General features: G+C 48.4%; 217 protein-coding genes, 6 pseudogenes and 1 riboswitch (2 of these 224 cut by a window edge). Of the genes and pseudogenes, 34 read left to right on the forward strand and 189 right to left on the reverse strand.

The window, feature by feature from the left end; genetic code table 11:
* Together hrcA and addA are read right to left on the reverse strand one after the other, a co-directional pair.
* A protein-coding gene (hrcA, locus tag ACQY69_RS03665; RefSeq protein WP_428258704.1) for a heat-inducible transcriptional repressor HrcA crosses the window boundary here: on the reverse strand, positions 1 to 199 show its start. 851 nt of this gene lie to the left of the window's left edge; 199 of the gene's 1,050 nt are visible here — the first part of the coding sequence; its start codon is at positions 197 to 199; its stop codon lies off the left edge, out of view.
* Positions 200 to 284: 85 nt separating this feature from the next.
* Positions 285 to 3,770 (reverse strand): helicase-exonuclease AddAB subunit AddA, encoded by a 3,486-nt coding sequence (gene addA, locus ACQY69_RS03670; protein ID WP_428258705.1) that lies wholly within the window; start codon positions 3,768 to 3,770, stop codon positions 285 to 287.
* Positions 3,771 to 4,283: 513 nt separating this feature from the next.
* On the opposite strand from addA, the gene gpmI reads away from it, so the two are divergent.
* A complete protein-coding gene (gpmI, locus tag ACQY69_RS03675) occupies positions 4,284 to 5,807 on the forward strand; it encodes a 2,3-bisphosphoglycerate-independent phosphoglycerate mutase (RefSeq protein WP_428258706.1) in 1,524 nt (507 codons plus the stop codon).
* Positions 5,808 to 6,101: 294 nt separating this feature from the next.
* Here the strand turns inward: gpmI and ACQY69_RS03680 are convergent, their stop codons facing one another.
* The 4 genes from ACQY69_RS03680 to ACQY69_RS03695 all read right to left on the reverse strand — a co-directional run bounded on the left by ACQY69_RS03680 (position 6,102) and on the right by ACQY69_RS03695 (position 10,025).
* Entirely contained in the window at positions 6,102 to 6,419 is a 318-nt protein-coding gene (locus tag ACQY69_RS03680; protein ID WP_428258708.1) for a hypothetical protein, read from the reverse strand.
* A gap of 183 nt (positions 6,420 to 6,602) precedes the next feature.
* Positions 6,603 to 7,022: a PPC domain-containing DNA-binding protein gene (locus ACQY69_RS03685; protein ID WP_428258709.1), complete on the reverse strand. Its 420-nt coding sequence runs from the start codon at positions 7,020 to 7,022 to the stop codon at positions 6,603 to 6,605.
* A 78-nt stretch (positions 7,023 to 7,100) separates the two neighbouring features.
* Positions 7,101 to 8,552, reverse strand: coding sequence for a UDP-N-acetylmuramoyl-L-alanyl-D-glutamate--2,6-diaminopimelate ligase (locus ACQY69_RS03690; RefSeq protein WP_428258711.1), 1,452 nt, complete (start codon positions 8,550 to 8,552; stop codon positions 7,101 to 7,103).
* 183 nt (positions 8,553 to 8,735) lie between these two features.
* A complete protein-coding gene (locus ACQY69_RS03695) occupies positions 8,736 to 10,025 on the reverse strand; it encodes an MFS transporter (protein ID WP_428258713.1) in 1,290 nt (429 codons plus the stop codon).
* A 126-nt stretch (positions 10,026 to 10,151) separates the two neighbouring features.
* On the opposite strand from ACQY69_RS03695, the gene ACQY69_RS03700 reads away from it, so the two are divergent.
* Positions 10,152 to 11,570, forward strand: a complete 1,419-nt coding sequence (locus ACQY69_RS03700; protein WP_428258714.1) for an alanine/glycine:cation symporter family protein — start codon at positions 10,152 to 10,154, stop codon at positions 11,568 to 11,570.
* 83 nt (positions 11,571 to 11,653) lie between these two features.
* Here the strand turns inward: ACQY69_RS03700 and ACQY69_RS03705 are convergent, their stop codons facing one another.
* The 12 genes from ACQY69_RS03705 to ruvC form a co-directional block, all read right to left on the reverse strand.
* On the reverse strand, positions 11,654 to 12,145 hold the full coding sequence (locus tag ACQY69_RS03705; protein ID WP_428258715.1) for an N-acetyltransferase family protein: 492 nt from the start codon (positions 12,143 to 12,145) through the stop codon (positions 11,654 to 11,656).
* A 178-nt stretch (positions 12,146 to 12,323) separates the two neighbouring features.
* Entirely contained in the window at positions 12,324 to 12,872 is a 549-nt protein-coding gene (locus ACQY69_RS03710; RefSeq protein WP_428258717.1) for a flavodoxin family protein, read from the reverse strand.
* 4 nt (positions 12,873 to 12,876) lie between these two features.
* Positions 12,877 to 13,521, reverse strand: coding sequence for a flavodoxin (locus tag ACQY69_RS03715; protein WP_428258718.1), 645 nt, complete (start codon positions 13,519 to 13,521; stop codon positions 12,877 to 12,879).
* A 13-nt stretch (positions 13,522 to 13,534) separates the two neighbouring features.
* Positions 13,535 to 14,158: a TetR/AcrR family transcriptional regulator gene (locus ACQY69_RS03720; RefSeq protein ID WP_428258719.1), complete on the reverse strand. Its 624-nt coding sequence runs from the start codon at positions 14,156 to 14,158 to the stop codon at positions 13,535 to 13,537.
* A 12-nt stretch (positions 14,159 to 14,170) separates the two neighbouring features.
* A complete protein-coding gene (locus ACQY69_RS03725; RefSeq protein WP_428258721.1) occupies positions 14,171 to 14,392 on the reverse strand; it encodes a hypothetical protein in 222 nt (73 codons plus the stop codon).
* Positions 14,393 to 14,744: 352 nt separating this feature from the next.
* Entirely contained in the window at positions 14,745 to 15,908 is a 1,164-nt protein-coding gene (gene rlmD, locus ACQY69_RS03730; RefSeq protein WP_428258723.1) for a 23S rRNA (uracil(1939)-C(5))-methyltransferase RlmD, read from the reverse strand.
* A 37-nt stretch (positions 15,909 to 15,945) separates the two neighbouring features.
* Positions 15,946 to 17,064, reverse strand: coding sequence for a tRNA guanosine(34) transglycosylase Tgt (gene tgt / locus ACQY69_RS03735; protein ID WP_428258724.1), 1,119 nt, complete (start codon positions 17,062 to 17,064; stop codon positions 15,946 to 15,948).
* 132 nt (positions 17,065 to 17,196) lie between these two features.
* Complete coding sequence (locus ACQY69_RS03740; RefSeq protein WP_428258725.1) at positions 17,197 to 17,694, reverse strand: DNA-deoxyinosine glycosylase; 498 nt, start codon at positions 17,692 to 17,694, stop codon at positions 17,197 to 17,199.
* A 55-nt stretch (positions 17,695 to 17,749) separates the two neighbouring features.
* Complete coding sequence (gene queA / locus ACQY69_RS03745; RefSeq protein WP_428258727.1) at positions 17,750 to 18,859, reverse strand: tRNA preQ1(34) S-adenosylmethionine ribosyltransferase-isomerase QueA; 1,110 nt, start codon at positions 18,857 to 18,859, stop codon at positions 17,750 to 17,752.
* 32 nt (positions 18,860 to 18,891) lie between these two features.
* On the reverse strand, positions 18,892 to 19,941 hold the full coding sequence (gene ruvB / locus ACQY69_RS03750; protein ID WP_428258729.1) for a Holliday junction branch migration DNA helicase RuvB: 1,050 nt from the start codon (positions 19,939 to 19,941) through the stop codon (positions 18,892 to 18,894).
* A gap of 12 nt (positions 19,942 to 19,953) precedes the next feature.
* Positions 19,954 to 20,559, reverse strand: coding sequence for a Holliday junction branch migration protein RuvA (gene ruvA / locus ACQY69_RS03755; RefSeq protein ID WP_428258731.1), 606 nt, complete (start codon positions 20,557 to 20,559; stop codon positions 19,954 to 19,956).
* Positions 20,556 to 21,059 carry a crossover junction endodeoxyribonuclease RuvC gene (gene ruvC, locus ACQY69_RS03760; RefSeq protein WP_428258732.1) on the reverse strand — a complete coding sequence of 168 codons (504 nt, stop codon included), beginning with the start codon at positions 21,057 to 21,059 and terminating at the stop codon, positions 20,556 to 20,558. Before ruvC ends, ruvA begins: the two co-directional genes overlap by 4 nt.
* Positions 21,060 to 21,246: 187 nt before the next feature.
* Between ruvC and ACQY69_RS03765 the strand changes: the two genes are divergently transcribed.
* Both ACQY69_RS03765 and recN read left to right on the forward strand, forming a co-directional pair.
* A complete protein-coding gene (locus ACQY69_RS03765; protein ID WP_428258734.1) occupies positions 21,247 to 21,699 on the forward strand; it encodes an arginine repressor in 453 nt (150 codons plus the stop codon).
* Positions 21,700 to 21,715: 16 nt separating this feature from the next.
* Positions 21,716 to 23,335, forward strand: coding sequence for a DNA repair protein RecN (gene recN, locus ACQY69_RS03770; protein ID WP_428258736.1), 1,620 nt, complete (start codon positions 21,716 to 21,718; stop codon positions 23,333 to 23,335).
* A 78-nt stretch (positions 23,336 to 23,413) separates the two neighbouring features.
* On the opposite strand, the gene ACQY69_RS03775 is transcribed toward recN, so the two are convergent.
* The 17 genes from ACQY69_RS03775 to ACQY69_RS03855 all read right to left on the reverse strand — a co-directional run bounded on the left by ACQY69_RS03775 (position 23,414) and on the right by ACQY69_RS03855 (position 39,719).
* A complete protein-coding gene (locus tag ACQY69_RS03775; protein WP_428258738.1) occupies positions 23,414 to 23,956 on the reverse strand; it encodes a shikimate kinase in 543 nt (180 codons plus the stop codon).
* Positions 23,953 to 24,432 (reverse strand): DUF523 domain-containing protein, encoded by a 480-nt coding sequence (locus tag ACQY69_RS03780; protein WP_428258740.1) that lies wholly within the window; start codon positions 24,430 to 24,432, stop codon positions 23,953 to 23,955. Before ACQY69_RS03780 ends, ACQY69_RS03775 begins: the two co-directional genes overlap by 4 nt.
* 147 nt (positions 24,433 to 24,579) lie before the next feature.
* Positions 24,580 to 26,616: a bifunctional 4-hydroxy-3-methylbut-2-enyl diphosphate reductase/30S ribosomal protein S1 gene (locus ACQY69_RS03785; RefSeq protein WP_428258742.1), complete on the reverse strand. Its 2,037-nt coding sequence runs from the start codon at positions 26,614 to 26,616 to the stop codon at positions 24,580 to 24,582.
* Positions 26,594 to 27,886 carry a replication-associated recombination protein A gene (locus tag ACQY69_RS03790; RefSeq protein WP_428258743.1) on the reverse strand — a complete coding sequence of 431 codons (1,293 nt, stop codon included), beginning with the start codon at positions 27,884 to 27,886 and terminating at the stop codon, positions 26,594 to 26,596. Before ACQY69_RS03790 ends, ACQY69_RS03785 begins: the two co-directional genes overlap by 23 nt.
* Positions 27,887 to 27,899: 13 nt before the next feature.
* Complete coding sequence (locus ACQY69_RS03795; RefSeq protein ID WP_428258745.1) at positions 27,900 to 28,391, reverse strand: hypothetical protein; 492 nt, start codon at positions 28,389 to 28,391, stop codon at positions 27,900 to 27,902.
* Positions 28,392 to 28,633: 242 nt separating this feature from the next.
* A complete protein-coding gene (locus ACQY69_RS03800; RefSeq protein WP_428258747.1) occupies positions 28,634 to 29,134 on the reverse strand; it encodes a hypothetical protein in 501 nt (166 codons plus the stop codon).
* Between the two features lie 97 nt (positions 29,135 to 29,231).
* The gene (locus ACQY69_RS03805) at positions 29,232 to 29,777 is read right to left on the reverse strand and encodes a DUF6382 domain-containing protein (RefSeq protein WP_428258749.1); all 546 of its coding nucleotides are present in this window, start codon (positions 29,775 to 29,777) and stop codon (positions 29,232 to 29,234) included.
* 40 nt (positions 29,778 to 29,817) lie between these two features.
* Positions 29,818 to 30,573 (reverse strand): hypothetical protein, encoded by a 756-nt coding sequence (locus tag ACQY69_RS03810; protein ID WP_428258751.1) that lies wholly within the window; start codon positions 30,571 to 30,573, stop codon positions 29,818 to 29,820.
* A complete protein-coding gene (locus tag ACQY69_RS03815; RefSeq protein ID WP_428258753.1) occupies positions 30,557 to 31,768 on the reverse strand; it encodes a DUF5702 domain-containing protein in 1,212 nt (403 codons plus the stop codon). The genes ACQY69_RS03810 and ACQY69_RS03815 overlap by 17 nt, the downstream gene beginning before the upstream one ends.
* A complete protein-coding gene (locus ACQY69_RS03820; protein ID WP_428258755.1) occupies positions 31,758 to 32,174 on the reverse strand; it encodes a hypothetical protein in 417 nt (138 codons plus the stop codon). Before ACQY69_RS03820 ends, ACQY69_RS03815 begins: the two co-directional genes overlap by 11 nt.
* A gap of 13 nt (positions 32,175 to 32,187) precedes the next feature.
* Positions 32,188 to 32,343, reverse strand: coding sequence for a hypothetical protein (locus ACQY69_RS03825; RefSeq protein WP_428258757.1), 156 nt, complete (start codon positions 32,341 to 32,343; stop codon positions 32,188 to 32,190).
* 35 nt (positions 32,344 to 32,378) lie between these two features.
* On the reverse strand, positions 32,379 to 33,410 hold the full coding sequence (locus ACQY69_RS03830; RefSeq protein ID WP_428258759.1) for a hypothetical protein: 1,032 nt from the start codon (positions 33,408 to 33,410) through the stop codon (positions 32,379 to 32,381).
* Positions 33,411 to 33,420: 10 nt separating this feature from the next.
* On the reverse strand, positions 33,421 to 34,167 hold the full coding sequence (locus ACQY69_RS03835; protein ID WP_428258761.1) for a type II secretion system F family protein: 747 nt from the start codon (positions 34,165 to 34,167) through the stop codon (positions 33,421 to 33,423).
* Between the two features lie 17 nt (positions 34,168 to 34,184).
* Positions 34,185 to 35,438, reverse strand: coding sequence for a CpaF family protein (locus ACQY69_RS03840; protein ID WP_428258763.1), 1,254 nt, complete (start codon positions 35,436 to 35,438; stop codon positions 34,185 to 34,187).
* Positions 35,439 to 36,009: 571 nt separating this feature from the next.
* Complete coding sequence (locus ACQY69_RS03845; RefSeq protein ID WP_428258765.1) at positions 36,010 to 36,708, reverse strand: DNA alkylation repair protein; 699 nt, start codon at positions 36,706 to 36,708, stop codon at positions 36,010 to 36,012.
* Positions 36,709 to 36,727: 19 nt separating this feature from the next.
* Positions 36,728 to 36,940: a hypothetical protein gene (locus tag ACQY69_RS03850; protein ID WP_428258767.1), complete on the reverse strand. Its 213-nt coding sequence runs from the start codon at positions 36,938 to 36,940 to the stop codon at positions 36,728 to 36,730.
* A gap of 43 nt (positions 36,941 to 36,983) precedes the next feature.
* The gene (locus ACQY69_RS03855) at positions 36,984 to 39,719 is read right to left on the reverse strand and encodes an NYN domain-containing protein (protein WP_428258769.1); all 2,736 of its coding nucleotides are present in this window, start codon (positions 39,717 to 39,719) and stop codon (positions 36,984 to 36,986) included.
* A gap of 388 nt (positions 39,720 to 40,107) precedes the next feature.
* Here ACQY69_RS03855 and ACQY69_RS03860 point away from each other — a divergent pair, with 388 nt between their 5' ends.
* Positions 40,108 to 40,794, forward strand: coding sequence for a YczE/YyaS/YitT family protein (locus ACQY69_RS03860; RefSeq protein ID WP_428258771.1), 687 nt, complete (start codon positions 40,108 to 40,110; stop codon positions 40,792 to 40,794).
* A 57-nt stretch (positions 40,795 to 40,851) separates the two neighbouring features.
* Here ACQY69_RS03860 and ACQY69_RS03865 read toward each other — a convergent pair whose 3' ends face one another.
* Both ACQY69_RS03865 and ACQY69_RS03870 read right to left on the reverse strand, forming a co-directional pair.
* Positions 40,852 to 42,639 carry a B12-binding domain-containing radical SAM protein gene (locus ACQY69_RS03865; RefSeq protein WP_428258773.1) on the reverse strand — a complete coding sequence of 596 codons (1,788 nt, stop codon included), beginning with the start codon at positions 42,637 to 42,639 and terminating at the stop codon, positions 40,852 to 40,854.
* Between the two features lie 9 nt (positions 42,640 to 42,648).
* Positions 42,649 to 43,380 carry an alpha/beta hydrolase gene (locus ACQY69_RS03870; RefSeq protein ID WP_428258775.1) on the reverse strand — a complete coding sequence of 244 codons (732 nt, stop codon included), beginning with the start codon at positions 43,378 to 43,380 and terminating at the stop codon, positions 42,649 to 42,651.
* Positions 43,381 to 43,581: 201 nt separating this feature from the next.
* On the opposite strand from ACQY69_RS03870, the gene ACQY69_RS03875 reads away from it, so the two are divergent.
* Positions 43,582 to 44,346, forward strand: coding sequence for an RNA-binding protein (locus ACQY69_RS03875; protein WP_428258777.1), 765 nt, complete (start codon positions 43,582 to 43,584; stop codon positions 44,344 to 44,346).
* Positions 44,347 to 44,358: 12 nt separating this feature from the next.
* On the opposite strand, the gene eutH is transcribed toward ACQY69_RS03875, so the two are convergent.
* The 4 genes from eutH to ACQY69_RS03895 form a co-directional block, all read right to left on the reverse strand.
* On the reverse strand, positions 44,359 to 45,462 hold the full coding sequence (eutH, locus tag ACQY69_RS03880; RefSeq protein ID WP_428258779.1) for an ethanolamine utilization protein EutH: 1,104 nt from the start codon (positions 45,460 to 45,462) through the stop codon (positions 44,359 to 44,361).
* Complete coding sequence (locus ACQY69_RS03885) at positions 45,462 to 46,112, reverse strand: hypothetical protein (RefSeq protein ID WP_428258781.1); 651 nt, start codon at positions 46,110 to 46,112, stop codon at positions 45,462 to 45,464. Before ACQY69_RS03885 ends, eutH begins: the two co-directional genes overlap by 1 nt.
* Complete coding sequence (locus tag ACQY69_RS03890; RefSeq protein ID WP_428258783.1) at positions 46,109 to 47,332, reverse strand: MFS transporter; 1,224 nt, start codon at positions 47,330 to 47,332, stop codon at positions 46,109 to 46,111. The genes ACQY69_RS03885 and ACQY69_RS03890 overlap by 4 nt, the downstream gene beginning before the upstream one ends.
* 662 nt (positions 47,333 to 47,994) lie before the next feature.
* Entirely contained in the window at positions 47,995 to 49,218 is a 1,224-nt protein-coding gene (locus ACQY69_RS03895) for a saccharopine dehydrogenase family protein (protein ID WP_428258785.1), read from the reverse strand.
* Between the two features lie 229 nt (positions 49,219 to 49,447).
* Between ACQY69_RS03895 and ACQY69_RS03900 the strand changes: the two genes are divergently transcribed.
* Positions 49,448 to 50,434 carry a cation transporter gene (locus tag ACQY69_RS03900; RefSeq protein ID WP_428258787.1) on the forward strand — a complete coding sequence of 329 codons (987 nt, stop codon included), beginning with the start codon at positions 49,448 to 49,450 and terminating at the stop codon, positions 50,432 to 50,434.
* 60 nt (positions 50,435 to 50,494) lie between these two features.
* On the opposite strand, the gene ACQY69_RS03905 is transcribed toward ACQY69_RS03900, so the two are convergent.
* The 4 genes from ACQY69_RS03905 to ACQY69_RS03920 all read right to left on the reverse strand — a co-directional run bounded on the left by ACQY69_RS03905 (position 50,495) and on the right by ACQY69_RS03920 (position 56,206).
* Complete coding sequence (locus ACQY69_RS03905) at positions 50,495 to 52,801, reverse strand: cation:proton antiporter (RefSeq protein ID WP_428258789.1); 2,307 nt, start codon at positions 52,799 to 52,801, stop codon at positions 50,495 to 50,497.
* Positions 52,802 to 52,822: 21 nt separating this feature from the next.
* Entirely contained in the window at positions 52,823 to 53,788 is a 966-nt protein-coding gene (locus ACQY69_RS03910; RefSeq protein WP_428258791.1) for a sensor histidine kinase, read from the reverse strand.
* The gene (locus ACQY69_RS03915) at positions 53,785 to 54,468 is read right to left on the reverse strand and encodes a response regulator transcription factor (protein ID WP_428258793.1); all 684 of its coding nucleotides are present in this window, start codon (positions 54,466 to 54,468) and stop codon (positions 53,785 to 53,787) included. Before ACQY69_RS03915 ends, ACQY69_RS03910 begins: the two co-directional genes overlap by 4 nt.
* A gap of 67 nt (positions 54,469 to 54,535) precedes the next feature.
* Positions 54,536 to 56,206 carry a Na/Pi cotransporter family protein gene (locus ACQY69_RS03920; protein WP_428258795.1) on the reverse strand — a complete coding sequence of 557 codons (1,671 nt, stop codon included), beginning with the start codon at positions 56,204 to 56,206 and terminating at the stop codon, positions 54,536 to 54,538.
* 409 nt (positions 56,207 to 56,615) lie between these two features.
* Between ACQY69_RS03920 and ACQY69_RS03925 the strand changes: the two genes are divergently transcribed.
* Entirely contained in the window at positions 56,616 to 57,539 is a 924-nt protein-coding gene (locus ACQY69_RS03925) for an AEC family transporter (protein ID WP_428258797.1), read from the forward strand.
* 128 nt (positions 57,540 to 57,667) lie between these two features.
* Here ACQY69_RS03925 and ACQY69_RS03930 read toward each other — a convergent pair whose 3' ends face one another.
* From ACQY69_RS03930 to ACQY69_RS03960, 7 genes are all read right to left on the reverse strand, one after another.
* On the reverse strand, positions 57,668 to 58,165 hold the full coding sequence (locus ACQY69_RS03930) for a hypothetical protein (protein ID WP_428258799.1): 498 nt from the start codon (positions 58,163 to 58,165) through the stop codon (positions 57,668 to 57,670).
* 706 nt (positions 58,166 to 58,871) lie between these two features.
* Positions 58,872 to 59,336 carry a 6,7-dimethyl-8-ribityllumazine synthase gene (gene ribH / locus ACQY69_RS03935; RefSeq protein WP_428258801.1) on the reverse strand — a complete coding sequence of 155 codons (465 nt, stop codon included), beginning with the start codon at positions 59,334 to 59,336 and terminating at the stop codon, positions 58,872 to 58,874.
* A gap of 89 nt (positions 59,337 to 59,425) precedes the next feature.
* On the reverse strand, positions 59,426 to 60,625 hold the full coding sequence (locus ACQY69_RS03940; RefSeq protein WP_428258803.1) for a bifunctional 3,4-dihydroxy-2-butanone-4-phosphate synthase/GTP cyclohydrolase II: 1,200 nt from the start codon (positions 60,623 to 60,625) through the stop codon (positions 59,426 to 59,428).
* Positions 60,626 to 60,672: 47 nt separating this feature from the next.
* On the reverse strand, positions 60,673 to 61,341 hold the full coding sequence (gene ribE / locus ACQY69_RS03945) for a riboflavin synthase (RefSeq protein ID WP_428258805.1): 669 nt from the start codon (positions 61,339 to 61,341) through the stop codon (positions 60,673 to 60,675).
* Positions 61,326 to 62,471 (reverse strand): bifunctional diaminohydroxyphosphoribosylaminopyrimidine deaminase/5-amino-6-(5-phosphoribosylamino)uracil reductase RibD, encoded by a 1,146-nt coding sequence (gene ribD / locus ACQY69_RS03950; protein WP_428258807.1) that lies wholly within the window; start codon positions 62,469 to 62,471, stop codon positions 61,326 to 61,328. The genes ribE and ribD overlap by 16 nt, the downstream gene beginning before the upstream one ends.
* Before the next feature lie 188 nt (positions 62,472 to 62,659).
* A riboswitch (FMN riboswitch) is annotated at positions 62,660 to 62,799 on the reverse strand.
* Between the two features lie 20 nt (positions 62,800 to 62,819).
* Positions 62,820 to 63,995, reverse strand: a complete 1,176-nt coding sequence (locus tag ACQY69_RS03955) for a hypothetical protein (protein ID WP_428258808.1) — start codon at positions 63,993 to 63,995, stop codon at positions 62,820 to 62,822.
* 93 nt (positions 63,996 to 64,088) lie between these two features.
* A complete protein-coding gene (locus ACQY69_RS03960) occupies positions 64,089 to 64,802 on the reverse strand; it encodes a ClpP family protease (RefSeq protein ID WP_428258810.1) in 714 nt (237 codons plus the stop codon).
* A 54-nt stretch (positions 64,803 to 64,856) separates the two neighbouring features.
* Here ACQY69_RS03960 and ACQY69_RS03965 point away from each other — a divergent pair, with 54 nt between their 5' ends.
* Positions 64,857 to 65,105 (forward strand): YlmC/YmxH family sporulation protein, encoded by a 249-nt coding sequence (locus ACQY69_RS03965; RefSeq protein ID WP_428258812.1) that lies wholly within the window; start codon positions 64,857 to 64,859, stop codon positions 65,103 to 65,105.
* A 55-nt stretch (positions 65,106 to 65,160) separates the two neighbouring features.
* On the opposite strand, the gene ACQY69_RS03970 is transcribed toward ACQY69_RS03965, so the two are convergent.
* From ACQY69_RS03970 to ACQY69_RS04000, 7 genes are all read right to left on the reverse strand, one after another.
* Positions 65,161 to 66,360 (reverse strand): metallophosphoesterase, encoded by a 1,200-nt coding sequence (locus tag ACQY69_RS03970; RefSeq protein WP_428258814.1) that lies wholly within the window; start codon positions 66,358 to 66,360, stop codon positions 65,161 to 65,163.
* A 47-nt stretch (positions 66,361 to 66,407) separates the two neighbouring features.
* Complete coding sequence (gene mtnA, locus ACQY69_RS03975; RefSeq protein ID WP_428258816.1) at positions 66,408 to 67,514, reverse strand: S-methyl-5-thioribose-1-phosphate isomerase; 1,107 nt, start codon at positions 67,512 to 67,514, stop codon at positions 66,408 to 66,410.
* A gap of 48 nt (positions 67,515 to 67,562) precedes the next feature.
* Positions 67,563 to 68,414, reverse strand: a complete 852-nt coding sequence (gene nudC / locus ACQY69_RS03980) for an NAD(+) diphosphatase (RefSeq protein WP_428258818.1) — start codon at positions 68,412 to 68,414, stop codon at positions 67,563 to 67,565.
* Complete coding sequence (locus tag ACQY69_RS03985; RefSeq protein WP_428258820.1) at positions 68,411 to 68,725, reverse strand: hypothetical protein; 315 nt, start codon at positions 68,723 to 68,725, stop codon at positions 68,411 to 68,413. Before ACQY69_RS03985 ends, nudC begins: the two co-directional genes overlap by 4 nt.
* 131 nt (positions 68,726 to 68,856) lie before the next feature.
* Complete coding sequence (locus ACQY69_RS03990) at positions 68,857 to 69,930, reverse strand: electron transfer flavoprotein subunit alpha/FixB family protein (protein WP_428258821.1); 1,074 nt, start codon at positions 69,928 to 69,930, stop codon at positions 68,857 to 68,859.
* Positions 69,931 to 69,948: 18 nt separating this feature from the next.
* Complete coding sequence (locus ACQY69_RS03995; protein WP_428258823.1) at positions 69,949 to 70,740, reverse strand: electron transfer flavoprotein subunit beta/FixA family protein; 792 nt, start codon at positions 70,738 to 70,740, stop codon at positions 69,949 to 69,951.
* A 21-nt stretch (positions 70,741 to 70,761) separates the two neighbouring features.
* On the reverse strand, positions 70,762 to 71,931 hold the full coding sequence (locus tag ACQY69_RS04000) for an acyl-CoA dehydrogenase family protein (RefSeq protein ID WP_428258825.1): 1,170 nt from the start codon (positions 71,929 to 71,931) through the stop codon (positions 70,762 to 70,764).
* A 273-nt stretch (positions 71,932 to 72,204) separates the two neighbouring features.
* On the opposite strand from ACQY69_RS04000, the gene ACQY69_RS04005 reads away from it, so the two are divergent.
* A complete protein-coding gene (locus tag ACQY69_RS04005; protein ID WP_428261011.1) occupies positions 72,205 to 72,984 on the forward strand; it encodes an enoyl-CoA hydratase-related protein in 780 nt (259 codons plus the stop codon).
* 67 nt (positions 72,985 to 73,051) lie between these two features.
* On the opposite strand, the gene ACQY69_RS04010 is transcribed toward ACQY69_RS04005, so the two are convergent.
* A complete protein-coding gene (locus ACQY69_RS04010; protein ID WP_428258827.1) occupies positions 73,052 to 73,348 on the reverse strand; it encodes a putative quinol monooxygenase in 297 nt (98 codons plus the stop codon).
* A gap of 307 nt (positions 73,349 to 73,655) precedes the next feature.
* On the opposite strand from ACQY69_RS04010, the gene ACQY69_RS04015 reads away from it, so the two are divergent.
* The 3 genes from ACQY69_RS04015 (at position 73,656) to ACQY69_RS04025 (ending at position 76,631) form a co-directional block, all read left to right on the forward strand.
* Positions 73,656 to 74,450, forward strand: coding sequence for a TetR/AcrR family transcriptional regulator (locus ACQY69_RS04015; protein WP_428258829.1), 795 nt, complete (start codon positions 73,656 to 73,658; stop codon positions 74,448 to 74,450).
* On the forward strand, positions 74,447 to 75,871 hold the full coding sequence (locus ACQY69_RS04020; protein ID WP_428258830.1) for an MDR family MFS transporter: 1,425 nt from the start codon (positions 74,447 to 74,449) through the stop codon (positions 75,869 to 75,871). The genes ACQY69_RS04015 and ACQY69_RS04020 overlap by 4 nt, the downstream gene beginning before the upstream one ends.
* Before the next feature lie 121 nt (positions 75,872 to 75,992).
* Positions 75,993 to 76,631 carry an AAA family ATPase gene (locus ACQY69_RS04025; protein ID WP_428258832.1) on the forward strand — a complete coding sequence of 213 codons (639 nt, stop codon included), beginning with the start codon at positions 75,993 to 75,995 and terminating at the stop codon, positions 76,629 to 76,631.
* Positions 76,632 to 76,750: 119 nt separating this feature from the next.
* On the opposite strand, the gene ltrA is transcribed toward ACQY69_RS04025, so the two are convergent.
* From ltrA to ACQY69_RS04060, 7 genes are all read right to left on the reverse strand, one after another.
* A complete protein-coding gene (gene ltrA, locus ACQY69_RS04030; RefSeq protein WP_428257586.1) occupies positions 76,751 to 78,145 on the reverse strand; it encodes a group II intron reverse transcriptase/maturase in 1,395 nt (464 codons plus the stop codon).
* Between the two features lie 549 nt (positions 78,146 to 78,694).
* Positions 78,695 to 79,945 (reverse strand): pyridoxal phosphate-dependent aminotransferase, encoded by a 1,251-nt coding sequence (locus tag ACQY69_RS04035; RefSeq protein WP_428258834.1) that lies wholly within the window; start codon positions 79,943 to 79,945, stop codon positions 78,695 to 78,697.
* 25 nt (positions 79,946 to 79,970) lie between these two features.
* On the reverse strand, positions 79,971 to 81,314 hold the full coding sequence (locus ACQY69_RS04040) for an acetyl-CoA hydrolase/transferase family protein (RefSeq protein ID WP_428258835.1): 1,344 nt from the start codon (positions 81,312 to 81,314) through the stop codon (positions 79,971 to 79,973).
* A gap of 38 nt (positions 81,315 to 81,352) precedes the next feature.
* Complete coding sequence (locus ACQY69_RS04045) at positions 81,353 to 81,928, reverse strand: indolepyruvate oxidoreductase subunit beta (RefSeq protein ID WP_428258837.1); 576 nt, start codon at positions 81,926 to 81,928, stop codon at positions 81,353 to 81,355.
* Entirely contained in the window at positions 81,925 to 83,715 is a 1,791-nt protein-coding gene (gene iorA / locus ACQY69_RS04050) for an indolepyruvate ferredoxin oxidoreductase subunit alpha (RefSeq protein WP_428258838.1), read from the reverse strand. The genes ACQY69_RS04045 and iorA overlap by 4 nt, the downstream gene beginning before the upstream one ends.
* Positions 83,716 to 83,810: 95 nt before the next feature.
* The gene (locus ACQY69_RS04055; protein ID WP_428258840.1) at positions 83,811 to 85,277 is read right to left on the reverse strand and encodes a sodium/proline symporter; all 1,467 of its coding nucleotides are present in this window, start codon (positions 85,275 to 85,277) and stop codon (positions 83,811 to 83,813) included.
* Between the two features lie 140 nt (positions 85,278 to 85,417).
* Positions 85,418 to 86,407: a succinylglutamate desuccinylase/aspartoacylase family protein gene (locus ACQY69_RS04060; protein ID WP_428258842.1), complete on the reverse strand. Its 990-nt coding sequence runs from the start codon at positions 86,405 to 86,407 to the stop codon at positions 85,418 to 85,420.
* A 172-nt stretch (positions 86,408 to 86,579) separates the two neighbouring features.
* On the opposite strand from ACQY69_RS04060, the gene ACQY69_RS04065 reads away from it, so the two are divergent.
* Positions 86,580 to 87,536 (forward strand): LysR family transcriptional regulator, encoded by a 957-nt coding sequence (locus tag ACQY69_RS04065; protein ID WP_428258844.1) that lies wholly within the window; start codon positions 86,580 to 86,582, stop codon positions 87,534 to 87,536.
* Here ACQY69_RS04065 and pfkA read toward each other — a convergent pair.
* Both pfkA and ACQY69_RS04075 read right to left on the reverse strand, forming a co-directional pair.
* The gene (pfkA, locus tag ACQY69_RS04070) at positions 87,528 to 88,487 is read right to left on the reverse strand and encodes a 6-phosphofructokinase (RefSeq protein ID WP_428258846.1); all 960 of its coding nucleotides are present in this window, start codon (positions 88,485 to 88,487) and stop codon (positions 87,528 to 87,530) included. The two genes, ACQY69_RS04065 and pfkA, sit on opposite strands and share 9 nt — an antisense overlap.
* Before the next feature lie 43 nt (positions 88,488 to 88,530).
* A complete protein-coding gene (locus ACQY69_RS04075; protein WP_428258848.1) occupies positions 88,531 to 92,142 on the reverse strand; it encodes a DNA polymerase III subunit alpha in 3,612 nt (1,203 codons plus the stop codon).
* Positions 92,143 to 92,570: 428 nt separating this feature from the next.
* Here ACQY69_RS04075 and ACQY69_RS04080 point away from each other — a divergent pair, with 428 nt between their 5' ends.
* Positions 92,571 to 93,968 carry a L,D-transpeptidase family protein gene (locus ACQY69_RS04080; protein WP_428258850.1) on the forward strand — a complete coding sequence of 466 codons (1,398 nt, stop codon included), beginning with the start codon at positions 92,571 to 92,573 and terminating at the stop codon, positions 93,966 to 93,968.
* 580 nt (positions 93,969 to 94,548) lie between these two features.
* Here the strand turns inward: ACQY69_RS04080 and ACQY69_RS04085 are convergent.
* The 3 genes from ACQY69_RS04085 to ACQY69_RS04095 form a co-directional block, all read right to left on the reverse strand.
* Complete coding sequence (locus tag ACQY69_RS04085; RefSeq protein WP_428258852.1) at positions 94,549 to 96,240, reverse strand: APC family permease; 1,692 nt, start codon at positions 96,238 to 96,240, stop codon at positions 94,549 to 94,551.
* Between the two features lie 149 nt (positions 96,241 to 96,389).
* Positions 96,390 to 97,700 carry a sensor histidine kinase gene (locus ACQY69_RS04090; RefSeq protein WP_428258854.1) on the reverse strand — a complete coding sequence of 437 codons (1,311 nt, stop codon included), beginning with the start codon at positions 97,698 to 97,700 and terminating at the stop codon, positions 96,390 to 96,392.
* Entirely contained in the window at positions 97,687 to 98,433 is a 747-nt protein-coding gene (locus ACQY69_RS04095) for a response regulator transcription factor (protein WP_428258856.1), read from the reverse strand. The genes ACQY69_RS04090 and ACQY69_RS04095 overlap by 14 nt, the downstream gene beginning before the upstream one ends.
* Positions 98,434 to 98,691: 258 nt before the next feature.
* Here ACQY69_RS04095 and ACQY69_RS04100 point away from each other — a divergent pair, with 258 nt between their 5' ends.
* The gene (locus ACQY69_RS04100) at positions 98,692 to 99,870 is read left to right on the forward strand and encodes an IS110 family transposase (protein WP_428258858.1); all 1,179 of its coding nucleotides are present in this window, start codon (positions 98,692 to 98,694) and stop codon (positions 99,868 to 99,870) included.
* A gap of 298 nt (positions 99,871 to 100,168) precedes the next feature.
* Complete coding sequence (locus ACQY69_RS04105) at positions 100,169 to 100,789, forward strand: TetR/AcrR family transcriptional regulator (RefSeq protein WP_428258860.1); 621 nt, start codon at positions 100,169 to 100,171, stop codon at positions 100,787 to 100,789.
* Between the two features lie 329 nt (positions 100,790 to 101,118).
* Here ACQY69_RS04105 and uraA read toward each other — a convergent pair whose 3' ends face one another.
* From uraA to ACQY69_RS04165, 12 genes are all read right to left on the reverse strand, one after another.
* The gene (uraA, locus tag ACQY69_RS04110; RefSeq protein ID WP_428258862.1) at positions 101,119 to 102,399 is read right to left on the reverse strand and encodes a uracil permease; all 1,281 of its coding nucleotides are present in this window, start codon (positions 102,397 to 102,399) and stop codon (positions 101,119 to 101,121) included.
* 80 nt (positions 102,400 to 102,479) lie between these two features.
* A complete protein-coding gene (locus tag ACQY69_RS04115) occupies positions 102,480 to 104,183 on the reverse strand; it encodes an FAD-dependent oxidoreductase (protein WP_428258864.1) in 1,704 nt (567 codons plus the stop codon).
* Positions 104,184 to 104,222: 39 nt separating this feature from the next.
* On the reverse strand, positions 104,223 to 104,939 hold the full coding sequence (locus ACQY69_RS04120; protein ID WP_428258866.1) for a metallophosphoesterase: 717 nt from the start codon (positions 104,937 to 104,939) through the stop codon (positions 104,223 to 104,225).
* Positions 104,940 to 104,974: 35 nt separating this feature from the next.
* The gene (locus tag ACQY69_RS04125; RefSeq protein ID WP_428258868.1) at positions 104,975 to 105,952 is read right to left on the reverse strand and encodes an MBL fold metallo-hydrolase; all 978 of its coding nucleotides are present in this window, start codon (positions 105,950 to 105,952) and stop codon (positions 104,975 to 104,977) included.
* 704 nt (positions 105,953 to 106,656) lie between these two features.
* Positions 106,657 to 106,866, reverse strand: coding sequence for a TOBE domain-containing protein (locus tag ACQY69_RS04130; RefSeq protein ID WP_428258870.1), 210 nt, complete (start codon positions 106,864 to 106,866; stop codon positions 106,657 to 106,659).
* Positions 106,867 to 107,050: 184 nt separating this feature from the next.
* Positions 107,051 to 108,076, reverse strand: coding sequence for a PfkB family carbohydrate kinase (locus ACQY69_RS04135; RefSeq protein WP_428258872.1), 1,026 nt, complete (start codon positions 108,074 to 108,076; stop codon positions 107,051 to 107,053).
* A complete protein-coding gene (eda, locus tag ACQY69_RS04140; protein WP_428258874.1) occupies positions 108,077 to 108,727 on the reverse strand; it encodes a bifunctional 4-hydroxy-2-oxoglutarate aldolase/2-dehydro-3-deoxy-phosphogluconate aldolase in 651 nt (216 codons plus the stop codon).
* Positions 108,724 to 110,181, reverse strand: coding sequence for a UxaA family hydrolase (locus tag ACQY69_RS04145; protein ID WP_428258875.1), 1,458 nt, complete (start codon positions 110,179 to 110,181; stop codon positions 108,724 to 108,726). The genes eda and ACQY69_RS04145 overlap by 4 nt, the downstream gene beginning before the upstream one ends.
* Positions 110,168 to 111,625, reverse strand: a complete 1,458-nt coding sequence (locus ACQY69_RS04150) for a tagaturonate reductase (RefSeq protein WP_428258877.1) — start codon at positions 111,623 to 111,625, stop codon at positions 110,168 to 110,170. The genes ACQY69_RS04145 and ACQY69_RS04150 overlap by 14 nt, the downstream gene beginning before the upstream one ends.
* An 8-nt stretch (positions 111,626 to 111,633) precedes the next feature.
* Positions 111,634 to 112,644 (reverse strand): zinc-binding alcohol dehydrogenase family protein, encoded by a 1,011-nt coding sequence (locus tag ACQY69_RS04155; RefSeq protein WP_428258879.1) that lies wholly within the window; start codon positions 112,642 to 112,644, stop codon positions 111,634 to 111,636.
* A gap of 4 nt (positions 112,645 to 112,648) precedes the next feature.
* Positions 112,649 to 114,622 carry a M28 family peptidase gene (locus ACQY69_RS04160; protein ID WP_428258881.1) on the reverse strand — a complete coding sequence of 658 codons (1,974 nt, stop codon included), beginning with the start codon at positions 114,620 to 114,622 and terminating at the stop codon, positions 112,649 to 112,651.
* A gap of 97 nt (positions 114,623 to 114,719) precedes the next feature.
* Positions 114,720 to 116,330: an APC family permease gene (locus ACQY69_RS04165; protein WP_428258883.1), complete on the reverse strand. Its 1,611-nt coding sequence runs from the start codon at positions 116,328 to 116,330 to the stop codon at positions 114,720 to 114,722.
* A gap of 222 nt (positions 116,331 to 116,552) precedes the next feature.
* Between ACQY69_RS04165 and ACQY69_RS04170 the strand changes: the two genes are divergently transcribed.
* Entirely contained in the window at positions 116,553 to 117,197 is a 645-nt protein-coding gene (locus tag ACQY69_RS04170) for a GntR family transcriptional regulator (protein ID WP_428258885.1), read from the forward strand.
* A gap of 39 nt (positions 117,198 to 117,236) precedes the next feature.
* Here ACQY69_RS04170 and ACQY69_RS04175 read toward each other — a convergent pair whose 3' ends face one another.
* The 14 genes from ACQY69_RS04175 to ACQY69_RS04240 form a co-directional block, all read right to left on the reverse strand.
* Complete coding sequence (locus ACQY69_RS04175; protein ID WP_428258887.1) at positions 117,237 to 118,568, reverse strand: hemolysin family protein; 1,332 nt, start codon at positions 118,566 to 118,568, stop codon at positions 117,237 to 117,239.
* Between the two features lie 210 nt (positions 118,569 to 118,778).
* Positions 118,779 to 119,468, reverse strand: a complete 690-nt coding sequence (locus ACQY69_RS04180) for an HAD family hydrolase (RefSeq protein ID WP_428258889.1) — start codon at positions 119,466 to 119,468, stop codon at positions 118,779 to 118,781.
* A 250-nt stretch (positions 119,469 to 119,718) separates the two neighbouring features.
* Entirely contained in the window at positions 119,719 to 120,066 is a 348-nt protein-coding gene (locus ACQY69_RS04185; protein ID WP_428258891.1) for a hypothetical protein, read from the reverse strand.
* A 16-nt stretch (positions 120,067 to 120,082) separates the two neighbouring features.
* Positions 120,083 to 121,162 (reverse strand): KamA family radical SAM protein, encoded by a 1,080-nt coding sequence (locus ACQY69_RS04190; protein ID WP_428258893.1) that lies wholly within the window; start codon positions 121,160 to 121,162, stop codon positions 120,083 to 120,085.
* A 403-nt stretch (positions 121,163 to 121,565) separates the two neighbouring features.
* Positions 121,566 to 122,732, reverse strand: coding sequence for an iron-containing alcohol dehydrogenase (locus ACQY69_RS04195; RefSeq protein WP_428258895.1), 1,167 nt, complete (start codon positions 122,730 to 122,732; stop codon positions 121,566 to 121,568).
* A gap of 295 nt (positions 122,733 to 123,027) precedes the next feature.
* The gene (locus ACQY69_RS04200; RefSeq protein WP_428258896.1) at positions 123,028 to 123,765 is read right to left on the reverse strand and encodes an ATP-binding protein; all 738 of its coding nucleotides are present in this window, start codon (positions 123,763 to 123,765) and stop codon (positions 123,028 to 123,030) included.
* Positions 123,766 to 124,059: 294 nt separating this feature from the next.
* Complete coding sequence (locus ACQY69_RS04205; protein WP_428258898.1) at positions 124,060 to 125,403, reverse strand: RNA-binding domain-containing protein; 1,344 nt, start codon at positions 125,401 to 125,403, stop codon at positions 124,060 to 124,062.
* 229 nt (positions 125,404 to 125,632) lie between these two features.
* Positions 125,633 to 126,439, reverse strand: coding sequence for an SIR2 family NAD-dependent protein deacylase (locus ACQY69_RS04210; protein ID WP_428258900.1), 807 nt, complete (start codon positions 126,437 to 126,439; stop codon positions 125,633 to 125,635).
* Positions 126,440 to 126,509: 70 nt separating this feature from the next.
* Positions 126,510 to 127,286, reverse strand: a complete 777-nt coding sequence (locus ACQY69_RS04215; protein WP_428258902.1) for a protein-ADP-ribose hydrolase — start codon at positions 127,284 to 127,286, stop codon at positions 126,510 to 126,512.
* Between the two features lie 318 nt (positions 127,287 to 127,604).
* A complete protein-coding gene (locus tag ACQY69_RS04220; protein WP_428258904.1) occupies positions 127,605 to 128,120 on the reverse strand; it encodes an Rrf2 family transcriptional regulator in 516 nt (171 codons plus the stop codon).
* Between the two features lie 18 nt (positions 128,121 to 128,138).
* Entirely contained in the window at positions 128,139 to 128,699 is a 561-nt protein-coding gene (locus ACQY69_RS04225) for a zinc dependent phospholipase C family protein (RefSeq protein WP_428258906.1), read from the reverse strand.
* 33 nt (positions 128,700 to 128,732) lie between these two features.
* A complete protein-coding gene (locus tag ACQY69_RS04230) occupies positions 128,733 to 129,542 on the reverse strand; it encodes a GtrA family protein (RefSeq protein WP_428258908.1) in 810 nt (269 codons plus the stop codon).
* 17 nt (positions 129,543 to 129,559) lie between these two features.
* Entirely contained in the window at positions 129,560 to 129,721 is a 162-nt protein-coding gene (locus tag ACQY69_RS04235; protein ID WP_428258909.1) for a hypothetical protein, read from the reverse strand.
* 20 nt (positions 129,722 to 129,741) lie between these two features.
* Positions 129,742 to 130,368: a flavodoxin gene (locus ACQY69_RS04240; RefSeq protein WP_428258910.1), complete on the reverse strand. Its 627-nt coding sequence runs from the start codon at positions 130,366 to 130,368 to the stop codon at positions 129,742 to 129,744.
* Positions 130,369 to 130,548: 180 nt separating this feature from the next.
* Here ACQY69_RS04240 and ACQY69_RS04245 point away from each other — a divergent pair, with 180 nt between their 5' ends.
* Positions 130,549 to 131,118 (forward strand): TetR/AcrR family transcriptional regulator, encoded by a 570-nt coding sequence (locus ACQY69_RS04245; protein WP_428258912.1) that lies wholly within the window; start codon positions 130,549 to 130,551, stop codon positions 131,116 to 131,118.
* 34 nt (positions 131,119 to 131,152) lie between these two features.
* On the opposite strand, the gene ACQY69_RS04250 is transcribed toward ACQY69_RS04245, so the two are convergent.
* The 14 genes and pseudogenes from ACQY69_RS04250 to ACQY69_RS04315 all read right to left on the reverse strand — a co-directional run bounded on the left by ACQY69_RS04250 (position 131,153) and on the right by ACQY69_RS04315 (position 140,898).
* Positions 131,153 to 131,821: a DUF4405 domain-containing protein gene (locus ACQY69_RS04250; protein WP_428258914.1), complete on the reverse strand. Its 669-nt coding sequence runs from the start codon at positions 131,819 to 131,821 to the stop codon at positions 131,153 to 131,155.
* Positions 131,822 to 131,836: 15 nt separating this feature from the next.
* Positions 131,837 to 132,514 carry a flavodoxin gene (locus tag ACQY69_RS04255; protein WP_428258915.1) on the reverse strand — a complete coding sequence of 226 codons (678 nt, stop codon included), beginning with the start codon at positions 132,512 to 132,514 and terminating at the stop codon, positions 131,837 to 131,839.
* 248 nt (positions 132,515 to 132,762) lie between these two features.
* Positions 132,763 to 133,662 carry a LysR family transcriptional regulator gene (locus ACQY69_RS04260; protein WP_428258916.1) on the reverse strand — a complete coding sequence of 300 codons (900 nt, stop codon included), beginning with the start codon at positions 133,660 to 133,662 and terminating at the stop codon, positions 132,763 to 132,765.
* Between the two features lie 12 nt (positions 133,663 to 133,674).
* Complete coding sequence (locus ACQY69_RS04265) at positions 133,675 to 134,214, reverse strand: methylated-DNA--[protein]-cysteine S-methyltransferase (RefSeq protein ID WP_428258917.1); 540 nt, start codon at positions 134,212 to 134,214, stop codon at positions 133,675 to 133,677.
* 45 nt (positions 134,215 to 134,259) lie between these two features.
* The gene (locus tag ACQY69_RS04270; RefSeq protein WP_428258919.1) at positions 134,260 to 135,726 is read right to left on the reverse strand and encodes a DNA-3-methyladenine glycosylase 2 family protein; all 1,467 of its coding nucleotides are present in this window, start codon (positions 135,724 to 135,726) and stop codon (positions 134,260 to 134,262) included.
* 148 nt (positions 135,727 to 135,874) lie between these two features.
* Positions 135,875 to 136,498, reverse strand: coding sequence for a class I SAM-dependent methyltransferase (locus ACQY69_RS04275; RefSeq protein ID WP_428258921.1), 624 nt, complete (start codon positions 136,496 to 136,498; stop codon positions 135,875 to 135,877).
* Positions 136,495 to 137,145 (reverse strand): Vat family streptogramin A O-acetyltransferase, encoded by a 651-nt coding sequence (locus ACQY69_RS04280; protein ID WP_428258923.1) that lies wholly within the window; start codon positions 137,143 to 137,145, stop codon positions 136,495 to 136,497. Before ACQY69_RS04280 ends, ACQY69_RS04275 begins: the two co-directional genes overlap by 4 nt.
* Positions 137,146 to 137,172: 27 nt before the next feature.
* The gene (locus tag ACQY69_RS04285; RefSeq protein WP_428261012.1) at positions 137,173 to 137,658 is read right to left on the reverse strand and encodes an N-acetyltransferase family protein; all 486 of its coding nucleotides are present in this window, start codon (positions 137,656 to 137,658) and stop codon (positions 137,173 to 137,175) included.
* A pseudogene (locus ACQY69_RS04290) lies at positions 137,641 to 138,090 on the reverse strand (GNAT family N-acetyltransferase); the annotation flags it as partial. The gene ACQY69_RS04285 and the pseudogene ACQY69_RS04290, both read right to left, overlap by 18 nt.
* Entirely contained in the window at positions 138,087 to 138,548 is a 462-nt protein-coding gene (locus ACQY69_RS04295) for a hypothetical protein (protein WP_428258925.1), read from the reverse strand. The gene ACQY69_RS04295 and the pseudogene ACQY69_RS04290, both read right to left, overlap by 4 nt.
* A gap of 87 nt (positions 138,549 to 138,635) precedes the next feature.
* Positions 138,636 to 139,001, reverse strand: a complete 366-nt coding sequence (locus tag ACQY69_RS04300) for a VOC family protein (protein WP_428258927.1) — start codon at positions 138,999 to 139,001, stop codon at positions 138,636 to 138,638.
* Between the two features lie 337 nt (positions 139,002 to 139,338).
* A complete protein-coding gene (locus ACQY69_RS04305; protein ID WP_428258929.1) occupies positions 139,339 to 139,785 on the reverse strand; it encodes a GNAT family N-acetyltransferase in 447 nt (148 codons plus the stop codon).
* Complete coding sequence (locus ACQY69_RS04310) at positions 139,782 to 140,240, reverse strand: GNAT family N-acetyltransferase (RefSeq protein WP_428258931.1); 459 nt, start codon at positions 140,238 to 140,240, stop codon at positions 139,782 to 139,784. The genes ACQY69_RS04305 and ACQY69_RS04310 overlap by 4 nt, the downstream gene beginning before the upstream one ends.
* 28 nt (positions 140,241 to 140,268) lie before the next feature.
* A complete protein-coding gene (locus ACQY69_RS04315) occupies positions 140,269 to 140,898 on the reverse strand; it encodes a GNAT family N-acetyltransferase (protein WP_428258933.1) in 630 nt (209 codons plus the stop codon).
* A 147-nt stretch (positions 140,899 to 141,045) separates the two neighbouring features.
* Here ACQY69_RS04315 and ACQY69_RS04320 point away from each other — a divergent pair, with 147 nt between their 5' ends.
* Positions 141,046 to 142,458 carry a vWA domain-containing protein gene (locus ACQY69_RS04320; RefSeq protein ID WP_428258935.1) on the forward strand — a complete coding sequence of 471 codons (1,413 nt, stop codon included), beginning with the start codon at positions 141,046 to 141,048 and terminating at the stop codon, positions 142,456 to 142,458.
* A gap of 115 nt (positions 142,459 to 142,573) precedes the next feature.
* On the opposite strand, the gene ACQY69_RS04325 is transcribed toward ACQY69_RS04320, so the two are convergent.
* From ACQY69_RS04325 to ACQY69_RS04350, 6 genes and pseudogenes are all read right to left on the reverse strand, one after another.
* A complete protein-coding gene (locus ACQY69_RS04325; protein ID WP_428258937.1) occupies positions 142,574 to 144,199 on the reverse strand; it encodes an amidohydrolase in 1,626 nt (541 codons plus the stop codon).
* Between the two features lie 102 nt (positions 144,200 to 144,301).
* A complete protein-coding gene (locus ACQY69_RS04330; protein ID WP_428258939.1) occupies positions 144,302 to 145,387 on the reverse strand; it encodes a helix-turn-helix domain-containing protein in 1,086 nt (361 codons plus the stop codon).
* Between the two features lie 43 nt (positions 145,388 to 145,430).
* Positions 145,431 to 146,057: a CatA-like O-acetyltransferase gene (locus ACQY69_RS04335; RefSeq protein WP_428261013.1), complete on the reverse strand. Its 627-nt coding sequence runs from the start codon at positions 146,055 to 146,057 to the stop codon at positions 145,431 to 145,433.
* A 102-nt stretch (positions 146,058 to 146,159) separates the two neighbouring features.
* Positions 146,160 to 146,210 (reverse strand): annotated as a pseudogene (locus ACQY69_RS04340) (hypothetical protein); the annotation flags it as partial.
* Between the two features lie 94 nt (positions 146,211 to 146,304).
* Positions 146,305 to 146,931, reverse strand: a complete 627-nt coding sequence (locus tag ACQY69_RS04345) for a CatA-like O-acetyltransferase, family 2 (RefSeq protein ID WP_428258940.1) — start codon at positions 146,929 to 146,931, stop codon at positions 146,305 to 146,307.
* A 40-nt stretch (positions 146,932 to 146,971) separates the two neighbouring features.
* A complete protein-coding gene (locus ACQY69_RS04350) occupies positions 146,972 to 147,274 on the reverse strand; it encodes a hypothetical protein (RefSeq protein ID WP_428258942.1) in 303 nt (100 codons plus the stop codon).
* A 579-nt stretch (positions 147,275 to 147,853) separates the two neighbouring features.
* Here ACQY69_RS04350 and ACQY69_RS04355 point away from each other — a divergent pair.
* Positions 147,854 to 148,543, forward strand: coding sequence for a hypothetical protein (locus tag ACQY69_RS04355; protein ID WP_428258944.1), 690 nt, complete (start codon positions 147,854 to 147,856; stop codon positions 148,541 to 148,543).
* Between the two features lie 15 nt (positions 148,544 to 148,558).
* Positions 148,559 to 149,209 carry a class IV adenylate cyclase gene (gene cyaB / locus ACQY69_RS04360; RefSeq protein WP_428258946.1) on the forward strand — a complete coding sequence of 217 codons (651 nt, stop codon included), beginning with the start codon at positions 148,559 to 148,561 and terminating at the stop codon, positions 149,207 to 149,209.
* A gap of 110 nt (positions 149,210 to 149,319) precedes the next feature.
* On the opposite strand, the gene ACQY69_RS04365 is transcribed toward cyaB, so the two are convergent.
* From ACQY69_RS04365 to ACQY69_RS04390, 6 genes are all read right to left on the reverse strand, one after another.
* Entirely contained in the window at positions 149,320 to 149,964 is a 645-nt protein-coding gene (locus ACQY69_RS04365) for an HAD-IB family phosphatase (protein WP_428258948.1), read from the reverse strand.
* Between the two features lie 32 nt (positions 149,965 to 149,996).
* Positions 149,997 to 151,319 carry a RuBisCO large subunit C-terminal-like domain-containing protein gene (locus ACQY69_RS04370; protein WP_428258950.1) on the reverse strand — a complete coding sequence of 441 codons (1,323 nt, stop codon included), beginning with the start codon at positions 151,317 to 151,319 and terminating at the stop codon, positions 149,997 to 149,999.
* Positions 151,320 to 151,326: 7 nt separating this feature from the next.
* Positions 151,327 to 152,415: an aminotransferase class III-fold pyridoxal phosphate-dependent enzyme gene (locus ACQY69_RS04375; protein ID WP_428258952.1), complete on the reverse strand. Its 1,089-nt coding sequence runs from the start codon at positions 152,413 to 152,415 to the stop codon at positions 151,327 to 151,329.
* Between the two features lie 184 nt (positions 152,416 to 152,599).
* Positions 152,600 to 154,120, reverse strand: coding sequence for a M81 family metallopeptidase (locus ACQY69_RS04380; protein ID WP_428258954.1), 1,521 nt, complete (start codon positions 154,118 to 154,120; stop codon positions 152,600 to 152,602).
* Positions 154,121 to 154,211: 91 nt separating this feature from the next.
* The gene (locus ACQY69_RS04385; protein WP_428258956.1) at positions 154,212 to 155,705 is read right to left on the reverse strand and encodes a xylulokinase; all 1,494 of its coding nucleotides are present in this window, start codon (positions 155,703 to 155,705) and stop codon (positions 154,212 to 154,214) included.
* Positions 155,706 to 155,747: 42 nt separating this feature from the next.
* Positions 155,748 to 156,968: an MFS transporter gene (locus ACQY69_RS04390; RefSeq protein ID WP_428258958.1), complete on the reverse strand. Its 1,221-nt coding sequence runs from the start codon at positions 156,966 to 156,968 to the stop codon at positions 155,748 to 155,750.
* A gap of 314 nt (positions 156,969 to 157,282) precedes the next feature.
* Between ACQY69_RS04390 and ACQY69_RS04395 the strand changes: the two genes are divergently transcribed.
* Positions 157,283 to 158,149: a DeoR/GlpR family DNA-binding transcription regulator gene (locus tag ACQY69_RS04395; protein WP_428258960.1), complete on the forward strand. Its 867-nt coding sequence runs from the start codon at positions 157,283 to 157,285 to the stop codon at positions 158,147 to 158,149.
* 169 nt (positions 158,150 to 158,318) lie between these two features.
* Here ACQY69_RS04395 and ACQY69_RS04400 read toward each other — a convergent pair whose 3' ends face one another.
* The 13 genes and pseudogenes from ACQY69_RS04400 to ACQY69_RS04460 form a co-directional block, all read right to left on the reverse strand.
* A complete protein-coding gene (locus tag ACQY69_RS04400; RefSeq protein WP_428258961.1) occupies positions 158,319 to 159,527 on the reverse strand; it encodes a hypothetical protein in 1,209 nt (402 codons plus the stop codon).
* Positions 159,528 to 159,766: 239 nt separating this feature from the next.
* A pseudogene (locus ACQY69_RS04405) lies at positions 159,767 to 159,940 on the reverse strand (transposase); the annotation flags it as partial.
* Between the two features lie 26 nt (positions 159,941 to 159,966).
* On the reverse strand, positions 159,967 to 160,173 hold the full coding sequence (locus tag ACQY69_RS04410; RefSeq protein WP_428258963.1) for a hypothetical protein: 207 nt from the start codon (positions 160,171 to 160,173) through the stop codon (positions 159,967 to 159,969).
* Complete coding sequence (locus tag ACQY69_RS04415; RefSeq protein ID WP_428258964.1) at positions 160,170 to 161,138, reverse strand: phosphodiester glycosidase family protein; 969 nt, start codon at positions 161,136 to 161,138, stop codon at positions 160,170 to 160,172. The genes ACQY69_RS04410 and ACQY69_RS04415 overlap by 4 nt, the downstream gene beginning before the upstream one ends.
* A 15-nt stretch (positions 161,139 to 161,153) precedes the next feature.
* On the reverse strand, positions 161,154 to 161,669 hold the full coding sequence (locus ACQY69_RS04420) for a hypothetical protein (RefSeq protein ID WP_428258966.1): 516 nt from the start codon (positions 161,667 to 161,669) through the stop codon (positions 161,154 to 161,156).
* The gene (locus tag ACQY69_RS04425) at positions 161,600 to 163,156 is read right to left on the reverse strand and encodes a YfhO family protein (RefSeq protein ID WP_428258968.1); all 1,557 of its coding nucleotides are present in this window, start codon (positions 163,154 to 163,156) and stop codon (positions 161,600 to 161,602) included. The genes ACQY69_RS04420 and ACQY69_RS04425 overlap by 70 nt, the downstream gene beginning before the upstream one ends.
* Positions 163,157 to 163,879: 723 nt before the next feature.
* On the reverse strand, positions 163,880 to 165,088 hold the full coding sequence (locus ACQY69_RS04430; protein WP_428258970.1) for an IS110 family transposase: 1,209 nt from the start codon (positions 165,086 to 165,088) through the stop codon (positions 163,880 to 163,882).
* Positions 165,089 to 165,460: 372 nt separating this feature from the next.
* Entirely contained in the window at positions 165,461 to 166,063 is a 603-nt protein-coding gene (locus ACQY69_RS04435) for an N-acetyltransferase family protein (protein ID WP_428258972.1), read from the reverse strand.
* A gap of 9 nt (positions 166,064 to 166,072) precedes the next feature.
* Positions 166,073 to 166,363, reverse strand: a pseudogene (locus ACQY69_RS04440) (GyrI-like domain-containing protein); the annotation flags it as partial.
* Between the two features lie 85 nt (positions 166,364 to 166,448).
* Complete coding sequence (locus ACQY69_RS04445; RefSeq protein WP_428258974.1) at positions 166,449 to 167,492, reverse strand: aldo/keto reductase; 1,044 nt, start codon at positions 167,490 to 167,492, stop codon at positions 166,449 to 166,451.
* Entirely contained in the window at positions 167,470 to 168,021 is a 552-nt protein-coding gene (locus ACQY69_RS04450; protein WP_428258975.1) for an aldo/keto reductase, read from the reverse strand. The genes ACQY69_RS04445 and ACQY69_RS04450 overlap by 23 nt, the downstream gene beginning before the upstream one ends.
* Entirely contained in the window at positions 168,011 to 168,370 is a 360-nt protein-coding gene (locus tag ACQY69_RS04455) for a cyclophilin-like fold protein (RefSeq protein ID WP_428258976.1), read from the reverse strand. The genes ACQY69_RS04450 and ACQY69_RS04455 overlap by 11 nt, the downstream gene beginning before the upstream one ends.
* Positions 168,371 to 168,406: 36 nt before the next feature.
* Positions 168,407 to 169,273: an aldo/keto reductase gene (locus tag ACQY69_RS04460; protein ID WP_428258978.1), complete on the reverse strand. Its 867-nt coding sequence runs from the start codon at positions 169,271 to 169,273 to the stop codon at positions 168,407 to 168,409.
* A 159-nt stretch (positions 169,274 to 169,432) separates the two neighbouring features.
* Between ACQY69_RS04460 and ACQY69_RS04465 the strand changes: the two genes are divergently transcribed.
* The 3 genes from ACQY69_RS04465 (at position 169,433) to ACQY69_RS04475 (ending at position 174,233) form a co-directional block, all read left to right on the forward strand.
* Complete coding sequence (locus ACQY69_RS04465) at positions 169,433 to 170,305, forward strand: LysR family transcriptional regulator (RefSeq protein WP_428258980.1); 873 nt, start codon at positions 169,433 to 169,435, stop codon at positions 170,303 to 170,305.
* A gap of 356 nt (positions 170,306 to 170,661) precedes the next feature.
* Positions 170,662 to 172,515, forward strand: a complete 1,854-nt coding sequence (locus ACQY69_RS04470; RefSeq protein WP_428258982.1) for an NAD(P)-binding protein — start codon at positions 170,662 to 170,664, stop codon at positions 172,513 to 172,515.
* Positions 172,509 to 174,233, forward strand: coding sequence for a [FeFe] hydrogenase, group A (locus ACQY69_RS04475; protein ID WP_428258984.1), 1,725 nt, complete (start codon positions 172,509 to 172,511; stop codon positions 174,231 to 174,233). The genes ACQY69_RS04470 and ACQY69_RS04475 overlap by 7 nt, the downstream gene beginning before the upstream one ends.
* A 168-nt stretch (positions 174,234 to 174,401) precedes the next feature.
* Here ACQY69_RS04475 and ACQY69_RS04480 read toward each other — a convergent pair whose 3' ends face one another.
* Complete coding sequence (locus tag ACQY69_RS04480) at positions 174,402 to 176,048, reverse strand: right-handed parallel beta-helix repeat-containing protein (RefSeq protein ID WP_428258986.1); 1,647 nt, start codon at positions 176,046 to 176,048, stop codon at positions 174,402 to 174,404.
* A 315-nt stretch (positions 176,049 to 176,363) separates the two neighbouring features.
* Here ACQY69_RS04480 and ACQY69_RS04485 point away from each other — a divergent pair, with 315 nt between their 5' ends.
* The 3 genes and pseudogenes from ACQY69_RS04485 to ACQY69_RS04495 form a co-directional block, all read left to right on the forward strand.
* Positions 176,364 to 176,621, forward strand: a complete 258-nt coding sequence (locus ACQY69_RS04485; RefSeq protein WP_428258987.1) for an AbrB/MazE/SpoVT family DNA-binding domain-containing protein — start codon at positions 176,364 to 176,366, stop codon at positions 176,619 to 176,621.
* Between the two features lies 1 nt (position 176,622).
* The gene (locus ACQY69_RS04490) at positions 176,623 to 177,021 is read left to right on the forward strand and encodes a putative toxin-antitoxin system toxin component, PIN family (protein ID WP_428258989.1); all 399 of its coding nucleotides are present in this window, start codon (positions 176,623 to 176,625) and stop codon (positions 177,019 to 177,021) included.
* Positions 177,022 to 177,207: 186 nt separating this feature from the next.
* A pseudogene (locus ACQY69_RS04495) lies at positions 177,208 to 177,318 on the forward strand (helix-turn-helix domain-containing protein); the annotation flags it as partial.
* A 280-nt stretch (positions 177,319 to 177,598) separates the two neighbouring features.
* Here ACQY69_RS04495 and ACQY69_RS04500 read toward each other — a convergent pair.
* Genes ACQY69_RS04500 through ACQY69_RS04510 form a run of 3 tightly spaced genes read right to left on the reverse strand, consistent with a single transcriptional unit; the run spans position 177,599 to position 178,836 of the window.
* A complete protein-coding gene (locus tag ACQY69_RS04500) occupies positions 177,599 to 177,784 on the reverse strand; it encodes a hypothetical protein (protein WP_428258991.1) in 186 nt (61 codons plus the stop codon).
* Positions 177,785 to 177,790: 6 nt separating this feature from the next.
* The gene (locus ACQY69_RS04505; protein WP_428258992.1) at positions 177,791 to 178,507 is read right to left on the reverse strand and encodes an IS3 family transposase; all 717 of its coding nucleotides are present in this window, start codon (positions 178,505 to 178,507) and stop codon (positions 177,791 to 177,793) included.
* On the reverse strand, positions 178,504 to 178,836 hold the full coding sequence (locus ACQY69_RS04510; protein ID WP_072524275.1) for a transposase: 333 nt from the start codon (positions 178,834 to 178,836) through the stop codon (positions 178,504 to 178,506). The genes ACQY69_RS04505 and ACQY69_RS04510 overlap by 4 nt, the downstream gene beginning before the upstream one ends.
* A 519-nt stretch (positions 178,837 to 179,355) precedes the next feature.
* Between ACQY69_RS04510 and ACQY69_RS04515 the strand changes: the two genes are divergently transcribed.
* Positions 179,356 to 179,574, forward strand: coding sequence for a hypothetical protein (locus tag ACQY69_RS04515; protein ID WP_147593393.1), 219 nt, complete (start codon positions 179,356 to 179,358; stop codon positions 179,572 to 179,574).
* A gap of 151 nt (positions 179,575 to 179,725) precedes the next feature.
* Here ACQY69_RS04515 and ACQY69_RS04520 read toward each other — a convergent pair whose 3' ends face one another.
* The 26 genes and pseudogenes from ACQY69_RS04520 to ACQY69_RS04645 all read right to left on the reverse strand — a co-directional run bounded on the left by ACQY69_RS04520 (position 179,726) and on the right by ACQY69_RS04645 (position 210,402).
* The gene (locus ACQY69_RS04520) at positions 179,726 to 181,108 is read right to left on the reverse strand and encodes an IS3 family transposase (RefSeq protein ID WP_428258994.1); all 1,383 of its coding nucleotides are present in this window, start codon (positions 181,106 to 181,108) and stop codon (positions 179,726 to 179,728) included.
* Positions 181,109 to 181,309: 201 nt separating this feature from the next.
* Positions 181,310 to 182,251 carry a DDE-type integrase/transposase/recombinase gene (locus ACQY69_RS04525; protein WP_428258995.1) on the reverse strand — a complete coding sequence of 314 codons (942 nt, stop codon included), beginning with the start codon at positions 182,249 to 182,251 and terminating at the stop codon, positions 181,310 to 181,312.
* Between the two features lie 188 nt (positions 182,252 to 182,439).
* The gene (locus tag ACQY69_RS04530) at positions 182,440 to 183,684 is read right to left on the reverse strand and encodes an IS256 family transposase (RefSeq protein WP_428258997.1); all 1,245 of its coding nucleotides are present in this window, start codon (positions 183,682 to 183,684) and stop codon (positions 182,440 to 182,442) included.
* A 146-nt stretch (positions 183,685 to 183,830) separates the two neighbouring features.
* Complete coding sequence (gene tnpA / locus ACQY69_RS04535; RefSeq protein WP_428261014.1) at positions 183,831 to 184,268, reverse strand: IS200/IS605 family transposase; 438 nt, start codon at positions 184,266 to 184,268, stop codon at positions 183,831 to 183,833.
* Positions 184,269 to 184,346: 78 nt separating this feature from the next.
* The gene (locus tag ACQY69_RS04540; RefSeq protein ID WP_428258999.1) at positions 184,347 to 185,660 is read right to left on the reverse strand and encodes a saccharopine dehydrogenase family protein; all 1,314 of its coding nucleotides are present in this window, start codon (positions 185,658 to 185,660) and stop codon (positions 184,347 to 184,349) included.
* Between the two features lie 3 nt (positions 185,661 to 185,663).
* Positions 185,664 to 187,727, reverse strand: coding sequence for a M28 family peptidase (locus tag ACQY69_RS04545; RefSeq protein ID WP_428259000.1), 2,064 nt, complete (start codon positions 187,725 to 187,727; stop codon positions 185,664 to 185,666).
* Between the two features lie 27 nt (positions 187,728 to 187,754).
* Positions 187,755 to 189,374, reverse strand: a complete 1,620-nt coding sequence (locus tag ACQY69_RS04550) for a C45 family autoproteolytic acyltransferase/hydolase (RefSeq protein ID WP_428259002.1) — start codon at positions 189,372 to 189,374, stop codon at positions 187,755 to 187,757.
* Between the two features lie 27 nt (positions 189,375 to 189,401).
* Entirely contained in the window at positions 189,402 to 190,907 is a 1,506-nt protein-coding gene (locus ACQY69_RS04555) for an FAD-dependent oxidoreductase (RefSeq protein ID WP_428259004.1), read from the reverse strand.
* Between the two features lie 41 nt (positions 190,908 to 190,948).
* Complete coding sequence (locus ACQY69_RS04560) at positions 190,949 to 192,175, reverse strand: MFS transporter (RefSeq protein WP_147594603.1); 1,227 nt, start codon at positions 192,173 to 192,175, stop codon at positions 190,949 to 190,951.
* A 4-nt stretch (positions 192,176 to 192,179) separates the two neighbouring features.
* A complete protein-coding gene (locus ACQY69_RS04565; protein WP_428259007.1) occupies positions 192,180 to 193,613 on the reverse strand; it encodes a M28 family peptidase in 1,434 nt (477 codons plus the stop codon).
* A gap of 240 nt (positions 193,614 to 193,853) precedes the next feature.
* Complete coding sequence (locus tag ACQY69_RS04570; protein WP_428259009.1) at positions 193,854 to 195,491, reverse strand: helix-turn-helix transcriptional regulator; 1,638 nt, start codon at positions 195,489 to 195,491, stop codon at positions 193,854 to 193,856.
* A 207-nt stretch (positions 195,492 to 195,698) separates the two neighbouring features.
* Positions 195,699 to 196,694, reverse strand: coding sequence for a uroporphyrinogen decarboxylase family protein (locus ACQY69_RS04575; protein WP_428259011.1), 996 nt, complete (start codon positions 196,692 to 196,694; stop codon positions 195,699 to 195,701).
* An 88-nt stretch (positions 196,695 to 196,782) separates the two neighbouring features.
* The gene (locus tag ACQY69_RS04580) at positions 196,783 to 197,958 is read right to left on the reverse strand and encodes a cobalamin-dependent protein (protein ID WP_428259013.1); all 1,176 of its coding nucleotides are present in this window, start codon (positions 197,956 to 197,958) and stop codon (positions 196,783 to 196,785) included.
* A 166-nt stretch (positions 197,959 to 198,124) separates the two neighbouring features.
* The gene (locus ACQY69_RS04585) at positions 198,125 to 198,466 is read right to left on the reverse strand and encodes a hypothetical protein (protein ID WP_428259015.1); all 342 of its coding nucleotides are present in this window, start codon (positions 198,464 to 198,466) and stop codon (positions 198,125 to 198,127) included.
* The gene (locus ACQY69_RS04590; protein WP_428259017.1) at positions 198,435 to 198,620 is read right to left on the reverse strand and encodes a hypothetical protein; all 186 of its coding nucleotides are present in this window, start codon (positions 198,618 to 198,620) and stop codon (positions 198,435 to 198,437) included. Before ACQY69_RS04590 ends, ACQY69_RS04585 begins: the two co-directional genes overlap by 32 nt.
* 97 nt (positions 198,621 to 198,717) lie before the next feature.
* The gene (locus ACQY69_RS04595; protein ID WP_428259019.1) at positions 198,718 to 199,962 is read right to left on the reverse strand and encodes an MFS transporter; all 1,245 of its coding nucleotides are present in this window, start codon (positions 199,960 to 199,962) and stop codon (positions 198,718 to 198,720) included.
* Positions 199,963 to 200,315: 353 nt separating this feature from the next.
* Positions 200,316 to 202,319: an FAD-dependent oxidoreductase gene (locus ACQY69_RS04600; protein ID WP_428259021.1), complete on the reverse strand. Its 2,004-nt coding sequence runs from the start codon at positions 202,317 to 202,319 to the stop codon at positions 200,316 to 200,318.
* Positions 202,320 to 202,772: 453 nt separating this feature from the next.
* Positions 202,773 to 202,871, reverse strand: a pseudogene (locus ACQY69_RS04605) (hypothetical protein); the annotation flags it as partial.
* Positions 202,872 to 203,061: 190 nt separating this feature from the next.
* Positions 203,062 to 204,165, reverse strand: a complete 1,104-nt coding sequence (tsf, locus tag ACQY69_RS04610; RefSeq protein WP_428259023.1) for a translation elongation factor Ts — start codon at positions 204,163 to 204,165, stop codon at positions 203,062 to 203,064.
* Positions 204,166 to 204,209: 44 nt separating this feature from the next.
* Positions 204,210 to 205,007, reverse strand: a complete 798-nt coding sequence (gene rpsB, locus ACQY69_RS04615) for a 30S ribosomal protein S2 (RefSeq protein WP_428259025.1) — start codon at positions 205,005 to 205,007, stop codon at positions 204,210 to 204,212.
* A gap of 159 nt (positions 205,008 to 205,166) precedes the next feature.
* Positions 205,167 to 205,571, reverse strand: a complete 405-nt coding sequence (locus ACQY69_RS04620) for a LytTR family transcriptional regulator DNA-binding domain-containing protein (protein WP_428259026.1) — start codon at positions 205,569 to 205,571, stop codon at positions 205,167 to 205,169.
* Between the two features lie 109 nt (positions 205,572 to 205,680).
* Positions 205,681 to 205,878, reverse strand: coding sequence for a DNA-directed RNA polymerase subunit omega (rpoZ, locus tag ACQY69_RS04625; RefSeq protein WP_428259028.1), 198 nt, complete (start codon positions 205,876 to 205,878; stop codon positions 205,681 to 205,683).
* Positions 205,878 to 206,492 carry a guanylate kinase gene (gene gmk, locus ACQY69_RS04630; protein ID WP_428259030.1) on the reverse strand — a complete coding sequence of 205 codons (615 nt, stop codon included), beginning with the start codon at positions 206,490 to 206,492 and terminating at the stop codon, positions 205,878 to 205,880. The genes rpoZ and gmk overlap by 1 nt, the downstream gene beginning before the upstream one ends.
* A 218-nt stretch (positions 206,493 to 206,710) precedes the next feature.
* Positions 206,711 to 208,354 carry an APC family permease gene (locus ACQY69_RS04635; RefSeq protein ID WP_428259032.1) on the reverse strand — a complete coding sequence of 548 codons (1,644 nt, stop codon included), beginning with the start codon at positions 208,352 to 208,354 and terminating at the stop codon, positions 206,711 to 206,713.
* 40 nt (positions 208,355 to 208,394) lie between these two features.
* The gene (gene aguB / locus ACQY69_RS04640) at positions 208,395 to 209,288 is read right to left on the reverse strand and encodes an N-carbamoylputrescine amidase (protein ID WP_428259034.1); all 894 of its coding nucleotides are present in this window, start codon (positions 209,286 to 209,288) and stop codon (positions 208,395 to 208,397) included.
* 229 nt (positions 209,289 to 209,517) lie between these two features.
* Positions 209,518 to 210,402 (reverse strand): YicC/YloC family endoribonuclease, encoded by an 885-nt coding sequence (locus ACQY69_RS04645; protein WP_428259035.1) that lies wholly within the window; start codon positions 210,400 to 210,402, stop codon positions 209,518 to 209,520.
* A gap of 89 nt (positions 210,403 to 210,491) precedes the next feature.
* Between ACQY69_RS04645 and ACQY69_RS04650 the strand changes: the two genes are divergently transcribed.
* On the forward strand, positions 210,492 to 212,198 hold the full coding sequence (locus ACQY69_RS04650; protein WP_428259037.1) for an Rqc2 family fibronectin-binding protein: 1,707 nt from the start codon (positions 210,492 to 210,494) through the stop codon (positions 212,196 to 212,198).
* A gap of 39 nt (positions 212,199 to 212,237) precedes the next feature.
* Here ACQY69_RS04650 and ACQY69_RS04655 read toward each other — a convergent pair whose 3' ends face one another.
* Both ACQY69_RS04655 and ACQY69_RS04660 read right to left on the reverse strand, forming a co-directional pair.
* A complete protein-coding gene (locus ACQY69_RS04655) occupies positions 212,238 to 212,471 on the reverse strand; it encodes a hypothetical protein (protein WP_428259038.1) in 234 nt (77 codons plus the stop codon).
* A 49-nt stretch (positions 212,472 to 212,520) separates the two neighbouring features.
* The gene (locus tag ACQY69_RS04660) at positions 212,521 to 213,378 is read right to left on the reverse strand and encodes an alpha/beta hydrolase (protein WP_428259040.1); all 858 of its coding nucleotides are present in this window, start codon (positions 213,376 to 213,378) and stop codon (positions 212,521 to 212,523) included.
* A gap of 201 nt (positions 213,379 to 213,579) precedes the next feature.
* On the opposite strand from ACQY69_RS04660, the gene ACQY69_RS04665 reads away from it, so the two are divergent.
* Entirely contained in the window at positions 213,580 to 213,717 is a 138-nt protein-coding gene (locus ACQY69_RS04665; protein ID WP_428259042.1) for a hypothetical protein, read from the forward strand.
* A gap of 13 nt (positions 213,718 to 213,730) precedes the next feature.
* Here the strand turns inward: ACQY69_RS04665 and ACQY69_RS04670 are convergent, their stop codons facing one another.
* From ACQY69_RS04670 to ACQY69_RS04735, 14 genes are all read right to left on the reverse strand, one after another.
* On the reverse strand, positions 213,731 to 214,375 hold the full coding sequence (locus ACQY69_RS04670; protein WP_428259044.1) for a flavin reductase family protein: 645 nt from the start codon (positions 214,373 to 214,375) through the stop codon (positions 213,731 to 213,733).
* A gap of 27 nt (positions 214,376 to 214,402) precedes the next feature.
* Positions 214,403 to 215,356, reverse strand: a complete 954-nt coding sequence (locus tag ACQY69_RS04675; RefSeq protein WP_428259046.1) for an RluA family pseudouridine synthase — start codon at positions 215,354 to 215,356, stop codon at positions 214,403 to 214,405.
* Positions 215,356 to 215,808, reverse strand: coding sequence for a signal peptidase II (gene lspA / locus ACQY69_RS04680; protein ID WP_428259048.1), 453 nt, complete (start codon positions 215,806 to 215,808; stop codon positions 215,356 to 215,358). Before lspA ends, ACQY69_RS04675 begins: the two co-directional genes overlap by 1 nt.
* Positions 215,809 to 215,870: 62 nt before the next feature.
* Positions 215,871 to 216,485 carry a DivIVA domain-containing protein gene (locus ACQY69_RS04685; protein WP_428259050.1) on the reverse strand — a complete coding sequence of 205 codons (615 nt, stop codon included), beginning with the start codon at positions 216,483 to 216,485 and terminating at the stop codon, positions 215,871 to 215,873.
* A gap of 11 nt (positions 216,486 to 216,496) precedes the next feature.
* Complete coding sequence (locus ACQY69_RS04690; RefSeq protein ID WP_428259052.1) at positions 216,497 to 216,988, reverse strand: cell division protein SepF; 492 nt, start codon at positions 216,986 to 216,988, stop codon at positions 216,497 to 216,499.
* A 9-nt stretch (positions 216,989 to 216,997) separates the two neighbouring features.
* Positions 216,998 to 217,699 (reverse strand): YggS family pyridoxal phosphate-dependent enzyme, encoded by a 702-nt coding sequence (locus tag ACQY69_RS04695; RefSeq protein ID WP_428259053.1) that lies wholly within the window; start codon positions 217,697 to 217,699, stop codon positions 216,998 to 217,000.
* 2 nt (positions 217,700 to 217,701) lie between these two features.
* Positions 217,702 to 218,751, reverse strand: coding sequence for an HlyD family efflux transporter periplasmic adaptor subunit (locus ACQY69_RS04700; RefSeq protein ID WP_428259055.1), 1,050 nt, complete (start codon positions 218,749 to 218,751; stop codon positions 217,702 to 217,704).
* 39 nt (positions 218,752 to 218,790) lie between these two features.
* Positions 218,791 to 219,534, reverse strand: a complete 744-nt coding sequence (gene trmD, locus ACQY69_RS04705) for a tRNA (guanosine(37)-N1)-methyltransferase TrmD (RefSeq protein WP_428259056.1) — start codon at positions 219,532 to 219,534, stop codon at positions 218,791 to 218,793.
* A 29-nt stretch (positions 219,535 to 219,563) separates the two neighbouring features.
* The gene (gene rimM, locus ACQY69_RS04710) at positions 219,564 to 220,061 is read right to left on the reverse strand and encodes a ribosome maturation factor RimM (RefSeq protein WP_428259058.1); all 498 of its coding nucleotides are present in this window, start codon (positions 220,059 to 220,061) and stop codon (positions 219,564 to 219,566) included.
* A 126-nt stretch (positions 220,062 to 220,187) separates the two neighbouring features.
* Entirely contained in the window at positions 220,188 to 220,418 is a 231-nt protein-coding gene (locus tag ACQY69_RS04715; protein WP_428259060.1) for a KH domain-containing protein, read from the reverse strand.
* Between the two features lie 15 nt (positions 220,419 to 220,433).
* A complete protein-coding gene (rpsP, locus tag ACQY69_RS04720) occupies positions 220,434 to 220,673 on the reverse strand; it encodes a 30S ribosomal protein S16 (protein WP_428259062.1) in 240 nt (79 codons plus the stop codon).
* A gap of 54 nt (positions 220,674 to 220,727) precedes the next feature.
* Positions 220,728 to 222,068: a signal recognition particle protein gene (gene ffh, locus ACQY69_RS04725; protein ID WP_428259063.1), complete on the reverse strand. Its 1,341-nt coding sequence runs from the start codon at positions 222,066 to 222,068 to the stop codon at positions 220,728 to 220,730.
* A gap of 3 nt (positions 222,069 to 222,071) precedes the next feature.
* Positions 222,072 to 222,446: a YlxM family DNA-binding protein gene (ylxM, locus tag ACQY69_RS04730; RefSeq protein ID WP_428259064.1), complete on the reverse strand. Its 375-nt coding sequence runs from the start codon at positions 222,444 to 222,446 to the stop codon at positions 222,072 to 222,074.
* A 381-nt stretch (positions 222,447 to 222,827) separates the two neighbouring features.
* The gene (locus tag ACQY69_RS04735; protein ID WP_428259065.1) at positions 222,828 to 223,622 is read right to left on the reverse strand and encodes a putative ABC transporter permease; all 795 of its coding nucleotides are present in this window, start codon (positions 223,620 to 223,622) and stop codon (positions 222,828 to 222,830) included.
* A gap of 152 nt (positions 223,623 to 223,774) precedes the next feature.
* On the opposite strand from ACQY69_RS04735, the gene ACQY69_RS04740 reads away from it, so the two are divergent.
* Entirely contained in the window at positions 223,775 to 224,470 is a 696-nt protein-coding gene (locus ACQY69_RS04740; RefSeq protein WP_428259067.1) for an ATP-binding protein, read from the forward strand.
* 97 nt (positions 224,471 to 224,567) lie between these two features.
* Positions 224,568 to 224,729 (forward strand): hypothetical protein, encoded by a 162-nt coding sequence (locus ACQY69_RS04745; RefSeq protein WP_428259068.1) that lies wholly within the window; start codon positions 224,568 to 224,570, stop codon positions 224,727 to 224,729.
* 9 nt (positions 224,730 to 224,738) lie between these two features.
* Here the strand turns inward: ACQY69_RS04745 and ACQY69_RS04750 are convergent, their stop codons facing one another.
* The 6 genes from ACQY69_RS04750 to ACQY69_RS04775 form a co-directional block, all read right to left on the reverse strand.
* Positions 224,739 to 226,649, reverse strand: a complete 1,911-nt coding sequence (locus tag ACQY69_RS04750) for a molybdopterin biosynthesis protein (protein ID WP_428259069.1) — start codon at positions 226,647 to 226,649, stop codon at positions 224,739 to 224,741.
* 34 nt (positions 226,650 to 226,683) lie between these two features.
* A complete protein-coding gene (locus ACQY69_RS04755) occupies positions 226,684 to 227,916 on the reverse strand; it encodes a molybdopterin molybdotransferase MoeA (RefSeq protein ID WP_428259071.1) in 1,233 nt (410 codons plus the stop codon).
* A 27-nt stretch (positions 227,917 to 227,943) separates the two neighbouring features.
* Positions 227,944 to 228,588 (reverse strand): molybdopterin-guanine dinucleotide biosynthesis protein MobB, encoded by a 645-nt coding sequence (locus ACQY69_RS04760; RefSeq protein WP_428259073.1) that lies wholly within the window; start codon positions 228,586 to 228,588, stop codon positions 227,944 to 227,946.
* A 2-nt stretch (positions 228,589 to 228,590) separates the two neighbouring features.
* A complete protein-coding gene (locus ACQY69_RS04765; protein WP_428261015.1) occupies positions 228,591 to 229,277 on the reverse strand; it encodes a HesA/MoeB/ThiF family protein in 687 nt (228 codons plus the stop codon).
* Positions 229,278 to 229,287: 10 nt separating this feature from the next.
* Positions 229,288 to 229,527: a MoaD/ThiS family protein gene (locus ACQY69_RS04770; protein ID WP_428259075.1), complete on the reverse strand. Its 240-nt coding sequence runs from the start codon at positions 229,525 to 229,527 to the stop codon at positions 229,288 to 229,290.
* Positions 229,528 to 229,703: 176 nt separating this feature from the next.
* Positions 229,704 to 230,686 carry the 3' portion of an aldehyde ferredoxin oxidoreductase family protein gene (locus ACQY69_RS04775; RefSeq protein WP_428259077.1) on the reverse strand. Its footprint extends 796 nt past the window's final position, so only the last 983 of its 1,779 coding nucleotides appear in the window; its start codon lies off the right edge, out of view — the gene reads right to left on this strand; the stop codon is at positions 229,704 to 229,706.

The following is a 230,686-nucleotide window of genomic DNA, read 5'->3' on the forward strand; positions in this document are numbered from 1 at the left end:
GCACCCTGCCCGATGACGTATGAGGATGGGTCAGATAACCCATCTCCTCCAGATCCGACATTTCGTTTCTTATGGTCGCGGGACTGACACCCAATTCATAATTCTTGGATATAGTCCTGGACCCTACCGGTTCGGCAGTCCTGATGAAGTCAGCTATGATAGCCTGTAATATCTTCAGTTTTCTCTCGCTTAAATTCATCTTCGACCTCCCGTTGTTAGCACTCTTTATCTCCGAGTGCTAACTACAGTTTAAATTTACCACTGCATGTCATCAATGTCAACACTTATTTGAAAAAAATTTTTGTTTGCTCCGCGATTTTTACAGGAATGAATTTTTTCAGACCGAAAAGATACAGATAAGCTTCCTTCACAGCTTTGCCGCCGGCCTCCTCAAGAGCTTCCGCGTATATCCTCATCTGGCCTTCGTACCGTCTGACTGTCTCCTCTTCATCCGCTTCGCCGTCCGCATGAGTGTTCTTGTAGTCGATGAGGACCAGCCCGTCATCCTCCTGGAAATAGCAGTCTATCATACCCTGGACTATGACTTCCGCTCCCTTTATCCTTCGGCTGGATATGAATTCCCGTTCCTTGTACATGACTTCCGCCGTCGCGGCCCGCCTTCCCACGTCCTGACGGAAAAAGGCGTCGATGTTATCTATATCCACGGCTTCCATCTCCTCGTCAGACAGCCGCTGATCCCTGTGAAGCTCTTCGGCCACCTGGCGGATGTATCCCTTTCCCAGGGACAGCGCCTGTCTGAAATCCAGCTTTTCCATCACCAGATGCATTGCCGTCCCTGCCTGGGCTGCCGTCAGCTGCTTCTTTTCCACGGAAAAATCAGGCCGCATGAAGTCAGCCGCCGTTATCCTCCTGTCTCTCTCCGAAAGTCCTGCTCTGCTCATCTCAGTAGCGGAATATTTTGACTTAACGCCAGCAGCATCCTCATACGGATATATAAATGAAAGCCTTTCATCTATCAGCTGGATCGCTTCCTCGTTCCGCTCCTTCCGGCTCCTGTCGAATATATCTGCCATATGGATATCCGATACCGCCTGTCTCGCCTGAAGAACAGCGCCTGCTCCACCTCTGTGTATTTCTATCGTCTCTCCTGCCTCTTTCATCGGCGCATAGATCATCTCCAGGAAAGATCCGGCCTTTCCTCCGCTCTCTTCCAGTTTCTCCGGATCCTTCACCGTTCCTGTCAGCAATAACTGATCCATGGCTCTCGTCATGGCCACGTAAAGTATCCTTATTTCTTCCTCCAGCTCCTCCTCTGCTTTCTTCGCCTCTATGACACGCTGCAGCAAAGTTTTCCTGTGCCATTTGCCTTCCAGATCCACATGGGGCATCCCGAGAGCCAGATCCTTGTGCATGACCGTGGATGTCCCTGCCCCTCGGTATCTTATCATGCGGCCCATCCCGGTCAGGATGACGATGGGGAATTCCAGACCCTTGCTCTTGTGGACTGTCATGACTCTCACGACATTCTCTCCCTCTCCCAGTACCTTGGCCTCCCCTATGGATATGTTGTTCTTTTTCATTGCTTCGATATATGATATGAAGCCATATAGGCCACTGTGGCTGTTCTGCTCGAACTGCCCCGCCTTTTCCACCAGGAGCCTCAGGTTAGATATCCTCCTTTTACCGGCCGGAAGACCGCTGCAGTAGTCGAAATATCCTGTATCGTAAAGCAGTATCCTGGTCAGCTCCTCCAGCGTCACGGTGTTCTTCAGCTCCTTCCAGCAGGCTATCTGGCGAAACATCTCCTCTATCTTCGCCGCCAGCGCAGCTGCATCTTCGTCGCCGCCATGATCTGCCTCCGCAAACGCCCTGACCGCGTCGTAAAAGCTGCCGTCCCGCTTCTCTATCCTCACCGCCGCCAGCTCCCTGACATGAAAATCGAATACCGGAGAGCGCATCACCGATATCAGCGGGATGTCCTGACGGGTGTTATCGATTATCCTCAGCAGATTGACGAACACCTGAACTTCCACTGTCTCGAAATACCCACCCGTATTCTCTCCGTAGGCCGGGATCCCTTCGTTGTTCAGAAACCGCTCCATCCTTCCGATGGCTGACCTGCTTCTGGAAAGGACGACGATGTCTCTGTATTCCACCTTTCTGGCGACGCCCTTCTTTACATCATATATCTCATTTCCCAGGCTTTCCCTTATCAACTCCGCCACCAGCTGCGCCTCAGGATCGAGGTCTCCGCGGATGTCCTCAGCCTCACTGCCGTCCACTATATGGCATTGAGTCGCCATGCCGGGATGGACCTCGTCCACCGTGCATTTCAGCCGTGCATTCTCATCATACCCCTCCATAGCTGACGAGAAGACTCTGTTGACAGTCTCCGTGACAAGCAGCTTGCTCCTGAAATTGCTGTTGAGGTCTATCTTCACACTGTTTTCCTCTGACTGCCGTGCGTACAGCTGATATTTCCTCCTGAATATTTCCGGCTCCGCCAGCCTGAACTTGTATATGCTCTGCTTCACATCGCCTACCATGAACAGGTTTCTCCCGTCGGTTATCCTTCCGACGATGGCCTCCTGGAGCAAATTGCTGTCCTGAAACTCGTCTATGAATATATATCTGAATCTCTTCCTGTATTCGTCCGCCGCCATATCGTCCCGGAGTATGAGGATGGCGTAGTGCATCACATCGTCAAAGTCCACCATGTTCCTGTCGGCCTTCATTTCCCTGAAGATCTCTTCAAACTCCTTCAGCAGCCCCGTCAGATACATGGTGTCCTCGTATCCGGCTCGCAGCTCCTCGTCGTAATCCTCCATGGTCCTGGCGAAATACTTCTTCTTCAAGTCATCCAGCGCTTTCTTACCGCCCTTTCTCAGCCTGGACACCTGTTCCTTTACCTGGTCATAATCCTCCTGCTGGCTCTTGGCCGCCCGCATCTGATTGAACTTCACTGTCGATATGAAATCGTTGAAAAGCTCCAGCTTTTCAGCCGCCGCGTCTTTTTGCCCGAGCCTTTCCGCCATATCTGTCAGCTTCTCCACATCCTGAGCCGCCTTCTCGCTGAGACTGTCTATGCCGGCCTCTTCCAGCGTCTGCACCGCTCTTTCGTAGAGCCTGCAAGCCTCTGCCACACCTTTTTCCACTTCGTCCGCTATAAAACCTGTAAGCCCCAGCGCTTCCGACGGTGACTTGGCATCCAAGAGCCGCGACGTCCTCTCCGCCCAATCCATATACTGAGGAATGCTGCGCATCTCATCATACAGCGATATGATGTTCTTCTTTATCCGCTCTTCGCTCCTGTCGCTGCTGTATTTCCTCAGGAAAAGTGAGAAGGCATCATAATCCTCCTCGAACCTGTCCTCAAAAAGCCGGGCCGCTGCGTCGTTTTTCATGATTGATACCTCTACATCATCTCCAATGGAAAACCCCGGCTCCAGATCCGTAAGGTAAAAGTATCGCCTCATCACTTCCAGGGCGAAGGTATGGAAAGTGCTGATGTTAGCTCTCGGCATCATGGAAAGCTGCCGCCTCAGGAAGCTCCTGTCGGCTCCCGGCTCATCCATCTGCTTCGATATGGCCTTTTCCAGGCGGCTCTTCATCTCCGCCGCCGCCGCATTGGTGAAAGTTGTTATGAGGAACCTGTCTATATCCGTCTTCTCATCTATCACCAGCCTCGTTATCCGCTCTATCAGCACAGCAGTCTTTCCCGATCCTGCCGCCGCTGACACCAGGATATTTTTCCCTCTGGTCTCTATCGTCTCTTTCTGTGGTTTCGTCCACTCCATAAGCGCTTCCATCCTTTTCTCTTTTTCCGCCCTTTTCTCCCGGCTTCCGTGCGATATCCCAATTATATCAGACTCGCCCCCGGCTGAAAAGGCTCTCCCGGCAGGCATATCTGTCCCGATTCTGCCACCGGTACTTCGCAAAATATGCCAACACCCTGAAATTTTCATGACTTTTAGGCATAAATAGCGCTTTTGATACGGCTTCGGCAATATCCAAATGCCTATAACTCGTTTTCAAATCAGTCCTTTTAGCATATTTCGAAAGCCAACACACAAATTTTATGCCAAAACAAACTGATTTATCGCAGTCTTTAGCATTTTGCCCTCGGCAAGAACTCCTCAAAACTGTCATTTATGCTAAAAACCATCTGTAGCAATACTGTTTTAGGCATAAAGCCTGCACACACTTCATCACAGACAAAGACCGGTGTGAAGTCCGGCAGACGTCCAAATCACGATTTTTCCGACAAACTGCCTCCGTTTGGTGTATAATATAAATCATCATAATAATGCGAGGTGAAGAACATGAAGAATTTCAACCGTCCGACCATGCTGATGATATTAGATGGGTACGGTCTCAATAAAGAATCTTACGGCAACGCCATAGCGGCTGCCAGAAAGCCCAATCTCGACAGGATATTCTCACAATACCCGTCCACGTCGCTCAAGGCCTGCGGTCTGGCTGTCGGCCTTCCCGAAGGGCAGATGGGGAATTCCGAGGTAGGACATCTCAACATAGGCGCCGGAAGGGTCGTCTACCAGGATCTCACCATGATAACGAAGGCCATCGAAGACGGCTCCTTTTTCAAAAATCCGGCCTTCCTCAAGGCCGTGGACCACGTGAAGAAAAACGACTCGACGCTCCACCTGCTGGGACTTCTCTCCGACGGGGGCGTCCACAGCCATATCGACCATCTGCTGGCCCTCACCGATCTGGCCAGGCAGAACGGCATAGAAAAGCTTCAGATCCACTGCTTCCTGGATGGAAGGGACGTTCCGCCCAGATGTGCCGGGAAATATATAGATATGCTGGCAGACCATCTTAAAGAGCTGGGGATCGGCTCCATCGCCACCGTATCCGGCAGATACTACGCCATGGACAGGGACAAGCGCTGGGACAGGGTGGAAAAGGCATACGACGCCATGACGTCCGGGGAAGGCATACACGTCCCGACAGCTGCAGAAGCGGTGACTGCTGCCTACGAACGTGATGAAAACGATGAATTCGTTCAGCCTACAGTGATCGACGGAGCTGTTCCCGTATCCGACGGCGACGCCATGATCATGTTCAATTTCAGGCCTGACAGAGCCCGCGAAATAACCAGAGCTTTCGTGGACAGCGGCTTCGACGGGTTCCAGCGCAAAAAGATCATTTCGGACCTGTGCTACATCTGCATGACCCAATACGACGCGGAAATGCCAAACGTTTCTCTGGCCTTCCCTCCTGAGACGATGCACAATACTCTAGGAGAATACATCGCAGACCTGGGTCTCCATCAGCTCAGGATAGCCGAGACGGAAAAATACGCCCATGTGACCTTCTTCTTCAACGGAGGTGTGGAAGCTCCCAACAGGAATGAGGATCGCATCCTGGTGCCGTCGCCTAAGGTGGCCACCTATGACCTGCAGCCTGAAATGAGCGCCTTCCAGGTCACCGACAAGGTTCTGGAAGCCATAGCCACCGACAAATACGACGTGATAATCCTTAACTTCGCCAATGCCGATATGGTAGGCCACACAGGGGTGATGGATGCTGCCGTGAAGGCCATCGAAGCTCTGGACAAATGTGTGCCAGAGATAGTGGACGCTATACTGGAAAAAGACGGCCAGATATTGCTGACAGCGGACCACGGCAATGCAGACGTGATGCTGGATGAAGACGGCAATGTGGTGACGGCTCACTCCCTCAACGATGTTCCACTGGTCCACATCGCCAACGAACCTGTGACGCTGAAGGACGGCGGCAGGCTGTGCGATATCGCGCCTACCCTGCTGAAGCTGATGAACCTTGACATACCTGAGGAAATGACAGGTGAATCGCTGGCCTGATCTGCCGCAGGTGATGCTCATTCCGCCGCCTAACGCGGCGATCTTATAAAAAATACAGACATTTTGCCGTTTTGCAAAAATGTCTGTATTTTTTTCAACGTTTGCAGGCCCTCATCCTTCCGGCGAGTCCATAAAAGCTCGAAAAAACATCCCCCAGCCCTTTACAAAAAAAGTCCACATCCCTCAAGCCCATTAAATTTTACAGACATTTTCCCCGAAAACTAAAATGTCTGCAAAGGCCCGCTTTTTCTGTACATAAAAACCCCGGAACACGTCCGGGGTCTCATCCGAATATTACGCGAACAGTATCTCCTTATGCTCCAGTATGTATTTTACCATGGTATCGCTCTTGGAGATATCATTGACATCAGCTACCTCGGACTCTACCTTGAGGGAATCTTCCAGAGCTTCTATCAGCGTCTTGGTATCTGCCTCGCTTGGCTGGCCTTTTTCTTCTATCTCGATATACTTCTCACAGGCTTTCTGCAGTACCTGATTAGGAGCGCCTGTAGGGAATCCGCAGAGGAAAAAACCGTCTAATCTGAACTTTTCATTTTCGATGATATCTTTTATCTTACCTATGATCTCTTCTCTGGTCACTTTCGTGCTCATAAAAACCTCCGAATTTATGTAAAACTTATTTATCCACCATTAAAAATGGTATCATTTGAAGTTGACGGTGTCAAGCCGAAAATCCGGAAACGGCGACAATGCAGTGGGGATGTCGGCGCCGGGCGCAAATTCCGGGTTCCGGGTGTCGGCTGGAGCCTCCGGCGCTGTCTTCCCATCAGCGCCTCAAAATTTCAGCAGATTCAGACCTATCTCGTCGCTGAATTTCCTGTCTACGCTGCCGTCTATGACGTTGATCACCATCTCGCATGTAGCGCTCACCACTGCCCTGTTGAGATGGCCTCCGAAAACATGGCCTTTCTCATCTCCCGCGCTCATGTGCAGGTGGGCGTAGAATTCGCCGTCCATAGTGTTTATGGTCCCAGCCAGGGAGACGATCTCGAAATTCCCTTTAAAATCGTTGCTGTGATACTTCTTTTCGTCTACGTCGAAGACACCTGCCGTAAAGTCGCCTACGGCGCCAAGAGCGCTGACCTCGGCCAGTTTTATATCTTCGGCTTTCGCCAGCTTTTCCACCTGCTGCAGTATCTCCTCGCCTTTGTCGAGCCTGCATATTATGCTGTCGCCAAACCTTCTGTATTCCATAAAGTCCACCTTTCCCGTTTGCCGTTTACTATAAGTTTCCGCATGCTCCTGTAAATATATCTTCCAACGTCATTTCTGTCAAGCTCTGCCTCTCCTCATCCGTTCCTCTATGGCTGCCTGGGCTGCTTCATCATCTCCCATCCAGGGCTGGCGACCATCCTCGCGGTCCATATATATCTCCCTGCCTTTCCCCAGGATGAGCACACAGTCCCCTCTCCCGGCGGTGTTGATGGCTTCTTCGATGGCTTTCCGGCGATCGGCTATGAAAATCGACTGCTCCCAGCCGGCTCCCTCCATTATAGCCTCTGCGATATCTTCAACTTTCTCATCACGCGGATCCTCTTCTGTGACGAAAACCTTCCGACAATATTTCCCGGCTATCCGGCCCAGCATTTCGCGTTTGTTTTTATCGCGTTTCCCCGCGCATCCGAAAACGCAGTACAGATCTCCCGCGGTAACACTCTGGGCATACCGCATGACTTGCTCGAATCCATCAGGTGTGTGGGCGTAATCGACGATGATATGGAAATCCTGTCCATACTCCATATGTTCCAGCCTTCCGTCTATTCGAGGCAAATCGCTCAGCAGCGGCAGCATCTCTTCTATCTCCATCCCCGCCACATTCATGGCGGCTACAGCCCCCAGAAGATTGTAAACATTATACAAGGCCGACAGGTTCGTCTTCACCTCATATCGCTTTTCTCCGCAAACCAGTGTGAAACTGCTGCCTTCGGCCCCGGATCTGATGTTTTCGGCTCTGTAATCAGCCGCGGCATCTATACCATATGTACGTATATCGCACCTGCAGCAATCCCTCAATTCCCGGAACCTGACATCATCCACATTGAGCACAGCCGTACCCTCCGGCTTCATATCCATGAAAAGGCGCTTTTTCGCTTCAAAATAATTTTCCATTGTCCCGTGAAAATCCAGATGGTCGTATGTAAGGTTGGTGAATACGGCCACGTCGAAATCTACCGAATCTGTCCTCCTCATGGCCAATCCGTGAGAACTCACCTCCATCGCCACAGCTTGGACACCATGATCCCTCATTTCCCGCAGCGTGCTGTGGAGCTCCACAGCGTCCGGTGTCGTCAGACTGGACTCCTTGCTGATGCCACCGTAACGGACGGCGACAGTCCCCATATACCCGCAGGACACTTTTTTACCGTATACCGCTTCTATGATACTGGCGACAGTAGTTTTGCCATTGGTTCCGGTCACACCGAAGACTGTCATTTCCCTGCCTGGTCTTCCGCAGAACAGATCGCATATTCTGTTGAGCTGACCTGTCACATCCTCTGTCTTTATATAAACCGTGTTTTCGACCTTCTCCACCTCATCGGAACAAACGACGGCGCAAGCGCCGGCACGGCACGCTTTTCCGGCAAACCTGTGCCCGTCGCTCTCCGTTCCTTTAAGGCAAAAGAACAGGTCTCCCGGTTCCGCCTTTCTCGAATCTATACAAATTCCTTCGATCTCCCTATCATCTGATGCTGGCAGAGCTGGAAACATCTCCAATAACCGCATGATCATCTTCCTTTCTGCGAATACCGCTGTCAACATTAGCTTCAAGATATGACAGGAAGGATGTCATTTCACCGACTTCTCCCTCTCGCCATACATTTCACCTATGATAATACATACGATGTCCGCCGTCTTCAACCCCCGGGAGAGAAAGTTAAATAAAGGTTAAATAAATTTAATGAGGCTTTAAAAGTTCTTCGGCTCCAGGCCCTTTCTCGAGAAAATATACACGATGATTATCAGTGGTACCGTTACCGCCAGCATCGGGTAAAACATGGAAATATCAAGATGTCCGTACAGGAATCCTCCTATGACAGGGCCGAGAGTCATCCCCAGATCCAATCCGATGTAATACGTGCTGTTGGCCAGCCCACGCTTTCCTCTCCGCGCCAGCAAAATAGCTGTGGACTGACACACGGAACACATGATGCCATATCCTCCGGCCATGAAAGTCGCTGCCAGGAACATCAGCACATTGTTCTCCATGACAGCAAGCAGGCCTATCCCGCAGAAAGCACACACAGAACTGCCAATCAGAAAGACCTTGAACGGCAGACGGTCAAAGGATCCTTTCATCACCATCCTGAGCACCAGCAGGATGATGGCGTATATAGGGAAAAAGAGTCCTACCGACACGGCTATATCTCTCGTCTCTGTGTAGCTTACGATGAAAGACTGAGTCGCGCAGTAAGGTATGGCGAAAAGCATGATGATAGCCGTGATAGGAAGCACACGCCTGTCGACGAGTTCCAGCTTCTTTCTGCCGACAGGCTCCAGGACCTCCGCCCGACTGGCCTCCGGCTGAACAGACGTCATCGGTTCGCCCTTATCGGATATGAATTGTATCGTCAGGCCTGTCGCGATGGCAAAAGCCAGGGCTACACAGAATGCCGCGTGATATCCGAAAGCCTGATAGACCCATACACCTATGGCGGGAGCCACCGCCATGGCCAACGCGTTCATCATCCCGTAGAGACCCATTCCCGAACCTATCTTGTTTCTTGGCAGCATATTGGAAAGCCATGTGGACATACACACAGAGCAGCAGGAAAAGCCCACTCCGTTGACGATCCTGGATATCACTATGAGAACAGGATCCTCCGCCACGATATACCCGATACAGGCCACAGTCGTCAATATAGCCCCTATAAGAGCTATCCTGTACTTCGAAAATCTGTCCGTCAGGTTTCCTACCACCGGACGGCACACTATCGAACACATATTCATCAGTCCGCCGATGATCCCGGTAAGGACTGCGGCAGCGCCTACGCTCTCTGAAAATCCGACTATCAGTGGTGTTATCAGCATAGGACATGCCATATAACAAAAGCTTGCCGCTAATATCAATACTATATTTCTGTTGTACATCTTCTCCGTCATAAACTCCCCGTTCTTTCCGGCATGTTCCCACGCGTTATTGCGCGGCTTTCTCCCGCATCTCAGTGAGATATCAAAGCCCTTCTTTGATCCTGCCACATTTAAATTATATGCCCGGCATTTCTCATTGTCAAAGACGCCGGCCTGAAAATCTCCTTGCTTTTAATACTATTTCCGTATAAAATTATGAGCGGAATCAATCAAAACAAGGAGAGGTGTATATTTATGGATTTTATCGCCGGTATAATAAGCAGCATAAGCGGATATATGTACAGCTATATCCTCATCATACTGCTGATCGCAGCTGGTATCTATTTTTCATTCAGAACAAAATTCGTACAGATAAGATTGTTGAGAGAATCGATAAGGGTCATCGCTGAGCCGAAGAAGGACAAGGACTCCATTTCCTCCTTCCAGGCTCTCATGGTGTCTACAGCGTCCAGAGTAGGGACCGGAAACATCGTAGGTGTCACCGGAGCCATAATCCTGGGAGGCCCGGGCGCCGTGTTCTGGATGTGGCTGATCGCCGTACTGGGCGGAGCGTCAGCTTTCGTGGAATCAACGCTGGCCCAGATATACAAGAAAAGAGGTTCAGACGGTTCTTACGGTGGTCCCGCCTACTATATAAAACAGGCGCTCAAGGCTCCTGCTCTGGGAGGTGTTTTCGCCGTATTCCTTATCCTGACGTATATGGGCGGCTTCAACGCACTGGCATCTTTCAATCTGACTGACTTCGTCAAAGCTTACGTGCCATCGGACAACGCGACCCTTTACATAGGCATCGTAGTAGCTCTGCTTTCAGCTATAGTCATCTTCGGTGGCGGGAAACGTATATCCAAAGCTACTCAGGTCATCGTTCCCATCATGGCCATCGCCTACATCGGCGTAGCTCTGCTGATGATATTCCTCAATATCGAAAGGTTCCCGTCGGTCATCGCCGGCATCTTCACAGGAGCCTTCAACTTTTCTTCGGTAGCAGGAGGCCTGTTCGGAGCAGCTGTCATGAACGGCATCAAGCGCGGACTTTACTCCAATGAGGCCGGTATCGGTTCAGCTCCTAACGCCGCCGCTTCCGCCGACGTCTCCCACCCGGTCAAGCAGGGACTGGTCCAGATGCTTTCCGTGTTTATCGACACGCTGCTCATCTGCTCGTCGACAGCATTCATGGTGCTGTGTGCAGGTCTGGATCCTGCGAAGTACACCGACGCTGCGGGAAACGCCATGAGCGGTCTCTACATCCAGGACTCCCTGGGCGTCAATTTCGGCGCTTTCGGAGGTGTCTTCATCACCGCGGCCCTGGCGCTGTTCGCCTATACCACCGTGGTAGGCAACTACTTCTATGCGGAGATGAACATAAGCTATATCTACAAGAACGCCCTCAACAACAAGCCCTTCATGTTCTGCTACAGACTTCTCGCCGTTATCATCGTCTTCATCGGCGCCCAGTTCAGCGCCGGACTGGCCTGGGACACGGCAGACGTGCTGATGGGCTGCATGGCTCTCATCAACGTGCCTGTCTGCATCATTCTCGGCAACACGGCATTCAGAGCCCTCAAGGACTACACAAGCAAGAAAAAAGCCGGCCAGCCTCTGGATTTCAAGGCAGCCGACATCGGCGTCAACGGAACGGATTATTGGAAATAAAACAGATCAGCTAAAGCATTATCATCGAAACAGGGCCGCGCATTTTTGATGCGCGGCCCTGTTCTTTCACAGATCACTGTCCGTCACAGGCTGTGATAATAAAGCACTATATCCTCATAATGTCCATCCTTCATCAGGAAGCCTCCCGGTATCCTTCCCAGCGGGACGAATCCCAGGCTCTCGTACAGCTTCCTGGCTCCCGCGTTAGTGGATACGACGGCGTTGAACTGCATTATCCTGAAACCGTGGGCCTTCGCCTGCTCCAGGCTGTCCTCTACCAGCAGCCGTCCGATACCTTTGCCCCGCAGTTCCGAGGAAACCGCGTAGCTGGTATTGCATATGTGACCGCACCTTCCTACATTGTTGGGATGGAGTATATACAGCCCGGCGATCTTCCCTGTTTCTTCATCCCTGGCGACGCCGCACCAGGTCTGTACGCCAAAAAAGTCCGCTGCCGTTTCCGGCGTCAACAGCTCCATCTGCGGAAAAGCTATCCCTTCTTCGACCACCTGGTTCCATATCTCCACCATTCCGGCAATGTCGCTTTTCTCAAACCCGCTGACTTCTGTCTTCATCTTACCGCTCTCCTTCCGGCTTCGTGTGCATGCTTTAATATTTTACTCCATTATGCACCGTATATCAACAGATCCACCACCGTTCCCGTCACAAAGGCGAAGACTGTCACGAAGGCTGTTGCGCTCCCTCGGACGCCTGTAGTCTCGTCTGAAAGAGAAGCCTTGTCCGCAGGTCCTGCTAAAGGGAACGCCCCAGCTCATACGCTTTCTGCGGAAAATCCGTACGGCTGGTCATCGGCACGGTGCCGCATCCCGTCGCCAATATCTTTCCCTGATCCCTGAAATTCATATAACGGCAAAGCGTGTCGTAATACGACTCCACCTCTGTCATCGTCCATTCGTTGCTGTCCCACGCCGCAACTATCAGCGCCGTCTTCATCCTCCTGGAGTCCAGCTTTACGGTAAAGCTGTAAAACCTGTCTATGACTGTTTTCAGCTGAGCGGAGACGCCGAAATAGTAGAGAGGCGTTACCAGTACCATCATATCGGCGCGCAGTATCTCATCCCTGAGCCTCCCTCCGTCATCCTTCTGACTGCACGGCCCGTTCATCCCACAGAAATCGCACCCCAGGCACGGGTGGAGATCTGCTCTGGCAACGTCGAACACCGTCACCTGATGGCCTTTCTCCTCCGCTCCCCTTATGAAATTGTCCGCCAGAAGATTAGACGAACCGTTTTTATGTGGACTGCTTTCGATAACTAAAATATTCATACTTTCATCATTCATACCTTCATCCCTCCTGCTGTACCAGACCAATGCTCTCCAGCCATTCTGCTATATCACCTTCCGCGTCGGACGGATTTGTCCGAAGTCCCTCCGTTACTGTCGCCGACGGCTCCAGTTCCTCGATATTGCTCACCGCTCCGGATATACCGCTGCCCCCGCTGGTGCAGAAAGGCGCTATGGTCTTTCCCGAAAAGTCATACGTGTCGAAAAAAGTATACATTATCCTCGGCATATCGTTCCACCAGATGGGAAACCCCACGTATATAACATCGTAATCATCTATGTTTTCTATTTCCCCCGAGATGGTCGGCCTGGCGTTTTCATCGTTCTGTTCTGCAGTCGTTCTGCTGGAACTGTTGTTGTAATCCAGGTCTTCATCCGTATACGGATCCTCCGGCACTATCTCATACAACTCCGCCCCCTGCGTTTCAGCAATAGCCTCGGCTACAGATTCCGTATTGCCGGTGGCGGAGAAATATACCACCAGAGCATCCTCTGCGACAGCGCTGCCAGTTCCGTCCTGAGAATTCTCCTGCTGCGTACTGCCTTCCTCCGAAGAGCTGCCTCCTCCGCATGCAGCCAACGTAAACATCATTATACATGCTATGAAAATATACAATACCCTTCTCATCTTCGGCAATCCTTTCATTTCCATACCTCCTTTAAATATTCAACAGCTTCCTTATTTCCGCAAACGTTATCTCAAAAATGGTCATATACACATAATCGACTTCCGCTAGTTCCATCGCCGTCCGCTGTTTATCAGACACGATCGTATACGGATATATCCCGTACATGAAGGGAAAAAATGAAAAGAGGAACTCCTTCCTGGCCTCCTTTGTCATCTCCGGAACATACTGTTTCAGACACAGTTCCACCTCGTCCAGCGACCTGCCATATGCCCTTTTGAATTCCGTCAGCCTTTCGATGCGGCTGTTTTCTTCCATATCGTAGTGATTCATTGACATCAGCTTCAACAACGTCTTCCTGCTTTCGAGCGAATGAGCCAGCGCTTCTGCAAATTCCAGCGGCTCCATGGTCTTTCGATCCCTGCGCAGCCTTTGCAGCTGTTCTATCCACAGCTCATATTCCCTCTGGAGCAGCGCCAGGAAGATCTCCTCCTTCGTACTGAAATAGTTGTAGATGGATGTTCTCGTGAAGGACGTGATGCTGCCGATCTCCTTGATGGTGATGTCCTTGAAATTCATCGTCTCATAGAGCTTCTCGCAGGCGGAAATTATCTCTTCCCTCCTTGCCTTCGTCAGTTTTTCCGAACCCTTTGGCATGAAAGCACCTCCTTATCTGCTCTTAAATGACAGGCACTTGCCCGACAACTTCCCATTCTCATTGATAAACCCATTGATGAAATGGGAAGAAGCGAGGCTCACCAGTATGCGATCGTGACCGATGATGCCGACATGAGCCACCAGCGTCCAGGTCGGCCTGTCTTCCTTCATCGCCCCTATTACCGTGACAGGAGTAGGGTACAGCGCCAATTTTGCTCCTATATTCCTTTTCATAATTAAATACCTCTTTTCTGTTTTGACACCGTGTCATTTTCTGATGGCGCAATTATATTCCTGTTTTGACATCATGTCAACATATCCTTCCATACTTGTTTTCTATCGGGATCCATAACCGGAATACATGGCAGCAAAGGCTATACAAGCAGGACTTCGAAGCGACTGCAAACAGACGGCTGCAGTCGTTCTGTACTTCATCAGACGATAAATCAGACAAAAAAAGAGCTGCCATAATGGCAGCAAAACACATTTTGACAGATAGGTCCACATGCAGGAAAACATACGACGGGAGAGATACTGTGGAAATGCGGCAAGGCTGCGTGTCAAGCGCGCCGGATAATGAACCGGATCAAAAAATCCGGTTCCGCGAAAGCAGACTGACCGCCTCACAATGCTTCGTGCCCGGGAAATTATCAAAAGGCTTTACCGACTCCACCCTGTATCCATAATGCTGCATATAATACAGATTGTTGACCAAGGACTTTGGATTGCATGAAATGTAAACGATCTGATCCACCCCGTAGCTTATGATCTTATCCAGCGCTTCAGGAGACATCCCGACCCTGGGCGGATCAACGACTATGACGTCAGGCTTCTCTCCGACAGTTTTCAAGGCCTGAAAAACATCTCCCGCTATGAATCGACAATTGTCAAGCCCATTGAGAGCGGCGTTGGCTCTGGCAGCTTCCACTGCTTCCTCCACCAGTTCTATACCCACTGCCTTTTTCGCCTTTCTGGCCAGCGTCTGAGTGATCGTCCCCGTACCGCAGTAGAGATCGAAGACCGTCTTGTCAGCGAAATCATCCAACAAGCTCAATCCATAGGAATACAGTTTTTCCACGGCTTCCACGTTAGTCTGGAAGAAGGAAAAAGCACTGACCTTGAACTTGAGCCCTAAAATCTCTTCCATGTAATAGTCTCTGCCGTAGAGTATCCTCAATTCATCACAATAAACCGCGTCCGCCAGTCTGTCATTGATGGTACGCAGCACACCCACCACGCGGTTTTCCAGCGGAAGCCCCAGTACCATGCTGACAAAAGCATCCTGATCGAAGCCTTCCTCCGAGCTGGTCACCACATTGACCAGAAGTTCTCCTGTCCTTACGCCCCGCCTGATTATCAAATGCCGCATGAGTCCCTTATGGGTCCTCTTATGATAGTGAGAATAACCGCGTTCTGTGGCAAAATCCAGCACGGCCCGCAGGATAACGTTGAAGTCTTCGTGGACCAGCTGACACTGGTCTACCGTAACGATAGACATGAAATGCTTTTTCCTGTGCATCCCCAGCGTCATTGGGCCGTCCTTCTCCATATCGCCAAAGGTGTATTCCATCTTGTTTCTGTATCTGTATCTGTCAGGAGCCGGCTCGATATCCAGAAGCGCGCCGCAGTCGATATCCTTTCTTTCCAGCAGCCCCCTTACCTCGCCGGCTTTGTTGGCAAGCTGTTCTTCATATGGCACGCCCTGATAAGCGCATCCGCCGCACAGGCCGCTGTCTCTGCAAATTTCCATATCGCGAATCTCCACATTCATAATTTACCTGATTTACCTAAAATCTTCCATAGTTATCATAAAACTCTTTTTTATACTCCAAAAATCTGTCTTCTTCGATAGCCTGTCTGATGTGCTTCATCGTATCGATGAGAAAATGAAGGTTATGGTTAGTCATCAGCATGGAGGATAATATCTCGTCGGCCTTGAAAAGGTGTCTCAGATATGCTCTGGAGTAGTTTCTGCAGGTATAACAGTCACAATTGGGATCCAGCGGTGTAAAATCCTTCTCGTACCTGGCGTTCTTGATATTGATCCGTCCCTGTGAAGTCATTGCCATGCCGTGGCGCGCTATCCTCGTAGGCAGCACGCAATCGAACATATCTATACCTCTCTCTACCCCTTCAAAGAGGCAGTCGGGGCTCCCTACTCCCATCAGGTATCGTGGCTTGTCAGCAGGCAAAAGCTCCACGCAGTCATCCATTATCTCATACATCAGTTCCTTAGGCTCCCCTACGCTGAGTCCGCCGATGGCATATCCCGGAAGATCCATCTCCACGATCTGCTGAGCGCTTTCCTTCCGCAAGTCCTTATACATGCCTCCCTGCATGATCCCAAAAAGAGATTGGCGCTCCGTATCCTTGTGGTACTCCTTGCAGCGCCTTAGCCATCTTGTGGTCCGTTCCAGCGAATCCTTCACATAGGATCTGTCGGCAGGGTACGGCGTGCATTCATCGAAAGCCATGATGATATCCGCTCCCAGAGCATTCTGTATCTCAATGGATCTTTCCGGCGAAAGCATATGCTTTGACCCGTCGATATGTGATCGGAATTCCACGCCCTCTTCTCTTATCTTTCTCATGGCTCCGAGGCTGAACACCTGGAAGCCTCCGCTGTCGGTGAGGATAGGCCTGTCCCAGTTCATGAATCTATGCAGCCCTCCTGCGGCCTTCACCACCTCGTGGCCCGGCCTCAGGTACAAATGATAGGTATTGGAAAGGATTATCTCCGCACCCATTTCCCGCACTTCTTCCGGCCGCATAGCCTTTACTGTCGCTGCCGTTCCCACCGGCATGAAAACAGGCGTCTCTATGGCCCCGTGAGGTGTGATGACTCTTCCCCGCCTGGCTCTGGTCCTGCTGTCCGTCTTCATCAATTGGTATGTAACTGCTGTCATAAGTTCTCCTTAATCATCTGTCGCGACACCGGGCGTCCCGGTCCGTCCGCCGCTGTAAACCGCCCGGACTTTCTGTTCTCTTGTCGCTTCGCGACTGCCATATCGTCAAACTATATCATGATACCATAAAGACTACAAATACTTCAAGATTTTCCCGTACTCTTTCACCAGCCTGTCCATGGAGCAGGCGCAATTAGCCGGACTTGTAGACGGCAGACCGATGGCGGGAACACCACAGAGAGGCAGACACAGCTTTTCATACAGTTTTGTCGCCTTGCCTCCGGTGGTGAATACGGCAGCTATATCGGCCGCCTCCAGTATCACCGACATGTCGTTAGGCTCCGGTTCCCTGATACTGCCGTCATCGGCTCCGACGATCTCACAGCTGGCCAGCACATCCCACAGAGCTATCCTGTGACGGATCAGGAACGATCTTCGCTCGTCCACCGTTTCCGGTGCCTCCTCCCCGAACAGAGCCGCCAGCACCGGCCAGAATCTGTTTCTGGGGTGCCCGTAATAGAATCCCTGCTCCCTGGATTTAGGCGAGGGGATGCTGCCCAGTATCAACACCTTTGAATCGCTATCATAAAATGGCCCGAATTCATGGGTCACCTTGGTACTTTCTCTCACGTCCTTCTCCTTCGTTCCTCGCAGTCACAGCCTGCATACGGCATCCCGCGCAACGCTATAATATCAGCATGGCGTCGCCATAACTGAAAAACCTGTATCGTTCTCGCACCGCTTCTTCATATATCTCCAATATCTTCTCCCGATCGTAGAGAGCTGATATGAGCATCAGCAGTGTCGACTTAGGCAAGTGGAAATTGGTTATCAGACTGTCTACTATTTTGAATTCATAGCCGGGATAGATGAATATTCCCGTACTTCCCTCGCCGCTCCTCACCTGCCAGCAACCGTCTCCAGCCACGGCGCCATCCGGCATTTGACCATTCACCGCGTCCACACTTCCCGCCTGTACGCCCTCAGCAAAGTACGCGGCACTCTCTACAGTCCTGGTAGATGTGGTCCCCACGGAAATGATTCTCCGGCCTTCTCTCTTGGCCTTGTTGATATCTCTTGCGCTTTCATCGCTTATGGAGTATTCCTCGAAATGCATGGTGTGCTCCTCCACGTTCTCGCACTTCACCGGTCTGAACGTTCCTATGCCCACATGCAATGTCACATATATCAATTCTACGCCTTTTTTCTCAGCCTCTTCCAATAATTCCTCAGTAAAATGGAGTCCCGCCGTCGGAGCCGCCACAGAGCCTTCGTCTTTACAGTACACCGTCTGATATCGCTCTTTGTCATCGATATCGCTGGCCCGCTCTATGTACGGCGGCAACGGCATACTTCCCAGCTCTTCCAGCCTTTCCATGAACACTCCGTCATATTGGAATTCTGCCAGCCTGGTCCCTCCGGGGCCAAAATCCTTTATCTCCGCCCTCAGCAGCGGCGACCGGCTGAACATGACACTGTCACCTGGCTTCAGCCGTTTTCCCGGCTTTACCATGGTCTCCCAGATATCTCCATTGACGCGCCTGGTCAGCAGGAATTCTACCTTGGCTCCCGTTTTTTCCTTCTCACCGTAGAGCCTGGCCGGAAGCACCTTGGAATCATTGAGCACCAGACAGTCTCCTTCTTTGAGGTAATCCAGTATATCGAAAAAATGGCGATGCTCCACTGCCCCCGTGTCCCTGTGGACCACCAGAAGCCTGGAGCAGTCTCGTTTGTCCGCCGGTTTCTGAGCTATCAGCTCTTCCGGAAGGTGATAATCGAAATCACTTATCTTCATATCGCTTTATATCCTCTCTGAATCCTGTTGTCTCACTGGCTTATGGTGACCGTCAGCTGTTCTCCGCCGTCATCATCCGGTACTTCCCGCTCTATGCCCAGATGTCTGTACGCCGCTTCCGATACCATCCTGCCCTTTTGCGTCCTGTAAAGAAAGCCTGTCTGTATCAGATACGGCTCATACACATCCTCTATGGTGACACGCTCTTCTCCAATGGAAGCCGCTATAGTATCGATTCCTACAGGTCCGCCATTGAATCGTTCTATTATGGTCTTCAGGATCTCCCGATCCAGCCCCTCCAGTCCCATCTCATCCACTCCCAGGGCTTCCAGCGCTCTCCTGGTTATCTCCATATCGATGGTACCGCTCCCTTTGACCTGTGAAAAATCCCGCACTCTCTTGAGCATCCTGTTCGCTACTCGCGGCGTCCCTCTGGACCTCTTGGCCATCTCATCCAGAGACGCCTCATCCGCCGTTACTCCAAGTATTTCCGCCGATCTTCTGATTATCTGCTTCAGCTCGTCCGGCTGATATATCTCGAATTTACAGCTGACGCCAAACCTGTCACGCAGCGGCGCGGACAGACTTCCCGCCCTGGTGGTGGCGCCTATCAGCGTGAATCTGGCTATATCCAGTCTTATGGATCTCGCCGACGGGCCCTTACCTATGATTATGTCCAGTGCGAAATCCTCCATAGCCGAGTAGAGTACCTCCTCCACCGATCGGTTGAGCCTGTGTATCTCATCGATGAACAACACATCGTTTTCATTGAGATTGGTCAGTATGGCCGCCAGGTCTCCCGCTCTCTCTATGGCGGGGCCTGACGTTATCCTTATGTCTACTTCCATCTCGTTGGCGATTATCCCGGCCAGAGTAGTCTTTCCCAGCCCCGGAGGACCGTAGAACAACACGTGATCCAGCGGCTCCTTCCTCAGCTTGGCCGCCTCGATAAATATCTTCAGGTTGTCTGTCACCTTCTTCTGCCCTATGTAATCATCCAGCGTCTGAGGCCGCAAGGTCAGCTCCGTCCCGCCTTCTCCTTCTCCCAGTTCCGCAGCCGTTATCCTCTCTTCGTAGTCCATTTCCTTCATCTCCTAAAACAAATTCCTGAGGGCCCGCTTTATATATTCCTCAGCCGTCAGATCGCTGTCCTCCACAGAAGACAACGCCGACATGGCCTCGCCTCTCGTATATCCCAGCGCCATAAGAGCGCTGACCGCTTCGCTCCTTCCATCGGAAACAACGTCGGCACCGACATCGCTGCCGGTTGCCTCCTGAAAGGCCTCCTGCGCCGCTGCCGCGCCGAATTTATCCTTCAGCTCCAGCACTATCCTCTCCGCCGTTTTCTTTCCTATGCCGTTAGCCTTGGTGATAGTCTTCACATCTTCAAAAGCGATAGCCTGCTGTATCTGCTCCAGGGTAAAAGACGACAGTATGGAAATGGCAGCCTTCGCTCCCACTCCGTTTACCGTTATCAATTTTCTGAAAGCATCCAGCTCTCCCTTTCTCATGAACCCGTACAGGCTCACATCATCCTCCTTGACCATCATGGCAGTGTAGACCATCACTTCCCGCCCTTCTTCGCTGAGATATGCCCGCGAATTGGCCGGGACAAAGATCTCATAGCCTACTCCGTTGACATCTACTATTATGTATCCGTCGCCCTTCTCGGCCAGCTCGCCCCGTATAAATCCTATCATCGTATCTTCAACTCCTTGAATCTCTTCCTAGTATCGGCCGAATGACCATGGCATATAGCCGCCGCCAGCGCGTCCGCCGTATCGTCCGGCTTCGGTATTTCCTTCAGGTTCAGTATAGTCTTCACCATTATCTGGACCTGCTTTTTATCAGCCCTGCCGTAACCGACAAGCGCCTGCTTTATCTGCAAAGGCGTATATTCCTCCACATCTATGCCGCCTTTGACGCATGCCAGCACAGCCACGCCTCTTGCCTGTCCCACCATGATGGCAGTCTTGGCGTTGTTATTGAAAAACAGCTGCTCTATGGACGCTACATCAGGTCTTTCCTCGTCTATTATCTCCCTCAGAGAGTCGTAGAGGTGCGCCAGCCTGTCAGTCATTTTCATAGAAGCATCCGTTGTCACCGCTCCATATCTGCACGGCTTGAATTTGTTGCCTGTTTTCTCTATGACACCGTATCCCAGTATAGCATAGCCGGGATCTATTCCCAAAATCTTCATATCTTCCTGGACCTGCCCCTGCTCATTTTAATCAAGTATATCATACAAACGTATGTTTGTCTATTGAAAAACTTTTCACGTCTATGGTATAATTATAAGCAATATTAAATAATCATTTCCTCTGCCGCGGCAGCTTCCCCAAAAGGAGTGGCCACCGCTCGGCAGAGATATTCGGAGAGGAAAAGACATGCGTATCTCAAGACAGAACAAAATACTCGAACTCATTGAAAAATACGAGATCGAGACACAGGATAAACTGGTATCGATGCTGAGGGATTTCGGCTACGAAGTCACCCAGGCCACCATTTCCAGAGACATAAAAGAGCTTCAGCTGGTGAAGATCTTATCATCTACCGGAAAGTATAAATATGCACAGCCCTCACACGACGAAGGGCCACTGTCAGACAGATTTTCCAACATTTTCAAGGAAACTGTGAAATCCACAGCCCATTCAGGGAACATCGTCCTCCTCAAGACCCTTTCCGGCTGCGCCAGTGCCGCGGCGGAAGCCCTGGATTCCATCGGCCTTCCCCATGTCATAGGTTCCGTAGCGGGAGACAATACCATAATGTTCGTGGTGGACGACCCGGAAAACTCCCCTGCAGTCGTCGAGATCCTGGAAAACATGCTCAAGAGATAACAGAGGTATAAGACAAATGATCAGACATCTCAGTATAAGGGATTTTGCCATCATAGAAAACGCCGAAATAGATTTTCAGGATGGTCTCAATATAATAACCGGCGAAACGGGCGCCGGTAAATCCATAGTCATAGAAGCGGTCAGCCTGGCCCTGGGAAGCCGGGCAGATACCGCTTTTGTCCGTTCAGGGAAGAAAAAAGCTCTGATACAGATGATCGCTGACCATGACGGCGAAGAATACATAATAACCAGAGAGATTTCCGCCTCAGGCAAAAATATCTGCAGGATAAACGACGAGATCGTGACCCTGACCCATCTGAACGCCCTGTGCAGGAAGCTGGCCGATATCCACGGCCAGTATGACCATCAATCCCTGCTCAATCCCGACAATCACATAAAGCTGGTGGATCTCTACCGCAAAGATCTGATATCTCCCGCAAAAGACAAAGTATCCGCAGCATATGACGAGTATTCCGCTCTTCGATCCCGCCTGAAGGCTCTGCTGGCCGATGCCGCAAGAGACAGACGGGAGCGGGATTTCATGCAGTTCGAATTCGACGAGCTGAACGCGGCAGCTCTGAAACCGGGCGAGGACACCGAACTGGAGGAGAGAGCCGCCATGCTCCAGAACAGCGAAAGGATATACGAAAATCTGGCGGGAGCATACTATGCCGCTTCCGAGGATGAAAGCTCTCTGCTCTCCGGCCTCAGACACATCACAGATCTGGTATCCGAGACTTCCGCTTTTTCCACGGAACTCGAGGCTCTTGGGAACCGTTTGAACGAGATATACTACGAATTCGAAGATATCGCCTCTTCCATAAGAGACTGCCGCGACGGTGCCATGTTCTCTCCTGAGGAACTGGATCTGGTCATCGGCAGACTGGAAACCATCAACAAATTGAAGGCCAAACACGGAAAATCCCTGGAACAGCTGATAGAATACAGGAATGAGCTTGACGACAAACTGTCCGCCATGGAAGATGTCGACAGCACCAGGGAAGAAATGGAAAAGGAGCTGGCCGTGCTCCGCGGACATCTCATCGCCGCCTGCAACGAGCTTTCGGCGATCAGAAAGGAAGCCGCGTCCCGGCTGGAGGAAAAAATAACGGCAGAGCTGAAGGAGCTGAACTTCAACGACGCGATCTTTTCCATATCCTTCAGGAAGGCCGATGCCTTCACCGCAGAGGGCTCTGACATCGTCGAATTCCTCATCAGCACCAACAAGGGCGAGCCGCAGAAACCCCTCAGCAGGATCGCCTCCGGCGGCGAAATGTCCAGGATAATGCTGGCCTTCAAGAAAATCACCGGGGACTATGACGAGATCCCTACTATGATATTCGACGAGATCGACAGCGGTATCAGCGGTATAACCGCCAGTATAGTGGGACACAAACTGGTAGAGATAGCCCGCACCCATCAGATCATCTGTATCACCCACCTGCCGCAGATCGCGGCCTGTGGCGCCCACAACTACAGGATATCCAAGGTCTCCGACGATAAGATGACCTACACGACGGTACTTCCACTCTCCCACGAGGAAAAGGTGGAGGAGATAGCCAGACTCCTGGGCGGATCCAACATTACGGAGACGACACTCAAGTCGGCGGAAGAGCTGATAAACGCCTCTAACTGACAGGCAGCGTCTCCAGCGGCCTGCTGCCCTTCCGGCTTTTCTATGCCGGTTAAAAAATTCCGGTTAAGTGTCAGACCGTCATACTCCCGTATCCTGCAATGCCCTCATCATATCTTCCACCGTATTCTCCACATGTCTGCCGGAACGCACTGTCAGATCGGCATATTTCCTGTACAGAGGTACCCTCGCCCTGTACAGGCTGTCTATGGTCTGCCCCTTCTCCATGGCCACTCCTCTTGTCTTTATATTACGGAGCCTCTTCTTGATGACCGGCAGCGATACCTCTATGTAGACCACGATACCGCTTTGCTTCAGATGCTCCATGGCCGCGTCATAGTATACAGCGCTTCCTCCTGTCGCTATCACAGTGTTTTCCACATCAACGGAGGTCAGGACACTCTCTTCCAGCTCTTTGAAAATGCATATCCCTTCCTGGTTTATTATATCCTGAAGTCCTTTTCCCGCCTTTTCCTGTATCAGCAGATCGGTATCCAGAAAATTCATCTTCAGAGACTTGGCCAGTATCACGCCCGTAACACTTTTACCGCAAGCCGGCATCCCTATGAGGATTATATTATCTCTCCCCCTTTTTCTTTCACCGCGGTCACTTTTTCCTCTCATTCCGATCCCCCTTCATCGCCATGTCTTTCCAACAAATCTTTCACTTCGTCCAGCTGTTCCTCCGAAAAGACCTTGAATCCGGCCTTCCGTAACAGCTCTGCCGTCAACCCCTGTCCTTCCGTCAGCTTTCCCGAAAAGCTACCGTCATATATCCTGCTGCTGCCGCAGGATGGGCTCTTCTCCTTCAGGAGGGCGCACACCACCTGATTTTCCTCAGCCAGCCTCACGGCTTCCCTTGCTCCCTTCATATACTCTTCCGTGACATCCTTTCCGTCCCGCGTTACCACCTGGTCTTCCCTTCGCTGGGCATCGACTCTGGGAACAGGAAGCCCTCCCCATACTTCCGGACACACAGGGATCAGTCGTCCCTCCTCCTTCCACTTTAAAAACATGGGATCAGTCTCCTCCTTGGACTTCCCGTCATACCTTACGGGAACACCTCCATACAGACATTGACTGACAAGTATCCTTTTCATAAACTTCTTCCTTTCGATGGTTATAACATGCCCGCACCGGATGCAGAGACGCAAAATCAAAAATTTACCCTGAAGGGCACAGGTTGGCAGCTCATAAAAAAGAGATGGCGCAAGCCATCTCTTGATTTCATTATGGATTTGAAGGGCTTATGCTTCCTCCGTCTCCGCAACAGCTTCTTCAGACGTCTCCTCCGCAGGTGCAGCTTCAACGGCCGGTTCATCAGCAGTATCGGCTTCCTCTGCCTCTTCCGCCTTGGCAGCCGCCTCTTCTCCAGGTACCGGAGGATCTATAGTCTCTCTGATGCTGAGGCTGATACGCTTTCTGTCCTTATCGATCTCCAGGATCTTGGCCTTTACGATCTGACCTACTTCCAGCTCGTCGTTTATGTTGCCGACCCTCTTATGAGCGACTTCTGAAATATGTACCAGACCGTCGAGTCCAGGTTCCAACTCTACGAAAGCACCGTACTCCTTGATCTGTACGACTTTACCTTCGATAACCTGTCCAACCTGATAGTTCTCATCGATCACACTCCAAGGCTCAGGCTGATTCTGCTTGAGACCGAGGGAAATCTTGCCTTTTTCCGCGTTCATGGAAAGAACCTTCACGTTGATCTTCTGCCCTATGCTGAGAACCTCCTGTGGATGCTTGAGTCTTCCCCAGGATATTTCCGAAATATGGAGCAGTCCGTCGATACCGCCGATATCTACAAATGCGCCGTAATCGGTGAATCTCATTACCGTACCCTCTACTACATCGCCGACATTGAGGTTTTCCCAAATCTCTGCGACCAGCTTCTCCTTCTCCTCGTTGAGGAAAAGCTTATGAGAGAATACCGCTCTGTTTCTTCTCTGATCCACTCTCGAAACCCTTACTTCCATCGTCTGGCCGACAAACTCGTCAGCGTTCTCAACGTAGTGATCCGAAAGCTGAGAAAGAGGAATGAATCCCGATACTTCCTTGTATTCGGCTATGACTCCTCCGTTTACTGTTCTAGTTACCTTAACTTCGAGTACTGTTTTATCTTCAAGTGCCTTGACGATTTCGTCCCAGTTAGCACTGATTTCCAACTTTTTCTTTGAAAGCAAGATGCCGCCGTCTCCGTCGTCTGTTTTAATGACCTTGGTCTGGATCTCGTCATCCACTTTAAAAACATCCGATAAAGTCTGTCCTTCTTCGAGACTCACCTCTGAAGCAGGAAGGATTCCATCTTTTTTGCATCCCAGATTTACAATAACTTCTTTGTCAGTAACTTGGTGAACTTTCCCCGTAACAATTTCTCCGCCTCTAGGTAATCTGAGAGACTTTTCGATTTCGTCCATAAGATCGTTCATGTTCAATTCGTTGTTTTCAAGTGTAACATCACTCATTCTGGCAATAACCTCCTTAATAGTGCATTCGGGTGTCGAAGCACCCGCCGCTATTCCTATTCTATTACATTTTCGAAGTTGTTTCAACGGTAAATCTTCAATATTTTCAACAAAATAGGTGTTTTTGCAGAATTTTTTGGAAATTTCGCACAGTTTCTTCGTATTGGAACTTTTTCGCCCACCTATCACTATCATCAGATCCGATTCCTTAGCCAGTTTCTCACACGATTCCTGCCTCTTGGTAGTGGCGCTGCATATGGTGTTATTTACATAAAATGTCTTACCACTGTCGGTCAGCGCCTTCACCACTTCCTGCAAGACTTCCTCCCTTATAGTGGTCTGAGTGACTATGAAAAGATCATCGCTCTCAATGGCCGCGGCTTCATCATACCTGCTGACCACGATGGCCGGCTTCCTGCACCATCCGAATATGCCGATGACTTCAGGATGATCTTTGTCTCCGACTATGACCACCTGTTTATCCGTGTCATGGACCAGCTTATGTATCTTGGCCACGAATGGACAGGTCGCGTCGATGAGACTGATACCTCTTTCTCCCGCTTCATCGTAAAAGCTTTTCCCTTCGCCATGGGATCTGATGATGACCACATCGCCGTGGCTTACTTCATCGAGAGAGCTTATTATCTTCACGCCCTCTCTTTCCAGATCGCCGGTCACCCTCTCATTATGTATCAGCGGCCCCATGGAATAAATATTTTCATCGCTTTTTTTCGCCGCTTCTTCCGCTTTCTCTATGGCTTGTCTCACGCCGAAACAAAACCCTGCGTTTTCAGCCCTTACTATTTTTTTCATCTATCTGCTCCAATGCTTCCAGGTATTTCTTGAATGCTCCTTCGCTGCCGTTTTGCGTCGGCTCATAATATCTGACCTTCTCCCTGTAAAGATCGTCGGGTAAGTACTGCTGAGTCACATAGCCCCCATAGGCGTGAGGATACTTGTAATCCAGTCCCCTCCCCAGTTTTTCCGCGCCGCTGTAGTGAGCGTCTTTAAGGTGGTCAGGCACGTCATCTATCTTCCTGCTCCTGATATCGGCCGCAGCTTTTTCCAGAGCTTCGCATGACGCGTTGGACTTAGGGCATGAGGCCAGCATCACCACCGCCTGAGCCAGATTTATCCTGGCCTCCGGCAGACCCACCATCTGAGCCGCCTGGACGCAGGACGTCACTACAGTTATGGCGCTGGGGTAGGCCATGCCTATATCTTCGCTGGCCATCACCATAAGGCGCCTTCCTATCGTTATAATGTCAGCGCCTCCTTCCAGCAACCTGGCCAGATAATGGACGGCAGCGTGAGGATCGCTTCCCCGCACAGATTTTTGGAGAGCTGACAACAGGTTGTACTTGTCCTCTTCTTTATCATAAAACGTCGTCTGTCGCTGCATCGCCTCCCCGACGATCTCCTTGTCCAGAGTCCTTCCCTCTCCCAGATTATCGACGATGAACCCAAGTGTATCCAGCGCCACACGACAATCGCCATTGCTCATTTCCGATAATATCCTCAGAGCCTCTTCGTCATACTTGATGTCCAGCCCTCCGAAGCCCTTTTCATCGTCCGTAAGCGTGCGTTTTAAAATGACAAGTATTTCATCGGCTTTGAGGCGTTTGAACTCATATATGTTCCGCACCCTGCTTATTATGGCGTTATTCACGGAAAAATACGGATTTTCCGTAGTACTGCCTATGAACTTCACGACTCCCTCCTCGATGGCTTTGAGAAGCGAATCCTGCTGCAGCTTGTTCCATCTGTGTATTTCATCTACATACAGACATGTAGTCTCCTGCTGCAGCCCGTAAAACCTCGTGGCCGCATTTTCCAAAATAACTTTAAGCTCCTTCGTACCGGTGGTGGACGCATTTATTTCCACGAAGCTGCTGTCCAGCTCTCCGGCGATTATCCTGGCCAAAGTCGTCTTGCCCGTGCCTGACGGCCCGAAGAATATCGCAGAGTCAAAGGTCCTGTTTTTTATGGAATTGTAAAAGAGTGAACCTTCGAACATGAAATGGGTTTGTCCCACAAAATCCTGAAGCTTTGAAGGTCTCATCCTCGTAGCCAATGGTATCATTCGTATTTCCTCATCATTCGTATACAGTAGTGACGAAAGCCCCCTCAGCCCCTGCCGATTTGAGAGCTTCTCTGGCCTCGTCCTTCGTCTCAAACACCTTCCCTGTTATCTTATACATATTATTCTGCTCCATGACCTGCAGCCCCGAAATCCCCAGCGACGACATGGCGCTCTCCGCTGCGGCCTGACTGGAATAGCACCCATACTGCACCGCGTATCCCCTGACCTTTTCCTCCTGGACATCGGCCTCGCCTTCCACGACCTCAGCAGTTTCCTCACTGCTCGCTTCCGTCTTCAGACTTCCACTGTTTTCGGTTTCAGCCTCCTGACTTTTCTCATTCGTCAGCTGCGGCACATAATTTACCACCGGATCAACTACATACTTCGCTGTCGCGTATCCGCAGCCTACAGCGAGGCAAAGGATCACTATCACCGGTGCGAAATTCGGCTTCACGCCCTTCCTTCGCGGATTCCCATAGCCCCTGGGGCGCCTTCTTTTCTGCATTTCCCTTTTCCTCTCTTCCTTTAGTATATTTAATACTATTAGAAGACAGTCAGCTTTATGCATGTAATAAGACAAGATGTTGACGCGATATGTTCATTATACTACAAGTTCTTTTAAATGCAAAAAATCCGTGGACCGGGGGCGGTGCCAAGTTGTTGCTGTTCTTCCATATTTCCCCGCCGCAAAGCATACTTCCATCCGCCACATCAAAAATCCCGCCTTGCGGCGGGCTGCGTTTTCAGCTATAGCGCTTTCAGCTTTGTCTGATGTTCCTGCAACAGCTTTTTCATTATCTCGGCATCGACTTTCATGGCTTCCATTTCCTCTGCTCCGACAGCATATCTTTCATATGTATCCATATAGCACGACTCGATATTCTTTAATCTTGGCATAGCGTCGTTTTCCAACAGCATTCTTATGTCATGCGTCTCGTTCTCCAGGTTTCCGAGTGTATGCTCGATAGGTTTGATCCTCTTATCGACCAGCTCCGACATGGTCAGCGAAATATCATGTGTCTCGTTTTTCAAATGGTCAAGTTCATATTTGATCGGCCTGAGCTTTTTGTCGAGCATATCCGACATGGTCAGCAGGATATCATGCTTCTCGTTTTTCAAGCTGCTGAGCTCATGTTGGATCGGCTTGATTTTCTCATCGAATTTTTCGTCGAATTTCTTATCGAATTTCTCGTCGAATTTCTTGTCAAACAGATCCGATATGGCCTGCAGATCTTCATTCGTCAACATTTATCTTTCCCCCTTGACCGCAAATATCCTCTTTTGAAATCAATTATATCACACCTGCCGCAGGGGTAAAAGCCTGTGATATCAAAATGTGATATCCTCAGCCGCCGACTTTTCTCTTTTCCTCTTCCAACTGCCTCTTCAACAGCCCCACCTTATTTATCATCTCCCGCAAATAGTAATTATGATAATATATGTATTTAGCGGCTTCCGCAAGATAACGACCGCTGCCGTCCCTCAGGCACTGCTTGAGCTGACCGATGAACTCCACCAGGCTCTTTCGCATGTTGGCTTCCTCTCCCGGAAGCGGGATATATGCTATCTTTATCTGTCCCGTGTCTTTGTTGTAAAATACCGTCTCCTCCGTCACCTTCACCTTCGACGGATCTATAAAATACTCCACTGCCTTGCTGAGTATCAGCAGCACGTTTTCCAATATGTAGAGAGCGTCCTCCGTCCTCTCCACGCGATAACCGGAGAGTGGCGCGAAACCACTGCAGTTGTATCGGCCGTATTCGCATCCGTTTTCGCTGATGAATCCCATCGGCATGAAAATACTGCATTCGCCGGATGTCAGCATTATCTTCTCGAAATCACGTATAGCGTTTTCCTCCAGCTTTACCTTGAATTCCTTGTTTTCCCACATTTTTTTCTCCTTTTCTCCGTCATGACTCTTCACCCATCTGTCACGACCCTCCGCATTTGCTACAGGGTCTGTAGCCTCGCTCCGCAGCTTCGCTTCTATCTATTGTCACGCTTCTCCTTTCTATGGTTCGGCATGTGCCTATGTGATAAGCCGTACCATCGCTGCCAAAGCAAAAGACCAGACTGCCCGACGCGGCTTTACCAGACCTGCATATACCGCAGGCGTCATATCGCCTCCTGACGCTGTCCGACAGTATCACAGGATGGACGGTCGCCTTTACATACGTACAGTTTTCACCGTGATACTTCTCTCCCGACTGAGGGAATATCCATACAGTCTGCTTCGCCCGGGATGTCTCCAACTCTGAAGCGCCCATAGGTTCTCCCCGCGTCTTCTTCCCGACAAAACCTCTGAACTTGACGCTGAACAGCAAACGGAACTCCCTGTCGAAGGACAGCGGCAGCTCCAGCCGCTCCGTCGCTTCCAGCCGGTATGATACCAGCTTATCGGCTGCAGTATCCGAATATCCGATTCTCACGTTTTTCATCTCCAACCGGTCCAGTCCCGGATTGTCTTCGTAGATCCGCGCTTTGACTCTTTCCGCCGTCATAGTCGTTTCCACCCCGTTGGATGCTTTCATGGCCGTCCTGGCACTTTCATCCAGCGCTCCGTGTATGCAGTTTTCCCACAGACCTTCTATCTTTATGAAATATCCCAGCGATAAAATAGCCAATATGAGAAACGGCATCAGGATGGCCGCCTCCAGCGTATAAAATCCTTTAATACCTTTTTTCATATCCGTAATCCGCACCGTTGACTCTGACCTGCACAGCAACACCCACCCAATGCTCGTTCATCAGGAAATCACCGTCCTGCGACATCCTAGCGTTTATCTGTATCAGATCCAGTATCCGGCTTATCTTCATATTCTCATCTTTGAAAAACAGCAGCAACTGCAGATATTGTCCGTAATCGTAACCTTTCTCCTCGGCCGGTATCGCAGTCCCGCCCATGATTCCTTCCACAGCGCTGTCCAGATCCATAGCCCAGGTCGAGCGGTCCTTGGTCAGCGGGACCTTATGCCCCTGCCAAAGCAACTCCACATCATTGTCAGCTTCCGCATAGGCCCAGGTAGATGCCAGCACTGCCTGTGTAGCCGGTGCCGCAGCCCCCGGAGTCAGCAGCTCTGCCATAGCCAGAGTCTGAGCCCGTTTCTCTGCATCGCTGTATATATGAGCCAGATTCAGCGGGAAGCGCATAGCTTTCAGTGCCATTTCCACCCGTTTTTCGTTTTTTCTGTCGGAAAGCTCTCCTCCCAGGATATATTCCACCTCGTTGCGAAAAAAATGCTCCTTGCTTACAGCCCTGGTCCTGCTATTGAACGTATCCGTTATATACCGGTTTATCATATACCTCTCTGTTCCCTCCACAAAAGCCTTGTCTGCTTCTTTTATGTTGTCGGCGATGGATCTGGCTACAGCCGTAAGACTTTCGTCCGGCACAGATGAAGATGGAAGTGACGCAGCGGTAGGGCCATGTCTCAACGTCCTGTTTTCCATCGCGTTTTCCGCACTCCCTTCCGCCGCATCTTCCGTCAACGTATCGAGCCTGTCTTCAGCATAAGCCAGTTTCATGTATTCCAGGATCTGATCTCTGATCAGATCTACGTTGACTGTAGAAAATCTGCTTCCGGACACCTTTACGGACTCAAGCTCCACATCCCCCATATCTTTTGTCGAATATTCTATATACCTGCGAAGCTTCTTTCCCAGTTCCCGGTCGCTGCCTTTCAAAAGGAAAATACCATATTCCTTCTGTATATCGATGTCGAATTCCGACATAAGTGAATCTCCTGCAAGGCTGATGATGCCATCCATCCTGCTTCTCAGAGCCTCCGCTCTCACTCCGTATATCAGCGCCAGTGTTATGGACACCAATGCGGCCAGGATCACCATGATGAATACAGCGCTGCTCCCTCTCTTACTTTTCATTACCGCGTTCCTTTACAAACTCCATATACCTCACATATCCCGGACCGTCAATTGCTGTCCAGCTCCCTTCGACAATGAATGCCTTCTTCTCGCTCAGCAGCCCTCTTTCTTCCATCATCAGATACTTTTTCCCATATGCACGGCATTCCACCAGTCCTTCGTCTACATATATTTCTCCGTCGAAGTCCCCCTTCGTCGGGCCTCCCTCCGTATAAGAAGTCCTGCCTGTGGCGGCTCCTGCTTCACCTCTCAGCGTTATGTGCATCCTGCTCTGTTCCGTCACCTGGCTGTAGAAAAACATCACTATCAATACAACTGTTATGACCGACAGGATCACCATGGGAAGCACGATAGCCGCCTCTACTATGTAACTACCCCTTTTATTGTTACTGATTTTTACGCGCATCGTTTTTCTCACATCAGTTGAAGTCGCTCAGGCCTTCAAAGGTCTTGTTGACAAAATCAGTGATCTCTGTCTTAAATATGAGTCCCAGCGCTACTGCCAGAGCGACGAGTATTGCCACCTGCACCAATTCCATTCCCTTCTTGCTCCTGAATCTCACTCTCTTGAACATATCTTTCACCTTCCTTTCGCACTTTCTTCCTTTCTTCAAAGCTCCAGCAGCGCCGGAGCTACCGTTATTATCATCAACACCATGAGGAATATCATAAGAGGCAGCGTCAGCTTCGTCTCAGCCAGCCTTCCCCGTTCCTCACAGCTCTTCTTCCTCTCCAGCCACAGCATCTCGCTTTCCGCCTGGAGTTTTCCCGTCAGCTCCACTCCTTTTTTGATATTATCACTGATTATATTGGAAACTCTCATCAGCTCCCTTATCCCGCTCTCCTTTGCCATCCGCCTGAACTCCAGGTGCATGGAGCCATTGGCATTTTTACATGTAATGTATATCTCCCGCAATTTTCCGTAAAAATAATCTTCATCCCGGTCTGCAAAGGACTCCTCCACTGAACGTTCAAAAGCATTGCTCAACACCAGCCCCGCGTTCAGCAGCAGAACCAGTCTGTTGACGAATTCAGGCAATTGTCTCATCACCGACTGACGATTTTCCTTCCGCTGCCGTTCCAGTACAGCAAACCTGTTCTTATATATAATGAAGATGATGACCCCCGTAAGAGCAAGTGTGGACCAAATATCAGAGTTCCTTTCCTTCCCGGCTTCCCAGACTATTCTTTCCCCTGTCTCCAAAGATCCCGGCAACTTCACCTTCATCTTTTCCGTATCATTGTTCAGCCCGGACACCGTGTCCCTCAATGACTGCCTGATTTCCTCTTCACGCTCTTCCTCAGTCAGTGCTTTTTCTTCGCCCGGATTCTCTGCAAGCTCCCTTTGGCTTTCATTGCTGTAAGGCTCCACAGTAACATCCATCTTTTCTTCAACTGCCCCATTGCTTCCAGATACCCGAGCCTTCAGTGACAGATGCCCGGCTTCCTCCCCGGCTGAAGGCCGTGTTATATAAAGATCGTGGCCAGCTTTTTCCACCGATATTCCCGGCGCCGAAAATGTCATCGCCAGATCCACTATAACCAGCACCAATCCTGCTGCCAGCACCAGCTTCATCTTCTTTCTCGCGTTCCTGTCAGCCGACTCCTTCGTTGCGATCTTTTTCTCTCCTTTTATTTTCATGGCTGTTCTTTCAGATTTGTACGTCAGATATCTTTTCCATCAGATATATGCCCCAGACTGTGGCCGCCAATGCCGCCGTCATAAGTATCCTCCCTGCCGCTGTGGTATATAGCGGCTCCACATATGAATATGAAAACAGATTCATCATCAGGAGCATCAGGAACGGCATCAGCGATATTATCCTTCCCTCGACCTTCTTCTGAGCAGTCAAGGCCCTGATCTCCCTATCTATGGCCATCTTATCGGTCAGTATTTCCGTGGTATGGGTAATTATCCTTTCCAGATCGCCACCCATACTACGGCATATGACATACACATTGACAAAATCATTTATGTCTTCACTTTTGCTCCTGGCCGCGAAATCCTTCAACAACGTTTTATCGCTCTCCTTGTTCTGTATCATACTTATCCTCATATGTCTCAATTCCTTCATTATCAGTTCATCTTTGCCATACATGGCCGATAATTCTTCCTCCGCCTCTATCAGCGCCTCTCCCATCTGTCTTCCCGACGCGACGGAAGAAGATAACGCGTACAGCATATCCTTGAATTGACCGTTCAGCACATTCATCCTCCTGTCCGCCAGCTTCTTCTCTCCATACGGCACCAGTTTGACTACCGATAGACCTGACAGGAGAGAAAGGAATATGCTGTTGTAAAACAGATGAACGGCTGCCGCAATAGCCACATATCCGAAAAAACAGAATATGGCCTTTTCTCTCACTGACATCTCATATACCGAATAATCCTTTATCACATTTCATACCTCCCGATTCACGCGAAATATTCGTCTCCATATCCCGCCAGGGTCATCTTCTCCCGATGGATGAGTCTGCTGCCTTCGACACGAGAGCCCTGCCTGAACAGAGGATTCATCGTGATATTTCCACCTTCCATGCCGGCGATTTCCGCGATTTCAGTCACCTTCCTGCTTCCATCGCGCATCCTGCACATGTGGACCATAATATCTATGCCTTCAGTTATCTGGTTCCTTATGGCTTCCACCGGGAAATCCGCTGCCTGCATGAACATGGCCTCGAGCCGTTTCAGCATGCCTTCTATACTGTTGGCGTGCCCCGTACTCATGCTTCCGTCATGACCCGTATTCATAGCCTGTATCATATCCATCACTTCCCTTCCTCTCACCTCTCCTACGACGATCCTGTCCGGCCTCAGTCTCAGGCTTGCCTTCACCAACTGTGCCATGTCCACTCCGCCCTTTCCCTGAACATTGGCGCTGCGGCATTCCAGCCGCACTATATTTTCCACCTGTTCTATCTGCAGTTCCGCCGAATCCTCTATGACCACTACCCTCTCATGCTCCGGGATAAATCCGGAAAGCACATTGAGCATCGTAGTCTTACCTGACGATGTCCCACCGCAGATAAAACAATTGTATCCTGATGCTACCATTATCTTCATGAAATCAGCTTCTTCTCCGGTAATGGATCCTGCTTTCAGCAGATCCTCCATCTCCATCACTTTTTCGGGGAATTTCCTTATAGTCAATATAGGCCCATTGAGAGCAATGTTCCTATATATGGCGTTGACCCTGGAACCATCTGAAAGCCTGGCATCCACGATAGGGTTAAGCTCATTTATTTCCCGGTGTACTCTGGCGGCCACACGCCTTATCAGTTCCTCCAGATCCTCAATACTGTCGAACGAAAGCGGTACCCTTTCCGGAATACCATTTCTCTCGATAAAAATGTGATCTTTTCCATTCACCATGATTTCTGAAATAGATCTGTCCTCGACATAGGGTTGCAGTATATCCATCTCCCGCCGCAAAGAAAGGAAAAGCCGTTCTATCAACCTCATATTTTCCCGATAGCTGCAGCTTCCTGACTTTTCTATGGAAAACACGAATTTTTCTATAGCTTCCAACGCTTTCTCATCACCCATGGTTCCTTCCGAATCAGTTATTATCAGCCTGACTTCTGACAGATATTCTTTTATCTCTTCCGGCGAATATCGATTTTCCTTCAGCTTCTGTCCATCCCCTGGTTTTGTATTATATTTTTCCATATTTACTATATTTTTCCTTTCAATCGTATGATATCACGGATGTAATTTTTTTACAACTGCTTTTATTCGACAAATTTCGACAAAGCCCTCAAATCGCTGCTCAAAGGGCATTCCCTGCCTCCGGGCATGCAGATGTCATCGAAGCGCTGGGACTGGAGCAGCAAGCGCCCGTTCTCTCAATCAGCTTAAAATACGACAAAAAATACGACTGCGCGCCGGCAGACTTCTTTCTGCCGACGCGCAGCTCTCATTATTGATATGATCACCGGCCTTCTCCATTCCAACGCTAGTGCCAAATGCCAAAAGAACCTGTCACAGGCCGGTATTTAGTATAAATCGCCATTCAGCAACCACGATCACGAAGGGGAAATGCCAAAAGCACAGAAAACCAACGATATTTTTGGCATAGAATCGATGATAATTCAACGAAAAAATGCCAATAACATCGACAAAATCTTGCGTTTTAGCATATCGCTGTAGTGACAGCTCATGAAATGGCGTGATTTATGCCTAAAACCCGTTATTATCATCGTCTATTGGCAAATGCACGGTGCTTCACATCGAAAATCTCTTAAACGTATTTCCCCGCTTCCCGTACGCTCAGCTTGCTCATCTGCGGCCCATACTTTTCCAGGAAAGCCCTCACCCAGTCCGGGTCTGTCTTGGAGTACTCCCGGAGGCTCCAGCCGATAGCCTTGTTTATGAAGAACTCGTCGCTGCCTAAATTGTTGACGATTATTGCTTCCAGCAACTGCCTGTCCGTCCTTTCCTTTCTTCCCAATTGGTGATCTATGGCTATCCGCCTGACCCAGAAGTTCCCATCTTTTGACCATTCCAGCATCAGATCCCTTACCCGGTCGTCCTTCAGTCCTATGTCGCCTACCACTTTGTCGAGAAAATCTATGGTATCCCACCACGGTCTGGTTTCGATATACTTCCGCACAGCCGGGATATCCTCATATGTCAGGTACTGCTCCATAGCCAGAAGATAGTCGCAGACGAAATACTGGAATTCCCGGTGCTCATCTTCATAGCACCTGTCCAGAAGCGCCCAGTCCACCACACCGCTCTTTTTCTCCGATTTGATGATGTCCCGGTAAAGCTTCTTCCGCTCCGGCGTCGGTATACCGTAAAAAGCAAATTTGTTCCGCATGTATTTGGCCATCTGGACAGCCTTTTCCCCATCCTTGACCCCTTCGAACCGCTCCTTTATTTCCAGATACTTATCCATCTGTCTGCCTCCTATCACGATCTTTCTGCCTAGTCTCATCGCGCTCCACACCATTCAGTCACCTGCCGCGCCGCACTCTGACTATCCTCATCACCGCTATCAGGATCATCACCGCACCTGCCGACAGGCTTATCGCTGCCATCTGCGAAAATCCCCATATCTCCCCATCGATATACAGTACGATCGGAAATGCCAATGCGATGACGGCCAACATCAACAGTATTATCGGTATAAAGATGATCGCTCTGCCCCTGTTTTTTCTTTCGGTCATCCCAATCCCTCCTTTCCCGATTCCTCTCCACGCTTTTGTCATCTCATTCGCTCTTCCCCGGTATCACTATCCTGCTACCGCCTTGCTGTCTGTTTCTGAGATTGTGAGCCTCTATCAGCTTCGATATCTCCGTATCAGCCTGCTGCACCTCAGCTCTGAACTCGTCAGCTGATACCTTGAATGCTCCGCTGCCGGTGATTATCAGCTGTTCCAGCCTGTCGGACGTAGCTACACGGACATGGAAATCCCTGCTTTTGGCATGCGCCGCCTTTTCTATGTACATGTCGGCAGTCTCCGCTTCGCGGGTATAGACTACGTCTACGCTGCCGTGCTTCTCCTGGCGTCTTTCACCGCCCTTTACCCTATATGCGTCGAAAACGGCTATTACATGACACTTTCTGTAGCCCTGATAATTTTCCAATATCTCGATGAGAGCCTGTCTGGCCGAATCCATGTTTATCTTCGCCAGCGCCTTCAAATCATCCCAGGCGAAGATTATGTTATATCCGTCTACCAGCAGATATTCTTCCTTCACTACCGATGGCTTTATCTTCGTCTTGTTTTCTGAATGGGAAATCTCACGTTTAGGGATGATACGCCGTTCCTTTCTCTTGCCGTACGTCATCTCGAAGATGCGCTCCAGTTCCTCCTCTTCCGTGAGGCCTTTTTTCTTTGTCGAACCGGTTTTGCCTGTGCTTTCGCTATGGCCGGCGTTTCTCCCTTCGGCGCTGCCCCTCGCGAGTCCGTCTGCTGTCCGGAGCCCTTTTCGACTCTCCGGATCCCGGCTTTCCATTTCCGTACTTCCCATACCCCATGTTCCCTGCATATGCATCATTTCATCGGCTTCATCCCACTTTACGACGACACCCGCACCATGGGTGCAGAAAACCGAATCGGCCGTGTTTTCCACATCACCGTCGATATCGTAGCCTATTTCTTCTACCACTTCTTCCTGACGGTGACACTGCTCGTATCCCCAGAGGGAACAAGACAGGTGACCGTATCCTTTCGTATAGGATGCCACCTCGATCCCGTAATCCTTCATTTCCGATACGGGAGCACGCCCCGACAGCACCACGTTTTCTCCCGCCGTCTCCGGCTCTTCCAGAGCTCCGTTCATCCGCTGTATATCTCCCATGGCTCTGCCTGCCGAGCCTTGAGGCACTTCCAGCCTGAACTCATACCACGGCTCCAGCAGTATACTTTCTGCTTTTCTCAGCCCCTGCCGCAGCGCTCTGTAGGTGGCCTGTCTGAAATCGCCGCCTTCCGTATGCTTCAGGTGACTGCGGCCTGCAAGCAATGTTATCTTCATATCGGTTATGGGCGAGCCTGTCAGGGCTCCCGGGTGCTCCCGCTCCGCCAGATGTGTCAGAATGAGCCGCTGCCAGTTCCTGTCCAATACGTCTTCGCTGCATCTGGTATCTAACGTGAGCCCGCTTCCTCTCGGCGCCGGTTCCAGCAGCAGATGGACCTCGGCATAGTGGCGCAGCGGCTCGAAATGTCCCGCGCCAAAAACAGGCGCTGCTATAGTCTCCTTGTAAGCAATGGCTCCCTGGCCGAACTCCACATCGAAGCCAAACCTGTCAGCTATGATATTCCTCAGTATCTCGATCTGCACCTGGCCCATCAGCTGCATATGTATCTCCTGCAGCTGACCGTTCCAGACCACCTTCAGCTGAGGATCTTCCTCCTCAAGCAGCTTCAGCATTTCCAACGCCCTGTGAGCATCCACGCCGCCTGGGAGCTCTACCTTGTAGGTCAGCACCGATTCCAGCACCGGCTCTCCCGCGTCCCGTTCAGCCCCCAGACCCTGACCTGCATAGGTAGTTTTCAGTCCTGTCACAGCGCACACATCTCCGCTTTTCGCCTCATCCACACTTCGGAACTTTCCTCCCGAATAGATGCGTATCTGCTCCACCTTCTCACGGCCAATCTCATCCTTTACTCGCAGCGTACCACCTGTTATTTTCATATGGGTCAGCCGCGCCCCCTTTTCGTCCCTGGATATCTTATAGATCCTTACGCCGAAATCGCTGCCGTACTGCTTTTCCATCGAATATCCGGACAGCCCTTCACGGAGTCCGTCTATCCCCTCCAGCTTCAGTGCCGAACCGAAGTAGCAGGGGAAAATCTTTCTCTCTGCGATGGCTCCTCTGAGACTGTCATCCGCTATGGTTCCAGTGTCAAGCAGCTCCTCCAGCAGCGCTTCGTCGCACATGGCCGCCTGCTCCAGCCATTCCCCGCCATGGTCTACATCGAAGGTGATACATCTCTGGTCCAGCCTTTCCCTAAGCTCATCCATCACATCGTCTCTCTTCACACCTTCCAGGTCCGTCTTGTTGATGAAGATGAACAGCGGGATCCCGTACTTTTCCGCCAGCTTCCACAGCGTAGCTGTATGGCCCTGGACGCCTTCCCTGCCGTTTATCACCAGCACAGCGTAGTCCAGCACCTGGAGCGTCCGCTCCATTTCCGCGGAAAAATCCACATGTCCCGGCGTGTCCAGCAGCGTAAAGACAGTACTGCCGTATTTCAGCTCCGCTTCCTTGGAAAAGATGGTGATTCCCCGCTCCTTCTCCTGCCGGTCCGTATCCAAAAACGCGTCCCCGTGATCCACCCGTCCCCACTTCCTAATGGTCCCCGTCCTGTAAAGCAGCGCCTCCGACAGCGTGGTCTTTCCCGCATCGACGTGGGCCACAAGACCGATACATATATGTTTCGGCGGCCGGGCCGCCTTTCTCTTTCCATTGTTTTCGTTGTTTTCAGGTCCTTTCCCCATGAAAAAGCCCCCTTCTGCCTGATATCAAATCTATCATAGCACAGAACAGGGGTTTAGTCGATAAATCTTATTTCCGAGACGATATCAAGTTGCTGCGGGATTTCCTGGTAATTGGCACAAGCCGTCCGCTTGTCCTCCAAAGGGTGGATTTCACCCACCATTACAGACATTCTCCTTTTTTCACGGAATGTCTGTAACGGATGGGCAATGCGAGGACTTTACAGGCCGGAACGAGCTGCGCTGCCGAGCAGTTGCGCTTTCGAGGCGCCACCGGCGACCACCTGCACGATCCGGCAAATTTGTTGTTGAAAAAAATTCCATTTTGTAGTAAAATGGTGAGGCATATTTGATGTATTGTACGATTTAACAAAAGAAAAGGACTGAAATAATGATCAAGCACAAAGTAAACCGTTATTGTATCTATTCGCTGGGCGTCATCCTGCTCTCTGCCGGGATCACTCTCAACACCAAGACAGCGCTGGGAGTTTCGCCTCTCATCTCGCTTCCTTTCTCGGTTTCCGAGATATGGCTCCTCAACTTTCCGATGATGACATTCATCCTGTATGCCTTTTTCGTGGCGCTGCAGTTCATCCTCAAGGGAAAGGACAGACAGATGAAGGACCTGCTGCAGCTTCCTCTCTCTATTGTGTTCAGCCTGCTGCTGGATGTGTTCGGCAGAGGATATGACATGGCTCTGTCCGCCACAGGCATCGATATGGGGCCACTGATCCCCAGAATAGGGCTGCTGATAGTCGCTGTAGCCATGACAGGTGTCGGCGCTTCCATGATGATATCCATGGACCTCATTCCAAACCCTGCGGACGGACTGGCCAAAACAGTCGGTGATGTGCTGGGCAAAGGACTGGGTTTCGGCAAAAACGTGATCGATTTTTCCAGCGTAGCGGTAACGTGCTTAGTTGGGATCATCGCCTCAGGCCGGCTTGTAGGTGTAGGCATCGGAACCATCATAGGAATGGTCGGAGTGGGACGCTGTATCGCAGGCTTCAATTATCTGTTCCATCACAGGATGATGCTGGCCATCGGCCGTCACAGGATCCACGCGTCGCTGCAGTGACAAGCTGACGATCCACCGGCAGCGGTTTTGCAACAAGTCTGCGACAGGCCACATCAGTCAGCATTCCACTTCTGCCACACAGGCGTTTCCGGTTACAGGATCCCGCCTCTCATAATCGAAAAGATAGTATTTGCCGCCCGCCTTTTCCAGGTGAGTCAGCCTCCTCAGCAGTCTCGGGTCGTCGGTATCATACCGGCCGCCTGACAGATAACGGTGCTCCCTGGCTTCCATGCTGTAGAATTCCTTTGAAAAGGACTTTTCCACCGTCTCCGTGCCGAAAAAAACGGGACGTGTCTTGACGTTTTCTCTCATGTAATAATCGAAGACCATGGCTTCCATAAACCGGTCCAGATCATCCGGCGGCAGCATTTCATCGGCAAATTCCATCAGCCGCTGATACCTCTGGTTTCTGGACATGTTGACCATCACCGCCTGATGGCTGCCATACCAGCCGGCCAGAGTCTCGAAAAACGCAAAAGGACTATCGAAGCGCTCCATCAGTACATCCAGAGCGCCGCCGAATTGTCCGGAATTGAAGTAGATTTCGACCATTTCCTCGATGCGTTTCAGCCTGACGAGCTCACCATATGATATCCACCTTGTCTCCAACACCTCATAAGGAGGCGCTTCCGTATGGCGTATACCATATCGTTCCTGCCTTTCCTCCATAGGCGTCCCTTTCAGCACCTTGAGAAATCCCAGCTGCAGCTGGTTTGGCCTCATGGAAAACACGTCGTCGAAGGATCTGCCGAAGCTTTCATACCCCTCCAGAGGCAGCCCCGCGATGAGATCCAGATGGATATGTACGTTGCCCGCATCCCTCAGGGACGCCACATTGCTTCGCAGTCTGGCAATGTCCACAGGCCTGTTTATCTCCCGCAGCGTCTCCTCGTTGGTGGACTGGACGCCTATCTCAAGCTGTACCTGTCCCGGCCTCAATCCCCTCAGCAGCGTCAGCTCCTCTTCCGTCAAAATGTCCCCCGCTATCTCGAAGTGAAAATTCGTCACGCCGTTGTCCCGTTCTCTGAGAAAACGCCATATTTCCATGGCCCGGACGCTGTCACAGTTGAAAGTCCTGTCGACGAATTTCACCTGAGGAACGCCTTTTCCCAGGAAATATCCCAGCTCTGTCCGGACCGCCTCCAGATCCCTGTATCTTAAGGCTCTGTCCACGGCAGACAGACAGTAAGCACATCTGAAAGGACATCCTCTGCTGCTCTCGTAGTAAATTATCCTGTTCTCAAACTCCTCCATGCTCCCGTATGGAAATGGCAGCTGTGCGAGATCCACGCGTCCCGGCGGGCCGCTGACGACTATGGTGCCGCCGGACTTTCGAAAGATGATACCGCCGACCCTTTCCAATGCCGGATCCGCCGGCTTTCCACGAACGTCCCCATTTCCGCCAAAGGCTCCGGCGTATTCTTTCGCCAGCCGATAAAACGTCTCCTCGCCTTCGCCGACCATCACGCCTTTCACCGCAGGGAGCTCTGTCAAAGCACCTTCTGCATCGAAGGACACTTCCGGCCCTCCCAGCCAGATATCCACCTCAGGCATCACTTTCCCTGCATCAGCGACCAGCTCCCCCACCTGCCGCCTGTTCCATATGTAACAGGAAAACAGCAGAAGATCCGGCTTTCTCCCGTATATATCGGCCAGTATCTGCTCCTGCGGCTGATTTATGGTATATGAGACCGTCTCTATCTTCACATCCACCACACCCTGCCGGCCCTTGTCCCAGCCGGCTTTGTCCCGTCCCAGCTTTTCCTCGGCGTAGGCCGCCAGACTCAGGACAGCCAGATTGGAATGTATATATTTGGCATTTATCGCCACCAGCAAAATCTTCATTTTCTCTCCTCAGCCGAAAAACCTCAGCGCTTCCTCCAGCACTTTCTCCGGAGCTCCCGGTATGGAAAGCCTGTGGTCTCCGCCCTCCACCGTTATGAGGAGAACGTCGTACTTTTCCGCGAAAGCTCTGGCTTCGCTGTAGTCGATATCTTCGTCAGCGCTGCCGTGTATCATCATAAGGCGCAGCCCGTCAGGCCGGAAATCCTCGCGTATGTCATTGGCCTTCAGGCTTTCCACCAGACCCCTGGTTATCTTTATGGGCCTCACCTCGTCCTCCAGCAGGAAATATCCCATCTCATCTATCGCCCGGCGTTCATCCTTCGTCAGTTCCGAAAAGTAATCCGACATATTGACAGCCGCGCTCCTGAGAAATGCCCTGGTGCCTTCCTTGCCGCTTTCCATCAGATATATCAGCGTAATGTAAGCGCCGAAGCTGGAGCCGAAGCAGCATATCTCCGCCCCGGGGCATTCCTCCCTTATAAACGCTTCCATATCTCCCAAATCTCTGACACAATTTTTCACCGTGAGGAATTCTCCGTCCACCGGGCTTTCCCCGTGAGCAGGAAAATCCAGCGCTGCTACGCCGATACCCTTTTCCGGCAGCTCCTTCGCCAGCATTTCCACCGTCGGGCTCTCCTTGCTGCTGGCAAAGCCATGGGCCACTATCACCACCTTGTCGCCGCTGCCCTTCTCCATCCTGTACGGAATATCGTAGCTGTCGCGTCTTATATATCCTCTCATGATGTTATCCCTCCAAAAGTTTCATCCAGATATCGGTATTATCATAACATACCGGGACCTGCCTTACCATGATAAAGTAACCGGGTATCAGCTTTATCTCTGCTGCTTCCGCCACCGTGGATCACAGATATTTTATGCTGTCACTGTTGCGCCTCCGGCTCTGCGCTACTATAATTAATGAGAGAAACAAGGGAGGAAAAAATGGAAATAACGAAAGAAGACAAAATGCTCCTGGCCGGAGCGGAAGATAAGTTCAATCAGTGTCTGAACCAGTACCGCGTCACGCACACGACTTTTCTGGATCTGCGTCAGCGTTCTCTGGTGGACAGGCACTGCCGCCAACTGGCAAAAGGCAGCGACGTGAAATGCACCTTCTACGGAGGATACGATGATGCCGAGCGGACCATAGCCGCTTTCCTGCCGGACTATGCCGACGTATCCCAGCTTCCTCTTTCCGTCATACGGGCCGAAGCGCCGCCATCCGGCAGGAAGCTGACTCACCGGGATTACCTGGGCTCCCTCACCGGTCTGGGTCTCAAGCGGGAAATGATAGGCGATATCCTGGTACGGGACGATGGCGCCGATATCATAATCATGGACGATATAGAGGACTTCCTCATGCTGAACTACCAGAAAGCAGGCCGTACCGAACTATGCCTCTCGGCCCTTCCCCTTTCGGAGCTCCGCATACCTGAAACTAAGACCGCGATGATAAAGGATACCGTCGCTTCTCTGCGTCTGGACAATGTCATATCATCGGCCTTTAAAATGTCCCGCTCAAAGGCAGCCGATGCCATACGCACAGGACTTGTCTTCATAAATAGCCTCCAGGCGGAAAAGCCGGATATGAAAGTGGAAGAAGGTGACAAATTGGTCCTCAGAGGAAAAGGCAAGGCATATCTGAAAGAAGTAGGAGGTCAGACCAGAAAAGACAGGACATACATCGTCGTGGAAAGGTATCTGTAGCGGCTGCCGTCACTATATCTCTGCCGCCTCGGAGAGCTCACCTCTGCCACTGAATCTTCCATAGAGCTTATACGCCAGCAGCACTCCCAGTCCACCGCATATAACCTTGGCTATCACCATCACTGCCACCGTATATCCGTCGGCAACACTGGAAACGAACCCCATCTGTCCGCCCATGAAATACGCGCCACTGACACTGAAAGCACCATTCATCAGCTTTCCTTTGTCATCCATCTTGGATATCAGCGGAAGTACCGCCAGAGATGTGGCGCATCCCAGCAGGATACCTATCACGGAAATCTCATTGACTCTCAGCTTCCTGGCTATAACGGCTATCCACTTTCCGAAAAATCTCAATATCAGCTCCGACAACACCAGTGAACCGCTTATTATCACCGCCGATTTGAAAACGACGATAACTATTTCCTCGACGGAGCTGAAATCAGCATAAGCGGCCGACGGGACAAAAACTCCCATGACCGTGATAAAAAACAGTATCAGCGTGATTATCTGTATCCCTCTGGCAAATATCTCAAACCCCTTTACTGTTTTCTCCGGCATCTTCATCAATCCTGCGGCCATCAGCAGACATATCAAAAGGAGCGGAATGAACTCGGCGACAAATTCACCTGATCCCACTCCCAGAAGCGCCGCTGCCGCCACCAAGCCCACAGGTATCACGATGAGACCTGCTACGAACCCGTTCAGCACAAAACTGCTGTCCTCTTTTCTTATAGATGACAGGAATATCGGCAACTGGAACGTCACCATCTGTCCCAGCAGCGCTCCCAACACGATGCCATTGAAAACGAACAGCTCTTTGCTTCCGGAAAGCTGTTCTGCGATGAAATATCCTCCCATATCGGGAGCCAGCAGCACTCCGGCTACGATAGACGGATCAAAAGGAAGCGTATCCATGACCTTCATGATCGTTTCTGTGTTATTCTGTATGAGAGCCACTCCAGCGCACGACATTCCAACCATAGGGATACACATGGTCCCCATGGTAAGCAGTCCCTTATCGAAGGATTCGGACAGCCTGAACCGGCCTCCCGCCACCTTGTCCAGCATACCGACTGTAGCAAATACCAGCATTATCGCCGTAAAAACGTTCATTACCGTAGATCTCCTGTTTTATCGCGCTCCTCTTTTTCTGTCTGATCGGCCTCAAACAACACCAGCCCGCCTTTTTCATCGAAGCCGGTGTCCCACAGCTCCTTCAGTGAAAGCCAATGAGCCTTTCCATAAGTGGCCACCTTTATCATGAAGCCTCCGTCGCTCTCATCGTACCCTATGACCAGGAACCAATGCCACTCAAAAAAGTCGAATTTCTTATCACGGTGCTTCAGCATCAAATATGCCACCGGCATTTCTCTGTCTATGGTCTCTCTTACAGCCGCTTCCGCGTTTCCATAAATCGCCGTGCCGTCAAGACCCGTCACTGTCACCCGGTCTTCCTCGACATCCTCCAGATATGCTCTGACTCCGTCCATGTATGTCCCCAGATCTTTTATCCCCGATTCCCGGGGCTGAAGGTAAGGCTTCATGGACATGGCGAATTTCTTATATTCTTTCTTCCCCATCTTTTCAGGAGCATAAGGACAGAGGCCCTGCAATCCTTTATATAAGCTCAGGTATATGAATGCATCGCATGTCGTAAGAGCCGCGCATCCACCTATGTGCATCCACGGATCTATCATCCACCGCTGGTTTCCTCCGTACGAATTTCCTATTTTAAAGTATCTCAGTTCCTTTTTTCCGTTCATACAGCATCCCTTTCGATATTTTTTCTCTTTACCCTGCTGACGGTACAGCATATGAGGATCGTTCCCGCCGCCGTTATCATCGCGCTGATCAGCAGCAGAGTCCCTACCGTGGAAAGATCCAGTATCCGTCCGCCAAAGATACACCCCAGCACATTTCCTACCGTTATAGCCGTAGTAAAAACAGCCTGTCCTCTTACGGCTTCCCCCCTGGACATGATGTCATCAATGAAGCTGACCATCGCCGGGAACATCAACCCGTATCCCAGCACCTGACATGCCTGGGCCGCATACATGACCCCCATAGAACCGGCCAGATACATCAGCGTTATCTTCACCGTGAAGAAAATAGCCGCTACCCTCATGAGGAATATGTAGGAAAAACGCTTTTTTATCCTGTCAAAGAACAGCATTGCCGGCATTTCCAGTATAGCCATGACGAATATCATCACTCCCAGCTGCTCTGTATCTCCTCCTATGCTCTCTATTATCTGTATCGTAAAATTCTCAACTATCACATTGCCAAAGAACAACGCGACAACGCCAACGCTCATGACCATGAACACCATGTTCCCTGAAACGAACTCCGTCAGGCTCACAGCTTCTTCTCCGTCGCCCGTCTCATGTCCGGGGATCTCCCGGCCTCCCTGTCTGAATCTGGCATGATGTCTCCCTGCCACTATGATGATGGCTTCCATCAACACCAGTATTATAAGTCCGGAAAAAGGTATTACATCTACTCCGAATCCTGTCACCAGATATCCCATGGCCAATCCCAAAAGTGCGGCGCTGAGCGATCCCATGCTCCGCCCTATGCCGAAGCTGACATGTTCGCCGCTTTCTTCCAGGGTAAAACTCAGAGAATTGACAAAAGGATGGAGAGCCGTATGCACTACTATCAGCGCCGTATATGCGATAGTGAGCAGCAATGACTTGTCTCCTATCAGCAGAACAGCCACGGTCAGCGCAAACAGCACTGCGATCAAAACCTTTATAACTGTAATATCGGTCAGCCGCTGCGCTTTGTCAGTTATATTTGCCAGTACAGCCTGGACAAACACCGCTACCACATTTCCCACTGCGATGACCAGACCAATAGAAGTATTGGAATATCCCTTGCCAAGCATGTATACCGATACGAACATCCCGGCTACAGCGTAGAACATCCAGTAAGTCCCCTGGATCAGCGCGTAGTCGATATTCAGCAATGTCTTCCTACTCATTTTTGATTGCCTCCGATATTAAATATATCACACCTGAATCGCAGCGTAAATGCAAAAAAAATCACGTTGCCCCACAACGGCAGACAAGGCCATCGGCAGCAATACAGCAGTACAGCAATACCTCCACACCTTCCTGGCGTCGCGCCAGCCTTACCACAGGGTACAGCCAGACTTCAGACTTGCCGGATGACGGGATACAGCCGGACTTGCCGGTTTTGTTAAAAAAGAAGGTTTCCCGGCAGCCCTGACACAGGTTCGTGCCGGATCTTCGATATAATCAAAAAATCCGGCAAGCAAAACCGGAAAAAATCGTATTTGCAGCACCTACATTTTTCCTCGCTGGAACATTTTGCTAAATCGATGCCAGATTATCGTCCTATACAAAGAATCCGGCAAGGAGCCTGCCGGATTTCAAGCTGTATTTAAAAATCCGGCAAACAGTCGTGTCATGCTTGCCGAATTCTGCACCTCATCAAAAAATACGGCAACAAACCGTGTCAAGTGTGCCGGATTACGATGAAGTAAGGGAAATCCGGCAAAAACATGAGCAAGGCCTCAACTGATATAGAATTTTTCTCAATGAAAACCTTCTCAACGAAAAAGCCGCCGCACAAGCGACAGCTTTTTCCTTTCGGGTTTATCCCATAATATATAAATTTTAATTAAAGCGGCTTCACTTCCGTCTCCAGCTTGATGTCAAGCTTGGCGGCGTAGTCGATGTACTTGTCGCATTCCTCGTATGTCAGCATGTCAGATGACAAAAGTCCCGTCTGGTCGTAATCGTCGTTTACGAACATCTTGGTGAACAGCGAACCGCACTGCCCCGTCAGATACTGCTCTCCTGTAAGCCCTGCCTTCTCGAAGCTCTCCACGCAGCCCGGCGCATACAGATACGTCTCTACCATCACCTTCTTGCCGTCCTTCGTTCCCGTGGCCTCCACCACGAAGGCTCCTTCGTCTCTCACCAGTCCCTCGTCCAGTATCTCCTTTATCTCATCGTGATACTTAGGCGCAGGCGGCAGATGGGACACTATCACATCGAACGGTATGAACGTATGTCCTTTGTATGTCTCCTCCTCCCTCGACAGCAGTCCCGCCCTGTACAGCGGCGTAGAGAATTCTATTCCCACTCCTCCGTACTTGAAGTTGATGTTCTTGGCTCCCTTGAAATGGGTATCCTTGTTCAGTCCCATGTACACCGTCTCGTCGTGGGCGTGCTCCACCAGGGTCACTTCCCTCTCGCAGCCCTTGAAGTGCCTCTTCACCGGCAGCGAGTGAGGCTCTGTCTCAACAAGCACTCCGTCCTTCAACGCGAAGGTCGGGTCCGTCATGTCGGAAAGTGCCGTGAACGGCGACCACCAGAACGGCAGGAACCTCCTGGCCTCCACTCCCTCGTATACCATCATCAGGATATCGTCGCACGTATCCAGATATCTCATGCTGCTCTTTGTTGCCACGCACATCATTCCCGGTGCCGAACCGGTGCCTATGATGGCCAGCTTTCCTATCTCGGCAAACTTCTTGCCATAGTCGTTATACATTATCTCGACGCACTTTGGCCACCACGGATCCAGCACGTCGGTAGCCGCAAAATCCTGATAGTTGGCCTTCACGGCGAGGGCTGCGTCCAGCACCTTAGGCGCGAATCTGATAGGCAGGGCATTGACTATCAGGTCGACTCCTTCAGCTGCCTTGATGATGCTGTCCACATCGTCGGCATCAACGTATGTACCCTTTGCCTTCTTCAGTATCTTCACCAGCTCGTCTACTGCCTTGTGGTCTGCGTCGGCACAGATTATCTCATCCACGTTAGGCTCTTCGTCCATCCTCTGCGCTACTGTCGAACCCTGCGCTCCCGTTCCAAGTACCAGTATTTTCTTTCCCATTGTCAAAACATCTCCTTTTTATCCTTTTTGATTCTTAAAATATGATCGTCTTATCAGGCCTCCGCTTTGTTAGTTTACTTAATTTTATCATTATTCAGATTTTTTTCAATAATACAATAGTATCATCTGCGCTTTCTTCTCCATCGCCGCACTCATCCCATCTGTTTTTCCTTCAAACCACACTTCAGTATCAGACAAATTAGTTACTTCAATACAGCAAAATCATGCTATGATTCAGGTGTATAATATTAATGAAAGGAGTGAAATTGTGGATGACAGTTTAACGTCACAAAATCTTGATCTAAAACAACGACAACTTAAATCGGAGAACAAAATTCTGAGAATTTCTTTTGTAGGCAGCACGCTGTTCCTTTTATCGGAATGTCTTGCAGCTTTCTTCACCCACTCACAGGCGGTATTGATGGACTGTGTGTATGATCTGGTGGATCTGGCAATGTTAGGACCTTTCATGATACTGGTCCCAAAATTGTATAAACCTGTCACGGAACGATGGCCATATGGTTTTGCACAGATAGAGTCGCTTTTTATCATAATAAAATGCGGACTCCTGCTTTTCCTTGACATACAGCTTCTGACAGACAGCGTAGCTCTCATACTTGACGGAGGACACATAGTAAACGCCGGAGCGGTGGCAGCATTTGAGCTTTTTGTTTCCGTATCCTGCGTTGCGATGTATCTGGTATTGAGGAATATGAACAGACACTTTTCCTCACCTACGGTCAACGCTGAGCTGTATATATGGAAACTGGATGCCTACAGCACGGGAGGCGTGGGTCTGGCGTTCCTTATACAGCTGATCCTTCAGTTTACGCCGCTGTCCTTCGTGGTCCCTTATATAGACCCAGCCATAGCCATATTCATGGCGCTGATACTGGCAAGGGAGCCGATCACGATGATATGGGACGCAATCAAGAGCCTCATCCTCGCCGCACCTGGTAAGGATGTCATGGAACAGATACGCTCAAAAGCGGAAGATATCCTCAAAGGCTACGATCTGTACATCGATTTTCTCGACGTAGTCAAGACGGGAAGAAAGATATGGGTAGACGTGTATATCACACAGAAAGACGATATGCTCAGTATCAGCTCTCTGAAGCTGGCTCACGATGAGATCGTCGCCAGACTGAAACCTGAATATCAGGATGTATTCGTCGAGCTGATTCCTGAAATCGAACCCGACAAGCTTCCGGGCTGATGACGATATGAACATGAAAAAAGTGGATGGCCAATGCCTCCACTTTTTTCATTACCCTTATTACTGCTCATCCAGCACATGCCCTTTTACAAGAGAGTCTGCCATATATTTCCCTCCCAGGACCCATATCAGGTCTCCGGGCTGTATTATGGTCTCCACATTAGGCTTTATGATGGTCAGATCGCCGCGTTCGATGCCTATTATCGTGCCCCGGTACTTCTGCCGCATCCTGGAATTCTTTATGGACTTCCTGCTGAATTCCGATTTCCCGTCGATCTTGATAGGACAACATATCAGCTGCTTCTCCGGCTCAATGCCATAGAATGTCTGGCCATATATGTAATCCTTGAGTATCATATCGTCTCTGTCAGTGTATTCTATCCACTCATCCTCCTCCAACAGCATGGTACAGGCGTCTATCTCAGCCTGAGTCCCGAGCATATGGAGTATGTCTCCCTCCAGTACCGGCTCGTCAGCCGTAGGAAGATTTATATAAGTATCATCTCTGATTATCTTTATTATGGTGACTCTGAAAGACCTGTGATTAGTGAAGTCGAGTATGGTCTTGTTTTCCACGGCGCTGGTCACCTGGAATTCCGCGACGAACAACTCCTCATTGAGCCAGTGATAGTCGCCCTTCTGTCCTCTCTCCTTTTTCTGCCTGGCCAGGGTCCTCTCAGAAAAATTGCTCATGAAATGCATTTCCATATTTATGGTCATGCCTCTTATGTACTCGGATCTCAGTACCATTACCACATACACCAGCGCTATCAGGAACACTATCACGAACGGCACGCTGAAAATCTTTCTCAGCACCAGCGCCACGAAACCTCCCGCTATGAGTATCCTGGCCGCCCTCAGAGTAAGAAGAGGCAGCCTGTTGGAGCGCTGTTTAAGCCACAGCTTTGAGAACAGCACATCGTTCTTGCCATGCATCATATTGATGAACGGCACCATGACAGCGCATATGACAACGGCTGTGGCGATATCGCACAGGATCTCCGACGATATGTATCTGGACGCTATCTCCCACAATTGATTTGTCCCAAGCCAGTAGATTATGTACAATACTATGGAACACAGCACTGTCCGGAACAGAACCCGCTTCATATAATCGAACCAGTCCTCATCTCTGTCCTTGTTGCTCCTGCTCTCCGACGTATTCCGCTTTATGAACACCCACAACCCATCAGGCATCTTATCGTCCACGAACTTATATACCTTTTCCGAGTTCTTGATGAACACAGGCGTCGTAAAGGTAGTGATGACCGACACACACACGACCACCGGATACAGGAAGTCGCTGATGACTCCCAGACTCGTTCCCAAAGTCGCTATGATAAAAGAGAATTCTCCGATCTGCACCATGCTCAACCCGCCTCTGATAGCTGTATTGAGAGATTGGCCGGAAAGGAGTATCCCAATGGTAGCGAAGGTCATCTGTCCAAGTATGGTCACCATCGTGATTATCAGTATCGGAACGACGTATTCCGCCAGCAGCTCCGGCTCTATCATCATCCCTACCGAGACGAAGAATATGGCTCCAAACAGATCCTTTATCGGCTTGATGAGCCGCTCTATATATCCGGCCCGCACCGTTCCCGCCAGAATAGAACCTGCCATGAACGCCCCCAGCGCCTCGGAAAATCCTATGAAATTAGCTATCACTACCATACCCAGACAGATAGCCACCGATACTATCACCATCATCTCCTCGTTCATCAGCTTCGATGCTTTTTTGAGAAGAGTCGGTATCAGATAAATACCCAGAAGAAGCCATATGACCAGATACATCAGCATCATGCCTATCTCACCGAACATGGCTCCACCTGATACGTTCTGACTCACCGAGATGGTGGAAAGTATAATCATCATGAAAATACCTACGATATCTTCTATTATCAGTGTGCTTAAGATAAGCTGAGCGAATTTCTTCTCCTTCAGGCCGTCTTCCTCATATGCCTTCAGGATTATCATGGTCGACGACATGGAAAGCATGCAGCCCAGGAAGATGCAGTCCATCTTTCCCCAGCCCAGAAGGCTTCCCACGCCTGTACCTATCAATACCATGGCGCCCATGACAGTAAGAGCGACGATAAACGCGCTGCCTCCCACCGTTGCCAGCTTTTTGAAGCTGAATTCCAGGCCAAGTCCGAACATCAGGAATACGACGCCTATATTGGCCCAGACATGTATATCCGCAGACTCCACCACTGTGGGCAGATATGTGAAGTTCGGGCTTATGAGAAAGCCTGCCACGATATATCCCAGCACTATAGGAAGCTTCAGCTTTTTAAAAATAAGAGTGACAACACCTGCCGCTATTGTGATCAATGCCAAATCGGAAATCAAATAATCAAGATGCAAATATCTTCTCCTTTCTACTATCTACGCAATATCCTCTTCCTCCTTTTCAAAAATAACAAAAAATTCAGAACCTTTTCCGACACAACTCTCCACCCTGAGAACAGCGCCCAGCAGAACAGCTATATGTTTGACTATAGATAGACCTAATCCCGTGCCGCCCGCCTTCTTCGATCTCGACTTATCCACACGGTAGAACCGTTCGAAGAGTCTTTCATGATGCTCCGGAGCGATACCTATCCCCTCGTCCTTCACACTGATGACCTTACGCTCTCCATCGACATACGCCTTTACCCAGATGCGTTTTCCTTCATCCGAATATTTTATGGCGTTTTCTATGAGATTCATCATCATCTGACAAAATCTGTCCTCAGACCCGCTTATGACCATCTCTGCGTCCAGCTGTGCCAGCACGGTTATCTCCTTGCTGTCGGCTATAGGCTTGAGAGCCTGTATCGTGCTTTCCACAGCTTTTTTGACGTTGAACTTCCCGCATCCGAAAGAGCGCTTGTTTTCTATATCAGAGAGGACCAGCAGGTCGTTTATGAGACGTTTGAGCCTGGATGTCTCAATGGCTATGATATCTATGAACTTGGTCCTTATTTCAGGATCCTCGGCAGCTCCCTCCTGAAGAGTTTCTATGAAACCGGAAATAGAGGTGAGGGGGGTCTTCAGCTCATGGCTCACATTAGCTACGAATTCCTTTCTTATGGCCTCTGCCTTCCTGCTCTCCTCTATGGCTTTTTCCATCTCAGATAATTTCTCGGAGTAGGGCTTTATTATCAGGAAATATCCCTGTATGCTGATGGCAGCTATCACTGCGACAAACGCCACCGCCATCAGCAGCACTCCGCTTTCCGACCGTTCCCAGAACCCCTCTCCCTGGACGACGCCGACCCGCGGGTAAACATAGAATCTCCAGATGAGATATATGGCCAGCAGATTCAGGACCACAGCCTCCGCTATCAGCGCGATACATCTGTTTCTCATCTGACTTTATAGCCCTTTCCTCTTATGGTCTCGATATACTTTTCCTCGTTATCTCCGTCGGAAAGCTTCTGTCTCAGATGTCTTATATGTACATCCACCGTCCTCGTCTCTCCGGCGTAATCTATACCCCAGACATTATTCAAAAGCTGATCTCTCGTGAAGACATGTCCCCGATTCTCTACCAAATACTTGAGCAGCTCGAATTCTCTGAGGGTAAGGTCTACGATCCTGTCTCCCACCTTGACTTCGTGGCATTCCACATTCATAGAAAGGTCTCCTACCGATATGATAGTATCATGTCCGCTGCTTGATGTGACTTCATATCTCCGAAGCACTGCCTTTATCCTCGCCATCAGCTCACGTATGCCAAATGGTTTCGATATGTAATCATCAGCGCCGTACTCCAGTCCCGTCACCTTGTCCAGCTCATCAGTCTTGGCTGTTATCATGATAATTGGCGTATTGTCGCCTTCTTCCCTCAGCTCCTTGCATATCTCGTACCCAGTCTTTCCGGGAAGCATTATGTCAAGCAATATGAGATCCGGCCTTTCACGCTGGACCATGGTTATCCCCATGACCCCGTCTTCCGCAGCGATGCCGTCATATCCGTTGGTCTTTAAATTATAAAGTATGAGCTCTCTTATGTTGGGCTCATCCTCTATAATAAGTATTTTTTTCATATCTGATCTTCTCCTGGATGTCATTAAAGGCCCCTTTACATATCTTATTTTAACACAATTCTGTAAATTACTCAACGCTATGATTTTCTATGATGACATTGGCTATATTATCGCAGTAATCGCCTATTTTCTCTATATCATGTATGACATCTGTGTAAATCACTGTAAATTCCGGTGAACACTTTTTCTGGGTGAGACGTACCATGTGACGCTGACGAAGCTCTCCCTCCATGATATTCATTTCCGTCTCCATCTCCCTGACGCCCCCGGCCTTTTCCGGATCACCGTTTTCCAGCGCGTCTATACTGTCCCCTGTCATCTTCTTTGCCAGATTGAAACAGCTGTATATTTCAGCATATGCTTCCTCGGAAAATTCATATGATTTCTTTATCTTTGAATCGGCAAACTCGGCTATATTCTTACAGTGATCACCGATGTGCTCGATATCCGCCGCCACATGCATCAGACCCGATATCGCGGTGCCCTGCTCTCCCGTATTGGTATCATTGGCCACCATGGCGGAAAGGTAATTGAGGATCTTGCCGTGGAGCTCGTCCACCGTCTCCTCTGTCGCCATGACTTCCCTGACTGCGACGCTGTCGTTCCCTATGAAAGCTTTCTGCGCCGAAACTATCATTCCGAGAGCCATCCTCCCCAGCCTTGCCAGCTCCTTCGTCGCCAGATGTATAGCTACGAACGGCTGCTCCAGCACGTTATAATCCAGATATGCAGGTTCCGACGGAAGTCTGTCCACTTCTTTTCCCGGAACGATCTTCGTCACTACCTTCACCAGGATCGGTATGATAGGGATGAACCAGATGGTATTGAAGAGATTAAAGCAGAGATGAGCGTTAGCTATCTGTCTGGAGATCACCTCCACCTCCGGTCCTTTAGGAGATATGAACTGTATGAATTCGGCGTAATAAGGAATGAACCAGATAAACAGCAGTGTTCCCGTAAGATTGAAGATCACGTGAGCGGCCGCTGTCCTCTTGGCCGCGATAGAACCTCCTATGGATGCCAGCACCGCCGTGATCGTCGTCCCGATATTGTCTCCAAACAGTATCGGCAGCGCTCCTTGCAGCCCTATGATGCTGGATATGCCGTCAGGCCCTGCCGTCGACGCCAGATTCTGAAGCACAGCGATAGTCGCCGAACTGCTCTGCACGATCACAGTCATACACATCCCGAGAGCTACTCCCAGCACAGGGATATCCTGGACCTGCATCATCAACTCCAGGAAAACTTGAGATCCCGCCAGCGGTTCCATGGTATCTCCCATGATATTTATCCCCACGAAGAGGACTCCGAATCCAAATACAGTCTGTCCCAGATACGAGACAAACTCTCTCTTCTTGAAGAAAAAATACATGATGAATCCTACGGCTACGAAAGCCCATGCATAATCTCCTATACTGAACGCGATCAACTGAGCCGTGATCGTCGTCCCGATGTTGGCCCCCAACACTATGCTGATCGCCTGCGGGAGTTTCATCAGCTTGGCGCTGACAAAGCCTATGACCATTACCGTAGTCGCGCTGCTGCTCTGCAACACAGCCGTTACCAGAGCTCCGGCAAGGACTCCTAAAACCGGGTTTCTGGTAAGCATGGCCAATATGGTCCTCATCTTGTCACCCGCCGCTTTCTGCAGGCCATCGCTCATGAAATTCATCCCGAATATGAACAGAGCCAGTCCTCCTACCAACGTCATGATCATCTGTACTGCTTCGACATTCATCTTCCTCTCTCCTTTTCGTCCATTGCTTCATCTTCCGTCTGCCATCTTTCCTTCCGTCATTGCTCCCTCTATATCCGCTGTCTGCTGTTTCAGCCGCGACGACGATTTGCTCTTATGATGACTTTTTTGCCAGACAACATCTCACTTTATATATACTATATTTACTCAATGTAAACAAAAAGCCATCAAATGTTAAACGAATATTAAGTTTATGTTAAGGCACATAGGCTCATCATTTTCCCATTTCCCTTGCATTTAGTGAATCTGCGCCTGTTTTCCCTCAGCATGCCGCGCATTTCATCATCCAAAGTGTTAATTTTATGTTAATTATATCTCAATAATACCCAAAAACAACCAGCTATCCGCCTTTTTCTTCATTTGTATGGTATCATTACAAAGGAGGTGTAAAATGCTGAATGGTATAATGAGCGTCCTGGTAATATTCATGATAATGGCCGTAGGAGCCTATTTCACCTGGAGAAAAAAATGGCCGGAAAGCACCAATAAAGTCTTTTCTATCGCTGTAGTCCAGATAGCGGCCCCGGCCCTTGCCATCGTCAGCATCGAGAATCACTTTACCCCGCAGCTGCTGCAGGCCTCACTCATGAACCTGCTGGTCATCGCCGGAAGCGTACTGCTGATGCATTTTATCGGCAAGCTTCTGGCCGGATTGATGAAGCTGCCACGAAAAAAGAAGGCGGTCTTTGAGACCACCTTTACATTGAATAATACGATGTTCATAGGGCTGCCTATAATCTCCATCGTCTTCGGAAGTGAGGGGCTGCCTTATCTCTTCACCTTTTATCTGGTCTCCATCGTGACTTTCTGGAGTCTGGGAGCCTATACTCTGTCCCGCGCCTCAGACAATGCCGGCAGCTCCTTTTCCGTGAAAAACATCCTCAGCCCCGGTCTCATCGGCGTTCTCATCGGCTGTACGCTGGCAGGCACCGGTTTCCACCTGCCTATGATATTGGAAACCTCGCTGACATATCTGAGCGATATCTGCGTACCGCTCTCCCTGCTGGTCATCGGCTCCAACCTGGCCTCCTCCTTTTCCGGAGGTTTCCCCAGGATCACTGTCGACATGATCATGATAATGGCAGGGAAATTCATCATACATCCTCTCATTATCTGGGGAGCCTTTACTCTCTTTGGCGTTAACGGGCTACCCCTCGATGTCTTCATCATGATGGCAGCTCTTCCATGCCATGCTCAGACAGCTATCATGGCGGAATATTACGGTTTGGAAGCTCAATACGCATCAAATCTTGTAAGCCTTTCCACCATTATAAGCCTCGTGACGATACCTGTCTACGCCACCATATTGCTGTGACAGGAAGCCGTTTAAAAAATCCGGCAGACGATATGCCGGATCTTTTATATGGTTTTATCGATTTTATCGAACAGTGAGCGGGGCAAGGCTATACAGGCAAGCCTCCCCCGCGCAAAAACATCCTCCACTTAAAGCGGTTTCACTTCCGTCTCCAGCTTGATGTCAAGCTTGGCAGCGTAGTCGATGTACTTGTCGCATTCCTCGTATGTCAGCATATCAGATGATAAAAGTCCCGTCTGGTCGTAATCATCGTTTACGAACATCTTGGTGAACAGCGAACCGCACTGCCCCGTCAGGTACTGCTCTCCTGTAAGCCCTGCCTTCTCAAAGCTCTCCACGCAGCCCGGCGCATACAGATACGTCTCTACCATCACCTTCTTGCCGTCCTTCGTTCCCGTGGCCTCAACTACGAAGGCTCCTTCGTCTCTCACCAGTCCCTCGTCCAGTATCTCCTTTATCTCATCGTGATACTTAGGCGCAGGCGGCAGATGGGACACTATCACATCGAACGGTATGAACGTATGTCCTTTGTATGTCTCCTCTTCCCTCGACAGCAGTCCCGCCCTGTACAGCGGCGTAGAGAATTCTATTCCCACTCCTCCGTACTTGAAGTTGATGTTCTTCAAACAATTCTGGCACTGCACCCCTACAGAACACAGGCAGAAATATGCCCGCTATATGGAGCAAGAGCCTCACGCAGTCTGCCTGCTCGCAGATGAATCCCTCCAATTGACAGAAGACGCCATCACCGCCTGGCACCTGGAGAAGACTTTCAGGTGATAGTTTATATTGCCGATATCTACTGTAAAGTTCTGTTATCTATCTGCCGATACTGAAGCCTTATGTCGCAAAATACTTTTCACGCAACAGCCCGACGTTTCCATGACGAACGAAGTCACGACATCAAGCCTCAAAATCCCGGAATATCGCGAAGCTCTATTCCAACACCCTTCCACGATATTTTAAAATGATTTTCAACAGATTTACCGGGCAGATTATCGCGAAATGTCGCGCAGCACGCTCCCAGGATAGTTTTCACCCCATACAGCAAGAAAAACTATCCTGAACAGCGCCGAGAACATATCTGGCGATAATCGACCTGAAAAAGAAAGTCAAAAACTGCTTACAATATCGTGAACACTACATTTTAGAGCTGTCCAGGATAATCTTCCTCCTCCCCGCTGCCGTTGCCGCGCCGCCGCCACAAAAAAGCGAGAACACTACAGCCCTCATTCGCAGGAATACAAAAAAAACGCCGCACCAACGATGAAAAGTCGATGCGACGCCTGCATGACGCTTGCAGCGCTTGTTTGATTTACTGCCGGTCTGCTGCTACTCCATCTCCCTCAGCAGGTTCACCATCTCGATGGCGCCCTCGGCGCAGTCGGAGCCTTTGTTGCCGGCCTTCGTTCCTGCCCGCTCGATGGCCTGCTCGATGTTCTCCGTCGTCAGCACGCCGAACATTACAGGAACGCCCGTATCGAGGGAAACGTGAGCGATGCCTTTGGACACTTCATTGCAAACGTAATCATAGTGAGTCGTGCTTCCTCTTATTACAGCTCCCAGGCAGATGACGGCATCGTACCTGCCGCACTTGGCCATCTTGGAAGCGGCCAGCGGTATCTCGAACGCTCCCGGCACCCATGCGATGTCTATGTCATCCTCGCTTACATCGTGCCGCTTCAGCGTGTCCAGCGCTCCTGACAGCAGCTTCGACGTGATAAACTCGTTGAATCTGGCGGCGACGATGCCCACCTTTATCTTCTTTGAAACCAGTTTTCCTTCGTATACTTTCATTTCCTTCCTCCTTGCTCACCCGTCAGAGCCGGGCGTCAGCTTAACTTTATCAGTATCCAACATCAGTATCCAGTACCAGTGATCCAGTATCAGTAATCCAGTATATGCCCCATCCTCTTCTGCTTCGTCTTCAGATAGAACAAGTCGTTCTCGGTGGCCTCCATCTGTATAGGCACCCGTTCGATTATCTCCATGCCGTAATCGGCCAGCTGATAGACCTTGTCAGGGTTGTTTGTCAGAAGCCGCAGCTCTCTGGCTCCCAGATCCCGCAGTATCTGAGCCCCGATGAAATATTCCCGCATGTCTCCCGGAAATCCCAGAGCCAGGTTGGCGTCCAGCGTATCCATACCTCTGTCCTGCAGCTCATAGGCTTTCAGCTTATTGATGAGCCCGATGCCCCGGCCTTCCTGTCTCATGTAGAGCACTATGCCGCGCCCTTCCTTTTCTACCTGCATCATGGCCGCGGCCAGCTGCTGACCGCAGTCGCACCGCAACGATCCGAATGCGTCACCTGTCAGGCATTCGGAGTGGACTCTGCACAGCAGACTTTTGCCATCTCCGATCTCACCCTTCACCAGGGCAACGTGGTGCTCCCCGTTGAGTTTGTTGACATAGCCGTAGGCCATGAAGTTGCCGTATTTGGTAGGCATCTTGACGACAGCTTCCCTTTCCACCAGCTTCTCGTGCTTCTTGCGATAATCCTGGAGCATCTTGATAGTGATGAACTTCATCCCGTACTGCTCCGCCAGCTGAAACAGCTCGCTCTTTCTCATCATGGTACCGTCATCCTTCATGATCTCGCAGCAGAGACCGCACTCCTTGAGGCCTGCCAGCCTAAGCAGATCCACGGTAGCTTCCGTATGTCCATTTCTCTCCAGCACACCGTTTTTCTTGGCCTTTAGTGGGAACATATGCCCCGGCCTTCTGAAATCCTGAGGCTTCGCATCATCGTCGACGCAGGCTCTGGCAGTGAATCCCCGCTCCTCAGCCGATATGCCGGTAGTGGTGTCCACGTGGTCGATGGAAACAGTGAAGGCTGTCTCGTGGTTGTCGGTGTTCTCGCTGACCATCTGCGGTATTTGCAGCTTCCGGCAGAATTCCTCGCTCATAGGCATGCAGATGAGCCCCTTGGCCACGCTGGCCATCAGGTTCACGTTTTCCGTCGTGGCGAACTGGGCCGCGCATATCATATCGCCTTCGTTTTCCCTGTCCTCGTCGTCGGTGACCAGGATGATCTTTCCCGCCCGAAGATCCTCCAGTGCCTCCTCTATCGTATTGAATCTATTCATAAATATACCTCCTTCTGTTGATTATCCATTGATTGTTATCCTCCGCATCAAAATCCGTTTTCCGCCAGGAACGCTTCTGTTATCCTTTCGGAAGTCCTTGTGGCCCCTGTCCCGTTCTCCACTTTTTCACCGAAGCTCATCAGCCTTTCCACGTATTTACCGATGATATCATTTTCCAGGTTCACCACATCTCCCGGCTTTTTTATGGAAAGAATCGTGTTATCCGACGTATGGGGTATTATGGAAACCCGGAACGCGTCTTCGGCTACGCCGGCTACCGTAAGGCTGATGCCGTCTATGGCTATGGAGCCTTTCTCCACGATGTACTTCATTATCTCCCCGGGAGCCTTCACCGTATACCATACGGCGTTGTCGTCTTTCTCTACAGATGCTATGGTGCCGGTCCCGTCTATGTGGCCCGACACGATATGTCCTCCGAACCGCCCGTCGGCCTTCATGGCCCGCTCCAGATTCACAGCGCTGCCGTTTTTCAAAGCTCCCAGCGATGACCTGTTCAGAGTCTCATGCATCACGTCGGCCATGAATGCGTAAGATGTAAAGTCCGTCACTGTCAGGCATACGCCGTTAACGGCAATGCTGTCTCCCAGCTTTACGTCTTCCAACACCTTTCGGGCCTCTATGGTCAACACTGCCGAAGCCCTTCCTCTCTTTATCTCTTTTATCCTGCCTGTCTCTTCCACTATTCCCGTGAACACGTTTCCAACACCTCGCTTTCCAGTAAGATATCCTTTCCCAGCACCGTCACCTCGGGCTCTGAGAGCATGACGGCTTCCGACGGCATGTCGAACCCCCTGCCGCCCACAGGTGACGGGGCGTCCTTTCCGCCCAGTATCTTAGGAGCGACATATGCCTGTACCCTGTTTACGATACCGGCTGACAGAGCCGACCAGTTAAGCGCCGCGCCGCCTTCCAGCAGCACGCTGTCTATCTTCATCTCCCCCAGCCTTTCCATCAGACATCCCAGATCCGTGTGGCCATCTTTGAGCGGTACGGTGATTATCTCGCATCCGGCTTCTTCCAGCCTCTGCCGCTCAGCAACCCTCTCTGCGGCAGCTTCTTCTGATGTCGCTATCATCGTCCTCACATCGCCGGCCGTTTTCACTATCTGAGATCCGGAAGGGATCCTCAGACTGGTATCACATATTATCCTTACCGGATCCCTGACTCCCCGTATCCTGCAGGTCAGCAGCGGATCGTCCGCAAGCACCGTTCCCACTCCTGTCATGATCGCCGTATATCTGTTCCTGTCGCGATGTACATTTTCCCTGGCCGCTTCTCCTGTTATCCATTTGGATGCTCCCGTATGAGCGGCTATCTTTCCATCGGCCGTCATGGCGTATTTCAGCACTACATAAGGCGTCCCGTTAGTTATGAAGTAGAAAAAGGGTCTGTTGAATGAATCGCATTCATCTTTGAGAAAGCCTTCTGTCACCTCGATACCGTGCTCCCGCAGCATCGCCACGCCTTTTCCGGCCACCAGAGGGTTGGGATCCGCAGAGCCTATGATGACTTTTCTTATCCCTGCCTCTATTATCGCTTCCGTACACGGCGGTTGTTTTCCGTGATGGCAGCACGGTTCCAGCGTCACATACATGTCAGCTCCTTCAGCCGGGCGCCTTGCTCCCGTTTCAGCTCCCGCCCTTTTCATGCAGTCCCCGAGGGCCTCTCTCTCCGCATGAAGGCTCCCATACCTCTTATGGTATCCCTGTCCGATGATACGACCGTCCTTTACTATGACAGCTCCTACCATAGGATTGGGAGAGACCCATCCGCAGCCCTTTTGGGCCAGCTCTATCGCCAACCGCATGTATTTTTCATCTGTCATCGTCTTTTCTCCTCCAAAATATGATCATCTCACATCAAAAAACCCTGAAGATTTTCTTCAGGGCAATACATACAGACAGTACCGTCTTTCCTGTACCAAAAAGGCGGTCACGCCGTCAAATCATAAAAGCTCTGAAACAAAAAGTTTCAGAGCTTGTGATCGCGAAAACACGCGCATAGAATGCGCTTTTCGATCTTCTCCCATCCAGACTATACTGTCGGTTTTGGAATCTCACCAAATCCTGACTTGGACAACTGCCAAGTCCTGTGCTGACGCACTCGCGGACTATACCGCCGATCGGGAATTTCACCCTGCCCTGAAGATCTTTATTAAGTTGCTGTAATTATATTATGCTTCTTTCGTCCGTTTGTCAATAGGTGTTTGCTCATATCCCATCATCTTTTCCGTTAACAGCTTGATACCTTCTCCAAATCTGCCATCCAGGAATATCCTCTTCACTTCTCCACGCTGCAGGAACGAACTGCTCCTTTCTATACGCACGACCGCCTTCATCATCGCACCCAGCTCTTCCTGACTGCCTGTATCAGCCGCCTTATCGGTAACCATGTTTTCGGTCTTTATCATCCTCTCCGTCACATCCTCACCACAGCGGCATATCAGATGCTGCAGGTACTGCTCTTCCCTGGCGCGGCCACTATCCGGCCCCGAAACGAAGCATATCTTCTCCGCCATGTCTATACAGGCTATCTCGCCATCCGACAAGCCGGTTCCCAGATCCATCACTATCACATCATATCCTCCACTGTCTATGACCGATGCGATAAACGCTTCCATCTCTCCGGCGGAAAGCTCCTTTAGCGGATTCCTTCCTCCCGTAGGAGCGAAAGCTTCCAGTCCAAAATCATCCTTTACGATGTAGCTGTCCATATCCGGAAGCTGTCTCTCACTGCTTTTCCCGGAACGGAGAGTCGCTGTCTCATTTTTGAAAAGATAATAGAGATACATGCCCACGCCCTTTATTCCCGGTGGACATATCATGAAATCCCCCGTCGATTCCGCCTCCTCAAATGAAATGTACAATACCCGCTTCCCTGCAAAGCGGCACAATTCCTGAGCTGCCGCCATAGCCAGCACAGTACATCCACAGCCTCCGCTGCAGGACGCGAATGCCAGCAGGCTTGTCTGTCGGCGGCATATATTTACGGATCTTTTCTCCGCCAAGGATCCATAGATCTCCATCAGAGCCGCGACTATGACCTGTGCCTGACTGTATTTGTAAATGCAGAATTTTTTCTCTCCGGGATTCCTTACCGCCATAGAAGGCTTCTCTGACAGCAGTACGATCTTCCCTCCATAAACCTGCTCCGCTTCCTGTCCATCCCACAATATCATGTCGGCGGAATCCAGCACAGCGACCTCTCCTGCCTCTCTGACCTTCTCGAAAAATTCTTCTTTTTCCGCCAATCGGATCAGCACCCGGCTGCAAAGGTACAGTATCGCTCTGCTTAGCGCCCTGCCATATTCTTTGTCATCTGTTACAATAAGCAATGATATATTTTCCATAGACCATGTCCTTTCGAATGCCGCTTCAAAGCTTGGAAAATTATTCCTTTTATTTCATGTTACACGATATGGAAAATAATGTCAAGCAATATTTTACTTATCACGCCGCGTCTGCATCTCTATACGCCCTCTTAGCTCACCTATGGCCTGCGACACGCCGCCTACCTCATCGATTATCCCTGTTTCCACAGCTTCCCTTCCGAACAGCACTGTTCCCACATCGTTTGACATGTTGTCGTTACTGTTCATCAGCCTGATTATCTCATCACGTTCCGCCCTGGAATGGTCCACGATAAAATCGACCACCCTCTCCTGAGTCTTCCTCATGTAATCAAAGGTGGTCTCCGACGTAATGACGATCCCGGTCGTCCTTATGGGATGAAGGGTCATTGTAGCCGTCTTGGCTATGAATGAATAATCAGTAGCCGTTGCCAAAGGTATGCCTATACTGTGGCCTCCGCCCAGGACCAGCGAGACTGTGGGTTTTGACAGAGTAGCGATCATCTCCGACAATGCGAGCCCCGCTTCTACATCCCCTCCTACTGTATTGAGGACTACCAACAGCCCTTTCAGCTTGGGATTTTCCTCTACGGCGATCAGCTGCGGTATCAGATGCTCATACTTGGTGGCCTTGTTGTCGGCAGGCAGCGCATTATGTCCCTCGATACTGCCGATTATATTGATATACTGGACATCGCTCTCGAAATCCGGCCCGGTACTGAGAAGTCCCAGCTCTGTTATCAGATCTCTGGTGCTGTTCTCCTGCTCCGCCGTCTTTTTTTCCGGGTTTTCTTCTCTCACTTTCATATTCTCCTCTTCAAATTAATATCATTAATATTATCTGTGTTTAAGGAGTATATTATGCGACTAAGTGAAATCGGAAACAAGGAGATCGTCGACCTTTCGACAGGCTGCAGTCATGGTCAGCTGTGGGATGCTGAAATGATCTTCGACAAAAAAACGGGAAAGATAAGATCTGTACTGGTGCCGACCTTCGAAAGCGGCGGCTTTTTCAGGAAAAATCTTGGCGATATGTGCGAACTGCCATGGAGCAGTATCGTCATCATAGGAGATGATATGATCATATTCAGATCCTCGCCATCTTCATGATATATACGGACAGCCGGGGCTGTTTCATCGTCTCCTCCTATGAGCCATCTCTCTGTCACTGCCCGAAGCTCACATCCACTACGACGATCTCGCTGTCAGTACCTACTCTCATGGCCGGACCCCACACGCCGACCCCGGAGGTGACAACGGAATACATATCGTCGACTTTTTTCATCCCGCAGGCGTTTTCCCAGAAGAGGTCTATAAGCAGATTTCCCGGGAATATCTGGCCATCATGAGTATGGCCTCCCAGATCCAGATCGACGCCGGCCTTTGCCTTCTCCTCCAGCTCCGACGGCTGATGATCGATACAGATAACAGGCCCCTCTTTGTCCACCCCTGCCATCAGTTCCTCTATGGATTCCCGGCCGCCTGCGCCAGCCCTGTTAGGCTTCGACGCATCTTTCCGCCCAATGATGGTGATGTCCCCTGCGACCACAGCAGTTTCATCTTCAAGCAGCTCTATCCCCGATTTTTCAACGAACTGATCCACTTCCGGCTGTACTTTGGCGTTTTTTCCACCGGCGACCGTAAATCCTCCTATAAGCCGCTCTTCAACATCGTGGTTGCCATAGCAGCCATATACGCCGTATCTCGACTCTATACCTGATAAGGTCTCAGCTATCTTATCCGCGTCTTCCAGCGCGTAGTAATCGTTGTCCACGATATCGCCGGCGAATACCACCATATCAGGATCCTGATCGTTTATTTCTTCCACCATCCGTTCCATCATGTCATTTCCCACCGAATAACCCAGATGGGTATCCGCCACCAGCACTATCCTCATCGAGTCAGCCGTTTCAGTATGTTTGTCGATAGTCACACTGTAATTCTCCACCTTCGTATCAGGATAATGGAATACGCCGTACAAGCTGAAACATAGCACCAGGGCAATGACGATAGATCCTCTGGCCACTATATATCTACGATAACCCGGATAGTCCTTTCTCATCTTTTTCGCCAGCCACAGGACAAATGTAACTGCTTCAGCCGCCGCCACAAACAGTATCGCGTAGATGAATACGCCTATCCACACATTATTTATAAACTTGAGCGCCGCGACCCAGGAAGGGTCGTCGAACAGAGTCCAGCTGGCAACACTGCTGAACAGGAAAAAGTATATGACTGAAAAGATGACGACTACCCATTTTTTCCCGAAAAAGCCGTGTACATTCCTTAACATCCTGACAACTCTGTGCCATAAAAAGAAGTTCACCGCCAGATAAGCTATAGCCAGTAAAATCAAATACCACATTCCTCTGTCCCTGCTCCTTCCTTGTCCTCATCATGCCCCGGTCTTGCTCATTTTGTTTGTCCCTCCGCCACAGCAACCTTCAGGCTTTCATCGAAAGGGGGTCTGCATATCCCTTTTTCCGTTATTATGGCGGTTATCAGACTGTTATCTGTTACGTCAAAAGCCGGATTGTAACATCTGACTCCCTCCGGCGCCATCGGTTCCTTATAGAATTTTTCCTTTATCTCCTCCGGCGCTCTCAGCTCTATAGGTATATCATTTCCGGAAGGGCAGCCCAGGTCTACAGTTGAAGTCGGTCCCAGCACATAAAACGGGATCCCGTAATATCTGGCTAATATAGCAACGCCTAATGTCCCTATCTTGTTCGCCGTATCGCCGTTGGCTGCCACTCGGTCACAGCCTACGAAACATGCCTGCACCCAGCCGTTTTTCATTACTGTTGCCGCCATATCATCGCATATCAACGTCACGTCTACACCAGCCTTCTGTAACTCATATGCGGTAAGCCTGGCTCCCTGAAGCAGCGGTCTCGTCTCATCGGCAAATACCTTGAAACTCATGCCTCTCTCAGTTCCCAGCAATATAGGTCCCAATGCGGTCCCATACCTGGATGTTGCCAAAGGCCCGGCATTACAATGAGTCAGTATGCCATCGCCTTCTTTTATCAGCGTAAGCCCGTACTCCGAAATGGTCTGGCACATTGACATATCTTCACTATGTATTTTCAGCGCTTCTTCTTTTATCGCCGCGATCATTCTTTCAATACCCGTGTCAGCTGTCCTGGCCGCATTTATCGTCCTGTCCACAGCCCAGGTCAGGTTGACCGCCGTTGGCCTGGATGACTTCAGATAAGCTCCATACCTTTTCATCGCAGCGAAAAATCCGCCTGCCCCATCGCTTTCATCCGCCTTTCTGTCATCCTGCTCGCCCTCACGCGCTGCCAGCACTGCCATGCAGTAAGCTGCGAATATCCCAATGGCAGGAGCGCCTCGCACCCTGAGCTTATATATAGCGTCATACATCTCTTCCGGCGTCTCCAGTTCCAGATATTCAGTCCTGCCTGGGAGTAGGCTCTGATCGATTATCACGACGGCCTTTCCATCTTCCCGCATGCAAACATTATCTGTATGAATGACTTCTCGTGTGTTTTTCATTCCTCTCTCCTGGAATTTGTTTTATTATACTCCTTTTTCGATAGGCACTCACATTTCTCCCTTTCTGAACGCCTCTATCATCGCAGCTGTGATACTGATATCGACAGCCTGTGGAGGCAGCTCATCCCTTGACAGCCACACCGCCTCAGCCAATTCATCCCTGTCAAGCTGTATCGTACCGTCTCCGTCCAGATCGGCAAAAAATCCCGAAATCAATGAATCAGAAAATCCCCATGGCTGACTGCCAAAGTACCTGAGATTTTCCACATGCAGCCCCACCTCTTCCATGACCTCTCTTTTCAAAGCTTCTTCTATAGATTCTCCGATCTCCACGAAACCCGCGATCAATGCCAGCCCTTTATATGGTCTGCCTGCGTACCTCGTCACCAGGAGTCTGTCTCCATCTGTAACAGCTGCCATGATCACGGGAGATATCCGAGGATACTGAACGTTCCCACACTCAGGACATACCTTCGCTCTCTCGCGAACGGAAAAGCCGCTGACTGCTCCACAGCACCCGCAGTAGCGATGTTCCCTGTACCAGTGATCCAAATGGCCTGCCGTTACAGCCGCCAAAGGTACCCATCTGTCGGTTTTTCCGGACAGATTTCTCATATTGATATACTCCATGTTTTTCGGGATCTTTCCCTTAAGTTCACGCTGCGGCAGCAAAAACATAGGCTCATCATCTATAGAAAAAGCATATATCGCATTCTCCACATCGAGCCCCGCGGAAAGATTCGCTGCGATCTGCTCCATGGTCGGGAGTGCTATGCCACCGTCTTCCCCGTCACACACCAGCAGATTTCCGCCAGCAAAGGTGAAGACGACACTATTACCCCCGGCTTTGATATTTTTAAACGAATTATCCAGTCTGTGGGGAGCTATATCCTGTATCATCGTTTTTCACCTTCCTCAAAGTACTCTCTTATATGCTCCGCTATTATGTCCGTTACTTCATCCATTCCTTCAGCACATTCCCAGTCGTCGGTGATATAATATTTGACGATGTCATATATCCAATCCCTGTAATGCTCCAGCGCTGCATCAAGGTCCTCTATCCCCTGTGATCTGAGCTGGCGAACGTCAGCCGCCGAATATTCCACAGTTACCTTGCAGCGCCTCTTTTCCTTTCCTTCTGTGATATCGTAAACACTTACCTCGCATCTGTTGTAAAAATCCTCTCCCGGGATCAGTTTCATTTTGCGCATGACGCATTTCACCTCGCTATAGATCCTGTTTTTTCACTATATACAGATAAAAGAGGCTGTGCTCCAAAGTCTCGCTTCGGAACACATCCTCTTCTGAAAAACTCATTTATGTTGCCGCGTTATACGAACTTTTAGTTGTTAGCAGCCTTGTACTTTTCAAGAGCGTCGATGAGTTTAGGGATGATGACTTTGACATCACCAACGATACCCAGATCGGACACCTCGAAGATAGCAGCCGAATCGTTCTTATTGATAGCGATTACGCACTCGGAGTTTTCCATACCGGCGATATGCTGGATAGCTCCGGATATACCGCAGGCCATGTACAGCTCAGGTCTTACCGTCTTACCAGTCTGACCAACCTGTCTGTCCTTCTCGATCCAGCCGGCATCAACGTTAGCTCTTGAGGACGAAATCTCTCCGCCCAGCAGATCAGCGACTTTCTGCAGCTCTTTATAGTAATCCGCAGAACCGATACCTCTTCCGCCGGAAACCAGAACCTTGGCTTCTGTGATATCTACCTTCTTCTTAGTATCCTTAACTACTTCCTTGATAGTTACGTTCATGTCTTCAGGAACGAAATCAACCTTGAATTCCTCAACAGTACCCTGCTTGCCCTTCTGAGGCTCGATCTTCTTCATTACTCCAGGTCTTACCGTAGCCATCTGAGGTCTGTAATCAGCACATCTGATAGTAGCCATTACGTTACCTCCGAAAGCAGGTCTCGTCATCTTCAGAGTATTGTCATCCATTCCCAGTCTCTTGCCGATGGACTCAGTGTCAGCAGTCGACGTAGCCTTCAGGAATTCGAAATACTTGTTCATATCGATATCCAGGTGCGTGCAGTCTGCGGTAAGTCCTGTGTGGATCCTGGCAGCTACTCTTGGAGCGAGGTCTCTTCCGATGGAAGTCGCGCCGAACAGTACGATGTTAGGATCGTAGTTCTTGATAACGGCTGTAAGCGCTTTAGCGTACGGTTCCGTTACATATTCAGCCAGCATAGGGTCTTCTACTACGATAACCCCGTCGGCTCCCGCTTCGATCAGCTCCTGCGTCTTATCTTTAACCTTATCGCCCATGATAACTGCGTATACCTTTTCCTTAAGGTCAGCAGCCAGCTCTGTCGCTTCGCCCAGCAGCTCGAGAGTTACTTTGGCGACAACGCCGTCTCTCTGCTCAACTACTACATATATATCTTTACTCATTTTCAAGAAACCTCCCCACTAAATAATGTGTCTTTCTTCCATCTTCGCTATGATTGCAGCTACCGCTTCATCCGGGCTCACATCCAGCTTCGTTCCTGCTCCCTTGGCCATCTTTCCGAACGATGTAACTACCTTTGTCGGCGAACCGTTCAGTCCGATATGGTCAGGATTCAGTCCGTCCTTCAGATCGTCGAATCCCCAAACGGTGATTTCCTTTGCATAAGCGTCGATGATTCCGCCTGCGTGCATATATCTTGGCTCAGCCAGTTCCTGCAGCGCTGTCAGCAGGCAAGGAGTCTTGACTTCTATCATATGGTGTCTGTCCTCATACTGTCTTCTTACAGTGAGAACGTCGCCCTTTTCATTCGGTGTGATCTCTTCAACATATGAAATCTGCGGGATTCCAAGGTTCTCAGCGATCTGAGGTCCTACCTGAGCAGTATCTCCGTCGATCGCCTGTCTTCCGGTGATAACGATATCATATCCGATCTTCTTCAGAGCAGTGGAAATGATTATCGCCGTAGCGCATGTGTCTGATCCGCCGAATTCTCTGGCTGAAAGCAGATATGCGTCATCGCATCCCATTGCCAGCGCTTCTCTAAGTGCCACGTCAGCCTGCGGAGGTCCCATGCACACTACCGTTACAGTACCGCCAACCTTTTCTCTCAGCTGAAGAGCTGCTTCTATTCCTGATTTATCATCGTGATTGATGATGCTTGGCACACCATCTCTTATAAGTCTGTTCGTCTTAGGATCCAGTTTTACCTCGTTCGTGTCCGGAACCTGCTTTATGCATACTACTATTTTCATCGTTATTCTTCTCCCTTCACACTACTTCTTTAACTTCATCGAGCCCGAAATTACCATCTTCATTACTTCAGATGTTCCTTCGTAGATCTCTGTGATCTTAGCGTCTCTGAGCGCTCTTTCCACAGGATACTCTCTGCAGTATCCGTAACCACCCATCAGCTGTACAGCTTCTCTGCACACCTGGTTAGCTACGTCAGAAGCGAATAACTTGGCCATTGCTGCGGCAGGGCCATAGTTCTCTCCGGCATCCTTTATGCATGCCGCTCTCCATGTGAGGAGCCTTGCTGCGTCTATCTTCGTCTGCATATCAGCAAGCTTGAACTGAGTAGTCTGGAATGCAGCGATCGGTCTTCCGAACTGCTTTCTTTCCTTTACATATTCAACTGCTTCGTCCAGAGCGCCCTGCGCCAGCCCTACGGACTGTGCGGCGATACCGATTCTTCCGCCGTCAAGAGCCTTCATGGCGATCTTGAATCCCTGGCCTTCCTTGCCCAGTCTGTTGGCAGCCGGTACTCTTACGTTCTCATAGGAAACTTCGCAGTTGGATGCTGCTCTGATACCCATTCTCTTGATGTTTTCACTTACGGTAACTCCCGGCGTCCTGTTTCCGTCCTCATCCTTGAGTGGAACTACGAACGCGGATATACCCTTCGTACCCAGCGTCTTGTCTGTAAGCGCGAATACTATGCAAGTCTCAGCGAAACCTGAGTTAGTTGTAAATATCTTTCCGCCGTTGATGATATATTCATCAGTAGCTTCATCGTATACCGCCTGTGTCTGCTGTCCGGCAGCATCCGAGCCTGCGTTTGGCTCAGTAAGACCGAAACAGCCTGTCTTCGAACCATCGATCAAAGGTCTGAGGAACTTCTGCTTCTGTTCTTCCGTACCGAAGGAGTCTATGCATGAGCAGCAGAGGGAAGTATGTACCGAAATCGTGATACCGGCACTTCCGTCCTTCTTGGAGATCTCTTCCATGCAGAGCGCATAGCTGAGGTAGTCTCCGCCTACTCCGCCGTATTCCTTTGAGTATGGAATACCCATGAGTCCGTATTTGTGCATCTTTGCAAGCAGATCAAGGTCGAAAACTTCAGTTTCGTCCATTTCTTCCGCCAATGGTTTAACTTCATTTTCTGCAAATCTGCGATACATTTCCTGCTGAAGCAAATGTGTCTTTGATAATTTAAAGTCCATTGTTTATCCTCCTAAACTCCACAACTTAAATTTTGCTTACAATCACTTATTTATTTTATTGTAAATAGCAATCTGTGTCAAGTCGCATTGCCATGTATTTCGTCATGTATTTTGTATAATTTATAATGTCGGACATAGACTTTAGAATGCTTAAAACCGACTTATCATTGACAAAAAAGTATTTCCGCACTAATATGGATATAAATCGTCATTTTGCCGGAAACACCCGGAAAACAAGAGAAAAAGCAAAGAAAAAATGGGAAAGGATGTGGAATTATGTTCGAAACGCTAAAGTATGAAATAAAAGACGGTATCGCTTATATCACGGTCAACAGACCTAAAGCTCTCAATGCTATCTCCACGGCCGTCCTTAAGGATCTGAAGGCTGCCTTCGACATGGTCAAAGATGATGATCAGGTCAGGGTCGTCATCCTCACAGGTGAGGGAAAAGCCTTCGTTGCAGGAGCCGATATCGCGCAGATGTCAGCGCTCACAGGAGTAGAGGGCCACGATATGATAAAATACGGCGCCGATGTGATGAACTACATCGAATCCATCGACAAACCGGTCATCGCCGCTGTGAACGGTTTTGCCCTCGGAGGCGGATGCGAACTGGCCATGGCCTGTGATTTCAGGATAGCATCTGAAAAAGCTCAGTTCGGACAGCCTGAAGTAAACCTGGGGATCATACCCGGCTTTGGAGGCACCCAAAGACTTCCTAGGCTGGTAGGTCAGGGAATGGGAAAATACCTGATAATGACAGGAGAATATATCAAAGCCGACGAAGCGCTCAGACTTGGACTGGTAGAAAAGGTAGTATCTCCCGAGGAACTGATACCTACGTGCGAAAAACTGGCGAAGACCATCATGAGCAAGGCTCCTATCGCCATCTCCACAGCCAAGCGCGTAATAAACAAGGGACTGATGCTGGATGTTCCCGCGGGGGTCGCGCTGGAAAGCGAAGCTTTCACCGTCCCGTTCTGCTCGGAAGACAGGATAGAAGGGATGAAAGCATTCCTCGAAAAGCGAGAAGCTCAGTTTAAAAACAGATAAGATATCTGCCCAGGGTTTACGGTACGGCATCATATATACGGTGCCGTACCTTTTTTCTTTGTCCCTCCTACTTGCAATACTGGTCTTCTATCTGTATATCAGTTTCCACACCGTACTTCTCCTTTATACTTGAAAGCCGGAGAAAATGAGGCTGTTGACAATGCTTCTTCTGCGCTTCCCTGCTTGTCCACTGTTCCCATAAAAACATCTTGTCATCCTCATCAGCGTGAAAAAAGAAATCATATCTTATACAGCCGTCTTCCTCTCTGGACAATTCCGGCGCTCTGCTTTCCTTTACTTCTCTGTAAAAAGCATCCCGTGTCTCTTTATCCGCGAATTTGTATGTGACATAAAAATTTGTCATTTTTCTACCTCCGATTCCGTTTCCCGTATTTCAACACATCGATAATATGAATCATACCATCTCAGACAGGATTTAACAATAGCAAAGGGACTTCCTCCCTGACCGGACCTCCCTGACCGGATATTATACGCCTGTCGCGATCCGTCTGCTGCCTGTCTTGACATTCCGCTCCGGCATCGCTATAATAAACTTGAGAGTACACAAAAAACTCGTCAGTATCATCAGGAGATCCTAAGGGCCGCGTTATCCTGCGTCCCGGTTCCCGAGATACATTCCGGACGAGTTTTTATTTGGAGGTATTACTTTGATGGATCAAAAAAAAGAACATATCATAGAAGCAGGCAGAGATATTTTCGAAAGGAAAGGGTACTACAACACATCCATGCAGGATGTCGCTGAAGCCTGCAACATATCCAAGGCCACCCTTTACAAACTCTTTCGCTCCAAAGAAGATTTCAGCATGGCCATCATATGCTACATGATAGAGCAAATGCTGTGCAGCATACAGCAGCTTATGGATGCCCCGCAGACGTCTCCTCTGGAAATGCTCAAAAATTGTATATCGGAGCGGATGACAGGATTCTCGGCCCGGACCCATTTCATAAACGAATTCCTGTCCGCCCAGCCTTTTCAGCAGCGTGAAAAATACCTCAGCTATATAAACAAGCTCAGTCTTGACATATTCCTGCTGTTCCAGCAGATCATCATGCGGGCTTTCGATATGGATGATGAAAACCTGGCCGGAGAGCTGGCCATGAGTCTCAGCGGGCTGCTTCGCGAAACAGCCTCCATCACCTGGCGCTGCCAGATCTCCCTGGATCGCGACGTATTCATGGACTATATCATCGACAGTCTGCAGGCGACACTGATGATACGAAAAGGAAAGCCTGTATTCCTCACGCCGGATGTCCTGAACCATTTCAAGACATCCTGTACCGACGATATGGAAAAGCTGAAACCTTTTTTCATGAAAAAAACACTGACCCATTCTCTCAGAGATGCTCTCGATAATTATGAAAAGACAGAACAGGTATCCTGCCTCAATGAGGCCGAAGAACTCCTGAAAAAACTCAAAGCTATAGAACAGAAAGGAACGCGATGAATACTGACAAAAAAGCAAAACATGAATCCGAAAAGAAAACATTGATAATCGCCGTCATGATATCCGGCGTATTTTTGGCTGTCCTCAACCAGACCGTCCTCTCCCCGGCTCTTCCCAGCATCATGGAAGATCTGCATATAACAGCCGCCGAAGGACAATGGCTGACAACAGCTTTTCTGCTGGTCAACGGTATCATGATACCTATAACAGCCTACTTCATCGATCGCTTCACTACCAGGCAGCTGTTTCTCAGCTCGATGCTGATGTTCGCCGCGGGTACGGCCGTCGCCGGCTTTGCCGGAAGCTTCGCTGTGCTCCTGCTGGCAAGGATACTGCAGGCTATGGCTGCCGGCGTACTGATGCCGATGATACAAACTGTCATATTGCTTCTCTTTCCCCGCGAAAAGCGCGGAGCAGCTATGGGCGCTATCGGTATCGTGATAGCCTTCGCTCCCGCCATCGGACCGACACTTTCCGGATGGATAGTGGATGTCTGGGGCTGGAACAGTATTTTCCTCCTCATCGTGCCGCTGGCTCTCATCATCATAGTGATCTCCTTCCTGTTGCTTAAAAACGTAGGGGAGACATCCCACACCAAACTCGATATCCTGTCGGTGATCTTCTCCAGCATCGGGTTCGGAGGACTCCTCTATGGATTCAGCGTTGCCGGAAGCTACGGATGGCTCCATCCCATAACCCTGGCCTCCCTGATAATCGGCGCGTCCTTCCTGGCAGCTTTTATAAAGCGCCAGCACACCTTATCGGCGCCGCTGCTGGAGCTGAGCATTCTCAAGATCAAAGACTTCAGATATTCCACTATCGTCAGCATGATAGTCAACGCGGCGCTGATAGCCGGAACCATCATCACACCTATATATCTTCAGAATGTCCTTCAGTTCACCGCGATGGAATCAGGTCTCGTCATGCTCCCCGGCTCACTGCTGATGGGCATCATGAGCCCCGTGACCGGACGACTTTTCGACAAATTCGGCCCAAGAGGGATCTCAACGTTCGGTCTTGCCCTCCTTACGGTCTTCACCGGCTTTTTCATGTTCATAGACGAAACCTGGACCTTTACGACTGTCTGTCTCATATACACCGTAAGGCTCTTTGGCCTGGCCATGGTCAACATGCCTATCAATACGTGGGGGCTCAACTCCCTTGAAAACAAGATGATCGCTCACGGAAGCGCCATCAACAACACGGCCAGGCAAGTCGCCGGTTCCATTGGTACTGCCATCCTCATCACCATCATGACTATCGTCAGCGCGGCTACTGCCGGCGCCGGTCCTGTCGAGTCGACTCTCAACGGCATGCGGGCTGCCTACGGGACAGCCACCGGACTGAGCGCCGTAGCTCTCATCATGATCATCCTCTTCGTAAAACGAGCAAAACGCGATGACGATATCTTTTGCGATTGATGTCTTTCGCGTGGTATAATGAAAACATCGATAAGCTCACGTCATTCAAAAAACACGACCATCAGGCGGCTTACCATAAGCCGACGATTTCGCAGCGAAGTATCCACAGGAGGGAAACAAAATGAAAAATCAACATCATGTGATAACCATCGGCCGGCAGCTGGGAAGTGGAGGTTCAGCCATGGGAAAAGCTATCGCCGAGCACTTCGGATTCGAATATATCGATAAGGAGATCCTGGTAAAAGCTGCGGCCATCCTGGATGCCGACGAAGAGAACCTGGAGTTGGTGGATGAAAACGTCTCTGCCCTCACGGCCATGGCTCGTTCCGCCGCATTCGAAATGCCCTACATCGCCAAGGAATGGTATATACCGACCAGCGATCAACTGTTCAAGACTCAGACAGAAATCATGCGTGAATCTGTAGAGAAAGGGCCATGCGTCATCATCGGCCGCTGTGCCTCCTACCTGTTCAGGCATTATGAAAAGCATACCAGCATATTCCTGCAGGCGGATATGGACAGCCGTATAAAACGCCTGGAAAAGACCCTGGATAAAAAGCTTTCGGAAAAAAAGGCCGTCCACGACATAGAAAAGCAGGACAGAGAAAGAGCTCAATATTACAATACCTTTACCGGGAAAAAATGGCTGGATCTGAGGCAGTACGATCTCGTCCTGGACACATCGCCGTTTTCCGACGAGGAGATCAAGGATATATTGTTCCATTACATTACTGTCAGATTCCCTGAACTGAAGAAATGATCCCATCCGCCGGTACTTCATCGACGCCCGGCAGACAAAGCCTTCTAATCGAGTAGGAGGCGGTGACTAACCGCCGTCCTCTCACACCACCGTACGTACGGTTCTCGTATACGGCGGTTTCAATAGTTGACGTGCATCTGCTGGTATGCATCGGCTAAATCATAAAAGCCTTTGCGTACCAGTATTTCTTTTGATAAGGCTCTGTTTACTGTGCTGGTTGCCGATGTAAACCAATGCCCTCTGCGGCTGTTAGCCGCCATGAAGGCATAATGCTTCGGTATCCCAAGCTTCATCAGATACTTCATCTTCGACCTCGGCTTTTTCCACATCTTCCATATACACATGCGTATTCTGTGGTATAGCCATCCATTCAGTTCTTCGATTGCTTGCTTCATCGCTGCGATTCCGTAGTAGTTAAGCCATCCTCGCATATACTCTCTGATTTTGCACAGTGCCGGTATTACGCTCTGAACATGTCTGCGGGAAGACAGGCTTTTCAGTTTGGCTTTCATCTTCTTCCACGACTTCGGATGAACTCGAATGAATGTACCATTTCCGTTCCTTCCCAATGCGAAGCCGAGGAACTTAAAATTTCGAATCGCATACACACTGGCCACTTTGCTCTTCTTTCTGTTGACAGTCAGCTTCAGCTTGTTTTCCAAGTATGAAGTGCTTGTTTCCAATAGCCGTTTAGCCGCTCTCTCGCTCTTTGCAAGTAGTACGATATCGTCAGCGTACCGCACACACGGTACACCTCTCCTTTCGAATTCCTTGTCGAATTCGTCCAGATAGATGTTAGCAAGCAGCGGGGACAGGTTCCCTCCTTGCGGAGAGCCTTCTTCCGTGTCCATGACCACTCCATTTTCCATCACTCCACTTTTAAGATATCTCTTGATGATTTGGATGACCCTCTCATCTTTGACTTCCTTACGCAGCCTGTTCAGTAATATCTCATGGTTCAGTGTGTCAAAATACCTACTCAAGTCGAGACTCACCGCATAGCGATATCCCTCCTCGGCGTATTCCCTTACTCGCTCTATTGCATCTTTTGCGTTCCGTCCCGGCCTGTAGCCGTAGCTTCCGTCCGAGAACATTGGCTCGTAGATTAGCATCAGCTTCTGTGCTATTGCCTGCTGGATGATTCGGTCGATGACGGTAGGAATACCAAGCTTTCGTATTCCTCCATCCGGCTTTGGAATTTCGACTCGTCTTACGGGTGAGGGGGTATATTTCCCTCTTTTGATTCTTCCTATCAACTCGTCTTTATGTTCCCTAAGCCATGGCAGTGCCGCTTCAATGGTCATTCCATCTATCCCCGGCGCTCCCTTGTTTGCCTTCACTCTTTTGTAAGCTCTGTTCATGTTATCTCTTTCCAGTATCTTACCTAAGATGTCCGGCTCTGCACTGTCTCTTTCCTTCCATATCCGGTTAAATGAACGGTGCGCTCTCACATACCCTTTACGTTCCGCGCTATCTCTCTGTGAGCAGCTTTCTTTCTCGTTTTCTGCACTCATTTGCTCATTCCTCCTTTCCAGGTTGTACTTAAGACTCCTATTGATTCGGTCCTTCGCTTCTCAGTTACTATGACCTCTGCTGACTTCTGTGTGCTCAGCGCCACCTTACGATAGCGGTTACCCTTTTCAGGGCGTCTCACACAGACCTCCCTGGGTACCACACGTTTCTTTCTCTCCATCTATCTGCCGCATTTACCATGCATGATTCCGTGTAGCTATCGGGCTTCATCGTGTGTTGCAGACTTACCCTCATGCATAGCCTAATATGCGATTTCTGTTCGTCAGACCGGAGATTTGCCCGTGGGTTAGTAGCTTCCCCACACCCGGCTTCCTTCAGATTTGCAGTCACCTGCAACACCCTTGCCTTCGGCTATATCCTTCCCACTACCGGGCGGATTCGGGACTTTCACCCGTTAGAAACGTGCGCCGCCAGGCGCACAACCATACCGACCGAGGAGACGCCCGATGATACAGGCGCTTCTTCCCCGGCCGGTAACACCGGCAGTGCTGCTGCGCCGGGAGACAAATCAATAGTATAATACTAATGCATCATATTTCTTTTATGACTTTACAGAATCCAGGTAAAGCCCCTTCAATAGTCTCTCGCTTCACGCAGTATGAGATACGCACATACCCTTCTCCTTCAAACGCCTTTCCCGGCGTTACCAGGATTCTCTCATGCTTAAGCCTCTCTGCAAATATTCTTTCCCCTTCTTCTTCACTCATGATGTTTTCTGCTTTAAGTAAAGTTTTCGGAACTTTAACCCATAGATAAAATGCCCCCTGTGGCCGAACGCATTCATAGCCCATATCGCTCAAGGCATCATAAAGTAGTTTACCGTTTTCAGCATAGTATCCTGCATCCACAGTTTCATGACTACACCTTGCAACGGCAAGCTGGATCAAAGAAGGTGCATTCACAAATCCCATAATTCGATTAGCTACAGTTGCCGCTTCTATAAATCGTTGTGATTCAGCAACAGAATCAGGAACCAAAATGTATCCTATACGTTCACCTGGTACAGAAAACGATTTACTGAATGAATAGCAAACTACTGTATTATCATAAATATCAGGCAAATGCACTACAGGTGTCTTTTGCATACTGCCGTCATCCATATAGCAGCAATTCAGCTCCCGATATGGCTCATCGGATATAAGACATATATCTGTTCCATACTCATTCTGCTTTGCCTTTAACACATCCGCTATTTTAATAAGTTCATCTTTCGGGTATATAACTCCTGTAGGATTATTCGGATTGTTGATTATTACCGCCTTTGTTCTATTTGTGATCCTTTCCTGCAGCTTTTCGTGGTCAGGTATGAATCCTTTGTTTTCATCAGGCGGTATTACTATTGTTCTGCCACGGTAATTATCTATATAGTTTCTATACTCAAGAAAATATGGCGCAAATACTACAACTTCATCATTCTCATCTAATATCGTTTTCAACACTATATTTATAGCTGCTGCCGCGCCGGTTGTAACGATTATATTATCAAGTCGGTAAGGCGCTTTTCTTCCTGTTCTTCGATTTTCTATATCTGCAAAAGCCTGCCTTGTCTCATTAAAGCCTGCATTTTGCATATAACCATGTATCTTTAGCGGATCTTCCGAATCAAGGATACTGACTATTGATTTCTTTAAAGCTTCAGGCGCTGGTACATTAGGATTCCCCAGGCTGAAGTCATAAACATTTTCAGTTCCGTAAATCCTGCTCATTTTGCAGCCTTCTTCAAACATAGCACGGATTATAGACTTTTCATCCGTTTTAGATTTCATCACCTTCGATAACATATATCTCTCCTAACAATAAATACAGTTACAAACGTTTATTCGCCCTGCGCCATATCCCCTGTTTTTCAGCCGCATCGATCAGCTGATCGCGAAAATCAGGATGTGCTATATCTATCAGCATTTCCGCGCGCTCCCAGGTGCTCCTACCCGCTATATTAACTTTGCCGTATTCGGTAACAACAAAGTATCCCTGACTGCGCGGATCTGTTACTATATCTCCCTGAAAATTAGGGCGGATATTGGAATGCTTTACTCCCTGTGCATCGACAAACGATGACTTCAGGCAGATAAACGCCTTCCCGCCGCTGCTCATCGCTGCACCAGTAAGATAATCCAGCTGTCCTCCTGTTCCGCTTATGTGCCTTAACCCTGAGCTTTCTGCTCCAACCTGTCCGAAAAGATCTACAGCAATACAGCTGTTGATTGAAACCATATTGTCGATCTGAGCTATAACAGCCGGTGCATTTACATACTCTAATGGAGCTATTGCCACGCCCGGATTTTCTCTGATCCACTCATAAAGCCTGTCTGTACCGAAAGCAATGCCAGTAAGCCCTTTTCCTTTGAAAATGTTCTTCTTGCGATTTGTTAATTTCCCTGCTTCGTAAAGATCAACGTAAGCATCTGAACACAACTCAGTATGCATCCCCAGATCCTTAAGATCTGACTCCGCCAGCATCTTACCTATTACTCCCGGCATCGATCCTATCCCCATCTGTATGGTAGATCCTGATTTTATCTCGGGAAGTATCCACTCAGTGATCTTTATATCCTCATCTGAGGCCTGCGACAACGGCATTTGCATAAGTTTAGGATGTTCGCCTTCAACGATATAATCAACTTCGCTGATATGTATCGCTTCATCAAAGCCTCCATACACTTTAGGCAGCTGTTCATTCACCTCAAGTATAACGATATCAGCCTTTTCAAGTATCCCCTTGCCTACTCCCGTCGCGCACGACAGATTGAAATATCCGTGATCATCCATAGGGGTAACGCACATCATAGCTACATTCACGTCCAGAAAATGCCGGTAATAAGGTACTACATCGCGAAACACCATAGGTATGTAGTTGCATAACCCTCTGTCAGTAAGTTTGCGCTCATATCCTGAGCAGTGCCAGCTGTTATACATGAAATGTTCTCTGCTCGGGTCACACTCCGCCACTTTTATAGGGCCGAATATCAGATTCCCTCTTATTTTTACATCAGTCAGCTCATCACGCCGTCCCGACAGCGCCTGATCAAGAAGCACAGGAAATCCCAGCGATGTCGTATAATCGACCCAGTCACCACTCTTGATGACCTTGACCGCTTCTTCAGGCGTTCGTAACTTTTCTCTATATTCATTAAAAAAACTTCTCTCCATGGGCAACTTCCTCCGCAAAACAATGTTTATCTCTGCAATTATACATTCATAGCTCCCATGCCATATCCCAACGCCTTAATGTTTATATCAACGAAATCCGCTTTGACGTTTTCTGCTATAACTTTCTCCCAGTCTATATCTGTCAACCCCATTGCTTTGATCGTCACTCCAAGGAGAATAATATTAGCAGTTTTAGCACTTCCAAGCTTAAGTGCGGCTGAAGTTGCGTCTATTGAAATAACATCCGCATGTTTACTGATCTCATCTACTGCATTATGAGGATATTGTGCATCTCCTGTAATTATCGGCATCGAAGGCATTTCATATTCATTGACTACCATACGACCGCCTTCTTTCAAAAATTCCAGTGCTCTTAACGCTTCCATTTTCTCAAATGCGGTGATAACATCAGCAGTTCCTTTTTCTATTATCGGAGACTCAACCTTTTCACCATATCTGACTTGAGACGATACCGCACCGCCTCTCTGGCTCATACCATGGATTTCACTCATCTTTACATCGTACCCTGCTTTCATAAGACCGGCAGTCAACAATTTACTCGCCAAAATAGTACCCTGACCTCCTACACCTACCAGCATTATATTTCTTGTCATTTGACACTCCTCCTTTCAATAGCATTTTTAGGGCATACCTGTGCACACACATCACACCCTAAGCACTGAATCTGATCGATGCTTGCTTTCTTACTTTCCCGGTCAAATGACAATGCAGGACAACCACACTTCATACAAAGTCTACATCCGATACACTTCTCAGGCGAAACATAGTACTTATCCTGGAATGCTTCCGTAAATTCGCTCTTATCTGCTTGACTGAACTTCTTTAATGCGCATGGCCATCGCGTTATTATCACAGATGGTTCATCAAGAGCGATAAATTCATCCAATACATCGGATACTTCTTCCAGATCATTAGGATTTACCACTTTCACATTCTCGATGCCAATTGCCTTAACTAATTGATATAGATCTATGGCATTTATGTCTTCGCCTCTTGCATTCTTTCCGCTTCCCGGATTTTCCTGATGTCCTGTCATCGCAGTGGTTCGATTATCCAATATGACGCTGACAGTATTGCTCCTGTTATATGCCACTGTGATCAAAGAATTGATTCCCGTATGAAAAAAAGTCGAATCTCCAAGTACTGAAACCACTTTCATTTCACTTCCGGCTTTATTAAACACTTTCTGCGCACCATGGCCTATGCTGAATCCTGCTCCCATGCAAACACAGGAATCAATAGCATTGAAGGGCTTCGCGAATCCAAGAGTATAGCAGCCTATATCTCCCGAAACCATGACGTTTTTCCTTCTCCCTAATTCATAAAAAAATCCACGGTGTGGGCATCCTGCGCAGAGAGTAGGCGGTCTGTCAACCACTCCGCTGCGGTCATATTCGATCTCTTCGATTCTCTCATTTAAAATAACTTTCCGAACAATATCTGTTGTCATTTCCCCGTATTTAGGGAAACACTCTTTTCCGATACAGTCGAATCCCAATTTTCTTATAAAATCTTCTATATAAGGATCATTCTCTTCCAAGACATATATCTTTTTTACATTGCTGCAAAATTCTTTAATCCTCTCCGTCGGCAATGGGTTTGTGAACCCTAATTTCAAGTACGAGGCATTGTCTCCTAATGCTTCTTTAGCATAAAAAAAACAACTTCCCGATGAAATAACCCCAATCTCCGTATTATTGTATTCAGCTATATTGAATGAGCACTTCTCCGAATACTCTTTCAATGCTGCCAGTTTTTCTTCCAGTTTAACTCTCAGTTTTCGTGCATTCGCAGGCACGCACACATATTTTTCCGCTTTGCGCTCATAAGGAACTATTTCACGTCCCTTTCGTTCTCCGCAAGCTACAAGTGATTTTGAATGACATACCCTCGTAGTCATCCTGAAAAGCACCGGACAATCGTATTCCTCGCTTACTCGATACGCCTCTTTCAGCATATCGAGACAATCCTGGCTGTCAGCCGGCTCAAACATAGGCAGCTTCGCCGCTTTAGCATAATTACGATTATCCTGCTCGTTCTGTGCCGAATGCTGTCCGGGTTCGTCCGCCGTAATAATAACGCTTCCTCCCGTGACTCCAGTATAAGCAAATGTAAACAGTGGATCTGCCGCCACATTGAGTCCCACATGCTTCATTGCTGCCAGACTTCTGCCTCCAGCTATCGATGCTCCTATCGCGGATTCTAACGCCACCTTCTCATTCGGAGCCCACTCCGATATGATCTCCTTATACATTGTGATATTCTCCAATATCTCACTGCTGGGTGTACCGGGATATGCGGCGGCAAAGTGAACCCCTGATTCAAATGCACCTCTAGCTACCGCTTCATTGCCGGTAAGTAATCGCTTTAAAACTTCCAATGTTTGCCTCGCTTTCTTTAATAAGCAAGAGCAGAAGCTGTGCTTACACCGCAGCTTCTGCTCTGTAACACACTTTTAAAATACCCTCTTTTTTATCAAACTATATCTTGCTTTACTCTTTCCAGTTCCGTAGCTATCTCGTCCTCATATTTCTGCTTTGTAAAGAGGCTTACAACTATAGCGAGCAGCAGTGATCCTGCTATACCAGGTACGCCTGATATCAGTATTCCATCCAGTCCGGCACTCTGCCATGCTACACAGATAATGAACCCGCCGATCATACCTACAAAACATCCCGGTCCTGTAAGCTTCTTCCAATACAGCGCAAGCGCAAGCACCGCCGCATACGTTGCAGCCAGACCGCTCGTAGCATATACCGTCAGATTGAAGACATTTTCCGTACTGTTCAGTGCGAACAGTATCCCCGCGAACGCAACCGCTACTATACCTATCTGCGTTATTCTTACTACCTTCTTCTCCGACGCATCTTTGAATACGTATCTGTGGAATATATCCTCGCCGATAGTGCTGCCTGCCGACAGGAGCTGTGAACTTACTGTGGACATCATCAGTCCGAGGAATACCGTCAGCAATACACCCGCCAAAACCGGCGGAATGAAATCACTTGTGACCATGAAGGCAAACAGCTGCTCCGGGTCAGACAGCTCAGGAAACATAACGCGGCCGCTGTACCCTATCGCAAATGCTGCCCAATACGTGACTGTCAAAGATGCCAGACATACCACCAGCGATTTCTTTATATCCTTTACGCTCTTTATCGAAAAGAATTTTATAGTATCGTGCGGTCTGCCCATACACTGCAGTCCATACAGAAGCTGCCCTATAACGGCTCCCACGAGAGCCATTCCTGTCTTGCCGCCCATCGTCACATTGACCAGATTCTCGTCCATCGATGCTGCTATCGATGATATCTCCGCAGGGCCTCCCGCCTTCATCACGACGACTACCGCGAGAGCGACGACGCCTATAACTATCAGTACGCCCTGTACGAAATCAGTGAACGCGACAGCTGAAAAACCTCCGATAAGGCAATAAAGCGCGATCACCACGCCGACGATTATGATCAGCGCTCCCGGAGACAGTCCGAAAACTACAGTCATCGTCTTTCCTATCGCCGCAAGCTGACTGGCTACATAAGCCGACATGAAGACTATTATCGAAAGAGCGCTGATTATGCGTATGAGAGATTCACAGCTCCTCACCCTTGACGCAAAGAATTCCGTGTACGTCGCTGCGCCCAGAAGTCCGGAATAGTTACGAAGCCTCTTTCCATAAAGCAAGTACCCCGCCATGAATCCGAGGTTAAAGCCTATCAGTATATAGAAAGAAGACGGGCCCATAAGGTAAACCACTCCTATATAGCCTACGAGCACCCATCCGCTCATGCCGGAAAAAGCATAACTGAAGGCGACTACCCAGCTGCCCAGCGATCTGTCCCCAAGCAGGAAGCCTTCTACGCTGCCCTGCTTTTTGGAAAAGGCAAAGCCTATGAGGATCATCAGCACAAGGTATATCACCATAGGAAGTAAATACGCTATCATTTAGATTCACCTCCATCCTTTTTCTTTTCCACTATATACATCGCGATCGACGACAATACGAGACCGGCAGGAATTATTATGACGACAAAATATGCACCTATAGTCCACATCTGCATACTCCTTTCTCAGCTCAGTTTCCATTAAACCGGCTCCCCGAACAGGAACGCCCAATTGCCCGGATGTATGGTCGCATAGCTCCAGTACCCCACGATATAGCAATCGAAAGGCGCAACCACCTCATTTACCTTCTGTCCAAAGATATCCACGATTTCGCTGCAGACCTGATCCTTCTTCACAAAGTCCATGGCTTTTACAGTCAGCTTGTGATATCCGCCGTCATCGGCATGTACGTATTTGATCCTTACATTTTTGATTTCATCCTCCGGAACCTTCTCATAATTTCCTTCAAGCATGTTAAATTCTTTCATTATATTCTCAATAGCGTTTGCTGAAATCGAAATCATCTCATCCCTGTGATCTACTCTGACTCCCTGTCCGCCCAGTTCAATAACTCCACAAGGAATTCCTACCTTACGAGCCTCTTCAGGTAATGATCCGGTAAAAGGAGCTTCATCCAGATTCCACCAGACCTTAAGCCCTGATGCAACCGCTGCCCTGTAGGACATATCTCCTTCCTTTTCATTAGGGCTCGTATATGTGATCAATGGTTCCATATAAAGCCCGTTTCCGCCGCCATGGAAGCTGATACAGAAATCTGCTTTTTTTACAAAGTTTTCAAAATAAAAATATGATACCCTCGAAGTTATCATCCCCTCTGGATTACCCGGGAATGCCCTGTTCATATCCAGGTGCGTCCAGTCTATAGGGGCTACCCTCTCTCCTGCATTGAACGCCTCAAGATTCACTGCCGGCACTCCGATGAATGTTCCCTTCATCTTTGTCGGATCGAGTTGATTATATATGCGGGCGATCGCCTCAGCACCCTCATACTCGTCTCCGTGCACACAGCAATCGACTAATAACACCGGCCCGTCCTCTGCTCCGCACACTATCATATACGGCAGCCGCACCTGAGATGAATCCACCTTCTGTGCCAGATCTATAAATCCGCATAATTTCTGATTTCTCTTGGCAATAATTTCTTCCAGATTAAAGCTTTTTGTCAGCATAATAATCCCTCCTTTTGTATTTTAGTTCTGTTTTCTGATTTAATTATACTTTTCTGTAAAAATATCGTCCAATACCTATAAAAGCCGCTTTACATAGCATTTTTGCTATGATATATTTCTTAATATAAAAATATATGTGCTGATATAACATATAAATACGGAGGCTCTGATCATGGACGAAAAAGACATAACATATGTATTGGAGATCGTTAAGCACCGCAGCTTTACGAAAGCCGCGGATGCTCTGTATGTTACGCAGCCCGTTCTCAGCCGTTACATAAAGAAACTGGAGACACGTCTCGGTTCTCCTCTTTTCAACAGGGACACTTCCCCCGTTTCACTTACACCGCTGGGGTTTCTCTTCGTGGATTACGCTAAAAGAATCACTGCTCTAAATAACGAATTCAATAGAGAATCAAAAAAATACATATATATTGAGAAACATTTGATCAGGCTCGGTGTTCCTCTCCTTGTCGGTGACACCATAACAAATAATCTGCTGCCTCATTTTCTGCAAAACTACAATAACGTTAACATAGAAGGCCATATTGATTATTCTAAAAACCTGATCGATTCTCTGAAGATGAATAGATATGACATCATAATCTCTGGCATGCCCTGCAAAATCAACGGGTATGAATGCCTTGACCTCGCAACGGATACCGGTATACTGATAGGAAATAAAAATTTAAATATACTTTCAGATATAGATACAACATCTTTTGACTATGATCATGCCGCTCCTGTAACACTATCTGCTCTTACGAATGAAACATTTATCGGCTGTCAGGATATATCGATTCTTCATCAAAAGATGAATTCTATGCTGGATGATCATAATATAATCATAAAAAATATCGTGGAAGTGCCCACGATGCCTATAGCATATTCCCTTACAAAAAAGGGGCTGGGATTCACCTGCATATTGAAATCTATGATCGGCAAAAACCAGCTCACTCCATCCGAAAATATCTGCGCGATATCTTCCTTTACGGTTCCTTTTACGTTCAGTATAATTTACAACAAGGCTAAATACGATACAGACAGTTCTCTCAGAGCGGTAGTCGACTACATCGTACAGCACGGACCTTCTCTCATCAGCCCTGACGAGACGCCGGCATCACGCTAGCGTCTCTGCTATATCATACAGATCCTTTCTGAACTCACTCTTCATATCCAGAGCATCGGCCAGATCATAGGCGACTATATCGCTGCCGTTTATGCCTATCGCCTTGCTCTGCTCATCGTTGAACAGCAGCTTCACGGCTTTTGACGACATCATGCTCGCCAGCAGCCTGTCACGTCCTGACGGTGTGCCGCCCCTCTGTATGTAGCCCGGAACGACGAACCGTGTCTCGCGCCCCGTCTTTTTTTCTACGACGGAAGCGAGCTCAGCAGAGCTTATCTTCACGCCTTCGGCTTTTACTATGATGCTGTGCAGCTTTCCCGACTGCTGTCCTCTCAACACTCTCCTGCATACCATGTTGATATCCGGCTCCACCTCCGGCACCAATATCACATCAGCGCCTCCCGCAAGACCCGCATACAGAGCTATGTCACCGCAGCTGCGCCCCATGACCTCGACTATTGTCGTCCTTTCATGCGCCGACGCCGTATCTCGCAGGTTGGAGATCATCGCCAGCACCGTGTTGACAGCCGTATCGAAGCCTATGGTGTAATCCGTATATGCCAGATCGTTGTCTATGGTACCCGGAACTCCCATAACCGCTACACCTTTGCGCGCAAGCTCCAGCCCTCCGTGGAACGACCCGTCGCCGCCTATCACTACGAGCCCCTCTATGCCGAAGGTCTCCAGCATGTCGACGGCATGTTTCTGTCCTTCTTCGGTCCTGAACCTTTCGCTCCTGGCCGTTCTCAATATCGTTCCTCCGCGCTGCAGTATGTCACCGACGGAATGCCACTCCATCTTCTCCATCTCACCGTCGAGGAGTCCCTCATATCCGCGTTCGATACCGTACACCTCCATGCCCATGGAAAGTCCTGTACGCACGGCTGCTCTGACTGCCGCGTTCATGCCCGGAGCGTCGCCTCCGCTCGTCAAAACTCCTATCCTCTTCATGATATCCCCTCCTCGCATCAGCACACTTATCAGCAGGCTTATATCAGCCTTTGTAATTCTGCTCACCGACTATATCGATTATCTCTCTGCGGAATTCGGCATCAGGCTCCACCCACAGCTCACGTTCGGTCCTGAACGATCCGCCCGTCGGCATGTATACGATCGCCTGATACGTGCCTCTGTGCCTCGACATTATCTCCCTTATGCGATCGATCATCCCGGATGTATCTCCCGCAGGCAGTTTTATCTTTACCAGTCCTTCCGGCTCTACCAATGCCGCTTCAGCGGCTGTCATCCCGGCCTCGACCACCCCGGCAGCAGTCCTTCTGCCCGCCGCGCCGGTTCTTCCGACCGTCTCGTGATCTCTTTCCGATCCGGTGCCAGCCGTCTCCGCCGCCAGCTCACGGATATCCGTTATCCTGTCCGCCAGCAGCTTAGGCACCTCGCCTTCCTTGAAGTTGACGGTGCCCGAGATCGACACGATCCTGTCTTCATCCACGAGTTCCGTATATCTTTCATATACATTCGGGAATACGACCACTTCCACGGTTCCGTAGAGATCCTCCATGTCGACGAAGGCCATCATCTTATTGTTCTTCGTGATCAGCGTCTTCTTTCCCGTTATTATGCCCGCCATCACCACGTGCATGCCGTCGGTTATGAAATCGTGCTTTTCGCCGCTCTCCTCGCTTTCGAGCACCTCCTCCAGATCCTGCGACGTCACGGTCACGGATCTGTTTATCATGTCTTCGAACTCCTTGAGCGGATGCTCCGTGATGTATACGCCCAGCATCTCCTTCTCCTGAGCGATCAGCATATCCTTTTCGAAATTCCTGACATCCGGCAGCTTCCTCGCCGACTGATTTTCCTCCATGGCGTCGGCGTTCGTCTGGAAAAGCGACATCTGCCCGGCTATCGTATTCTTTGCGCTGGACTGGGCTGATTCTATCAGGCTCTCGTACACAGCCATGTGCGCCGCCCTGTTCTCATCGAGGCGATCGAAAGCTCCCGCCTTTATCAGGCTCTCCACTGCCTTCCTGTTTATCTTATGTATATCGACATTGTCGAAAAACTGGAATATGTCCTTAGGCCTGCCCTTTTCCTCTCTGGCCTCTATGATGGCGTCTATAGGTCCTTCGCCTACATTCTTGACGCCCATGAGACCGAACCTTATCTTTCCGTCCGCTACGGTAAATTTCTTCCCGCTCTCGTTCACATCGGGAGGCAGCACCTCTATCCCCATCTCACTGCAGTTCCTTATGTACTTTGCCGTATCCGATGCGCTGCCCATGACGCTGGTGAGCAGCGCCGCCATGAACTCCACAGGATAATGCGCCTTGAGATATCCCGTCTCATAGGCCACGACCGCATACGCGGCAGCGTGTGACTTGTTGAAAGCGTACTCCGCAAAGCTGACCATCTGATTGAATATCTCCTCTGCGGTCTCACGCGGCACTCCGTTCCTGACACAGCCCGCGATCTCCACGGTGCCGTCTTCAGCCGTCTTTCCGTTTATGAAATATTCCTTCTCCTCCAGCATCACGTCCATCTTCTTCTTGCTCATAGCACGTCTGACAAGGTCTGATCTGCCGTAGGAATAACCCCCAAGATCTCTGACTATCCTCATCACCTGTTCCTGATAAACCAGACAGCCGTAGGTCACGGAAAGGATCGGCTTTAAGCTCTCGTGCAGGTACTCTATGGATTCAGGATGTTTCTTGTTCTCTATGTAATTAGGGATCGATGCCATCGGTCCCGGTCTGTACAGCGATATGCCGGCGACGATATCCTCGAAACAGTCCGGCTTCAGATTCTTCATGAACTGCGTCATGCCGCCGCTTTCCAGCTGGAATATGCCCGCCGTATTGCCGCTCGCTATTATCTCGTAGACTGCCGGATCGTCGTATTCCATCGACGAAAAATCTATCCTGACTCCATGATTTTCCTCGATCATCTCCAGCGCATCCCTGATGATGGTGAGATTTCTCAGACCCAGGAAATCCATCTTCAAAAGCCCCAGCTCTTCTATAGTCGTCATGTTGAACTGGGTGGACAGCCCTTTGTCAGCCAGATAGAGCGGCACGTACTCGTCGATATTCTCCTTGGATATCACCACTCCCGCCGCGTGAGTGGACGCATGACGCGGCATGCCCTCTATGGCTCTCGCCATATCTATGACCTTTCTCGTGGTCTCCTCGCTTTCGTACTTTTCCTTGAGCTCCGGACTTGTTTCCAGCGCTTTGTCTATCGTCATCTTCAGGGAAAACGGTATCGCCTTGGCGATGGCATCGGTTTCCGGATAGCTGACGTTAAGCACCCTGCCTACGTCGCGCACCGCCTGCTTTGCCTTCATCGTGCCAAACGTTATGATCTGTGACACCCTGTCCTCGCCGTATTTTTCTATGACGTAATCGATGACCTCTCCGCGCCGCTCATAGCAGAAGTCTATATCTATATCCGGCATGCTCACCCTCTCCGGGTTCAGGAATCTCTCGAAGATCAGATCGTTTTTTATCGGATCTACATCTGTGATCCTGAGCGTGTAAGCCACTATGCTGCCGGCAGCCGAACCTCTGCCGGGTCCCACCATAATACCGTTGCTCTTAGCATAATTTATGAAATCCCAAACGATGAGAAAATACTCCACGTATCCCATACTCTCTATGGTGGAAAGCTCATAATCGAGTCGTTCCTCAAGCTCGGCGCGCATCCTCTCGCCGCTGCCCGCATATCTCTCACTCAAGCCCTTTTCGCAAAGCTCTCGCAGGTACTCGCTGTTGCTCATGCCGCCTGGCGCAGTGAACTCCGGCAGGTGGAGCTTGCCGAACTCAAACGAAACGTCGCAGCGCTCGGCTATCTTCACCGTATTATCGCAAGCTTCCGGCGTATTGGAAAAGATCTTTCGCATCTCGTCTTCCGACTTCAGATAGAACTGATCGTTGGAAAACCTCATCCTGTCCTCTTCATCAATCGTCGTTCCTGTCTGGATGCACATCAGCACGTCCTGCGCTGCCGCGTCCTCACGCCTCACATAGTGAACGTCATTCGTAGCGACGAACGGGATACCGGTCTCCTCGTGCAGCTTCTTCATATAGGGCAGTATGCGCGCTTCTTCCTCGAGTCCCTGATCCTGGAGCTCAAGGAAAAAATTGTCCTCGCCGAAGATATCCCTCATCTCCAGCGCTTCTCTCCTGGCTCCGTCGTAATCGCCGTTTAAAAGCCTGTGCTGAATTTCTCCCGCCAGGCAGGCCGACAGAGCGATTATACCCTCGTGATATTTACGCAGCAGGTCTTTATCGGTCCTCGGCTTATAATAGAAGCCGTGTCGATACGCCTCCGAAACTATCTTCATCAGGTTCTTATAACCCGCATTGTTCTCGGCAAGCAGTATCAGATGTCCCATGTGCTTGTCCTTTTCGGAATCCTTGTCGAACAGCGTTCTCGCCGCCGTATAGACCTCGCACCCTATGACAGGCTTTATTCCCTGTTTGATGCATTCTTTATAAAAATCTATCACGCCGAACATCACTCCGTGGTCGGTTATGGCGAGCGAATCCATCCCCAGTTCTTTCGCCCTGGCCACGACATCGCCGATGCGCGACGCCCCGTCCAGCAGACTGTATTCGGTATGTACATGCAGATGTGTAAAAGCCATATATATCCTTTCTTCCTTGCGGCAACGCCGTGTTCAATCTTATTTTCATTATATCGCGCAAGCTTGTCGCAGCGCGATTCAATGATTGTTTCCTCTCGGCAACGCCGTGTTCAATCTTATTTTCATTATATCGCGCAAGCTTGTCGAAGCGCGATTCAATGATTGTTTCCTCTCGGCAACGCCGTGTTCAATCATAACAATCATTATAACATGCGAGCTTGTCGAAGCATGTTTCAATGAAAACTACCTTGCAGCGAAGCTGTCTTGAATATTGTTTTCATTATACCCCAAACCCCACCAAATTTACAGCCGGAATTCTGCCTCCAAAATTTTATCGTTTTTCCTCTGCAAAACGCATTTTCCCACTTCCCAAGTCAATGTATATAGAGTAAAATAATAAGGGTTTGAAGGAGAAGAAAGAATACATTATGAAAAAATTTGCTGTTACACTTTTAATACTGGTTTTACTCGCAGCTGCCGTTCTGGCAGGCGCAACAATTGTATACGCAGGCACCGATGAATACAAAAACGACGTGTTCCCGGAGAACACGACAGTAAACGGTGTCGACTGCTCAGGCCTCACATACGATGAGGCTGCTGTGAAGCTGACCAGCGAATGGAACAAAAAACACATAATCATTACCGGACCGCTCAGCGATACCATAGCGGATTACACGGATCTCGGATGTACGTACGATATCGCCGGGGCGCTGAAGGATGCGAAAAAAGATCACAGGCTGCTGGCTGCGGTCAACCACTTTACAGGTTCACCGCTGATGATCAGCATACCGATGACTGTCGACACATACAGTGAAGACTTCAAGACTCGCGTGATCACTTCGCCGTTCCTCAAGCAGAGCGAAGCCAGCGCCAGCAAAGACGCTTACGTCGATATCGACGATCCCGATTTTTCGATCGTTCCCGAAATATACGGCGATAAGCCAAATGCCGAAAAATTCTTTGCCGATCTGCTTCACCACATACAGACAGGCGAGATAAAATTCATGTACGATGAACAGGATTACTACACGCTGCCAAAGGTGACCGCAGAGGACAAGGAGCTTAAGGAATATCAGGAATACTGCAGAGAATATCTCTCGCAGAAGATAACATATGACCTGGGAGAAGAATCTTTCACCTTGACTGCCCGTGAACTGATGGGGTTGCTCAAGGATGATATGTCGGGCGACCCTAATGAAAACGCCGTAAAGAAATTCGTGAGCGATATGGCCGAAAAGTACGATAACGTCGGCAGCAGCCGAAGCTTCACATCTCTCAGCGGCAAACATATAAACGTGAGCGGCGGAACTTACGGCTGGAAGATAGACCAGGAGAAAGAGACCGCTCAGCTGATCGCAGACATAAACGCCCGCAAGGATGTAACGCGTGAACCTGTATTCTCAGAAAGCGGCTACGGCAAGTATACGAGAAACGTCGGCGATACATATATAGACGTGGACATATCCGCCCAGATGGTAAGATTCTATAAGAGCGGTTCTCTCGTCTTCAGCTCCAGCTGCGTGACAGGCTGCAGAAACACCGGCACGACGACCGATATCGGCACGTACTACATACTCAACAAGGTAAGAGATGTCGTGCTCAGAGGCGACAATGCCGACGGCTCCGAATATGCAAGTCCTGTAAAATACTGGCTGGGCGTCACCTGGGGAGGACAGGGCTTCCACGATGCTGACTGGCGGGCCTCTTTCGGAGGCAGCATATGGATAAGCAACGGAAGCCACGGTTGCATAAACATGCCGCCTAACAGAATGCCGGAGCTTTACAGAGCTGCTGAAGTCGGCATACCGGTCGTAATGCATTACTGATAACAGATATCTCAAATATGAATCAAACAGGGGCTGCATGTAGGCCTCTCTCACACCGCGAGCCGGACGGCGAATAACCGCTGTCCGGCTCGTTTTTTCGCTACTTTTCTATCACCCCGGCTATTGCCCCGGCTGATGCAGCTGCCGAATAACACGAACTGCTATTTACACAGCCTTCATGTTATTTCCTCCTGAAACTTTGCGAGGGAATAACATGAACTCCTTATAACATGATGTTCATGTTATTTTTCATGGATACGGCTGTCCGGACATCACTCGAACAGGTCATAACAAATCATAACAAGTCATAAAATGACATGAAGCACGATAAAATACTTTTTCATGTTATTCCTCTCGTTTGCGAAAGCCAGAAATAACATGAACAGCTTGCTTTAAAGGATTCATGTTATTGCAGTCGAAAGTTTCATCTTCTCCGGATATTTCATCCTCTCCGAATGTTCCTCGCACCGCCGTACGCACAACGGACGAGCCTGCTGCACGCGATCCTCGCTTCGCATGCAGCAGGCTCTTAAAATCCGCGATATTTTTATCTCGGTCAGTTTTCTTTTCGTCAGTCAGTCTAGCCTTTCTTCTTTTCCACTTTCATAGATATCAGGAAGAATATCACACAAAGTGCAGCGCACACTATCGTGAATATATTCAGGTAATTATCTATGAATCCGACGATGGAATTTACATTGATGTTCTCTATTATGCCGTCGAAGTAATCACTCGACTCCCATGAATCGCCTGTTCCCCAGCCTTCGTACCAAGGAGCGAACAGCACCATGACTACGTTCATGATCGTCATGAAGAAGAACAGGAGCGATATCCTCTTCGTGTCTCCCACTGCCAGCCCGGTCTTAGGATTGGATGGAAACGCCTGAGGATCTTTTTTCGTAAGTCCGCCGTACATCTTTCTCCAGATGAAGTAAAGAAGCGGGCCTGTCGCCATGGCCGTCATTCCGCCCAGATAGTAATCGGATCCGTTGATCAGTATCGCAAATATCGCCACACAGATCGGAACGATACAGATAACAGCCAGCAGCCCGAATCCTCCCGGTATCCTGAACTTGTACTCTTCTTCCGGTATCCTCTTTCTCAGCACCATAGCCGATATGTACACCAGTATATAGGATGCTATCAGCATGTGTACATCCAGTATGATGACAAATCCGAACGGCAGCATGCAGAGTATGAGACACGCTATCGCTACTGTCAGTACAGCTATGTACGGAACGCCGTGTTTCTTATCGCATTTTACCAGGAACGGCGGTGCCAGATAGTCATCCGCCAGCGAGAAGAATCCTCTCGAACCGGATGCGATGTACGTATTAAATATCGAGCACTGCGCCAGTATGGCAATTATGACAAAGAATACTCCAAATGCAGAGCCCCAGAATTCCTTCACGACATCTGCGTAGCCTACCGTGCCGGATTCAGTTCCCCATTCGGTCCACTGTCCGAGTGAGCCCAGTCCGGCTACCGTAGGCAGGATATATACCGTCATGATCAGCGGTATCGTTATCATAGTTGCCTTAGGTATTACCTGCGGATTCTGTATCTCGCCCGCTACCGTGGACATGGATTCATATCCGGAATACATCCACATTCCTACCGATATGCCTCCCGCTATGAAATAGATCCAGTCTGCCGCGCCTCCTGCTTCATATGCTGTGAGCTGGAATGATATCGTGCCCGCCGTCTGCGCATCTCCGCCCCAGTTCAGGAATCCGCACAGGGCGACTAGACCGAATGCCACCATTACCAGTATCGACAGTATCGTGCTCGCCAGCCCTACGTCCTTTACTCCACGTATGTTGATATATGTGAAGATTATTATCATTGCCGCTTTGAGAGCAAACTCCGTAGTCCTGCTGATATCCCACTGAGCGGCAGCGTAGCCTCCTGCAAGGATAACATAAGACGCATTGTCGATGTAGATGGAGATCGTTCTCCACCACCCTGCCTGGAATCCCCAGAATTCACCGAGCGCTTCCTGTACCCACTTGTAATAGCCTCCCTCCTGAGGCCTTACTGAACCGAGCTCCGATGCTACCAGTCCAAACGGAAGTGCCCATATGAACGGCAATACGCACAGCATTATCACTGTCAGTCCCGGTCCGCATTCCGGTATCATCTCTTCGATACCGTAACAGCCGGCAGCTACCAGGCAGAATATCATGAATACTACTGTTGAAACTTTAATGTCGTGCTTTTTCAGCCCGTGTTCACCGACTTTGGCGGCACTGATGCTTCTCTTTTCTGCCATTTCTACCTCCTTTCCTTACCTGAAATGATAAAAATGATCGCGCATTCAGCTATAATATTTCAGAATATTATAGCTTTTCATAAAAAACAGTATATGCTCTAATCATTACCAATTTCTTAAGGAGATCATTAACTTTATGCCAAAGTTGATTAAAGTTTCTTAAACAGTATGGAAATAGCAAATCTATCATCTTCTGATATCACTTCGCAGCGGCCGCCGGTCCTCTCCATCATATTCATTACGTTGTTTATACCTATCCGGCTGCCCTTTTCAGGCGATTCGGATCTCTCGCGCTCTAAAACCGGTATCCTGTTTTCAAACATCACACCCACATAGCTTTCATCCGATACTGTCCTCACGTTCACCGGTCTGTTCTCATCGGCATATTTGAATATATTGGACAGTATATTGTTCATGATCCTGTCTATATCCTCACGATACACGCTTATTTCCGAGTTTTCCCAATTCATATCGGATGACACTTCAAAGCCGCGCTGCCCAAGGCACTCCACCACTTCTGATATCACGTCGTACATGATATCCCTGAAACCGCCCTTTAAAGAGGCCTGCTGATCACGCGCCACTTTTTCCAGCGAATACTCGAATATCGTATCCGTAAGAGTCCTGATCTGTTCGAGCTTATCGTTTATCCTGTCGATATACTGAGCCAGCTCTTTCTCATCCTCGTACTTTTTATATTTTATCGCTTCCTGATATATCATCACTGTCGTCAGCGGCGTCCTTATATCGTGAGACATGTCCGCTATCATCTTATTGTTGAGCTTTTTCAGTTCCTCTTCTCTCTCAAACTGTTCGAGAACGGATCTTCGCAGGCACTCCACGCTGTAGGCAAGATCCGTCAACTCATTGTTCCACTTCATGGAAATACTGTGTTGCAGATCTCCTCCCTCCAGTATCTCTACTTCATTTTTAAGCGTCTGCACATAGGATATCGCTCTGCGTATGCCGAACATCATTATCACAAAGAATACGAAAAAGCAGAAGATCAATTCTCCGGCGAGAGCATAATAATAGAATTTATATGTATAACTGCCATAGATGAGCACGTTAAAAACACCGTCTCCGAACATTACTTCAAGCTCGGAGGCTCCCCTCATGTCTCTTTCGGTGATCTCGCCGGATCTCGGTCCCGAGGTAGTGTACAGCCACGTGTTCCCTTTATATATCTCGAATCCGACTATCTCTTCTTTCCTTACCCATTTTTCCAGCATATCGCTGTCCGTAGAACTGATATCGTTTTTATCCACGTATTCCTGCAGCTTCTCCACATAAAATGCATTTTTCGACCTCACGTAATCCGTCTCTTCAAGATACCTGTTGATGAGCAGATTCCCGGCAATATATACGGCTGCAAACAGAGCGGCGGAAATCAGCAGAGCAACGGCTACGAGCTGTGCCAGCTGAGCAGACAGACTCTTTCTCTTCTCAATCGATCGCATTGAACCTGTAGCCCTTCCCCCATATCGTACTTATATACCTCGGATTCTGAGGATCTTCCTCTATCTTCATCCTCAGCTTGCGTATATGGACGGTCACGGTGTTGTTGGATACGTAAAAATACGGCTCGTTCCATACTGCTTCATAAATAGCTTTCGTGGAAAATATCCTTCCCGGATTCTTCATCATCAGCAGAAGCATACCGTACTCCATTTCCGGGATATCTATCTTCTCCTCGTCGAGGAACACTTCGTTATAATGCGTGTTTATCCTCAGCTTTCCGCTGCAGATATACTTTTCGCTGCGGCTTTCCTCATTGAACACTTCTTCTTTGCCCTTATACACGTAATACCGCCTCAACAGCGCCTTGACTCTGCCCAGAAGCTCCGAATATGTGAACGGCTTTATCAGATAATCATCCCCGCCTGCCATGAATCCTATGAGTTTATCGGACTCCTGTCCCTTTGCCGTGAGGAACAGGATCGGCACATTAGATACCTTTCTTATCTCTTCACATACCTTGAGTCCGCTGATGCCGGGCATCATTATGTCCAGTATCACCATATCTATGGAATCAGAAAAACGTTCAAGGCCCTCTTCACCGTCAGCAGCTTCGACGATATCGTAATTTTCACCGCTGAAGAGTATCCTTATCCCTTCGCGGATCTCTTCATTATCCTCAACGATGAGTATGGAGTATTCGCTCATATTGACCACCTTGTATATTGAACTCATAGGGAAGTTCTCAACATTTTCCTTTCTTAGAATTTCTCTATATAATTCTGTGTAGACGCTGTGGATTAGTTTGACCTCCTACAGCAGCACCCTATTGCTGACTGTTCTTTTGAAAGGCTCTAACCACAGCTCTATGTCTAAGTGTTAATGAGTTAGATAACGCATGACGTTTTATATACAGCAAGGATACATTCGGCATAGAGTACTGCGGATACACAGCGCCTGAAGTTATTTCCATATCACCAAAGGAGGTTTTCTATGCTCTATATCGGTATCGACGTTGCCAAATCCAGACACGATTGCTTCATCATTGATTCTGATGGTGTTATCTATACGGACAACCTCAGGATCACCAATGATCGGGTCGGTTTTAACAAACTTCTCGAAACTATCCTTGATGCCCTTGACGGTGAGCCTGTTACAAACGCAAAAGTAGGACTCGAACACACCGGACATTACAGCATCAACATCAAACGGTTTCTTGAATCCCAGGGCTTTGTCGTTACCAGCTTCAACCCCCTGGAAACGAGTGCCTTCCGCAAAGCATTCACTCTCCGTAAAACGAAGACCGATAAATGTGATGCGAAGACCATCGCTACGATGCTCTTCTCCAATGAATCGATTCCTACTTCACCTCCATCATATCAGATTCAGGAGTTGAAGTCACTCACAAGACATCGTTTCAGGCTCATAGGCTATCGCGGAAAGTTGAAAGTTTCTTTTGCACGAATCATCGATGTTGTCTTTCCGGAGTTTCCGAGCTTTGTCTGGTCTGTCAATCAGAAATCATCTCATCAGCTGCTTTTGGAACTCCCTACTCCGGATGCCATTGCCGGGTGCCACCTGACACGCCTTACCAACCTGATCCATAAAAGTTCACACGGTAAATATGGTCGTGAGAAGGCCGTAGCTCTACGTGATCTCGCTGCTTCGTCTATTGGTCTTTCTGATGAAGCTCTTGCATTTGAATTGCAGCAGACCATCCGCATGATACAGAATGTGCAGGCAGAAATCGATGCTCTCGACAGGAAAATCAAATCTATTGTCCGGGAGCTTGATACTCCTCTGCTTACCATCCCCGGTATCAGCTACACGCTTGCTGCCATCATTCTGGCGGAGATCGGAGATATCAATAACTTCTCCAATCCTTCAAAACTACAGGCATTTGCAGGGCTTGATCCTTCAACTTATCAATCGGGCAAATACACCGCATCATACGCTACAATGGTAAAACGCGGTTCCACATACCTCAGATGGGCTATGTTTCAGGCTGCCCGCCTCGTAGCTATGAGAGACAAAACCTTTGCGGATTACCTGGCGAAAAAGCGTTCCGAAGGGAAGCACTTTAATGTTGCTATCAGTCATGTCAGCAAGAAGCTTTTGCGAACGATTTTTTATATGCTGAAACATAACGAGGCATTCGTTCCGCAGAGTTGATTCTGACACGCTGTATTTTCAAGGCAAGCTTCGCTTGTCTGTTTTGTCATGTCGTTATTCAATTCTCAAAGTTCAATGCATTTTTTTGAAAATCACTTGACTTCACATAGTTAGTCTTTCTCCAATTCACTCAGCGTTTTCTTCGCCTTGCTTCTGCTCTTCCGTTTTTTCGGCTTTCCTCGTTTTAACCGAATCATTTCATCGAATCTATTCAATGAAATGATTCTATCATATCAAGAAGACCATTGCAATCCCCTTTTACGTCAGGTACAATTTAACCGAAAGGACGCTGATAGCAATGAAGAAACAAAAAATGACCAGCCGCGATATACAGGCTCAGGCTACAAAAGACAAGATCTACAAGGTCGGCATAGAATTGATACAAAAATATGGGATAGATGGTGTTAATGTCACACAGATAGCTAAAGCTGCCGGCGTCTCTGTCGGCACGTTTTATCACTACTACACTTCAAAACTGGATCTCTTCATGGATCTTTACCGTTCTGCCGACGCATATTACGAAAATCAGTTGGCGGGTCAGATCCGACACATGGCTTTCGATGAACAGATCCAGGCTTTCTTTCTCCAGTACGCCTCCATGGCAGAAAACAATGGCGTCGGATTGACGCAGAAAATGTACGTCCCTGAAAACTCTCTGTTCCTGGACAGAAGCAAAGGAATGCGCCCCGTCCTGCTGGATATCATCTATACCGCTCAGAAAGATGGCTTCTGCGATCCTGCTCCATCACCGGATGATATCGCCGACGAACTTTTTCTCATCGCTCGCGGTGTCATCTTCGACTGGGCTCTCCATCAAGGGGAATATGATCTTGCAAAAAAGATGGAAAAGATACTGCGGATATATATCGACAAGCTGACAAGCCAGCAGCGCCCTTCCATCGCAAAACGAAATGCCTAATATCGGTATTTTTCCCCCGGCAATGGGCATAAAACATAACATACCGCAGCTTCAGACCATATCAATATGCCATATTCTCTATTTTTTCCGGCTTTCTTGGCAACTTTCAAGCAGATAACAACTGCTTCTATGCCAATTCCTTATCTGTTTCAATCACTTATTGGCATATCAGTTCCTGTCAGAAAGCCACGGACCCTCGATTTATGCCTATTATCCGTTTATATTAGTCGTTTTTGGCATCTGGACCATTCCACAGACATACGGTCAAAAAAATCAAAAGAGACCGATCCGCCAGACGACGTACCAGTCTCTATCTTTCTTTGTTTCACTTATTCTTCCGAATCGTTGGCCCATCCACACTTATCTATGATGAACATCACCAGACCCATCACGATACCTACTATAGTAGCCAGACACATACCGGTCAACTGTACTTCTCCTATCTGTATCGACGCTCCTGAAAGTCCCACTACGAAGACCACAGCAGTCATAGCCAGATTCCTCGGTTTGGAATAGTCCACCTTCTTGTCGACCAGCAGCCTTATTCCTGAAGCAGCTATCATTCCATAGAGAAGGAAGCTGATACCGCCCATTACAGGTCCAGGTATGGTACTGATAAGCGCACTCACCTGCCCGAAGAAGGAGAGCAGTATGGAGAATACCGCAGCACCTCCAATGACCCATACACTGTATACTTTCGTCACAGCCATCACTCCGATGTTCTCGCCGTAAGTAGTCGTCGGAACAGAACCGCAGAATCCCGACAGCATAGTGGAAACACCGTCTGCCAGCAGCGATCTGTGAAGTCCCGGATCCCTCAGAAGATCCTTGCCGACAATCTCGCTGGTCACTATCTGATGCGAAATATGCTCTGATATGACCGTTAGCGAAGCAGGTATTATGATTATTATGGCGCTGAGACTGAACTTAGGAGCCATGAAAGCAGGAAGCGCGAATACGCTGGCCTCCGTCACAGCTGTATAATCCACCAGTCCCATTATCAACGCCAGCACGTAACCGGCTACGATGGCTATCAGTATGGCTATAGCTGCCGCGAATCCTCTGAATACCACTTGGCCCACCACTGCCAGAGCCAGCGTGAAGATGAATACCACCACGAATTTAGGATCTATAGCTGCTCCATCGGAGCTTATGATGCCTCCTGTGCTGGCAGCCGAACCCGCCAGTTCAAGACCGATGAGGGCAACGATAGGCCCCATGGCCGCAGGCGGCAGTACCGCATCGATCCAGTTCACGCCAGCGAATTTGATTATTATGGCTATGATGGCGAATATCGCTCCCGCGCAGATAAACCCGCCCAGGCAGTACTGATATCCCATACTGCCGATGACGATGAAGCCCGGCGACAGGAAAGCGAAGCTCGACCCCAGATAAGCCGGCGCTTTTCCCTTGGTGATGAGGATGAACAGCAGCGTCCCGATACCATTCATCAAAAGGACGATTGATGCCGGTATGTCGAACAGGATCGGTACCAGCACCGACGCGCTGAACATAGCAAAGGTATGCTGTATGCTCAGCGGGATCCATTTTCCTATCGGCGGCTTATCGCCTATGCCGATTATCTTTCTTTCATTTTTTTCCTTAGACATGTTCTTCTCCTAAAATGTTTCTTATATTTTATCGATGACATCCTGCCTATTATATCACAAAAAATACAGAAACACTGTTATTATTTTGCCGTTTTCATATCAGCGCCGCATGGATATGAGAGACATGCCGGACTTTTTTCTTTCATGACCATCTCGTAAAATCTGTATCCGCCGGAAAAATTGAAGCAGTCAAAGCCTTTCTGCGAAAGGATCCGGCATGCGATATAGCTTCTCAATCCGGTCTGGCACATGACATATATCTTCTTCGACCTGTCCAACTCACCCAGTCTTCCCCTCAGCTCATCCAAAGGGATATTGATGAAGCCATCTCCATGGCCCGCCGCGTATTCCTGCATCGTCCTGGTATCCAGCAGCACGACATCCTCCCTGCCTCTGAGGTCATCCACTTCATCCCAGTGGAACTGTTTCACGATACCTTCGCGGATATTTTCCACCATGAATCCCGCCATATTGACAGGATCTTTAGCCGACGAATAAGGAGGCGCGTAAGCCAGATCCAGATCCTTAAGTTTATCGGCTCTGATGCCGGCGCTTATGGCTACAGCTAACACGTCGATGCGCTTATCGACACCATCATAGCCTATTATCTGTCCGCCCAGCAATCTGAGCGTCTCCTTCTCATATATCACTTTCATGGTCATGGTAGTCGCTCCCGGATAATAGGTGGCATGAGCTGCCGGAGACAGTACTATCTTGTCATAATCCATCCCCAGCTCTATGGCAGTCTTCTCATTTATGCCCGTATTGGCCACGGTCATATCAAAAAGCTTTATCACTGATGAGCCCTGCGAACCCTCGAATCTGCTATGGCCCCCACAGATGTTGTCTGCAGCTATCCTTCCCTGCTTATTGGCCGGCCCGGCCAGCGATATCAGCACATCCTCTCCGGTGACAGCGTGTTTTACCTGGACCGCATCGCCTACAGCATAAACATCAGGCGCTGACGTTTCCATAAAGTCATTAACCACTATACTGCCTTTTATACCCGTTTTAAGTCCGGCCTTGACAGCCAGCTCCGTATCAGGAGCCACTCCGATGGCCAGCAGCACCATATCGGCTTCCAAAGCGGGCTCATCCTTCAGCAAAACGGTGACCTTTTCCCCATCATGCTCAAAACCTTCGACAGAACTTCCCAGCTTTACCTTTACGCCTTTCTCCCTCAGCTTGGCATGGATGCCACAGGCCATATCGTAATCCAGAGGTGAAAGAAGCTGCTTCGGACGCTGGATCATAGTCACATCTATTCCCAGTGCTCTGAGGTTTTCCGCCGCCTCTATCCCTATATACCCGCCTCCGGCGATAACGACTTTTTCAGGTCTTCTGCGCTGCAGCGCGTCTTTGAGCCTGAACGTATCCTCCACCGTCCTCAAAGTGAAGATGTTCTCGCTGTCAGCCCCGGCAAGGCGCGGTTTAGTCGGTTTCGCACCGGGTGACAATAACAGCTTATCGTAGCTTTCTTTCCACGAATCCCCCGTCAGCAGATCAGTCACCGAAACGTTCTTCCCTTCTGTGTCGATATCGGTAACTTCATGAGACACCCTGACATCTATCCCGAATCTCTCCCGAAAGCTCTGAGGCGTCTGCAAAGTCAGTTCTCCCGGCTTTTTGATAACGTCTCCCACGTAATAAGGGAGTCCACAGTTAGCATAAGATACAAAACCGCTTCTTTCGAATATCACGACTTCAGCATCCTCATCCAGCCTTCTTATCCTGGCCGCCGCTGTAGCGCCCCCGGCGACGCCTCCTACGATAACAACTTTCATTTTTTCTCATCCTTTCTATAAAGAAGCCATCGACAGAAATCACGCCCATTTTATCGGCTCATCCTCTCCTATTATCAGAATGTCGTTGTGTATAGCTCTCAGCTTGGGCGTTATCTGCCTGTCCTCATGCATGTGACCGAAATACCACTTCTTGAACCGCTTTCCTTCCGACACCGTCTCGTACCAGTCATCCAGTATCTCCGGCAGATGATAGTCAAAATCTATCTCCTTCGATCTGGAAATATGATCCCTGGCGAACAGCGGCGTCTCGTGAGTTATCACATAATCTATCTCGTCCGCCTTTTCCATCAGCATATTTCTGCCATAATCGATCTCCTCCAGAGAGGGCTCCTCTTCCCGCCACCAGCTTTCACCTTCTGTCCTTCTGTCGATATCGCTGGAACGTGCTCCTCCGAAAGTAAATATGTTGCAGCCGTAAATCGAATAGAGCTCGCCTCTCATCAGGTGGCAGACCCGCTCTCCCACCTGATGGACCCTGCCTCCATTCCATTCCACCACTTCCATACTGTCCAGCAGCATGTGATTCTCATGGTTCCCGTCTATGAAGGCCACAGTTCCCGGAAAGAGCTGCTGCAGCGTCTCCACTTTATAAATGTAATCTTCATCCCAGACGTATCCGGCATCTCCCGCGATTATGAAAACGTCCGTTTCCCTCATTTCCCCTTTCTCGTGAAGGCCAAAGAAAGGAACGAAAGAGCCGTGCTTATCTCCCGTAATAAAAATTCTTCCTGACATGTTTGCCGTTACTCGCTTTCCCCAGACACATCCATCTATCTGTGATAGTGATAGATGTCACCTATTTCATCTCTCTTTATCCTGCCTTTATAATACATATACTGGAGATGGGAAATGGCCTCTCCCGTAGCGAACCACTTCTGCGGCGCCGGGAATTCCTCCCAGTTTCTGCATTCTATCTCCCACGTCATGTCCCGGGCTACTTCATAAGGTGTTTTCCATTCATCCCCCAGGATATACTCCGCTTCAGCCAGCCTGTCCTCATGATGTCTGTACAGCTCTTCTATCCGCTGATACATGTCATCCACCGGCGTTCCATGAGCTGTCAGCAACAGCTCTACATCCAGCTTTTCCACCTTTGCCAGGCTGTTCAGATAGTCCTGCAACGGATTGTCGGCAGCAAGCTCGATGGTGATGTTCGGTGTTATGGTCCCCAGGATATGGTCGCCACAGAACAATATCTTCCTCTCTTCATCGTAAAGGCACATGTGCCCCGGCGTGTGACCCGGCGTTTCTATGGCTTTCAGTCTGTATCCGCCATACTCCAGCACATCTCCTTCATTTACATAAGTGAAGTCTATCTTGGAATCATGGACGTATTTTCGCCCCGGATGGATATCGGTGTTCCTGCCAAACTCAGCCTTTGGGAATCCGAATTTCAAAAACATATCATCCAGTATCCTCCAATAGAGATTTCCAGCCTCGAAGTTCATCAGCTCTCCGTCGGTCTCACCTGAATATATCACACTTTCCTCTTTGGCGAACTTTGGTACCAGACCACAGTGATCTGAATGGAGATGAGTGATAAACACATCGGTCTTCTCGATACCCAGCTCATCGAAGGCGCTTTTCAGCGCTTCCTCACACTCCGGCCTGTTGAATCCGGTATCGATGAGAAGATTTTTATCTCCCTGTCCTTCGCCTTTTATAATGTAAGCGTTTATCTCCCTGAGCGGATTATTTGGCAGCGGCACCACTTTCTTGTATATGTTATCAGCTACTTTCGTTACCATATTCCCTCCCGTATTATCTCCGTCCCGTTGACGGCTCTTTCACGACTCCTGCCACCTGTCTGCGGCAGGCATACACTTATATATGATATCTGTAATCAAGCGATTTTGCAAGGCAATTTGCGGGAAGCGGACAATATTATACTTTTTTTGTCAAGTTTGAGACGGTTTTAGTCTTGCAAATCCGTATTCACGCTCACTTATTCAGCATACATCAGCAGATGAAAGCAAAAAAATACAGATATTTCTCCAAAAACAAAAAATATCTGTAAAATCCAATGAGTTTGAGAATGCTGGACTTTTTTAGTACAGGGAAAGGCCAGTGTTTTTCGGCGTGTGAACAAGAATTCGATCGACGGAAGAACCGCAAACGTTGAAAATTTTACAGATATTTCGAGAAAAAAGTAAAATGTCTGTAGAAGTAAAAAGAAGAGATCTGGACTTCCTCATCTACCAGGATAATCGCTTCCGTGGCTGCGGACAAAAATTGGACTCCCCAAGTGCTCCGAAAGGAGCTGAATTAGGTTGAAGTAAAATCCTATAAGAATCGCTCCAGTTCGCTTCGCCAGCTCATCCGAAGCGAAAAATACGATGACGTTAAGTTCGTCATAAAACTGGGCGATTTGAACACCGGATATGAAAACAGGCCTTATACAAAACAAAACGCGGCTATATGCCGCGCTTCGTCCGTGTTCTTTCATAAAATATCAGTCTACTGCTACCATTACTGATGTAGCTTTGATCACAGCATAGGCTTCCTTGCCTACTTCGAGACCCAGCTCATCTATGGCCGCCATGGAAATTGTGGAGCTCACGATGTTGCCTCCGCCGATGTCGATCTTGACGATGCCGTTAACGGCGCCTTTCTGGATGTCCGTAATGGTTCCCTTCAACTGATTTCTGGCACTTAACTTCATGTCATTACCTCCTTACTGATATGTTCTTCCGTCCGATTATATACTAATTTACCATGGATAGGCAATATGCTGTGTTGTCTTCACAACAATGATACCGGACTATATCATATATCTATACATTATATAATATTTCCCATTCAAAAAATAATATTATATCCATCCGAACACGAAGGGTCCCGCGCCGTCACCGCTGCACTCTTCCACTGCCGTCTCCTGCCACCAGCGCCATCACCTCTTCCGTGGATACCCTGTTGAAGTCTCCTTCGACGGAATGTTTGAGGCATGAAGCTGCCACAGCGAATTCCAGCGCAGTCCCGTTGTCCATCCCGCTTTTCAGTCCATATATGAGGCCCGCACCAAAACTGTCTCCTCCTCCTACGCGATCTACTATATGCACATCGTACTGCTTTGAAAAGTATACATCGCTTTCTGTACTCAGCATCGCTGCCCATTTATTATCACTGGCGGAAATACTGGTTCGCAGTGTTATAGCGACGTATTTGAAGCCAAACCTTTCCCTCAGCTGTCTGGCCACCGAGACATATCCATCATGATCCAGCTTCCCGCCGGTCACATCAGTGCCCTCGGCCCTGATCCCAAACACCTTCTCTGCGTCTTCTTCGTTGGCGATACACACATCCACATATCCCATCAGCTCTCCCATGACTCTTTCAGCTTCCTGACTTGTCCAAAGCTTTTTTCTGAAGTTAAGATCGCAGCTCACCATAAGGCCCTGCTTCTTAGCTTCTCTACATGCCTGCCCGCATATCTTCGGAAGCTCTCCGCCAAGAGCAGGTGTTATTCCTGTAAAGTGAAACCACTCCGCTCCGGAAAAGATCTCATCCCACGAGAAATCTCCGGCCGATGCCGTAGCAATAGAAGATCCGGCTCTGTCATACACAACTTTCGATGCCCGCTGAGAAGCCCCGGCCTCCAGAAAATATATCCCAATCCGATCTCCGCCTCTCGTTATCATACTGGTATCTACACCAAAATATCTGAGTCCTCTTATGGCTGCCTCTCCTATATCATTATCAGGCAGCTTCGTAACAAATACCGTATCCACTCCGAAATTAGCAAGGGATACAGCAACATTAGCCTCTCCTCCTCCAAATGTCGCTTCCATCTTATCGTTTTGAAAAAATCTGAGATATCCCTCTGGCTTCAAACGCAGCATTATTTCTCCGAAAGTAACAACTTTAGACATCATTTACCTCCTTGATTTCTCGATGATATCGACTGCTTGTCTGCACTTTTCCGTCACCTGAGCCCATTTCTCACCATCCAGCATATCTCCCTTTACCATGAAAGAGCCTCCGCATGCCGCTACGGCACTACTGGAAATATATTCCGACAAATTTTTCAAGGAAATTCCACCGGTAGGCATGAACTTCACCTGGCTGTAAGGAGCGGAATATGCTTTTATGGTCTCCATGCCACCAAACTGCTCGGCAGGAAAAAATTTTATCGTCTTTAAACCATATCCTATGGCTGTCTCTATCTCCGTAGGTGTCAGACATCCGGGGAACACAGGAATACCGTTGTCCATACAATATTCCACTACAGCCCTGTTAATCCCCGGGCTGACGATAAACTGAGCGCCGGCTTCCACTGCCTGTCTGACCTGATCTACTGACAGAACCGTTCCGGCTCCCACCAGCATTTCCGGCCGACGCTCTTTCATGGCTTTTATAGTCATATCAGCGCCCTCCGCTCTGAATGTGACTTCCGCGACAGGAACTCCTCCCTCCCACAATGCATCCGCCAGCTTACCTGCGTTTTCCGTTTTTTTCAGCTTTATTACGGGAACTATTCCTATCCGCTCTATCTCCGATGATACCTTTTCATACTTCTCGTTCATAATGTCACCCCTCTCTTAAAAATCGCCATGTCTCTGTACCCATTTTTTTCACTTCTCGTCTTTTTCCCGGAAGCAACATTCAACACATATTCATCCAACTCATCCGTCAAAACCTCCCATAGACTTCCGTCCATGACTCTTTCTGCGTCAAAATCCGTCCAATGCGCTTTCTTTTCCGCCACCTCATGATTGGATGCGATCTTCACCACCGGCACGATCCCTCCCAATGGTGTTCCTCTTCCTGTGGTAAACAGCACCATATGTGCACCGGAAACAGCAAGAGCTGTCACGGCCACCAGATCATTCCCAGGCCCTTCCAGGAGTGACAAACCTGTCCTATTCACAGGATCTCCGTAACGCAGCACATCGGTCACCTCTGCTTCTCCGCCTTTCTGTATGCATCCCAGAGACTTGTCTTCCAATGTTGTGATGCCTCCGGCTTTATTGCCTGGCGATGGGTTCTCATATATCACCTGGCCGTTGCTTCTGTAATACTCCTTGAAATTCTCGATCATCTTTACAGTTTTTTCATATGTTTCCCGATCCGCGCATCTGTTCATAAGGAATTGTTCCGCGCCAAACATCTCAGGCACCTCGGTGAGGATAATACTGCCGCCTCGTCCACAATGCCTGTCCGAAAAACGTCCCACCAGGGGATTTGCCGTTATTCCCGAAAGGCCATCGGAACCGCCGCATTTCAATCCTATTACGAGCTCATTCGCATCGATCTCGATACGACTGAACTTACCTGTATACGATATCAGCTCTCTTACAAGTTCCATCCCTCTTTTCACTTCATCATCTTCATCCTGACAGGAGAGCCATTTCATTCTTTCAGTATTCTCCATATATCCTTTCGGAAAAATTTCCGCCAACTTGTTGAAATTACAGTTCTCACAACCCAAGCCCAGCATCAGAACACCTCCCGCGTTAGGATGTATAGCCATCCTGGAAAGCACTCTTAAAGTAGCCTGTTGATCTTCCCCCATTTGAGAACACCCATAGGGATGTTTTATCACTACGATCCCGTCCGTATATCTTTTCGCCTCATCCCGCATCAGCCTGGCGATCTCATCCGCAACGGAATTCACACACCCTACGGTACAGATGATCCATATCTCATTTCTCACCCCACAACGACCATCTTCTCTTCGGTATCCGAAAAATGTGCGCCTGCTTTCCTTTTCCCTTTCCACAGTTTTTTCACAAACCTTCTCATAAGTATATCCGCCGCCAGTATCCAGCAAAGTCCTGACATTATGGACATGCACCCAGTCTCCCTCCGCTATGTCCTTCGTGGCGATTCCGATAGGCGCTCCATATTTGATCACTTTCTCGCCTTTTGCTATATCCCGCAACGCGAATTTGTGTCCTTTTTTTATAAGCTGATTCTTTTCTATATCAGTAATGGCAACAGCTACATTGTCTTTCTTATTTATCCTAATCCATTCCATCGCCGTGCTCCTTCAGAAATGATATCAAGGCTTCCTTCATACCACGTGTCTCTATTTCATCCATGTAACGCAGCATCCTTTCCTTTATCCCTTTTATCCTTCGAAGATCTTCTCCGAAAAAGCTTTCGTTTCCCAGAAACTTTTCCAGCAACTCTTCATTATGACCTTTGTCGACATATGTGGAGAAAAAATTCTTTACCTCCGATGAATCCCTCGTATCGCCTCTCTTGTAAAAAACCACCATCGATGCAAAGGCAAAAATTATGCGCTCCGGCAAGCACCTCTTCCTTTTCACAAAATCCATAAGGGAAGGCTTCACTCTGGCATTCCATTTGGAAATGCTATTGAGAGAAATATCTTTCAGTTTATGATCTATGAAAGGATTGGCAAATCGGTCAAAGACATCCTCCGCGAAGCTGATAAGCTCTTTCTCCGGCAACGGTATCGTCGGGATCACCTCTTTCGTCACCAGATCCCTGATGAATCCTCCTATATATTCATTTCTCATAGTATCCCTGACGATAGTCTCCCCCCACATCAACGCCACAGGTACCATGCAAGTATGAGCTCCGTTGAGGATCCTGACTTTACGGAGTTTATAGGGTCTGTGATCGTCTGTTATCATCACAGGCAGGTCCGCTTTTTTAAAAGGAATCGCCTCACCTATACGACTCGGACCTTCTATGACCCAAAGACCAAAACACTCAGCCATATCCAGCAACCTGTCCCCATATCCATTTTCATCGTTCATTTTATCGGCATCAGCTGAAGGATACCCTGTTACTATCCTATCCACCAGGGTACTGCAGAAGATATTTTTCTCCATTAGCCATCCATTGAACTCATCGCCCAGTTCCCATTCCCTGCTGTGTTTCATAACGATATCCCTGAGCTTCCTTCCATTATCATCAATAAGTTCGCAGGACAGGATGATGTATCCGTGGCCTCCTTTACTCCGTGTAAACCTTTCGTACAGCAGTCTCGTCAGCTTTGCCGGAAACGAGACAGGGGGCTCATCATCAAAGGAGCATGTTTTATCGTACACGATACCAGCCTCTGTCGTATTGGAAATGATGATCTCTATATCATCGTTTCCGGCAAGCTCCAGAAAAGAGGTAAAGTCAGAATATGGATCTATCCCCCTGCTTATACTGCTGATCACCCGCTTTTCATCAACTATCTGACTGCCTTTCCGTCCTCTCAGATACAAGGTATAAAGTCCTTCCTGACGGTTAAGTACCTCAATCTGCCCCTGAGGTATCGGCTGCACCACCACCACTTTTGCTCCAAAATCGGCTTTCTCATTCATCACATCTATGAAATAATCCACGAATCCTCTGAGAAAATTTCCTTCTCCAAACTGAATAATCTTTTCCGCCCCTTCACGCAGCAGATATCCATCGTATCCTGTCTCTTTTAAATTATCATATGTCAGCTCTTTCATCTGCCCTCCTAAAACTCGATCATGACTTTCAACATTTGCGTGGAATTTCTGTCAAATTCCTCAAAAGCCTTGGCCCCATCCTCGAAAGGATATACATTGGTAATAATGTCATCCAAAGGGATATCCCCTTTTCCGAAAAGCTCTATCACCTGAGAGAAATCGCTGCTGAGAGCATTTCTGGAACCCAGAACTTTCAGTTCCTTTTTCTGCAGCAATGTAAAGTCAAACTGCGCTTCCTTCTTTCCTACTCCAAGTTGCACCATACGGCCCTCATAGGCGGCCGCGTCGACTGCATCGAGAAACGTCCGGGGAAGTCCCACAGCTTCCACAGTCACGTCATATCCCTGACCGCCTGTACGTCGGTTTACTTGTTCCAGGAAATCCTCGTCATTTTTGATATACCCGTCAAATCCGAAACGCCTGGCGTATTCCAATTTTCCTTCCGCCACATCGCAAATATCGACACGAGCACCTGCTTTTTGCGCTGATATGGCTGCCACAACGCCTATCGTCCCCGCACCTATGACGAGAACCCTGTCATCTTTTTCTATCTCAGCTCTCCTAATACCATGATATCCTATGCAGAATGGTTCCACCAATGCCAGGTGCTTTGGTGAAAGGCCTTCACTTTTGAACAGTCTTTCCACAGGCATAGTTATGTACTGACAGAAAGCGCCGTCTCGCTGTGCGCCCATCGTCTCATTATGCTCACAGCAATTCACATAACCTCGTTGGCATGAATAGCATTCTCCGCAATTAAAATATGGATTAGCTGTTACCACCATTCCTTCTTCGAAACCATATGGATTTTTCCCTACTTGGACGATTTCTGCCGAAAACTCATGCCCCGGTATCCTGGGATACCCAGTATAGGCAAACGTTCCCCGATAAGTCCCCAGATCCGAGCCGCAAATTCCTCCATACAGAAGCTTAAGCAGCGCCTCTCCTTCTCCTGCTTCAGGTATATCCATCTCTCTGAAGGAAACCTTTCCCGGCTTTTCTATGCATATATATTTCAAACCTTCACCTCCCCAGTTGATACAGCGTACCAGTCAATTCTTCCGCCCGCACTCCTATCTCTTTGACAGCGGACAACTCAGCTTCTATCGCCTCTTTCAAGTACATTCTCTGTCTTTCTGCAGCTTCAGACACCGCCGTCATTTCATCCTCTCCACACTTACCGTTTAACAGCGCCCTCACAGTGCCGTACAGGTTCTCATTGCCGTTCTCCACAAGCCCTGTCCCCCAACTTGGCTTTGACCATCTGGTTACTTGTTCCTCGAAATAAGTATAGGTATTTTCACTGAAAAAAACGGCATAATAATTGAAATCCACCTGGCTGAGAGCTGCAGCCGCTTTCTGAGGATCACTCTTTTCTATAGCCTCTTTTGCTTCTTCCAATGCAATGATATTAGTCAGATACCGCTCGTGAGGCGCTATCATCTCATCATTCCAGTTGAGCTTTATGAATTTTCCATGAATATATCTGTAAAGCTCGTGAACCTGGAAATCAGCAGCTTTTCTACAATCCTCAGGGATATCTCCGCCGCTGTTGACATTATCTATCGCTCTGTCGAGCTTTCTGAGCGCGCTGATGGTCTCTGAAAAGCTCTCCTTCTCTCCTTCCAGAAGATGCTTTTCCAGGCCATCACGAGCGTCCTCTATCCTTCTGGTCATGTTGACAGGACAGATCTTCTTTTCATCGAGAGATACGATGATATGGGCAAACAAGCGGTGAAAAAGTTCCAACGCTTTGATATCAAATCCCGCGTCCCATCCACACGCAGAACTGTGAAGAACTTTTCTGTCAGCCAGACATCCATCATATGCGCCAGCCACCATACTCGGCATTCCCGCTTTCGTATAACTGAAATCTTCTGTAGATGATGTCAGCTTCATGTTTACCTCTATCTCATACCCATCAGTATCACCGAAAGCCGATACAGCTTCCCTGGCAAAATCGTACAATTCCTTCGTGCAGACTATGCAAAATTTCTTTTCTCCCATAACCGCATAGAATCCATCCAGATTCACCACCGCAAATCCTGTTTCTTTCCACTCAGGCCTGACTTCCGTGATCTGCTTATAGGCTCCTACAGCCCAATCATACTTACTGTCGATGAGTCCCCACTCCTCAGCGCCATGAGCCACGAATCTTATGGTCTTCTCCGGTATATATCCGCTGTCAGTGAACATTTTCGCCAAGCCAAGTGCCCATCCTATTCCCTGCACATCATCGAAAACGGTAAAATAGTACGAGTCATAATGGTTTATCACATAGATTACTTCATCGGTCTTTCCAGGAATATCTCCCCAGATATTATATGAGATCCCGCCTTCCGATACCTGACTCCTGGCATTGAGAACAACTGTGATTTCACCGTCATCGGAATCTTCCATAAGCTCCCTGAGGCGTTGCCCATCTGTTTTCCCCATAGAAAACACCATTTTGTCAGCAGGGCCGCAGATATCCTCCGATACCAGCACATTATCTCCCACCTGACCGAATCCACCAACATTCACACAGATCACTCCCGCGGCGCCCCTGAGGCCTGCTTCATATGTCGGGAAATTTATCCACCAGTCCTCAGCCTGATTTATGTCTATGAGAACCAGTTTGCCATTCACATCCATGGCCTTTAAATCCGCCTCTGTGCCCCGTCCTCCGTATACCATAATGAACTCCGCATCGCTGCAATCCGCGTTGCAGGCATATCCTCCTAGTATCACTTCATGGATTGCCCCACTGCTGTCGGTGTAGGTTAGCTTCGCTTCCTCGAATACCCACTTATCCACATTGCACGGATCTTTAGTTACATTGACAAGTCCCGCTTCTCTGAATTTTTCCATCAGATAATCGGCAGCTGCATGTTCAGCCGGAGATCCTGCACTCCTTCCACCGCATGCGTCATTGTCAGTTATTTGCGACAATTCATCCATCACCTTTATCGCAAAGGACGTGTCGACCTCTTTATCGCTCCAGCTCATATTCCTCATAACAATTTCATCTCCATTCGTCAACATAGGGAGCACAAACGGTAAATTTCATGCTCCCTATATATCACTTTTTCTGTACTGCCTTATACGGTTTCCATCATTTTTCTACACTTTCAGTGTCACACCAGAATAATTTCGCAGGGTCTTTTTTCTTCCCCAATATCATGAGTATAATCCCGATTGCTCCGCCAATGCCTATTATGCACTTGATAGCCAGCATATAGTTATCGAAAACTCCCGGATCATAATTGGCTGCTCCGTCAAAGGATGGGAACCACAGAACAGCTAAAACTCCCAGTACTGCCCACATTACCAGGATAATACCTATTCTTGAAAGGTCTCCAGGAGCCAGCTTCGTCTTCGGGTTTGTCGGATATCTCTTCGGATTGATCTTGGTGAGACCCCCTTTCATCAGCTTGAGTACTATATATATCACAGGCCCGCTCATGATCCCACAGATACTGTATATGAAATCATGAGTCCCTCCGAGATAAATAGCGATGAAGCCTACCAGGAACGGTACTGCACTATATGCAACAAAGAGAGCGTCACTGACTTTCAGCTTGAACGGACCATCCGGATGAGTCTTTCTTACTCTTCTGATGATCCCCGATATCTGCGTGAGACTTGACGCAAATATACTCATCATTACCGTTCCTACTACCAGCGAACTGAAATCAAAGGTACAAAGGAAGAAACCTACGATAGCTACCGTCAGCACTCCCACGTAAGGAACTCCTCTCTTTTTGTCGCACTTGACGAGGAAGTTAGGACAAAGATTATCCGCCGCCATTACAAAGAATCCTCTCGACGTTGACGCTATATAACCGTTGAACAGCGATACATTGGAAAGCACCGCAACAATCAGGAAAAATCCATAGAATATCGGTCCGCCATATGCGGCTACATCCTGGTAGGACACGCCTTCCGAACCCCATTCCTGCCAGTCTCCAAGAGAAGACAATCCTGCCATGGTCGGTATCATATACGTCAATATGATAAGCGGGATAGCTATCATCAATGCTTTCGGTATCAACTGAGGTCTTTCCAGCTCCTCCGACATGATAGACATAGCCTCCATACCACCGTACATCCACATCCCTATGGCCAGCGCATTTCCTATACTCTGGATGAGAGTCTGACCCTCAGGGATAAATGGTTCCACCGGAGACTGATTATAATGAGCGAATCCGAGGACCGCGACAATAGCAAAAGATACCAGAATACTGATGGATATGACAGTATTGACTATGGCCACATCCTTGATACCTCTCAGATTGATTATCGTAAATATGACGATGAATGCTATCTTTACAGCATATTCCTGCGTTGCTGAAAGCCCGAAAGCGCTGGTCATATAGCCGGCAGCCAGCACTACATAAGTAACAGTGTTGAAATATCCCCCGATAGTTCTCCACCATCCCATCTGAAATCCCCAGAACTCCCCGCAGGTTTCCTGTACCCACTTGTACGGTCCGCCCTCAGCCGGTATAGCCGATCCCATCTCTGCACATACGAAAGCCTGTGGATATGCCCATACGAGAGGGATGACCACTAACATAACCATACACAGCCCGGGGCCTGCAGCCGGAACCATATCTTCGATCCCGTAGGCTCCCGCTGCAGTCAGCGAATAAATCGTTCCCACGATAGCCAGCAAACCGACCTTATGTCGTTTGAGGCCTGTGGTCTGTTGTAAATCACTCATTTCTGCTACTACACCTCCATAAAAGATCAATAAAATTACGACTCGTTGCATACTTGCATATTTAATACATTCTTTATGTATATCTGTTGTATACAACATTTGACACTGTCAATTTTACATTTAGTATTCCCCTTTGTCAACGCGTTTTTAGCTGTCGCCTATTGATTTTTTTGCTGATTTATTATAATTTATTACTGAAAAATGAAGAAAGAGGATTTTATAATGGCGAAAGAAAGTCTGAAAAACAAGGCTTATAATCTGATAAAGTCAAAAATAATACATTGTGAATATGCTCCCGGAACATTTCTCAACGAATCTACGCTCATGAGCGAAATAGGTTCCAGCAGAACACCTATACGGGAAGCTCTCAGCAAGCTGGAACAGGAAGATCTGGTAAAGATACTTCCCAAGAAAGGAGTCATGGTTTCAGACCTGTCTATGAATGAAATAAATATGATCTTCGAGACCAGGATTCTCATCGAACCATATATAGTCAGACATTACGGTCAGTTCGTCCCTGCCGAAATACTTCTGTCCATGAAGGACACCTTTACAAGAAACCACCTTCAGGAAATTTCTTCTGAAGAAATATATTTTAAAGATGCTCAGTTCCACAAGCTTCTGATAGAATCCAGCAAGAATATATATTTTATTCACACGATGGAACGCATATACAATCAAAACTACCGTCTCCGTGTCATGGCCGGCAACAGGCTGAAGGACAGACTGATCGCCTCCAACAGCGAACACAGAGAGATCATAGATATGATGCTGGAAAAAAAATACGATGCAGCCTCAGAATCCATGAGACTGCATCTCGAGAAAGCGAAGGAAGCCAGCTTCGCCAATTTTATAAATACATATTGAAAACAAAGAGACAGGGCGCACTCTGCGCTCTCTGCTCTTCTATTCCGCCGTCTCTCCCCCTGCCTGCTGCCTTTCTATCTTCACACCGATCTTGTCTATCCTGTGCTTTTCCATATGGAGGACAGCGAACGTCACCTTAACGTTCTTATGCTCTACCGATATCTTATCTCCCTCCGCGGGGATCCTGTCGAAAATATTCAGAAGCAGACCGGCCGCCGTCTCACATTCATCGGCCTTCTCCGGCTCAAATCCGATGAGGTCTATCACATCGGATACAGGGAGCGATCCGTCTATGAGAAAGCGGTCGTATCCCAGAGTCACCACTTCCGAATCATCGCTCTGTATGTACTCATCATCATCTATATTGCCCACTATCTGTGTCATCACATCTGAAGACGTGACGATGCCAGCCGTCCCGCCGTACTCATCGACTACCAGCGCAAACTTCGTCTCTTTATCCTGCATTATCTGGAGAAGTCTGTCTACCGAAAGGGACTCAGACACGGCAATGATTTCCCTGACAGGCAGATTGTCATAGTCTGTTCCGCTTATCTGCTCATCGCTCCAATACAAATCCTTGATGTGGATGAATCCCTCTATCGTATCCTTATCACCTCTGCAAACAGGATATCGGGTGTACTTGCACCGTTTTATCATCTCCAGGTTTTCACTGTACGGCAATTCCAGATCGAAACATTCCATATCGGTCCTCGGCGTCATGATAGAATACACATCCTTATTGTACATCTCGAATATGTTGTCGACGATCTCGTTCTGCTTGGGATCTATCAATCCGCTCTGAGTGCTTTCATCCAGAAGTATCTGTATTTCCTCACCTGTATAAACTTCATGTTCATTGGCGATATCGTGTCCCAGCAGCTTCATCACGCCATTGGTGATAGAATTGAAGAGCCACATTATCGGTGATGTGAGCCTGTAGAACCACACCAGCGGCAACGCGGTCATCCGAGCGTATCTGTCAGTAGAGAATATTGCCAGAGATTTAGGTATCAATTCGCCCGCCACGATATGGAGCGCTGTAATGATGGCAAATCCCAACGCTATGGCGATGGCTGAGACAGCCGATTCGGGAAGATCGAACACCTCAAGGGCAGGATGTATCAATTCCGATACCGCCGGTTCTCCCAGCCAGCCGAGAGCCAGCGACGCCAGCGTTATACCCAGCTGACATGCGGAAAGATACGCATTTACATTATTGGCTACCAGAAGAGCAGCCTTCGCCCCGCTCTTTCCTTCTTCCTCCGCTATCTGAAGCTGTGACTTTCTCACCCTCACCAGAGCGAACTCCGCCACCACGAAAAACGCGTTCATAAACAAGAAAAATACTACCAAAACCAAACTTAGCGCCACTGACAATAGGGAATCCTCCTTTTTACCGCAGACATTTTGCATGTCTCATTACTTCAGTTATATTACAATTGTATAGTGTATCAATAATAAGCAGGTAAGTCAATCTCGCGAAGATCCTGACGGCAGCCGTGGACCACGGTCTTTCCATGCCCATACGGATATCAGATGTCATCTCTATCACCGGTTCCCGTCGTAACTGCTTATATCACTTTACCGCTCCAGAAGCATGCTGCAAAGCTCCTCCGGATCTTTCACCAACACCGACGCGCCCTTTTCTCTCAGAAAATCGCTGTCCCGAAATCCCCATACCACAGCGATCCCGTCTATTCCGGCGTTTTTCGCCGTCTCGATGTCAACCTCTGAATCACCGATATAGACAGCGTTCTCCTTAGCCACGCCCAGCTGCGAAATCACATGATTCACACTGTCAGGCCATGGCTTCCGCCTGATGCCCTCCTTCTCTCCGACTGCCGCGTCGAAAACCCCCGGAAAAAATCTATCGCACAGTTCGCCTACAGCGTAATCCATCTTGTTGGACACTACAGCTACCTTCATGCCTGCCGTTTTGAGAGCGTTTATACATTCCCTTATCCCCTTGTAAGGTCCGGTCCTGTCGAAGCAGTGCTCTTTGTAATGGCTGCCGAAATCAGCCAGCACCTTTTCCTTTATCGCCCCATCGGTCCCTTCAGGGACCGCCATATCGATCAGCTCACCGACTCCGTTTCCCACAAAACGCCTTATCTCGTCTGTCGTTCTCTCCGGGAGTCCGCTGCACGCAAGGGCGTAGTTCGTACTCGCCGCCAGATCATCCAACGTATCCAATATAGTCCCGTCCATATCAAAAATAAACAACTGATATCTCATCTTTTCGTATCCTTTCTCATGTATGGCTTTCCTCAAACTACAGGCCACCTCGATCGTTTCATACCTTATACAGCATAATCAGTATGAGCTTTTGCGTCAAGATATTTTTCTCAGCCCGCAGTGGTGGCCGTCTCAGTCACGAAGTACTGCTCATAAGCGGGAATATGAAACCTGCCGCGCGCTTTTGCACTAAAAAAGCCTCTGTGACTTTCAGTCATAAAGGCTTTTCATTACGCTTCTTTTCTCCGGATCCAGGGCAAACTGTTTCTTTTCTTCGCTGTCTTCCTTACTTCAACGCCGCGACGAGTTCCGAAAAACTCATAGTCATGAAATCTTCCGATTCATGTATCCCTTCCGGGCTGCCATAATCCTTCAATTCCTTGATGTTTCCTATCATATATTTCCCGTTTTCATAGTCCTGATCCTTCACGGCCGCAAAAATATACTCCTCCATGTTCCATTTGACGAAGTTGGTAACTTCCGCATCTATATCGCCCTCAGATTCGACGAACCAGAAATCCCTGACCTCATCGCCCTTTTCCCAATGCATGATATAGGCGAATTTGACAGGCGTCACACCCATCTCCGCATTGATGCCGTTTTCAGCAAGCAATTCGATAAATTTTTCCTTCATAAATAATGTCACCTCTCTACAGATATATCCAACATTGCCCTGCTTCCAGTTTCTTAGCGAATATACGCGATGTATTCTCCCGCGATTTGGACTGATGGAATTTGAAAAGCATCTTCCCTTCAAACTCCCCCAGTATCTCTACTTTTCCTTCCGGAAGAGACATACAGTACCGTATGCCCTTTCCCTGACCATTTTGCATATTTTTGGCGGCGTCCACTATCCTCGCCCCCTCCTCCAGCGAGACCTGGAATTGGTTTTTTACACCCTTCACCGGACGGCACTGGAAAATGTAATACGGGACGATCCCTGCGGCCGTAAGATCTCTCAGCAGATCATTCAACACTTCAGGGTCGTCATTTATTCCCTTGAGCAGTACCGTCTGGTTACGGACGATTATACCCATTTCCCTGAATATCCTTATACAATCCACGGCCTCTTCCGTCAGTTCTCTCGGATGATTGAACTGAGTGATGATGTATATCTGCTTCTTCTTCGAATATTTGCGGAAGATTTCCTGCAGCTCGCTATCCTTTCGTATCCTGTCCGGGAATACGACGGGTACCCTTGTCCCGAATCTGATGAAATCAAGATGGTCCATATCGGTAAATGTTTCCAGATATCGCTCGATCATCTCGTTGGTGAGCATGAACGAATCTCCACCGGTTATCAGTATATTGTTTATCTCCTTGTGATGCGTGATGTAATCCACCGTCGCAAGAAAATTACTGTTTATCTCCGCTTCCGTCGCGCCTACCATGCGTTTTCGGAAACAATGTCTGCAATACATCGCGCATCTGTTGGTCGCCAGTATCAGCGCCGTGAAAGGATACTTGTGCTGTACGCCCAGCATCACCGTATTGTCCGTTTCTCCGCTCGTATCCGACTCTCCTTCGTCGCTGAATTCCTCCAGACTCGGAATGCACATTTTGCGTATCGGATCTTTCGCGTCGGCCGGATCTATCAGGGAAAGATAATAGTCCGTGACCGCCATCGGGTATTCCGCTACTATTTCCTTCATCCTTTCCGCGTCCTCATCTGACATCCCTATAGCATCTTGAATTTCATCCACCTGGGTATAAATTTCATTTTGCTCCATATATTGCCCCTCTCTTCTGAAAGATTCTAATGCATACCAATACTCCCACTGTCTGATCATCCGCACAATAAAAAAGCAAATATTACTAGAATAAATGCTTTTTTATCGCTGTCGGTATTAATAATTATTCATTTTATCCCGTCTCGTAATATGCATTTATTTCTAATGAATAAAATAATACCATATTCTCTGAATCTTTTCAACATACGGAAAAATACAAAGACGCGATTCTGTATTTGAAAATTTTCCCGCGACCACTGCCTGAAATTCTGTGCCACCCGTGTATTATTATGCGCTTCGATGTATCGGACTGTTTTGCGGCCGCCTCTTCCGTCATATCTTTCCGCGAATGATCGCCGGTCTTCCCATGAAAAGCCTCAGTGATGTTTTCTTTATCCTCACATCACATACTGGCATTCAGTATCTCCACGACTTCATCACGGTCAAGGATCTTGTACCCGCCGGTCATGATACGAGTCCCGTCAGCGATGCCTTCTATCATCTCTTCTGTAACACCCAATTGGGAGATCTTCATCACCAATCCCAGCTCATTCATCCAGCTCTCCAGCGCCGCGAGCCCTTCTTCGGCTATCTGCTCGTCTGTCTTTCCTTCCGTCGTCACGTCCCATACCTGGACAGCAAACCGCCTGAATTTCTGCAGACCATAAGGCATGATATGACGATAATACGGCAGTGAAACAGCCGCCAGCGTCATCCCGTGGGTAGCGTCGGTATAGGCTCCTACCGACTGGCCCAGCATATGGACCATCCAATCTGTAGTCTTTCCTCTTGATATCAGCGTATTGAGAGCCCATGTAGCCGTCCACATGATATTGGAACGAGCCTCGTAATCCTCCGGATCTTTTATCGCTGCCCTGGAGCTGTAAACCACCGACCTCATCAGCGCTTCACTGATATAATCGCTGGTATTGTCGTCCTCTCCCGAAAAATACTGCTCGCAGATATGATTGAAGATGTCATAAATGCCTGCTACCATCTGATGCTTCGGCAGCGTGAAGGTAAATCTCGGATTCAGTATGGAAAACTTCGGCATCACTTCATCGCCGAACACATGACCTATCTTCAGCTTGCTCTCGCGATTGGTTATCACCGCGCCGCCGTTCATCTCGGAGCCCGTGCCTACCATAGTCAGCACGCACCCTACGGGGACTATCTGGCATGTCGGCTCTTCAAACCTCACGTAGTACTTTTCCCATGGGTCGTCATCACAATGAACAGAAACGGAAACGGCTTTGGCATAATCGCAGCATGAACCGCCTCCAACCGCCAGGATAAAGTCCACATCGTTTTCCCTGGCTATGCGGACGCCTTCATTGAGCTTCTCTACCGTCGGGTTGGGCATCACCCCTCCGTCTTCGAAAATCTCCTTACCGTTGGCCTCCAATATCTCCTTCACCTGATCGTAAATACCATTCTTCTTGATGGAACCGCCTCCGTAAACTAACTGGATGTTTTTACCGTACTTCGGCAGCTCATCATTGAGGTATTTCAGTGAATCCTCTCCGAAATAAAGCTTAGTCGGATTACAGTAGCTGAAATTTCCTAACACTTTCTCCCCTCCATTCCTTTTTCTCTTATTCCGTCAACATAAACGCCGCAGTCGCATCACCGCTGCCATAGCCACCGGAAACAGCGTCTGCTTTATCTTCATTAACCCTCCTGTTGTCGTCTCAGGCTCTGATGAGGTCATTGTAACACCCACGGTTCCTAATAACAAATATTCATTATACATATCCAATTATGCCCGCCAGCTATTGGACTCAACAGTATGGAGACCCTGTCATCATCTGTCAGCACGGATACTTGATGATCGTCCGCGTATTATTTTTATTGCGCACCATATTTCATTCAATCAGTCCTTCAGGCAGCCAATCGGAACTACATATACTCCATCCTTCCTTCTGTATGCGTAGTCTCCAACCCCAATCAGAACCATCAAACTTAAGCAAGGTATTTGTTGCCTGTGAGCCCTGGTTTCTGGCATAAGAACGCATGAGGCGCTTTACCCGCTCCGGATTTCTTATTATTCCATCAGCTCTGGAGATATCAGATTTTACAACCGCATCATAATATTCAAAGGCCTGCTCAAGAGCAACCTCTCCTTTAAGGTCGGTTGCTCTGGGCCAGCCACCGCGGCACACCAGAAAAGCCACTTGATTCAGGTCAAGTGAATTTTCGCCTTCAATCTGGTCCGGTGTCTCAAAAAGTACTTTTAAACTCACCTCTCCAGTCGAGTCCAGAGATTCATATAAGCTCATAGGACGCATCAATATCCACGAGAAGCATCCTGTTCCGGTATGATGAATATGCTCATAGGAAGCCGGAACTGCAGCGCCTGTTAAAATAAACTGTCCCATTTCATCCCTGTGATCGACCTCAAATCTGACGGCATCCCACAGCTTCGGCGCAATTTGCCATTCATCGATCAGCCGCGGAATTTTTCCCTTCAAAAGTCTCCCTGGACTGATTTCTGCCATTGTCAGATTTTGTTGTTCTTTTTCCGGATCTGCCATATAAAGAATACTGCCGGCAATCTGCTCAGCCGTTGTTGTTTTTCCACACCATTTAGCCCCTTCAATCAAAACAGCACCTTTTCCAAGCAGCAGCTATTTTTTCGGTTATCTGGCCCTTTTTAATTTCTTTCATCAATACAGACAGACCGCTCCGCAATCTCCCCCGGCGCATACGCCTCCCCGAAATTGACACAGGCATAGACCGCCTTGGGATTTCCCGCTGTCATCCGCCAGAAAGTATACTTGATTATCACCGGAGTGCTATGTTTATTGTACGCCAAAAAACTTGTATAATGCGGCATGCCTTCTAACTACAAACAGCCGGCTGGATTGTTCCAATCGGCTGTGCGGCATGTAGTTTCATTATTTTACAATAGTATAGCTGGTGTTTCTCGCTTTTCCATTCTGCTTTAACAGGTTGCTTTTTACCAGCTTTTTTAGAATTCTGGCAGCAGTAGACGAACTTACTCCAAACAATCCGACTATATCACTTCTTGTAACAGCCCCATGTATCCGGGCATATTCCAATACTTTTTCTTCTCTGGCACTAGTTGGCACACCATCGGAAATGTTTGCCGACGGTTCTGACGGAAGTGCCGGATTACTGCCCTTTTCATATTTTACGTTAATATTCGGAAGTATGATCTTAAAGGCATTTTTCGTGGTTTCAATCACAGGCTTTTCCTCCATGCCTTCATATGCCTTCATTATTTTTCCCACTCCAGTACCATAGGCCTCAATTAAATGCAACCGATAGAATACATTCGCAAGATCCTGATTTCGACATACGGAAATACCCACCATAATATCTTCCAGGTCAATTCCCGGCATCAACCCACCAATGGACACAAATTCAATCCGGTCAGCATAAATACTGATAAGCGCACTGGCGCTAAAGGAATAATCTCGATGAACCAGTAAATTCAGCAATGCTTCCCTGACGGCGATTTCAGGGTAGTCCCTGACATCGATCCTCAATAATTTTTTTATGGTCGCACGAGTCTGATTGCGGAAGTCAATAAAATCATACGCTTCATTCATCTGTTGCAGCAGCGACCCGGTAAATTCCCGACGATCCTTAAAAACCGTCTGATCTTTTCCCTGAAAAACAGCAATTTTAATTGTATGGACACATTGATCGGACAGGAGCAGCCCCAAATTGCTGTAAAGGTTATCCTGATCGACAAACTTCAAAGTACGCATTTGCTGCGGACCAAATTCTATATTCCGAAACTCAAATTCCTTTTTTGTGGTTTCAAATGTAAGTTCCTGGTTCAGTGAGCGCATCGCTTCAAAGCGATCCCCATCCGTTTCCTTAATCATACGGCAGATCGCCGTGTCAGTAGCCGGAACCGAGGAATACCCTTGCCTGACATATACCCCCTCTGGACGCATCCCTTTCTTTGCAAGATAATAAGGGCGATCTGTCCCTCGCTGAATATCAACAGCAACGATCTCTTTTCCATCTTCTTCAATGGTTTTATAGTGCAGAAACATCGTTACATCGGGCTTGATGGCATCTCGTACCATATTGCTGATTTGCAAAGATACGCCGTCAGGATCGGCCACTCCGACTACCGTGCCGTCATCCTGAACGCCAATATACAGTTTTCCACCCTCACAGTTAGCAAAAGCAATGATTTCCTTTATGATTTCGTCCACAACAACTTCTTTCAGTTCTATGGTCTCACTTTCCCGAAAAAGCATACCGCCATCTCCTCCATTGTCATTAATGGTTCTATAATAGCAAATCGATCTAATCGTGTCAAATCATCTGAACCGATTATGATACGATTATGAACCGATTCTTTCGCAACATGCATAAATACAGTCATATTTCAATAGCTTGTCAACTTAAAAATCCGCTTTTTCTCTAGTAATATAGTCAAATTCAAAATGCACATCGATAGCGAACCGGCATTGAATCTGTTGCTTTTTACTTTAGTTTTTTTAATATTGCTCCAATATCTCCATTGATACAAATTGACTTCTTTTTTATTTCATCAGGGGCAAAAGCCTCTCCGTAATTCAAACAGGCATACACCGCATCTTCCCACTCGTATGCCATCCGCCAGAAGCTATACTTGACTATCGTTGGCGTATTGAAGCCAACGGCTGCTTCTAAAAACAGCACTTTCATGTTTTGATGTCTGCGGAGAAAATCAGAATATCGCTGTGCTGCCCTGTGCCAGCCTTCATCCTCCACAAAAGTATCATCAGCCCGGAGATTCATACTCATAGGTTTTCCGCACTTCGGACAATGGGGAACCAATTCAGAGGGAACCTCCATTTTAGGCACAATCCCTTCCGGTAAATTCATCTCACCGCTTTCAGCGATCACATAGCCTTGTGCTTCAATCATTTTACGGATAATCTCTGCATTGTCATAAGTTTCCTTATGGCAAGGTACACTGCACTGGAACAACCCATAATCCCCTTGCGTATAAAACAGGCGGCGCTTGTCAAATCCCGCTTTTTGAAAGCAGTGGTCCACATTGGTTGTCAGGACAAAATAATCTTTATCCTTTACCAAATCATAAAGCTCTCTGTAAACCGGCTTCGGAGCATCCATATACCGGTTAATGTAAATATACCGGCTCCAATACGCCCAATGTTCTTCCTGCGTGTCATACGGATAGAAGCCTCCCGTATACATATCGTGGAACCCGTATTTTTCCTCGAAGTCGGCAAAATTCTCGCGGAACCTGTCGCCATCATATGTAAATCCTGCCGATGTGGACATCCCGGCTCCCGCTCCTATCAATACGGCGTCCGCCTCGTCCAGAGCCTTCCGGAGCCGCTCTGTTCCCTTTTCATTCTGCCAGCAATCGTCTGTAGATTTCAAGGTCCTCATCCTTAAAGACATTGAATATCACCTCCATCTCCACGTCTTTTTCATCCAGATATCCCGTCACTGTTTCGACAGCTATCCGCGCCGCTTCTTCATTGGGGAAATGGAATTCTCCAGTGGAAACGCAGCAAAACGCGATGGATTTCAGTCCGCTTTTATCTGCCAGTTCCAGGCAGGAGCGGTAGCAGGCTCTCAGCATTTCCCTGTCCTTTTCCGTAACGCTCCCCCGGACGACAGGCCCCACCGTGTGTATGACGTGAGCCGCCGGGAGATTGTAGCCGCCAGTGATCCTGGCCTGGCCCGCCGGCTCAGGGTCGCCCTGCTTTTCCATCAGTCGTCGGCACTCCATCCGTAACTGTACCCCGGCGTAAGTATGGATGGCATTATCTATGCAGCCGTGGCACGGGACGAAACACCCCAGCATACCGCTGTTGGCGGCGTTTACGATGGCGTCAGCTTTCAGCGTCGTTATATCCCCCTGCCAGAGATATATGTGCCTTCTCACCGGCGTCAGCTGCGCCACTGTCGTCACGCCACGTTCCTCCAGTCTCTGCCGCAGATATTCATCCTGCACCTTCAGGAAATCATCGCTGACTGGATCGGGAGGGCGGACATTCATCAGCGAACGCAGCAGCCGTCTCCTGTCCTCCTTTTCCTCCGGTATGGAGAGCCGGCGATACTCGTCCCGCTCTCCCATCAAATATTCTATCAGATACACAAGCCTCTCATCCTGATCCATCGCTTAGCCTCCCTTTCGCTTTTGACATCTTCCTGTGACTTCTCTACTCCTATCCTCTCCTGTACGCCTGACACATTATATCGCACCGAGGCTGAGGTTTTCGGGCTCTTTTTTCGGGCTCTTGTTGTAACTATATTTATTATAACAAAAATATATCACCGCTTGCATGTAACGTCAATAGTTACAACAACTTTTTTCGAAAAAATCTTCTCTTCAAAAAAATAAACGCAGCAGATGGTAAACGATCTCCAGCTGCTGCACTTTCGTCACGTTATTCCTGTTTGATTATACTTGCGAACCGCGTTGCGGCTTTCACCCCTATCCCTTCTCCGGGGCTGTTTCCGCGGAAATATACCGACGCGTATCACGGATGACTTCCGCCAGAGTGATATGCTTAAGCTCCGCCTCAAGCGCCTGTTGTACCTGCGTAAGCTTAGCGTCCAATACATTGTGTATATTTCTTCCTACCGGACAGTTGATATTAGGATTTTCATGGAAATGAAAAAGGCCTTCTTTTTCCACGCACTCCACCGCCTCATATATATCCAGGAAAGTGATCTCCTCCGCCGGTTTCGCCATGGAGGTACCTCCGCTGCCCCGTTTCACTTCCACCAGCCCTGCCGCCTTTAGCTGTGAAAGTATCCGTCTTATGATGACTGGATTGACATTGATGCTGCCTGCCAGGAAATCACTGGTTATCTTGTGTTCTTTCCCGAATGTATCGATACACGCAAAGATGTGGACTGCTATAGTGAACCGGCTGGATATCTGCATAAGACCATCTCCCTTTCCTTCGCTGCCGCCTGCGGTCTCTTCAGTTGACTTCTGTATCAACTACTTTACCACAAACTCTCAGCTGCCGCAATCGGGAATGATATTGAAGAACACCCTGTTGGCCAGCGCCAGTATGTATCTGATGTCATCCATCTCGGCCCTCCTTCGCCTTATATACCGTTCATGGGCCGAATCGAAAGCATCAAGCAGCTCTTTTTTGCCCATCTTTCTTCTTCTCCGTCCCTCCCATCGCGCCAGGGCCGCCGTGAATCTTCCGTGAAGCATATGTTCGTATTTCATATGCTGCCTGATATTACCGGTAAAGGCTTCATTATGCGGGAATGTGAAAGCGTCTGCCAGATAATGGATCACCTTGCCGGCACGGTAGTATTTCAGCGCTTTCGGATATCTGCCGTCTATCCTTTCCAGCAGGACCTTTATGCGCCTGCTGCTGTTGACAAAACTATGTCCTTTCAGAGAGCTGCATCTGAGGAACCCTTTCAGAAACGTCAGGTAATTAAGATCCGGTTCTATACTTCCCCATATGAACATCAATCTGCAGCCCAACGGTACCCGTTGCTGCTCTTCCAGTCTTTTCACAAGGGATATCCCCAACATCCTGTGATCTATAGTCTGCATTTTCAGCCTCCCTTCACAAGCCTTTTCCCCGCGTCACGCGACACGGAATATCAGTTGCTTCTGAACAGTCCAACTGATGATGAAAAGCACACATTCCGTTATCAACTTTGCCGGGTACACCGACAAGCCGGCAGACTGAACGAGAAAATCCAATATTATATTGTTGAGCAGCAGTATCACGCCTGCCAGAAGTATATACTGAAAAGCAGTCGACGCCTTTCGCCTGGTATGGAAAACATGGCGGCAATTGATATTGTAATTGTACAGAGCGCTCACCACTCTGGCTGTAACGTTCCCGGCCATGACCATCGCTGTTGTGTGAGGCAGGAACAGCATGAACAGCGAGAAGAGTCCGTAATCCAGCAGAAAGCTCGACATGGAAGATAAGGTGAACTTGAAGATATCCTTGTATATCCTGAAGGAGTCCCTTACAGAGTTGAAATGGGAGCACGAATTTTCTCTGTCATGATATATGGTCTCTATCTCCATCTCCTCTATATCGATATGCTTCCTGGCGCATGTCAGCAGCACATTCATTTCATATTCGTACCTCTCTCCGCTGACTGCCAGGAGGTCAGGCAGAAGTCTTATATCGAAGGCTCTCAATCCTGTCTGAGTATCTGATACTGCCGTCCCGCTGACCAGTCTGAATACCTTTCTCGTTATCCCGTTTCCCAATCTCGATCTCAGCGGCATATCCTTTCCAACTTTTCGCACGCCCAGGCAAAGCGCTTGCCTGTGCTCCTTTGAAAAATCCAGCAGTCTCATCATGTCCTCAGGACGATGCTGGCCGTCTGCGTCCATGATGCCGATCGTATCGTATCCCCATATCTCTTTCTTCACATATGTGAGAGCCGTCTTTATCGCGGCTCATATCTGTAAATCTCCTGGGAAGCCGCCCTCTTCTCTCCCGAGCCGCCTGACGTTCCGGAATCCCCGCTTTCCATCTGGCTGCACCCGCCCAGCAGCGCCGCAAAAATGAGCACCGTCATCACTTTTATCAAAGCCCCTGCTTTTCTCATGATGATTTCCCTCATGGTCCCTACTGCAGGAGGCCGTTCTCCGAGAGATAATCGTCGATGGCCCCCGTGTCGGTGTGCTCCGCAAACAGGCCGTCGTGGACGTTGGCCCCTGCCGCGTTGTCCCTTACGAACCGGATGGAATTATCGAACTGCTCCGTATCCATCGACGCCGACTGTGTGAATGGATACACATCCTTGTCGGTAAGGTCGTAGCTCTCCAGGAAGGTCCCGATTATCATCGGAGCCGTGTGCCACCATATAGGGTAGCCTATCAGTATCCTGTCGTACTGGTCTATGGAATCCGGCAGGTTGGCGATGGCCGGCCGTGCGTCGCTGTCCCTTTCCTCGAGAGCCACATCGCCGCACTCGTTGTAATCGGTCGGATAAGGAGTCTCAGGCTGTATCTCGTACAGGTCTCCCCCTGTCTGCTCCGCGATGTAAGACGCCATCTCCTCGGTATTGCCCGACCAGGAAAAATAGGCTACCAGCGTGCTGCTATCTCCCGCTGCCGCACCGCCCTGGCCGTCCCGGGCCGAGCCGCTGTTCTGATTTCCCTGAGCCGAACCGCCCGACTGTCCGCAGGCCGCCAGTGTAAATACCAGCAACATTACGGCTGCTATCGCCGTCACCATTCGTTTCTTTCCCATGATTCACTCCTTTCATTTTTACTCATTGCGAGTTTTATTTCCTTTGTGTTGCTTTTTCCTCATGTTTGCATTATAATTGATACAGATCCACCTTTCAACGGACATGTGCAGCTAATTATTGTATTAAGCAACACATTTGTCTGCCGTGAGGAATAATTCTCAGAAGGGAGTTGAATATCCATGGAAAAGAAAAAAGAAGACCTTCGGGTCCGAAAGACGAAGAAAGCCATCCGGGACGCATTCGAAGAGATGATATGCGAAATGGATTACGAACAGATAACCATCAAAGAGCTGGCCGCCCGGGCCCAGATAAACCGCAAGACCTTTTACCTCCACTACACCGACCTGGACGATTTGCTGCGAGAACTTCAGGATGAGATAGCCGAGACTTTCATCAGACAGGACGTGTCCTACAGCAGCATGAAGGACATCCGCGACCTGGTGCGTCTGTTTTTCGAGCACGCCGCCGTAATGTCGCCCCTCCACGAGAAGCTGCTGTGCAACGGAAGCTATCAGACGGTGTGGATGCGCATAAACAAGAAGATAATGGACTACAGGAAGGAGACCAACCGCGGCGTATTCGGCCTGGACCAGTACGCGGAAAATCTGGTCTTCGCCTATTACGGAGCCAACTCGGCGCTGCTGTACCGCCAGTGGGTCGCCGACGGGAAGAAGCTGCCGCTGGAAGATCTCATCGATATGGCCACCAGACTGATATGCAACGGCATGTCCAGTGTGGTCAAGGGATAGGTGAAACGGCCTGCCGGCCCGTTGAGCCGGCAGGTCAACAGGTCGCCAGGACCCGGTCCACATAGTAGGCCAGGCAGCCCCAAAGTCCCATCATCGCCAGATACTCCGCGAAAAATACAGCCAGAGGCATTTCCATATCGAAGAACACAAACTGGCTCCTCATCAACAGATAATCAGCTATGTTGTTGCGTATCAAGGCGTACCCGCCGAAACAACAGACTGCCAGCGCAACTGCCCTGACGATCAGACTGCGCACCTTCGAGGCGGATGATATCCCCGCCGCCTTTTTCACTACGTTCATCACCATCCCCCAGTGCAGCCCCAGATGAACACTCATCAGTATAAATCCCCAATAAGCCGATACCATGTGGAGAGTCCTGGCAAAGCCCAGCCCTCCTTCCAGCGGCAGGAATGCAAACACCTCCCTCGACAGGATGATTCCGCTGACCATCAGTCCTGCCATGGAAAGGAATACCATAAAGTTGACACCGGTCCTCAGGACACGTCCAGCGCTGTATCTGCCCTTGAACAGATTTCCATACCATTTTCTGTTGAGAATGTTGTGGACGATGAACATGACAAGCATGGCCGTCCCCATCCACTCGTGGGCCGTCTCGCCTATCAGCATATATGCCATCTGACACGGCAGCAGTGCCGTCATCACCATATCGACCAGGAGTTTCAGTTTCATCTGCCGTTTCAAGAGACCATCTCCCCTCTAATACCCCAGTTGACCCAGCCAGTCCATGATGTCATCTCTCGACGACGCAGCATCTTCCTCGTAGACATCGAAGACATTCTCGGATATCTCGCCGCCGCTTACAGAATCACTGATGTCCTCTACGCTGTTAGCCAGCCCGCCCGTGCCGTGAGAGCAGAACAGATACACCTGTTTTCCGGAAAAATCGTAATCCTCCAGAAATGACAGCACCGCCATCGGCGCCCCGTACCACCAGTTGGGATAGCCGATGAAGACCGTATCGTAATCATCCATGTTCTCCACCTGGGCTGTCAGCTCCGGTCTGGCATTTTCAGCCCGCTCCTCGTTTGCCCTGTCAAGGCATTCATCCCAATCCGAAGGATACGGCTCCGTCACCTGTATGGTGAAGACATCGCCGCCTGTACCCTCCTGCACCCAGCCTGCCAGCCGCTGCACATCTCCCGGCACCACAACGCTCGGCGACGTGACGGCATCCACGTCCTCATCCGTCTCGGCATTCTGCGCCCATGAGAAATACGCTATCAGCACACTGCCGTCTCCGTCAGCCGGCTGCGCTTCGGCCTCTGACTGATTGTCAGCCGGTTCGCTTTCACCGCTTCCCTGCTGCTCCTGACCACAGGCCGCCAGCGAAACGGCCATCAGGAAAACCAATATACATACTGTAAGTCGCTTCATAAACAGCACCTCCATCTTCTTTCATCTCATCGTTTCATATCCCCGCTTTCCCGACCCATCCCGCGCCGCCCGCAGCACAAAAAATGTAAGCCTGAAAGGGATATATTCTTCCTGTCACGCTTACATTATAGATTTGCTGTTTTGCCATGTCTAATACCTTGTTTTTATGATATTTCATGCTTTAAAAGCATGGATCAACAACCCGGTCCGACCGCAGATTAGTTGAAAACCTGACTGCAACATTGAAATCATAACAACGTATTGAAAGACTTTTCCAGCGTTTCCTTCAGGAATTCGATGAACCTGGCGGCAGCCAGACCGAAGGGCTGTTGACGTTTCCAGGCCAGTACGCTGTTGGCGCTCAATTCCGGCGACAATGGACGGCAAACTATCTTTTCCCTGTCCCAGAAGGAGATCGACCCCTGTATCGCAATGGCGCATGCCAGCCTGTTATGCGCCATGACAGCGCTGTTAGAAGGCAGATTGCTGGTAAACAGTACATTCAGCTCGTCGTAATACTCACCGAACCAGTGGGCCAACTCGCTCCTGACATTGAGACGCCGAGGAAGGATGAGAGGTACCTCTTTGAGATCCTCCGCCGTGATATAATCTTTCTGTGCCAGCGGCGACCCGGGATGCATGACGACTATCCACCGTTCAGCCCTGTCCAGCCTGATGAATTCATATTTCTCCATATCGACAGGCTCCAGCAGCAGACCGACATCCGTCAGTCCCCGGTCCATCCTGTCCTTTATGTGGTCAGCAGTAGCCGTGTAGATGTCGAATGTAACTGCCGGATAACGTTCATGGAAGCGGCGAAAGATATCGGGAAGGATCTGGACTGCTGCCAGGTCTCCGCAGCCCACTGATACGACTCCTCCTACATTTTTTTCCTGCTGCGCTATTTCCTTTTCCGTCTTATCTACCAGCTCCAGTATTTCCTCGGCTCTCCGCTTCAAAAGCAGGCCTTCCTCGGTAAGTGTCACCTTCCTCGTTCCCCGCTCCAGCAGCCTGACTCCCATCCCCTCTTCCAGCTGAGATATCTGACGGCTCAGGGTCGGCTGAGTTATATGAAGCACCTCGGCGGCCTTCGTAATGCTTTCCTCCCGCGCTACGGCCAGAAAATACCGCAATACCCTTATTTCCATGTCCGCACCTCCTTACAGTGCCGTCCCTTTTTTAGGAACGAAAAACCTGGAGGTGTCCACCCCCTCATGTTCCAGCAGCCATATCTTCAAGTCGATACCCCCTGCATATCCCGTCAGGCTGCCGTTGGTGCCTACGACCCTGTGACACGGGATGATGATGGATATGGGATTATGGCCTACAGCGCCGCCCACAGCCTGGGCCGACATGGAGTCCTTGCCCTTCATGGCGGCTATCTTCCTGGCTATCTCGCCGTATGTAGTCACTTCCCCGTATGGGATATCACACAGTATCTTCCACACCTCCTGCCGGAACTCACCGCCTATGGGCGCCATCGGCAGCGCTGATATCTCCGGCTCTTCTCCGTTGAAATACCTGTCCAGCCATTCCCTTGTCTCATCGAACACCGGCACGTCGTCCCTGTGTATCATCTCCTCGTCCACCGTGTCCTCGTAATATTTCTGTCCTTCTATCCACAGTCCGACCAGATTGTCTCCATCGCTTCCCAATGTGAGATTCCCTATCGGCGAGGGGTAAAATGTCTTGTAAAACATGTTCTTCTCCTTTCTCTGATCTGTGCTCCGATGACTTTCTTCCTGCTACTCCGAAGCGTTCCAGATACACATAACGGCATATGCTCGCCACGGCCGCCAGCTTTCCGCCAGTTCCAGCATTTCCTTCCGGCTGCGGGGAGCCAGTCCCTTCTTTACGCCCAGGTCCGTCTCCAGGAAAGCGTCAGTCCAGCCGAAAGCCCGCATGGCGATGTATCCGGCTGTCCACGGGCCGATGCCGGGTATTTCCACGAGCCTTGTCATCTCCGCCTCCGGATCTGCCCACAGCTCGAAACCTGTTTCCCGCGACGCTATCAGTTCTGCCAGGCTGCAGATAGTCCTGGCCCTCGATGAGATGATACCGAGAGCCGACAACTCTCCTTCCGTGCGATCTCCCAGGGAAAGTATCTGTTCGGCCGATGGAAATACGAAGTCCAGTCCTTCTATACCCGTCTCCGTCTGAATACCAAATTTCTCTACAAACCTTCCTGCCAGCGTAGTCGCCGCCTTTACGGTTATCTGCTGCCCCAGCACAGCCCGCACGCTCATTTCGAACATGTCGAAGCACCCCGGTATGCGGGTTCCGGGAACGAATAGCCCCGGCTTTATATCGTCCATGGAAATCAGCTTCTCCTGTATCACCGCCGGTTCGCAGTACAAGTCGAACTGACGGCGTATGCGGCTCAACACCTGAGGCAGCACCGGCAGCAGAGAGTCGGATATGGTCACCTGGAGCCTGTCCTTTCCCTCGTTGTTGCCGACCTTTATCCATCCCGTCAATTCCCTGCCATCCTTCACAGACAGCCTCGCCGTACGATAATAGACGCCGTCCCTGACGATCTCCACCCCCGGGATCGCTCTGTAGCTGAGAAACTTCAACAGCCTGTCCCATTGATACGGCGGACGGTAACCCAGGCCCAGCGTAACGCCGACCGCCTTTCTTTCCCCGTCCTTTGCGACACTCCGTCTCAGGGCAGTGGGCGTCAGCCTGTACCGCTTCCTGAACAGCTCGTTGAATCGCCTCAGGCTCCCGAACCCGGATGCCATAGCCACTTCCGTGACAGAAAGCTCCGAGTCGGTCAGCAGCGTCTTGGCCAGCAACAGACGGCACGTCTGACGGTACTGGACCGGCGAGACATGATATTCCATCTCAAAAGCCCGTCGCAGATGTCTGTCCGTACAGCCCAGCTTTTCCGCTATCTCAGAAATGCTCTCGTCGCTGCCGCAGCCGCTTTCTATCAGCTCCGCGGCCTTTCGCGCCAGAGACGAAGTGGCATCCACAGGCGCAAAGCCAGGCGCCAGCTCCGGTCTGCATTGAAGACAAGGTCTGAACCCGGCCTTCTCCGCTTCCGCCGCAGTCCTGAAATACACACAATTCTCGGCCTTAGGCAGTTTAGCATTGCAGACGGTGCGGCAATATATCCCGGTAGACAGCACTCCCACGAAAAGCCTGCCGTCATATCTGGGATCTCTGGCTTTCAAGATTTCATACAAGAACTCTCTCTTCTCTTTCATAGCTTCTCACAGCTCCTTCTTGCTAGATTATACCACGGCGCCGCAGAAAAACTAGCCGTTTTCGGACATGGAAATATTTATCCGCACGCCACTTGTCCGTCTTGCACGGACGAAATGAAAAAGAGCGGATCACGCGCCCGCTCTCTTCTCAATCAAAGTTTTTAAAATCCATTCTGACCAGCTTTTTCCCGTTGGGAAGAGGAGATTCCGCCCTCCTGGACAAAACATATCCTGTTGCTGACATGGCTTCCTCCAACCCCCACTCCTCTATCTGATGATGGACTTTATCCAGACCGTCGAACACATGGATGTACGGAGAATCGGATACCCAACTTTCCTCGCCGTTGATTTGAATCCCACACGAAACGATCGGCGACGACACTTTTTCCACGACTCGCTGAAATGCCTCATACCCGATGTACTCCACCAGCAGATTGGCGATGACCATATCAGCCTGAGGCAATTCTTCCAAGTTTTCGCACAAATCGATGCAAAGACATTCCAGCGTCTCGCCCATATACCCATATCTGGCCACTGTTTCCTCCAGATACCGGGGATTTATATCCACGCCGTATATCTTCGATATCCTGTCCGTTGGAACATGTCTGAGACCGTTTCCGCCGGCAACACCGAGTATCATCACGCTGGACACGGGATAATCGTTAAGCTGTTCCTTCATCATGCTGTCCAGAGTCTGAAGCTGCATGACGGAATCCAATTTCATATGGTTCTCATAATCATCAAGTGAAATCTCTTGCCACGGGTTTCTCACGTTCTTCCCTCCTCCGGTCCTATCTCCATTATCTTTCCCGGATCTCCGCTGCACAGCGCTTCCAGATTGTCGGATATCTTCTCCGCATCCCAGTCCCACCAACGGAGCTTCAACAAGTGCTCGATCAGCGCGTCGTCAAACCGCTTTCTGATTACGCGGCATGGATTGCCGCCTGCGATGTGATACGCCGGGATGTCTCCTGTCACCACGGAGTCAGCTGCGATCACAGCACCATCTCCGATGTGGATGCCCGGCATCACCGTCACGTTCTGACCTATCCACACGTCGTTTCCCACGACAGTGTCACCTTTGATGGGCAGGTCCTCGATGGCAGGCGTACACTTTTCCCAGCCGCCGCCCATGATGTTAAACGGATATGTAGTCACGCTGTTCATCCGATGATTCGCCCCATTCATGACGAATTCAATACCCTTGCCGATGGCGCAGAATTTCCCGATAATGAGCTTGTCGCCGATAAACTCATAATGATGGGTTACGTGCTCCTGGAAATTTTCCGGATCCGCCGGATCATCGTAATATGTGTATTCTCCGACGATGATATTGGGCCTTGTAATGGTGTTTCTGATGAAGCAGACACTGGGTATGTTTTCATTAGGATGTATCGCTTTAGGGTTTGGTCCCTGCATGATATCACCGCCTTTCAGTAATTTTGTCTACAGATGGGCCACCATGATGTATTCCTCATCGGTTTCGTCCAGGATCTTAAAACCGGCCTTCAGATACATGTCCGCCGCGTAGTTTTCCTTCTGGACTGACAGGGAAACCATAGGATATCCGGCTTTCCTCAATGTACGGAGCATCTCATCCAGCAGCGCCGTCCCCGTACCCCTGCCCCTGTGTCCGTCCTTTACTGCCATAGCCATAGAAGGTGTGCCATCGTCGATATGCCCATAATCATCCATGATGCGTGACCATATGGCGCCGACCACCCGGCCGTCTGTCTCGGCCACCAGCGCCCTGTCGTGCGCTGAACCTCCGAACCCTTCCGTGTAGATCCGCAGCTCAGGCTTTTCTACGATATCCCTTGGCGGAGGTTCCGTCCCCTCCGGAACAAATATAGCTTCGTAAAGGAAATCATCCAGCAGCTGTATCTCGTCTTTTCTCATCTTCCTTACGACGCAGCCTGTATTCTTTTCCATGATGAAATTGACCAGGGCGACGCCCCTCCTTTCCACCTGCTGCGCCTTCACGACCCTGTAACCTCTCCTTTCAAAGAAAGGTCTGGCCGTAATGGAAGCATGGACGACGACCTTGCCCCGCGCTTTTCGCTCCAATCTATCGCAGATGGCGGAGCCGACACCTTTACCTTGGTGCTCCCGGTGAACGTACAGTCTGTCCAGATATCCTCCATCCTCCATGTCTCCGAAACCCGCGATGATCCCGTTCCGAACCGCGACAACAGTATGATGCTCCAGAAACGACTGGTTCCAGCTTGCCAAGTCGATGTCCTCCGGCGCCCACGCATCCAGTTGCTTCCCCGTGTAGTCCGCCCCATTGACTGTATGAACCGTGTCGTAAAACAGCCTGGCCAGCTCCCTGCAGTCCTCTTCCCTGTATTCCCGCAGCTTCATCTTTCCACCGTCTTCTTCCTGTTTCTGAGGATATCGACGATGATGAAAAGCAGCAGCATCACCACCAGCATGCAGTATAGGCTGCTGAAGGGATAAAAGAAGATATTTATCTCGAACGTCACATCCACGATCCCGAAAACAGCCAGGATAAAAGGGAGAATGCAGAGCAGACCGTTGAAAACAACCACTCCCAGAGATATCCATCTCCCCGCAGGACATGAAGCTGACAGTTTTCTGTGAAGCGCCATCATCACGATCATGTACGTTCCCGCCAGCACTCCCGATATCAGCGGCCAAATTCCCAGCAGATAAGACGCCCATGACACGTCCCACATGATTTCATGCAGTGAATCTTCGCCCCTTTCCACCAGCAAGGCACACTGAAAGCACAATGGAAACATCACAAAAAATATGATACTGTACACTATCCCTTTCTTTGTAAATATCAACGAATTCATTTATCTGCCTCCGTATCCGTCTTCGCCTTTTTATCGATGTATATGCCTGCTATGATGACCGTCGTCAGCGCTGTGGCGGAAACCTTTTCATGCCATCGGCGTGCCGACTTCTATCAGATTGCCGTCAGGGTCATAGAACCTTATCACCTTCTGTCCCCAACTGTGAGTCATGAGCCTGTTTACATATCTGATGGAAGGATAGAGCCGTTGGAGGCGCTCAGCAAAAGCCTCTATATCCTTCTCCTCAAAATACAGCTCGCAGGAATTGCTCTCCGACACGATGTCCCGCCCCAGAAAGCCTTTCCATATCTTCTCATCCTGGAGTACCAGCCCTTCCGTCAATATCACATTCCCATCGTTGTCGAGGACTACGTTAAGTCCAAACAAGTCGTGATAGAATCGCTTCGACCTTTCAATATCCCTGACGACGATCAATACGTTTTTCAATCTCATGGCCTTCACCTCCTGCCAAACGCGGCCACTGATATCCTCCTGTAATGTTTCCTGCCGGATTTTTAAAATTCTTCTCAAATCCGGCACGCCTGACACAACTTCTTGCCGGATTCCACGTTTTGATTGAAAATCCGGCACATCGCCTGCCGAATTTTTTGCCTTCCCGGAAAACCCGGCACATTCTCGTGTCAAAGCTGCCGGATTTTCGCTTTCCATTGAGAATCCGGCAAAATTTCCTGCAAACCAGTGCTTTCCGTCAAATTCTGTCCACTGAACCGATAGATCCTCCGATGCCGACGAGGATGCAATTAAACATCTTTCCTGTCCTCCTTACCTTCTACAGCTTACGCCGCAGATAAACCATGTGGATCAGCTGAACGCCGCCTTCATATATAGGATGATCGTAATTATCCGTGAAAAAATTTTTGATCATATGAGAACGATGAAAGCCGCACCTTTCATAGAAAGGGACCGTTGCCTTGCTATCGCCTGTCCCCACCTGTAAAATGCGATATCGTCTCTCATACCTTTCGCCGATGAAATCTATCAACGCTTTCCCATATCCCTTTCCTCGTGATTCCGGTTCTATCGCTATATTTTTGATTTCAAGGACCCCATCTCCCTCATCGGTAACGACGCATTCTCCCCGTACTGCGCCGCCCTCTGTCAATATATACATAGTCCCATTATCCAGATACCGGTCTATCATATTCTCCTGTTCATCCGCGCAAAGCAGCAGGGAAAGATATCGCTTTTTGTCTCCCGTCACTTCACTTATCTTCATTTAAGCCCCATCTCCATCATCACGTGGGGGATTCCGTCTTCCAAAAACTCGTCAGATCTCACCCGGAATCCCAGCCCTTCATAAAAACCTATGGCATGAGACTGTGCCTCCATGACCAGCTTCTCTGCAACGCCTTCTGTTTTTATCAATCCCAGAGCATCTTCCATCAGTGCTTTTCCCAGGCCGCACCCCCGTCGAACCGTCAGAACCCTTCCGATCTGGAAGATCCCGCTCTCCCTGTCTCTCGGGAAGACTCTGAGATAAGCCAGTACTTTACCCCTTTCCTCATAGAAAAAATGGGTACTGATATGATCCACACCATCGATGTCCTGATATGGACATTTCTGCTCCACGATGAACACTGCCATCCTGACCCTGAGTATCTCATAAAGTTCCGCCGCCGTCAGCTCCTCAAATCTTTTGACCTTCAATTCCGACGCCGTTCCTGCCTTCATTTTTCAGCTGCTCCTTCCCTATTCTCCTTCACTCCAGCTGCCCCGGCAGCCTCAGCTTTTCCTTCTTTGGGAATCCGGCGTCAAACCGCGCCACCTCTTCCTCATCAACGAAATACCCATCCGGCGCGCTGTAATTTCCGGTAACATTCTCAAGAAAACCTTCTTTCAGCTCCTTTATGAGAAAATACGGAGCATCGGCTCCTTCGGGATCATCACCGTAACGTATGCCCCTTTCAGCAGCTGCTACAAAACCGGACTTTCCATAAAACCCGATATCTCCCTCTATGCAAACGACTTTCGCTCCCATTTCTCCGGCCTTTTCCAGCGAAAAGTCCACCAGCGCTTTCCCAAAGCCTCTCCGCTGCCAGTCGGGATGGATGCTGAGCGGGCCGAAAGTCATGACGGGGATTTCACTGCCGTCATCAGCCTGTATCTTTCCACGGACGTACATGATGTGACCGATGATGTCACCGTCTTTTTCCAGCACCAGATCCAGCTGAGGAACGAAGTCCTCCCTGCCTCTGTAACGATGCAGCACATAGTGTTCATAACATCCTGGTCTGTAGACGTTCCAGAATGCCTCCCGAACCAGATTTTCCACTTTCCGATAATCGTCAGGTCCTTCTGCGCGTATCCTGTAATCGTTTTTTTCTGTCATTTCATCTCACTTCCTTTTTCTTTTCCGTCGCGACCAGTACATTGATTTTACTTCTTTTTTTGCGGCGATTCAATCCCTTTCCGGAGGTTTGGCCGCTGCGGTTTTCACAGCTCCCGGCGAACACACATAACATATATGGAGTCCCTGATGACAAACCGGGACTCGGAAAGGAAAAATACCATGGGTATAACCAACGCCAATAAGGAAATAAGTACGGCCCGCATAAGCTGCGAGGAAACCTTCAATATAAAGTTATCGCTCACTGCTTCTCCGGATATCGTCAGCAACCCGACCGATATAGTCCTGTTGCTGGATCGTTCGCAGAGCATGGCCGGGAGTCCTCTCGCCAATCTGAAGAATGGGGTGAAGAAATTCATCGATATCATCGCGGATGCCACCGGGGGAACACAGGACGGTCAGATAGGCGCCGGAAGCCGCATAGGCATCGTGAGCTTTTCCAATACTGCTGTTGCCGACACTCAGCTCATCACCTCCGTAGCCGATCTCAAGGCTTCGGTGGATTCGCTGAGATCCGGAGGCTCCACAAACCACGGAGACGCGTTCACCAGGGGAATGGATCTCTTCGACGTCCAGTCAGCCAACGCCAGAGTGATGGTCATGTTCACCGATGGAGAAACGACCACCGGTCCCGCCCCCGCCCCTATAGCGGAAAACGCGAAGGACCAGGGTATAACCATCTTCTGCGTAGGATTAACCGGCAACGGCGGGATAGACGGACAGGCTCTCAACGACTGGGCCTCCGACCCATCATCCTCGTACGTGACCATAACCCCCGATGACACGGAGCTGGAAGCTATATTCGAAGATCTGGCTAAGAACATCTCCAAGCCCGGAGCTACCAATATAATTTTGAAAGACACACTGTCTCCATGCTTCAATATAATCTCCATTTCAACACCGACCAAAGGTACTGCCAATATCCTGACAGCCACCTCTGTAGAATGGAGAATAGACCAGCTGGGAGTTGACGGCAGTGAAGGAGCCGTCCTGGAATTCACTGTACAACACGTGGGAGACTGTGACGGAGATATGGCTGTCAACGAGAGCATCTCTTACAGCGATGCCGAAGGCAACGCCGCCATCTTCCCCGATCCGGTCATCAACATCGACTGCGGTGAGGTCCTGGTGACCGAGCCTTGCCCTCAGCCACTGGACATCACTATAGACGGCTGTGAGGATTCTCTGGTATTCGATTCCGGAGATTTGATGATGCAGTCTGCCGGCCGCATCCTTCAGCTCAGCGTGACGCTGAAAAACGTATGCCCCGGCAAACGCGTAGCGTTGGCGGCAATAGTAACCGAGGTGGATTCGGAGGGTCTTGAATACAAGAGAGGCTTCAAGACCATGACTATCCCTGCTCACAACAGGAACAGATGCCGTGATGTGAAAATAGACTGCATCAAGTTTGTCCTGCCGGAAGACCTCAGTGTCGGGGAAAATCAAGACGGCTCTTCTATCTGCGGAGACAGACAGTTCAAGGCCAGCTTCATCGCCCACTATATCGACAACGACTTTCAATGCTGCGACGTAGTTCTATAACAGGCTGATGCGATGCGTTTGCGCTGCAGCCTGCCTGGAGGAGCATACTGTAGAACATCCCATACACCCTTAAGATACAAGGCGAGACAGGAATGCTGCCTGTCTCGCCTTGTAATTATCTTTCATATGTGATTTTTCCATTCATCATGGTCATCTCGATCTTTACCTCATGGATCCTTCGTGGATCCACACTGAAAAGATCCTTTTCCAGCATCGTCAGGTCCGCGTATTTCCCGGCCTCAAGCGTCCCGATCTTATCTTCCATATGAAGCTGGTAAGCGGCGCTGGAGGTATAGCTTTCGAGGCACTGCTGCAAGGTCATGCCACTGCCTTCAGGCTCCAGCTCCGGAGCGTCCTCGACACCGTACATCTTCCTGGTCATCGCCATCTCTATGCTCTTCAGCGGCTCATATCCATACAGATCTACCGGCCTGTCGCTCCCCAGCGAAACCTTCGCCCCGTGATCGATGATAGGCTTCATGTAAAACGGATCCGAAGCCTTCTCGCTTATGATATTGCCCTTATTGGGCTTTCCGCCATAATGCCACACGCCTGTGGTGTTGGCGATCACATCATACTTTCCAAAGAGAGGCGCATCCTCTTCCAGTACATACTCGGTGTGGGCGTTGGTTATCCTGATATCATCATACCCCGCTTCGCGCACTGCCTTCGCCGCCATCAGCACTTCATGGATAGCCCTGTCGCCGATAGCGTGACAGTGGATGTCGAAGCCTTCGGACGCTGCACGCACGAAGAGATCCTGCAATTCTTTTCCTTCCAGAAGAGGCGCTACCACTGATCCGTCTTCCACGTAAGGTTCCATCATGCTGGCGCTCCTGGACTCGATAGTCCCGTCCAGTATCAGCTTATATGTATCCACCTTGTAGAGATCGCCCGCGTACTTGTCACGCCGCTCCCTGAGCCTTTTGAAATTATCCTCCAGATCGTCGACAGACCCTGTGAAGGCGCAGCCCGAAACACGGAGTCTGCAATTCTCTCCGTCGGCGTAATACTGCTGGAAAAACGGTATGCTGACCCCCTCCATATACTTCATGGCGCCGCAGTCAGCCAGTGTCGTGACGCCTGCTCTGCAATAATCGTCAAAAGCGTCGAGGTAACTCTGTCCCAATATCTCCTGATCGAAGAAATTTATCTTACCGAAAATCATCTCCTGCACATCTGTTTCCACCAGGTGCCCCGTAGGCTGCCCGTCCTCGTCCCGTTCAAAATACTGAAATCCCGGTACCGGATCCGGCGTTTCCTTCGTGATCCCCGCCAACTCAAAGGTCTTTGAATTGCACCAGCCCTCATGGCCTCCGCTGCCCAGGATCATCACCGGTTTATCAGGACACATGGCGTCCAGCACTTCTTTCCTCGGACCTTTCTCATCGTAAGCGACTTCCGGATATCCGATCCCAAAATATGTTTCCCGCTCCGGGTGCCGGTCTATGTATTCCTTTACCGCATCCTCGACCTCTTCCCTGGTCATATCCACACTCAGCAGTATCCCCGATGAGAAAAAGGCGCACAGCGACGGATGGCAATGCGCGTCGATAAAGCCCGGAAGCAGCATCCTTCCCCGCAGATCGTATCTAAGGACATCCGCCGCGGCCATTTTCTCCGCTTCACTCAGCGTTCCCACGTATAATATCCTGTCATCTCTTACCAGCAGAGCCTCCGCCTCCGGATAGTCTCCGTTCATCGTATATATCGCTCCGTTATAGAATAATGTGTCTCCCATATTTTCACCTCCGCTTTCCCTCATTTAAAAACTATTTTAAATATACAAAAAATAAAGACGATAAGATATCCGTTTCTTGCCGTCTTTATTCGCGAAGTTGCTCTACTTTTTTATATATATCCCTTCCTTCACATCTCGCTCTTCCAGACAAAGGCTGTCGCCGCCGCTGAGCCGCAGCCTTCGGTCGCCCATCTGGACGACGCACCCTCCCTCCGAAAGTCTCAGCGTTATGGTGACGGTCTCAGATCCTCCGCCTTCCATCGTCCCGAAGGCTTTCTCCACGCTGACGGCCTCCTCATCGAAGCCGGTCTTGCCCGGCGTATCGGCAGCCTTCGCCTTTCTGTATTTTACCGGAGACATATGAAAGCACATCTTGAAATACTTGTTGAAATACTGGTATGAAGAAAATCCCACCTTATCGGAGATGACGCCGGCCGGCCAGTCTGTCGCCAACAAGTAAAGCTCGGCCCGCTCCGCCCTCATTATTCCCAGCAGCTCCTGCAGAGAAAACCCGAAAGCGCGCCTTATCATATGCGACAGATAATACCTGCTGACTCCGTGAGCGTCAGCTATAGCCTGCAATGTAGGGGACTCATCATAATGATGACACAGATACACTATAATGCTGTTGATTCGCCTGGAAAGCATCTGGTTTTCGGCGAACTCGTTCTTCTCTTCCCTCACGATGTCGTAATTCTCTATATTATAGTTGTTCTTCAGGAAATCCAGCAGATCCCGCAGCTTTTCATCAGTCTGCCGACCTGATCCATCTCCTGTCTTCATGTCTGCCGCGAGAATCTCCCTGATCATCGTCTTTACCTGCTGGTGGAGATGACTATCCTTATTGTACAGGGTGGCCTGCCACATGAGGATGCCGTCCTTTTTCCCGTACAACTCCTCTCCACACTGTATTATAGCCGCGATATTGCCATTTTCGCTCCCCGCATCTCCCAGCGCATGAGTCTCATACGGATTTATCAGCAGGAAATCTCCTTCCTCCAGCCTGTAGGTCTCGTAACTTATCTTCACGTTGAGACTGCCTTTTATCAAATATAATATCTCACATCCGTCATGTATATGAATAGGATGATGTCTCACATTGACATACCGTATATCAGTACGCCTTCCGGTCCGGCATACGACCGTTTTCATCAAGGCCAATTTCTTATAATCAGACATTCTCACCATTATTTACCACCATTCCTGCCAGATAAATATTTCGCAGATCTCATCAAAAATTGTCAAAAAACTGCTGCAGCTTTTCCACGAACTCACCTATATGTATGCCGTCCACGAAAGAGTGATGAGCCTGGACCGAAACCGGCATCACCGTCCGCCCGTCTTTCTCGTGATATTTCCCCCAATCAAAAAGGGGCGTCGCGTTATCCCTCTTTCCCGAATTGGTATGTGAAATATGTGTGTATGTCACCCACGGCATAGGAGAGCACTGGAACACGTCGTTTCCCAGTGGGCCGGTAAAATATTCCTTCTGCGCCTGAGCTGCCTCCAACGCCGTTCGGCAGTACTCCGCCATGTCGTCTGTAAAAGGCACGTTCACTACTTTAAACAGCCGGTCACCCGGAGCCATATATGTAAAGGCCGTATCTATTCTGTCAAACAACACCACATTTCCGTCCAGGAAACGATATCTGAAAGCCTCTATCTCGTTGGCGCACTTCGAAACAGCGTAGACCATGGCCATAGTAAAAGAAAGGCCCTGCTCCTTCACCGCTTTTCTGAAATCGGTGATGTCGGCTTCAAAGGTCACACAGAAAGCCGGCTCGACACAGTCTCTGAAAACGGCGCAGTGGATCGCCCGCTCCCAGTTTCTCTCATCTACTATCTCATATCGGTTCATATTCCTTCCCTCCCGCCCGTCTCGTATTTCAGACCTTTCACTTTTTTCGAATTTCATAGGTGTGAATATCATTCCGTCGGCCGATCGACGGCTATCCGTATCTTCAGATCCCAATCTGTGATAAACCTCCACAGCATAGGGAGAAGAATTCACCGTGAACGTCCGGCCGTCGTACCTTCCCAATGAGGCTTATTGCCCCGTCGATATCTCTCCCCTCGATTTTTCGTATATCCATCCGCTCCTCCTCTCACACATTCAGCCTGTTTATCTCACGCTGCACCGTTTCCAGGAATTCCGCCGCCGGTATACCGTCCATCTGGGTGTGATGAAACTGAAACGACACCCGAAGGGTAGTCCTGAGCAGACCCTTCCTGTACCGTCCCCAGATAAGAAAGGGATTGTTATAGACTCCGGAATAGATATTTACCGCTCCATCGATGTCATATCCCGTCAGGGCCGAAGTGCCGATGACCATCCGCTCCTGACTCAGGTCGTATGGCTGCCCGCTGATCCCGACCTGCTTCGTCAGTCGCAGATATTCACGGCTGAACTGTCCCATATCATCGCAGAAGGGGATGTCGCAGGTGCTTATTCCCCCGCCTCCCAAATCCACCACCGTGCTGACAGCTATGCCGTCATAGACGATCATCTTATCGTCTTCCGGAAGCATATAAAACTCTTCCGTCTGTGACGCCGCCTTGCCGATGCACCAGCACATGAGCATGTTGAATTTATATCCTCCCTTGCGGCTGAGCTTCACCAGCCTCGTCACATCTATAGTCTTGAACAGCGTCACCATAGGCATGGGCGCCTTTATCCACATTTCAAAGGCCTGAGCCCGCGCCGTCTCCTTAGGGTCTGTTTTTCTCGTCATATCCTTCCTCCAGTCCTCTGTCACCGCCTCTTTGCTCTCATCACTCCGTAAAAATTCTGAGTCCTGCCAGCATATCGTGGAGCTTATGCTCGTCGAAAGGCAGATATTCGGCGATGGTGAAGCCCACTACATCGGACTCTTCTGTTATCATCCCCAACACCCGGGACAGCCTTTCGAAAGTCATTCTTCCGCCGCCGCTGCCGTCAGGCGGTCCCAGCTCCACTCTCAGCAACGGCTGGTTCTCATTGGCCGGAACGATATGAGACAGCAGCTCCGCACCGAAGTAATACGTGTCCAGCCCTCCGCTCAGGTAATCAGGATATAATAATCTTATGGTTTTCATTTTCATTCTCCTTCGCGACATCTGTCCTTTGACTTATTAAACCATTATACCGTTTCCCGGGAAAAACTCAATGCGTTTATCTCATGAAGCCCATAAAAAGCCCAAAAGGGCTCATAACCCGCTTCCGTGGCCTTTCCCGTCTGGCGTACTATCACCGCTTGCTGTCGTACATCCCTAATCTCAAATACCCGTCCCCGGTATTTATCGTCTTGAATTTATATCAGGAGTTAAATCCCCTATCGAAATTATACTTGATCTCATAAAAATGGAATTTTAAGTAGAACTTGCACCTGCCCATATCTGTCAAAATCCCGCCCCACTGCTCTTTTACAACCGACTGGCATGCCGACGTGCAGTGCAAGCCATAAAAATACCCCCTCATACCGCGATTTTTCGCCTGCTTTCCATCCGTCGACTATACTTACTTTTTAATTTTCACAGAAAAAAAGTATAACTAAATTCCCAAAAAATACATTGACCGCCATCTGATCCACGATTTTTCACTCAAATTCCATTCTGTCACACAACCTTGATATACAGATGCTATAATTCCTGTAACATGAAAATGAGGTGATAAAAATGGCATTGATCAGATGCCCGGAATGCGGAAGGGAAATCTCTCAGTACGCGGATAAATGCCCCGGCTGCGGCTGGCCTGTGCCAAAGCCGACGGCCAGAGAGGGTAATTACAGCGAATGCAGCAATTACGAGGACAGCTACGAGGAATATCTGCGGCAGCGCCGCCAGACCCAGCGTGACAGTGCGGCAAACGGTGCTGCAGGCAACGAGGGCAGAAGAGGCGGCAGCCAAAGACGCGGTGGGGATTCATCGGAGCAGGCCGGCAGTAAAACCGGCAGCCAAAGACGCAGCAATGAGCAACGCCGAAACGACGATCAGCCGCGAGAACGTACTAAAAAGAAATCCAGACGTTCCGGCGTTTCCGCGCCCAGGATGCCCCGCTCCGGCAGGAAAAAAGTCGTCCACAAGACCAAAAATAAAGGAAGCAGCGCAGGGACAATAGCCCTGGCCGTCATCATAACACTGCTGATACTGGCCATGGCTGCGGCAGCCGCTTATTACTATTTCTTCGTCTACAAGGATAAAAGCAACGGCCAGCCGGCTCAGACCCAGCAGACCCAGCAGACCCAGGAGCTTCAGCAGGAGCCTGCGGAATCCTTGCCGGAGGAAACACCGACTGAAAGCCCTGAGGCCGAACCGACATCTCCATCCACAGACAGTAGCCAGTCTCCGGAAAACACAGGGCTGTAAAGGAGGAAAATCACCATGTATGAAGTTGAAATAAAAGCATCTATAGGCGATACGTCTTTCCGCCAGCTGCTGAACAGCGCCGCAGATCTGGGATTTGCCTATTGTATGACCGTCAGGGAAACAGACGTATATTACAACGGTGTCGACAGGGACTTCATGAAGACTGATGAAGCGCTGCGAGTCCGAACATGCTCTCGATGGCAGGAAGGGAATCCAAAGGACTCGGAAAGCACGTTGACCAATGTTCCGGAAAACAGTTCCCAAGATATATCGAAAGAAAGCTTCATCACGTACAAAGGCCCCAAGCTGGATGACAGCTCCAGCACCAGGATAGAACATGAGATCAGGGTCAACGATCCGGATGAAGCCAGACAACTTCTCTCATCCCTGGGTTACATCCCGGTTTTTACCGTGGATAAGACTCGCCGTGAATTCAATCTCCCGGCCGGATCCGGACGGCCATTCCCCATTACCCTGTGTGTCGACTGCGTGACAGGTCTTTCCGCTCATATGGAATTGGAGACACTGGCCCCATCAGAAGACGCAAAGGACGATGCCCTTCGGCACCTCTTTTCCATTCTGGATGCGATGAACATACCCAGGGAAAATCTGACCAGAAAATCATATCTGGAGCTGCTGATAGCAGCCCAGACAGCCGGGAAATAAAAAGGAAACGAAAATGAGTTATATTTCCCGCATTATAAAAACAGGATGTCCCGTCAGCGAAAGTATCACGCTAACAGGACATCCCATTTTTTATAAAGTAATATTCTTATTCACTCACGGCCATCCAGATCTATCTCCGCACCCTTCATCACATCGAAGAAATCCTCATAAGGTATATACTGCCTGTTGATATCGCCGAGATACTTTGCCAGCTGATCACGAGCGAATATGGTGTCCACGGCCTTTGCCATATTCTTGTCAGTGAAGCTGTCACCGATCCCGATAGAATGGTCGTAATCATAAAACGCCATGACATCGGTCTTCCTGAGAAGCTCATTTCCATCGTCATATCCGGAAACAAGATGGATCTCACCGTTTTCCCGGGTAAGCTCCACGGCATGGAGAGCCGTTATCCTGTCCATATAAGGTTCCAGCTTTCGTTGAGAAAACTGACGGAAGCCACCCGATATGACTACCACCGGTATCCGCAGCTCCGCCATCCTGTCGAGGAATTCGCCAAATCCCGGACGTATCTCCACCGCATCGATATATTTGAGCATATCCGGGATCCACCGGGCAGGTCTGCCGTCATAAGCATAACGCACCACCTGACTGAGAGTCATCTCCCCTTTTTCCAGCTTCTTGTAGTATTCATAAAATTCCTCCTGCTTTACGAAAGGCTTTATGGCTCCCGTCAGGGTGTCTTCCGTCGTTATTGTCCCGTCAAAGTCGGTAAACACTATATTCTTGTACAATATACTTCTCCTTTAGCTGTTATTCCGGCCTGCTACATCATCAGTTCAAAATTCTTCCTGAGATCAGGATTCAGGAAAGCCAGCATCCTTGCCAGCTCCACATGATCCTTGGCATATTCCGTCACAGGTATATCTTTCATAGCCGCATCGATAGCCTGACGCATAGATCTGGCTCCCGCTTCACTCCCGTCAGGATGTCCATGAACACCGCCGCCTGCCGCCAGCATCACGTCTGTTCCCACTTCCTTGACGATTTTCTCTACAGCCATCTGAGTCGTTCCTCCGGAGCATGCATACATCATCGGCTTGATATGCCACCAAGGCTGAGTGAAGAACTTGAAGCTCCTGTAGAACATCTTGTTGGTCACAGGGAACTTGCCGAAAGGATGCCCGTTTATCTGGAAATCCGCCCCTGCCAATCGCGTTATCTTTCCTATCAGCAACGGTGCCGCGACTCCTGTATATGTGGACGCCGCCATTGTGCCAGCGTAATTCACGTGAGCCAGGATAGGAACGTTGATATCAGGATCATCAGCAAGCATCTTGAGAGTATCGTGACCGGCTGTATAGACATTCACCATAAGACAATTAGCCCCGGCTTCAAGAGCTCTGTAAGCATTGACCTTCACTTTACCCGTCTCATCGGTTATATTCACGGCATAGAGACTGTGCTCGCCCTTCTCCTCATATACCTGCTTCTCCTTCTCCATGAACTTTCTTACACGTTCCTCCAGTGGACAAAAGGGTCCGTCAGCCAACATCAGCTCATCATCCTTTATGACATCTACACCGCCCTTGCAGGCTTTGTAGAACAGATCAGCGCCTTCATCAGGGGTCCATCCTATATTAGGCTTTATCATGGCGTTGAGGAGCGGTCTGTCTTTGTCCTTGACGCCTATTGCCTCTCTCAGCCCCTCTACTCCGAACTTAGGGCCCTGGAACTTCTCGATGAACCTCTTAGGGAATGCTACATCTATGAGACGTATCATGCCCGACGCGGAGATGTTACCGAACAGTATGGTCAGGATGGAGGATATACTGGTGGAAAAATTCTCCATAGGATATGCCACCTGGATGATATACATAGGAGGTTCATCTGACATGTAGTCGCATCCTATATCCGGCACTTCATATATGGCTGCCAGCTTGGAGCCAAACCGCTTCGTCTTGTCCACCGAATCAGCTCCAACCTTTATCCACGTACCTGTCGTCTGCTCGTCTGCTATAGCCACGACCAGCTTCTCTATATTGGAAGTTGCCACCTTCGCCTGATACGTGGCGATAACATAATCCTCCGAAAATGCCACTTCAGGAAAAGTGTGCTTCAGGTTTTCCATTTCCAGTTTACGAATCATTTTATCCCTACCTTTCTATATTTGAGAATACATCTTCAAATGCAGCGAGCATCTGGGCGATAGTATCGTCATTATCGGCCATGCTCGTATATATCCTGCTGCCCGCCAGCGTTATGACGCCATTGGCCGTCAGCGCAGCTCCGAACTCCTCGATATACTGCTGACGTTCCGGTATCTTCCTGAAAATATCAGGGTCCTCCACGCTGAGATACATCACTCCCGATACTTCAAAATGTACGATAGAACCTGTGTTCCATGTCACGAACGGCAACTCGTACTTATCTATCAGTTCCTGGATCCCATCGCAGAGCTTATCCCCGTTCTCGCCCGCTTTCCTGGCCGCATCCTGCTTGATTATCTCATCTATGGCGAAGTAACCGGCTGCGCAGCTCAGCGGATTAGCTGTCAGAGTGCCTCCCACATATGCCTTCTTCTTTCCGGCTTTCACGCCTGCGGCCACGCACGACATTATCTCTTCACTTCCGCCTACACCGCCTGCCATCGGATATCCTCCGGAAACGATCTTTCCGAACACGGTCAGATCAGGCCGAACATTGAAGAAACCCTGAGCTCCTCCCGGTCCTACCCGGAAACCTGTGACCACTTCATCGAATATGAGGAGAGCTCCGAACTCGTCGCACAGCTCTCTGACCTTAGCCGCGAAGTCCTTCGATACCGGTCTTGTGCCGCTCTCAGGCCCAAAAGGCTCTATGATGACAGCAGCCGTACCTCCCTCTTTTTCGTTTTCCTCCAGGACTTTCCTGAGACTGTCGATATTTCCCGGGAAAAACTCTTTCGTATCTTTTGAAACATTTTCCGGTATTCCGTGAGCCTCAAATGTTCTGGTGTATGGGATGTGGAGTGAATAGACAAGCTGATCGCTCCAGTCCTGGTACTGAAAGGCTTCAGCGGCCTCTCCGTAGCAGCCGCCCTCTACGGGTTCTTCATCGTGGGAGGAGCGCCACTCACGTTGACGTTCGCCGCGGAATCCTGCTATCCGACATCCGAAGGAACATCCGAGGGTCTGCTCATGTTCGCCGGAAATGTGGCCGGTGTCATCTTCCTGGGTGCCGCCAGTCTTTTCGGGACCAACCACAGGATGCTGATGATAGCAATGATAGCGGTCACCATCTTCTACATAGTGCTGATGTTCTTCGCCAGAGAAGTAAAGCTGGAAAAATCATCTTCCGGCAAGTGATTCTGCCTTGCGGATCGACAAAACGGGCTGTGACGTATTCCTCCGTCACAGCCCGTTTTTCTGTAAAAGACAAAGCTCAAAGCTATCTCCATATCCTGGCTTTTTTCAATTCGTAATCTTCCGGCAAATCGAAAGGATAGAAACCTTTCGGCAGGTTCTTCCAGTCAAAGTATTCCAGATTAGACGCTCCCGCTCCCGGAGTATCCGCATAGCAGAAATCATCAGCAAAGGCGCTGTACGGTACTTTGAAAGACGTATTAGCCTTGACCACAATGAGATCATACAGCTTCGGCTCGATGCCGAAATGCCTGAGTATCTGAGGATCGCCCGACGCTCCCGGTTCTTCGCATACCATGATATCGATATTGCCGAAAGAAATGACAGCCGACATTCCCACATTGCACGGAAAACCTCTGCCTGCCGGTCCCTCCTGCCTGAAGGAGCCGTCGTGGAGGGAACGAACACGTCCTACAGCTTTCAGCGGCCCAGGCATTCCCGGCGTAAATCCGGCTCCTACCGAAAATTCCGCAGAATTGCCCACGCCAACTTCAAAGGCCTTTTTAACGGCCTCCGGATCCTTTACGAACATACCCGCTGAAACAGTCGAGCCTCTTTCCATAAGTCTGATGGCCGGAAGAACGCTGTCTCCTACGGCACCTCCATTAGGCGAATCGGCAGCATCGACCAGTATGACCGGTTTTCCCGTGGTATTGTTCTCCGCTTTATCTATGACCTCATCAACCGTCATCAGATCCGGCCAGAATTCATCGCGATTCTCATAGAGACGTTCCGCCAGCATATCCGCGTACTTTTTCGCTGTCTCCTCATCAGAGGCTACAGCAATTACCGTAGACCCGATCTCTTTGATATCCAGCCACGGCTGCACCTGAAGCACGCTGAAATCCAACAATTCTCCATCCTCCACCAGCTTTTTTCCACTGTCTATTATATCCTTGAACACCCCTTCCAGAGATGTGTAGCCGGTAGGAGGCACCATCATCGGTATCGTAGTCGCCGCCAATTTCACCGGCTTCCCTGCCAGCTTATCCATGCACAGGGTAGCCGCTCGATATCCGGCCTCGTAAAAATCTACGTGAGGATAGGACTGATAGCTGCATATGATGTCCGCGTTCTTCAACATCTTCTCCGTTACATTGGCATGGAGATCACATGATGCTGCGATGATCTTATCCTCTCCCACCAGATCCCTGAGAAACTGCAGAAAATCTCCGCATGCGTCCTCTCTGCTCACTGTACAGGTAGCCCCGTGGAGAGATACGCAGACAGCGTCAAAATCCGTTACTGATCCGACGTAGTATTCCATCCTTTCACAGAGAAGCTCAAAAACACTGTCATCGACGATACCCCCTGACGGTCCATAGAGGGAAATGGTCGGGATCACCTTCCCGCCCTTTTCCTCCACACCATCTATCATGCCGTGGAACGCGCATGGTATCTTCCGGCAAAGGTCGTAAGCCTCCTGTCCTTCCGCATATCGCACAACCTTGAAACCCTCCACCGACATGACTACAGGATTGAAGGTATTCGTCTCTTCGTGAAATTCACAGATCAATATTTTCTTTTCGGAGTTCACTCCCATCATACATCATTCCTTTCAATATCGGATATCGCAGCCTGCGGGAGGCAGGAATCTCTCCTCCCGCAGACCATCGACAATCGCCGCCGCCTGTATATCAGTATTTGCCATTCAACTCGTCGTATATCCCGCTGAGAGCCGGATACAGTTTGACATATACGTCGAACATCTTTTCATAGGTTTCAGCATATTCGCTTCTCGGCTCGAATGTCTTGTTTATTCGTACGGCGTCATAGATGGCGTCATAGTTCTCTATCTTGCCAAGACCTACCATGGCGCAGTAGTAAGCTCCCATAGCTCCGGTATATCTAGGACTTTCCGGAACTTCTACCTTTACCTGGAGGACGTCGGCCAGCATCTGCATCCAGACATCACTGGCCGCTCCGCCGCCCACTACTCTGATAGAGGACAGTTTCAGCCCGTTCTTCTCTTCATATGTCTTGAGGTAATTTCTGTGAGTGTAACATACGCTTTCCATGACAGCTCTTACCATATGGCGTCTGTCATGGACGGACGTGACATTGAGGAACAGCGCCTTGGCGTTCTTTGCCAGCGGCGGAAGTTCTCCCGTCAGCCAGTGAGTGGCGATGAGACCGTCGCTTCCCGGAGCTGTCTCGCTCACTTCCCTGTCCACGAGGCCAAAAACATCGTCTCCCAATATCTTTCTCTCAGCGTTGTAGAACTGATCGACAGCCCAGTCGAAAGCCATGCATCCCGTCTGCAGCGAGAACATCGCAGCTTCAAAATTCTTATCGAAGGTGAACCACTGCGGCGAATAATTGTCTCTTCTCTCACGCATCAGCTGCACCAGCCACGACGATGTACCCATGTAAATGTGGACCATATTTTCCCTGCAGCATCCCGTTCCTACGGTAATAGCCGGCAGATCTCCGAAACCTCCGAATACTGGTATACCAGGCACGAGCCCCATTTCATGAGCCGACTGCTCGTTGAGCTTGCCCACTTCATCGGTCGCCGGCTTGATAGGCGGGAATTTATCCAGATCTTCTTTAAGGCCTGCCGCTTCAAGGATCTTGTCATAGAGCTCCTGCATCTTCGGATTATATGAATGGATGAAATCGTCAGATGGCTCCGTTACGAAGGCTCCTGTAGCCTTCCATTTCAGATATGTGTTGAGCCCCATTATCCTGTTGGTGTTTTTCCAGATATCAGGTTCCTTTTCTTTCAGCCACATCAGTCTTGGCCAGTACTCCTGTCCCGTACCAACAAAGAATCCGGCGGCGTCGTTGAGCTTCTTAGCCTGTTCGGCCGCTCTGGCGTCTGCCCATATTATGCTGTTATAGAGAACATTGCCCTTGTTATCCACCGGAATGATGTTTTTCCAGTGCGCTACGAATACGAGGCCAATAACATTTTTAGGATCTATCTCGTTTTTTTCAACCAGTTCCTTGGTCGTATCACAGATATTCCCCCATATCACGGCCGGTTCTATTTCAGCCCAGCTGGCTTCCTTCTGTATCAGCGGATTGTCCGCTCTGGCATCGCCTATCACTGTACCGTCACTGCTTATCAGTACGGTTTTAAGGGCAGTCGTTCCGCAGTCATATGCGATAATGTACTCTTTTTTCATAATTACCACCTTTTCCTCTCATTTGTGAAACAGTATCGGTACTTATGCTTTTCTCTTGTATCTGGACAGATACATGTTGATGAACATAGCTATCAGACAAGGCGCTGCAGTCACATACCAGCCTACCGTCCAACTGGTCTGATCAGCCAGCCAAGGCACGAATATAGGCGCGATGATACCGCCTGCTCCGGCTACCAGCAGCACCAGACCTACTCCCGAACCGGACGCTGCGCTTCCAAACAAATCAGCAGGAAGTGACAGCCCCGGGCCATTGGTTGCCGGCACGCCCCATCCCGCGATGAGAGCGACCAGCAGCGCGCATCCGATATTGAGCGGTGCCAGATGCGGCATCAGGACACTTCCTACAAGACCTACGAACAGAGCCGGCCAGATATTGGCCCATGTTCTCGCTTTAAGAGCGCCATGCTTAGCTACTCTCTTATCTGATATCCAGCCTACAAGCGGCGTAGAAATGATGGCAATAAGCCCGTTGAGCAATACGACGAGCGCCACATCGCCAGCCGAATAATCCAGCGTATACAGATACTGTGCCAGATATGCGTACATTCCATAGCAGTTGAAGAAGCAGCACAGTGTCGACAGTCCCAGCAACCAGAGAGCCGGTTCTTTGAAGAGACTTCTCTGCTGTTCCTCTTCCACAGTCACTTCCTCCTGCTGCTGTTCCTCTTCTTCAAGAGGAGGAGCTACTCTGACCATAGCATAGAATATTATCGCTCCTATGATGGATATAGCGGCGATCACCCAGAAAGCGTTCCTCCATCCCATTATAGGCGTGAGTATACCTCCAACATATCCGCCGAAAGCCGAGCCTACGCCGATAGCTCCCAGCAGGATCCCGAGAGCAAGACCTCTCTCCTTTGTAGGGAACCATGAGCTGACAACGTGACTGGTGAGCGCTACCATGCATCCGCAGCCCTGAACGAATCTCAGCAACAGAATGATGTAGTAGTTGTTTACGATAGGAATAAGCGCCGACGCGATGATAAACGCGACGATAACGACGGTGAAAACTTTTCTCCATCCGAATCTTCCTATCAGCTTTCCTTCGATAAATCCACCGATAACATATCCTGCTATCTGCATGGATGTTCCCGCCTGTATCAGCGGTGCCGACAAATCGAACGTTTTAGAAAGTTCGTTTACCGCTACAGACCAGGATGTAAGCGACATGTACACTATAGTGAGCATGAGAGTACATCCGATAAGAGCAGCATACTTGCCTTTTGCAGAATTGCCTTCCATGTTCTACCTCCTTGTTTTCTGTTAAAAATGTGTGAAGAAAATGTTTATTTCATTGTAATTTTATGAAGTTTCATGGATTTTGTCAATAGTTACCGCAATAAAATGCAACCAAATACATATAAATACAGCTAAATGCAATCGACTGCATCCCTTCCGACGCCTGCTGTCAGCCGCAATATCCGCCTTTCCGAGTGTTCTACCGAAAAAATTTTTTCGAAAGATAGCATGTGCTTTTACCTGATTTTGTGATATGCTTAGAACAAAGCCACAATATATCTGTGCAATTAGACAGAAGATCCAAAGAGAGGTATACGATGCTCGCAAAAGAACGCCAAAACAGGATACTGGCAATAATACGTGAAAACAATTCCATACGCATGGCCGACATCATCAAGGAATTCCATGTGTCCCACGAGACGGCCCGCAGAGACCTGGACGCGTTGCAGGATCAGAATCTTATAATGCGTGTCCACGGCGGCGCCATACTCGCCGAAGAGAAAGCCACTTCTACAAGTATGGCAGGCCGGACAAATCAGACAGATCAGTCATCCGCTCAGGCCAGCGGCAGCTCCCAGAGCACAGCCCTTCTTTCGGAGCCTTCTCAGGCCACAGCTCTGCAGTCATCCCGAACGCCCTCCGGCATGGCCGAGAGAGCGGCCATAGGAAAGTCGGCCGCTTCTATGATAAAGGAAGGAGAGACGGTCTTCCTGTCGGTAGGCCTGACTGTACAGCAGATAGCCAAGGCGCTGCGAAAGAGAAAGAACATCACCGTGCTGACCAACTCGGTATTAGTGCTCAACGAGCTTCTCAACTCCGATATCCAGGTGTATATCCTGGGCGGTATGATCAACAACTCCGAGAACAACATCGAAGGCCCTCTGGCCCTCCAGACGCTGATGAACTTCTACGTGGACATCGCCTTCATCGGCGCGGGCGGTATCACCCGTGAGCTGGGCATCTCAGATTACAGCCTCGAGGTAGCCAGACTCAACGAGCACATCATCCGCCACGCCAGAAAGTCCGTATTGGTAGCCCATTCCAAAAAATTCGGTATCAACTGCATGAGCGTCACCTGCCCGCTGGACGGCGTGGATACCATAATCTCCGATACCAATCTGCCGGCCAGTGAACAGGAATATCTTATAAAACAGGGCATTGAAACGGTGTTGGTCAACAGGTGAACTCCCCTTTCCAACACCGGGTATTTAATATCACTGTAAATCATTGATCAATTCATATATACGAAATATCCTGGTTATTTTAGAGATAATTCTGCACTTCATATTCCCCTTTAATTATTTAATAATAGATACCAGCATACTTCTTTCATCCAGCCTTTTAATCTTTTCGTCATTCATGAACCGTCCAGTATTCCAGCCCGAAGATGCTTTCACGCACGCATACTCGCATATCGTCGCCGATATCTATCTCTTCGTATTCGCTTTTAGTCACACTGAACTGCGCCTCTTCACCTCTCCAGTCGGCCCAGACATACCAGTCTCTGTTCTTTCCTGAAGTATAGCTTTTATCGGATATCGTGATCTCATCGTGATGATCCACATCAAAGGTGAACAGTAAATTTACCGGAAAAGATACCGAAAAGGCGATGGCAATGACCGCGAAAACGACAGCGAGATTTCTCAATGCCCGCTGCTTCACCGTGATTCTTGAGGATTTAACGACAAATGGTATCAGAAACAGCACCGCAATAACGCCTGTCGCCACCAGCCAGTCTGAAAAATCCTGATCGTATATATCCGATACCATAAGCAACATCAACAGTGCGAGTACCACACCAAAAAACGGGAGACGCAGCAGATCTTTCTCGGCCTTTTTGCTTACCGTCTCAAAGAATATGTAAGGGTAAAACTTTATGTAAACCCCATAGGTTGTCAAAACTACAGCGATATAAAGAAAGAGCATGACCCTTCCACCTATAAGGAACGCCACAACGTCCACGGCGATCAGAGTCCAGCCCATGATTTTCAAACGCTTCCTGATTTTTCTCACGTCCTCGACCGCGCATTCATCGCGGAATTCCTCTACCGTGCCGTCGATATTGGCAACCCCTTCGTAATACTTTCTCTGCGCCCTGTTCAATGCTGACCAGTAACGGCTTATATCCTCGTCTTTTTCCACCATCTCCTCGACATCGATGATTTCCAGAGTTCGGGCAGGCGAGGCAGCCAGCGCCTCCAGGAAACCGCCAGCCATCATGGTATCTACAGTCAAAACACACCTGTCGCTTTTATCGACAATGTTAAAGTTTACCTGGTTATGTAAACTTGCTATCAGTATATAGGAAATATCCTCATAGGAAATGTGGTTACTCTTCTTTAATATGTAAGATGCGATGATTTCCCTCTCAGTAAACATCAGATATTGCTTCCCATACGCGACAAGAAGAAGACCTCCCAGCGCCCCAAAAAGACAAGTCAAAGCGATGAAGCCCCACTCTCCCGTGACTACGCAGACCACCGCCGCTATCAACGCTATTATTACTCCCACTACCCCTGTCATCTTAGTGATTTTATGAAGTCTTACGACTGTCGGTTCCATAAATGCCCCCACTATACGCAGTCCCGACACGCACCTTATGACAATCCGACCGATCTGACAACCGAATCAGGACACATGCCATGAACTATCTTCTCATATTTCTCTCTATGCTAATGCCATTTGGATCCAACTTTATATCGAAACGGCTACAGAGTCCAACGCGGATTTAAAAAGCCAAACGGATCCAGAAATATTTTACCATCTAGGCGCGGAGGCTTCTACTATATTTAAAATTCTTGTATAAAATATCGCTTTATACCTCGGTGTCTGTTTCCAAATTTACATTTCAAGTTTGTACGCTTATCTAACATCATCAGCGTGCTTTTTCCTTTCAAATACTCCATGAAACTCGACACACTCTTCTTCAGTGATATACTCAGCACTAAATGCGCATGATCCAATATCAGATGCCCCTACAGTATCTCTGCCTGTGTAATTTTCACCGCTTCGGCCTGTCCACACCGAGCACGGTCGCCATACCGCAAAACAGGGAACATGCGCACAGCGCGTAAATGGCCCATGAGGAATGCCCGGTAAAATCCATATACGGATTGTAGCTGTCCATGACCCGGGCAGTAAGCAGTATGATGCTGCATATCACACACACATGAGCCGCTATCTTTCTTATCGTTTCAAACCATCTCATTTCAAATTCTCCATGATAAATATCCCATCCGCTACTTTGTTATCAGGTTTATAAGGCTTGTTTACCACTCTGTCGCCCATAGTCATGAACGCGGTATGTCCTCCGTCCAGATTGTATGCGACCTTGCATCCCAGATCCTCGAACAGCTTTGCCATCTCTCCCAGGAACATGCCGCGCGAAGTCGTTTGTCTCCCGTCTACAACCAGCAGACAGTAATGCCCCGGCTCATAATACCCTATGGCCGTTCGTGGATGGGATTCCTGTATGTAGTCGCGTATAGCGAAGGACGTTTTCGCCTTCCCATTTTCATCCAGCAGACTCGGCCCGAATATCCAGCTCTGGTACGCCCCCTCGTCTATCAGCTTCTGTCCGTCCATGGGCCCTGGCTCATGGATTTTCATCGTGCCGTCCCTGTATAGTATACAAGTCTCCGTATCACTGCTGTTGGAACGATACAACGTCCCGTTGCGTATGATGACCCCATTGTCCCGCTGGAGATTATTGCTGTACGAATCTCCGTTTACAGCGAGCACAGATTTCATCCTTTTCGACATGCCCCGCAGCGTTTCCGAAAATCCTGTCCCGTATGTATCTTCCGCAAAGGCAGTCTTTATGCATGAGATGTCGCTGACGTAGATATCAGCCAGCACATATGCTGTTCTCGTCCCATATGCTTCATGGACTCCGCCGCCCGATCTGTCCAGCCGGTTTGTATCGAAACTGTTGTATGTAAGCTTCACTGACAGATCGGGGCTGGTATAGCTGGTATCAGTGGATACGACAGTGTCCGTAAACTTATCGGCGAACTTCTCATGCCAATCGCCTGATGCTGTTTTCCCCACTGATATATCTGTCGCAGCAGCCGCAAAGGTATGCGGCATGAGGTAGAAATATCCCCATATCCCTGTCATCAATACTACTGCTGTCAGCACATCGCACAGCAGCATCAGAAAAGCTCTCTTCATATCCCATCACTCCCCCTATTTCTTTTCTTTAATGATATATATCGGCCTTCTCTTATTTTCTATATAATCACGCGATACATATGCTCCAAGTATGTAGATGAACAGCATCTGCATGCTGCTGACCATCATGACCACAAGCAGCAGCACATCGGTAGCTCTTATATCCTTTGACGGATCCGCGCAGTTTACCGCGCACACAGTCATAAACACGATGGCTGCCGCAAAGAGCAATACGCTGGCAAGGCCCGCCAGTCTGAGAGGCAGTGTCGAGAACGCCATTATCCCGTCGGCGGCATACGCGAAAAGGCTCCCCATCTTCCATTTTGAAGTTCCTTTTACCCGCTCCGTGTCCTCACACTTTATCCATTTTGTCTCGAATCCCACAAAAGAAAATATACCTTTCATATACCGACTGCTATATTCTCCCATATTTATGATAGAATCTGCCACCACCCTTTTCATCATCCTGAAGTCTCCATAGCCATCCCGCATATCCATACCGGTGAGCCATTTGCCAATTTTGTAGAACATCCTGGTAAACAGCTCCCGGAGCGAGCCGTCACCCTTCCTGCCGACCCGTTTCCCGCCGCAGCAATCGCAGTCTTCTTCACATCCCCTGCCGGCAGAAAATTGCTGTTGACCAGACTTTCCGCCAGATAATCGAACCTGTACATACCATCCGAGATAAGTCTAATCTGCTGACTGTCAAAAGGAAACCCATCCTGCCTCGTATCCGACAACGGCAGATACTCCTCACCGACCCGGCTCACACCTATACTGACCAGCAGCGAGAAAGTCATGACCGCTATCATAGCGCACCTTCCGACGACTGCCGGTATACGAGCCGCGGCCTTCGAAAGAAGAAATATGGTCATCAGTACAGCATCTATCAGGAACACAGGAGTCCACCTGGAAAAGACCGCCGGGACAAGGCTGATCAGGCATATGAGCAGCGTTCTCGGCAGCGGAGCCTTTTCCTCCAGCGTATCGACACAAAGCCATATTATCAGCGGGACAAACGGTATCAGCATTTTGCTCCTCGGATAGAGGAAACCGCTCAACGCCAGCCATATGACCGGGATCGTAAATATAGCCAAGATAGCTGCCGCTATCATTCTCTTCCGTTTCATGAACAGAGACGCGATGAGCCCGTACAAGCTTATTAGAGTCAATCCGCATCCGTATGGATTGTACAACAGCCCTTTCATGGAAAAATCAAAGATTTCCGCCGGAGCAGCCGCGAAGCTCCCACCATCTTTACCAGTAGATACGATGGCCAGAGCCGAAGGGATCAGCAGCACGCCGCTCATCCCCAATCCCAGCAGCACAGCCGCAACGCCTTTCACAAATTCCCGGAGCTTTTCCCTCCTATCCTTGTCTTCATGTGAGATCTCATGCAGGAAGTAGATCAGACATACCAGAAGACAAGCCGGCACATAGAAAAAACTGTGTATCATCATCAGGAACACAGCTGAGACAGCCATGCCCATCCGCCCTTTTCGCAATAATCTGTCCGCTCCCATCAGCGCCAGGATCAAAAAAGGCATATAACTGACAAACATCACATGATGATGCGCGTGGAAAAAGCAGGCGGCTCCGGCCATGAACAGGCCTCCCATGAGACACGCTGAGCGTCTTATTCCCTTGCCCCTGAGCCATATGTACATCATGTTGACCGACGCTATGAAACCCATAGCCGCATACACCGCGATGAAATATTTCATTTCCACACCTGGGAACAGGCATGCTATCATGACATCCGGTCTGAACAGCCCGTAATACGCCAGATCATAGATATTGCTCCCTCCGCCGATATTGACGAGCTGAGGGAATATGACGCCGCTGTCTGCAATCGTCTGCCTCAGAGCCTCAGCAGCTCCCACATACTGGCTGTACCAGTCTCCGCCAGAGCCGAAAAAATTCCCACCGCCTGCAGGCAGCGCCATTACAGCCACAGTTATTATCGTCAAACCCAGATGATATTTCAGATCTCTTCTCTCCATTGCTCCGCTATTCATTGATGTTACACTCATTCCTTGAAATCGTCACTTATTATACAGAGAAATGACGGGCGATGTATTATATGGCTATTAACAGACTTTAAACAGTTTTTAAACTTTACGATCTCAATATATATAACGTCTTGCCACGGCAGAGATTCTGAGACAATGATGACGACCTGGGTTTATACTCTTTTAACGATTTCATTGATTTCACGTATAAACTCCGACCACGGCAAAAATGCTGAGACGATGATTTTCACCGCTTTTTATACATTTTTCAATGAATCTATCAAGTTTACGTATAACTCCTGACGGTGTTGAAGCTGATCGACCTGAAATTTTTATACGTAATTTTATTCAATCTCAGTAAATATGTATAAAAATCATCCTTTCAGGCTTCCTCAGCCAAAATTTCATCGAGATCTCTTATACGTAAAATCACTGGATTTAAAATATCTGTATAAAATCTCGCTTCGCGCCCAGCTCCACAACGTCCTTCGCAACGCCCTTCGCAACACTTTCCACAGCGTCCTCCGCAACGCTTTCCATAACGCCCTTCGCCCCCCCCGCAACGCTTTCCGCAACGCTCTCCACAGCGTCATTCTGACGCTGAAAATTTTCCCATATAAAACCTGCTAAGGAAAGTCAAGAGAAATTTTCTTAGCAGGCTTTCTGTTTTTTTGTATAACAAAACTGCTGACTATGTCAGCATACTGTACATATCAAAACTTCAATTAGCTAGTTTGCTGAGTAAACCTCCATTACTCTTGCATAATATATCCTCAAGAATTTGTTTAAAGCAGCTATCTTTGCTACTCTTTTTGCTTTACCTTCGTCTTCTTTCTTTATCATAAAATCATATACTGCCGGATCTTCTTCTGATCGCCCTCCCGCTTTCACACATCTCATCACTTCATATCCAATCTTACGCAGAGTTGCAGAGCCGCGCTTGGTTATGTGTCTGTTCGTGCCTATCAATTTCCCTGATTCATATGGAGGAGGATCTATCCCTGCATATGCAATCAAACCTTTACTACTATGAAATCTTCTGACATCTCCGATTTCTGCAATCAGCTTAACGGAGAGTATATCTCCTACGCCACCCATTGCTCTAACAGTAGGATATTCAGGTAATGTTCTTGCCAATTCCTGCATGCGTGTTAAAATAGCAAATAGAGCACTGTTTACTTCACGAAGTGCTTTGACTGCTTCTAACACTAACATCTTAGTTGAAGGTGCGTTAGAAGGAATTGTAGGGATGCCATCCTTAGCGAGTCGGTAGATTTGAGAGGCTTTTGATTCGCTTTGATGGTATCCTTTTTTCTTTGCCCATTTCTGGTAATGTTCGATAAATTTTGTTTCACTACGTTTCGTGATGTTATTATAATGCCAGTATTCTTCTGCAAAATCGCATAACTTATCCTTTCCTGAGTACTCACTCCAACCTCCGAAGCAAGCCTTGACACCGGGCATTGTGTAATCAAGAAGATGAGTCAAGTTTAGTAGAAGCTCAATTCTCGATTCCATAAAGAATCGATATTGCCTTCCCAAAAGTTTAAGTTCTGCATATACACCTTCCTGACAATCAAAAGGACGTAAGGTGAACCATTTCTCAATTCCATAATTAGCAATAGAAATAGAATCTCTTTTATCAGTTTTAACTTTACGCATGTCTTGTGATCGATAATTCTTCATTTCTAAAGGATTGATAACGGAAACAAAGAGCCCTGCATCTTTTAAAGTTGTTGCAACAGGAAGATGATAGATTCCCGTAGCCTCCATGACAATGCGTACATCAGAATCTAACCGCTTTATCATACGTGCTAATTCTGATAAATCAGATTCGGTATGTTCGATTTCATATGGGCCTGCAACTATTTCGCCCATGGGTTTCATAATACATACCATGCTTTTTTCTTTAGAAACATCAATTCCTACACTAAGCATAAGTTCTCCTCCTAAAGTATTTTTGTAATTGTTCCACCCACACTTATTGCCATTCATTTTTGCTCGTTACACGGATGCTTGATCCAACCTGCTTAATCGATGGTTCACAATAAGGAGATGGTTGACGGTTTTATTTACGGATGTGAAACCCAAAAAACGCCACGCCAGACCAATTACTCTCCTTATCATAAAAAAACAAGCGCAAGTTTCCAAGCAACTAAGTACTTGTTACTTACACTTTTATGGTACAAAAAACCGCGCATAAACCGCGGTTTTCACTTAAACAAACAGAGGGACGGCTGTACGCCGTCCCCATCTAAAAATTTCTCATCTCACCGCCCGTTTCCGCGGATCTGATCCTTTTCTCACAACTCACACACCTTTTCGTACATCCTCACGACCAAGTTCGCTTTCCGCATCGCCATCATCTGCTCCATCGGCGCTATGCTTATCCCCCGCCTTCGATGGTCGAACAACGCAATCCGGTAAACGATAAGTATACTGCACTTCACGCAAGGGTTTCCCTCCGATCTGGTCTTCCAGGAAAGCGTCGGAAACGTTAAATCCCATTTTCTCGTAAAACAGCCTCGCGTGATGGTTTTCCTCCAGCACCCACAGAAAAATATCACGGAAACCCAACTGCTTCAATTCGCAAAGAGCGGCTTCCAGCAGAGCCTTACCATATCCCTGCCCTGCATACTCCGGCAGGAGATAAAGGGATATGATCTCTCCCCACGACGGGAACTGTTGGAATCTGGACTCGCAGAAACTCGTAGTGCCGATCGCGCGCCCTTCATCGACGCATATCAATGTATGCCAACCCGGCTGATCCAAATGCGGCGCCCAATGTCCATTCGGAATCGAATCAAGATATGCCTGTGGGACAATTCCCTTATACGCGCTTTTCCAACTTTCTTCATATATCCTGCTGATGTCCATTCGGCTGTCATCCGGACGGATCCGTCTGATTTCCATCTGCTCCTCTCACACCTTTCTTATGGGATTTCTTATCACGGTCTTCAGCTTCTCGGGTGCCACTCTCCTGACGTCGGAAAGGTAGATCTCATGATGCATGCGCTTATCCGTGATGTCAGGCGCGTACCCTTCTTTTTCCATGAATTTGTGCATACGCACAACGGTTTCCGGTTCGTCGTCATACGCGCCGACGTGCATGCACTGTACGCACAATCCTTCATCATAGGCGAAAAACTCCGCCTTTGAAAAGTCCTTTTTCTTCTTTGCCGCGGCCTCTCCGACAGCCCAGTCAAAGCCTTCCTGATAAAATGATCATGTCCCAAGCATACCATATTCGACGTTCCATATGCAACCAGCCGTGTACAGAGTAGCCGGCGTCTATTGCTTACTTTCGAAAACTCTGATCTCCCACAGACCATACATGGCTGTCGGAGGATGCTGCCGGAGTATTCTGTGCCATCACTCCCACAAGTCTGTGAGGAACGTAAGGCTCTTCAAGATACTCTATTTCACTTTTATCCAGCACGAGCTCCGTCGCTTTAGCGGCGCCTTCTACATGATGTGGCTTCGTTGCTCCTGCCACGGGAGCCGTGACCTTCGTAAGGAGCCATGCCAGAGAGATCTCCGTCATGGAAACGCCCCGGTTTTCCGCCAGTTCAGCCACGCGTTCTATGATGACACTGTCCTTCTCAGCTGTGGCGTCGTATTTCAATTTTCCATAGCTGTCTTCCTCCAGCCTCTTGGACGTTTCCCCCGGATGCTTAGACAGCCTCCCTCCAGCCAGAGCGCTGTACGGAGTCATCGCTATATTTTCTTCCGCGCAGTAAGGAGCCATTTCCCGTTCTTCCTCTCTGAACAGCAAATTGTAATGCCCCTGTACCGATATGAATTTCGCGAAGCCTTCCTTTTCGGCAAGCGCGTTGGCCTTGGCGAGCTGCCACGCAAAACAGTTTGAAATACCTATGTACCTTGCTTTGCCCGCTTTCACCACATTGTTCAATCCCTCCATGATATCGTATATCGGCGTCCTGTGATCCCACATATGATAGATATACAGGTCGACGTGATCCATTCCCAGGTTCTCAAGGCTTTTATTTATCATCCTTTCGATATGCTGCTGCCCCGTGATCCCTTCCTCGATCTCTTCGTTTGTCCTCGGCAGGAATTTTGTTGCGACTACGACCTCATCCCTCTTTGCGAAATCCGCCAGCGCCCGGCCAAGATACTGCTCGCTGGTACCGTTCTGGTAGCCTATCGCCGTATCGAAAAAGTTTATCCCTGCTTCGATCCCCCTTTTTATTATCTCTCGCGTATGTTCCTCATCTATCGTCCAGCTGTGCTGCCCCCTGGATGCGTCCCCGAATCCCATACATCCCATACATATCCTCGAAACATTCAGTTCCGAATTACCCAGCTTCGTGTACTGCATTTTCTTCCTCCATTTCAGATTTTTCCACCAGACTTTCCTGCTGAGGATTATACCGCGCTCCGACGATCTGGATCCGATCCAGTTCATCATTGATCCGCCGCAGCTCTTCCTCAGTGAATGCGATCTCGTCCGCCGCGAGGTTTTCCTCCAGACGGCTCAACTTTGTAGTTCCCGGGATCGGTACGATCCACGGCCTCTGAGCCATGATCCATGCCAAAGCAAATTGGGCAGGAGTACAGCTTTTCTCCTCCGCATGATATCGCACGAATTCCACGATCTTCTGATTTGCTGCCAGCGCTTCCGGAGTTTCAAACCGCGGCATTCCCGACCGCACATCGTCCCTGTTGAACGTCGTTTCGGATGAGATCGTCCCCGTCAGATAGCCTCTGCCGAGAGGGCTGAAGCACACGAGACCGATCCCCAGCATCCGAGGCCAATGGAACGGACTTTTAACGGGCTCTTTTTCCCCAGCACTGTCATCTTCATTATTTCTCCTCCATTTCTCTGTACGATGCCTGTCATTCCTCATCCTCAAGGGTCAGCGTAGCTGTGATATTCCCCGTTCCCAGCACATCCTTCAGCTCTTCCTCCGAAAGCTCCTGCACCTTGCCGAGACGCGTAAATTTCCACGTGTTCGGCGCATAATATATCACCAGCAGATTCCCCTCCGAGAGGATCACATCGCCGGCTTCGGTGGTTATCCTCTCATCGTTAGTGGGGAGCTGCATCCCGAAGCTGCCGAACTTCTCCATGTGAGCATAGTCCTTCATGGAGATGGTAAAAGGGCCTTTTCTCAGTAATTCTTTCACCGCCTCCGCCGAGCTGTTATCCTCCAGTTTCACCCGAATGTTTTTCCCGTTCACTTCCATATCCATCATCGTCATATCCTCCTTCGCAAATCCATCACTTCAACTCTACAGGCTCGTCAAGACCGGGTTGTTCAAATAGTCGTAGACCCGTCTGACTTCACTTGTTTTACGAGTATCCAGCATGGACGGACATCCCTTATCCAACTCCGAGATCCTGTCCATATCCGCTTCATCCAATTCAAAATCCCAGATCGCCAGATTTTCTTCCATGCGCTCTCTGTGAACAGACTTCGGTATGACGATGACTCCCTGCTGCACATTCCAGCGCAGGATGATCTGAGCCGGAGTTTTCCCGTATTTCGCCGCCACCTCTAACAAAACAGGCTCGTCAAACATCCCCTTCAGGCCTTCGGCAAAAGGCGCCCACGCTTCCGGCTGGATATCAAGTTCTTCCATCAGCTTGATATCCTCCGCACGCTGATAATGAGGATGTCGTTCGATCTGATCGATCTGAGGTTTTATCTCAGCATTGAAGCAGAGATCAAGCAGACGGTCAGGTTGAAAATTGCAGACACCTATAGCGCGGACTTTGCCTGCGCGGTAAAGGTCTTCCATCGCCCGCCACGAACCATAATAATCGCCAAAAGGCATGTGGATCAGGTAGAGATCAAGATAATCAAGTCCCAGTTTGTCCAATGAGCGCTCGAATGCCTGCATCGTGTTATCATATCCCATTTCCTGGATATACGCTTTTGTAGTGATGAAAAGCTCATCCCGCGGGACACCGCAGTTTCTGACCGCACGACCGACAGCTTCCTCATTCTGATAGGAGCTGGCTGTGTCGATCAGACGATAGCCCGCGTCTATCGCATCCATCACGACCTGCTCACAGTCCCTTTCCGGTATCTGAAAAACGCCGAACCCTTCTATCGGCATAGATACTCCATTCGGCAGTTTCCTTGTTTCCCACATAAATCCTTCGCCTCCTTTTCCTCGCTTCCATTATAATCCCTTACATTTTTAATAACAAACAGTTGTGAATTATGATTTATCATCGCTTTCAGGAATGATAAAGATGTGATATACTGACCATATACTGACAGTATTCCAGGATAAAAGGAAGTGACAAATATGATAGAAACAAGACTTCTCCATTATTTTCTCGCCGTCGCCCGCGAACAGAACATCACCAAAGCGGCCCAGGAATTGTTTATTTCTCAGTCCACGCTTTCACGACAGATGATGGATCTGGAAAAGCAGCTGGGAAAGCAGCTCTTCATCCGTGGAAAGCGGAAGGTAACATTGACGGAAGACGGTATATTTTTACGCAACCGTGCTCATGAGATCATGAAACTCCTTGAAAACACAGAAACTGCGCTCCATACCGATACGGAAAATCTGAGTGGGGATATCTTTATCGGCTGCGGTGAAACGGTAGCTATGGATACCATCGCCGGTATGATGGCAGAATTTCATGAACAATACCCGGAGGTAAAGCTCCACACATACAGCGGAGATGCCGATGCCATCATGGATCGGATCGATAAAGGGCTTTCCGATATGGGTCTGCTCCTCGGCCCCATGCGCCAGGAAAAATATGATTACCTGAATCTGCATCAAAAGGATATTTACGGTCTGTTGATGCCTGGAGACTGCGAGCTCGCAAAGCAGGAAACCATCAACATAGATCAGTTGAAAACGCTGCCTATGATCCTCGCCGATCAAACATTTTCCGGAAATCAGGATCTCGATTGGTTCGGAGAAGACGCGTTGAACGTAGTCGCGACTTATAATCTGATCTACAACGCGACTTTCCTGGTAGAGCATGGCGTCGGATACGCTCTCTGTTTTGACAGATTAGTAAATACAAGCGGCCGCAACCTCGCCTTCAGACCGATCACCCCTGAACTGTCCGTAGGACTATATATCGTCACAAAAAAATATCAGACCTTTTCTCCGGCAGCAAAAGCATTTTATGGGAAAATCAAGCAATGCAGAAAATAAACTGTATTTTTATCAGGTGTCCAATATTCCATGCGCGCTCATGCTGACTTCCTATGAAGGAGACGGCTGCGACAGCCCGCCGTCTTCCCTTTCCGGATACACAGCTCTTCCTTTAGGAACGGTTAAGCTTTTAACGTTCTTTTTTCTATACAATTTTCTTCCCATCCCAAGAATGTACACAAAAAAATACATTTTTGTTGTTCATGTTTATAAATGCGCTTTCTTCGCCCTTTTCATCCCGCATTTCTTGCCTTGATAAATATTTAATTAACAAAAATCTCTTTACAAATCCATTTATCAAATATAGAATAGTTTTAAAATTCAAATTATTAAAATTCACATGGAAAGGAGCTTCAATGAGCAGATTAGAGTTTCAAACAAAAGACAGAGCCCAAATGGTAGTCGAAGGGCTTTACAAGGATCTTGAACGCCGTATCATCGCAAGCCCTCCCGGGCAGTGTCCCGTAGATATGGCAGCATCATTTCTCAAGCTATGTCACGCACAGACCTGCGGGAAATGCGTGCCATGCAGAGTCGGGATCGGCCAACTGCTGAATCTCATCGACGATCTTCTGGATCTCAGCACAGATACTTCTCTGGCCACCCTCGATCTGATAGAGAACACTGCTCTGGCCATCAGAAATTCCGCCGATTGCGCGATCGGCACAGAAGCGGCAAATATGATACTCAAAGGGCTGGACGGATTCCGTGACGACTATGAAGAACATGCCGTCAGAAACCGCTGTACTGAAGAAATACAGAAAGGCAAACAGCCTGTGCCTTGTGTCGCTCTCTGCCCTGCCAATGTAGATATACCGGGATACAGCGCATTGGTTTTAGAAGGCCGTTACAACGATGCGGTCAACCTCATCCGCAAAGACAACCCTTTCCCTACAGTATGCGCTCTTATCTGTGAACATCCATGTGAAGCGAGATGCCGGCGAAATCTCATCGACGCGCCTGTAAACATACGCGGACTTAAGCGATACGCTGTAGATCACTGCACCCAGGTGGACATACCTGAAAAAATGGACGACACAGGTAAACGCGTAGCTGTCATAGGCGGCGGTCCAAGCGGACTGTCTGCCGCTTACTTCCTGTCGATCATGGGCCATGACGTGACTATATTTGAAAAGCGGAGCCAGCTGGGTGGGATGCTGCGGTACGGCATTCCAAACTACCGCCTTCCGAGAACCAGATTGCAGGAAGAGATCGATCTTATCCTCTCGACCGGCGTAAAAGTACATACGGATTATGACGTTGCCGACGAGGAAAATATCCAGGCTATCCGCAATGAATACGACGCTATCTACATAAGCATAGGAGCTCATACCTATAAAGAAATGGGAATAGAAGGAGAATTCTCCAAAGGCGTCATCCCCGCAGTGGAAATGCTCCGTGGGATAGGCGACGACTCCATGCCTGATTTCAACAACAGATCCGTTGCCATAATAGGAGGCGGTAATGTAGCCATGGATGTCGCCAGAACAGCTAAACGTCTCGGCGCTTCCGAAGTCACGATAGTCTACAGACGAAGAAGAAGTGATATGACTGCGCTGGACGAAGAAATCGAAGGCGCCATCGCCGAAGGCTGCGACCTTCTTCAGCTGAGAGCTCCTTCCAGGATAGAGGCCACCAGAGAAGGGAACGTCAAAGCCCTGTGGGTCAAATCACAGATCGCAGGTGAGGCCGACAATTCAGGCCGCCCTCGCCCCGTCGATGCCAATGCTGAAGAAGAATGCATACCATGTCAGATCATCATATCAGCGATAGGACAGGACATCGAATCCCATATCTTTGAAAAATGGGGAGTTCCTCTCGAAAAAGGGCATACACTGTCCGTAAACAGTTTCGGCCAGGTCACGAATATGGACGGAGTATTTGCCGGAGGAGATTGTGTAACCGGTCCTTCAACGGTCATCAATGCCATCGCGGCAGGAAAGGTAGCCGCTGCGAACATCGATAATTTCCTCGGATATCACCATGAAATAAAAGTAGATATCTCCATCCCGGAACCTCGGATCGCCGACAAAAAACCTTGCGGCAGGACTGAACTGCGTCTGCGTTACGCCAGAGAACGAGGTCGGGATTTTCTCGCCATCGAGCAGGGCATGAACGATGAAGAAGCCCAGCAGGAGGCTTCAAGGTGCCTGCGATGTGATTATTATGGTTTTGGTTCTTTTAGGGGAGGAAGGTCAGAAAAATGGTAAAACTTACAATAAACGATCAAACGGTCAGCGTGCCTGAAGGTACTACCATCATGGACGCCGCGCAGAAAATCGGCATAGACATCCCGCATCTTTGCTATTGGAAGGGGATAAACGACATAGGCGCATGCCGCGTCTGTGTCGTTGAGCTTGAGGGTATGGATAAGCTGATCACCGCCTGCAATACTCCTGCCGAAGAGGGCATGGTACTGTACACAAACAGTCCAAAAGTCCGCGCTACGAGAAAAACGAACGTACAGCTCATCTTATCGGATCACGATGAAAAATGCGCCACATGTGTACGCAGCGGGAACTGTACCCTGCAGTCGCTTGCCAACGACCTGGGAGTTCTGGATCTGCCTTATAAAATGATAGCCGAACACAATCGCTGGGATAAATCCTTTCCTCTTATCCGCGAAGCTTCCAAATGCGTCAAGTGTATGAGATGTATACAGATCTGTGACAAGGTGCAGAACTTACACGTATGGAACGTTACCGGCAGCGGATTCCGTACCACTGTAGACGTAAGCGGCAATACGTCGATAAAAGATCAGGACTGCTCCTTATGCGGACAGTGCATCACTCACTGCCCGGTAGGCGCCCTCCGCGAACGAAATGATGTTGACAGAGTTTTCGACGCGATAGCTGATCCGGATATCGTCACTATGGTCCAGATCGCGCCCGCAGTAAGAACGGCGTGGGGAGAAAGCATCGGTATGAGCCATGAAGAAAGCACTACCGGCAAACTGGTAAACGCATTGCGCCAGGTAGGTTTCGACTATATATTTGATACTGTTTTTTCTGCGGATCTCACTATCATGGAGGAAGGAAGCGAGTTCATCGAGCGTTTTGAAAACAAAGGCTCTTACAAATGGCCTATGTTCACCTCCTGCTGCCCTGGATGGCTGCGCTTTGTCAAAGCCAGACATCCCGAACTGATCCCCAACCTTTCCACGGCAAAATCACCGCAGCAGATGTTTGGAGCAATGGCAAAAACATATATCGCCCACAATATCGGTGTCGATCCGGACAAGATCTTCTGCGTTTCCATCATGCCATGTGTTTCCAAAAAATTCGAATGCGATGTCGAGCAGATCAACGATGCGGGACACGGTAAAGATGTAGATGTCGTATTGACAACAAGGGAGTTGTCACGCATGATACGTTCTGACAGAATAAAAGCCGAAGCTCTGGAGGAAGATAAATTTGACGATATGTTCGGCGAAGGAAGCGGAGCCGGCGTGATCTTCGGGACCAGCGGCGGAGTTATGGAGGCCGCGCTGCGCAGCGCTTATTACCTGATCACGAAAAGGAACCCCGAACCGGACGCCTTCAAAAGCGTTCGCAGCGATAAGAGATGGAGGTCATATACATTTGAAATCGAAGGCACCGCTGTCAATATCGCCATAGTAAGCGGGCTCAAGAACACTGAGGATCTCATCACCGCCATAAAAAAGGGATCTGTAAGCTATGATTTCGTCGAAGTCATGGCATGTCCCGGCGGATGCTCCGGCGGAGGCGGTCAGCCGATACACGAAAGAGAAGAGCTGGGCGACGAACGCGGAAAGATCCTTTACGGGATAGACCGCGCTTCCGATATACGCTTCTCCCATGAAAATCCGGCAGTCCTCCTCTCATACAAAGAATTTTTAAAGGAACCTCTTTCAGAGAGATCCCACCAGCTGCTGCACACAGATCTGTCTGCATGGGAAATCGAATAAAACCGCAGCTTTGTGAAATGCGCTCGCCGGGCGCGCGCGCCATTAAACGAATCCCTCGCATCGGAAAAAGCCGACGCGAGGGATTTTCATCTGGCCGCCGGTTGCTTGTACATCTCCAATGCGCAGCCATCATTTCGAAAAAATAAGGTTTGCAATCTTTTTAAGCTTTTAGTTTTCCCGTCTCTTCCTGTCGTACAATAATACTCCTGCCGCTCCTGCTGCCGCAAGTGCAAGGATACCTGCCATCAGAGCAAGATCGGTATCGTCACCGGTCTGCGCAGTCTTGTCGGGTTTGGCCGTTCCTTCCTGATTCCCCTGATTCGACGGTTCGGTAGTCGTCATTTCTTCCTCCCCAATGGTTACCTGCTCATTGGCAGGGATCTCTACTCCACCGACTGTTATCTGAGATCCGCCATTATTGATGATCGTCACACCTTCCGCCACATCCTCAGTAAATGTCGTTTCCTCCGATATCGACAATATCGTCAGCACATCGCCCGATGAAGCTGATCCCAGGGCTTCATTCACCGCATCCGGACCGACAAGATATTTCGTCTCTCCGTTGCTGGTAAAGCTTGCTGCAACAACTGCGTCCTGCGACAGATATTCCGTCACCTCCTCAGGAAAGACTCCTGAAACGATTCCGGTAGTAACAGGTCTGGCAATATTTCCATCAGGTACCGCTGTTGTCACCTCTTTCCCGTCCCAGTAATTGTATTCAAGATCGAAAGTAGCGTTCTCGACTATGGTTTGCGCCTTGATCAACTCTCCCTCGCTGTCCCCTGAATCTATCATCACATTGTTGTTGACCACGGCAGTCGTACCGGAATCTACATCTCCAAATCTTATCGCTCTGTCATTTGCTCTCTTGATTATGTTCTCCGTTATCGATATTTCGCCCCTGACGCTTGAATTGTTCCCGCTCTGTACCGCGATTGCGTTATGCGTCGTATTGTCAAAAACACTGTTGCTTACTGTCAGACCGTCGGTTCCCTGAACATACACGCCCTGGAAGTAATCGGAGAAATTGCAGTCGGTGACTTCGATATCCTTAAAATACTTGCTGTCCGCCATCATCCTTATTGCAGTATATCCATTAGTCGCCATCCTGCTTTCATCGCCCTGGAATGTACAGCCGATAAAATGCAGCCCATCGACGGCAGTATCGCCGCCACCGCTGTAATAATCGCCTACGGCAACATTGTCCTTTATGGTCAAACCGTCAAACGTTATATTGGAAAGCAGGCATTCGGCATGATAGCTTCCGGCAGTCCCTGGCAGAGTTTTTTCTATGACATAATCATATGCGGAGGCACTTTCGCTGCCGTAGATATGCCCGGAGGTCGTTGAAAACCCAGGAAGCACCACGTCATTATCAGCTGTAAATGTCACATTACTGACCGTTCGTTCATATGTGCGAATATTACTTGTCAGGTCAGTCAAGTTACATGCGGTTTCGTTTTTTACCCAACCTTCTTCTGTACTATACGTCATATTATAATAAAGCGTGTTGCTCCCGACGTACTTTGTCGCCCTGTTTATAACGAGAACATCCGTATATTCCCCTGAGCTGAAATGTATCGTCTTTCCATCGATGGATCCGTATGCGCCATCCAATGTATATTGAGCATTTTCCGGCGTTACAGTCCATACATCCCCATTCATTTCAGGGGCGGCAGGCAGCTCTGTGCCCTCATACCCTTTATCAGGATCCACCTGACTGGCGTCAACATCCGCAAAGGCCACTGCCGGGATCATCGTCAGCACCATCATCACCGATGCCAGCAGGGCACCCCATCTTCTTTTTCCTCTCATTTGATGCACCTCTCGCTTTCATACTTGATGAACAGATTTTATTGCATATAAAACCCACTCGTAAAAACTACGCTTTAAGGGAATTAAATATGTATACCCCCCCCCCGTGTCAAGAATTCGGTCGCCATCGGCAGCCTCAAACTGTTGCAGGGGCGAGGTCTCATCCGGCAGAAAAATACAGATTTTTTTCAAAAACAAAAAAGTCCATAAACGGCCAACTCTTTTGTTGAACGAGTTTACTTTCTCCGGCACGTGGGATATAATACAAACATATAAAGAAAACTTGAATTCTAAAGAATAGAAAGGGTGAGTTATATGAACCTGGCAAAAATCTCTGCAAATGGTCAAATTACTGTGCCGATAGAAATCAGGCGACAGCTTGGGCTGAAGTCCGGCGATAAAATCCTGTTCCTGCAAAAACAGAATGGAGAGATCGTTGTCAGCAATGCCTCCGCTGCGGCAATCCAAAAAGCTCAGGTCGCTTTTGCCGGAGCTGCTGAGGCACTGAACGTATCCAGCGAAGATGATATTCAGGCGCTTGTAGACGAAACACGGTATGGAAAGGAACGCTAAGATGCGTATATTGGTAGATACAAACATTCTGTTTTCCGCATTGGTCTTTCCCCATTCCAAACCGGCGCAAGCTCTACTCTACATTGCAGACAATCACGAAATCGTTTTGTGTGACCGCAATATCGTGGAATTACGGGATATTCTCGAACGGAAAGCGCCAAAGTATCTCCCGGATGCCGAAGTGCTGTTGACAGAGATGTCCTATGAGTTGATTCCTGCGGTAGACCACCCGGAAAAGTTGATACGTGACGCAAAAGACCAGCCGATCTTAAATGCTGCTATCGTATCAGATGTGGATATTATCCTCACCGGAGACAAAGATTTTTTAACTCTGGACATGGAGCGTCCGAAATGTATGACCGTTGCACAGTTTCTCGAAAATGAAGGTGTGAAATCTTGACTTTACCAACGGTGAATCAGCCGAAAAGCTGTATATTTACGAATATAACCTTTCAAGGGACGGCAATCCGCTGCCCCTTTTTTTGTATTGTTTATTGCTGTCCTGAAAATATCGTTCTTCATATGAAAACTTCTCTATAAACTTTAGCATTTATAATAACGGATCATATTATATCATCTCCTTGTTTTGTATCGATTTCATGATATAGACTCAAAAGGACTTTCACAACAGGGACTTGCTGTCAAACTGAATGTTGTGCGGCAAACAGTTTCAAAATGGGAACATGGGGTATCACTTAGATAAAGATACCACACCATTCCCACGCTGACTTTTGCTCAACCGATACAGCCGGAGGGCTGGATAACAAGAAAAGGCGATATGCGCCCCGTGGAGGGGTAGTATATCGCCTTTTCTTGTGGGGGGGGGTTCCAAAGGGGGCAACGCCCCATTTGGCACACGACTTTGCGAAGCAAAGTGTAGTGTGTTATACGCTCTGTCGGCGTTGCCGTGAAAATACCGTTGCCGCTGGTGATATTGTCAAGATTAGTTGACACATTTTTCTCAAGGATATCACTGACTATGCAGCCACCTCCAAAGCCTCATAGTACTGCCTGCGTTTTACCATGGGAGGAAGGCCGCCATTGGCAGAGCAGATCCTCCGGTTGTTCCAGTAGCTGAGGAAGTATCTCCAGATAAGTACCTTTAGTTCTTCTACTTCCATCTGCCTTGTGTCATAGCGGTCATAAAGGAGCTCTGTCTTCATTCTGGCTCACATACTCTCACAGCGTGCATTATCATGGCAGCGTCCTCCTGCACTGTTCATGCTTTGGTGGATGTGGTGCTCCCGGATGGTCTGGCGGTAAGACTCACTGGTATACTGTGTCCCACGGTCACTGTGGATGATCGCTCCTTCCAATGCGGGATATGCAGTCAGGGCATTTTCCAGTGTTTGGATACACAGATCTGCTTTCATGTTTGTCCCCATTGACAGACCGAGGACGCTAAGATCAAAGCAGTCGAAAATCGCAGATACATACAGTTTCCCATTGCGCGCCGGGATCTCCGTGATATCTGTAATACATTTTTCTAATGGGGCATCTGAATGGAAATCCCGCTTCAACAGATCATCCGATTTCATGGCTTCCCGGTCTGCCTTTGTAAGTCCATTCGGCTTTCTCTTTGGCCGATGGCTCAGGCCGATCTGATCCATAACCCGGTATACGGTCCGTTCACTGGGTATATGTACGCCCTCCGGCTGCTTCAGCAACAGCGCCTGATACATCCGGATCCGTCCATAAGTATCGTTACATTCATCCTCACTGATGATTTCTTTCATGGCATCCGCCAGATCCTGGTACTTCCATGGACGGTCTTTGTTTGCGAGATATTTATAGAAGCCCTGCCGGCTGATACCAAGCATCCGGCAATAAAATGAAATTTTTCCGGTAATCCTGCCGTCCTCTGTTTTCAAAGCGAGAAAGATCATTCTCTGGTTTTTGCTGACTTCCGACGGCTGGCGGCGAAAAAAGCGCTGGCTTCCTCCAGAAATTCATTTTCTTCCTTCAGGCGGCGGATTTCTTTATCCTGCTCCTTCACCCGCTTACGCAGCATGGTAATTTCTTCTGACAGGCTCATTGCACTGGCAGGGGTATGGGAACCTTCCCCAACATCCAGCTTACCAGCTCTTACAGCTTTCAGCCATGTATGGATGGTTCCTTCAGGGATTCCTAATTCTTTAGCAGCCTTAGCGCCGCCGATTTCTTTGGCAAGTTTCACTGCCTGTACTTTGTATTCATGGTCATATTTACGTGCCACTTTGAATACCTCCTTATTCTCTTGGTTTTATTATGAAATCCTTGAGAATAAGCTGTCAACTTTTTTTATACTACACCAGAAGTCAGGTACTATAGACAGGGAATAATTTCAAACACATATGCAAAAAAGTGCATAAAGTGTATACAAAAATGCGTATTGTCGGATTTGTCGAAAAAAGGCACGAAAAAAGTATCCCTGCACTCCATCACCGGAATGCATGACGATGCGCGGACAGTTGAGGATACGCAAGTGGCCGTGCTCATAAAGTAATGTATAAAAATTCACTTTTGAGTTTTCTCATGCATATCTCTGTTCCATATAACAAGCCTTAACGCCCCCGAAGATCTCTCAGCTCTTTTTCTGAAGAACCTTCTGTTTTTACGTCAGGAAAATTCAGAAAAATCAGAGCGCGGCATGCTGTTTTCGTGTATAATTTAGATATATTCTTCAGGATGGTACGCCAGATCATGATGCGGCGGATACCGGGAAAAATAAAAGGTCAGAAGGGGAGGTGAAGATATGGCTAAAAAATGTTTCAGATGTGGTTCGGAAAAACTCGTTAAAGTAGTGCCGGCAAAAGCGCTTGTAATACCGGAGATAAAACAAGAGGTCGAGGACGGGACTGCTGTAGTCAGCTGCGGGTGTGCAGGATTTCTTTCATCGCATATGACCAGATGCAGAAACTGCGGTTTCGAATGGGATGATATCATGGAGCAGCAGATGATGCAGCAGGAGTGATAGTCGAAGCGATTCAGGACCCGAAACAGGCAATCATGACCACCCTTAAAAAGGGTGGTTTGCTCTAGGGCTATAAGCCCATGGATTGCTAGGCTAGCGTCTCAAGGCGCTAGGCTTTCGAGTGGGGGGTGCGGACGTTTTCTTGGACAGCCTATGCAGTTAATCCAAGAGATCGCCTGTACTCCACAGGGCTCAGATACCCTAACGATTTCTTAATTCTTTTTTCATTGTACCAACGAAGGTACAGGTCTAACTCATGTGAGAATTCCTCTATGGTCACGTCCTGCCAGTCCTGATTGTAGAAGAACTCATTCTTTATTCGTCCAAACAAACCTTCACAAGCAGCATTATCTGGAGAGCATCCTTTCTGTGACATCGACCTGGTATATCCGTTTGTCTCCATCCTCTCGATCCAACCTGTCCAGCGATAGTGACAGCCTCGATCCGTATGAATAATCGGTTTTGATTTCTCGCCCATATTTGCAATCACGTCGTCGAGCATGCCATTGACGAGATCAGCATTTGGATGTTCACTTATTCGCCATGTGACTAGCATTCCATCAAAGCAGTCCACTGCCGGCGACAGATACACCTTGCCTGCAGGGATAGCAAACTCGCTGATATCCGACAAAAGGAGTTCATATGGATTCTCGCTATGAAAGTTCCTTTGCACTTCGTTGGGAACAGATGGACTGATTTCTCCCTTATACGAATTGTACTTCTTCGTTTTTCGGATCTTTACTTCAAGCCCTTCGTCCTTCATTACTCTGCGAACGACTTTTTCAGATACCTTTATTCCAATCTTCTTTAGTTCTGCATGTATTCTGCGATACCCATATCGGGCTTTGTTTTCGAAGAATAGCCTGGTAACTTCATTTCGCAGAGGCTCATACTTATCCTCTTTTGCAAGAGCCTTCATTTGATAGTAGTAACTACTTCTTGATAGTCCCATCTTTCGAAGCAGAATCGGTAGCGGATACTTCTCCTTTATGGCGTCGATCACCGCTACCTTCTCCCTGTTCTTTAGGTCCTTCCAGTCGACGCCGGGGTCTTTTTTTAATACGTTGATTGTCTCCTTCAAGATATCTACTTCCATTTGAAGCTCATACATCTGCTTTCTGAGTGATTCGACCTCTTCGGAAGATATCTTTTCATTCATGTCCGGTAATTTTTCAGGGTTGATATTTTTCGTATTCATCAGAGAAGCTGCACCTCCTTGAAGATATCGCTTTCGCCACATATATATGCTGGCTCGGCTGTATCCAACCTCCTCTGATACTGATTTTACACTTTCTCCGTTCTCAAAACAACGACGAAGCGCTTCCATCTTAAACTCCGCCGGAGGGTTTCGAGGATGTTCGGTAGTGTTTTTTAGGTTCAGCTTCTTTCGTCTTTCCTTTGGCTTTCCATCGTTACGAATCCAGGCATGCAACTGTTCTCTGCTGGGATAACCTAATCGGCGCACCGTATCTGTAACAGAACCTATTCGATGATACATACGTAACGCCTTTATTCTCTGTTCTTCTGAATACATCAATTACTCCTTTCAGAGCCCTATATGTGTCCAGGTTTTTGTCCGCACCCCCGTGTGTGAAATAATTTCTGTAAAATATCCTTCTATGGTAATTTAGATGTGAGGTCTGCCAAAGACAGCTATCCTCGAATTGATAATCACAATATAATTTAATCAAAAACAAAAGTCAAGAGCTCATTTCTATGGTTTCTTGACTTTTTCTTAACTGTCAAGACATTTGTTACACTTTGAGAAATACTCTGCTACTACCTGATCGGGACTTTTGAAGTCCAATACCGTCTTTGCTGTGCTGTTATATTTCTTCTCGTGTCTCGCTACTTTCTTCTTAAGCTCTTTCTCACTTGTGAATACTTCTCTGCCATACAGGATCTTCCCGTCTTCTCTGTGACTTCTCTCTACCTTCCCATTCTGCCATGGCGAATACGGTCTCGTTCTCTTAAGCTCCATATTCAGCTTTTTTACCGCTTTTTCAAACGCACTGTCCTTTTCCGTCTTATCATCGTCATTTACGAATTCCGGTCCGTTGTCTACCTGGATAGTCTCTATCTTGAATCCCATTCTTTTTCTCAGGCTCTTTATGAATTCCTTTGTCTCGTATGTGCTCTTCTCTTTTACTATCTTCAGCACTCGCTTCCGGCTATATTCATCTATCGCCGTTATCTGATAATACTTATCTCCGTAACATGGAAACCTTATACATTCCTGAGGTACATATTTGATATCTACCTGCACCTTCTCTCCCGGATATGTCCCCTGCATGTTCTCATATTTCGTATAGCTTTTCTTCTTTCTCTCTACTTTTCTGTATCCCCTGTTTCTTATCTGTCTGCACATACTTTCAAAACTTCGGCTATATCCTCTGCTTTGACATCTTACATATACTTCTGCAAGACCATACCTCCCGTTTCTCCTAAGCATGTTCTTTATCAGCTTCAGTTCTTCTTCCGTATGCGCGTTCGGGCTGCGCTGAGGCCTCCTAGACCTCAGCGCAAGGCTCTGAACGCTTCCATCGTACTTTTCCAGTTGTCTATATACAAACTGCCTGTAGGTATGATATCTCCTTGCAGCCTTTGTTACGCCATGTTTTAAAGCATATTCACATAAACGCTGGCGAAATCTCATTTCTTCGGTTATACTTTTCATGAGAGATACTCCTTACTGATACTTGTTTTTTTGGTCGAAAACTATTGTATCAAAGTATCTCTCTTTTTTTATTTATTTCTGTAACATATGTCTTAGCATATTACATCATTTCTATGGTTTCTTGACTTTTTTTGGTAAAATAATCCGGCCTGGTCCTGTAGAGGCTGTGTAATCAATAGAAAATCAGATCAGTCCGGAAGTCTGCCTTCATACATTATGCTGAATTCCCCGTATACTTTTGCCCAGTTTCTCAGTGGCTGCCCCCATTTTTTAGTAGCCTGTAATGTTGCCAGGTACAGAGCCTTTAAAAGGGCTGTGTCATTAGGAAATATGGATCTTTGACGGTTAAGTTTTTTGTAGGTGCTGTTCAGGCTCTCGATGGCATTAGTAGTATATATGACTTTTCTTACATCTGAAGAAAATTTGTATATCGGTGTCAGAACGTCCCAATTCTGTTCCCAGCTCTTCAGCGCATTTGGATATTTTTCACTCCATTTCTCCGCCACTCGCTCCAGATTCTCATGTCCCTGCTGCTCGTTAGGCGCAAGATAAATGCTCTTAAGGTCTGTGGCAAAAGCTTTCTTATCCTTGTATGGAACGTATTTTAACGTATTTCGTACCTGGTGAACTATGCAGCGTTGATATTCTGTTTTAGGAAAAGCTGTATTTATAGCTTCCTTGATTCCTGTAAGTCCATCGGCACAAATTATCATGATATCTTTTACTCCACGATTTTTTAAGTCATTCAAAACTCCAAGCCAGTATTTACTGCTTTCATTCTCTCCGATCTGCAGGCTTATGACATCTTTTCTGCCATCAAGTGTAACTCCCAGAATCACATATGCTGCAAGCTTCTTGATGATATGATCTTCTCTTACTGAAAAGTGCACTGCATCTATGAACAGGATCGGATATATATCGTCAAGTGGCCTGTTCTGCCAATCTGTGATATCCTGCAGTATTTTATCCGTTACATCCGAGATGAATCCTTCGCTGCATTCGAACCCATACAGTTCTTCTATCTGTTCGGATATCTGTCTTGTTGTCAGTCCTCTTGCATACATGCTTATGATTTTCTGATCTATATCTGAGATATCCTTTTGGCGTTTCTTTACAATCTTTGGTTCAAATGTACTGTCCCTGTCCTGTGGTACTGCGAGTTCTATTTCGCCAAAATTTCCTCTTACAGTCTTTGTTTTAGTTCCATTTCGGTAATTTGGATTGTTGCTTCTCTCATAGCTTTCATATCCAAGATGTTCATCCATTTCTGCTTCCATCATTGATTTTAATGCTCCTCCAAGAAGATCTTTGAGAGCTTCCTGGATGTCTTCTGCTGTCTCGATGTTATATTCATCGATTAGTGCAGCTATGATGTTTTTCTTGTTTTCATTTAATGGTTTAACTTTGTAAACTTCTTTCTTCCTGTTTGCCATAAAAAATCCTCCTATGGTTGATTTAATTTTACCATAGAAGGATTTTGCTTCAACTTTTTACAGACTTTTTTTCATACTCTCCTAGCTTTCTCTTCGTTCAAGCTACATTGCCATTGCCTCTTTAGCTACCCCTCAAAGGGGTTCAATTATTTTTTAAATGGATCTTCATATTCTTTGACACTCAGTTTATCAACTGCCATATCATGTTTTTCTTGCTCTCTAACATACTTACGCACTGTCGCTTCATTCAGCCCGACCGTGCTGACATAGTATCCTTCCGCCCAGAAATGTCGATTTCCAAACTTGTATTTTAAGTTTGCATGTCTTTCGAACATCATCAGCGCGCTCTTTCCTTTTAGATATCCCATGAAACTTGATACACTTATTTTAGGCGGAATGCTCAGCACCAAGTGTACATGATCGCTCATCATATGACCTTCCAGGATTTCTACCTCTTTATATCGGCACAATGTTCTTATGATATCCTGTAAACTTTCTCTATATTGATTGTATATCACTTTTCGTCTATACTTTGGAGAGAACACTATGTGATATTTACACAATAATAGACAAACCGTGTTGATTTTTGTTGTTTTTCAATTAACAATATCCAGTAAAAAAGGAGAACAACTCAATTGTTTCTGTTTGCAAAAGATGTATTATTAGTCTTCTAATGGTTCAACAGGAGTGATTGTTGGGCCATCCCACCAAGGTTTGAATTCCTTAGCTGGAGCCTGTTCTTTGAAGTATGGGTCATCCCAAACGATTCTTCTTTCAACTGTGATTTCCAACTCTTTTGCATATTCCAGATACTTGTCATTTGCTTCTTCTGTCAGTTCTGCGGAAGAGATGAATCCTGTCTGATCCAGCTGGTCATTTACAAACAGTTTTGTAAATAAGAATCCGCCCTGTCCTGTCAGATACTGTTCGCCAGTAATTCCGAATTTTTCGAAGGATTCAACCATTCCAGGTGCAAACAGGTGAGATTCAACACGAACATCTTTGCCGTCTTTCTTACCCATTGCTTCTACTACGAATGCTCCTGTATCGGATACTAAACCTTCGTCCAGAATTTCCTGAATTTCGTGTGCAAATCTAGGTGGATGTGGCAGTGCGCTCAGAATAGCATTGTGAGTGTTAACCATCTGACCATCGATTTCTACTGGTTCTCTCTTGAGCAGTCCAGCTCTTGCTAAAGGTTCAGCGAATTCGATACCAACTCCGCCGTATTTGAAGAAAGCGTTTTTGCAACCTTTGAACAGTTCGTCAGCTCTAATACCTACATAGAAAGGTTCATCGTGTGCGTGTTCTACGAATCTTACTGGATATCCAACATAGTCGATAGTTCTTTCGATTGGCAGGGAGAATGGTCTAGTGTTAACCATCTGTCCGTCAATCCAAGCAACAGGCAGGTCATCCATATCAGCTAAAGCTGTTACAGGAGACCACCAGTAAGGCTGGAATCTCTTAGCTTCAACGCCTTCGTAAACCATCATGTTGATAGTATCACATTCGTCGATGTCTTTCATTGTATCTCTAGCTACAACGCACATTGTTCCCGGTGCGGAGCCTGTTCCCATGATACCCAGGATTCCTGCTTCTTTGAATTTTTCATTGTATTCGCCCAGCAGTCTGTACATACATTTTTCCCATGTATCTTCAAATCCTTCCGGAGCAGCAAAGTCCTGATAGTTAACTTTTGCTTCCAGTGCTGCGTCGATTACGTTTTTACCGAATGCCAGTGGCAGTGCGTTTACTACCAGGTCGCATCCTTCGAGCAGTGGTGTGATCTGTGCTTTGTCAGATGCATTACAGAAGTAACCTTCTGCCTTATTCAGTCCTGCTGCCAGCTCTTTAGCTGCTGCTTCGTCATAGTCTGCACAAATGATTTTTTCTACGTTTGGTTCCAGATCCAGTCTCTTTGCTACTGTTGTTCCCTGTGCACCTGTTCCAAGCACCAAAATTTTTTTACTCATAAATTATTTCTCCGTTTCTTCAATGATCTTTTTTTCTATGGATATTATACTTTCGAAATCTATTGTATCCAGCAATTTCGCTACGTCATAAAAAGCCTCCTTTTCCCTATCCATGGTTTTTTTCAATATATCGTGCTGAGAATCACGTATTGCCTTAACTTCAAGTATTTCACCGCTGAAGTTCGTCTCTCCACTATTCTTTTTATACTCGATTGCTGTAACAACGTCGTAAAGATCCGGGAACGGCAGAGTTTCTCCGTAACCCCAGCTTTCCGGTATCGATGAGTCAAATGCCTCTATCGCAACCTTTTCATAAACACGCTTATCAAAATCTTCAATCAGGAAATTATTATCCAGTTCACAAAGTTCTGTAAACGCGGCTGCCGGGCTGCCGGATTTAAGTTCTTCCGCTAATGCATCCAATACCCTGACATATTCATACGGCTGTACATACCCTATTATCACATTGCTGAAAGGACCGAATTTATAGATCTCTTTGTGTATATTCCTGTTAATTTTCAAGAGTATCCGGCTTTGTTCCCACGCCTGATCATAAACACCACTCAAGCTTTCCTTATCGATACCAATGGCTTTTATACGTTCGGTCAATCTATTGACTTCTATAGCCCTATTGTAGCATTTTACCGCCTTTTCATTGATGGATTCCAAAAGCACTTTCAACTCCGGATAAGCAGGATACAGGCTTTCAGCGATATTTTCATCCATGAAATTCATATAGTTTTCCACATCCCAGGTAAAATCAAACGGCAATACCGGCATACTGTCAAACGACATATCGATGATTCCGTGTATCCTGTTATTGAAATCAAAAACCTCCGGTTCATAACGGTCTACGTTATCATATTGGGTATGGTCGTAATTTTCCATAGCCTCAGGGTTTTCCTCTCCAAAGGATGCGCTTATCCTCATATATGTAGGTGCTCCGGCCTTATTAAAAATACCGTCGTCAGAGCCGACTATCCTTGTCGGAAAAACCGCATGACCATTATCCAGTTCCAGCTTACTCAATACGCTGTCAAAAGCCTTTTTATAGCTGCCTGTAATCGCCACCTTGAATTTGTCCGTCTGGTCTATTGCCGGATTTTCGAAATTATTAAAAAGCGCCATATTTGATATCCACTCAGGATGCTGTTTTGCGATAGCCGCCGCACCGGTAGCAAAATCAAAGTACGTATCCTTTATACCACACTCCTCCGCACCATTTGTTATAAATACAAAAGTGCTTTCCGGCTTGTATCCTGAATCTATCATAGCCTTTGCTATGGTCATCTGTGCTCCCAAAGATGTCGCGTTATCCTGAAAGCCGTCCCAGTAAGCGTCGTAATGTCCGCAGACCAATATATATCTGTTTGGATTCCTGCCGATAATTTTCCCATGTACGTAATGGGCTTCCGCGTTTTCGGTAAGTCTGATATCTGCTTTTATATTAACTGTTATATGCTTTCCTTCCTTCAACATCGTGCGAAGTTTATCTCCATCCCTTTTAGTCATCATAACCGCGGGAATATTGACAACGCCCATAACATCCTGCACCGAAATAATATCATCTGTATACGTGCCCGGCCCTCTGTCCATTACCGTAGCGATAACAGCCTTAGCGCCCCGCTCCTCGGCCTGACTGAAAATAGAGTTATACCAATATGTATAATACGCATCCGTATCTATCAATACGATTTTGTCCTTTACATCTATTCCCTGATAATTGCCTCTGGTACCATCACCGACATACACTACTTCTCCGGTGATTCCCTCCGGCGCGGTGCCTTCCAAAAATGGAAAGGAACAAACCTCCATAGACTCACTTTTGTTCGGAGATAACACCGTGACGGTCGCCTCTCTGAAATCCCATGAATCCGCACGCAGGCTTTCTTTTGTTACCTCCTGCAGGCCTATACTTTTCATTTCTTCCGCAATCCAGTCCGCAGCCTCATTTTCCGCCCGGGTTCCCGCAAGTCTGAATCCTTTTTCAGTGTTCCTGAAGCTTATCAGTTTTTTTGCAACAGAGAATCCATAATCCGAGTCTACCTTCTGTAAATAATTTTCCATTCCAAACCTCCTGAAAAAGAAAAGTCCTTAATTTTCGTAATACTCGAGCTGTGTTACCATTCTCTTGGAGTAAAGCTGAGATTCCGCAAGATATGACAATGCTTCGCTGATAAGGCTCAGATATTCTTCCTCAGAACCTCCTTCATATTTACTCATATATGCATATGATGATCTGTTGACAGCCTTTTCATATGCAGTGTATGCATTGTCCAGCATGCTTTCAAATGCCACCTGGCTTGCAAAATCCTTCTGCAGCACTTCGCTTGCATTAAGTACTCTCCTGTATGTGTCTCTTGCTCTATAATAAAATACAAAGAAAGTTTCCATTTTCATGGCTTCACAGATATCATTAGGATCATCCATCAAAGGAAGCTTCACAAACTCACCCATAGAACCTGCAGGAACGCCTGTCCCGCTCCCATTTCCCTGCATGAAATAAGCCGTCATATCAGCAGGTGAGATAAATGCCTGATGAGTGTATTCTGTCAGATTGTATCCTCTTCTGGAACCGGCATCATTGTAACGCCACTCCTTTGTCTTCGCATCAAATCTGTCGTCGGAGCGAATGATTTTATGAATATAATCTATATCCACCTCGTTATTTTCCACACCAAGCGCCAGGAATTCCGATATCGTTGCAAATCTGTCTCTGGATTCATCGATATATTCCTCCCATACAGGCAGATTGTATTTATCCCCGTCTTTTCCGGCAAAGTGGTTTGTAACTACTACATAATTTCCTCTTTCACCGGCATCTCCCGGATATCTTATATTAAAATGGTCGCAGTTGGACTCGACAACACAGACCTCACCGCTTTTATCCGTCATAAGATAATTCCCTACAGCGCCGAACTTCGGTACTTCTCTCAGCCACTCGATAGCTTCCTCTTTGGTTTTGCAGCACTGTACAAGATGATGATATATTATATTCGTGTCTATTCCCCAGTCACAGTCAGGTCTGTTAAACTGCATAGTCATTGCCCAGCCAAAGCCATAGCTGTTCAATCCCGTTTGACAGTGCGGCTTTCCTATTGTTCCGAAAGCCACATAATTAGGTCCTTCTTCAGGATAAGCAATAATTATGACTCTGTCGGGAGTCTCATCAGAACCAGAACCGCTGACTCCTACCAATGGCTTTCCATCCTTTGTAGCATCTGCCGCCACAGCCAATCCGTTGCAGTACGTTTTTGGAGTATCACATGCCGGTGCATCATTATCAAATCCCAGCTCCTCTGGATAAGGTCCCTCCGCTCTTGCCCATCTTACAGACGGGTATACTGCCATCATAATAACGTCAAGATATGTGATTTCAACACCTTTGTTGACACAGCCCTCTACTATGCCCTCACACCACTCTCTGAAGGTAGGATCGTATTTATCTGCCATGAAAGCCTGCGTCTTGAGATCTTTAGTTGCGGTTTCCTCTCCGTTTGTTTGATAAAGAGCTGCTTTAAGCACCGTGATCAGAGCATGTATCTTAAAAGCCAGCTTTTCACCGTATTGACGACCCATTTCATGATTGTTTCCTCTCAAAACCAGAATTTGAGGTATCCCCTTTGTCGTCTGGACAGGTGGGGCGATAGTTTCATTTTCCCCTCCGTAAAGGTGTGCTACTTTTTCTCTGAGTTCTTTCATATTCTCATACACTTTTCTATCCTCCTCAAAAGTTCTTATCTATCTTTCATATGACATTATAGAATTTGCTGCTACTACACCTGACGCTACAGATAATCCCGCACATGTAGCGCATATGTCATAATATGTATCTCCGAAGGCGCTTCCCATTTCAGCTCCGCCAGCATATACTCCTGTTATCGGTTTTTTATTCACATCGAGCACTCGTAATTTGGCATCTGTTTTTACTCCGCCAAGTGTACACCAGTAACTCCCTGCATATTCAAAGGCGTAATAGCCTTTGCCCTCTTTTATTTCTCTCATAAACATCGGAGATTTGAAGTGTTCAGTATCTTCCCCGTTTCTGCACATCTCATTATATCTGGCTACGGTTTTTTCAAGGTTCTTAAGCCCAAAATGCTCCGCTATCCCGGAAAGCGTATCGGCCTTAAATCCCCAGCCCTCCTGCTCTGCCTGAGCAAACTGTTCCTTGGCTTTATCAAGTACCGGTACGAACATATGACTTCCAAAATCCCAGTCCGGCTCTCCCAGATACTTGTATATGCCTTCTTCACAGCATCCGTCATAATATTCGCCATCCATGACTACATACACATTGCCTATATTTACAGTCGGATAAGCGGCTGTTGCCAGCGGAATCGTTGCCATAAGCTCTTCATTGAAGAACCTCTCTCCTTCCGAATCCACCATGAGCCCTCCGTATGTGGCAAAACCCAGATTATCATTATCCATACGAAAATCCTGATCAAACATATACTCTCTGTGCTTCAGACTTGCTCCACATACTTCATTACATGTAAGTCCGAATGAAGTGTCCAGAATTCCTCCCGCCGCAGCGGCCATCTTTATGCCGTCGCCTGTATTATTGGGGGATCCCAGATTACATAAGGGAGCTCCTTTGAAAAGTTCTTTCATCATTTCCTTATTATTTCCAAACCCGCCTGTAGCCAAAAATACCGCTGTTGTTTTTATTTCCACCTCGCCTCCGGATTTTGTAGCAGCCTTTATTCCGACCACTCTGCCGTCTTCAAGTATCAGCTCTTTTCCGCTGCAGCCGAACATGATATTTACTCCGACTCTTTTCAGCGCCTTCTCTAAAACCTCTGCGCGATCCTTACCGTATTCGTTTATAAGATGCAGCGGGCTCCACATCATATCATTCAAATACTTTTCTTTGTTTTCCATATCTACCCAGTCTGCATAAGCCGAAAATGTAAAACCCATGTCGGTAAGAATCCTCTCGGCTTCAGCGCTGCTGTCAAGTAATACGTTTATTAGCTTTGGATTGATCTGACCCTTTGCCCATGATGTCATGCGGTTATACAGGTTTTTCTTGTTCGCTATCGTTATTCCTTTTGTTTTCTGAAAATCTGTCTCGCACCCCATAAATCCGCTTAGTCTCGCAAAATTTGACGACCTGAAACTGCTTCCCTTCTCCAATAGTATAACATTCTTTCCTTCCTTCGCCAGCTTATACGCAGCGACACTGCCTGCCGCCCCGCCGCCTACAACAACAGCGTATGCTTCGTATACTTTCTTACTCATAACCACTCCTTTCCTATTTATCTTTATCATTGTATACCCGTTCATGATTTTCTCTGTGGTCTAACGCATATAGCTAAAATGAAAATTACTAAAACACAAAGCGCTGTCAACATTATCCATGCCGCTGTATAACTGCCGGTTTTATCATATATCATACTGATAACCACCTGCAGCATTCCCGCAAGACCATTTCCTATACTGAACATTCCCATTAACGTACCGAAATGAGATTTTCCGTACATGAGCGGCAACACCATCTGTATTGAAATCGTAGCGAAAGGAATTCCCAAACCATAAAGCACAATAAACAATACCATCAATATCGGTGAATCAAACAACCCGTTCATCCAAAATGCAATGAAGCACACCAGAAACAGTACCGCTTCTATAAGATTCGTCTTATATACCCCTAGTTTATCGTAAAGCATACCTACTGCTATTTTTCCTATAATCAGCACACCTGACGCATATGATATTATCATGGCTGCTTTCTCAGACGACATTCCATTATCCGTCATAAACGGAACCCCATGATTCAATATTGCCATAGCTACAAAGGGTAAAATAGTATATGCAATAAATACCGCCCATGTCTGCGGCTTTTTAAATGCTTCTCCAAGAGTAAAGTCGTTTTCCAAGGCCACATTGTCTGTTTCTCGACATTTCACTTCCTCCGCAGCTGTACTCTGTTGATTTCTTTTCATGAAAATCAACACCAGCGGAGTCAGAATAACAAGCACGCAGGCTCCGCCGAAAGCAAATGAATATCTCCACCCGAAATTTTCTATTATATATGTATAGAGCGGATTAAGTATCATAGCCCCAAAGCCGCTTCCGACAAAAGCAATGCCTAACGCGGTTCCCTCGTTCTTATTTCTGAACCAGTCCTTAATAACTATCGAAATCGGTATATTGCAGGTCATGGAAATCGATATTCCCATCAATACAGACGCTGCATAAAAATACACTATAGACGGCGCTATGGCATATATGAACAAACATACACTGCAGCAAAGGACACCTATCATCATCAGTATTTTGATATTGTATTTTTCAAGCAGCTTCCCTGCAAACAACGAAGATAATATCATTGCAAATGCCTGCATTGTCGTTATGAGCGAAAAATCCGTCCTCGATATCCCGAATTCATCGGTTACCGGTTTAAGATATACTCCCATACAGCTTATACATGTTGCAAAAATAAACATTAATATAAGGAATGATACTGCTACAATCACCCAGCCTCTGTAATTACCTTCCTTTGACAAAATATTACCTCCATTCCTTATCTGTATCTTTACTATATATATCCCATACCTTATAAATCAGTTCCAGATACATGTCCGCCACAGGCTCAAGAGACTCCTGATGCACCTTATCCACATCATCGCTGTCATGAAACAGATACATTGGTGTCGATACGATACTTACTACCGGAATACCCCTGGCATTAAAATCGTAAGCATCGGAGCATACATCGCCTGATTTGTACTCGCCCTCAGATTTGTGATGTACAGGTAATACCATTGTTTTTTCCAGTCCGTGTTTTCTGACTGCATCATACACGATTTCCGGAAGACCGTATACATCGGTAACATACACTATTCTTGATTCTGATTCGTCGTGCAGAACGATTTCGTTGTCATCGCCCAATTCCATAGCTTTCCCTATATGCTCCACAGCAAAATCCAGAATCAGGTTTTCATTATTTTTAATTCTCTTGTTTATGAATCCTACATGCCCTTCGTAGTCCGTATAGTGACTGTCTGTGGAAAGAAACATCAATGTGGTTTTAATTTCTTCCTTTGGACGGGCGGCAAAATATTTCGCAAGAGAAAAAACCACCGACATGCCGCTGGCATCCTGTACTGCACCTCTGCATATAGCATCATGATGCGAATGCACCACTATTATGTCATCGGACATACCTCTGATTATCCCTTTGACATTAAGAGCTTCTTTTAATTCATATACCGTTTTTACATGCAGGGATCCCTTTGATACGACATTGCTTTTCACAGCTGCCTTCAGTTTCTCTCCGTCTTTTTTTGACACCCACAGGGCCGGAAGTTCCATATATCCGCCCACATTTACTATGTCCGTATAATCCTCATGAAAATAATGGCAATCCATAAAATCGTGAAGTATGCCTATGAACCCCGAAGCGCCGGCATTTTTAGCTCGCAGGTAATTAAACGGCCAGTTATTTGGCGAATAAATATTATACTGCTTCATTTTTCTGTTGAATTTATTATGAGGATCATAAACCTTCATATCTGCAAACTTTTCTATAAACCCACGCTGATCATTCGGCAGGAAATATACATCGCAAACAACTATTTTTCCCATTACATCAATTTCTTCAAAATCCTCTTCCAAGCCTTTGCCCATATAAACTACATCCGCATCCTTTACCTCTGAATTAAACTCGCCTGTTTCAGCTCCGCGGTTCGTTCCGTTGGCAAGACAGCAGTCTATATTTTCCCCGTTAATATTCAGCTCACATATCGATGTTTCACGGCATACCGACGGTACACTTTCTATCTCCACGTCATTGAGTCCGAGCTCATCAAAAACATCTTTTACATACTCTGCGGATTCACGTCCTTCTTTAGTCCCTGTCAGTCTGTGCGGCCATTTTGTAAAGCCTTTTATCCATGTCATCATATCTTCTCTGGAAGGTTTTTGCCTTTCGATACTGTTCATTTGTCGAATTCTCCGTTTCTTATTTCTTCATTTTGATTTTATACTTATATGAAACTTCATTCATTTACAAATAGTATCCTTTTCTTTGACGAAAATTACTTTTAATCAAAACCCCAATTACGTATTCCTCCTTGCGGTTGTTTTTTTAGCTAAATGTACATATCTGAGTAGCTAATTATACACAAAAATAACCGCGTGTAAAACCTCCAGATTTTAAACACGCAGTTATTTAATTCTCACTTATCGAATTCTTATTATTTCAATATTTACAAAGGAATTGTTTTCCACTGCCACATCTATGATAAAAGGAATTCCCATTTTATACACATCATATTCGATACTGGGCTTTGCCAGTTCCTTTACTATTTCGCGATCCAGTTTTTTTGTTTCATCTGCAATCAGATTTTTAACAGCCTCTGTCAGCTTCGGTGCTTCTGTTTTTATACATATGTAATCATCTCCGTCCTCCAGACCGGATATATCAAATTTATATAACAGTTTTTCATCACCGTTGTCAATATTGAAAGCCGTGATATTCAAATTGCCGCCTTTATCGTGAAGAATACAGTTAGGGTTCAATCTTGTAAAAGGCTGCTCTATCCTGTTAAACAGTTCATAGATATAATACAAAGGCTTCTTTTCACCATGCCTGCCAAACAGTTCTGAAAGAAGTACGTTTCTTTCACTCTCCTCCTTTTTCTGCCATGTATCTGATACCGTTATCCCAAGATATGAAACATTCTTTTCTATGTTTGCGCAGAGACGAGAATTGCTGCCTATTATCCGCAGTTTCCTTATTCCAAGTGTTTTTCTGCACAAAGCGAGTTCCTCAGTAAAATCCAACCTGTATACATCATCCTCTTCACATATCAGCACATTATCCACCTTTGGAAATTTACTTTTGTGACTGCGCTTGGCAGATATATCTATATTTATAATATTCCGATTCAGTTCACTATCAGCTTTAAATTCACTGTAGGGCCGTAAAAGCTCAATTATATCGCTGATTTTTATTTCCTCGTCACAGGTAAAACATATAGCATTGCTTTTTTTCTCTTTTATGAAATACTTCCTGTTTCGTTCACGATACTCTACCGGAGAGCACTGATATTTCTTTTCAAAAGCGCTGTAATAATATCTAGGTGCGGAAAATCCGCACTCATATGCGATATTCGTAATGCTCATATTACTGTCTAGCAGGTATTTCAGCGACATTTCCGCCCTTATGGATGACAGCAGCTTTTCAAATGAGCCGCCACCGTATTCCTTCATAAGCTTTTTAAATGTCGAGGTGCCGACAAAAATATGATCTGCGGCGTCCTTCAATGTGATTTTATTTTTACCGTTATCAAACAGATAGTCTACCACCTTTCGAATCTGATCTATTTTTTCCAGTTCCTTCTCCGAGGCATTTTCCATTTCATATCTTCCATAATTAAATCTCATTTTCATATCGCTGAGAATCTCTACACAATAATAAATAAGCGTCTGCTCCGTCTCGCTTTTGAGATACCCGTTTTCCTTATATTCAAAAAGCATCCTCACCATCTGTGCGATATAGTTTTTGATTTCCTCTGAAATTGCATCCTCCTCGGAATCACATTTAAAACAAACTATTGATATATCGGGAATATACTGATCAAAAGCCTCCATACTTATGGAAAGCTGTATATACAACAGATCCTCTGTTTTGTTTTCCAGAGCATGAACATCTTCAGTATTAACAACCTGTATATGTCCTCTCGACATATGCACAGTATTATTATTGGATATCAGATCGACTTCGCCTCTTACTACAAAAAACAGCTCTAACGTATCATACCAATTAAAGGTCTGCTCCGTGTTCCTTATTCCGATTGTAAATAACTTTTCTATCATTACATCTACCAACACCTGTATTGAAATTCTGTTTATATAAATGATACCATAGTTATTCATTAAAATCAAAATACGGACTTTATTATTTTGAAAATACGAAAATGGGATACATTTAAACCCCGACATCGCCATATAGACAGCCCGAAATTTTGTCCGTACCCCACTCGCTGTTTTAATTTATAAGATTATATCATTAAGTTACATCTTCTACGGTAAAATGCAATTTTCGGCTTTTTCATAAAAATCCGGACGCTCCGCTACCATTTGAACAAAAGTGTCGTAGAAATTATAGTCCCACATATCCGGAATATATGCTCCGCCTTTGCAAATGCTGAATATTTCATCGTCCAAAATTCTACGTTTTTCTTCTTCCGTCAACTCCATCCCATCATATTCCGGGAACATGATTCCGGGATTCAAAATAATTTTATCGCCATATTCATGTACTATTGCTTTATGATTGTTGATACGCTGACATGAAGACCATGACTGTACTCCCGCTTCTATAAAACCGGGCACCAGCCCCTCGTTTTTTCCACATGAATGCAATTGGAAAATAACTCCCTTTTTCTTAAGGAACTTGGCATATTTCTGCCATGCAGGCATTAGCAGTTCCCTAAACTGATCAAGAGAAATAAACGAATTGTTATTATGTCCGTAATCATCATGCTGTTCAACTATATCCAACGGGTAATACTCAAGTATTCCTTCAAGCATCTCTATTTTATAATCTATAATTGCCTCAAAAAATTCCTTACAGGCTTCCGGCTCTAAAATCGTTGCCATCAGGCCTTCATCAAAGCCCATCATGGTATGGAGCTGCTCAAGCGGCCCACTGCATATAATCATCATACGCAGCTTGCCTTCGTATTCCTCAGGATCTGCGCCGTCACGCTCCCACGCAGCCTTCCAGTCAATAGTACTCAAATCAGGGAATTTTATCTGCTCCCTCCATTTTGTTACATCGGTCAATATCGGACCGTATCCGGGCGTTGGAGTCGTTCCCATATCAACCTCCGAAAACGTCCAATGATTTCCGAACCAATCATAGCCTGTTCCTCCACCCAGACCCTCTCCGCCTTCGGGACCGCGTTCTCTGATTTCAGGAGGCATCCAGTATTTGATATCGCTTTGATAAATAGGGATTCTTTCAGGGATTTCATGATTATATGCCTTCAATAAATTTTCTCTTGCAGTCAGCATCTCTTTATTTGCAGGGTGATCGTATCATCCTGCTCTCCTTTCCTGGAAAATATTTTTACATATCAACTATATTCATAGCATTCAACTTCTACGAAACAAGCTTTACAGCAGCCTCTGCCGCAGAAACAGCATCAACAGTATAGCAATCTGCTCCTATGGAATCACTAAACCTCTGCGTTACCGGCGCTCCTCCCACCATAATTTTTACCTTATCTGCAATATCGCTGTTTTTTATCAATTCAACGGTTCTTTCCATGGCTTCCATTGTCGTAGTGAGCAACGCAGAGCAGCATACAAGCTTGGCATTGTTTTCTCTGGCTACATCAAGAAACTTCTGCTCAGGAACATCTACGCCCAGATCTATAACTTCAAATCCCTTGCTCTCCATCATCATTCGTACCAGATTCTTACCTATATCGTGTAAATCCCCTGCTACCGTACCTATAACCACGGTACCCTTTGACTCTATACCCGCTCCCGTAAGGTAAGGTTTCAACGTCTCTGCGCCCATTTTCATAGCACGCGCCGCTACCAGCACCTGTACTGTTGTCTCATCTGCATTTATGTAATCGGATTTCAGAAGGTGATCCCACATCCTTTCGTACAGCGGCCGGCCATAGACCTCTGATGTACGCAAAATCCAGTTAGAGATCGTCTGATCAGACAGATTCAGAGCATGCGATTTGAAATCAGAGCTGATTTTGTAAACCGGGTCACGGTTTTCAAACTTCCTGTCTATGACATATGCAGCCATGGATGGGGAAAGGAATGATCCTGCCAGCAGCGGCTTTGGCGATTCAGCCTGCAGTATAGGTGTATGGAGCTCTTTCTTTTCACATTCTCTGCATACATAGTGCTGCGTGATATGCTCATGCACGACCACCTTTGCAGGAATGATCTCAACCTCTTTTCGTACCGTCTTCTTCATCTGCGCAAGCCCGCTTCCGCATTGCGGACATACGGCTTCCTCTTCAGACAATACATATTCTGTTCTCTTTACCGGCAGCTTCTCCAGCTTTTCTTTCTTGCGGCCCTTTTTCTTCGGCTTGCGGGGCGGCTTTACCTTCTCTAATTTCGGTTCCTCCGCATCAGGCCGTGCTAATGCTTCTGCATCGTTGAAAAAACTGAGCTGAGCCTCATCTACATTGTCGTTTCTGCTCTTTTCTGATTTGCCTGCGAATTTTTCTTTGCGCAGATGCCTCAGCTCTGCTTCTTTTGCCTCAACCACCGCTCTCAGCCTTTCTGCTTCTCCTCTTGCTTCCATCGCAAATTTTTCAAGTTCTTTTCTTGGCATCTATGCCATATCTATCTGTTTCATCATGTCTTTATTATATTACAAAAGCCTTGAAATTTCAATGCTTTCAAGGCTTTATCCTTTGTGTTTTCCCCTGCTTTTGAAGCTTTCCCGCCACTCTTTCAAGCTCTTTTTTTCATATCATTTCAAGCAACATTTCCATTCCCTTCTGCCCAAAACCTTTCCCCTTCTGCGGCCAGGATATCACTCCTCTTTTTCTATATACTTTCGTAAGCGTCACCCCGTATTCCGTTATCCGTATTACATACACCGCTCTGCGGTCACTTCGTTGGAACAGATATTTCTCAGTACTTTTTGGCTTCCTTTTCATCACATATACGATGATTTTCATAAGATTCGTCTTACAGCTACTGCTGACCGGGTCGGGATACAGATACTGTCCGCTGTTTCCATCCTTGTACGCATAAAAGGTTTCTGTTATTTCACTAAAGTTTACAAGGCATTCCTCCTGATCCATACATATATCCTGCTTTTTTCATCCGGTATTTCTTTCCTGTATATTGTCTGTAGGGTATATGATTGAGCCTGCACCATTCCTTTTCTGATACAGGCACTCTATTCGCTCTCTCAAATACGTCCATCCAATACGCGATGTCTTCTTTGCTGTACATAGCAATCCTCCGTTTCTTCATTTGAATATGTCCTGCTGACATTTTATCGGAGGTTCCTTCTCTTTTCAATGTGCCTGCTATTTGGGATTACGTAAAATCAGAAAACTTTCTTTCCGAGTTCTTTATTCAGAGCCTTAGCTAGGATAAACATAACAATTCCGCAAAGCAGTACACCCGCCGCCGAAACGATTAAAAATGTATCTGCTCCTCTAATAGCCAGCTGCGGTCCTATGGAGGAGCCTATCAGCGTACCGACCTGTGCCAGACCGAAGTTGATACCGAAATTTTTAGTACCGTAAGCTCTCATCAGTATTACTGCGATTAACGTTGAAAATGCGCTGACCTCCAAGCCTATAAAAGCAACGAATACAATATACATCGGTGTGCTTTGTGCGTTTGTTAAAATAAAGAACAAAGCCATAACGAAAACCGCCAGACATGCAATTGCTATGATTTTAACAGGGCCCAGAACCTTGTCTGAAATTCCTCCTACAACAATCGCACTAATTCCCATTATCATTGAGAATATCGTGTAAATCCATGCGGCTGTAGCTTCTGAAGCTCCCGTGATTTCACCGGTCAATATTATAAAGTTGCTCTGTATACCGGATGTCAGTATGGTTCCCGTCAGACTGGCAATCGTGATAAGCCAGAAGGATTTTAATGTTATCAGCTTTTTCCAGCCAACATCCTTTATGCCTTCTGCCTCACCGCCTTCCAGTATCTCATACTCGGGCTCTTCCCAGCCCTCAGGTTTGTATCCTTCCGGCGCCTGCAGCAATATAAATCCCGAAAGAATCGTAATTCCGCCTATTACCAATGCAAAAACCACAATAGTCGGCGTAACATTTATAGCACTAGTCATTCTTTCACATACAGGAACTACTAGTGCACCTGCAAGAAAGATTCCTACAGACAATGCTCCTGTAGCAAGACCTCTCCTGTCCGGGAACAGTTCTCCCAGATTTGCAATCTGCGCAACATATATACAATAGACAAATAATGGTGCAAATCCACCGATAGCAATCACATAAACCCATGCATTAGGCGCGAAGGCTGCCACCAGTACCGAAACCGTAAATCCAAGACCACAGACCTTTAATACAAAACGATTTCCAAATTTTGCCTTCAATTTTCCCCCTATAAGACTGCCCGGAATAGCCATAACCATCATAACGGAGTATGCCATTACCACGATGGTAGGATCCCAGCCCTTCATTGAAAGCGGCCCTACAAATACAGATAAACAATTTAAAAATGCCGATGTCATGCCGACCAACATAATCAGAACAAGCATTGGCCAACGTAATTTGTCAATTCTTTTTGTCGATAATTCGCTCATTTTATCCCTCCTGTAGTGTAAATTTGTTGAATAAGTTTTTAGCGGCTATAACCGCTGTGCTTCAGCAGTTTTTATAGCCTCCTTTTTTAGATTCATGGTCTGAATTCATCTTAATTGTAATATTTCCCTTATTATCATTCATTTACAAAAGAGAGTATTTTCTTTTACAAAATTACTTTTTTGCAAATTTCAAATATGTTCTGATTTTATTGATATCTAATTGTACATGTACATATAACCAATTGTACATAAAAAATATGCATCCGAATTTCCGTTTAAACAAATATCGTACCAGCAGATTTTGCCAATACGATATACTGTTGATTGATATATTAAATTTTCAGTTTAAAGTATTATATTTCCATAGCCACTTTATAAGCTGCCTTTATGGCATCCAACAGGCTTCCTACCTTTGAAGCGTCTCCGATAATATATGTATCACAGATGTTTTTCACGTCCTCATAAAGCTGTTGATTCGGTATATATCCTGCGGAAACGATTATATTGTCGACAGATATGATTCTTTCCTTACCTTCACACTCTACAACCGCTTTGCTTCCGTTAATTTCGGTAATCTTCGCCGATGTAATAATTTCAACGCTGTGATATTTCATCAAGTCCCTCAGCATATTGGAATTTGCTGCGCTTAAAAGCGGAGCCGCCAGGATTTTATCGGTCATTTCCACCAGCGTAACATTTCCGCCTTTTCTTGCAATGTCATACGCGATTTCACATCCGGTAAGCCCTCCGCCGACAACGATGATGTTCTTTCCCACAGCTTTGTTTCCAAGGAGAAAATCTATTGCCGAAACGACCTGTCCTTCGGCTTCACCTTTAAAGCTAAGCTTTCTCGGAGCAGCACCGCTGGCTACTATTACCGCATCCGGAGTTTCACCTTCTATCACATCTTTGGTTACCTCTGTCCCAAAATGCACATCTATGCCAAGTTCTTTCATCTGTTTTTCATACCATGCAAGCAGAGCTTTATCAGCTTCTTTGAAATCCGGCGCAGCTGCCGCATTAAAGACACCGCCCAGCTTACTGCCTTTTTCATATATGCTTGCTTTATGACCTCTCAGAGTAAGTATTCTTGCAGCTTCCATTCCGCCGATACCGCCGCCTACGATAATAACTTTTTTCGCTTTATCCGCTCGCATCACTTTGTATTCTTCATCATGCATCACAGATGGATCCAGCGCACATGACAGTCCTTTTCCCTGCAGCAGACTACCGAGGCATCCGTTATGACATGCTATGCAAGGTCTGATATCGTCTTCTTTGTCCGCCTTTAATTTTTCTATCCATGCCGAGTCGGCAAGAAACTGACGCGCGACTCCTACTGCATCTATCAGGCCTTCACTTACCGCTTTTGCAGACACCGCATGGTCCTCCATCCGCCCTGCACAGATTACCGGTATATTTACATGTTTTTTTATAAACGAAACATCCTCAAGGTTGCATGCTCTGCCCATATACATAGGTGGGTGCGCCCAATACCATGAATCATACGTTCCGTTATCCGCATTCAATCCATCGCAGCCTGCTTCTTCCAGAATTTTTGCTACAGCTATGCTTTCCTCATAATCTCTTCCGAACTCAACAAAGTCTTCTCCCGGCAATGCTCCGTCATTGAATCCCTTCATCTTGCTGACAACACTATATCTTACTGTTACAGGAAAATCCTCCCCGCAGCTTTCCTTAATACCCTTTATTATTTCACACGCCAGCCGCATTCTGTTTTCCAACGAACCGCCATACTCGTCGGTTCTGCTGTTCATGGATTCTATAGCAAACTGATCCAGCAAATAGCCTTCATGCACTGCATGGATTTCTACTCCATCCATACCTGCATCTTTGGCCATTTTTGCCGCTAAAATCGTATTGTCACGCAAAGTTTTTACTTCTTCTGTCGTCAACGCCCTGTGCACCATGGATGTATCCCATACATTGCGCAGCTTACTCGCGGCGATCTTAATATTTTCAATGTTCGCACCTTTTATAAATTCTACAGGTTTAGGATATATTACACGGCCTAAGCCAACTCCCAGCTGCATAAAAACCCTTGCATCCTCTTCATGTATCTTGTTTACGAAATTCCTTAACGGTGTTCCAAAAGCATTCTTTGCTTCTGTAAGCCAGAACCCTCTCCCCCACATATCAAATATCATAGACGGCGCAGTTACAATAAGACCTACTCCGTTCTTAGCTCTTTCCAAATAGAATTTTTCAGCCTCATAATTGAACTCATTATTGTTTATAATTGCAGTTCCCGTCATAGGGCACATTACGAATCTGTTTTTTATCTTTACATTTCCGATCTTAAATGGAGTAAATAGTGATTTATATATTTCCTTCATTTCAATTTTTCCTCCCTTATTATTTACAATATATCCGATGTTTTTTATTCAATTTTATATCTCCCAGCATTATTATTCATTTATAAATCGTATAACGTTCCTTGACAATAGATACTCTTTTATATGATCACTTACTTTCATACTTCGATTAATGTCCCGATATGAAAAAAAATACAGATATATGTGACTAATTGTACATACTGTTTCAATATACTTAGTCTACTAAAATAAAAATACAAGTATTATATAAGCTTTTAAGCGATTTTTTCTGATTTACTTTTGATTTTCAAAATAGAGGAAGCGAGAACTGGATTAGGTTTGTATTTTCCACCTTTTAACTGTTGAATTAACTACATTTCATCTCCGGATTCACATGCCAATACATATTCCACATAGTTCGTATCGCCATAAGAAGACCATACGTTCTGCTTCGATTGCGCCTTTGAAAATTCCTCAGCTGATAGAATACTTCGGATCTGTTATTCCGTTAGACTTCTTAGGGTATTTCTTATTGAACCCGCACTCGGAAGCCTGCATCGGATCGTTCCCCGTTCCTCCAGATTCTTATGATACTTTGCAACATCGGATTTCCGGCAGCAAAAAACCCCTGAAGCACTGAATTTCAATGCTTTCAGGGGTTAAAAGCCTTATTTCAAAGTTTCGCAGTCGTTTTCACCAAATCAAAGATTTGGGAAAGCTTTGCATAAGTCCTGCGCGCCGTATCAAAGATACGGGCAGGGCTTTATTTCTTAGCCGCAGCTGCCTGCTGTGCCGCTACCTCGGCAGCGAAGTCCTCTTCCTTTTTCTCGATACCTTCGCCTACTTCGAAACGAACTACCTTTGTAATGGCAAGAGCTTTGTCCACCGTAGCCATGTACTGGGCAACAGTCTGCTTGCCATCTTCTGCTCTGACGTAAGTCTGGTCTAAAAGGCAGATCTCCTTAAGCTGCTTTGAGACTCTCCCGCTGACAAGACCTGTGAAAATCTTGTTCTCGGAAATATTTGCCTTATCGGCAACTGCCAGCTGAGCCAGCTTGGCCTTGGCATCTTCCGACAGGAAATTAGGCAGATAATTAAAGTTGAATCCCTTGTCAGCTCTCTTTTCTGCCAGCACGTCCACGTCTTCCTGACTCCACACGCCGTCCACAGCCTTGTCCAGCAGATCATTCAGTATAGGTTTAGGAAGAGTGAACGGATCATTCAGTGCACTTTCAAGAGTGATGTCGTGCAGCTTTGTCATTTCCTCTTCTGAGATATCATCTCTGCTGACATACTGAGGATTCATTGCAGCAACCTGCATAGCGATGTTTGTCAGAGCGGCCTTCACTTCATCTGTAGCCGTTATGTTTCCTGCAACGATAGCGCCGATCCTTCCGCCGTGGATATATGATACGACTGTTTCACCTGTCACTTTTTCAAATCTTCTGATCGACATGTTCTCACCGATCGTAGCGATCTTGTTCGTGAGCGCATCCCGAACAGTACCCTCATCTCCGTAAGGGAGTGCCATGAAGGCGTCCATATCGTCTACATCGTTCTCCAGAGCCATCTTTGCCAGAGTATCAACGAAAGTTATGAATTCGTCATTCTTGGCAACGAAGTCGGTCTCCGAGTTCACTTCTACGATGGCAGCTGCTTTGCCGTCAGCTGCGGATGCGATCTTTACCAGACCCATAGCCGCGATCCTGCCCGCTTTCTTTGCAGCCTTTGCCAGGCCTTTCTCCCTCAGGAGCTCTACGGCCTTATCCATATCCCCGTCTGTTTCAACGAGTGCTTTCTTACAATCCATCATCCCTGCGCCTGTCATTTCACGCAGTTCTTTTACCATTTTAGCTGTTACAGCCATTTTCGTTCCTCCTGATATTTATACGATAATAATTTGTACGCTCATTATGCGTCAGCGTTCTCAGCTGCGCCTTCTTCCGCCTTGTCCTCTGCAGCTTCGGCTACGTTTTCAGCCTCCGCCGCCTCAGTCGATCCTGCTTCTTCGCCTTCGTCGAAGCTTTCACCCTGCTTGGCTTCGATAATGGCGTCTGCCATGCATCCCGCTATCAGTTTTACCGCTCTGATGGCGTCGTCGTTGGCAGGGATGATGTAATCCACATCATCAGGATCGCAATTGGTATCTACGATTCCGACAACAGGGATACCCAGTATCCTGGCTTCCTTAACAGCGATTTTTTCCTTCTTAGGGTCTACGACGAATATGGCGCCCGGCATCCCCTTCATGTCCTTGATGCCGCCCAGGAACTTTTCCAGCTTATCGTGTTCAAGTCTCAGCTTGATAACTTCTTTCTTGGACAGCTTCTCGAAGGTTCCGTCTTCCTCCATGACCTTTATGTCGTTAAGTCTCTTTATTCTTCCGGAAATAGTCTTATAGTTGGTCAGCATACCGCCGAGCCATCTCTGATTGACATAGTACATATCGCATCTCTTAGCTTCGTCTTCGATAGCAGCCTGAGCCTGTTTCTTAGTGCCCACGAACAGGACCGGTTTCCCGCTTTCAGCTACTTCTTTCATGAAAGAATATGCCTCGTCTATCTTCTTTACTGTCTTCTGCAGGTCTATGATATAGATCCCGTTTCTTTCCGTAAAGATATAAGGAGCCATCTTAGGGTTCCATCTTCTCGTCTGGTGTCCGAAATGCACACCTGCTTCAAGCAACTGTTTCATTGAAATTACTGACATGTTTTTTCTCCTCTCGGTTTTCCACTTCCACCGCAGTTATGTCCGGAGTGCAACCCCGCGCCGTTCAAAACCTGACGCTCATGGCACCGATCCTCCAGGCTGCTGCTGTGTGTAAACTATAAATAACAACGGTCTCAAAAAAATCAAGACCAGCTAATACTATACTATAAAATCCGCTTCATTACAACGGTTTTCGCAAGATTTAACGGGATTTTTTCCGCGCTTTTCCGTCAGGTAATCCTTAAAAATTTTCTTTGCTTTCCCATAAGTGGCCCGTCCCATATATATACTGTCGCTGGTCCCCAGGAATATGGTGTTGCAGGCCATCCAAACTATGGCATCCATATTGATGATATAGCTCCTGTGGCAAAACATGAACCGATGGTCCAGGTGATGGATCACGTCCGCGAATTTACCGTAAAACTCCAGACAGGAGCTTTCCCTGTGCCGGGATCCGCCATTGAAATGAAGCCTTATCTTACGCAACGCTTTTTCCATGTAAAGGATCTCCTCCAGTTCCACCACATATATCCCCGTTCCCTTGTGGATAACGAGTCCGCTCATAAAAAAGCCCCCTTTCCGCAGTGAAGAATACAGTGATATTCTCTCACAAAAAGAGGGTTTTCGCTGTTGATATCCAAAGAATTATGTCTGAAAAAGAGACAACCTTTCTCTATGCATCGCCTTCCCTGTAGGTTATCAGGTCTTCAGCGATCTCGTTGGCCGCTATAGAGACCGGTTTCTCCACATCTGCTTCAGTGAGCTTCGGCATCCCTTCTATGATATCTCTGGCCCTTTTGGCCGCCAGCACTACCAGTGTGTACTTGCTGTCCACCTTGGTCCTTATTTCGTCTATGGACGGATATAACATTATAACTCCTCCTTATATCTGTTGACTATCATCTCAGCTTCCGCGGCATCAAGTCTGCACTGCTCCGCCGTGATTATGGCTCTGACCTTGCCTATGGCCGATTTCAGGTCATCATTTATGACTCTGTAATCGTATCGTCCGATGGATGATATCTCCTCCATCGCCATACCGAGCCTCCTGGCCATAGTTTCCCGCGTTTCCGAGCCTCGGGCCTCTATCCTCTTCCTCAGCTCCTCGATAGACGGCGGCAATATGAAAATAAATATCCCACTCGGATAAGACTGCCTGACCTGCATAGCTCCCTGCACATCTATCTCCAATATGACGTCTATTCCCTGTTCCATCCAGCCGAGCACATCCTTCTTCGGCGTCCCGTAGAGATTGCCGTAAACGTCGGCGTACTCTATGAAACCGTCTTCCTCTATCAGTCTTTCGAAAGAATCCCGGTCGACGAAATTATAGTGTATCTTATCTATCTCGCCGACTCTGGGTGCGCGCGTCGTCATGGAAACGGACATCTTTATATTTCTTCCTTCGTCCAGTACTTCTTTGCAGATCGTTCCCTTCCCGGCTCCGGAAGGTCCCGAAATCACGAACAGCTTCCCCTTCGTCATCTATCCTCCTAAAACGCCGAACTATCACCAACTTCAGACAAGCTCCGGCGACAGTCATCGCCGGAGCTAAGTCCGAATCTTGTCTGAACAGTAATTATACCACTGTTCCGTTTATTCTTCAAGCATTAATGTACAAATCACTTTCGATCACGAGCTGTTATCCTGTCGTCATCGGTATGATGATACGACAGCAGTCAACAGTATCGTCAGAAGCACTGTCATTCATCATCAGGTATAGGATCCACTTTCCTCCCGACCAGATAGCAGATGACGCTGGCCGCCAGCATACCGATTCCGACCCAAGTGATGAGAGTTATCATCAGCTCCCAGTTGCTGATGAGTCCGGAGCCGTACAGATCGAGATAATAGTCATGACCCCAGTCTCCTTCATACCACCTCAGGAAGAAGGATCCGCCCAGAGCTAATACGCCGAATATCAGGAAAAATCTGCCGAACCTTACCAGATCGCCTCTGCACAATCCTGTCTTAGGATTGACAGGATAGAGCTGCGGATTTTCTACCGAAAGACCGCCATATACCTTCTTGCATATGATATACATCAGAAGCGCGAACAGTATCAGCACGTACCCCAGCAGGAAATATTCCGTTCCGTTCATCAATATGCCTACGATACCTATTATCATCATGGATATCACGATGTAGTACGGCGAGAACCTTCCCTTTACATAATACAGGTCGCCTCTCTTTTCCACAGGATAAAGCTTTCTCAGCTTCAGGAACGCCACGGCAAATCCCACATAGCATACGAAGAGCAGCGGCGACAGGATGATCACCAGTATCTCGAAGTCCAGATTTACCAGTATCACATTGAGTACAGCAAGGATGACGATAGGCCAGATAGGCACCTTGCGGTTCTTTGAAACGGTAGACAGGAACTTCGGGCACAGATGGTCTTTGCCGAGGATCATGAACGACCTTGACGCCGTTGCCGTCGTCGCATTGAGTAGGGCCAGCTGCGATATCACAGCCGTGATCATGAAGGCGACCCCTGCCCATTTCCCTACGTGAGTAGACAATACAGTCGAATAATCTATCGAATATCCCCATTCGTACCAAGGTCCTGTGGATACGATACCTCCCAGAGTCGGGAGTATATATGCTACCATCATCAGAACGATGCACCACTTCATCCCCTTCGGGATTATCTGAGGATTCTCTATCTCTCCGCCCAGGTTTGCTATGGCCGTATAACCGCAGAACATCCATACGCCGATGGCTATACCTACACCAAGACTGGAGAAAGCGCCCTCTTCCACGTTCATGAACGGGTCGAACGGATTATTCTCCCAATTGGCGAGACCAACGATGGCTACAGCCAGGAATGCTGCCAGGATTATGAACGTAAAGATGGTATTGACCACATTTACCTCCTGAAGCCCCAGCAGATTCACTACTGTGAACACGAGGATGATAACTACCTTCACCGCCAGCTCCACCATAGGGCTCATATTTATGTACATGCCTATATAGTCAGTAGCCAGGACGATATACGACGCTCCCGTCAGGTACCACGCTACAGCCATCCACAGACCAAAGGCAAATCCCCAGAACTCACCGAAGGCCATTTTCACCCATACATACGGACCTGAATCAACAGGAGCAAGATTGGTCAGCTCCGATACATAAAGTCCCATAGGCAACGCCCACATCAATGGTATGATCACGAGAAGCACCAGCGTCATTCCCGGACCGGAAGCCGGAATGATGGACTCTATACCAAAAGCGCCGCCGCTGGTCGCGCAGAAGATGAAAAACAGCACTGCACCGAAAGAAAATCTCGTCTTTTTCAGGTCGGGCATCACATCTGTCAGCACTTGCCCTCCCTCGTATTTGACTTTCATAAAATTCTCCCTCCTTTAATAGATAAAATGATAATAACGATCAGATGGACTTATGGACGCCATCCAATGTAAAGAGCGTCTCGTACGCCGCAGGGCGCCTGTCTCTGAAAACACAGACTTCCTGCCTGTAAGCCGCCAGCTCTTCCATGTCGAACTGAGCCGTCAGGACGGCCTCACCTTCGACAGACGCTTCCTGCAGCTTATTGCCTCTGTTGTCCGAAATGAAAGACGCACCCCAGAACTTGATGGCCGTCCCGCCCATTTCTTCGACTCCCACCCTGTTGGATGCTATCACCGGTATCATATTGGCCGCCGCGTGTCCCAGCATCACGTTCTGCCAATGATCGTAATCCAGCATTTCATGTTCCACCTGTTCAGGCGGTACGGCAAAAGTCCCTATGGCTGTCGGATACAACAGAAATTCGGCTCCTTTGAGAGCCATCGCTCTGGCTGCCTCCGGAAACCACTGATCCCAGCAGATCCCGACGCCGATCTTCGCATAGGCCGTGTCCCACACCTTGAATCCAAGGTCGCCCGGCGAGAAATAAAATTTCTCGTAATACCCGGGATCATCCGGTATATGCGTCTTGCGGTATATCCCCAGCTGTCTGCCGTCAGCATCGATGATCATGATACTGTTGAACCTGCAGTTGCCTGCCTCCTCGTAAAAGCTCACGGGTATCACCACCGACAGCTCCTTAGCCAGCCTGCTCATCTTCTCCAGCATGGGATGTCCTTCCGCAGGGCGCGCAATGGCCAGATGGTCATAATTGACCTCCTGAGCGAAATACTGAGTAGCGAACAGCTCCTGCAGCTGTATGATATTGGCGCCTTTCGACGCTGCGTCTCTCACCAGCTTTTCAGCATTGGAGATGTTCTCCTCCATATTGGTGCCGCACGCCATCTGCGTCGCTGCTACCGTCACTTTTCGCATCGATATATCACCCTCCCCCACATTTTGAAAATCTTCTGTCATTTTCGTTTCAATTATAGCATTTCCTACTTTTCATTGATATGATATTATTGTCACAAATATGGGCTTTATGGCGATCGGGACGGGTATTTGAAGAACATGTATTCATAAGAATACAGCAACTAAATCATGTTTTTAAAAGAACAGCCGCACAAGCAGATATATGTGCGGCATATGTAACTTTTCTCCATCACTCGATGTTCTGTACCTGTTCCCTTATCTTCTCTATCTCGCTCTTGGTCTCCAGCATCAGTGAGGTGATCTCCAGATCGTTGGATTTTGATCCTATGGTGTTGGCTTCCCTGTTCATCTCCTGCACCAGGAAATCCAGCTTCTTCCCTACCGGACTTGTCTCAGAAGTCAGTATCTGCTTCAGCTGGACCATGTGACTGTCCAGCCTCACCAGCTCTTCCGTGATATTCGATTTATCGGCGAACACGGCTGCCTCCATCAATATCCTCTCATCGGAAACGTCTACCGCATCTTCCGTCAGCTCACGTATCCTTTCACAGAGCCTCTCCGTATAATCTTTGACTACCATCGGAGCCCTCTCTTCTATCTTTCTGACCAGAGCCCGTATAAACTCTCCTCTCATCAGCAGATCCTCGGCCAGCTTACCGCCTTCCTGAGCCCTCATTTCGTCCAGCTTCTCCGCAGCAGCCAATACTGCCTTTTCCATAGCTTCCGCCACCTCGTCCTCGTTTTCGACATCGGGTATGGCCCTCATTACATCCGGCATAGTCGATACCAGCTCTATATCGATATCGCCGCCCAGACCATATGTATCCTGCAATTCCCTGAGAGCGTCTATATACTGTTTTGCCAGAAGCGCGTTGAGCTTTACTGTCATATCATCTTCTGTCACATTCTCCACTATTATGGAAATCTCTGCCTTGCCTCTTTTCATGCTCTTCTTGGCCGCTGCTTTTATTCTTTCCTCAGCGAAGGAATATCTCCTGGGCATCTTCACACTGACATCTGAATACCTGTGGTTCACGGTCTTTATCTCGGCCGTTATCATCCTCTTTCCGTCCGAATATTCTCCTCTTCCGAACCCGGTCATGCTTTTTATCATCTTTTTCCCCATTTCTTCCGCTCGTATGATAATATGGTTACTGAAATAATTATTTATTATATCATAAATATCGACAGGAGGAAACAGACATGTCTTTTGACGGTGCAGTCACATATGCTGCGGTAAAGGAATTCAAAAGCAGGCTCTCTCTTGGGAAGATAGAAAAGATCTATCAGCCCCAGCCGGAGCATCTGCTGTTAATAATACATACGAAGCAGGGGAAGCAGAGACTGTTCATGTCGGCCAGCAGCAACCACGCCGCGGCCTATCTGGTCGATCAGACACCTGAAAATCCCAAAGAACCACCTACTTTCTGCATGGTCCTGAGAAAGCACCTGGGGGCTGCCAGAATAACGGATATCGTCCAGCACGAAAACGACAGGATAATCGAGATACTGCTGGAGACTGTAAATGAACTGGGCTTCTCTGTCAATAAGAAGCTGATAATAGAGCTGATGGGAAAGCACAGCAACATATCCCTGGTGGACATGGAAACCGGCAGGATAATCGACAGCATCAAGCATGTCTCCATCGATGTGAACCGCGCCAGGCAGAGTCTGCCAGGAAAGGCTTACCAGTATCCTCCGACTCAGGAAAAGATACCATTCACTACAGTGACAGAAGCCGATATGGAAAGGCTGGTGGAGGGCCAGTCCCAGCCTGAGCGCAGCATCCTGGATCACATACAGGGCATATCTCCGGCTCTGGCGCAGACCATCGCAGACTGCGGGGACGGTAAAGCCTGCTTTGCCAAGCTGCGGGATATCATAGGATCCATAGACAATGGCAACATCACTCCTGTGGTATATCTTGACGAAACAGGCAAGCCTGTCGATTTTCACGTGACTCCTCTCTCTACTTTGGAGAACGCGTACCGCCGTCTCACCTTCGACAGCTTCAGCGAGGCCGCCGCCTATTTTTTTAAAAACAGAGAAGCCTCAAACACCGTGAAACAAAAGTCCAACGATCTTCTGCGGCTCATAAACAATCATCTGAGCAAGCTGCGCCTTAAGACACAACGGCTCAACGAGGATCTTCAGAAAGCCAGGAATTCCGATAAGTACAGACTGTACGGCGAATTATTGACAGCTAACCTCCACGTAGCCAAGCCGGGTGACACTTCTGTGGAAGTGATCAGCTATTACGATGGTTCATCAGTCAAAATACCACTGGATCCCAAATATTCACCGGCAAAAAATGCTCAAAACTTCTACAAGAAATACGGCAAAGCCAAGACAGCTGTCAAGGAAAAACAGGTCCAGCTGGAAGAAGTCTCCCGTCAAATAGCCTATCTGGAATCGGTAGCATCTTACGCTGAACGGGCTGAAACCGTAGAGGAGACAGAGCTGCTCAGACAGGAGCTTATCGGATCCGGCTACATCCGTTATCGAAAAAACAGAAAGGGACAGGAGCGAAAAAACAGACCCAGACCTCTATCTTATATCCTGCCCTCCGGTAAAACAGTGCTGGTAGGGCGTAACAACAGGGAAAACGACTGGCTGACATTGAAAAGAGCTGCTTCCTCAGATATGTGGCTCCACACCAAGGATATCCCCGGCTCTCACACAGTACTGCTGCTGGATGGAGCGGAACCGTCCGAAGATGAGCTCTTCGAAGCCGCTGCCATCGCCGCTTATCACAGTAAGGGCCGCGATTCAGAAAACGTCCCTGTAGACTACACAAAGATAAAATACGTCAAAAAGCCTGGCGGAGCCAGTCCTGGCATGGTCATCTTCACTCACAACAGGACGCTGTACGTGAGCCCGAAGCTGCCCGATGAGGAAATGACTCGCTGACAGCAATAAGATTTTCCGTTTCTTCACCCCAGCGCTACATCAAGGACCATCATAAGGGCGAATCCCGCTGTCCGGCCCCTCCGGTTTGTCCGAATCCAAGTGGAGATGAGGAACAAGACGAGTCAGAAGAAAAAGGAATGCCACACCGGCACAGAACCCGGCAAGAGCCGGGAACCACGCCAGATCGTACTTTTCCTCTGACAGCTCTATGGCCGGTATCAGCAGCGACCAGACGGAAGCCGCTATCATCACGCCTGCCGCGAACCCCAGCAATGCTGTCTTCTCCTGTATAAGCCGTCGATACGATCCCGGTCCGCGTCATTCACAGAGATCTCATCCACTCCATCATAGCTTCTATCACTTCTTCGCCCGTACTGGTCTCGCTGCCGTTATGTATCTCATGATAAAGCCCTTCCCACTCCACATACGTGACAGGTTCCCCTTGAGCCTTCATCCTGGCAGCAATGCGCCTGCTCCCTTCCACGTCGCATATCCTGTCTTCGCTCCCGTGCATCAGCAGAATAGGGATGGAATGAGCCCGTCCGTCATCGTCAGCCTCGCCCTGCTCGAGGGCGATACCAGTTTCAAAACCTTCGACAGCGCACTGCAAAGATATCCTGTTGTGGACCATAGGGTTTTCCACGAAGGGCTTCACCATCTCAGGATTCCCCAGAAGCTTCTCATCTATGCTGGATCCGATAGTCACAGACGGCATCATCCTGGCCAGCAGCCTTACAACTTTATAAAGCGGTGCGGGAACCGGCCGGACCAGTCTAAGCCAGGGAGCAGAGATCACATATGCTGACGGATGATCACTGAGCTCACCACGCCCTCTGTAATCAAGCACTATGTTGCCACCCATGCTGTGTCCGTACAATACCAGCGGCTTCCCTGTGTACTGCCGTTCCGCCCACTCGATCAATGCGCTCACGTCATCCAGCACAGCTTTCCTGGGAGCGCAGTCGCCTTTCCTTCCGAGGGACTCTCCATGACCCCTCAGATCCAAAGCCGCGACAGCCATGTTCACACTCCTGAACGCCTCCGCCACCCGGTCGAACCTTCCGCCGTACTCGCCTATGCCGTGGACGATACATACCACTTTGTCCGGTTCCTCCACCGGCCACGAATATCCCCGGATCTCCCCGTCAGCTGCTTTTTTCAGAACAAATTTTTCATACATGATATTTACCTTCTGTGACTGTGACACTCTCTCCGACCTCTGCTATCAGCCAGAACATTTCAAAAAAATGACCGTTAGTTACAACTCCGCATATTATCCTTGCAATGATCATACCGCTACAATAAACTCATAATACGACTCCATTATCACTGGCCGACGGAATGTGAACGGTTGCCCATTCTCAGGAAAGGAGGACGCGCTATGAAAAAGACATGCACGCTGTGCGGCTGCGTATACGGCGATCTGCACGTATTCAAGACCGGCCACGTATGCGAAGACTGTCTTCAGCATCTGAAATCCGATTTTCAGATCGACAGCCAGGTGCGTACCAGGACCTGAACGAGACCGGATTTCACTTTCTCCGTCGGCCTCTCTTAGTGGAGTCCTTTCTCTTCCCGTCTCTTCGGTTCTTCGCCTCGATACGCTTCCTGGTCTTCGGTTTCATCACTGAGAACCCGAACCTTCCCAGCGCCCTCTTCGCAAGAGCAAAATAATGGCCATGGTTATAAGCGACGAGCCCCGCTTCGTCCAGACACAGTCTGCCGTTTTCATCCATCAGTGATTCGTCGACTGATACGCTGACGATCTCAGCTATGAACATATCATGAGTAGGATACTCTTTTTTCTCCATCACACGGCATTCTATGTTGACAGGCGATTCCTCTATGGACGGACAGCTCACGATCCGGCTCTCTATCGCCGTCAGTTTCTGCTGCTCGAACTTGTCTACATCCCGTCCCGATCTGACGCCACAGTAATCAGCGGCAAAAGCCAGCTTTTCCGTAGTGAGATTTATCACGAATTCCCCGGTCCGCTCTATTATGTCATGAGAATACCTGGATTTTCTCACCGACACATATGTGATAGGCGGATCGGAGTTTATGATGCCTGTCCAGGCTATTGTTATTATGTTTTTCACCTGGCCGTCACCGCACGATACCATCACGGCCGGAACAGGATTGAGCATCGTTCCCGGTTTGAATACTATCTTCCCCATATCAGTCCCTCCGAAACAAAATCACTCTCAGACAAGGTTTCTCAGCTTTTTCAAAACGGCGGCAAAGTCCTCCGGCAACGGGCTTTCGAATTCCATATATTGCCCCGTAACCGGATGAATGAACCCCAGAACTCCCGCATGGAGCATCTGACGCTTCGCTCCCAGCTTTCCAGCCGCCTTGCTTCCCGACGGGCCATACAGGCTGTCTCCCAGCAATGGGTGTCTGATATAAGACATATGCACCCTTATCTGATGGGTGCGTCCTGTCTCCAGCCTCGCTTCTATCAGAGTGAATCTTCCGAACCGCTCCAGCACCCTGTAATGAGTCACCGCCTCTTTTGAATTCACATCTGTCACCGCATTCCTCAGCCTGTTGGCGCTGTCGCGGCCTATAGGCCTGTCGACAGTCCCCTCCTGCTCTTTTATATTATCGCACACTATGGCCTTATACTTTCTTGTTATGGAATGCTCCTGAAGCTGACGCGAGAGACTGCCATGAGCCCTGTCGCTCTTAGCCACCATCAGCAGGCCGCTGGTATCCTTATCTATCCTGTGCACTATCCCGGGCCGTATGACGCCATTGATGGACGAAAGGCTGTCTCCACAGTGATACATCAGCGCATTGACAAGAGTCCCGGAATAGTTGCCGGGCGCCGGATGGACCACCATCCCGGCAGGCTTGTCCACCACCAGTAGCTCGTCGTCTTCATAAACGATATCCAGCGGGATATCTTCTTCCTTTACCTCTATCTTCTCCGGCTCCGGCACCGACATGGAGACTGCATCTCCTTCCAACGCCCTGCGCTTCTTCTCGGTACATACCTGCCCGTTGACCATGACGCTGCCGCCTTCCAGCAGCTTCTGGATGAAGCTCCTCGAATACTCATCAAAGGCAGCTGAGATGACCACATCCAGCCTTTTCCCCGCCATGTCCCCCGACACGGTGAACGTCTCCATCCTCTGCTTTCTGTCTTCTGCCATTATTTCACCTGCCTCTTCCCTTCGAGAAAGATAACATCGAGAAGCAGAAGACCACACCCGACGCAGATGGATATATCCGCTACATTGAAGACCGGAAAATCAAAAAAAGGAAAAAATCTGCAGTCGAACATGTCCACCACATATCCCTGCATTATCCTGTCCATCAGATTTCCTATCCCTCCGCCGCATATGAGAGCCACTGAAAGTAATGTCAGACGGCTCCAGGTCTCCCTCTTGATGTAAATGAGAACCAGCCCTGCTGCCAGCGCTACCGTGGGGATCACTATCAGCACCACCCACTGTTGCTCCCACATGCTGAAAGCGGCGCCTCTGTTCTGCACATACGTTATATGGAATATATTTTCCAGCAACGGTATCGTTTCACCCACAGTCATATTGGAAAGTACCGCGCGCTTCACCAGCTGATCCACCAGTATGACGGCTGCTGTCACAATAAAATATATCATATTGAAAATGAAAATGGGGCGTTTCCGCCCCGCCTCCTTTATCTCGCTTACTTTTTCACGTTCCTTATGGTTTCCTGCCTGCGTACCTCACGGCCGCCTCCCTGGTAATGGAACGTCCCCGCATTGGGCTGCGGAACTTTCTTCGCAGGCCCTCTGGCCTGCTGCGGCTCCGCTCCCGGCAGATCGTCAAAATCATCGATACCAAGCTCAGGAAACATCTCGCCGCTGAGAGATTCGAATCGCTGCAGCTCCGACTCAAGGAGCTTCTTATACCTGTTCCTGAAGTCCACGAATCGATTTTTCATAGCCTGACTTTCTTCAGCTATTCTGTCCGCCGCGTCCTTGGCATTCTTCTGCATCAACTGTGCATCCAGCTCAGCATTTTTCAACAAAATATCAGCTCTCTTCTCCGCGCTGGCCGAAATATCAGCCATCAGAGATTTCGCCGCCTCCAGAGTCTCCACTACTGTACCTTCGGAGCTCCTGTATCGTTCCAGTTCTTCAACCAGACGGCTATTCTCCTCTTTTGTCTCCCGAAGCTCGTTGAGAAGCCTCTCCAGATCCACCGTTATCTCATCCAGAAATTGATTTACTTCGTCTTCCCTGTAACCGCGCACGCCTCGTCCAAATTCCTTCTCCTGTATGTCTACCGGTCTTATCATCCCATTTCCTCCTATTTCCACGGATTGATTTCGTCCGCGTTACCGCCGACGAAATTATACGGTTTGCTGTCCCCTTCTGCAGTTATCGATACGTTTTCCGGAGCGAATACGAAAATATTATTGGCGACCTTCTGCACATTTCCGTTGAGAGCATAGGTAGCTCCTCCCAGAAAGTCGAATATCTTCCTGGCCGTATCTGAATCCAGCTTTTCCAGATTCACTATTATCGGTTTTCTGCTCTTGAGGCTGTCCACCAGCTTGGAACACTCATCAAAACCCTTCGGCTCTATTACCATAAGTTTGAATTTGCTCGTCAACGCTTTCACCGTCCTGTTCTGCATTGAAACAACGTTGTTATCATACCTTGGCTGAGATGTGAGAGGCTGCCTCGTATCTACCGACTTCCTTTCGGTACCGTAATCCTCCTCTTCCATCTCCATTTCATCCTCTTCTTCGTACTCCTCAAAGCCCATCAGATCCTTGAACTTATTAAAAACGCCCATGATTACCTCCTACAATTTACTATAATCTCTCTCGCCGAAAATGGCGCTTCCCACCCTTACCAGATTAGATCCGGCCTCTATAGCGACCTGGAAATCATGGGACATGCCCATCGACAGATATTTGAAATCCAGCCTCGGATGCTCTATCCTCCCGAATCTGTCATACTGCTCCTTGACCTGATCGAAGTATATCTTGATGTCCTCCGGATCGTCAGCGTAAGGGGCGATACACATCAAGCCTCTTATCCTCACATTCTCGCAGTTATCCAGTATCTCCTTTATCAGCCCCTCAGTCTCGTCAGTGGTTATGCCAAACTTGCTGTCCTCCTGAGCTGAATTCACCTGTATAAGTATATCCATAGTGATCCCCTTACCGGCAGCTCTTCTGTTTATCTCCGCCGCCAGTTTGTATGAATCTACCGAATGTATCATGGATACCTTATCTATTATATACTTGACCTTGTTGGTCTGCAGATGACCTATCATATGCCATCTCACAGGCTTGATATCGTCATACTTGTCCATTATCTCCTGGACCTTGTTTTCTCCTATATCCGTAACGCCTGCGTCTATAGCCGTATTTATCTCTTCCGGAGTCCGCGTCTTGCTCACCGCCACCAGCAGCACATCATCAGCACTCCTGCCGCAGCTCTCCGCAGCCGTCTTTATCTGATCGTTTATCTTCTTCAGATTGGCTCTTATGTCCTCCATACTCATTCCTCCTTCTGGTCCCCGTCGCCTCCGGATGACTCGCTCTCCTTCTGAAGGTCGGATCTCAGCGCGTTTTCCGGATGTTTGAGCACTTCATCATAGACATCTACAGTATATACCTGGTTTCCTTCCTCATCCACGAATGTCGCGTCCTCTATCACTGACTGTTCGCCATCGGTGGAAATGACGCTTATCCTCGTGAAGACGTAATCGCCATTTTTGTCGACCACGTATACGCCCTGCTGTCCGTTCTTTTCCACGATGCACTTGTTGTCCACCAGCAGCCCTTCGTTGTCACTTGTCACGATGGACATGTCGACAGCACGGCTCTCACAGAATGCTTCATAGTACACGTTGAGGTAGAATATCACTCTGTAATCGTCTCCGTCCTCTCTGACACTGTGAACGCTGGCGTCTACAGTGCCTTCAGGGAGCTCCAGCGACACGGCCCGGCCTTCCGAATAGCTTTCCGCGGTCTCCTTGTCCACCCAGCAGAGAACATACCAGTTATCGTCGTTGGAGACCTTATAGATTGGTTCTCCCTCTATCACCGAGCTGCGTTCCAGATTGGCTGATTTGTACGAAAGGCTCTCGACCGTTTCCCGCTTTATCTTGTCCATCTTGTCCGGTGTGAAGTAGTCCTCATATCCGTCTACAGTCAGACTGAACACCCCGCTTATGGGAGAATTGTATTCCTCCGACAATCCTTCGTAGCCATCCAGCTTGTTCATGTATTCGCCGAACCTCGCATCCTGATTGCTCTCGCCGTCAGGCGTAACAGACACTATCGGATATCCTTTCTTGACAGCAGTCCCCACTGCTACCAGATACTGTATATCTCCGGATTCCGGTGCAATACCAACGGATTCATCCTTTATCAGATACCCTGTCGTCTCATATGCTATTCTCAACGTTCCCGGTTCCAGTGTCTGAGTCGTTTCAAAGATATCAGTCACCTCCGGCAGGACCTCAACGATGATATATAGTAAAAGCAATGCTGCCAGATAAACAGCTATTATTCGCTTTGTCTTCTTGCTTAATTTTGTTTTCATCACTTTATTTTACACTAAAGAATCTGCCCTTGCAATCTACTATACCTCTATTTTAATTATTTCTTCCAGCATTTTTCTTTCATCTTTAGATAACTTTCCCGATTCCTTTACAAATTCATCAAAGAGATCGGGACGCCGTTTTTTTGTCAGCAGCAATGACTCCCTGAACCGCCACAAGTCTATCAGCCTGTGGTTTCCGTTGAGAAGGACCTCAGGAACGTCCATCCCTCTGTACTGACGCGGCTTCGTATACTGAGGATACTCCAGCAGGCCCGAATATATGGACTCATCCATAGCCGAATCCTCATTTCCCAGTACTCCCGGCAGAAGCCTGGCCACCGCGTCTGTCAACACCATGGCGGGCAGCTCGCCGCCTGTCAGTACATAGTCTCCTATAGAGATCTCCTCCATTTCCCAATAATCTATTATCCTCTGATCGATTCCTTCGTAATGGCCGCACAGTATCACCAGCTCGTCCAGCATCGAAAGTTCTTCCACCAGACTTCCATCCAGTACCCTGCCTCTTGGAGACATGTATATTATCTTCTTGCCTTCAGCCGATACCGCCTCCAACGCGCCAAACACCGGGTCTGCCATCATCACCATGCCGCCGCCTCCGCCAAAAGGATAATCGTCTGCTCTGTTATGCTTATCGTTGCTGAAATCCCTGATGTTTGTCAGCCTTACGTCGATTATTCCACGTTCGACCGCTCTTCCCATGATGCTGCTGGTCGTTACCGGCGCGAACATCTCAGGAAAAAGCGTAAGTATATCTATTTTCATTCCACTCTCCCGAATCCTTCCGCCGCGTACTACAGATCCAACAGTCCCTCTATCAGTCTGACATGGATCCGCCTGTTTTCCGCGTCTATGTCCAGCACAAATTCGTCGACTTTAGGTATCAGCACTGTCCTCCCATCAGGGCGCTCCACCTGGAATATATCCTGCGCTGTGTTCTGCAGCACATCGGTGACATGACCCAGCATACCGCTGTCCTCATCGACGACTTCCATGCCAATGATGTCCCTGACATAGTACTGACCCTCTGGCAACGGCGGAAGATCTTTCTCTGTGATGCAGATCTCCCGGCCTCTCAGTCTCTCCGCTCCATCCCGGTCCGAGATCCCATCCAGCTTAAGTATCACCATGTTCTTATGGACTCTCATCCTTTCGATATCCATCAGTATTTCTCCTACATATACTGATGGGGTCGTCTCGTATATATCCGGTCTGTCGGAGTAATTGTAGACCTTGACCTCTCCTTTAAGTCCCACAGCCCCGACTATTTTCCCTATCTTTATCTTCTCCATGATCCCCGAATCTTTCCTCGCCTCACGCAGTCCCATAACCGCTGCAAACCGCTTTTGGCGCCACATGTAATAAAAAGGCTGTGCATTGACAGCGTTTCCTCTGTCAATGCGGCAGCCCTTCTGTCTCTATTGAACTATTTCAACTACCACTCTGAGATTGGCCTTCGTCGCTGCCGCCTTTACGACGGTACGTATAGCCTTGGCTATCCTGCCTTGCTTTCCGATGACCTTTCCCATGTCGTCAGACGCGACCTTAAGCTGTATGATCGTAGTGCCATTGGACTGTGACTCGGAAACCTCCACAGCCTCCGGATGTTCAACTAGTGACTTTGCAATTGCACTAACCAATTCTGACATTTACTCCACCGCTTTCTATAAAATACCAGTCTGCTTGAAAAGCTTCTTCACAGTGTCCGTAGGCTGCGCGCCGTTACCCAGCCACTTCTTCGCCGCTTCTTCATCTATCTTGATTTCCACAGGGTCTTTCAGCGGATTGTAATATCCGATCTCCTCGATGAACCTGCCGTCTCTGGGTGATCTGATATCAGCCACGACAACACGATAAAAAGGCTTTTTGTGAGCTCCCATTCTCTTAAGTCTGATTTTAACCATTTTTTTATTTCCTCCTAATTAATAATACATTTGTTCTTCTATTTCACGGAGACCCTAGAATCCCCGGAACATTCTGTTCATTCTTCCGATGCCGCCCTTGCCCGAAAAGCTCTTCATCATTTTCTTGGCGTCATTATATCGCTTGACCAGTTGATTTATCTTGGAAACAGGCTGGCCGCACCCCGCAGCGATCCTTCTCCTGCGGCTTGCGTTCAATATGCTTGGATCTTCTCGTTCTTCCTTGGTCATTGACTGTATGATGGCTTCCATCTGGATGAATTCCCGCTCGCTCTGATCAAGATTGATGTTGTTTCTGGCGTTGGAATTGACTCCCGGCATCATATCCAGCAGCTTGGCTATACCGCCCATCTTCCTTATCTGCCCCATCTGTTCCAGGAAGTCCTCCAGTGTGAAACTGTTCTTCCTTATCTTCTTTTCAAGCTCCGCAGCTTTCTTTTCGTCGTAATCCTCCTGGGCCTTCTCTATCAGAGTCAGCATATCGCCCATTCCCAGAATACGACTGGCCATCCTCTCAGGATGGAACGGTTCGAGAGCATCGAACTTTTCTCCCATCCCGACGAACTTGATAGGCTTTCCTGTCACCTTTTTGGCTGAAAGAGCCGCGCCGCCCCTGGAATCACCGTCCATCTTTGTCATGATGATCCCGTCTATCCCCAGCTTGTCATTGAAACCTTCGGCTGCGTTGACAGCGTCCTGCCCCGTCAGAGCATCTACCACCAGCAGTATCTCGTGAGGCTTTACAGCGCTCTTTATTGTAGCCAGCTCTTCCATCAGCTCCTCGTCTATCTGCAGGCGTCCCGCGGTATCGACGATCAGCACATTGAATCCCTTACGCTCAGCTTCCTTCATCGCTGCCAGCGCTATCTTCTCCGGCTCCCTGCAATCCCTCATGGTAAAAACAGGAGTATCTACCGTCTCGCCGACGATTTCCAGCTGGTCTATGGCCGCAGGCCTGTATATGTCGCAGGCGCAGAGCATCGGCTTTTTCCCGTTTTTCTTCAGATACGCCGCCAGCTTTCCGCAGGTAGTCGTCTTACCTGTACCCTGCAGGCCCACCATCAGATACACGGTGAACCCCTTAGGCGAGTACGTCAGTTTACTGTTCGTCCCTCCCATCAGCTCTGTCAGCTCTTCGTTGACTATCTTTATGACCTGTTGAGCCGGTGTCAGACTGGCCATCACTTCTTCGCCCAACGCCTTTTCCTTGACAGCCGCGACGAATTCCTTGACCACCTTGAAGTTGACATCCGCTTCCAGCAGCGCCAGCTTGACCTCACGCATTGCCGTGTTGATATCAGCCTCCGTAAGGCTCCCCTTTCCCTTGAGTCCTTTAAAGACTCCCTGCAGCTTTTCCGATAAACCTTCAAAGGCCATGGATCATTCCTCCAATTTATCTATGATATCCTTAACTTCCCTCAGCTTTTCGGCAGTCCTTTTCCTGTCACCGCCATCCTCAGACTGCAGTGATCGAATAACGCCATCTATGATCGTGTCTATTCTCTTTACGGCGTCACTGCTCCTCTGAAACTTTTCCACCAGCCCCAGCTTTTCCTCGTACTCATTCAGCGCCTTCTCGCCATTCTTGAGAGCGTCGTGAACGCCCTGCCGGCTTATACCGAACTCCTCGGCTATCTCCGAAAGCGACAGATTCTCCTCATGATACAGCTCCGTCACCTGCCTCTGACGCTTAGGCAACAGCTGCCCGTAGAAATCGTACAGCAGGCTGGCCTGGGTAATGTCGTCGATTTTCATAATTCTCATCCTTTGCACCATGCCAGTATATATCACCGAAAGTCCGGTGTCAAGTCTTTTTCCTTAACACTTGTCGGCACGCCATGCACCACCGCTCCAAAACGCCCCTGCCATTACCGCTTCGCCTTTTTTATCTACATTTATCATTTTTTCTAATATGTAGATAAAATCCAATGGGTTTAGGCAATCTGGACTTTTTTGTAAAGGGCTGGGGAAGTGCTTTTTCGACTTTAATGGACTTGTCACGGCCGTAAGGGCTCTCAACCGTTGAAAAAATTACCTACATTTCGTCAAAGTTCGATAATGTAGGTAACATCTGCCCGGATATCGATAAAAGCGCCGGTCAGCAAGTCTTCCCGGCACTCATCCCGATCCCTGCTTTTATTTTTCCTTCCATCTGACGTTTTCCACCTTATTCTTCACGTCATCTCTTGCCTGTTCGAATCGCCGCTTACCTGATTCCAGCGATTTCTCCAGGTAATGCTCCATCTGCTCTTTGAAAGGCGCGTCTGACTTGAAGGCCATAAGAAATCTTATCTTCTCTCTTCGCTCCCTGTTCTGTTCTTTTATTGAATGCTTCAGTTCTTCATACCTTACTATCAGCTGATTATCCACGGCAAACTTTCTTATCTTCACCGATAACTGAAGCGCGAAGGACAAGTCGACGGCAAATATTCCAAAAAACATGCCGACAAAGAAGGAAAACGCCAAGTGCTGAGATAGCCAGCCTACCCATCCTTCCACATAATTATTGAGGGTGAAATAATAGATGGTCCCTAACAACCCCCATATGACGGTGAACTTAGGACATATTATCCCCTGGATATTGAGCTTTTCCCTGCTATAATCCCAAAGCTTCAGATTCATCCCTTTGACAAAGATGAGTCCGGCCACGTACTCCGTAGCCGTCATGACCACCGACATCAGCAGGAATATGACCGGGATATCGACAACGGCCTTTCCTGTAGAAAGCAGTTCTATGATATGGGACACCTGATACATACCCCATAAACCAAATCCGTAAAGCGGCAGATATGGTCCTGTCAGGAACCCCGGGTTTATCCATTCCCTGTCAGGATTGTTCTTGGAGATGAATCGCCTGAAAAACAACTCCATACACCACCCCAGGCAACTGCCGATAAAAAATAAAAATGCAAAAATCAGGAAAAAGTTCACGATAGTCTCCCTCGCTTCCGATATGATCTGTACTTTTTTGATAAACTTTTCTCATTTCGTTGCACAGGCAACATACATTGATTCTACTATTATATTAAAATCTCATTACAAAAGCAAATAACAGCTGATACGATGGGAAAGGTGAAAAAGTGATGAAAAGAAAAATCATAAAAATAAACGAAGAAAAATGCAACGGCTGCGGCCTGTGCGCGGAAGCATGCCATGAAGGCGCCATCGGTATGGTCGACGGTAAGGCGAAACTGCTGAGAGACGATTACTGCGATGGACTGGGAGACTGCCTGCCTGTATGTCCCGTCGATGCCATCTCATTCGAAGAGCGTGAAGCAGCCGCATACGACGAAGCTGCTGTAATGGCTAACAAAAAAGCAAAGGCTCACAACCAGCACGGCGGCTGCCTGTCCCAGGCCTTCAACGGAACTATGGAAAAGAGGCGATCTTCCGAATGTCCCGACGGTGAGATCCCCAGCGCCCTGACCCACTGGCCTGTGCAGATCAAGCTGGCGCCGGTAAACGCGCCATATTTCGACGGAGCGCATCTGCTCATAGCGGCCGACTGCTGTGCCTACGCTTTCGGGGATTTCCACAGAAGATTCATGGACAGCCATATCACCTTGATCGGATGCCCTAAATTAGATATGGTGGACTATTCGGAAAAGCTGACGGATATCATCGCCGCCAACGACATAAAAGACATCACCGTGGCCAGGATGGAAGTCCCATGCTGCGGCGGTATCGAATACGCGGTGAAACAGGCAGTGGCCAACGCTAAAAAAGCCATCCCTGTAGAGATCGTCACCATCGGAGTGGATGGCCTTCTGAGGAAATGATCGCCCGGCCAATATTGATGTTGTTTTTTCATGAAAAAGCCGATATAATTATAAATTATATCGGCTTTTGTTTGCAGTTTATTATGAGGAACGAACTATGCTATTTACATTCGAACATCTTCTCGGTGCGCTTATACTGGGTCTCGCAGGAGCTATCATCGGGAAGAAAATCACCAAGGACAAGAAAAAGTCCTACATCATCGGGGCCATCGTCTGTGTCCTGACTATCATCATCAAACTGATGACGTTGTATCTCTAGGGTGCGTATCTAGAGAGTCATGACGGTTCCCGCAGAATCCGCTGTATATCCGCCCATCTCATCCAGCTTTTCCTTGAACTCATCACTCTGTATGATGTCGATAAAAGCCTTGATGTGAGGAGAATCCAGGAATTTGGCGGGAACCGCGAAATCATATTCTTCATAAGCGATCTCTATGAAATCCAGTCCCATGGCGTTAGCTGACGACAACACGCCCATCCCGGCATCAGCGCTCTCGCTGGCCACAGCGGCAGCCACCGCCATATGAGTTGTCATTTCACGCTCATAACCATTGATTTCCTCTGTTGATATTCCCAGTTCTTTCAATCTGTAATCGAAAAGCACTCTCGTCCCGGCGCCTCTTTGTCTGTTTACATATCTCACATCCTTGCGCGCCAGATCTTCTATAGTGTGTATCCCGAGAGGATTTCCTTTTTTCACCATGATGCCTTGTATCCTGTTGACGCCTTTGATTATAGCCATCGGTTCGCTGAAAAGCCGTTTAACATATGGTATGTTATACTGCCCCGTCTCCTCGTCTAAAAGATGTATGGGAGCCATATGAGCTTCGCCTCTCCTGAGAGCCATCAATCCGCCCATGCTTCCCACATGAGTACTGGATACGAACATATTGTTGTGCTTTTCCGGCATCATATCAGCGATGATATCCAGTATCAGATCGTGGCTTCCTATTATCACTACTGTATTCTCTATCTCGTTTTTACTCCTGTATAACTCTATCCTGACCTTTTCCCCCGCTTCTACCCCTTCGCTGTTCTGCTCTATCACGCAAAATCCATCGGCTCTGACCAGGGACATGGCGGCTCCAGCGCCTCTGGCCAACGGAGCTGCCACGAATTTATCGTTTACTTTTCCCACCTTTACTCTGACATACTCCTTGTGCTTCAGACTGGACACCAGACGCTTGGAAATATGCGCTTCTACCGTCTCGCCTATCGTCTCCGCTCTCTTCCCCATCATTTGCAGCAGCGGTGCCACAAAATTTTCGAAACCGATATATGCCGACACCGGATATCCCGGAAGCCCTATGACCGGTTTGCCTCTCACTATCGCCAATATGACTGGTTTCCCCGGCTTTACCGCCACTCCATGGACTACCACCTCTCCCAGCTCCCGCAGCACATGCACGGTATAGTCCTCGGTACCTGCGCTGGAACCGGCGTTTATTATCACCATATCATATCGATCCACAGCCTCTGAGGCCTGCTTCAGTATCTCGCCGTAATCATCTTTTACAGGCGGGAACCTGTGTCCTATGCCACCCAGCATGGTGACCATGTTCTCAAACATCCTGGAATTGGATTCTATGATACTGCCTTCCTCTACCTGATCTCCCGGCTCTATTATTTCCGTACCGGTAGGAAAGATCGCTACCGTCGGCATTCTTATCACGTCGATATCCAAAATGCCGGCCGAAAGAAGTACGCCTATATCTATAGCTCTTATCCTGTGGTTACGTGGCAATATCATCTCACCTGCCACGATATCCTCTCCTATGGGCCTTATATGTTGCCACGGAGCGGCTGACGCGGTTATCCGGACACCTTCCTCCGTCTCCACGATATCTTCCGCCATGATGACGGAATCGCAGGGATTGTGTATCGGATCACCCGTATCCACCACCACATATTGATCCTCCCGAAGGATCACCGGGTTCGTTTCTGTGGCTCCATTGGTATCCTCGGCTCTTACAGCTATCCCATCCATGGCCGACGCGTTGAATAACGGCGAACTGTATTTGGCATAGACAGCGCTTCTGGTAACTCTGTTGAGGCTCTTTATAACAGGCACTGTCTCGCTTTCCGTCTTCAATATCTTCTTCACTCTGTCGAAATATTTTTCCCTGGCTTCCTCCACAGGTATCGTCTTCAGATACAGATTCCTCTTCTTTCTTTCCATGGTTTTCCCTTTCCAGCGGCATCCCCTCCGCCTCTCAAAACAGCGTCACCTCTACCGTTTCTCCCTGCCTGAGACCTTCCGAATTGGTATCTATGACAGCGTATCCGTCGGCTCTCGTCAAGACCGTCATCAAGCCCGATTTGCCCAGAACCGGCTCCGCCTCATATATCCCACATTCTCCTTTTCTCAACTCCACCAGAAGACAGGTCGCCTTGCCTCCTGCGGCTGCTACGTTCTCGGTGACCCTGGCCTTTATCCTTGCGGGCTCCTTCTGACAGGTCAGCTGCCGGTGGAGCCATCCTATTATCATTTCGAATATGAGCAGAGCAGCGGCAGGATGCCCCGGCAGTCCTGCCAGTATCGTTTCACTCCTGCGATCATATGCCAGTATAGTAGGCTTCCCCGGCTTTATCGCGATGCCATGGGTCAACAATCCTCCGCCCGACAACTCGTCCATGATATCAGCTGTATAATCCTTCTCCCCCTGGGAACTCCCCCCGGAGACAAGCACTATATCGCTTCTTTCCATTGCCCGGGAAATAGCATTCTTTATGGTCTCCCTGTCATCTCTCAGGACAAACTGATCTACCACATGGAAACCATGTTTTTCCGCGGCGGCTGACAAGGAATAAGTATTGATATCCCTTGTCTGTCCTTTCTTTATCTTGCCTTCCACCGATACCAGCTCATCTCCCGTGGATATGACCGTCACTTCCCACGGTCTGAACACCTCCACTTCCGTGACACCCGCCGAAGCCATGACACCGATCTCCTGAGGTCTGACGCATGAGCCTTTTTTCATAAAAACCTCTCCCGCGGCAATATCCTCCCCTTCCTGTATGACATTCCTGCCATCGGATACGGAATCATATACAGCTATACTTTTCTCATCGAATTTCTCCGTATACTCTATCATCACCACCGCATCAGCTCCATCCGGCAGCATCCCTCCTGTAGGGACATAGGAAGTCTGTCCGTCGGATATCTTCTCCCTCGGTACGGTCCCCATCTGTATCTCTTCCACCACGTCCAGAAAAACCGGTACACTCTCCGACACGCCCTGGGTGTTAGATGCTTTGACCGCATATCCGTCCACTGTGGATTTCCTGAAGCCGGGCACATTTTCTTCAGCCAAAATGTCATCTGCCAGCACTCTTCCGCAGCTTTCCGTAAAATGCACGGTTTCAGTTTCCGGCTTTCTCTCCGATGCCGCGTCAAAGATCTTTCCGCGAGCCTCCTCTATGGTATCAACACTCAACAATCGCATATCCGTCTGACCTCTTTCTCCACTCGTTTACCTGCTGATCCTTATAACGATTTCCTGGCCTTCCTCATAGCCATCGAGAGCCTTTACCGCTCCTGTCACCACATTTTCCAGTGTCTTCTTCACGAAAGGCACCATACCTATCTCCTTACCGCCTATGAACAGCTGGACATCAGCTTCTTCCTCCTGCTGTTTTGTTTTCCTTTCCACCAGATCCGCCAATTTCTCCACTTCCTTTCTCGCGTTTATCACAGGCAGCCCCTTGTATTCGTCCATAGTCTCTGAAATAACGCCTGATACGGCCACTGCCTCCCGACACATGCGCTTGTCTATATCGTCCGGGACCTTCCCTGTTATCACCGTCGGACACTTGATGCCGCAGTCCCCTTCCAATATTATAAAATCCTCTTTGTAGTATTTGAGTACCGCTTCCGGATCCATCCGCTCATCCACCATGATGGCAGTATCCTGCGGCCCCAAGGCTGTCACCCTGCGGGCGCCGCTTTCCATATGCCTGAAAGTATCCGTACCGGGTACATCCGCGCGATATCCCTCATAATGGATGTCCTTAAGAGTCCCCACCGTGTACCCACGTCTACGCAGCTCCGCCGTCAGCGCTGTCACCGTAGTCGTCTTGCCTGTCTTGGAAAACCCTTTTATCATCACTATTCTCATAGTCACTCTCCAAAATCTATCAGCTCATACTGGTGATGAAGCAGATCCATCATCAGCAACCTGTTCCTCAGCACGCTTTCCCTGCCGATCAGCAGCTTCAATGTTTCCGCCACCTGTATGGCCGATACCGCTGCCGGAGTGAAATATGGATTCCCTGTACTGACCTCGGCACCCCGGTCTTCCTCGCCGCTGTAAAGCTCTCCCATCAGTCTGTCTCCCGGCATCACCACGGCTACCTGCCCGTTCCACCCGGCTATGGCGCCATGGACCATCGGTATCCCCTGCTTCTCGCATGCACCCTCCAGTATCCTGCGTGCGCCAACACTATCCAGAGCATCCACCACCACGTCTGCACCAGCTATGATTTCTTCCGCGTTGCTCTCATCTATGAAAGCTTCCACAGCAGTCACTTCCACCTGAGAATTTATCTCCTTCATCTGCCGGACAGCTTCACGCGCCTTAGATCTCCCAAGATTCGACTCATTGGACAGAACCTGCCTGTTTAGATTGGTCTCATCGAACACATCGCCATCTACCGCGACTACATTCCCGACGCCGCTTCTGACAAGCCCTTCTATCACACCGCCTCCCAAGCCACCGCAGCCTGCCACACAGACTTTTCTCGCTGCCAGCGCCTTGTTTTCCTCCGGCGTGATCACAATGCCATTGCGCTCATAGCGCCTTTCCATATCTGTCACATCAGCCACCTGAAACCTTGGAAAAAGCCTTCAGCAGATCGCCGTCGTTGAGTCTGTCGTCTATCATCACCCTCTTATTGTTGACGGAAACGAATCCGAAATTTTTTATCTCCCTGTAATCGATCCCGGCTATTTTCAGCGCTTCATCGCACGTGCATCCTTCGGGAACTTCGTATACCCGTTCCTTATCATCGCCGAAATATTTCTTAAGCGTCCCCCTGAGGGTTATAGTCACTTTCATAATAATTTCCTCTCGTATAAATATTGTTTCCTATGATACGTATTATAACACAAGGCTGCAACGATGTCGAAAACACTGTAAAAACAAACGAACTTGCCCCGGATCATGGCTGCGCCATGTCATAGGCAAGTTCATTATCGTCGTCTGTCGACCCGGAAACGATCAGATCTATCTCATTACAGTATCGATTGTATCAGCTCTTCCGGCATCATACCGTTCTTGTCCCAACCCATAACTTCGTAATACTGGTCGAGCATGTCGTCAAAGGCTTCCTGAGGGATCTTCTGTCCGGCAGCGGGACCTTCTCCTCCCAGAGCTTCCTTCACCAGCCTCTTAGGGATGGTGTCATGAGCTCTGTTGAAGCCTTCCCTCTGGTTGAAGGCTCTTCCTATGTTGATGACTCTCACTCCTACGTCAAACATATCGTCAGCAGTCCAGTCATCGCCGGTCACCAGCCTCATCAGCTCCGCCATTCTCTCATAATTGTATGTGAGAGTTCCCCAGAAGTCGCAGATGCAGAGGCTGAACTTGACAGCGTTGGAAACCTGCAGCTTGTATACCATCTCGCCCTTTCCTTCCGAAGTATACGGAGGAATGGAAGCGGCGAATACCTCTTCGTTAGGCGCGTAAGCCCTCATATGGCATGCTCCTCTGTCTGAGATAGCGTACGACAGAGCCATCCCCCATGAACCGCGGGGCTCATACTGCGGGAATTCCAGTCCCTTTACCTGCATGGCGAAGTCAGTTCCACCGTACTTCTCGGAGCAGTATTTCACTCCTCTGCTGAGATCGGCTCCAACGCCTTCCTGTCTGGCTATCTTTTCTACCATCTCTATCATCTTATCGGCTTCGCCAAACCTGATACCAAAGTCGTAGATGCCTTTCTCTGTCATCTCCATGGCCCATACGATGGTATCCCCGGTGCTGATGGTATCTACGCCCATATTGTCACACACCTCGTTGAACTTGACGATGTGCTCAGGATCGGTTATGCAGGCGTTAGGTCCTGCCACTGCTATAGTCTCGTACTCAGGGCCCTCGCATATGGCATCGCCTATCTTCAGGAAATTGCCGCAGCCCAGACCACAGCTTCCGCAGCCTCTCTTGCCTTCCCTGTACTGCATGAGTACCGAGCCGTTGTACTTTTCCCACTCAGGAT

Source organism: Gallibacter sp. Marseille-QA0791, assembly GCF_965119705.1.
Lineage (GTDB): Bacteria > Bacillota > Clostridia > Peptostreptococcales > Anaerovoracaceae > Lentihominibacter > Lentihominibacter excrementipullorum.

Bases quoted from the DNA above. Each gene is read 5' to 3' on its own strand.
- aguB (WP_428259034.1), bottom strand. From the start codon at position 209,288: ATGCGAAAAGTGACGGTAGCAGCGACGCAGATGGCGTGCGGCACCAAT.
- ACQY69_RS04555 (WP_428259004.1), bottom strand. From the start codon at position 190,907: ATGAGTAAGAAAGTATACGAAGCATACGCTGTTGTTGTAGGCGGCGGG.
- ACQY69_RS04125 (WP_428258868.1), bottom strand. From the start codon at position 105,952: ATGGTAACGAAAGTAGCTGATAACATATACAAGAAAGTGGTGCCGCTG.
- ACQY69_RS03895 (WP_428258785.1), bottom strand. From the start codon at position 49,218: ATGGGAAAGAAAATACTGGTACTTGGAACGGGAGCGCAGGGTTCGACA.
- ACQY69_RS03775 (WP_428258738.1), bottom strand. From the start codon at position 23,956: ATGAGAGGAAAAAGTGACCGCGGTGAAAGAAAAAGGGGGAGAGATAAT.
- ACQY69_RS04695 (WP_428259053.1), bottom strand. From the start codon at position 217,699: ATGGAGGACATAAGAGCCAATCTGAAGAAGATAAACGATCAGATAAAG.
- rpsP (WP_428259062.1), bottom strand. From the start codon at position 220,673: ATGGTTAAAATCAGACTTAAGAGAATGGGAGCTCACAAAAAGCCTTTT.
- ACQY69_RS03765 (WP_428258734.1), top strand. From the start codon at position 21,247: ATGCGTATCTCAAGACAGAACAAAATACTCGAACTCATTGAAAAATAC.
- recN (WP_428258736.1), top strand. From the start codon at position 21,716: ATGATCAGACATCTCAGTATAAGGGATTTTGCCATCATAGAAAACGCC.
- ACQY69_RS03690 (WP_428258711.1), bottom strand. From the start codon at position 8,552: ATGCGGTTATTGGAGATGTTTCCAGCTCTGCCAGCATCAGATGATAGG.
- ACQY69_RS04590 (WP_428259017.1), bottom strand. From the start codon at position 198,620: ATGTACAGCAAAGAAGACATCGCGTATTGGATGGACGTATTTGAGAGA.
- ACQY69_RS04700 (WP_428259055.1), bottom strand. From the start codon at position 218,751: ATGAAAACAAAATTAAGCAAGAAGACAAAGCGAATAATAGCTGTTTAT.
- ACQY69_RS04765 (WP_428261015.1), bottom strand. From the start codon at position 229,277: ATGGAAAGGCGCTATGAGCGCAATGGCATTGTGATCACGCCGGAGGAA.
- ACQY69_RS04080 (WP_428258850.1), top strand. From the start codon at position 92,571: ATGAAAAAATTTGCTGTTACACTTTTAATACTGGTTTTACTCGCAGCT.
- ACQY69_RS04335 (WP_428261013.1), bottom strand. From the start codon at position 146,057: ATGAACCGATATGAGATAGTAGATGAGAGAAACTGGGAGCGGGCGATC.
- ACQY69_RS04425 (WP_428258968.1), bottom strand. From the start codon at position 163,156: ATGAATAGCGGAGCAATGGAGAGAAGAGATCTGAAATATCATCTGGGT.
- ACQY69_RS04545 (WP_428259000.1), bottom strand. From the start codon at position 187,727: ATGGAAAATTATTTACAGAAGGTAGACTCGGATTATGGATTCTCTGTT.
- ACQY69_RS04120 (WP_428258866.1), bottom strand. From the start codon at position 104,939: ATGTCAGGAAGAATTTTTATTACGGGAGATAAGCACGGCTCTTTCGTT.
- ACQY69_RS04435 (WP_428258972.1), bottom strand. From the start codon at position 166,063: ATGGAAATCAGACGGATCCGTCCGGATGACAGCCGAATGGACATCAGC.
- ACQY69_RS04185 (WP_428258891.1), bottom strand. From the start codon at position 120,066: ATGAAGGAAAAATTTATCGAATTGCTTGCTGAAAACGGCATCAATGCG.
- ACQY69_RS04135 (WP_428258872.1), bottom strand. From the start codon at position 108,076: ATGATGTCTAAAGTTGTTACTTTCGGAGAAATAATGCTGCGTTTGAAG.
- ACQY69_RS04520 (WP_428258994.1), bottom strand. From the start codon at position 181,108: ATGTATTCAGAAGAACAGAGAATAAAGGCGTTACGTATGTATCATCGA.
- ACQY69_RS04150 (WP_428258877.1), bottom strand. From the start codon at position 111,625: ATGAAAGAGCTGACATATGATAATTTAAAAGAGACAGGATACGATGGA.
- ACQY69_RS03815 (WP_428258753.1), bottom strand. From the start codon at position 31,768: ATGAAAAGTAAGAGAGGGAGCAGCGCTGTATTCATCATGGTGATCCTG.
- ACQY69_RS04685 (WP_428259050.1), bottom strand. From the start codon at position 216,485: ATGATAAGACCGGTAGACATACAGGAGAAGGAATTTGGACGAGGCGTG.
- ACQY69_RS03985 (WP_428258820.1), bottom strand. From the start codon at position 68,725: ATGCGCAAAATGAAACTGATCCCGGGAGAGGATTTTTACAACAGATGC.
- ACQY69_RS03965 (WP_428258812.1), top strand. From the start codon at position 64,857: ATGCGACTAAGTGAAATCGGAAACAAGGAGATCGTCGACCTTTCGACA.
- ACQY69_RS04450 (WP_428258975.1), bottom strand. From the start codon at position 168,021: ATGAGGAATGACAGGCATCGTACAGAGAAATGGAGGAGAAATAATGAA.
- rimM (WP_428259058.1), bottom strand. From the start codon at position 220,061: ATGGAGAAGATAAAGATAGGGAAAATAGTCGGGGCTGTGGGACTTAAA.
- uraA (WP_428258862.1), bottom strand. From the start codon at position 102,399: ATGTCTAAGGAAAAAAATGAAAGAAAGATAATCGGCATAGGCGATAAG.
- ACQY69_RS04515 (WP_147593393.1), top strand. From the start codon at position 179,356: ATGGCTAAAAAATGTTTCAGATGTGGTTCGGAAAAACTCGTTAAAGTA.
- ACQY69_RS03825 (WP_428258757.1), bottom strand. From the start codon at position 32,343: ATGTTCAAGAGAGTGAGATTCAGGAGCAAGAAGGGAATGGAATTGGTG.
- ACQY69_RS03720 (WP_428258719.1), bottom strand. From the start codon at position 14,158: ATGCCAAAGGGTTCGGAAAAACTGACGAAGGCAAGGAGGGAAGAGATA.
- ACQY69_RS04470 (WP_428258982.1), top strand. From the start codon at position 170,662: ATGAGCAGATTAGAGTTTCAAACAAAAGACAGAGCCCAAATGGTAGTC.
- ACQY69_RS04325 (WP_428258937.1), bottom strand. From the start codon at position 144,199: ATGGGAGACACATTATTCTATAACGGAGCGATATATACGATGAACGGA.
- ACQY69_RS04400 (WP_428258961.1), bottom strand. From the start codon at position 159,527: ATGGAACCGACAGTCGTAAGACTTCATAAAATCACTAAGATGACAGGG.
- ACQY69_RS03795 (WP_428258745.1), bottom strand. From the start codon at position 28,391: ATGCAGAAAAGAAGGCGCCCCAGGGGCTATGGGAATCCGCGAAGGAAG.
- addA (WP_428258705.1), bottom strand. From the start codon at position 3,770: ATGGAAGCGCTTATGGAGTGGACGAAACCACAGAAAGAGACGATAGAG.
- ACQY69_RS04145 (WP_428258875.1), bottom strand. From the start codon at position 110,181: ATGGAATGGATTAGGATAAATAAGAAAGACAATGTAGCTGTTGCCATT.
- ACQY69_RS04020 (WP_428258830.1), top strand. From the start codon at position 74,447: ATGAATACTGACAAAAAAGCAAAACATGAATCCGAAAAGAAAACATTG.
- ACQY69_RS03855 (WP_428258769.1), bottom strand. From the start codon at position 39,719: ATGGGGAAAGGACCTGAAAACAACGAAAACAATGGAAAGAGAAAGGCG.
- ACQY69_RS04525 (WP_428258995.1), bottom strand. From the start codon at position 182,251: ATGAAAAGTATAACCGAAGAAATGAGATTTCGCCAGCGTTTATGTGAA.
- ACQY69_RS03885 (WP_428258781.1), bottom strand. From the start codon at position 46,112: ATGAACGGAAAAAAGGAACTGAGATACTTTAAAATAGGAAATTCGTAC.
- ACQY69_RS03800 (WP_428258747.1), bottom strand. From the start codon at position 29,134: ATGTTGACGAATGAAGATCTGCAGGCCATATCGGATCTGTTTGACAAG.
- ACQY69_RS04530 (WP_428258997.1), bottom strand. From the start codon at position 183,684: ATGGCAAACAGGAAGAAAGAAGTTTACAAAGTTAAACCATTAAATGAA.
- ACQY69_RS03870 (WP_428258775.1), bottom strand. From the start codon at position 43,380: ATGAGAGGATATATAAGACGCGACAGCTACGATATTCCGTACAGGATG.
- ACQY69_RS04075 (WP_428258848.1), bottom strand. From the start codon at position 92,142: ATGGCTTTTACACATCTGCATGTACATACCGAATACAGTCTGCTGGAC.
- ACQY69_RS03715 (WP_428258718.1), bottom strand. From the start codon at position 13,521: ATGAAAGGATTGCCGAAGATGAGAAGGGTATTGTATATTTTCATAGCA.
- eda (WP_428258874.1), bottom strand. From the start codon at position 108,727: ATGAACGAGAAGTATGAAAAGGTATCATCGGAGATAGAGCGGATAGGA.
- ACQY69_RS04650 (WP_428259037.1), top strand. From the start codon at position 210,492: ATGTCTTTTGACGGTGCAGTCACATATGCTGCGGTAAAGGAATTCAAA.
- ACQY69_RS03940 (WP_428258803.1), bottom strand. From the start codon at position 60,625: ATGAATAGATTCAATACGATAGAGGAGGCACTGGAGGATCTTCGGGCG.
- ACQY69_RS04205 (WP_428258898.1), bottom strand. From the start codon at position 125,403: ATGCTTTTTCGGGAAAGTGAGACCATAGAACTGAAAGAAGTTGTTGTG.
- ACQY69_RS04755 (WP_428259071.1), bottom strand. From the start codon at position 227,916: ATGCGATTGTTGAGTGTTGATACCATAGAGGAGGCTCGCGGAAAGATC.
- ACQY69_RS04760 (WP_428259073.1), bottom strand. From the start codon at position 228,588: ATGAGAATAGTGATGATAAAAGGGTTTTCCAAGACAGGCAAGACGACT.
- ACQY69_RS04130 (WP_428258870.1), bottom strand. From the start codon at position 106,866: ATGAAGTTAAGTGCCAGAAATCAGTTGAAGGGAACCATTACGGACATC.
- tsf (WP_428259023.1), bottom strand. From the start codon at position 204,165: ATGGCTGTAACAGCTAAAATGGTAAAAGAACTGCGTGAAATGACAGGC.
- ACQY69_RS04485 (WP_428258987.1), top strand. From the start codon at position 176,364: ATGAACCTGGCAAAAATCTCTGCAAATGGTCAAATTACTGTGCCGATA.
- ACQY69_RS03915 (WP_428258793.1), bottom strand. From the start codon at position 54,468: ATGAAAAAAATACTTATTATAGAGGATGAGCCCAACATAAGAGAGCTC.
- ACQY69_RS04460 (WP_428258978.1), bottom strand. From the start codon at position 169,273: ATGTGGGAAACAAGGAAACTGCCGAATGGAGTATCTATGCCGATAGAA.
- ACQY69_RS04330 (WP_428258939.1), bottom strand. From the start codon at position 145,387: ATGGTGAGAATGTCTGATTATAAGAAATTGGCCTTGATGAAAACGGTC.
- ACQY69_RS04505 (WP_428258992.1), bottom strand. From the start codon at position 178,507: ATGATCTTTCTCGCTTTGAAAACAGAGGACGGCAGGATTACCGGAAAA.
- ACQY69_RS03890 (WP_428258783.1), bottom strand. From the start codon at position 47,332: ATGAGTAGGAAGACATTGCTGAATATCGACTACGCGCTGATCCAGGGG.
- ACQY69_RS04025 (WP_428258832.1), top strand. From the start codon at position 75,993: ATGAAAAATCAACATCATGTGATAACCATCGGCCGGCAGCTGGGAAGT.
- pfkA (WP_428258846.1), bottom strand. From the start codon at position 88,487: ATGAAGAGGATAGGAGTTTTGACGAGCGGAGGCGACGCTCCGGGCATG.
- ACQY69_RS04055 (WP_428258840.1), bottom strand. From the start codon at position 85,277: ATGATAGCGTATTTACTTCCTATGGTGATATACCTTGTGCTGATGATC.
- ACQY69_RS03970 (WP_428258814.1), bottom strand. From the start codon at position 66,360: ATGTGGTATTTGATTTTACTGGCTATAGCTTATCTGGCGGTGAACTTC.
- ACQY69_RS04320 (WP_428258935.1), top strand. From the start codon at position 141,046: ATGACAAACCGGGACTCGGAAAGGAAAAATACCATGGGTATAACCAAC.
- ACQY69_RS03785 (WP_428258742.1), bottom strand. From the start codon at position 26,616: ATGAAAAAAATAGTAAGGGCTGAAAACGCAGGGTTTTGTTTCGGCGTG.
- ACQY69_RS04040 (WP_428258835.1), bottom strand. From the start codon at position 81,314: ATGGAGAGAAGTTTTTTTAATGAATATAGAGAAAAGTTACGAACGCCT.
- ACQY69_RS04345 (WP_428258940.1), bottom strand. From the start codon at position 146,931: ATGACGAGAAAAACAGACCCTAAGGAGACGGCGCGGGCTCAGGCCTTT.
- ACQY69_RS04315 (WP_428258933.1), bottom strand. From the start codon at position 140,898: ATGACAGAAAAAAACGATTACAGGATACGCGCAGAAGGACCTGACGAT.
- ACQY69_RS03845 (WP_428258765.1), bottom strand. From the start codon at position 36,708: ATGAGACTAGGCAGAAAGATCGTGATAGGAGGCAGACAGATGGATAAG.
- ACQY69_RS03685 (WP_428258709.1), bottom strand. From the start codon at position 7,022: ATGGAATACAGAAGGTTTGGCGACAGCATAATATGCAGGCTCGACAAA.
- ACQY69_RS03840 (WP_428258763.1), bottom strand. From the start codon at position 35,438: ATGGAAAAATATAATACAAAACCAGGGGATGGACAGAAGCTGAAGGAA.
- ACQY69_RS04190 (WP_428258893.1), bottom strand. From the start codon at position 121,162: ATGGAGCAAAATGAAATTTATACCCAGGTGGATGAAATTCAAGATGCT.
- ACQY69_RS04270 (WP_428258919.1), bottom strand. From the start codon at position 135,726: ATGAAAGAGAAGAGAGAGTTCTTGTATGAAATCTTGAAAGCCAGAGAT.
- ACQY69_RS04675 (WP_428259046.1), bottom strand. From the start codon at position 215,356: ATGGCAGAAGACAGAAAGCAGAGGATGGAGACGTTCACCGTGTCGGGG.
- ruvB (WP_428258729.1), bottom strand. From the start codon at position 19,941: ATGGACTACGAAGAGAGGATAACGGCTGCGGAACTGGGAGAAGGAGAA.
- ACQY69_RS04305 (WP_428258929.1), bottom strand. From the start codon at position 139,785: ATGAAGATAAGTGAAGTGACGGGAGACAAAAAGCGATATCTTTCCCTG.
- ACQY69_RS04670 (WP_428259044.1), bottom strand. From the start codon at position 214,375: ATGGGGAAGATAGTATTCAAACCGGGAACGATGCTCAATCCTGTTCCG.
- ACQY69_RS03850 (WP_428258767.1), bottom strand. From the start codon at position 36,940: ATGACCGAAAGAAAAAACAGGGGCAGAGCGATCATCTTTATACCGATA.
- ACQY69_RS04065 (WP_428258844.1), top strand. From the start codon at position 86,580: ATGGACGAAAAAGACATAACATATGTATTGGAGATCGTTAAGCACCGC.
- ACQY69_RS04540 (WP_428258999.1), bottom strand. From the start codon at position 185,660: ATGAGTAAAAAAATTTTGGTGCTTGGAACAGGTGCACAGGGAACAACA.
- ACQY69_RS04015 (WP_428258829.1), top strand. From the start codon at position 73,656: ATGGATCAAAAAAAAGAACATATCATAGAAGCAGGCAGAGATATTTTC.
- ACQY69_RS04295 (WP_428258925.1), bottom strand. From the start codon at position 138,548: ATGAATTCGTTGATATTTACAAAGAAAGGGATAGTGTACAGTATCATA.
- ACQY69_RS04045 (WP_428258837.1), bottom strand. From the start codon at position 81,928: ATGACAAGAAATATAATGCTGGTAGGTGTAGGAGGTCAGGGTACTATT.
- gpmI (WP_428258706.1), top strand. From the start codon at position 4,284: ATGAAGAATTTCAACCGTCCGACCATGCTGATGATATTAGATGGGTAC.
- tgt (WP_428258724.1), bottom strand. From the start codon at position 17,064: ATGACAGCAGTTACATACCAATTGATGAAGACGGACAGCAGGACCAGA.
- rpoZ (WP_428259028.1), bottom strand. From the start codon at position 205,878: ATGTTATATCCGTCCATAGACGAAATAAGGACCAAGGTGGACAGCAAG.
- trmD (WP_428259056.1), bottom strand. From the start codon at position 219,534: ATGAAAATAGATATACTTACGCTTTTTCCTGAGATGTTCGCGCCGGTA.
- ACQY69_RS04235 (WP_428258909.1), bottom strand. From the start codon at position 129,721: ATGAGAAAAGCAGGGGCTTTGATAAAAGTGATGACGGTGCTCATTTTT.
- ribD (WP_428258807.1), bottom strand. From the start codon at position 62,471: ATGACAGATGAAAAATACATGCGGTTGGCGATAGAGCTGGCCCAAAAG.
- ACQY69_RS04355 (WP_428258944.1), top strand. From the start codon at position 147,854: ATGGCATTGATCAGATGCCCGGAATGCGGAAGGGAAATCTCTCAGTAC.
- ACQY69_RS03725 (WP_428258721.1), bottom strand. From the start codon at position 14,392: ATGAAAAGGAATATAGGAGCAAAATTGGCGCTGTACCCTACTCCTGTC.
- ACQY69_RS03700 (WP_428258714.1), top strand. From the start codon at position 10,152: ATGGATTTTATCGCCGGTATAATAAGCAGCATAAGCGGATATATGTAC.
- ACQY69_RS04430 (WP_428258970.1), bottom strand. From the start codon at position 165,088: ATGCTTAGTGTAGGAATTGATGTTTCTAAAGAAAAAAGCATGGTATGT.
- ACQY69_RS04665 (WP_428259042.1), top strand. From the start codon at position 213,580: ATGAAAAAGACATGCACGCTGTGCGGCTGCGTATACGGCGATCTGCAC.
- ACQY69_RS04415 (WP_428258964.1), bottom strand. From the start codon at position 161,138: ATGAAGAGAGCTTTTCTGATGCTGCTGTGCGATGTGCTGACAGCAGTA.
- ACQY69_RS04170 (WP_428258885.1), top strand. From the start codon at position 116,553: ATGGCGAAAGAAAGTCTGAAAAACAAGGCTTATAATCTGATAAAGTCA.
- ACQY69_RS03865 (WP_428258773.1), bottom strand. From the start codon at position 42,639: ATGAAGATTTTGCTGGTGGCGATAAATGCCAAATATATACATTCCAAT.
- ACQY69_RS04035 (WP_428258834.1), bottom strand. From the start codon at position 79,945: ATGTTATCGAAGGTGATGAAATCTAAAACGGATGAAAAGTCTATAATC.
- ACQY69_RS04455 (WP_428258976.1), bottom strand. From the start codon at position 168,370: ATGATGGATATGGAAGTGAACGGGAAAAACATTCGGGTGAAACTGGAG.
- ACQY69_RS04750 (WP_428259069.1), bottom strand. From the start codon at position 226,649: ATGGAAAGAAAGAAGAGGAATCTGTATCTGAAGACGATACCTGTGGAG.
- ACQY69_RS04715 (WP_428259060.1), bottom strand. From the start codon at position 220,418: ATGTCAGAATTGGTTAGTGCAATTGCAAAGTCACTAGTTGAACATCCG.
- ACQY69_RS03910 (WP_428258791.1), bottom strand. From the start codon at position 53,788: ATGAGAAACAGATGTATCGCGCTGATAGCGGAGGCTGTGGTCCTGAAT.
- ACQY69_RS04225 (WP_428258906.1), bottom strand. From the start codon at position 128,699: ATGCAGACTATAGATCACAGGATGTTGGGGATATCCCTTGTGAAAAGA.
- queA (WP_428258727.1), bottom strand. From the start codon at position 18,859: ATGAAGATAAGTGATTTCGATTATCACCTTCCGGAAGAGCTGATAGCT.
- ltrA (WP_428257586.1), bottom strand. From the start codon at position 78,145: ATGAGTGCAGAAAACGAGAAAGAAAGCTGCTCACAGAGAGATAGCGCG.
- ACQY69_RS04165 (WP_428258883.1), bottom strand. From the start codon at position 116,330: ATGAGTGATTTACAACAGACCACAGGCCTCAAACGACATAAGGTCGGT.
- eutH (WP_428258779.1), bottom strand. From the start codon at position 45,462: ATGAACGTTTTTACGGCGATAATGCTGGTATTTGCTACAGTCGGTATG.
- ACQY69_RS04745 (WP_428259068.1), top strand. From the start codon at position 224,568: ATGCTATTTACATTCGAACATCTTCTCGGTGCGCTTATACTGGGTCTC.
- ACQY69_RS04580 (WP_428259013.1), bottom strand. From the start codon at position 197,958: ATGGAAGCAAGAGGAGAAGCAGAAAGGCTGAGAGCGGTGGTTGAGGCA.
- ACQY69_RS04245 (WP_428258912.1), top strand. From the start codon at position 130,549: ATGGAAAAGAAAAAAGAAGACCTTCGGGTCCGAAAGACGAAGAAAGCC.
- ACQY69_RS04385 (WP_428258956.1), bottom strand. From the start codon at position 155,705: ATGAAAAAAGAGTACATTATCGCATATGACTGCGGAACGACTGCCCTT.
- ribH (WP_428258801.1), bottom strand. From the start codon at position 59,336: ATGAAAGTATACGAAGGAAAACTGGTTTCAAAGAAGATAAAGGTGGGC.
- ACQY69_RS03990 (WP_428258821.1), bottom strand. From the start codon at position 69,930: ATGAGTAAAGATATATATGTAGTAGTTGAGCAGAGAGACGGCGTTGTC.
- ACQY69_RS04310 (WP_428258931.1), bottom strand. From the start codon at position 140,240: ATGAAGGCAGGAACGGCGTCGGAATTGAAGGTCAAAAGATTTGAGGAG.
- nudC (WP_428258818.1), bottom strand. From the start codon at position 68,414: ATGATACAGGATATAGCTCCCCACAGACTGGATAATTCGTTTAAAAAT.
- ACQY69_RS04350 (WP_428258942.1), bottom strand. From the start codon at position 147,274: ATGAAAACCATAAGATTATTATATCCTGATTACCTGAGCGGAGGGCTG.
- ACQY69_RS04465 (WP_428258980.1), top strand. From the start codon at position 169,433: ATGATAGAAACAAGACTTCTCCATTATTTTCTCGCCGTCGCCCGCGAA.
- ACQY69_RS04660 (WP_428259040.1), bottom strand. From the start codon at position 213,378: ATGTATGAAAAATTTGTTCTGAAAAAAGCAGCTGACGGGGAGATCCGG.
- ACQY69_RS04255 (WP_428258915.1), bottom strand. From the start codon at position 132,514: ATGAAGCGACTTACAGTATGTATATTGGTTTTCCTGATGGCCGTTTCG.
- ACQY69_RS04635 (WP_428259032.1), bottom strand. From the start codon at position 208,354: ATGAAAGTCAAATACGAGGGAGGGCAAGTGCTGACAGATGTGATGCCC.
- ACQY69_RS04265 (WP_428258917.1), bottom strand. From the start codon at position 134,214: ATGTTTTACAAGACATTTTACCCCTCGCCGATAGGGAATCTCACATTG.
- ACQY69_RS04260 (WP_428258916.1), bottom strand. From the start codon at position 133,662: ATGGAAATAAGGGTATTGCGGTATTTTCTGGCCGTAGCGCGGGAGGAA.
- ACQY69_RS03875 (WP_428258777.1), top strand. From the start codon at position 43,582: ATGGAAATAACGAAAGAAGACAAAATGCTCCTGGCCGGAGCGGAAGAT.
- ACQY69_RS04085 (WP_428258852.1), bottom strand. From the start codon at position 96,240: ATGGCAGAAAAGAGAAGCATCAGTGCCGCCAAAGTCGGTGAACACGGG.
- ACQY69_RS04420 (WP_428258966.1), bottom strand. From the start codon at position 161,669: ATGTTCTACAAAATTGGCAAATGGCTCACCGGTATGGATATGCGGGAT.
- ACQY69_RS04095 (WP_428258856.1), bottom strand. From the start codon at position 98,433: ATGAGTTCAATATACAAGGTGGTCAATATGAGCGAATACTCCATACTC.
- ACQY69_RS04370 (WP_428258950.1), bottom strand. From the start codon at position 151,319: ATGATTCGTAAACTGGAAATGGAAAACCTGAAGCACACTTTTCCTGAA.
- ACQY69_RS04740 (WP_428259067.1), top strand. From the start codon at position 223,775: ATGAAAAGAAAAATCATAAAAATAAACGAAGAAAAATGCAACGGCTGC.
- ACQY69_RS04280 (WP_428258923.1), bottom strand. From the start codon at position 137,145: ATGCAGGGACCAAACCCTAAAGCGATACATCCTAATGAAAACATACCC.
- ACQY69_RS04240 (WP_428258910.1), bottom strand. From the start codon at position 130,368: ATGGGAAAGAAACGAATGGTGACGGCGATAGCAGCCGTAATGTTGCTG.
- ACQY69_RS04300 (WP_428258927.1), bottom strand. From the start codon at position 139,001: ATGAGATTGAAAAACGTATTGATCGTCGTCAGGGATATTGAAAGGTCG.
- ACQY69_RS04410 (WP_428258963.1), bottom strand. From the start codon at position 160,173: ATGAGATGGTTTGAAACGATAAGAAAGATAGCGGCTCATGTGTGTGTG.
- ACQY69_RS03925 (WP_428258797.1), top strand. From the start codon at position 56,616: ATGCTGAATGGTATAATGAGCGTCCTGGTAATATTCATGATAATGGCC.
- ACQY69_RS03995 (WP_428258823.1), bottom strand. From the start codon at position 70,740: ATGAAAATAGTAGTATGCATAAAGCAGGTTCCGGACACGAACGAGGTA.
- ACQY69_RS03860 (WP_428258771.1), top strand. From the start codon at position 40,108: ATGATCAAGCACAAAGTAAACCGTTATTGTATCTATTCGCTGGGCGTC.
- ACQY69_RS04595 (WP_428259019.1), bottom strand. From the start codon at position 199,962: ATGAGCGAATTATCGACAAAAAGAATTGACAAATTACGTTGGCCAATG.
- ACQY69_RS04575 (WP_428259011.1), bottom strand. From the start codon at position 196,694: ATGCTGACTGCAAGAGAAAATTTATTGAAGGCATATAATCATGAAATC.
- ACQY69_RS04390 (WP_428258958.1), bottom strand. From the start codon at position 156,968: ATGGAAGGCAATTCTGCAAAAGGCAAGTATGCTGCTCTTATCGGATGT.
- ACQY69_RS03680 (WP_428258708.1), bottom strand. From the start codon at position 6,419: ATGAGCACGAAAGTGACCAGAGAAGAGATCATAGGTAAGATAAAAGAT.
- gmk (WP_428259030.1), bottom strand. From the start codon at position 206,492: ATGACGAAGGGGAAGCTGTTCGTGATTTCGGGACCTTCCGGAGCCGGG.
- ACQY69_RS03710 (WP_428258717.1), bottom strand. From the start codon at position 12,872: ATGAATGATGAAAGTATGAATATTTTAGTTATCGAAAGCAGTCCACAT.
- ACQY69_RS04160 (WP_428258881.1), bottom strand. From the start codon at position 114,622: ATGAGGAATATGAGCTGGAGCGATAAAGAGGTCGACACGTCCTTTGCG.
- mtnA (WP_428258816.1), bottom strand. From the start codon at position 67,514: ATGAAAAACACACGAGAAGTCATTCATACAGATAATGTTTGCATGCGG.
- ACQY69_RS04215 (WP_428258902.1), bottom strand. From the start codon at position 127,286: ATGGATCAGGATGAGAGGCTTGTGTATCTGATAGAATATTTGATGGGA.
- ACQY69_RS04100 (WP_428258858.1), top strand. From the start codon at position 98,692: ATGCTCTATATCGGTATCGACGTTGCCAAATCCAGACACGATTGCTTC.
- ACQY69_RS04565 (WP_428259007.1), bottom strand. From the start codon at position 193,613: ATGAACAGTATCGAAAGGCAAAAACCTTCCAGAGAAGATATGATGACA.
- ruvA (WP_428258731.1), bottom strand. From the start codon at position 20,559: ATGATAGGATTTATACGGGGCGAGCTGGCCGAGAAGGGCGACGGATAC.
- ACQY69_RS04010 (WP_428258827.1), bottom strand. From the start codon at position 73,348: ATGACAAATTTTTATGTCACATACAAATTCGCGGATAAAGAGACACGG.
- ACQY69_RS03900 (WP_428258787.1), top strand. From the start codon at position 49,448: ATGATTCAGGTGTATAATATTAATGAAAGGAGTGAAATTGTGGATGAC.
- ruvC (WP_428258732.1), bottom strand. From the start codon at position 21,059: ATGAAGATTTTGGGAATAGATCCCGGCTATGCTATACTGGGATACGGT.
- ACQY69_RS04570 (WP_428259009.1), bottom strand. From the start codon at position 195,491: ATGATAGAAAAGTTATTTACAATCGGAATAAGGAACACGGAGCAGACC.
- ylxM (WP_428259064.1), bottom strand. From the start codon at position 222,446: ATGAAAATCGACGACATTACCCAGGCCAGCCTGCTGTACGATTTCTAC.
- rlmD (WP_428258723.1), bottom strand. From the start codon at position 15,908: ATGGAAATTTGCAGAGACAGCGGCCTGTGCGGCGGATGCGCTTATCAG.
- ACQY69_RS03790 (WP_428258743.1), bottom strand. From the start codon at position 27,886: ATGATACCATTGGCTACGAGGATGAGACCTTCAAAGCTTCAGGATTTT.
- ACQY69_RS03820 (WP_428258755.1), bottom strand. From the start codon at position 32,174: ATGCGCGTAAAAATCAGTAACAATAAAAGGGGTAGTTACATAGTAGAG.
- ACQY69_RS04770 (WP_428259075.1), bottom strand. From the start codon at position 229,527: ATGAAAGTGACTATAACCCTCAGGGGGACGCTTAAGAAATATTTCGGC.
- ACQY69_RS04600 (WP_428259021.1), bottom strand. From the start codon at position 202,319: ATGAAGGAAATATATAAATCACTATTTACTCCATTTAAGATCGGAAAT.
- ACQY69_RS04395 (WP_428258960.1), top strand. From the start codon at position 157,283: ATGCTCGCAAAAGAACGCCAAAACAGGATACTGGCAATAATACGTGAA.
- ACQY69_RS04000 (WP_428258825.1), bottom strand. From the start codon at position 71,931: ATGGACTTTAAATTATCAAAGACACATTTGCTTCAGCAGGAAATGTAT.
- ffh (WP_428259063.1), bottom strand. From the start codon at position 222,068: ATGGCCTTTGAAGGTTTATCGGAAAAGCTGCAGGGAGTCTTTAAAGGA.
- cyaB (WP_428258946.1), top strand. From the start codon at position 148,559: ATGTATGAAGTTGAAATAAAAGCATCTATAGGCGATACGTCTTTCCGC.
- ACQY69_RS03955 (WP_428258808.1), bottom strand. From the start codon at position 63,995: ATGGAAAATATATCATTGCTTATTGTAACAGATGACAAAGAATATGGC.
- ACQY69_RS04115 (WP_428258864.1), bottom strand. From the start codon at position 104,183: ATGAAAGTTGTTATCGTAGGAGGCGTCGCCGGGGGCGCTACAGCGGCG.
- ACQY69_RS04480 (WP_428258986.1), bottom strand. From the start codon at position 176,048: ATGAGAGGAAAAAGAAGATGGGGTGCCCTGCTGGCATCGGTGATGATG.
- rpsB (WP_428259025.1), bottom strand. From the start codon at position 205,007: ATGTCAGTAATTTCAATGAAACAGTTGCTTGAAGCAGGTGTGCATTTC.
- ACQY69_RS04105 (WP_428258860.1), top strand. From the start codon at position 100,169: ATGAAGAAACAAAAAATGACCAGCCGCGATATACAGGCTCAGGCTACA.
- ACQY69_RS04690 (WP_428259052.1), bottom strand. From the start codon at position 216,988: ATGGGCGTTTTTAATAAGTTCAAGGATCTGATGGGCTTTGAGGAGTAC.
- ACQY69_RS04645 (WP_428259035.1), bottom strand. From the start codon at position 210,402: ATGATAAAAAGCATGACCGGGTTCGGAAGAGGAGAATATTCGGACGGA.
- ACQY69_RS04210 (WP_428258900.1), bottom strand. From the start codon at position 126,439: ATGTCCACATCGGCAGGATTTACATATGATGGCGACAGGTTCCGCGAG.
- ACQY69_RS03830 (WP_428258759.1), bottom strand. From the start codon at position 33,410: ATGAAAATAAAAGGAGAGAAAAAGATCGCAACGAAGGAGTCGGCTGAC.
- ACQY69_RS04490 (WP_428258989.1), top strand. From the start codon at position 176,623: ATGCGTATATTGGTAGATACAAACATTCTGTTTTCCGCATTGGTCTTT.
- ACQY69_RS04380 (WP_428258954.1), bottom strand. From the start codon at position 154,120: ATGATGGGAGTGAACTCCGAAAAGAAAATATTGATCTGTGAATTTCAC.
- ACQY69_RS04445 (WP_428258974.1), bottom strand. From the start codon at position 167,492: ATGCAGTACACGAAGCTGGGTAATTCGGAACTGAATGTTTCGAGGATA.
- ACQY69_RS04500 (WP_428258991.1), bottom strand. From the start codon at position 177,784: ATGAAGACAGAGCTCCTTTATGACCGCTATGACACAAGGCAGATGGAA.
- ACQY69_RS03705 (WP_428258715.1), bottom strand. From the start codon at position 12,145: ATGAAGACAGAAGTCAGCGGGTTTGAGAAAAGCGACATTGCCGGAATG.
- ACQY69_RS04060 (WP_428258842.1), bottom strand. From the start codon at position 86,407: ATGCTGACAAAAAGCTTTAATCTGGAAGAAATTATTGCCAAGAGAAAT.
- ACQY69_RS04090 (WP_428258854.1), bottom strand. From the start codon at position 97,700: ATGCGATCGATTGAGAAGAGAAAGAGTCTGTCTGCTCAGCTGGCACAG.
- ACQY69_RS03960 (WP_428258810.1), bottom strand. From the start codon at position 64,802: ATGAAAGTGAGAGAAGAAAACCCGGAAAAAAAGACGGCGGAGCAGGAG.
- ACQY69_RS03805 (WP_428258749.1), bottom strand. From the start codon at position 29,777: ATGTGGGAAAACAAGGAATTCAAGGTAAAGCTGGAGGAAAACGCTATA.
- ACQY69_RS03780 (WP_428258740.1), bottom strand. From the start codon at position 24,432: ATGAAAAGGATACTTGTCAGTCAATGTCTGTATGGAGGTGTTCCCGTA.
- ACQY69_RS04285 (WP_428261012.1), bottom strand. From the start codon at position 137,658: ATGGAAAAGAATACAGGCTGCGTCGTAAGGAAGATGAGAAAAGACGAG.
- ACQY69_RS03920 (WP_428258795.1), bottom strand. From the start codon at position 56,206: ATGAATGTCGAAGCAGTACAGATGATCATGACGTTGGTAGGAGGACTG.
- ACQY69_RS04475 (WP_428258984.1), top strand. From the start codon at position 172,509: ATGGTAAAACTTACAATAAACGATCAAACGGTCAGCGTGCCTGAAGGT.
- ACQY69_RS04585 (WP_428259015.1), bottom strand. From the start codon at position 198,466: ATGGATCAGGAGGAATGCCTTGTAAACTTTAGTGAAATAACAGAAACC.
- ACQY69_RS03810 (WP_428258751.1), bottom strand. From the start codon at position 30,573: ATGAAAAAAGGTATTAAAGGATTTTATACGCTGGAGGCGGCCATCCTG.
- ACQY69_RS04620 (WP_428259026.1), bottom strand. From the start codon at position 205,571: ATGAGCGGACTCGTTATCCACAAGGGAACGGGGATATATGTGGTGGAA.